Annotated in this window: 187 protein-coding genes and 5 pseudogenes (1 of these 192 running past the window's edge); 100 read left to right on the forward strand and 92 right to left on the reverse strand. The window is 62.3% G+C overall.

The window, feature by feature from the left end:
• Positions 1-4: the 3' end of an acyl-CoA dehydrogenase gene (locus tag I7X09_RS16105; RefSeq protein ID WP_200312989.1), read on the forward strand. It extends 1832 nt beyond the left edge of the window; the window shows 4 of its 1836 coding nt (coding positions 1833-1836); its start codon lies beyond the left edge, outside the window; the stop codon is at positions 2-4.
• Between the two features lie 20 nt (positions 5-24).
• Entirely contained in the window at positions 25-510 is a 486-nt protein-coding gene (locus I7X09_RS16110; RefSeq protein ID WP_200312990.1) for a hypothetical protein, read from the forward strand.
• Between the two features lie 18 nt (positions 511-528).
• Here the strand turns inward: I7X09_RS16110 and I7X09_RS16115 are convergent, their stop codons facing one another.
• The 3 genes from I7X09_RS16115 to I7X09_RS16125 are packed head-to-tail and all read right to left on the reverse strand — an operon-like array spanning position 529 to position 3506.
• Positions 529-1224 carry a hypothetical protein gene (locus I7X09_RS16115; RefSeq protein WP_200312991.1) on the reverse strand — a complete coding sequence of 232 codons (696 nt, stop codon included), beginning with the start codon at positions 1222-1224 and terminating at the stop codon, positions 529-531.
• Complete coding sequence (locus tag I7X09_RS16120) at positions 1221-2249, reverse strand: NAD(P)H-dependent flavin oxidoreductase (protein WP_200312992.1); 1029 nt, start codon at positions 2247-2249, stop codon at positions 1221-1223. Before I7X09_RS16120 ends, I7X09_RS16115 begins: the two co-directional genes overlap by 4 nt.
• Positions 2250-2294: 45 nt before the next feature.
• Entirely contained in the window at positions 2295-3506 is a 1212-nt protein-coding gene (locus I7X09_RS16125; protein WP_200312993.1) for a YbfB/YjiJ family MFS transporter, read from the reverse strand.
• Between the two features lie 110 nt (positions 3507-3616).
• Here I7X09_RS16125 and I7X09_RS16130 point away from each other — a divergent pair, with 110 nt between their 5' ends.
• Together I7X09_RS16130 and I7X09_RS16135 are read left to right on the forward strand one after the other, a co-directional pair.
• Entirely contained in the window at positions 3617-4534 is a 918-nt protein-coding gene (locus I7X09_RS16130; RefSeq protein WP_200312994.1) for a LysR family transcriptional regulator, read from the forward strand.
• Complete coding sequence (locus I7X09_RS16135; protein ID WP_166809979.1) at positions 4534-5223, forward strand: Imm52 family immunity protein; 690 nt, start codon at positions 4534-4536, stop codon at positions 5221-5223. Before I7X09_RS16130 ends, I7X09_RS16135 begins: the two co-directional genes overlap by 1 nt.
• A 39-nt stretch (positions 5224-5262) precedes the next feature.
• On the opposite strand, the gene I7X09_RS16140 is transcribed toward I7X09_RS16135, so the two are convergent.
• Together I7X09_RS16140 and I7X09_RS16145 are read right to left on the reverse strand one after the other, a co-directional pair.
• The gene (locus I7X09_RS16140) at positions 5263-5733 is read right to left on the reverse strand and encodes a hypothetical protein (protein ID WP_095971782.1); all 471 of its coding nucleotides are present in this window, start codon (positions 5731-5733) and stop codon (positions 5263-5265) included.
• Positions 5734-5847: 114 nt separating this feature from the next.
• Positions 5848-6474 carry a class I SAM-dependent methyltransferase gene (locus tag I7X09_RS16145; protein ID WP_200312995.1) on the reverse strand — a complete coding sequence of 209 codons (627 nt, stop codon included), beginning with the start codon at positions 6472-6474 and terminating at the stop codon, positions 5848-5850.
• Between the two features lie 103 nt (positions 6475-6577).
• Between I7X09_RS16145 and I7X09_RS16150 the strand changes: the two genes are divergently transcribed.
• Positions 6578-6826 carry a DUF3253 domain-containing protein gene (locus I7X09_RS16150; RefSeq protein WP_200317868.1) on the forward strand — a complete coding sequence of 83 codons (249 nt, stop codon included), beginning with the start codon at positions 6578-6580 and terminating at the stop codon, positions 6824-6826.
• Between the two features lie 43 nt (positions 6827-6869).
• Here I7X09_RS16150 and I7X09_RS16155 read toward each other — a convergent pair whose 3' ends face one another.
• The 8 genes and pseudogenes from I7X09_RS16155 to I7X09_RS16190 all read right to left on the reverse strand — a co-directional run bounded on the left by I7X09_RS16155 (position 6870) and on the right by I7X09_RS16190 (position 15835).
• Complete coding sequence (locus I7X09_RS16155) at positions 6870-7781, reverse strand: SDR family oxidoreductase (RefSeq protein WP_234036595.1); 912 nt, start codon at positions 7779-7781, stop codon at positions 6870-6872.
• A gap of 10 nt (positions 7782-7791) precedes the next feature.
• Positions 7792-8175: a hypothetical protein gene (locus I7X09_RS16160; protein ID WP_234036596.1), complete on the reverse strand. Its 384-nt coding sequence runs from the start codon at positions 8173-8175 to the stop codon at positions 7792-7794.
• Positions 8176-8413: 238 nt separating this feature from the next.
• Positions 8414-8932, reverse strand: coding sequence for a MarR family winged helix-turn-helix transcriptional regulator (locus I7X09_RS16165; protein ID WP_166809981.1), 519 nt, complete (start codon positions 8930-8932; stop codon positions 8414-8416).
• Between the two features lie 20 nt (positions 8933-8952).
• Positions 8953-10383, reverse strand: coding sequence for an amidase (locus I7X09_RS16170; protein WP_234036597.1), 1431 nt, complete (start codon positions 10381-10383; stop codon positions 8953-8955).
• A gap of 127 nt (positions 10384-10510) precedes the next feature.
• The gene (locus I7X09_RS16175) at positions 10511-12019 is read right to left on the reverse strand and encodes an acetyl-CoA carboxylase carboxyltransferase subunit alpha/beta (protein WP_234036598.1); all 1509 of its coding nucleotides are present in this window, start codon (positions 12017-12019) and stop codon (positions 10511-10513) included.
• Positions 11970-13222: pseudogene (locus tag I7X09_RS16180) on the reverse strand (CaiB/BaiF CoA transferase family protein). The gene I7X09_RS16175 and the pseudogene I7X09_RS16180 overlap by 50 nt, the downstream one beginning before the upstream one ends.
• Before the next feature lie 46 nt (positions 13223-13268).
• Complete coding sequence (locus tag I7X09_RS16185; protein WP_166809985.1) at positions 13269-14621, reverse strand: MFS transporter; 1353 nt, start codon at positions 14619-14621, stop codon at positions 13269-13271.
• A complete protein-coding gene (locus tag I7X09_RS16190; protein WP_166809986.1) occupies positions 14618-15835 on the reverse strand; it encodes a M20 metallopeptidase family protein in 1218 nt (405 codons plus the stop codon). Before I7X09_RS16190 ends, I7X09_RS16185 begins: the two co-directional genes overlap by 4 nt.
• A gap of 165 nt (positions 15836-16000) precedes the next feature.
• Here I7X09_RS16190 and I7X09_RS16195 point away from each other — a divergent pair, with 165 nt between their 5' ends.
• Entirely contained in the window at positions 16001-17068 is a 1068-nt protein-coding gene (locus tag I7X09_RS16195; RefSeq protein ID WP_234036599.1) for an Lrp/AsnC family transcriptional regulator, read from the forward strand.
• A 42-nt stretch (positions 17069-17110) separates the two neighbouring features.
• On the opposite strand, the gene I7X09_RS16200 is transcribed toward I7X09_RS16195, so the two are convergent.
• Positions 17111-17743, reverse strand: a complete 633-nt coding sequence (locus tag I7X09_RS16200; RefSeq protein ID WP_020971327.1) for a TetR/AcrR family transcriptional regulator — start codon at positions 17741-17743, stop codon at positions 17111-17113.
• A 195-nt stretch (positions 17744-17938) separates the two neighbouring features.
• Between I7X09_RS16200 and I7X09_RS16205 the strand changes: the two genes are divergently transcribed.
• Positions 17939-19351, forward strand: coding sequence for a pyridoxal phosphate-dependent decarboxylase family protein (locus I7X09_RS16205; RefSeq protein ID WP_200312998.1), 1413 nt, complete (start codon positions 17939-17941; stop codon positions 19349-19351).
• Positions 19352-19491: 140 nt separating this feature from the next.
• Here I7X09_RS16205 and I7X09_RS16210 read toward each other — a convergent pair whose 3' ends face one another.
• Positions 19492-20934 carry an amidase gene (locus I7X09_RS16210; protein ID WP_200312999.1) on the reverse strand — a complete coding sequence of 481 codons (1443 nt, stop codon included), beginning with the start codon at positions 20932-20934 and terminating at the stop codon, positions 19492-19494.
• A 39-nt stretch (positions 20935-20973) separates the two neighbouring features.
• Positions 20974-22200, reverse strand: a complete 1227-nt coding sequence (locus I7X09_RS16215) for an MFS transporter (protein WP_200313000.1) — start codon at positions 22198-22200, stop codon at positions 20974-20976.
• Between the two features lie 120 nt (positions 22201-22320).
• Between I7X09_RS16215 and I7X09_RS16220 the strand changes: the two genes are divergently transcribed.
• Positions 22321-23220 (forward strand): LysR family transcriptional regulator, encoded by a 900-nt coding sequence (locus I7X09_RS16220; protein ID WP_200313001.1) that lies wholly within the window; start codon positions 22321-22323, stop codon positions 23218-23220.
• 68 nt (positions 23221-23288) lie between these two features.
• Positions 23289-23777 (forward strand): hypothetical protein, encoded by a 489-nt coding sequence (locus tag I7X09_RS16225; RefSeq protein ID WP_200313002.1) that lies wholly within the window; start codon positions 23289-23291, stop codon positions 23775-23777.
• A 46-nt stretch (positions 23778-23823) separates the two neighbouring features.
• Here the strand turns inward: I7X09_RS16225 and I7X09_RS16230 are convergent, their stop codons facing one another.
• Positions 23824-25368, reverse strand: coding sequence for an AMP-binding protein (locus I7X09_RS16230; RefSeq protein WP_124567246.1), 1545 nt, complete (start codon positions 25366-25368; stop codon positions 23824-23826).
• Positions 25369-25670: 302 nt separating this feature from the next.
• On the opposite strand from I7X09_RS16230, the pseudogene I7X09_RS16235 reads away from it, so the two are divergent.
• Positions 25671-27356, forward strand: a pseudogene (locus I7X09_RS16235) (CocE/NonD family hydrolase).
• Positions 27357-27435: 79 nt separating this feature from the next.
• On the opposite strand, the gene I7X09_RS16240 reads toward I7X09_RS16235, so the two are convergent.
• The 4 genes from I7X09_RS16240 to I7X09_RS16255 form a co-directional block, all read right to left on the reverse strand.
• A complete protein-coding gene (locus tag I7X09_RS16240; RefSeq protein WP_200313003.1) occupies positions 27436-28263 on the reverse strand; it encodes a helix-turn-helix transcriptional regulator in 828 nt (275 codons plus the stop codon).
• A 130-nt stretch (positions 28264-28393) separates the two neighbouring features.
• Entirely contained in the window at positions 28394-29254 is an 861-nt protein-coding gene (locus tag I7X09_RS16245; RefSeq protein ID WP_200313004.1) for an alpha/beta hydrolase family protein, read from the reverse strand.
• Between the two features lie 269 nt (positions 29255-29523).
• Positions 29524-30450 carry a LysR family transcriptional regulator gene (locus tag I7X09_RS16250; RefSeq protein ID WP_200313005.1) on the reverse strand — a complete coding sequence of 309 codons (927 nt, stop codon included), beginning with the start codon at positions 30448-30450 and terminating at the stop codon, positions 29524-29526.
• The gene (locus I7X09_RS16255) at positions 30447-31337 is read right to left on the reverse strand and encodes a LysR family transcriptional regulator (protein WP_200313006.1); all 891 of its coding nucleotides are present in this window, start codon (positions 31335-31337) and stop codon (positions 30447-30449) included. Before I7X09_RS16255 ends, I7X09_RS16250 begins: the two co-directional genes overlap by 4 nt.
• A gap of 272 nt (positions 31338-31609) precedes the next feature.
• On the opposite strand from I7X09_RS16255, the gene I7X09_RS16260 reads away from it, so the two are divergent.
• The 8 genes from I7X09_RS16260 to I7X09_RS16295 all read left to right on the forward strand — a co-directional run bounded on the left by I7X09_RS16260 (position 31610) and on the right by I7X09_RS16295 (position 41409).
• Positions 31610-32482: an ABC transporter permease gene (locus tag I7X09_RS16260; protein WP_124567252.1), complete on the forward strand. Its 873-nt coding sequence runs from the start codon at positions 31610-31612 to the stop codon at positions 32480-32482.
• Positions 32483-32493: 11 nt separating this feature from the next.
• A complete protein-coding gene (locus tag I7X09_RS16265) occupies positions 32494-33267 on the forward strand; it encodes an ABC transporter ATP-binding protein (RefSeq protein ID WP_234036600.1) in 774 nt (257 codons plus the stop codon).
• 61 nt (positions 33268-33328) lie between these two features.
• Positions 33329-34285 carry an ABC transporter substrate-binding protein gene (locus I7X09_RS16270; protein ID WP_200313007.1) on the forward strand — a complete coding sequence of 319 codons (957 nt, stop codon included), beginning with the start codon at positions 33329-33331 and terminating at the stop codon, positions 34283-34285.
• A gap of 49 nt (positions 34286-34334) precedes the next feature.
• The gene (locus I7X09_RS16275) at positions 34335-35432 is read left to right on the forward strand and encodes a hypothetical protein (RefSeq protein ID WP_200313008.1); all 1098 of its coding nucleotides are present in this window, start codon (positions 34335-34337) and stop codon (positions 35430-35432) included.
• Positions 35429-36565 (forward strand): CaiB/BaiF CoA transferase family protein, encoded by a 1137-nt coding sequence (locus tag I7X09_RS16280; protein WP_200313009.1) that lies wholly within the window; start codon positions 35429-35431, stop codon positions 36563-36565. Before I7X09_RS16275 ends, I7X09_RS16280 begins: the two co-directional genes overlap by 4 nt.
• 79 nt (positions 36566-36644) lie before the next feature.
• Positions 36645-37628 carry an NAD(P)H-dependent flavin oxidoreductase gene (locus I7X09_RS16285; protein ID WP_200313010.1) on the forward strand — a complete coding sequence of 328 codons (984 nt, stop codon included), beginning with the start codon at positions 36645-36647 and terminating at the stop codon, positions 37626-37628.
• A 596-nt stretch (positions 37629-38224) separates the two neighbouring features.
• The gene (locus I7X09_RS16290) at positions 38225-39241 is read left to right on the forward strand and encodes a hypothetical protein (protein ID WP_200313011.1); all 1017 of its coding nucleotides are present in this window, start codon (positions 38225-38227) and stop codon (positions 39239-39241) included.
• Positions 39242-40239: 998 nt separating this feature from the next.
• Positions 40240-41409 carry an iron-containing alcohol dehydrogenase gene (locus I7X09_RS16295; RefSeq protein ID WP_042922071.1) on the forward strand — a complete coding sequence of 390 codons (1170 nt, stop codon included), beginning with the start codon at positions 40240-40242 and terminating at the stop codon, positions 41407-41409.
• A gap of 79 nt (positions 41410-41488) precedes the next feature.
• Here the strand turns inward: I7X09_RS16295 and I7X09_RS16300 are convergent, their stop codons facing one another.
• Complete coding sequence (locus I7X09_RS16300) at positions 41489-42169, reverse strand: TetR/AcrR family transcriptional regulator (RefSeq protein ID WP_069145298.1); 681 nt, start codon at positions 42167-42169, stop codon at positions 41489-41491.
• Positions 42156-43761: pseudogene (locus tag I7X09_RS16305) on the reverse strand (class I adenylate-forming enzyme family protein). Before I7X09_RS16305 ends, I7X09_RS16300 begins: the two are co-directional and overlap by 14 nt.
• A gap of 192 nt (positions 43762-43953) precedes the next feature.
• Here I7X09_RS16305 and I7X09_RS16310 point away from each other — a divergent pair.
• The 8 genes from I7X09_RS16310 to I7X09_RS16345 all read left to right on the forward strand — a co-directional run bounded on the left by I7X09_RS16310 (position 43954) and on the right by I7X09_RS16345 (position 52972).
• Positions 43954-45903: a flavin-containing monooxygenase gene (locus I7X09_RS16310; RefSeq protein WP_200313012.1), complete on the forward strand. Its 1950-nt coding sequence runs from the start codon at positions 43954-43956 to the stop codon at positions 45901-45903.
• A 2-nt stretch (positions 45904-45905) separates the two neighbouring features.
• Complete coding sequence (locus I7X09_RS16315; RefSeq protein ID WP_200313013.1) at positions 45906-47096, forward strand: CaiB/BaiF CoA transferase family protein; 1191 nt, start codon at positions 45906-45908, stop codon at positions 47094-47096.
• 40 nt (positions 47097-47136) lie between these two features.
• Positions 47137-47790 (forward strand): TetR/AcrR family transcriptional regulator, encoded by a 654-nt coding sequence (locus tag I7X09_RS16320; RefSeq protein ID WP_200313014.1) that lies wholly within the window; start codon positions 47137-47139, stop codon positions 47788-47790.
• A gap of 82 nt (positions 47791-47872) precedes the next feature.
• Entirely contained in the window at positions 47873-48778 is a 906-nt protein-coding gene (locus I7X09_RS16325; RefSeq protein WP_200313015.1) for a metal-dependent hydrolase, read from the forward strand.
• Complete coding sequence (locus tag I7X09_RS16330; RefSeq protein ID WP_200313016.1) at positions 48775-49911, forward strand: PDR/VanB family oxidoreductase; 1137 nt, start codon at positions 48775-48777, stop codon at positions 49909-49911. Before I7X09_RS16325 ends, I7X09_RS16330 begins: the two co-directional genes overlap by 4 nt.
• Positions 49912-49955: 44 nt before the next feature.
• The gene (locus I7X09_RS16335; protein WP_234036601.1) at positions 49956-50354 is read left to right on the forward strand and encodes a limonene-1,2-epoxide hydrolase family protein; all 399 of its coding nucleotides are present in this window, start codon (positions 49956-49958) and stop codon (positions 50352-50354) included.
• Positions 50355-50576: 222 nt separating this feature from the next.
• A complete protein-coding gene (locus tag I7X09_RS16340; RefSeq protein ID WP_200313018.1) occupies positions 50577-51962 on the forward strand; it encodes a hemolysin family protein in 1386 nt (461 codons plus the stop codon).
• Positions 51959-52972: a hemolysin family protein gene (locus I7X09_RS16345; protein ID WP_095971686.1), complete on the forward strand. Its 1014-nt coding sequence runs from the start codon at positions 51959-51961 to the stop codon at positions 52970-52972. The genes I7X09_RS16340 and I7X09_RS16345 overlap by 4 nt, the downstream gene beginning before the upstream one ends.
• A gap of 75 nt (positions 52973-53047) precedes the next feature.
• Here I7X09_RS16345 and I7X09_RS16350 read toward each other — a convergent pair whose 3' ends face one another.
• From I7X09_RS16350 to I7X09_RS16370, 5 genes are all read right to left on the reverse strand, one after another.
• On the reverse strand, positions 53048-53266 hold the full coding sequence (locus I7X09_RS16350; protein WP_095971685.1) for a hypothetical protein: 219 nt from the start codon (positions 53264-53266) through the stop codon (positions 53048-53050).
• Between the two features lie 54 nt (positions 53267-53320).
• Positions 53321-53602: a WhiB family transcriptional regulator gene (locus tag I7X09_RS16355; RefSeq protein WP_095971778.1), complete on the reverse strand. Its 282-nt coding sequence runs from the start codon at positions 53600-53602 to the stop codon at positions 53321-53323.
• Between the two features lie 297 nt (positions 53603-53899).
• On the reverse strand, positions 53900-54064 hold the full coding sequence (locus tag I7X09_RS16360; protein WP_166810005.1) for a hypothetical protein: 165 nt from the start codon (positions 54062-54064) through the stop codon (positions 53900-53902).
• A gap of 254 nt (positions 54065-54318) precedes the next feature.
• Positions 54319-54549 (reverse strand): hypothetical protein, encoded by a 231-nt coding sequence (locus tag I7X09_RS16365; RefSeq protein ID WP_143538672.1) that lies wholly within the window; start codon positions 54547-54549, stop codon positions 54319-54321.
• 503 nt (positions 54550-55052) lie between these two features.
• Positions 55053-55349, reverse strand: a complete 297-nt coding sequence (locus tag I7X09_RS16370) for a putative quinol monooxygenase (RefSeq protein ID WP_200313019.1) — start codon at positions 55347-55349, stop codon at positions 55053-55055.
• Between the two features lie 347 nt (positions 55350-55696).
• Between I7X09_RS16370 and I7X09_RS16375 the strand changes: the two genes are divergently transcribed.
• From I7X09_RS16375 to I7X09_RS16440, 14 genes and pseudogenes are all read left to right on the forward strand, one after another.
• Positions 55697-56836, forward strand: coding sequence for a glutathione-independent formaldehyde dehydrogenase (locus I7X09_RS16375; protein WP_200313020.1), 1140 nt, complete (start codon positions 55697-55699; stop codon positions 56834-56836).
• Between the two features lie 85 nt (positions 56837-56921).
• Positions 56922-57053 (forward strand): annotated as a pseudogene (locus I7X09_RS16380) (DJ-1/PfpI family protein); the annotation flags it as partial.
• Positions 57050-57463 (forward strand): GlcG/HbpS family heme-binding protein, encoded by a 414-nt coding sequence (locus tag I7X09_RS16385; protein WP_200313021.1) that lies wholly within the window; start codon positions 57050-57052, stop codon positions 57461-57463. The pseudogene I7X09_RS16380 and the gene I7X09_RS16385, both read left to right, overlap by 4 nt.
• Positions 57464-58620: 1157 nt before the next feature.
• Positions 58621-60495, forward strand: a complete 1875-nt coding sequence (gene dnaK / locus I7X09_RS16390; protein WP_095971682.1) for a molecular chaperone DnaK — start codon at positions 58621-58623, stop codon at positions 60493-60495.
• A gap of 8 nt (positions 60496-60503) precedes the next feature.
• Complete coding sequence (locus I7X09_RS16395) at positions 60504-61028, forward strand: nucleotide exchange factor GrpE (RefSeq protein WP_200313022.1); 525 nt, start codon at positions 60504-60506, stop codon at positions 61026-61028.
• A gap of 6 nt (positions 61029-61034) precedes the next feature.
• Positions 61035-61940 carry a DnaJ C-terminal domain-containing protein gene (locus I7X09_RS16400; RefSeq protein ID WP_058227787.1) on the forward strand — a complete coding sequence of 302 codons (906 nt, stop codon included), beginning with the start codon at positions 61035-61037 and terminating at the stop codon, positions 61938-61940.
• A complete protein-coding gene (locus I7X09_RS16405) occupies positions 61937-62266 on the forward strand; it encodes a chaperone modulator CbpM (RefSeq protein WP_020971358.1) in 330 nt (109 codons plus the stop codon). Before I7X09_RS16400 ends, I7X09_RS16405 begins: the two co-directional genes overlap by 4 nt.
• The gene (gene clpB / locus I7X09_RS16410; protein WP_095971680.1) at positions 62248-64881 is read left to right on the forward strand and encodes an ATP-dependent chaperone ClpB; all 2634 of its coding nucleotides are present in this window, start codon (positions 62248-62250) and stop codon (positions 64879-64881) included. Before I7X09_RS16405 ends, clpB begins: the two co-directional genes overlap by 19 nt.
• 16 nt (positions 64882-64897) lie before the next feature.
• The gene (gene trxA / locus I7X09_RS16415; RefSeq protein WP_200313023.1) at positions 64898-65350 is read left to right on the forward strand and encodes a thioredoxin; all 453 of its coding nucleotides are present in this window, start codon (positions 64898-64900) and stop codon (positions 65348-65350) included.
• Positions 65347-65613 carry a UBP-type zinc finger domain-containing protein gene (locus I7X09_RS16420; RefSeq protein WP_007735548.1) on the forward strand — a complete coding sequence of 89 codons (267 nt, stop codon included), beginning with the start codon at positions 65347-65349 and terminating at the stop codon, positions 65611-65613. Before trxA ends, I7X09_RS16420 begins: the two co-directional genes overlap by 4 nt.
• Positions 65591-67318: an FAD-dependent oxidoreductase gene (locus tag I7X09_RS16425; protein ID WP_200313024.1), complete on the forward strand. Its 1728-nt coding sequence runs from the start codon at positions 65591-65593 to the stop codon at positions 67316-67318. The genes I7X09_RS16420 and I7X09_RS16425 overlap by 23 nt, the downstream gene beginning before the upstream one ends.
• A gap of 13 nt (positions 67319-67331) precedes the next feature.
• Positions 67332-67772, forward strand: coding sequence for a DUF1931 family protein (locus tag I7X09_RS16430; RefSeq protein ID WP_024487875.1), 441 nt, complete (start codon positions 67332-67334; stop codon positions 67770-67772).
• 1067 nt (positions 67773-68839) lie between these two features.
• The gene (locus I7X09_RS16435; RefSeq protein WP_095971678.1) at positions 68840-69301 is read left to right on the forward strand and encodes an Hsp20/alpha crystallin family protein; all 462 of its coding nucleotides are present in this window, start codon (positions 68840-68842) and stop codon (positions 69299-69301) included.
• Between the two features lie 179 nt (positions 69302-69480).
• A complete protein-coding gene (locus I7X09_RS16440) occupies positions 69481-69831 on the forward strand; it encodes a hypothetical protein (RefSeq protein WP_095971677.1) in 351 nt (116 codons plus the stop codon).
• A gap of 98 nt (positions 69832-69929) precedes the next feature.
• Here the strand turns inward: I7X09_RS16440 and dnaB are convergent, their stop codons facing one another.
• The 5 genes from dnaB to rpsF all read right to left on the reverse strand — a co-directional run bounded on the left by dnaB (position 69930) and on the right by rpsF (position 74728).
• A complete protein-coding gene (gene dnaB / locus I7X09_RS16445) occupies positions 69930-72587 on the reverse strand; it encodes a replicative DNA helicase (RefSeq protein WP_442800574.1) in 2658 nt (885 codons plus the stop codon).
• 508 nt (positions 72588-73095) lie between these two features.
• Positions 73096-73551: a 50S ribosomal protein L9 gene (rplI, locus tag I7X09_RS16450; RefSeq protein WP_007735531.1), complete on the reverse strand. Its 456-nt coding sequence runs from the start codon at positions 73549-73551 to the stop codon at positions 73096-73098.
• An 18-nt stretch (positions 73552-73569) separates the two neighbouring features.
• Positions 73570-73812 carry a 30S ribosomal protein S18 gene (gene rpsR / locus I7X09_RS16455; protein WP_003941245.1) on the reverse strand — a complete coding sequence of 81 codons (243 nt, stop codon included), beginning with the start codon at positions 73810-73812 and terminating at the stop codon, positions 73570-73572.
• A gap of 39 nt (positions 73813-73851) precedes the next feature.
• Positions 73852-74376, reverse strand: coding sequence for a single-stranded DNA-binding protein (locus I7X09_RS16460; RefSeq protein ID WP_003941248.1), 525 nt, complete (start codon positions 74374-74376; stop codon positions 73852-73854).
• A 64-nt stretch (positions 74377-74440) separates the two neighbouring features.
• On the reverse strand, positions 74441-74728 hold the full coding sequence (gene rpsF, locus I7X09_RS16465; protein WP_003941237.1) for a 30S ribosomal protein S6: 288 nt from the start codon (positions 74726-74728) through the stop codon (positions 74441-74443).
• Positions 74729-74938: 210 nt separating this feature from the next.
• Between rpsF and I7X09_RS16470 the strand changes: the two genes are divergently transcribed.
• From I7X09_RS16470 to I7X09_RS16480, 3 genes are read left to right on the forward strand one after another with little or no spacing between them, the layout of a single operon-like run.
• Entirely contained in the window at positions 74939-76294 is a 1356-nt protein-coding gene (locus tag I7X09_RS16470) for a glycosyltransferase family 87 protein (protein WP_200313025.1), read from the forward strand.
• Positions 76294-76878 (forward strand): GNAT family N-acetyltransferase, encoded by a 585-nt coding sequence (locus I7X09_RS16475; RefSeq protein WP_166810023.1) that lies wholly within the window; start codon positions 76294-76296, stop codon positions 76876-76878. Before I7X09_RS16470 ends, I7X09_RS16475 begins: the two co-directional genes overlap by 1 nt.
• Before the next feature lie 45 nt (positions 76879-76923).
• Positions 76924-77703: a DUF4190 domain-containing protein gene (locus I7X09_RS16480; RefSeq protein WP_124567269.1), complete on the forward strand. Its 780-nt coding sequence runs from the start codon at positions 76924-76926 to the stop codon at positions 77701-77703.
• 6 nt (positions 77704-77709) lie between these two features.
• On the opposite strand, the gene I7X09_RS16485 is transcribed toward I7X09_RS16480, so the two are convergent.
• Positions 77710-81552: an nSTAND1 domain-containing NTPase gene (locus I7X09_RS16485; protein ID WP_200313026.1), complete on the reverse strand. Its 3843-nt coding sequence runs from the start codon at positions 81550-81552 to the stop codon at positions 77710-77712.
• A 187-nt stretch (positions 81553-81739) separates the two neighbouring features.
• On the opposite strand from I7X09_RS16485, the gene I7X09_RS16490 reads away from it, so the two are divergent.
• Entirely contained in the window at positions 81740-82039 is a 300-nt protein-coding gene (locus I7X09_RS16490) for a helix-turn-helix transcriptional regulator (RefSeq protein ID WP_047888681.1), read from the forward strand.
• Between the two features lie 2 nt (positions 82040-82041).
• Here the strand turns inward: I7X09_RS16490 and I7X09_RS16495 are convergent, their stop codons facing one another.
• From I7X09_RS16495 to I7X09_RS16505, 3 genes are all read right to left on the reverse strand, one after another.
• Entirely contained in the window at positions 82042-83619 is a 1578-nt protein-coding gene (locus tag I7X09_RS16495) for a glycosyltransferase family 87 protein (RefSeq protein ID WP_200313027.1), read from the reverse strand.
• A gap of 39 nt (positions 83620-83658) precedes the next feature.
• Positions 83659-85809 (reverse strand): transglycosylase domain-containing protein, encoded by a 2151-nt coding sequence (locus I7X09_RS16500; protein ID WP_200317879.1) that lies wholly within the window; start codon positions 85807-85809, stop codon positions 83659-83661.
• 562 nt (positions 85810-86371) lie between these two features.
• On the reverse strand, positions 86372-86770 hold the full coding sequence (locus I7X09_RS16505) for a DUF5318 family protein (protein ID WP_007735522.1): 399 nt from the start codon (positions 86768-86770) through the stop codon (positions 86372-86374).
• A 149-nt stretch (positions 86771-86919) separates the two neighbouring features.
• Here I7X09_RS16505 and I7X09_RS16510 point away from each other — a divergent pair, with 149 nt between their 5' ends.
• From I7X09_RS16510 to I7X09_RS16535, 6 genes are all read left to right on the forward strand, one after another.
• Positions 86920-87759 (forward strand): DUF1707 SHOCT-like domain-containing protein, encoded by an 840-nt coding sequence (locus I7X09_RS16510; protein ID WP_200313028.1) that lies wholly within the window; start codon positions 86920-86922, stop codon positions 87757-87759.
• 9 nt (positions 87760-87768) lie between these two features.
• Positions 87769-88590, forward strand: coding sequence for a DUF1707 SHOCT-like domain-containing protein (locus I7X09_RS16515; protein WP_200313029.1), 822 nt, complete (start codon positions 87769-87771; stop codon positions 88588-88590).
• Between the two features lie 9 nt (positions 88591-88599).
• Positions 88600-89370: a DUF1707 SHOCT-like domain-containing protein gene (locus I7X09_RS16520; protein WP_166810029.1), complete on the forward strand. Its 771-nt coding sequence runs from the start codon at positions 88600-88602 to the stop codon at positions 89368-89370.
• Positions 89371-89486: 116 nt separating this feature from the next.
• Positions 89487-90050: a PadR family transcriptional regulator gene (locus I7X09_RS16525; protein ID WP_003946014.1), complete on the forward strand. Its 564-nt coding sequence runs from the start codon at positions 89487-89489 to the stop codon at positions 90048-90050.
• The gene (locus I7X09_RS16530; protein ID WP_003945979.1) at positions 90043-91146 is read left to right on the forward strand and encodes an inositol-3-phosphate synthase; all 1104 of its coding nucleotides are present in this window, start codon (positions 90043-90045) and stop codon (positions 91144-91146) included. The genes I7X09_RS16525 and I7X09_RS16530 overlap by 8 nt, the downstream gene beginning before the upstream one ends.
• Before the next feature lie 169 nt (positions 91147-91315).
• On the forward strand, positions 91316-92374 hold the full coding sequence (locus I7X09_RS16535) for an isopenicillin N synthase family dioxygenase (protein ID WP_234036602.1): 1059 nt from the start codon (positions 91316-91318) through the stop codon (positions 92372-92374).
• A gap of 7 nt (positions 92375-92381) precedes the next feature.
• On the opposite strand, the gene I7X09_RS16540 is transcribed toward I7X09_RS16535, so the two are convergent.
• A complete protein-coding gene (locus I7X09_RS16540; protein WP_200313030.1) occupies positions 92382-94499 on the reverse strand; it encodes an oxidoreductase in 2118 nt (705 codons plus the stop codon).
• Positions 94500-94558: 59 nt separating this feature from the next.
• Positions 94559-95944 carry a MocR-like pyridoxine biosynthesis transcription factor PdxR gene (pdxR, locus tag I7X09_RS16545; RefSeq protein WP_200313031.1) on the reverse strand — a complete coding sequence of 462 codons (1386 nt, stop codon included), beginning with the start codon at positions 95942-95944 and terminating at the stop codon, positions 94559-94561.
• Between the two features lie 97 nt (positions 95945-96041).
• Between pdxR and I7X09_RS16550 the strand changes: the two genes are divergently transcribed.
• Complete coding sequence (locus I7X09_RS16550) at positions 96042-96749, forward strand: pyridoxamine 5'-phosphate oxidase family protein (RefSeq protein WP_200313032.1); 708 nt, start codon at positions 96042-96044, stop codon at positions 96747-96749.
• 74 nt (positions 96750-96823) lie between these two features.
• Here the strand turns inward: I7X09_RS16550 and I7X09_RS16555 are convergent, their stop codons facing one another.
• The 4 genes from I7X09_RS16555 to I7X09_RS16570 form a co-directional block, all read right to left on the reverse strand.
• Complete coding sequence (locus I7X09_RS16555) at positions 96824-98062, reverse strand: HNH endonuclease signature motif containing protein (protein WP_200313033.1); 1239 nt, start codon at positions 98060-98062, stop codon at positions 96824-96826.
• 60 nt (positions 98063-98122) lie between these two features.
• Positions 98123-98938, reverse strand: coding sequence for a slipin family protein (locus I7X09_RS16560; RefSeq protein ID WP_020971385.1), 816 nt, complete (start codon positions 98936-98938; stop codon positions 98123-98125).
• A complete protein-coding gene (locus I7X09_RS16565; RefSeq protein WP_200313034.1) occupies positions 98935-99405 on the reverse strand; it encodes an NfeD family protein in 471 nt (156 codons plus the stop codon). The genes I7X09_RS16560 and I7X09_RS16565 overlap by 4 nt, the downstream gene beginning before the upstream one ends.
• Positions 99406-99522: 117 nt before the next feature.
• Positions 99523-100272: an IclR family transcriptional regulator gene (locus I7X09_RS16570; protein ID WP_030537941.1), complete on the reverse strand. Its 750-nt coding sequence runs from the start codon at positions 100270-100272 to the stop codon at positions 99523-99525.
• Between the two features lie 247 nt (positions 100273-100519).
• On the opposite strand from I7X09_RS16570, the gene I7X09_RS16575 reads away from it, so the two are divergent.
• The 9 genes from I7X09_RS16575 to I7X09_RS16615 all read left to right on the forward strand — a co-directional run bounded on the left by I7X09_RS16575 (position 100520) and on the right by I7X09_RS16615 (position 109735).
• A complete protein-coding gene (locus tag I7X09_RS16575) occupies positions 100520-101572 on the forward strand; it encodes an NrtA/SsuA/CpmA family ABC transporter substrate-binding protein (RefSeq protein ID WP_200313035.1) in 1053 nt (350 codons plus the stop codon).
• Between the two features lie 4 nt (positions 101573-101576).
• Positions 101577-102434 (forward strand): ABC transporter permease, encoded by an 858-nt coding sequence (locus I7X09_RS16580; RefSeq protein WP_200313036.1) that lies wholly within the window; start codon positions 101577-101579, stop codon positions 102432-102434.
• Positions 102431-103273 carry an ABC transporter ATP-binding protein gene (locus tag I7X09_RS16585; protein WP_200313037.1) on the forward strand — a complete coding sequence of 281 codons (843 nt, stop codon included), beginning with the start codon at positions 102431-102433 and terminating at the stop codon, positions 103271-103273. Before I7X09_RS16580 ends, I7X09_RS16585 begins: the two co-directional genes overlap by 4 nt.
• Entirely contained in the window at positions 103257-104300 is a 1044-nt protein-coding gene (locus tag I7X09_RS16590; protein WP_166810037.1) for an ABC transporter substrate-binding protein, read from the forward strand. The genes I7X09_RS16585 and I7X09_RS16590 overlap by 17 nt, the downstream gene beginning before the upstream one ends.
• A complete protein-coding gene (locus I7X09_RS16595; protein WP_200313038.1) occupies positions 104297-105406 on the forward strand; it encodes an LLM class flavin-dependent oxidoreductase in 1110 nt (369 codons plus the stop codon). Before I7X09_RS16590 ends, I7X09_RS16595 begins: the two co-directional genes overlap by 4 nt.
• Positions 105403-106557, forward strand: coding sequence for an LLM class flavin-dependent oxidoreductase (locus tag I7X09_RS16600; RefSeq protein ID WP_003946051.1), 1155 nt, complete (start codon positions 105403-105405; stop codon positions 106555-106557). The genes I7X09_RS16595 and I7X09_RS16600 overlap by 4 nt, the downstream gene beginning before the upstream one ends.
• On the forward strand, positions 106554-107261 hold the full coding sequence (locus tag I7X09_RS16605; RefSeq protein WP_200313039.1) for a class II aldolase/adducin family protein: 708 nt from the start codon (positions 106554-106556) through the stop codon (positions 107259-107261). The genes I7X09_RS16600 and I7X09_RS16605 overlap by 4 nt, the downstream gene beginning before the upstream one ends.
• A 41-nt stretch (positions 107262-107302) precedes the next feature.
• Positions 107303-108244, forward strand: a complete 942-nt coding sequence (locus tag I7X09_RS16610; RefSeq protein ID WP_124567282.1) for an ABC transporter substrate-binding protein — start codon at positions 107303-107305, stop codon at positions 108242-108244.
• Between the two features lie 240 nt (positions 108245-108484).
• Positions 108485-109735, forward strand: a complete 1251-nt coding sequence (locus tag I7X09_RS16615; RefSeq protein WP_200313040.1) for a reverse transcriptase family protein — start codon at positions 108485-108487, stop codon at positions 109733-109735.
• 13 nt (positions 109736-109748) lie between these two features.
• Here the strand turns inward: I7X09_RS16615 and I7X09_RS16620 are convergent, their stop codons facing one another.
• From I7X09_RS16620 to I7X09_RS16630, 3 genes are read right to left on the reverse strand one after another with little or no spacing between them, the layout of a single operon-like run.
• Complete coding sequence (locus I7X09_RS16620; protein ID WP_003946047.1) at positions 109749-110135, reverse strand: RidA family protein; 387 nt, start codon at positions 110133-110135, stop codon at positions 109749-109751.
• Positions 110136-110177: 42 nt separating this feature from the next.
• Positions 110178-110990: an alpha/beta fold hydrolase gene (locus tag I7X09_RS16625; RefSeq protein WP_200313041.1), complete on the reverse strand. Its 813-nt coding sequence runs from the start codon at positions 110988-110990 to the stop codon at positions 110178-110180.
• On the reverse strand, positions 110987-111769 hold the full coding sequence (locus I7X09_RS16630) for an IclR family transcriptional regulator (RefSeq protein ID WP_200313042.1): 783 nt from the start codon (positions 111767-111769) through the stop codon (positions 110987-110989). Before I7X09_RS16630 ends, I7X09_RS16625 begins: the two co-directional genes overlap by 4 nt.
• 195 nt (positions 111770-111964) lie before the next feature.
• On the opposite strand from I7X09_RS16630, the gene I7X09_RS16635 reads away from it, so the two are divergent.
• The 5 genes from I7X09_RS16635 to I7X09_RS16655 are packed head-to-tail and all read left to right on the forward strand — an operon-like array spanning position 111965 to position 116389.
• Positions 111965-112969: an ABC transporter substrate-binding protein gene (locus tag I7X09_RS16635; protein ID WP_200313043.1), complete on the forward strand. Its 1005-nt coding sequence runs from the start codon at positions 111965-111967 to the stop codon at positions 112967-112969.
• A 10-nt stretch (positions 112970-112979) separates the two neighbouring features.
• Positions 112980-113762, forward strand: a complete 783-nt coding sequence (locus tag I7X09_RS16640) for an ABC transporter permease (protein WP_200313044.1) — start codon at positions 112980-112982, stop codon at positions 113760-113762.
• 2 nt (positions 113763-113764) lie between these two features.
• On the forward strand, positions 113765-114547 hold the full coding sequence (locus tag I7X09_RS16645; protein ID WP_234036960.1) for an ABC transporter permease: 783 nt from the start codon (positions 113765-113767) through the stop codon (positions 114545-114547).
• Positions 114547-115353 carry an ABC transporter ATP-binding protein gene (locus I7X09_RS16650; RefSeq protein WP_200313046.1) on the forward strand — a complete coding sequence of 269 codons (807 nt, stop codon included), beginning with the start codon at positions 114547-114549 and terminating at the stop codon, positions 115351-115353. The genes I7X09_RS16645 and I7X09_RS16650 overlap by 1 nt, the downstream gene beginning before the upstream one ends.
• A gap of 25 nt (positions 115354-115378) precedes the next feature.
• On the forward strand, positions 115379-116389 hold the full coding sequence (locus I7X09_RS16655; protein WP_095971648.1) for a YdcF family protein: 1011 nt from the start codon (positions 115379-115381) through the stop codon (positions 116387-116389).
• A gap of 6 nt (positions 116390-116395) precedes the next feature.
• Here the strand turns inward: I7X09_RS16655 and I7X09_RS16660 are convergent, their stop codons facing one another.
• From I7X09_RS16660 to I7X09_RS16710, 11 genes are all read right to left on the reverse strand, one after another.
• Positions 116396-117229 (reverse strand): NmrA family NAD(P)-binding protein, encoded by an 834-nt coding sequence (locus I7X09_RS16660; RefSeq protein WP_166810045.1) that lies wholly within the window; start codon positions 117227-117229, stop codon positions 116396-116398.
• Positions 117230-117243: 14 nt separating this feature from the next.
• Positions 117244-119184, reverse strand: coding sequence for a hydantoinase B/oxoprolinase family protein (locus I7X09_RS16665; RefSeq protein ID WP_200313047.1), 1941 nt, complete (start codon positions 119182-119184; stop codon positions 117244-117246).
• Positions 119184-121283 (reverse strand): hydantoinase/oxoprolinase family protein, encoded by a 2100-nt coding sequence (locus I7X09_RS16670; protein WP_200313048.1) that lies wholly within the window; start codon positions 121281-121283, stop codon positions 119184-119186. The genes I7X09_RS16665 and I7X09_RS16670 overlap by 1 nt, the downstream gene beginning before the upstream one ends.
• A 281-nt stretch (positions 121284-121564) precedes the next feature.
• The gene (locus I7X09_RS16675) at positions 121565-122236 is read right to left on the reverse strand and encodes an SRPBCC family protein (protein WP_166810048.1); all 672 of its coding nucleotides are present in this window, start codon (positions 122234-122236) and stop codon (positions 121565-121567) included.
• Positions 122233-124755, reverse strand: a complete 2523-nt coding sequence (gene cutA, locus I7X09_RS16680) for an aerobic carbon-monoxide dehydrogenase large subunit (RefSeq protein ID WP_200313049.1) — start codon at positions 124753-124755, stop codon at positions 122233-122235. The genes I7X09_RS16675 and cutA overlap by 4 nt, the downstream gene beginning before the upstream one ends.
• Positions 124752-125396 carry a (2Fe-2S)-binding protein gene (locus I7X09_RS16685; RefSeq protein WP_029256750.1) on the reverse strand — a complete coding sequence of 215 codons (645 nt, stop codon included), beginning with the start codon at positions 125394-125396 and terminating at the stop codon, positions 124752-124754. Before I7X09_RS16685 ends, cutA begins: the two co-directional genes overlap by 4 nt.
• 2 nt (positions 125397-125398) lie before the next feature.
• Positions 125399-126301 (reverse strand): FAD binding domain-containing protein, encoded by a 903-nt coding sequence (locus I7X09_RS16690; RefSeq protein ID WP_200313050.1) that lies wholly within the window; start codon positions 126299-126301, stop codon positions 125399-125401.
• Positions 126302-126390: 89 nt separating this feature from the next.
• Complete coding sequence (locus I7X09_RS16695) at positions 126391-127830, reverse strand: uracil-xanthine permease family protein (RefSeq protein WP_200313051.1); 1440 nt, start codon at positions 127828-127830, stop codon at positions 126391-126393.
• A 292-nt stretch (positions 127831-128122) separates the two neighbouring features.
• Positions 128123-129346 (reverse strand): aminotransferase family protein, encoded by a 1224-nt coding sequence (locus I7X09_RS16700; RefSeq protein WP_200313052.1) that lies wholly within the window; start codon positions 129344-129346, stop codon positions 128123-128125.
• Between the two features lie 40 nt (positions 129347-129386).
• Positions 129387-130865, reverse strand: a complete 1479-nt coding sequence (locus I7X09_RS16705) for an amidase (protein ID WP_200313053.1) — start codon at positions 130863-130865, stop codon at positions 129387-129389.
• A 125-nt stretch (positions 130866-130990) separates the two neighbouring features.
• Entirely contained in the window at positions 130991-132100 is a 1110-nt protein-coding gene (locus tag I7X09_RS16710) for a ring-opening amidohydrolase (protein WP_095971639.1), read from the reverse strand.
• A 223-nt stretch (positions 132101-132323) separates the two neighbouring features.
• Between I7X09_RS16710 and upp the strand changes: the two genes are divergently transcribed.
• From upp to I7X09_RS16730, 4 genes are all read left to right on the forward strand, one after another.
• Complete coding sequence (upp, locus tag I7X09_RS16715; protein WP_095971638.1) at positions 132324-132947, forward strand: uracil phosphoribosyltransferase; 624 nt, start codon at positions 132324-132326, stop codon at positions 132945-132947.
• A gap of 92 nt (positions 132948-133039) precedes the next feature.
• Complete coding sequence (locus I7X09_RS16720; RefSeq protein WP_200313054.1) at positions 133040-134737, forward strand: PucR family transcriptional regulator; 1698 nt, start codon at positions 133040-133042, stop codon at positions 134735-134737.
• 269 nt (positions 134738-135006) lie between these two features.
• A complete protein-coding gene (locus tag I7X09_RS16725; RefSeq protein WP_200313055.1) occupies positions 135007-136233 on the forward strand; it encodes a CaiB/BaiF CoA transferase family protein in 1227 nt (408 codons plus the stop codon).
• The gene (locus I7X09_RS16730) at positions 136230-137741 is read left to right on the forward strand and encodes a carboxyl transferase domain-containing protein (protein ID WP_200313056.1); all 1512 of its coding nucleotides are present in this window, start codon (positions 136230-136232) and stop codon (positions 137739-137741) included. Before I7X09_RS16725 ends, I7X09_RS16730 begins: the two co-directional genes overlap by 4 nt.
• 92 nt (positions 137742-137833) lie before the next feature.
• On the opposite strand, the gene I7X09_RS16735 is transcribed toward I7X09_RS16730, so the two are convergent.
• The 3 genes from I7X09_RS16735 to I7X09_RS16745 all read right to left on the reverse strand — a co-directional run bounded on the left by I7X09_RS16735 (position 137834) and on the right by I7X09_RS16745 (position 142277).
• Positions 137834-139267 (reverse strand): uracil-xanthine permease family protein, encoded by a 1434-nt coding sequence (locus tag I7X09_RS16735; RefSeq protein WP_095971634.1) that lies wholly within the window; start codon positions 139265-139267, stop codon positions 137834-137836.
• A gap of 148 nt (positions 139268-139415) precedes the next feature.
• Entirely contained in the window at positions 139416-141059 is a 1644-nt protein-coding gene (locus tag I7X09_RS16740; RefSeq protein ID WP_095971633.1) for a PucR family transcriptional regulator, read from the reverse strand.
• Positions 141060-141161: 102 nt separating this feature from the next.
• Complete coding sequence (locus tag I7X09_RS16745) at positions 141162-142277, reverse strand: XdhC family protein (protein WP_124568449.1); 1116 nt, start codon at positions 142275-142277, stop codon at positions 141162-141164.
• 282 nt (positions 142278-142559) lie between these two features.
• On the opposite strand from I7X09_RS16745, the gene I7X09_RS16750 reads away from it, so the two are divergent.
• Genes I7X09_RS16750 through I7X09_RS16760 form a run of 3 tightly spaced genes read left to right on the forward strand, consistent with a single transcriptional unit; the run spans position 142560 to position 145106 of the window.
• Positions 142560-143747, forward strand: a complete 1188-nt coding sequence (locus tag I7X09_RS16750; protein ID WP_200313057.1) for a CaiB/BaiF CoA transferase family protein — start codon at positions 142560-142562, stop codon at positions 143745-143747.
• Between the two features lie 43 nt (positions 143748-143790).
• Positions 143791-144450, forward strand: a complete 660-nt coding sequence (locus tag I7X09_RS16755; protein ID WP_200313058.1) for a helix-turn-helix domain-containing protein — start codon at positions 143791-143793, stop codon at positions 144448-144450.
• A complete protein-coding gene (locus I7X09_RS16760) occupies positions 144447-145106 on the forward strand; it encodes an enoyl-CoA hydratase-related protein (RefSeq protein WP_200313059.1) in 660 nt (219 codons plus the stop codon). Before I7X09_RS16755 ends, I7X09_RS16760 begins: the two co-directional genes overlap by 4 nt.
• Here the strand turns inward: I7X09_RS16760 and I7X09_RS16765 are convergent.
• Entirely contained in the window at positions 145074-145619 is a 546-nt protein-coding gene (locus I7X09_RS16765; RefSeq protein WP_200313060.1) for a hypothetical protein, read from the reverse strand. The two genes, I7X09_RS16760 and I7X09_RS16765, sit on opposite strands and share 33 nt — an antisense overlap.
• A 114-nt stretch (positions 145620-145733) precedes the next feature.
• Here I7X09_RS16765 and I7X09_RS16770 point away from each other — a divergent pair, with 114 nt between their 5' ends.
• Positions 145734-146465, forward strand: coding sequence for an MBL fold metallo-hydrolase (locus I7X09_RS16770; protein ID WP_200313061.1), 732 nt, complete (start codon positions 145734-145736; stop codon positions 146463-146465).
• Here I7X09_RS16770 and I7X09_RS16775 read toward each other — a convergent pair.
• Both I7X09_RS16775 and I7X09_RS16780 read right to left on the reverse strand, forming a co-directional pair.
• Positions 146457-147848 carry an amidase gene (locus tag I7X09_RS16775; protein WP_200313062.1) on the reverse strand — a complete coding sequence of 464 codons (1392 nt, stop codon included), beginning with the start codon at positions 147846-147848 and terminating at the stop codon, positions 146457-146459. The two genes, I7X09_RS16770 and I7X09_RS16775, sit on opposite strands and share 9 nt — an antisense overlap.
• A 149-nt stretch (positions 147849-147997) precedes the next feature.
• Positions 147998-148309 carry an ArsR/SmtB family transcription factor gene (locus tag I7X09_RS16780; RefSeq protein WP_200313063.1) on the reverse strand — a complete coding sequence of 104 codons (312 nt, stop codon included), beginning with the start codon at positions 148307-148309 and terminating at the stop codon, positions 147998-148000.
• 91 nt (positions 148310-148400) lie between these two features.
• Between I7X09_RS16780 and I7X09_RS16785 the strand changes: the two genes are divergently transcribed.
• A complete protein-coding gene (locus tag I7X09_RS16785; RefSeq protein ID WP_200313064.1) occupies positions 148401-149459 on the forward strand; it encodes an SDR family oxidoreductase in 1059 nt (352 codons plus the stop codon).
• A gap of 171 nt (positions 149460-149630) precedes the next feature.
• Here I7X09_RS16785 and I7X09_RS16790 read toward each other — a convergent pair whose 3' ends face one another.
• From I7X09_RS16790 to I7X09_RS16805, 4 genes are all read right to left on the reverse strand, one after another.
• Positions 149631-150485: an ATP-binding cassette domain-containing protein gene (locus I7X09_RS16790; protein ID WP_200313065.1), complete on the reverse strand. Its 855-nt coding sequence runs from the start codon at positions 150483-150485 to the stop codon at positions 149631-149633.
• Positions 150482-152293: a dipeptide/oligopeptide/nickel ABC transporter permease/ATP-binding protein gene (locus tag I7X09_RS16795; RefSeq protein WP_200313066.1), complete on the reverse strand. Its 1812-nt coding sequence runs from the start codon at positions 152291-152293 to the stop codon at positions 150482-150484. Before I7X09_RS16795 ends, I7X09_RS16790 begins: the two co-directional genes overlap by 4 nt.
• Positions 152290-153183 carry an ABC transporter permease gene (locus I7X09_RS16800; RefSeq protein ID WP_200313067.1) on the reverse strand — a complete coding sequence of 298 codons (894 nt, stop codon included), beginning with the start codon at positions 153181-153183 and terminating at the stop codon, positions 152290-152292. The genes I7X09_RS16795 and I7X09_RS16800 overlap by 4 nt, the downstream gene beginning before the upstream one ends.
• A 157-nt stretch (positions 153184-153340) precedes the next feature.
• Positions 153341-154822, reverse strand: a complete 1482-nt coding sequence (locus I7X09_RS16805) for an ABC transporter substrate-binding protein (protein WP_200313068.1) — start codon at positions 154820-154822, stop codon at positions 153341-153343.
• Positions 154823-155305: 483 nt separating this feature from the next.
• Between I7X09_RS16805 and I7X09_RS16810 the strand changes: the two genes are divergently transcribed.
• Entirely contained in the window at positions 155306-157630 is a 2325-nt protein-coding gene (locus I7X09_RS16810) for an alpha-L-rhamnosidase-related protein (RefSeq protein WP_200313069.1), read from the forward strand.
• Positions 157631-157697: 67 nt separating this feature from the next.
• Here I7X09_RS16810 and I7X09_RS16815 read toward each other — a convergent pair whose 3' ends face one another.
• Positions 157698-159170, reverse strand: a complete 1473-nt coding sequence (locus tag I7X09_RS16815) for an AMP-binding protein (protein ID WP_200313070.1) — start codon at positions 159168-159170, stop codon at positions 157698-157700.
• Positions 159171-159577: 407 nt separating this feature from the next.
• Here I7X09_RS16815 and I7X09_RS16820 point away from each other — a divergent pair, with 407 nt between their 5' ends.
• From I7X09_RS16820 to I7X09_RS16840, 5 genes are all read left to right on the forward strand, one after another.
• A complete protein-coding gene (locus tag I7X09_RS16820) occupies positions 159578-160579 on the forward strand; it encodes a LacI family DNA-binding transcriptional regulator (RefSeq protein ID WP_151531571.1) in 1002 nt (333 codons plus the stop codon).
• A 124-nt stretch (positions 160580-160703) separates the two neighbouring features.
• On the forward strand, positions 160704-161870 hold the full coding sequence (rhaI, locus tag I7X09_RS16825) for an L-rhamnose isomerase (RefSeq protein WP_113682852.1): 1167 nt from the start codon (positions 160704-160706) through the stop codon (positions 161868-161870).
• A gap of 8 nt (positions 161871-161878) precedes the next feature.
• Positions 161879-163924 (forward strand): bifunctional aldolase/short-chain dehydrogenase, encoded by a 2046-nt coding sequence (locus I7X09_RS16830; protein WP_200313071.1) that lies wholly within the window; start codon positions 161879-161881, stop codon positions 163922-163924.
• 4 nt (positions 163925-163928) lie between these two features.
• On the forward strand, positions 163929-165341 hold the full coding sequence (locus tag I7X09_RS16835; RefSeq protein ID WP_234036603.1) for a rhamnulokinase: 1413 nt from the start codon (positions 163929-163931) through the stop codon (positions 165339-165341).
• 161 nt (positions 165342-165502) lie between these two features.
• Complete coding sequence (locus I7X09_RS16840; RefSeq protein WP_200313073.1) at positions 165503-166801, forward strand: T3SS (YopN, CesT) and YbjN peptide-binding chaperone 1; 1299 nt, start codon at positions 165503-165505, stop codon at positions 166799-166801.
• Positions 166802-166825: 24 nt separating this feature from the next.
• Here I7X09_RS16840 and I7X09_RS16845 read toward each other — a convergent pair whose 3' ends face one another.
• The 6 genes from I7X09_RS16845 to I7X09_RS16870 all read right to left on the reverse strand — a co-directional run bounded on the left by I7X09_RS16845 (position 166826) and on the right by I7X09_RS16870 (position 173919).
• Positions 166826-169015, reverse strand: a complete 2190-nt coding sequence (locus I7X09_RS16845) for a transglycosylase domain-containing protein (RefSeq protein ID WP_095971626.1) — start codon at positions 169013-169015, stop codon at positions 166826-166828.
• 112 nt (positions 169016-169127) lie between these two features.
• Positions 169128-169337 carry a hypothetical protein gene (locus tag I7X09_RS16850; protein ID WP_019746112.1) on the reverse strand — a complete coding sequence of 70 codons (210 nt, stop codon included), beginning with the start codon at positions 169335-169337 and terminating at the stop codon, positions 169128-169130.
• 19 nt (positions 169338-169356) lie between these two features.
• A complete protein-coding gene (locus I7X09_RS16855; protein ID WP_003946046.1) occupies positions 169357-170193 on the reverse strand; it encodes a carbohydrate ABC transporter permease in 837 nt (278 codons plus the stop codon).
• The gene (locus I7X09_RS16860) at positions 170190-171365 is read right to left on the reverse strand and encodes a carbohydrate ABC transporter permease (RefSeq protein ID WP_185564744.1); all 1176 of its coding nucleotides are present in this window, start codon (positions 171363-171365) and stop codon (positions 170190-170192) included. The genes I7X09_RS16855 and I7X09_RS16860 overlap by 4 nt, the downstream gene beginning before the upstream one ends.
• A 20-nt stretch (positions 171366-171385) precedes the next feature.
• Entirely contained in the window at positions 171386-172675 is a 1290-nt protein-coding gene (locus I7X09_RS16865) for an ABC transporter substrate-binding protein (RefSeq protein WP_200313074.1), read from the reverse strand.
• Positions 172676-172845: 170 nt separating this feature from the next.
• A complete protein-coding gene (locus I7X09_RS16870; RefSeq protein ID WP_095971624.1) occupies positions 172846-173919 on the reverse strand; it encodes an ABC transporter ATP-binding protein in 1074 nt (357 codons plus the stop codon).
• A gap of 114 nt (positions 173920-174033) precedes the next feature.
• Here I7X09_RS16870 and I7X09_RS16875 point away from each other — a divergent pair, with 114 nt between their 5' ends.
• From I7X09_RS16875 to I7X09_RS16885, 3 genes are all read left to right on the forward strand, one after another.
• Positions 174034-174858: a DUF2786 domain-containing protein gene (locus tag I7X09_RS16875; protein ID WP_095971623.1), complete on the forward strand. Its 825-nt coding sequence runs from the start codon at positions 174034-174036 to the stop codon at positions 174856-174858.
• A gap of 50 nt (positions 174859-174908) precedes the next feature.
• Entirely contained in the window at positions 174909-175352 is a 444-nt protein-coding gene (locus I7X09_RS16880) for a TIGR04338 family metallohydrolase (RefSeq protein ID WP_234036961.1), read from the forward strand.
• Between the two features lie 61 nt (positions 175353-175413).
• Positions 175414-175782, forward strand: coding sequence for a helix-turn-helix domain-containing protein (locus I7X09_RS16885; RefSeq protein ID WP_054187250.1), 369 nt, complete (start codon positions 175414-175416; stop codon positions 175780-175782).
• Here the strand turns inward: I7X09_RS16885 and I7X09_RS16890 are convergent, their stop codons facing one another.
• Together I7X09_RS16890 and I7X09_RS16895 are read right to left on the reverse strand one after the other, a co-directional pair.
• Positions 175783-176370 carry an ATP-dependent Clp protease proteolytic subunit gene (locus I7X09_RS16890; RefSeq protein ID WP_003945993.1) on the reverse strand — a complete coding sequence of 196 codons (588 nt, stop codon included), beginning with the start codon at positions 176368-176370 and terminating at the stop codon, positions 175783-175785. It abuts the gene before it with no gap.
• A 4-nt stretch (positions 176371-176374) separates the two neighbouring features.
• On the reverse strand, positions 176375-176983 hold the full coding sequence (locus I7X09_RS16895; RefSeq protein WP_054187251.1) for a ClpP family protease: 609 nt from the start codon (positions 176981-176983) through the stop codon (positions 176375-176377).
• A 295-nt stretch (positions 176984-177278) separates the two neighbouring features.
• Here I7X09_RS16895 and I7X09_RS16900 point away from each other — a divergent pair, with 295 nt between their 5' ends.
• Positions 177279-178073 carry an LLM class F420-dependent oxidoreductase gene (locus tag I7X09_RS16900; protein WP_095973563.1) on the forward strand — a complete coding sequence of 265 codons (795 nt, stop codon included), beginning with the start codon at positions 177279-177281 and terminating at the stop codon, positions 178071-178073.
• Here I7X09_RS16900 and I7X09_RS16905 read toward each other — a convergent pair.
• Genes I7X09_RS16905 through I7X09_RS16915 form a run of 3 tightly spaced genes read right to left on the reverse strand, consistent with a single transcriptional unit; the run spans position 177995 to position 182306 of the window.
• Complete coding sequence (locus I7X09_RS16905; protein WP_200313076.1) at positions 177995-179224, reverse strand: CaiB/BaiF CoA transferase family protein; 1230 nt, start codon at positions 179222-179224, stop codon at positions 177995-177997. The two genes, I7X09_RS16900 and I7X09_RS16905, sit on opposite strands and share 79 nt — an antisense overlap.
• A complete protein-coding gene (locus I7X09_RS16910; RefSeq protein WP_200313077.1) occupies positions 179221-180936 on the reverse strand; it encodes an acyl-CoA dehydrogenase family protein in 1716 nt (571 codons plus the stop codon). The genes I7X09_RS16905 and I7X09_RS16910 overlap by 4 nt, the downstream gene beginning before the upstream one ends.
• Entirely contained in the window at positions 180936-182306 is a 1371-nt protein-coding gene (locus I7X09_RS16915; protein ID WP_200313078.1) for an MFS transporter, read from the reverse strand. The genes I7X09_RS16910 and I7X09_RS16915 overlap by 1 nt, the downstream gene beginning before the upstream one ends.
• A 145-nt stretch (positions 182307-182451) precedes the next feature.
• On the opposite strand from I7X09_RS16915, the gene I7X09_RS16920 reads away from it, so the two are divergent.
• Positions 182452-183330, forward strand: a complete 879-nt coding sequence (locus I7X09_RS16920; protein ID WP_200313079.1) for a LysR family transcriptional regulator — start codon at positions 182452-182454, stop codon at positions 183328-183330.
• Here the strand turns inward: I7X09_RS16920 and I7X09_RS16925 are convergent.
• The 3 genes from I7X09_RS16925 to I7X09_RS16935 are packed head-to-tail and all read right to left on the reverse strand — an operon-like array spanning position 183327 to position 187221.
• The gene (locus I7X09_RS16925) at positions 183327-185033 is read right to left on the reverse strand and encodes an acyl-CoA dehydrogenase family protein (RefSeq protein ID WP_200313080.1); all 1707 of its coding nucleotides are present in this window, start codon (positions 185031-185033) and stop codon (positions 183327-183329) included. The two genes, I7X09_RS16920 and I7X09_RS16925, sit on opposite strands and share 4 nt — an antisense overlap.
• Before the next feature lie 10 nt (positions 185034-185043).
• Positions 185044-186549 (reverse strand): class I adenylate-forming enzyme family protein, encoded by a 1506-nt coding sequence (locus I7X09_RS16930; protein WP_095973569.1) that lies wholly within the window; start codon positions 186547-186549, stop codon positions 185044-185046.
• A 36-nt stretch (positions 186550-186585) separates the two neighbouring features.
• Positions 186586-187221, reverse strand: coding sequence for a TetR/AcrR family transcriptional regulator C-terminal domain-containing protein (locus I7X09_RS16935; RefSeq protein ID WP_095973585.1), 636 nt, complete (start codon positions 187219-187221; stop codon positions 186586-186588).
• Between the two features lie 176 nt (positions 187222-187397).
• Between I7X09_RS16935 and I7X09_RS16940 the strand changes: the two genes are divergently transcribed.
• From I7X09_RS16940 to I7X09_RS16990, 11 genes are all read left to right on the forward strand, one after another.
• On the forward strand, positions 187398-188378 hold the full coding sequence (locus tag I7X09_RS16940) for a helix-turn-helix domain-containing protein (protein WP_200313081.1): 981 nt from the start codon (positions 187398-187400) through the stop codon (positions 188376-188378).
• Positions 188379-188582: 204 nt separating this feature from the next.
• A complete protein-coding gene (gene oxdA / locus I7X09_RS16945) occupies positions 188583-189644 on the forward strand; it encodes an aliphatic aldoxime dehydratase (RefSeq protein ID WP_200313082.1) in 1062 nt (353 codons plus the stop codon).
• A 115-nt stretch (positions 189645-189759) separates the two neighbouring features.
• The gene (locus tag I7X09_RS16950) at positions 189760-190128 is read left to right on the forward strand and encodes an ArsR/SmtB family transcription factor (protein ID WP_200313083.1); all 369 of its coding nucleotides are present in this window, start codon (positions 189760-189762) and stop codon (positions 190126-190128) included.
• A gap of 45 nt (positions 190129-190173) precedes the next feature.
• Positions 190174-191580 carry a substrate-binding protein gene (locus tag I7X09_RS16955; protein ID WP_200313084.1) on the forward strand — a complete coding sequence of 469 codons (1407 nt, stop codon included), beginning with the start codon at positions 190174-190176 and terminating at the stop codon, positions 191578-191580.
• A gap of 114 nt (positions 191581-191694) precedes the next feature.
• On the forward strand, positions 191695-193260 hold the full coding sequence (locus I7X09_RS16960; RefSeq protein ID WP_200313085.1) for an amidase: 1566 nt from the start codon (positions 191695-191697) through the stop codon (positions 193258-193260).
• A 73-nt stretch (positions 193261-193333) separates the two neighbouring features.
• Positions 193334-193957 carry a nitrile hydratase subunit alpha gene (gene nthA, locus I7X09_RS16965; RefSeq protein WP_200313086.1) on the forward strand — a complete coding sequence of 208 codons (624 nt, stop codon included), beginning with the start codon at positions 193334-193336 and terminating at the stop codon, positions 193955-193957.
• A 26-nt stretch (positions 193958-193983) separates the two neighbouring features.
• Positions 193984-194622: a nitrile hydratase subunit beta gene (nthB, locus tag I7X09_RS16970; protein ID WP_095973575.1), complete on the forward strand. Its 639-nt coding sequence runs from the start codon at positions 193984-193986 to the stop codon at positions 194620-194622.
• A 100-nt stretch (positions 194623-194722) separates the two neighbouring features.
• The gene (locus I7X09_RS16975; RefSeq protein WP_124568479.1) at positions 194723-195922 is read left to right on the forward strand and encodes a GTP-binding protein; all 1200 of its coding nucleotides are present in this window, start codon (positions 194723-194725) and stop codon (positions 195920-195922) included.
• A gap of 31 nt (positions 195923-195953) precedes the next feature.
• Positions 195954-196868, forward strand: coding sequence for an SMP-30/gluconolactonase/LRE family protein (locus I7X09_RS16980; protein WP_095973577.1), 915 nt, complete (start codon positions 195954-195956; stop codon positions 196866-196868).
• Positions 196869-197019: 151 nt separating this feature from the next.
• A complete protein-coding gene (locus tag I7X09_RS16985) occupies positions 197020-198837 on the forward strand; it encodes an ABC transporter substrate-binding protein/permease (RefSeq protein ID WP_124568480.1) in 1818 nt (605 codons plus the stop codon).
• Between the two features lie 4 nt (positions 198838-198841).
• Positions 198842-199588 carry an amino acid ABC transporter ATP-binding protein gene (locus tag I7X09_RS16990; protein ID WP_200313087.1) on the forward strand — a complete coding sequence of 249 codons (747 nt, stop codon included), beginning with the start codon at positions 198842-198844 and terminating at the stop codon, positions 199586-199588.
• Here I7X09_RS16990 and I7X09_RS16995 read toward each other — a convergent pair.
• The 7 genes from I7X09_RS16995 to I7X09_RS17025 form a co-directional block, all read right to left on the reverse strand.
• Complete coding sequence (locus tag I7X09_RS16995) at positions 199574-200758, reverse strand: RNA polymerase sigma factor (protein ID WP_200317881.1); 1185 nt, start codon at positions 200756-200758, stop codon at positions 199574-199576. The genes I7X09_RS16990 and I7X09_RS16995 overlap by 15 nt on opposite strands.
• Positions 200759-200766: 8 nt before the next feature.
• Positions 200767-201174, reverse strand: a complete 408-nt coding sequence (locus I7X09_RS17000; RefSeq protein WP_166813409.1) for a YciI family protein — start codon at positions 201172-201174, stop codon at positions 200767-200769.
• A 117-nt stretch (positions 201175-201291) separates the two neighbouring features.
• Positions 201292-201906, reverse strand: coding sequence for a response regulator transcription factor (locus I7X09_RS17005; protein ID WP_200313088.1), 615 nt, complete (start codon positions 201904-201906; stop codon positions 201292-201294).
• Positions 201903-203045, reverse strand: coding sequence for a sensor histidine kinase (locus I7X09_RS17010; protein ID WP_166813411.1), 1143 nt, complete (start codon positions 203043-203045; stop codon positions 201903-201905). Before I7X09_RS17010 ends, I7X09_RS17005 begins: the two co-directional genes overlap by 4 nt.
• Before the next feature lie 21 nt (positions 203046-203066).
• Positions 203067-203858, reverse strand: a complete 792-nt coding sequence (locus I7X09_RS17015; RefSeq protein WP_003946064.1) for an ABC transporter permease — start codon at positions 203856-203858, stop codon at positions 203067-203069.
• A complete protein-coding gene (locus tag I7X09_RS17020) occupies positions 203855-204793 on the reverse strand; it encodes an ABC transporter ATP-binding protein (RefSeq protein WP_095973583.1) in 939 nt (312 codons plus the stop codon). The genes I7X09_RS17015 and I7X09_RS17020 overlap by 4 nt, the downstream gene beginning before the upstream one ends.
• Entirely contained in the window at positions 204790-205026 is a 237-nt protein-coding gene (locus tag I7X09_RS17025) for a hypothetical protein (protein WP_234036604.1), read from the reverse strand. Before I7X09_RS17025 ends, I7X09_RS17020 begins: the two co-directional genes overlap by 4 nt.
• Before the next feature lie 233 nt (positions 205027-205259).
• Here I7X09_RS17025 and I7X09_RS17030 point away from each other — a divergent pair, with 233 nt between their 5' ends.
• Positions 205260-207341, forward strand: coding sequence for a PhoX family protein (locus tag I7X09_RS17030; protein ID WP_200313089.1), 2082 nt, complete (start codon positions 205260-205262; stop codon positions 207339-207341).
• Positions 207342-207420: 79 nt separating this feature from the next.
• Here the strand turns inward: I7X09_RS17030 and I7X09_RS17035 are convergent, their stop codons facing one another.
• From I7X09_RS17035 to ggh, 3 genes are all read right to left on the reverse strand, one after another.
• Positions 207421-213408, reverse strand: a complete 5988-nt coding sequence (locus I7X09_RS17035) for a DUF7927 domain-containing protein (RefSeq protein WP_234036605.1) — start codon at positions 213406-213408, stop codon at positions 207421-207423.
• A gap of 1036 nt (positions 213409-214444) precedes the next feature.
• Entirely contained in the window at positions 214445-215140 is a 696-nt protein-coding gene (locus I7X09_RS17040; RefSeq protein WP_370334015.1) for a glycoside hydrolase family 25 protein, read from the reverse strand.
• Between the two features lie 107 nt (positions 215141-215247).
• The gene (ggh, locus tag I7X09_RS17045; RefSeq protein ID WP_200313090.1) at positions 215248-216585 is read right to left on the reverse strand and encodes a glucosylglycerate hydrolase; all 1338 of its coding nucleotides are present in this window, start codon (positions 216583-216585) and stop codon (positions 215248-215250) included.
• A 110-nt stretch (positions 216586-216695) separates the two neighbouring features.
• Between ggh and I7X09_RS17050 the strand changes: the two genes are divergently transcribed.
• The 3 genes and pseudogenes from I7X09_RS17050 to I7X09_RS17060 all read left to right on the forward strand — a co-directional run.
• Complete coding sequence (locus tag I7X09_RS17050; protein ID WP_095973754.1) at positions 216696-217394, forward strand: haloacid dehalogenase type II; 699 nt, start codon at positions 216696-216698, stop codon at positions 217392-217394.
• A 72-nt stretch (positions 217395-217466) separates the two neighbouring features.
• The gene (locus I7X09_RS17055) at positions 217467-218378 is read left to right on the forward strand and encodes a cation transporter (RefSeq protein WP_200313091.1); all 912 of its coding nucleotides are present in this window, start codon (positions 217467-217469) and stop codon (positions 218376-218378) included.
• A gap of 119 nt (positions 218379-218497) precedes the next feature.
• Positions 218498-218898, forward strand: a pseudogene (locus I7X09_RS17060) (DUF222 domain-containing protein); the annotation flags it as partial.

Genomic DNA, 218898 nt, shown 5'->3' on the forward strand with positions numbered 1-218898 from the left:
CTGACAACATGCCACAGTGAAGGCATGTATATGCCCGACTTCGACTACGTGAAGGTATGGAGCTTTCCGATCATGGGGCCGGATGCACCAGACGACGCCCCTACCAACGTCGTCGAGGCGTGCCAGGCCGTCGGCAGGGATCTGCAATGCCGATGGCACGGCCCTGATACGTACATGCAGAACTGCGTGTGGACGGTGTCGATGCTCGATGACGGTCAGTGCCACCTCGCGCTCGACGCTGGACCGCGGCCAAAAGACAAGAGTGCAGGAACCAGTTCTCTGATCGGTATCAGGTGCGTCGGGCCGCACGTCGAACAGTCTGCACAGGAACTGAGGGCCTTGATCGCCGGAGAAGTCCAGGATGAGCTGGCCGGCGGATTTCCGTTTGTGCACTGGCCCATTGAGAAGGACCGATTTCTGATGCCGTCATTGCGAGACGGGCGCGCGGTATGGGTGGTTCGTAGCTCGAATCGCATTGTCTCCGAGATCGGCGAACTCTGCCCGAGATGAGGATGCTTGCAGCGTGATTCAACCGTGGTCGGGGACCGGCGACGGAATCTTGTTGGAACGGTACGAGCCTCCGCGACGGGTCGGCCGCCAGAGACGCCAGTGTTTCGCTGACAGCCGGAACGGGAGATGGTCTTGTAGGTGACGAGCGCCGGACGACAACCGTTCGTCTGCAGGCAGATTGAGCCACAGGGACAGTGAGGATGCCGCGTTGCCGAGGGTTGCGCGTATTCCAGATTCGCCCAGAGTCCGGCCGTATCCATCCACGGCAAAACCGCCGAACATGTCCGGGGTGATGTCGGGAAACGGCACGCGGGTGTCCGGGTCGATCAGGCGTACGGGCGCGCTGTACGTCAGTGCCGCCAAAGAATGTCCGTAGGTTGTGACCGCATCGGACCGGACAAGCACACCGAGCGCGTCGTTGACGGAACCAGGTGGGACGTTCCATTCGGTATGGGTTTGCGCTTTGAGTCGTGGCCCACCGAAGATCCCGGTGGCAAGCTCGAACAACTGCTCGGTCGGCGCGGGCGACCCGCCCTTGTGAATCTCGAACGTCCAGGACGGCAACCGGACTGGTTCGACACAGGCCTCCAGGAATGTGTGCAGGCGTTGAAATGCCACGTCGGGACGCTTGGCTCGAAGCGAGTGTGCGCCACCGGGCAACCCGTCGTACGTCACTACCTCCGGCACTGTGATGTCGGGTGTCCGCGCCATCACAGATTGATCAATCGCGTAAGCACGACCTCTGCCGGTTCGGCAGTGGCGTGACGGTACCCGGTGCCGGCCCACAGGTGCATGCGCTCGGGGTCTCCCTGTGCAACAGCGGCTTTGCGCATCGGGTTGGTCAGATGATGGATGGCCGGGTATCCGACGGGCGCCTGTGAATCGTAGCGGTCGATGAACTCGTTCCGAAGTGCCCGTGCGGGACGTCCCGTGAAAGCTCGTGTGACGACGGTCTTTCCACGCGAGGCGTCGGCCAGGGCCGACTTGTGTGGAGCCGAGGCACCACTTTCCTCGGTGCGCAGCAATACAGTACCGACTACTGCGGCCTCCGCTCCGGCATGCAAGGCCGCTGCGACGTCGGCGGACGTTGCGAGTCCACCTGCCGCCAACAGTGGAACCGACGTGCGGTGACGGATCCGAGCGATCAGTTCGGTGATCGGTGTTTCTGCCGGAACCTGCAGGGGAGTAATGGTTCCGGAGTGACCACCGGCAGCCGAAGATTGCACGACGAGCAGATCAGCACCGGCGTCGACGGCAAGAAGTGCCTCTGCCTCCGAGGTCACGGTGAACACGACAGTCGAACCGGCCGCGCGCAGTGCCTTGACGATGCCGGGGGCGGGAAAGCCGAAAGTGAAACTGACCACCGGAACCGGGTTTGCCAGGAGGAGATCGATCTTGTCCTCGAAATAGTCGTCGTCCTCGACCGGTTCCCCGACGGGAAGTGTGACGCCGTAACGATCTGCCTCTACCTGAATCGCCTCGGCATAGGTTCGGAAGGCGGTGGCGTCGACAGGTACCGGGTTGGGCGCAAAAACATTGACACCGAACGAGACTCCCTCGGTGCGCATAGTGTCCATCTGGTCGGAGAGAGCCTGTGGCGTCTTGTATCCGGCGGCAAGGAAGCCGAGGCCGCCGGCGCGCGCGGCGGCCACGACAAGAGCCGGTGTCGATGCTCCACCGGCCATAGGGGCCGCGATGACAGGGACTTTCAGGTCGAGATCGGTTGTGAGTGCACTCATTCGAACATCTCCAGTCCTACGCCGGACAGTGCTCCGGCGGTTTCGTCATCTGACATCAAAAACTACCTTCTCATTCGAGGTGGCCGTCCGAGGGCCCGCATCGAGATCGGAAGGGAATCGGTATCGCAAGGCTGCGGCAGCCACTGCCGCGGCAAAGACGACGGCACTTCCGAGCAGCAGAGCGTCGCGGTACCCGTCTCGTAGCAGCGGAGTGACAACGAGCGGACCAAGAATCTGACCGACGCTGTACCCAGCAGTCAGCAACGCCACTGCGCGAGGGAACTGCAGGTGCGCGCCGATGGCCAACACGATCGACCCGACACCGAGGAAGGTCACTCCGAACAGGAAAGCGGAGATCAGCGCGGGGCCGACGCCGCCGATGACAGCAGGAAGCGCTATGCCCACCGCCTGAACCAACAGTGCAGCCAGCAGCAGAGTCGGCCGCGACCAACGCAGGCTGAGCCAAGCCCACAAGGCGCATGACGGAAATGCAGCCAACCCGACCACTATCCAAGCACCACTGCCCACCCATTCGGGTGCGGCGAGATCGATTGCGGCAACAAGGAACGTGCCCGCGATGATGTAGCCGATGCCTTCCAGGAAATAGCTGATGAACAAGGGCGTGAACCACCGGCGTGTGCGTTGGGAACCGATAGTTGCGGGTGCGTCCGGTCTGATGATCGGACGTGGTTCCGGTGTCAGTCTCCAGGCTACGACCGCGCACACCGCTGCGAGGGTCGCAGATGCCAGCCAGGCTGTACTCCAGGTGCCGATGAAGCGGATGACGAACACGAGGACACCGGACAAGGCGATACCCAGCCCGACTCCGCCGAACCCCCACCCGGCCAGGAATTGGGACGTTCCCCGAAGGTGGGCGTGCAAAGCGCTGACGGCGATCATGAAGACGAGGGCGCTGGCGACGCCTGCGACGAGCCTGAGGACAAACCAGATCGATCCGTCGTGTGTGGTGGGCATGAGCACCAACGTCGCAATGAGAACCACCAACGACGTACGCATCACCGCTGCCGAACGCACCACCCCGGGAATGAAGATTCCCGCGAGCGCACCGATGAGGTACCCGACGTAGTTGGCCGTGGCCAGGGTGGCGCCGAGCGAGGCGGACATACCAGCCTGAGAGTGCATCAGCGGCAGGATCGGTGTGTAGACGAACCGACCGATGCCCATGCTCGCGGCCAACGCAGCGCCGGCTTGGACTGCGTGCGTTCGCGGAGAAGTCGCGCTCTGGGCTGAGGTCATGGACTTATCCTGTGCCTCGTTCGTGCCGGACCGCCACGACCGCTTTGCTCCTGACTGATAGGCGCAACCTCCCACCGCACGTAGCATCCGGGCACGTAGCATCTGGGATTGTGGAGCTGCGTCAGCTGAGATACTTCGAGGTCGTCGCCGAGGAACTGCACTTCGGCCGAGCCGCGGCACGGCTACTGATAGCCGGGCCCTCGTTGTCGCAGCAGATCATGGCACTCGAACGCGACCTCGGCGTCAAGCTGTTCGTCCGCGACCGCCGCTCCGTCGCCCTGACCCCGGCCGGCGCCGCGCTGCTCCCCGACGTCCGCGCGCTGCTCGAGCGAGCCGAGAATCTACGCCGTCGCGCGGAACGTCTGTCCGGAGCTGAGCCCGTCCGGATCGGCTACGTCAACTGGCTTCCCACGGATCTCGTCGCGCGCACCTCAGGGGTTGCGCAACTGCACGTCGACCCGTGGGTGGTGCCCTCGCACGCGCAGGCCACGCGGGTGGCAGACGGTAGCCTCGACCTTGCTATCGCCTGGGTGCGGAAAACCGATGTAGCCCAACACGGTTTGAAGGCCCGGCTACTCGGCGCGGATCGGATTCACGCGGTCTCCTCCGGTGCGGACACCACGCCGGTGCAGGCGCGAGACGTCGTCCTACTGGTCGACGACGACACCACCTCCTGGTGGTCGTGGAACGTATTTGCCGAAGAATTCGCCCGCGATACCGGCGCGCAGATCCTGCGCATCAACGATGGCGGGATCACCGGCCCCGCATTCTTCGATCACGTCCGAGCTATCGGCCGCCCCGTGGTCAACTCACCCAAGGGTCAGACCACAACGCTGCCAACCGACCTCACCGCACGTTCAATGGTCGACCCGGCAGCAGTCTGGACGTGGTCGCTCCTGTGCCGCGAGAACGAAACGCGCTCTGCTGTTCTCGCCGCCGTCGACGCTCTTACTCGGGACGTCACTGATCTCGGAATCCAAGAAGACGGAATATGGCTACCCAAGGACGATCCCTACCGGAGGAATTGATGGCACGACGGGCAATTCGTGTGTTCTGGGGACGGCGGCCCGAATCGGTTCAGGCCGTGTCGATCCGGTGGCGACGAACCCTGGAACAAGTCGAGTTCCTGTTGCCGGAGGCAGTCGGTGGGTCGTGGCAACAGGTCCACTCATCCGGACCTGCCACCACCCTGACCGTCGAACAACTGACCCAGGTGCTCGACAATGCACGGACTGCCGAGAATTGGTCGGATCGTCTGGGAATCGGATTGAGACTCACATCCGGCGGTGGCCCAGAATGGGAACTCGAACTCTCCGGGCTGGCGGGCGGCGAACCGGAAATCGTCCTTCAGTCGATGGTTCTCGCTGTCAGCGCGCCAGCTGCCGCCGAAGTTCCTGAGACAGAACTACTTCGGATGCTCGCCGTTGTGTGGGAACCGGACTTCGGAGACGTCACCGACGACAACATCCTCGACGCTCTCGAAGACGAGTCCGACTATCGCGTCGGTGATCCCGTAGTGGGCCGAGTCGGTTTTCTCTCGGCAGCCAGGGCAGATGCGCTCCCTGCCGAGTTGGGAGTCACAACCTCCGCAGTGCCGGGCCGGGGCGTACTGCTTCAGATCGGATCCGTCGATACAGTCCTTCGGGCATACGAACGCCTCCGTGACGCCGGGGCGCTGGAACCGCTGCCCCGTCCATTGGATCGGGCAGTCTTCTGAAACCTTGCTATGGACGATGACCGCGAATCGGTAAAGAACTCAGCCCTCTCCCGGCTGCCTCTTCGCGCCGCCGTTGCGAGCTTCGATGGCCTCGATGGACTTCGTGAACGACTTTCCCAACACCTGAGTGCCGAAGAGCCCGAGTACCGATGCCAGGAGCTTTCCCTTGATGTTCTTGCCGTCGCGGACCACGACGGCGTCGACATCGGTCAGGCCGGTGGGCTGCTGGGTCAGGGTGTAGGTGTGGCTCGAGGCACCACCCCACAGATTGGAATCGGTGGTTGTCATCACGACGCGATGCGGGTCGGTCCAGTCGTAGTGCAGGCGTTCCCAGATGCCGCTCGAGCCCTCGGTTACATCAGCCTCGTGGGGGCCCTGTTGGTGCACTTTCAAGTAACTGTCCGCGCTGCGGCCGAAGATTTCCTCACGGCCCGGCCCGAAGTCGGTCAGGCCGGCGAGGACCTGTTCGGGCGTCGCGGTGGTCGTCTGGTGAAGATGGATCGTGGTCATGGCGCCTTCCTTCAACTGTGGATGATCCGGTGCTGAAATGCGGAGGAGTGACTCATCCAGCACACCACTCGGACGAAATGAATGAAAGAGGACAGTTCGCTCTGCCTCGAACCGTTATTCGCCGCTGCGCCGACTGGCAGTGATTGCGCCGTGCGGCCGGTAGCCGCTCCCCGTCCGGGTATGGGTCTCGATCACGTCGAAACCCGCCGTGACCAGCACTTGGGAAAGTTCACCCACCGGCCATCGATAGCCGGTTGTCGCCGCGTGATCAAAAGCCTCGACGCTTGCGCCTTCGAAGAAGCCCACCAGCAACCCACCGCCTGGGCGGATCACACGCGCGAATTCAGCGAGCGGTGTCTCGATATCTTGCGGGTGGTGGTGAATGAGTGAGTACCAGGACAGCACGCCGCCCAGAGAATCCGCTTCGACGTCCAATGCCTCGAAGCCACCGACCTCGAAGGAAAGGTCTGGGTATTGATCGCGAGCGCGTTCGACGAACTCCGGCACCAGATCGATCCCACTCACGGCCAGCCCGCGCTGGGCCAGGAAGTCCGTCCACTGCCCCGGCCCACACCCGGCGTCGAGCACACGGCCGGTCAATGTGGCGGCCCAACTGGTCACCAGGGCCCGATCAGATGCGTGCGTCGAATCCATGTGGCCGAAGAGATCTGTGTACTCCTGGGATCGGGCTGAGTACGAATCTCGGACGGTGTCTCTTCGTAGCGCGCTCGCGTTCTCCATTCCGTCAATGATCGTCGATGCGAGCCGACCTGATTCGCAACTCGCCGTAGTAAAGCCTGCCGCGCTGTTGACTGCGAGCGGTCACGATCGGAAGCTGGCTCATATGGTGGAAGAAAAGGATCTGTCCGCGAAGATCCGCGAATTGCTCAGTGCCCGATCAGCCGAGTCGAGCATCTGCCCCTCCGACGTGGCTCGCGCAGCGGCACCCGACAATTGGCGTCCGCTGATGGATTCCGTCCGAGAGGCTGCCCGCCGCATGGTCGCCGACGGCGAAGTACAGATCACCCAGGGCGGCGAAGTCGTCGACCCGGAATCCGCACGAGGTCCGATCAGAATTCGGTGGGCTCGTTGATCAACCCCGTGGCCTCTGGCGGCGCCGCTCTCGCAGCGTGAAATCAGCGGAAACGGTCCAGATGCTCACGCAGGAATGCATCCAGGCTTCGTGGCTCACGCCCCAGCACACGTGTCACCGTGTCGGTGGGTGACTCCGGACGCGAGATGGCAAGCTCCTGGATCTCCAGAATGTGCTCGGCCAGCCACGGAGGCATGTGGGCATGATCGACGAGGTTTCGCCGCAGTTCGTGCGGTGGCAGGTCGATGTATCGGACGGGGCGACCGAGCATGCGGGTCAGAGAATCGGCGATGCCACCGTAGCCGACCGCCTCGCTGCCCGTCAGGACGTAGGTACCGCCGACGAGGTCGGCGCGCGTGAGTACTGCGGCCGCGACGTCGGCGATGTCTCGGCAGTCGATCCAGTTGCACGGCGCGTCTCGCATAGCGCCCAGAATGACCCCCTGCGCAGCCACCCCCGGGGCGAGGAGCAACAAATTCTGCATGAACGCGTAAGGGCGGAGCAGGGTGTGGCGGAGTCCGGATGCGCGCAGGTGTTCGCCGACGGCATGGTGGCCGCGGGAGAGAGCGATGGGGGAGTCGGCCGCGGCGGCGGGGTCGGAGATCTTGACGATGTGTTCGACGCCGCTCTCGGCGGCTATGTCGATCACACGCGTTTCGAGCTCGACCTGGTCGAGGCCGTTGGCCATGGCGAGGAAAAGCTGTTCGGCCCCTTTGAAAGCCGTACGTAGCGAAGTTGGGTCTGCGGCGTCGGCCGGCACTACTTCGACCACACCGTCGGCTAAATCGCCGAGGTGGGCGCGCAGCCTGTCCGGGTCGCGGGACAGCGCTCTGCTCGGCACACCCGAGGATGCGAGACTGCGTAGCAACGCGCCGCCTGTGGTTCCGGACGCTCCCATGATGACGATCATCGTGTTCCTTTCGGTCTTCCCCAGGAAACCGGGGATCTTTGACATGTGTTTTCGGTCAGGGATTCTGACGGCGCCAGCGCCAACTCACGATGACGGCAGCGACAGCGGCAGATATCGGCAGGTCGATGTGCAGGCGAGCAAGCCAAGCGGTGTCGACCACGCTCGTGTGATCTGGTAGCCAACGGGAGGCCAACCACCCGACGAGGCCTGCGATTACAGCGGCTCCGACGGCAAGAATGGCCGCCACCATGATGCGAGGCAGGGCCGTCGTCCACGTTCGTGACCTCCCGCGACGCTGCAGCCAGGAGCCGATCAGCAACGCCACCACAGCCGACGTGCCCGCGATGGACGTAAAGGCCGCCATCGTCAGGCCCGACTGGCCGGACGCGACTCCGCCCGCACTCGCCATCAATGCAGGGGCAAGGTAGGCGACCAGCACCTCTCTCCACAGGGTGAAAGGTCGCGCGGTGCGACGATCGGCAACCTGGACGCGTCGATTGGAATCTGTTATCTCCCTTTTGTTTTCGTGACGGATCGGTGGGGTGAGTCCGGACATGAAGGAGACCAACTTTCCGATTTTAATTAGGTGGCTAACTATTTGGGCATGAAAGGAGAAGCCTCTGTCGAGAATCAACGACGATTCGAATCGCTACGCGAATGCCTGGAATCCCAGCCGACTACTCCGCAGTCAGCGCACCGATACCGCGAACGACCCGCGAGAGCAGATCCAGAAAGACCGCACGCTCGTCGACGGTGAGCTCGCCGACCATCTCCTCGAGACGGGCAAAGTGCTCTGGCGCCATGTCACGTAAACGCTGAGCGCCACGAGCAGTCAGGACGACCACCGCACCACGCCCATCCTCGGCGGACGGACGCCGAGCGACCAAACCCTCCTGCTCGAGCCCATCGACCAGCCCGGTGACCGTGGCTCGCGAGACGCCGAGATCAGCGGCCAGCCGCGAGGGAGACTTCTCCCCGTCGTGATCTTCCAGATCCGCAAGCAGTCGATAACGGCCGGTCGACAGTCCATACCTCGCGAAGTGAACCTCGGTCGCTCGACCGAGTCGCGCCCCCGCCGAGATCAGCCGCACCGCAACCAGCACCGCCTGCGGATCGGACCCGAGGCCGTAGTGCTCCAACTGCCTCCGCGCCTGACCCAACGTGGGTGAGTCGTGATCGGTTCCGTCCACTGCCATGCAACTAATATGGCACCTAACTACATTCTGGTCAACCCTCCACCAGGGCCAGTGTCAACGCTGTCGAAACCGTGCGCGAGTTGCAACAGGTCCAGATCGGCATGACTGCGAGCCAGAACTTGTATGCCCATTGGCAGCCCGTCAGAATTGAAGCCTGCAGGCAGGCTGATGGCCGGCACGCCCAGAAGTGTTGCGATTGTCGCGACCTCCATCCACCGGTGGTACGACGACATTGCCCTGTCGTTTATCGATGTGGGCCAGTCTATTTCGATGTCGAATGGGAACACCTGAACACTCGGTAGCACGATGAAGTCGTACGTATCGAAGAGAGTCAGGAACGCGTTGTACATCGCGGTTCGTTTCACCGAAGCCTCGTAGACGTCCAGCGCCCCGATGGGTGGACGCCCATCCGTTCCATCGACCAGGCCCTCCACCTCGTATCGAGCTTCGGGCTTGAGCGCCGCCCGCGTGACCGGGTTGCAGTAGAGGGGGTACAGCTGAGAGCCGGCGAGCCAGTGCCGGAACGTCAGCCACAGCGGCCAGAGATCCTCATTTCCGTTGAACCCGAGCGCTTTCGGAAGACAATGTTGTGAATCCATCTCGATTCCGAGCGCTTCGAAGACCTGCAATGACGATTCACAGATCTCGAGCACTCCCGACTCCATGGGGAGATACCCGCCGAGGTCACCCATCCACACTGCCCGCGCGCCGGAAAAATCTCGCTCCAGCGTCGACGCCAGGCCTCCGTCCGAGTCGAGGGACAACGGAGTGCGCGGATCGTATCCCGACATCGTTTGTAACAACATCGAGAGATCCGTCGCGGTGCGTGCCATCGGTCCGGGAACCCCCGCCTGTTGCACGAACACATCCGGTCCCTTCGCCGGTACGCGGCCGAAGGATGGACGGAGTCCGAGAATGTTGTTCCAAGCGGCGGGATTTCGAAGTGATCCCATGAAATCACTGCCGTCCGCTACCGGGACCATGTGAAGAGCCACTGCGACGGCAGCACCACCGCTACTTCCACCCGCCGATCGGCTCGGGTCGTAGGCGTTGCCGGTTGCACCGAAGATCTCGTTGTAGGTGTGTGAGCCCAGCCCGAATTCCGGAACGTTGGTCTTGCCGACGAAGATCGCTCCCGCGTCCCGTATGCGAGCAACGTGAATCGAATCACTTTGCGCTGCAGGCATGTCGAATTCATCCCGAAAGAAGCCTCGAGTCGTCTTGAGACCTTTCACGTCTGCGGTGTCCTTCACCGCGTGAGGGAACCCATGCATCCATCCCAAATCGTGGCCGTCGGCCAGGAGTTTGTCCCGCCCCTGCGCCTCCTGCACCAATTCCTGCCGTGGGCGAAGGCTGACAATGGCGTTGACCGAAGGGTTCACCGACTCGATGTGGTCGAGATAGGCGTTCATCACCTCCTCGCATGACACTTGCCGATCATGGATTGCCACCGACAAATCGGATGCGTCAAGACGAACGATTTCGTTTCCAACGGGCGACGTGGGCTGTGAAGACGTCAAGTGATGCTCCTCGAGTCGGTGCTGATCAGTAGTCCAGTGAAATGGGGCGCGGGCCGGTTTACATCGTTACCGCCACAGCAGATTCCGCGATGTGACTGAAGTGCGTCAGGCGTCCGCTCAGGCGCTGTTCGGAAGTCTCTCTCAGTGCGGAGACCAGTGCGGCGCGTAATGTCCGGCCGACGCGTTCACAGAATTGGTCAGGTTCGTCGGCGGCATCGGGGTGCTCGGGTATCACCGCATGCACAATGCCGTCTGCCAGTAGATCCGTTGATCGAATGTTCTGCGCCGAGACCATCTCCAGCGCATGGACGATATCGCGGTAGATGATCGCACTTGCACCCTCCGGAGGTAGCGGGGACAGCCAACCGTGCTGAGCGGCGAGAATGCGGTCCGCCGGCAACAGCGCCAGTGCACCCCCACCCGCACCCTGGCCGAGGAGCAGCGATACCGTCGGCGTCCTCAGCGCCAGGAGTTCTGCCAGGCACTTCGCAATCAGAGTCGAAAGTCCGTCCTCCTCTGCTTCTTTCGACAGATCAGCGCCGGGTGTGTCGATGACCGTCACGAGCGGCAGGTCCAGCTCTCGAGCAAGGTTGATTCCCCGGCGCGCCTGACGCAGTGATGCCGGGCCGAAGGACTGATGTCCGGTCTGGGCGTGGCGATCCTGCCCGAGCAGAACGCACGAGATGTCCCCGAAGCGAACCAATGCAAGAAGCAGAGCAGGGCTATGTTGACTTTGCCCGGCTCCATTCAGGAGCAACACGTCTGAGGCCGCATGGGCAAGTAGCTCGCGAACGCCCGGCCGTCCGGAACGGCGGGAAGCAAGAACCGTTTCCCAGGAGGGTGTCGCGGGGCCACTGACATTCGAGAGCGCCAGTCCGCGCTCACCGAGTGTCGGGCGCGAGGTCAATACCCTGAGAAACACATCCAGTGTCTCCGCGAGCTTTTCAGGAGAGCGGATGGCATCCACCAGCCCGTGCGCTTCGAGGTTCTCGGCCGTTTGGACCCCCGGCGGGAACGGGATGCCGTACAGGGTTTCGTACACCCGGGGACCGAGGAACCCGATGAGCGCCCCGGGCTCGGCGATCGTGACGTGACCGAGCGAACCCCAAGAAGCGAAAACTCCACCCATGGTGGGATTTCGGAGATACACCAGGTAGGGCAAGTGGGCTTCCTTGTGGGCGGTCACGGCGCCGGTGATCCTGACCATCTGAAGGAACGCCGTCGTTCCTTCCTGCATCCGTGTTCCACCGGAAACCGGCAGGGCGACAAGAGGTAGCGCTTCTCTCGTCGCCCGCTCGATGGCATCGACGAGGCGTCCGCCGGCTGCTACACCGATCGACCCCGCCAGAAATCCGAACTCACAGATCAGTACCGCGACTCGGCGCCCACGTACCGTTGCGGACCCGGTCATCACGGATTCGTCCAGCCCGGTCCGTTCACGCGCCGCTGCCAGTTCGTCTGCGTACGCGCCGTGAGCCACGCTCTGACATACACTCGAATCCCACGATGCCCAAGAGTCAGGATCGAACGTGAGATCGATCATTTCGTGTGCGGTCAGACAGTTCATTGCCTTGGTCTCCTAGCCATTTCAAGATTTCTGCGCCATCCGCGCCGAGCACCGGCGGCGGTCGATGTTCAGTGCGAGTAACCTCGGTGCCGTCAGTGTCGAAGAACCGCAACGGTGGTCCCGGAATGGTCAGCCTCCCGAGTGTTCGATGATCGACCTCGACGAGTAGCCCCTGCGAGCGGGTCTGTTCCCACTCGTACACCTCACGCAGGTTTCGGACTCTTCCCGCCGGAACGCCGGTGGCCTCCAGCTTCGTCAACAGTTCTTCGGTCCCGTAGGCCCCGAAGACCGCTTCGACCAATTCGTTGACCTTCTCACGGTTCTCGACCCGTTCCGGGTTTGTCGCCATACCGTGTCTATCCGGTTCGATCCAGAATCCGTCGCAGAAACGTTTCCACAGGCCTTCACTGCCGACTGCGATCTGTACGGCACCGTCTGCCGTCGGAATAGGCCGTACGGACAGATCGACGGATGATGATTGCCCTGAGCCTCGCCGATCTCCCCTGCGACGGTCCATCTCGTCCCCTGAAAAGCGTGCACACCGACAACACTCGCCAGCAGGGAGGTTCGGACAACCTGTCCCCTGCCCGTCACCTCCCTCTCTCTGAGTGCTGCAAGAATTCCGAACGCTCCATGCACTCCGGCAAGGAGATCGGCGACAGGAACGCCGACACGTTGTGGGTCATCGGGTGACGAACCGGTCAGTGACATCAATCCGGCTTCGCCTTGGGCGATCTGGTCATACCCGGCGCGGCCGCCCTCAGGACCGTCATGGCCGAATCCGCTGATCGACAACACGACCAGTCCGGGATTGATCTCCGCCAACCTTTCCATCGGGAACCCCAAGCGGTCCATCACGCCGGTGCGAAAATTCTCGATCAGAACGTCGGCGCTTGCGATGATGGCTGCGAGAGTTCGACAACCGTTCTCGGACTTGAGATCCAAGGCGATTGATTCCTTGTTTCGGTTTGCCGACAGGAAGTACGTCGATTCACGTTCGCCCTGGGTGGGGTCGACGAAAGGTGGACCCCACCCACGCGTGTCGTCTCCGCCGTCAGGTATTTCGACCTTGACGACGCGCGCTCCAAGATCCCCGAGCATCATGGCCGCATGCGGACCGGCCAGTGCCCTGCTCAGATCCACGACGACTGTACCCGCCAGTGGTCCTTCGTAATTCGGTGTCACTGCTGCTTCTGCAGGCACTGCCAAATCCTCTCGGGTGATGGGAGACCTGCTCCGTATCGATGAGCTAAACACTGGAAGGGGAGAGGGATTCGGAAACTTCGCCGGCAGCAGTGAGGTCCTTTCCTTTCGACTCGGGCAGGAAGAAGATCACGGTGGCGACCGAGATTGCCATCAGAACAATGGCGTACCAGTTGAAGACGCCGGGAATTCCCTTGTCGGCGAAGAAGGCCTGTAGATACGGCGTCGTACCACCGAAAACTGCGACGGCGAGGGAAGTCGGTAATCCGATTCCGACCGCGCGCATGCGAGTCGGGAACATCTCGGAGAACACGGCAGGACCGATGGACACGGTGCCGGCCATGAATACCAGGGCAATTGCCATTGCCACGAACAACTGCCACGCCTGCCCCCGAATGATGGAGGTGAGCGGAAACAGCAAGGTGATCATCATGATTCCCGAGAAGATCAACACCGGGCGTCGGCCGATGCGATCCGAGACGGTTCCCCAGACAGGCAACATGATGATGAACACGACATTGGCGGCGGCTCCCGCCCACATTGCTCCCGAAGGATCCACGCCGTGGACACTGATGGCATACGCCGGGGTTGCCACGGCCCACACGTAATAGTTGACCGTCGATCCCACCGTCATCGCAGCGACTCGCACGAGCAGACGACGATGTTCACGGATCTGCGACCACAGTGAAGGCTTGGACTTCTGCGATTCCGACTTCTGTGATTTGGCAGATGATTCGAAGATCTCTGTTTCCTGCAACCGTGATCGCAAGTACAGCGCGAACAACCCGAAGACTCCGCCGAGCACGAACGGAATTCGCCAACCGTAACTGCTCATTTGGGCGTCAGTGAGTATTCCCGAGAGGACCGCCGCCAGAACTGCGCCGCAGATGATGCCGATGGTTCCGGAAAAGTAGATCAAGCTGGCCCACAAGCCGCGCTTCTCTCTCGGCGCCATTTCCGATATATACGTATTGGCCGAGGGCAACTCTCCGCCGTGAGCCAGACCCTGGATCATTCGACACGTCACCAAGACGACGGCGGCCCAAGCTCCGATCGTCTCGTGCGTTGGGGTGAGGCCGATGATCAGACTCCCCACTGCGGCGAGCCCGACTGCGACGGTCATCGAAAACTGTCGGCCGCGGCGATCCGCGATCAAACCGAAGAGCACTCCGCCGAATGGGCGGGCGACGAACCCGACGGCGAAGACTCCAAAAGTCTTCAGCAGATCGGACATCGGGCTTCCGCTGGCAAAGAACTGTGGTGCGAAGAACACCGCAAAAAGAGCGTAGATGTTCCAGTCGAACCACTCCATGGCATTTCCGGTGCCGATTCCGAACAGAACCTTCAGGTTCTTCTTCCTCGACGAGGACTGTGTGGCTTCTTCGTGGTGATCGCTCATCGTGTACCTCCAGCGGTGACGGCCAGCTTTTCGACAGCCAGAGCCGAATAGACCGCGGCCGCATCCCCGAGCACACCCTCGAAGAACTGTGCACGCGGTGAATGGTTTGTCGGAGCAGCGATCGGATCACAGCCCGGCATTGCAGCGCCGAGACCGATGAACGCCCCCGGCACTCTGTCCAGGACATAGGAAAAATCTTCGGAACTGCTTGTCGGCCTTGGTGATTCCAGGTAGTGCTCCTCGCCGAGCAATTCACGAATCACGCCCTCACCGAATGCAACTTCTTCCGCATTGTTGACGGTCAAGGGGAACTGGGCACGGAAATCGACGTCCACCTCTACGCCGTGCGCGGCGGCAATGCCCTCGAGTCCACGGCGGATCACTGCGCCGAGTTGTTCCTCGTTCTCTGCCGACCAGTGACGGACGGTGGCACCGAAATGTGCGGAATCGGGGATCACGTTGTGTGCCGTGCCCGCATCCACGACCCCCACGGTGATGACAACCGGATCGAATGCGTCGAAATCCCGTGTCACAATGACCTGCAGCGATGTGATCATCTGTGCCGCAGCCGTGATCGGGTCCTTCGCGCGGTGCGGCGACGAGCCGTGACCACCCGCGCCTCGCACCGTCACGTCGAGAGTGTGCGACGCCGACATGATCGGCCCCGGCCTGCTCACGAAGAGTCCGGCCGGGATCCCGTTGGCCATGACGTGCAGTCCGTACGCGTAGTCGGCACGCTTTCCGGATACATCCAGCACGCCCTCGTCGATCATGTTCTTGGCCCCACCCCAGCCCTCTTCACCGGGTTGGAACATGAACACGACGTCACCGGCCAAGTGATCGCGGTGATGAGAGAGCAGCCTCGCCGCGCCGACCAATGCGGTTGTGTGCAAGTCGTGTCCGCACGCATGCATGGCTCCGTTCGTAGAGGCAAAGTCCACCCCGGTGCGCTCGTCGACCGGAAGCGCATCCATGTCGGCTCGCAGCAGCACTGTCGTCGTATCGTCTGAATCCCTCGCTGTACCTCGCAGGACGGCCGTAACCGAGGTACTCGAGGTTCCGGTGGAGATCTCGAGTGGGAGTCCCTGCAGCGCTTCGAGCACCCGCTCCTGGGTTCGTGGTAGTTCGAGGCCGATCTCCGGCTCACGATGTAACTCGTGCCGCAGCGCGACGAGGTCGCCCTGCATCTCGTCTGCGTCATCTTTCAGGTTCACAGAATGTGGCCTTTCGTTGGCAGGGGAAGACTCGCGAATTTCCGGAGACAGGCGCAGGTGCGATCTGCTGTTCTCGCAGCCCGGCACGATGTGTCGTAGGTAACGATCTAGATAGCTATGATGAAGCTTCCCTTAGGAATGATCGAGAATTCGCAGGAATTTCGCATGAGTGATGAATCAATGAAGGAATTCGACATGCTCGATGCGGCGGACCAGGCAATGGTTCACGCATTGCAGATCAACCCGAGGGCAAGTTGGTCGCAGATCGGGAAGGCTCTCGACCTCGATCCGGTGACTCTGTCCCGTCGATGGATCCGGCTGGTCGACCGCGGTGCAGCATGGATCGGGTGCAATCCTGGCCCGATCCTGGCCGCGTCCGGTCTGGGAAATCTTGCCTTCGTGGAAATCGACTGTGTCAACGGCAGCGTGAAAGCCGTGGCGCACGCGCTCAGCGAGCAACGGATGGTGACCGGAATCGAACACGTGACGGGCGCGCGCGACCTGCTGGTCACGGTGATGGTGACGGATTTGAGCGTCCTGTCGCAGTGGGCCACCGAGGAGTTGGGTGCCATTGCCGGCGTCGTATCGAGCCGCATCCAGCTCGCCGGGACGATTTACACCGGCGGCAGTCGGTGGCGGTTGCGTGCGCTGAGTTCGAGTCAGGCGGATGCTCTGGCCGCAACGCGCATCACGGTGGATCACCACGGCGCATTTCGGCCGACGGACATGGACCGACGCATCATGGTTGCACTGTCGGTGGACGGTCGAGCGTCGTACACCGAATTAGCCGAAGAATGTGGCGCCAGCGTCGACACGATTCGACGACGTGCGCGCCGCCTTTTTGCCGCTGGGATGGCCCGACCCCGCTGCGAGGTGGCGCGTCCTCTCTCCGGAAGCCAGGTGACCGTCATCCTCTGGGCCCAGGTTTCGCCGTCTCAGATCGGCCATGCTGCACTGACGATCTCGGCTATGCCCGAGGTCCGTCGATGCACGGGGGTCACTGGTCGCGACAACTTGCTGATCGTCGCGTGGGCACGGTCCGTGGACGACGCGCAGCGACTCGAAGGACGGTTGTGCGAAGCACTTCCCGGTCTCTCGATCGCAGATCGCGTGATCTCGCTGTGGACGATGAAGCTCAACGGTCACCTGCTCGACGAGCGGGGGTACCGCGTGCGAGCGGTGCCGATCAGCCCCGGTGAGCCGGCCCGTCGCAGTGTGGAACCTTCCGCGTGAAGCTCATTGCGCAGTCTTCGAAAGACCTTGGAAGCAAGACACTCAACTCTTTGCGGTGCCGGACAAACCGAGTGAAGTCGGCAATATGTGATCGACCAACATGTCGACGATGCGTTCAGCTTCGTCAGGAGCGAGGAGAGTCGCGAACCGGACGGTCGAGCCCGCGATGTGATTGCACGTGAAGACAAGCTGATCGACGTCGTACTGCATCGACTCCGGCACCACGCCACGGATAACGTCAGCGATGAGAGCACTGGTCTGACGTGTGTTCTCCACATCGATCCGAGCGAGGTCGGGGTTTGCGACGGCTGCTGACCACACCGCCGCGTACGTGGTGTCGTCGCGGAAGATCTGCCAGTAGCCGCGGACAATGGAACTGATGACTTCGCGTGCGTCTTGCACCGTCCCGGCGGGAGCGATCGATTCGATGAGACGGGCACGCACCAGGCCTTCGTATCGCTCGAGCAGTGTCTGCACGATGGCGGCCTTTCCCGGAAAGTATCGGTAAATCGACGGGAGCCGAAGGCCTGCTGCCGATGCCAGTTCACTCATGGTCATGGCATCGATGCCGTCGCGCGCGATGAGTTCTGCCGCACAATCCAAGATGGCCTCGACGCGCGCCTTGCTGCGCTGCTGTTCCGGAAGGCGACGGGAGGGAACGGCGTCGGTCGTCATCGTGCAATCTCCGTCATGGATACGAGAATATACGGCCTTCACCCCTTGACATGACAGAGTGTCACGTTCACCATATGTGAAAGGTTCTCACGTATCGGTTCGTTTGTTCGCCGGTGCGCCGACGATCCTCTTCGATTAGTTCGGCTTGACATCGCCGACGACCCAATCAAGTTGACACACAAGAGGAGTCAAGACGTGTTGGAAAACGGTGTGCCGATCGACCAGGTGCTGGCGGAGCTTGCCGAACGGCATCGAATGGATGACCCGTACGCAGATCGTCCCGGCATGGTGAACATGTACAACACTGGTCTCGACACCGTCGAGAAGGTCGCAACAGATGCCTTCGGAATGTACATACATGTGAATCCCCTTTACTCGTCGACGTTTCCGAGCGTCTATGCGCTGGAGAAGGAGTTGGTCCGCGCCGCGAATGACATGCTGCACGGGCCCCACGACGCCACCGGCAGCTGGACCATGGGTGGCAGCGAAAGCATCATGATGGCCACGAAGGCCGCACGAGACGGAGCGAAGCACATCACGCGGCCGAACATGGTACTTCCGATCTCGGCCCATGCGGCATGGTGGAAGGCTGCGCACTACCTCGGCGTCGAGGCCCGGACTACGACGGTGGACCCGGAGACGTACAAGGCCGACGTCGCTGCAGTCAAAGCGGCCGTCGACGAGAACACGATCTTCGTGGTTCTGTCGGCACCCCAGTACGGGCAGGGCGTGATCGATCCGATCGAAGAGATCGGTGAGTTCTGCCTGGAACAGGGGATTCGCCTCAACGTCGATGCCTGCATCGGTGGCTGGGTTCTTCCGTTCGCCGAACGGCAAGGATTCGAGATTCCGCTGTGGGACTTCAGAGTTCCCGGCGTCAGCTCGATCACCGTCGACCTGCAGAAGTACGGGTACACGAACAAAGGATGCTCGCTCGTTCTGTATCGCAGTCGCGAACTGCGTCTTCCACAGTTCTTCGCACACGCGAATTGGACCGGCTACCCGATCGTCAATTCCACGGTGATGAGTTCGAAACCAGGCGGGTTGCTCGCCGCAGCATGGTCGATCGTCAAACACATCGGAGACGACGGCTACATGCATCTCGTCGAAGAGGGTCTGCGGATTCGCCGGGAACTGGAGGCGGGGGTCGCCGCGATACCAGGGCTGCGAATCATGGGGAAGCCCGAATCCACGCTCGCTGCAATCACAACCGATCCAGACGCGGACGAGGGCGTCGACTTCTTCCTCTGGATCGACGAACTCGCGAAGCGGAACTGGACCATGCAGCCACAGTTGACGCAGCCCGGCGTTCCTCCGAGCATCCACTTCACGATCGCGAAACAGCATGGTGATTACATGGCCGAGTTCATCGACGTCATGCGAGAGGCCTTGGACGCAGCGCGACTTCGTGACCCCTTGATTCCGGCGGAGCGCCTCGCCGAGATTCACGCCCTGCCCGCCGACACTACTTTCGCCGACATCGTGCCCGTCGTGATGGACAGCTTCGAGGACGGGAAGCCGTCGACGAAGACGCACCTCGTGCTCGACGCCCTGCCGATGCCGCTGCGAGAGATGGCGATGCTCGCCTACTTCGACGCACTCACGTGAGCCGGCGATCAGTGTCGATCGACGAAACAGCAACTCGCCGAACACCAAAGATCTCCCGTTGACTCGAAGGAGATCGTTGGTCTCCGTCGACGGCCGCCACGTCCGAGAATCCTGTCGACCACCGAGGTGAGTCGAGGTACTCACGAGAAAGCGCGACCGTTCGGATGTTCGCTCGGAAAGGGCAAAACCCCTTCCAGGGCGAGACCAATGGCGAAGGCCGTATGGTCGTCGTACGGCCGCGTGACGATCTGTGTGCCCGTGGGGATTCCGTTCCGAGCGAAACCGGTGGGGATTGTCAACACCGGGCAACTGCTCAGGATATTGAAGGTGATTGCCGGTACAGCCTCGAGATAGAACTCCAATTCTGTTCCAGCCACCTTGATTCCGTGCCCGACGTAGTCGTCACCGGCAAGAAACCCGTCCGTCGCCACTGCCGGAGTGATCAATGCGTCATAGGTGTCGAACTGAGACCCGATCGACGAATACAGTTCGGCTTCGATCGCGAGTCCGTCGAGGAAAGTCGCGTCACCACGGGTGCGGCGTGCCCATCGGGCGAATTCCTTCGCGTACTCCGTGACCTTGTCGGGGTGCGCGGACGCTTCGGCAGAAATCGAAGCACCGAATACGTGGTCGTAGTGAATGGCAGCAGCGCGCATGATTGCAGCGCGTGACAGGTCGACTTCGACGATCTCGGCGCGTGCGCCCAGCGCAGTGAGAGTATCCACCAACTTCGCCGTGTTCTCGGCGACGTCCGAAGCAACCGGCCAGTCACCCAACGCGGGAATCACGGCGATACGCATGCCTGTGCACGAACGCGTCGCGAAGGTAGATAACTGCGATACCGGTACATGCGAGGCAATGTCGGTGGAGGTCGGTCCCGCGATGACTGATTGCATTGTGAGACAATCGCTTACGGTGCGAGCCATCGGACCGCAGTGGCAGTAGCGATCGAGGTTGAAGGGAGGATCGACCGGGACACGTCCGTGTGGTGGCTTGAACCCGACAATTCCGTTGAACGACGACGGAGTTCGGATCGATCCCGCAACATCGGAGCCGGTAGCCAAGTGCGTCATACCGGTGGCAAGTGCGACTGCCGATCCGCCGGAAGACCCACCGGAGGAGTATTTCGTGTTCCACGGATTGCGAGTGACGCCCCACAACTCGGACTGCGTGAACGCGGCCGAGGAGAATTCCGGGGCGGTCGATCGCGCGTGGACGATGGCACCGGCGTCGATGATTCGCTGCACGAAAGTCGAAGTGTGAGTGGCGATCATATCCTCATAGACCTTGGACCCTTGAGTCCACGGTTGACCTTGCACTGGTTCGTCCTCTTTCACCACAACGGGAACACCGGCGAGCGGAAGCCCGTCATCCCAGCCGCGGGCGTAGTGACGTTCGGCTGATTTCGCTTGTGCCCGTGCAGCATCGAAGAACGTATGTCCCACTGCATTCACGGTTGGGTTGAGCGCCTCGATACGCTCGATGGTGGACTCGAGCACTTCCACCGGAGACAGCGATTTGTCTCGGTAGCGGCCGAGCATCTCGGTCACGTTCATGAAGGTTACATCGGACATCGCGCGCATATCTGTTGTCCTGCCTGTGTGAAAAATTCGTGTGGTCGGCTACGTTGTCTGTTCCTGTTTTGCCGCGACAGGACTGCGGATTACCGCGAGCAGCATTGCAAGAGTGGCGATTCCCGCTGCGATCCAGAAGACCGATCGGGGTCCGGAGTGGTCGTGAACGCGTCCGCCCACGAACGCGCCGAGGGCGATGCTTGCATTGAAGACTGCGACCCAGAGGGCGGATGCAGCCTCTCGGTGTGCGGGAGCTGCGTGTGCGATCCATGTCTGAGTACTCACGGATACACCGCCGTAGAAGAAACCCCATGCCGCCATGAGCAGAGCGCCGGCGATCAAGGTGGCGGCCCAGATCGGAAACAGGGCGAGTGTCAACGCTATTCCCACGCTGAGGACGACGACCACCGTCTTCGAAGACTTGGCGGCGGATGGCCCGGCAATGAAGTTGCCGACGACGCCGAGGACACCGTAGATCAGCAGCATCGTGCCGACCTGCGAAGCGTTCGCCCCTGCAAAGAACTCCAGTCCCGGACGCACATAGGTGTAGGCCGCGAAATGAGCGGTGACGAGGAGAGCGGTAATTGCGATTCCGACCCGGACTCCCGGGTTCCGAAAAGCCTCCAGGAGACTGCCGAGCGACAAGGCTTGATCGGCCGGCATCGTCGGCAGGACAGCGAACATGGCGAGCGCGATCACCGCCGCGGCGCAGCTGAGAGCCCAGAAAGCGACGCTCCACCCGGCCGCCGCCCCGATGTACGTCCCAGCAGGAACACCGAGAACTGAGGCGACGGCGATTCCGCTGAAGATGATCGTGGTCGCCAACCCGACGGATCTGGTCTCCACCAACCTGGGAGCCAGGCTCGCGGCGAGTGCCCAGACTCCGCCCATGCTCACCCCTAGAAGGACGCGAGCCACAGCGAGGACAGCGAAGCTCGGCGCAAGGGCCGTGAGGGCGTTCGCCGCTGCGACGAACAGCATCAAGACGATGAGCGTCGACCGACGATCGAAGCGCCGGGTCACAACGGGCACGAACGGCGCAGTGGCCGCTGCCACCAACCCGGTGATGACCAGTGAGAGCCCGATGGTCCCTTCGCTTTCCACCAGAGCAGCACCGATCGGGGTGAGTAGCCCGACCGGCATCATCTCTGCCGCGACAACGACGAAGGTGGACGCTGCGATCAGGGCGACAGCAGCCCAGTGGTTCTCGGTGGTGTGTGCGTGGGTTGGGGATGTGGGCGCGGGGCTGTGCTGCCCGGGCGCGGAATGTGGCATGTAACCAGGGAAGCTCTCACAGGCCACCGGATCAACGGCGAATCGCTCATCCAACCATTAGCCCAATTCATCGATGAGCAAGGATGGAGTGCGCGAACGAGTCGTGGATCGGAGTGAAATATGTCGGAACTTCCGATGCGTGAGATCGAGTGCTTCCTCGTACTCGCTGAAGAACTGCACTTCGGTCGCACCGGAGAACGGTTGTTCATCTCCCAGAGTCGGGTCAGTCAGCTGATCAGCGCGTTGGAGCGTCGTATCGGCACAAGCCTCGTAGCGCGGACCAGTCGCCGCGTGCACCTCACTGAATTCGGCGCCGAATTTCTTGCGTCGCTGGCTCCCGCCCACCGAGCACTCGCAGCAGTGATCGACGACGCTCGAACGAAGGCGCGCAACATACCGACACCACTTCGGGTGGGTTTCCAAGGAGCAATTTACGATTCGATCGCGACGGCAGTCTCTCGCTTCGAGATACAACATCCGCAAATATGCGTGACCATCAAGGAATTACCCCTTGGTGATCCGTTCAGTGAGGTACTCGCCGGGCGAATCGATGCGGCGGTAGCCCTTCTCCCCGTGGATGAGCCCGAACTGACAACCGGGCTCGTCTTTTCTCGACAGCCCCAGACACTGGCCGTCTCAGTCCATCACCCGTTCAGTGAACTGGACGTGATCGACGCCGAGCATTTAGCGCAGATATGCCTGGTACCGATCACTGGACCCGCCTCTGACGATTGGCAGCGTGTGAATTCCCCGAGCACAACGCCGGGCGGAGCCACGATTCCCACGCAGGGTGGGGCGAGCACCGTTCAAGAAGGCCTGTCGCAGGTCGCATTCAGCCAAGTCGGCCTCATCCTGTGTGCCGCTACCGCTGCATACAGCCAGCGCTCGGACATCACATTCGTGCCGATCAACGGATTACCTGAATCTGCATTGGGACTGGTGTGGCGAACCGATCTCGAAAGCCCACGACTTCGCGCTTTCGCGAAGGCGATCGAGGAAGCACACACCTGTCCAACCTGACGGCGATCAGTCAAGTCGCGGAAGGACTCCGGGGCGTTGGTGCGCATCGTGTGTGGGATGATCACGCCATGTCTGCGATCACCGATTACTTCACGGCACCCTCGGATGAGCACGCCGAATCTGCACTCGAAGGACTCGTCGACCTGGAACCAGCGGCGATCGAGGCGAACGATGCCTCTCGCCCGCGGATCCAGCTGGCTGCGAGCGGAACCCCAGTTCTACAGGCGAAGGGTGTCGATCCAGTTGTCGCACTCGGCCGGCTGGAAGCATCCCTCACCGCTCGACCCTACGACGAGGTCGCAAAAGGTCCACGCTGCGGGAAACTCGTCGCAATGAGCGACGACGGCGACACCCTCGTGCTCACGGTTGCCGACGAATTACGTGATGCACTAGCGGAATTGAACGCTGAAGGTGTCGCCGCTGCTGCGGCAGCCTGGGCGATCGACGAGACGGGTGAGCCGTCGGAGAACACGCTGCCCTTCCTGACCGCCTTCGCCGAACTAGCTGCCAGAGCTGTGGCCGAAGGCGAACGAATGTACGGCTACGTCGTCATCTGACGCTCAGATTCTCGCCAGATATCAACCGCCGCAACATTCGCCGAAGTCAGTTGACCTGCCGATCCCGACCTTGCCAGAACTCTTGACGAAGCTTGAACTTCTGGATCTTCCCGGTAGCAGTGCGTGCCAACTCCGGACGGAATTCGACCCGCTTCGGGCACTTGTAGCCGGCAAGTCGCGTGCGGCAGTGGGCGATGAGTGCTGCTTCGTCGATCGATTCCGCGCTCTCGTCGAGCACGACGAGCGCAGTTACCAATTCACCCCACTTCTCGTCCGGGATACCGATGACTGCGACCTCCCTGACCGCTGGATGTGACATGAGCGCGTCCTCGACCTCGATCGAAGTCACGTTTTCGCCACCGGTGATGATGACGTCCTTCTTCCGGTCGGCGATCGTGACGTAACCGTCCTCGAAAGTGCCGCCGTCGCCGGTGTGGAACCAATCGTCCTCCAGCGCACTCGCTGTCGCCTCGGGATTCTCCCAGTACGACGCGAGGATGTGGTTGGACCGTGCGAGCACTTCGCCGGTGTCGTCGACCTTGATCTGCACACCGATGGCCGGTGCGCCCGCTCGCCCGAGCAGTCGAGCTTGCTCGGGCACCGGTAGGTCGTCCCACTCGGCACGCATGCGCGACATCGTGAGCAGTGGCGACGTCTCGGTGAGACCGTAGATCTGAATGAACTCCCAACCAAGGTCGACCCTGATCCGCTCGATCGTTCGGGTCGGGGGTGGGGCGCCCGCGACGATTATGCGCACCCGGTCGCGGCCGGGAATTTCGCCTTCCCACGTCTTGGCGGCGTCCAGGATCGCCGAGACGACAGCCGGCGCGGCACACAGATACGTGACACCGTGCTCCTCGATGCGGCGCAGGATCTCCGCACCGTCGACCTTGCGCAGGACGACGCTCTTCGCGCCGATTGCCGTCGTGACGAAGGGGTGTCCCCAGCCATTGGCGTGGAAGGTCGGGAGCGTGTGCAGGTAGACGTCTCGATCGGTAACGGTTGCCTGCCAACCGAACACAACCGCGTTGATCCAGTTGCTGCGGTGCGTCAGCTGCACACCTTTGGGACGGGCAGTGGTTCCGGAGGTGTAGTTGATCGTGGCGGTCGCGTTCTCCTTCGTCGCCGCGTCCGCGACCCACGGTCTCGGATCGGCATTCGGCCCCCAGATCCGATCGTCGTCTCGGCCGAGGACGAACGTGCGCTTGCACGGCACCTCGGCAACAAGGTGCTCGAGTTCGGGGTCGACCAACAGGACCTCGGCCCCCGAGTGCTCGACGATGTACTGGATCTCCGGAACACTGAGCCTGTAGTTGATCGGCACCAGCACCCTGCCCCACCCGGCGACGCCGTAGAACGAGGCGAGGAATCGGGCCGCGTTGTGCGAGACGATGGCAACGCGACCACCGACCGGGACGCCCAACTCGTCGAGCGTCGCCGCTTGCCGACGAGCGAGGTCGCCGAGGTCGGCGAACGTGATCTCGCCCCACGACTGCGCCGGCTGATCCGGCTCGTCGACGATGGCGACTCGATCGGGGTAGACAGTGACCGCCCGGTCGAGGAAATCACTGATGGTCAGCGGGATGATCATGTGCACTCCAGGTCTTGGGCCGAGTTTGTGGCCCGGGAGAGATCCGACAAAGACGGATAGCTTTGCCCGCGTTCGGCACTGTCACCACCCTCCGAAGAGGGTATCGATTCCAGGTTCCCTCAGCCCCCTCTTCGGAGGGTACGAAGTGTGACTGTCACCGGTAACCCTGTGCATCATGCCTCACCCTCGTGTCGACCGAGATCGGTCCAGCCCGGTCGAACGTCGAGGGTCGGACACATTCGATTCGCCCCATCCAAGGAGACTTCATGGCACACGTGTACAACTCCGGCGTCGAAATTCCCATGCGGGACGGCGTCACACTCGCAGCTCTCGTATTCCAACCCCTTGAAGGCAACGCCCCCACTCTGTTGCTGCGCACTCCCTACGGGCTCGCATCCCACGGCGCCGGACCCACCGAAGTCCTACCTTTCGTCGACGCGGGCTACGCCGTCGTATGGGTCGAAAGCCGTGGAACATTCAAGTCGGAGGGGGAATTTCGGCCCAAAACGAACGAACCGGAGGACGGCTACGACACCGTGGAATGGATCATCGCGTAACCGTGGTCGGACGGACAGGTCGGCACCTATGGGCCGTCGTATTGCGGAATGACACAGTGGGCGACCGCGTCCACGGGACATCCCGCGCTGAAAGCCAGTGTGGTGAAAGAGACGGCGATGAACTGGTACCGAGGTTTGTGGTATCACCCCGGCGGTGCGCTTTCGCAAAGCTTTTCGACGTTTTGGCCCACGGCTATGAACGCAAGCAACGAGCGCAGGAAGCTTGCTGCAGGGCGGGGCAGCCTCGATCGCGTGCTCGACTTGGGCGGCGGTCTGCTCAACGGTCGTGGACTTTCTCTCAACGACCACACACCGATCTCGACCCACCCATTGCTTCCCCTCGAGCAGTGGATGAGCGAGATTCTTGATCACCCCGACTACGACGAATTCTGGAAGGAACAGGACTTCACCACTTCGGTTCCCGAGATGACCCAGCCCGTCCTCTCCATCGCCGGCTGGTACGACATATTCATCGTCGAGCAATTACGCGACTTCGAAAGGTTCCGGAGAGAGGCTGGTTCGGAGGAAGCTCGAACAGGTTCACGTCTTGTCGTCGGCCCCTGGATTCACGAACTGGACTACTCCTCCGAATTTCCCGACCGCGACTTCGGCGCCATCGGAGCCGCCGCAGCGTGCGACCTGACCGGTGCGCACCTGCAGCATTTCAATCGGTGGCTACGCCCGGGAGCTGATGCACCCGCGCGGTCACCCGCGCCGGTGAGGCTGTTCGTCATGGGAATCGACCAGTGGCGGGACGAACAGGACTGGCCGCTACCGGACACGACATATGTCGACTACTTCCTCTCCGGTGATGCCCCGAACGGCCGAGGAGAACTGCTGCTGGGCGGACCGGGGGCAGCGTCGGAGTCTCGATACCGGTACGACCCACGAGACCCGGTACCCACTGCAGGTGGACCGAGCATGCCCGCGCGGTTCGGATTCAACGGTCCCGTTGACCAGAAGGAGGTTGCATCGCGACCGGATGTCTTGTGCTTCACCGGCCCAGCACTCGATGAGGACACCGAGGTCACCGGATACGTCAAGGCAACGCTGTTCGTCACCTCCGACGCAGTCGACACCGATTTCACCGCCAAACTCGTCGATGTATTTCCTGACGGGAAAGCCATCAACCTCTGCGACGGCATCCTGCGTGCCCGCTACCGCAACGGCCTCGATCGCCCAGAACACCTGGTCCCGGGAGCGGTCTACGAAGTCGAGATCGATATGGCCGCGACGTCCAACGTGTTTCGTGCTGGGCATCGGATCCGCGTCGACATCTCCAGCAGTAACTTCCCCCACTACGACCGCAACACCAACACCGGCGGTTTCATCAGTCGCGAATCCATCGACGACGCCGTGGTCGCGCACAACACCATCCTCACCGGACCCGACCACCCCAGCCGTCTGGTACTTCCCCGGATCAACCGCTGACCAGTACCTGCACTGACCGGCGGTTGCCGGAACCACACTCATGGTCCCGGCAACCGTCCCAACGGTGTGAGCCTGACGGTCACGCGATCATGCCGTCCCGACGAGCAAGGACAACAGCCTCCAACCGGGTACTCGCGCCGAGCTTGTGCATAGCGGACTTCATGTAACTCTTGACCGTGAACAGAGCCAGACCCAACACTCCGGCTATCTGAACATTCGTCATGCCCGCGCCGGCCACCGTCAGGACGTCGATTTCACGTTTCGTGAGCGAAGCGCTGCCGACGCTTTCGGAGCGTTCCCCCTCGTCGACCAGCCGGGCGGCGGCCTTGACGAGCGCCGCACGCACATCAGCATCACCGACACTGCCGGCAAGGAGCCGTAATTCCGCATAGACCGATCGCACCTGCTCGCGCAAACGCGCATTCACGGTCGCTTCTTCGGACAACACACCGTTCGTCGAATTCACGGCACTGACAGCCAGTTCTTGCTCCAGCGCCCGCGCTTCCTGCACGACGGTGTCCTCGATGCGACCTCCCACGACCTCGGAAGTGCGAAACGCGCCGTAAATGACTCCCACCGTCTGACGCCCGACAATGATCGGCGTGGCGACCAGCGCCTTGAGCCGCTCAGCTCGGATGACCTTGTCGTATCGGTGTGTGATCACCTGGGTCTCGAAATAATCGTTCACGGCGATCGGCCGGCGCATGACCGCCACCTTGCCGCCGAGTCCCTCACTCGGATCCAGCGTCAGCCCGGGGAGCGCTCCGAGGGTCGGACCGTCGAAGCGCTCGATAAGGAGGTTTCCGGCTCTGTTGACGGGCCCACCGAATGCAAGGGAGGCCCCTGTCGAGACCCGGACCCGCTTGAGGGCGCGCTCCATACGCGTGCCCAGATCTTGCGCAGTCAAATCGTTCGATCCCCTATCAGGAGGGTGTAACCCAGCGCTCAGTTCCGTCCCCCTGTGACGGCTATCATAGCGACGCGAGCAGGCTACACCGTCCCGACCCGGACTTTGTCTTCCACCGGCAGTGACCAGGTCAGCCCGGGATCTGCAGGGCCAGATCGTTGCGGTCGAAGTCCGAGAACTGCTGGGTGTCAGTGCAGTATCCGCAGTTCGCCCCGAAGAACTCGGTGCGAGCGTTCGGATCGTCGAGTAACCAGTACCGCAGCCACGCGGTGCTCGGCCCGCGCATGTCGCCACCGGTGATCGCCGTACCGAAGTGCGTCGCGCCGCGCAGTTCCAGATACTCGGCGGGCACGTGGTCGGCATCCTCGTACATCGCCCGCACGATCGCCGGCCAGACGATCGCGTCGGCCTGACCGGCAAGATAGAGAACCGGCTCGTCGATGAGGTCGACATCGTTGAGCGGGCCCGGCTGGATCGCGACGGCGGTGTCGACGCGGTCGTCGATCGCGGCATTGATCGCCGCAGATCCGCCCTGCGAGTGCCCCACCGCACCAATATGTTCCAGGTCAACTTTGCCGAAGAAGACACTGGATGGGTTGGCTGCCTTACTTTCGATGAGATCAATTCCCGACCGCATGGTGATGGCGAAGTTACTTGCCGGGGTATTGGCGGCGACCACGATGAATCCATGGCTGGCGTAGTGGCGCAACAAGGAGGTGTAAGCGCCGGGGAGCACGCCGGTCCCGTTCCCCCAGATCACAACCGGATGCTTCTCGCCTCGTGCGCCGAGCTGACGCGGGTAGTAAAGAGTGTGCACCAGCCCGATCGACACAGTCGGCGTGTACGGCCCTGCGCTCGCCCAGTCGTGACCGACGCTCGCGATGCCGGGCGTCTCTGCGGCGGCCGTTCCGGCCGGGCCCGCGAGTCCGAGTGTCGCGCACAGCGCAACCGCCGCTACAGCATTCGCGAACAATTGCAGAGATTTTCGCATGAAGGTCGACCTTTCGAAGTTGCGGCAATTTTGGTGCAGACGGTTCGATCACGGGACGCTCGGGGTCCTGTATTCGGTAGGTGAACCACATTCGGTGAATTGTCGACCCAGAGTGACGTGTATTACATAGTTTCCGGAAGGCGGCCCGTCGGCTTTGTTCGAGAAAACGGACTATGCCAGAAGTGTTGTGTCTGAACACAAAATCATCGTTCCCGACAGATAGCCGGCCGCCGCGAATACCCAGAGTTCAAAGAGAGAATCACCTCTGCCTAAGGCTCCCGCGCGGATTGCTCGGCGCACAGCCGTAGGAAGTGTTCGACGATCTGGGTGTTCTGGCCATCCCTTGCCACGGCTGCGATCTTGCGCGGTGGAAGCTCGAGTATCTCGCCGACCGTGCAACCGCGCTGGGATGCGCGCTCAGCACTCGAGAGTTCGAGAATCACAGCACCGATTCCTTCATACGCGAAATCCGCGAAGGCGTCGCGGTGCTGTGACCTCATCACGAAGGCGTGGTCGATCCGAGGTTCGATCGAACGCAGGTGGCGATACACGTCAGATGTCTCGAACCGTGGTGCGACGACCAGGCCGATGCGCATCAGGTCTTCGCCAACGAACACTCCGTCAACCGGGGCTGGAGTGCCGGGCGGGCAGACGAGTCGCAAGTTGTGGTCCGGAAGGCGAACGATTCGCGTCCCGGGGACACCGGTAGGCGGCGACTCCATGATTGCCACGTCCGCTGTGCCGGCCATGACCGGGTGAATTGCGTCGGCGACTGACGACCCGGGCGGATCCGAGATGGTGATCCTCAGGTTCGGCACCTTGGTACGCAGCGCTCCGAGCAATACCGCGGTGGGATCGTCCGCAAGGCTCGCCGTCGTGGCGACGCTGAGGCGAGGGAAAGCTGACAGCACCGACTCGCTGTCGATCACCAATCGGTCGAGCGCGGCCAACGCATCGCGGGCTGGATCGATGAAATTTCGTCCGCGTGCAGTCAATGTCGCGCCGGCCCGCCCCCGATTGAAAAGCTTTCCTCCGACGCGTCTTTCAAGTCGCGCAATTGATTGAGAGACGCTCGACGTTCCCGTGAACCGGTACGCCGCTGCCGCCGTGATACTGCCGTGTTCGACGATTGCGAGGAAGTCTTGTAGCTGCTGCGGATCGATTCGTGGACTCGCAGACTCGCCGAAGTTGCTCATCCGGCATTCCCCAGTCCACCCTCGTCACGCAATCGAGTCGTCGTTTCGATAAACGCTTGTGCCGCAGGCGATGGCGTCGAACCGTGAAACATCCACAGATCACGACTGAGCTGGGGGCGAGTACGACGAAGCACCACGCCTTCTCCGACGGTGTCAGCGACGGATTCGGGAAGGAATGCGACCCCGACTCCCGCGCGCACAAGGGGAATCATCGAGGCCGCAGAAATGGTCTCCGCAACCACGGCCTCGTCCACCGTGCGTTCGCCAAGGCGTTCGGCCAATAGCCGCCGTGTCACATCACCACGCGGACTGGCGATCAACCCGATTCGCAGAAGATCGGTCAACTCATCTGCCCCCTCCCCGCTGCTTCGTGCACTCGGCACCAGCGCCACAATTCGTTGCCGACCGAGGAGGATTCGTTCAACACCTTCGTCGAACACCTCGTCCACCCCGATGCCTACGTCAGCCTGACCCGAGGCGACCACCATTCCGATTCCGTCGGTGTCGTTGCTGAGCATCGTCACCGCAACATTCGGAAACCTGGTTGTGAACGCACCCAGAGCTGTGGCCGCCGGATCACGCGCCAGCGTCCGCGGGCATACGACCGTCAGCCTCCCGCGCTGCACGACGTTCAACGGATGCAAAGCGTGATCCAGATCCCGGTACGCCCGAAGTACTTGGGCTGCCGGACCGGTGAGATCGCGTCCAGCGTCCGTCAGGGTGACTCCCCGCGAACCGCGCCGGACGAGCGTCAGCCCGCACTCTTTCTCCATTCTGGCCAGAGCCTCCGAGATGGTCGGCTGGCTCACTCCCAGTCCGCGTGCAGCCGCCGAAATGCTGCCGCGATCCGCAAGGGCGAGAAAGTATTCCAGATGACGTCGGTCCACCAGGGCGCTCCCTTCTCCGTAGAAATCTGCGTGTGCGCACGGTTCCGGCCTCGTTGGCTCGCTGAGTTCGGCGGGGTTTGCCCCCGGTCGAGGCCATAGGGAAACCCTATGGCCTCCCTCTCGAATGTGGCGTAGACGGGAAGAAGAATCCCGTGATCTGCTTCACATATGAACGCAGTGAGCAACAACCCGGGGAGCTTCGATCTGACGTACCCGTCTGCTTTTTCGGAGCGACCATCACGGCCTGTGAGCACTCCGGGGGAGGCACAGAGATGACCGAAACCATAACCACGAGTGCGTCATCGGGCTCGGCGTCACCCCGATCTGCGGAGCGAGCGCACTCTGAGCCGAAGCCCGCTCGACGGCGTCGAGTCGGCACTCGCCTCACCATCGGGGTACGACTGGCCCAGGTCGCACTGCTTCTGGTCCTACTCGGCGCGTGGCAACTCGTCGCATCGCAAGGCTGGATCGAGCCGGTTCTGGCCAAAACGCCGGGGGAGGCCTGGAACTACTTCACCGCAGCGGTGCATTCGGGTGAGATTTCGTCCAACTTACGCGCCACGATGACTGCTGTCGTGATCGCCTGGATCCTCGCGAGTGCCGTCGGAGTGGCGGTCGGACTCTCACTCGGCCTGCTCCCGACCCTCGAACGCATCATGAGTCCGTTCTTGGATGCGGCGAATGCCATGCCGCGCCTAGCGCTGGCGCCCCTGCTCATCGTCATTTTCGGTATCACGATGACGGCGAAGGTCGCTCTCGCGTTCACACTCGTTTTCTTCATAGTCTGCTCGAGTGCACGGGCCGGCGTGAAGTCGGTGGACGACGAATGGCTCCGGCTTTCCACTGTCCTCAATGCCAGTAAGACGCAGGTGTTTTGGCATATTCTGCTCCCCGTCGCGACCCCCGGCATCTTTGCCGGTCTTCGGTTGGGGCTGATCTATTCGCTACTTGGCGTGGTGGGTTCGGAACTGATCTCGTCACGAGACGGGCTGGGCCAGCTTGTGTCGATCTACTCTGCCCAGTTCCGCATGGAAGCGGTCTACGCGATCCTCATACTTCTCGCAATCGTCGCAGTCGTCCTCAACCAGGCCATGAATTTCGCCGAGCGCTACCTCCTTCGGTGGCAGCCCCCGGCTCGACGATGACAGGAATCATCATGGATACCAACGTGATTACGCCCGCAGTCCAACTCGACGGACTGACGATATCCTTCCCCTCACCAGACGGATCGGTGAAGACAGTGGTCGATGATCTCGACCTCACAATCCCCCGCGGACAGTTCGTGAGCTTGGTCGGTAGGAGTGGTTGCGGCAAGACCACTCTGCTCAACGCGCTCGCTGGATTGGTGGAAGCGACGGAAGGCAAGACCGAGGTCCTCGGCACAACGCCATTCGACGCTCGTTCCCGGATGGGCTTCATGATGGCCCGAGATGCGCTGTTCCCGTGGCGAACAGCGCAGAAGAACGTGGAGTACGGTCTCGAATTGAGAGGAGTACCCAAGGCGGAGAGACGAACTCAATCCGCGCGCTGGCTTGCCGCCGTTCAAATGTCCGAGGCATCACAGCTGTGGACTTGGCAACTCTCCCAAGGGATGCGTCAGCGTGTCGCATTGGCCCGAACGTGGGCTCTGGATCCGGACATCTTGTTGATGGACGAACCCTTTGCCGCCCTCGATGCGCAAACCCGAGTCGAAGTACAGCGAGAATTCCTCGAGCTTTGGCAATCCCAGGTAGGCCGGACGGTCATCTTCGTAACCCACGACCTCGGCGAAGCCATCTGTCTCTCCGACCGCGTTCTGCTGCTCGGGGCCGGCCGGGTGATCGACGACGTCAGCATCGACATCGAACGCCCCCGCGAACTCGAAACCCTTACCTCCGAGCCTCGATACATCGAAATCTTCAACCGGCTGCGCGGTCAACTCGACCACTGATGTGCCCAGCCAACTCAGCTCGACTACTGATGCGCCCAGCCCGTCAAGGAGCAGGAAACCCATGAAACTTCGACCTTTCGTCGGCACAGCCGTAGCAACGGCCCTACTGCTTTCCGCGTGCGGAGGGGGAGGGCGTCCGAACGACGGTAGCGTCGCCATCGGGGTCTACCCCGCGAGCGCTTTGTCCCTCCCTGTCTACGTCGCCGTCCAACAAGGAATGTTCGACAAGGAGGGCCTCGACGTCGAGCTCATCGACGGAAAGAACGGACCCGAGCTCATCAGCGGTCTCATCGGCGGCACAACTGATCTCGCGGTCGGAGCACCCGGAACCGTCGTGCCGGCCATCGAGCAAGGGCAGAGACTGTGGCCCCTTTCCCCGTACGGATCGATCGATCTTGCCATCGCCGTGACGAAAGACAGCGGCATCACCACCGTCGAGGATTTGCCCGGCAAGCGGATCGCCATACCGTCACGTGGCGGTGCGGCCGAGCAATTCGTCAATCAGCTTCTTGCAGAACGAAACATCGATGCATCCACCGTGCAATTCATCGCAGCGGCACCCACCGCGAGTCAGATACCACTCGCACGAAAGGGCGACATCGATGCCGCCGTTCTCACCGCTGCCAGTCAAGCCGTATTCGACGCTCAAGGAATACCGATGACACCGATTACCTCAGTCAACCCTGTGGGCTCTGACGGCGTGAGCTCATACGGCCTGGGCACTGTGCTCGTCACGACAGCCACATTCGCCGAATCCGATGCTGCTGCCCCCGTTTGTGCGGCGCTCGAGGCCGCAGCAGGGTGGATAGCCGATCCCGCCAACGAGCAAGCAGGGGCTCAACTTCTCACCGAGCGAATGAATGTCCCCGCCGACAAAGCCACCGAGGTGTGGGCTTCTCAGAAGAACCTCTGGCCCGTCGAGATTTCGGCCCACCGATGGACGCAGAACGTGACATGGGTGAACAACCAGACCTCGGGCAAGTCCGACGCAGATGTCCCTTTCGACCCCCTCTGCTGACCAACGCCCATACCCAATCCAGTTCGACTACCACGAAAGAGAAGAAACGATGACACAACTCGCTGACCAGTCAACCCGATCCGAGTCCACGCACGATCGCCGGCAGCTCACCGAGGCTTGGTCCGCAGTCACCGACAGCCTGGCGACGTTCGGGTCCACAGCTGCCGCCACCGGATCACCGCTGGACAGCGCCGAAGGTGTACGGCACGCACTTCGCCTGTTCGGATACCTCGCCGAGATGAACGTCGAACGCCAAGACGTGCTCCGGCCTGAACTCTTCACACTGATGTCACCGATGCGAAAGTTCTGGGGAGACGGCATCGACGTCGACTACTGGACTGCGATGATCGACCCCAAGGAGACGTACCGAATTCACGGTAACCGCGGCACAGTGCCGTACGTCGCGGTCCTCGCCAATCGCGTCGGTGCGTCTGGGACCGACAGGGTCGCCGACAACATCGTCATCGACGACAAGGTGTGCGACGCGGACGGTAACTTCGAGATCTTCATCGCACAAGAGCTGGAGGGGCGCAGCGGAATTCGACTGGACGAGCGTTGCTTCGACGTAGTAGTGCGTGTCTATCACAAGACGCGAAGCGCGGAGATCGATCCCGTGCTCCACATCGAGCGTCTCGGCCCGCCGCCTGGCGCACGCCCTGATCTCGACACGGCGTGGCTGGTCCAGCGCCTCACGAAACTTGCCCGGGGTATGGATGTCAGCCTTCGACGTAGTCTTCAGCTCATCGAAACGCTCAGTCAGTCTCCCAACGAGATTCGCGTGACCTCGGAGCAGCGAGGGTGGGGAGACTTCTACGGCACCAGCTCCAACCAGTACGTTGCCGGCTGGTGGTCACTGAAAGATGCTACTGCCGTGGATATTACATTTACTGTCCCGGACTGCACCTACTTCGGCGTAATGCTGTACAACCACTGGTTCGAGTCCTTCGAGTACCGCGACCACACCGTCAACCTCAACGACGCCCACTTCGAGCGCAACGACGATGGAACCGTGACGATCCGAATCGGGGGAGTAGAAGGCGACAGAAACCGGTTGAACCCCTGCAACCACACCGAAGGCATTCTGTTGGCGCGCTGCCTGGAGCCTGCCGAGGACGTCGCTTCGCCTCATGTGGAGATCATTCGATGACCGACGAAGTTGACCTGCCGTTGGCAGGTGTCCGCGTAGTGGAGATCGGTCAACTGATCGCGATACCCAGTGCCGCACAGCAGTTGTCCGACCTCGGCGCCGAGGTCATCAAGCTGGAGCCTCCGGGCGGTGAACCGGCCCGACAAATCGACGCCGACTACGCGCGTGGCATCTTCTACGGGTACAACCGCGGGAAGCGTTCAATCTGCCTCGACCTCAAAGACTCCGCCGATCTGCGACGGGCTCGGGATCTGATCGCGTCGAGCGACATCTTGCTGCACAATCTTCGCCCGGGAACCCTCGATCGACTGGGATTCTCCTCTGCCGAACTACAACGCCTGCGACCGGAAATCATCGCCGTCTCGGTGAGCGGGTACGGGGCGGAAGGCCCGTCCTCTACCCGCGCCGGGCTCGACATCGCCGCGCAAGCGGAGAGTGGACTGATGTCGGTGACGGGCGAGGCTGATGGCCCACCACAACGTGTGGGCGCACCGGTCATAGACCATGCAACGAGCTATGTCGTCGCGCAGGCGGCTCTGGCAGCGCTACTGCGACGTGAGCGCACCGGCAAAGGATCGTCCGTCCGAGTCTCCCTGCTGGACGTCGCAATCCACTTGCAGACGGCCAACTGGATCGAGTGGCAGGTATCGGGCAAACCTATGAGTCGCAAAGGGAACGGGCAACCAAGCGTCGCACCCGCTGCAGATGTCTTTCGTGCCGTCGACGGCGAACTGGTGATCAGCGGATACCAACCGCGAGCCTGGATCGAACTGTGCAAGGCGATCGACCTGCCAGAGTTGGCAGACGACCCGCGGTTTACCACCAACGCGCTGCGCGTCGAAAACCGTGCAGACCTCGTCGCCACGATCGAGAAGCAGCTGTGCCACCGTAGCGCCGCGGAAGCGGTAGAGCATCTCACTGCGGCCGGAGTGGTTGCCGCGCTTGTGCGCAACTACGACGAGGTAATCTGCGCCGACGATGTGATTGCGAACCGTACCTTCATTCCCGGCGCCAACGAACATGGCGAACAATACTTGACGCCTGCCATGCCCTATCGGTCCGAACCTCCGATGGTACGAACTGAGTCCTCGCAGGTTCCGGCCTTGAACGAGTGGGCTTCGTCAACGCATTGAAGCCGATGTGAAGTCGAAATTCAGTCGGCATCAACGTAACTGACAAACCGATATCCATGCATCATCGAGGAGATGTCCAGTGCTGACAACTGCATTTACCGAGACGTTCGGAGTGCGCCACCCCATCGTGCAGGGCGGCATGCAGTGGGTGGGGAGAGCAGAACTCGTAGCGGCAGTTGCAAACGCGGGCGCGCTCGGCATGCTCACTGCTCTGACACAGCCGACACCTGACGACCTTGCCCGAGAAATATCCCGAACCCGCGAGCTCACCGATCAACCTTTCGGGGTCAACCTCACAATTCTCCCAACGATCACACCCCCGCCCTACGATGAGTATCGCAATGTGATCATCGACTGCGGAGTGAAAGTCGTCGAGACAGCCGGCTCCTCTCCCGCACCGCATCTGCCGCATTTTCACGCCGCCGGCATCAAGGTTCTCCACAAGTGCACCAGCGTCCGACACGCGGTCAAAGCCCAGGCCCTCGGCGTCGACGGCATCAGTATCGACGGGTTCGAATGTGCCGGGCATCCAGGGGAAGACGACGTACCGGGTCTCGTCCTCATCGCTGCAGCAGCAGAGCGGATCAGCATTCCCATGATCGCGTCCGGTGGATTTGCCGACGCGCGAGGATTGGTGGCTGCCCTGGCGCTTGGCGCCGACGGTATCAACATGGGCACCCGGTTCATGTGCACCGATGAGTCTCCCATTCACCGCAACATCAAGGACGCGATAGTTGCTGCCTCCGAGGTGGACACCGAGCTGATTTTCAGGTCACTACGTAATACGGCTCGCGTAGCACGCAACAGCATCAGCCAAGAGGTTGTCGAAATTCTTTCCAGCGGCGGCAAATTCGAAGACGTTCGAGATCTCGTAGCCGGTGTGCGGGGCAGAGCGGTGTTCGACAGCGGCGACCCCGAGGCTGGCATCTGGACGGCTGGGACTGTGCAAGGATTGATTCACGACATCCCCACAGTGGGCGAATTGGTGGAACGAATTGTCGCAGAGGCCGAAGCTCTTATTGCCGGACGGCTTGCCGGCCTCCTGGATCGTGTCAGCGCCTGACGCTATCCGAACCGCTGAGCGCTACTGTCGGCGAGTTCTTCGCACATGATTCCTGCCGTTGCGCTCGCCGACCCGCATGCCGCCGATACTTCGTCCTCGATGCGTCGTGCGGTGACGGTGAGCTCTTCCGGCTAGCCTCGCGGCTCGTCATCGCCGCTCGCTCGTTTCGGGCGCATCCGGACGATCATTGACGTCAGGACGAGGAAGGGAGGTGTACTCCGAATTGCTTGCGGTCATCAGAGTGACGACCGCAAGGATTTCGATCGTCACTGAACACGATCTATTCGACGTTGTGGCCATGGTGCTACCAAAACATCACCGTCGGCCCGCAGCAGCTCCCCCACTACGTCCCCCGACATTTCTTGGCTTCGACTGAGTACAGCAAGGACGAGAGCCCGGCGCGCCCATCCCGACTGTGCGATCGTCGAAGTCGTCTGACAACCCTTTCAAGGCACCTACTCCCTATGGCGCCCCGATCCCCGCAACAACGTTGCGCTTGACCGAACACTGAAGTCCCACGAGCCCGATAGCGTTCGCGATAGAATCCGATATTTCGCTCGCATCGTCCCGGGGCACACTGAAGGGGAGTCAAGAGCATGCATGCGGTAGCGACCCGGAGGGCGAAATTCGTTGCAGCGGGATTGATCATCGCTGTGGCTACTGCTGGTGCTATCGGTGTATCGAAGATCTTCGCTGCACGCCCATCCTCTGCGAACGTCGAAGAGACCATCACGAAAGCGGAACGTGGACGCCACAATCCAGCGTGTGAACCCATCCCGTCGAGGCCCGATGTGGCTGCGTTGCGTCGCTCTTCTGACGCGTCGGTTCGTTTGACGCACGTGGTACAGACTGCTGCGGAGCTCTTGCGAGTCAACGGAGCGGCTTGGGGGCCCCAAGTCGCTGTCGGTACTGAGCTATCCATTGATGAAGCTTTCGAGAACGCCGGTTCGATTCCCGGAGATGCGATAGTCGCAGAAGCGGAGTGGCTTCGTCAGGCGCAACGAGATGGACTCTACGACGACGCAGATCGTTCGCTCGATTCGCTTGTCCGACACATCGAGTCGACAACCATCACGGACGTCGACCTCGCCAGCCATCTGGGGCCGAATTGGCCCGCAGTAATTGATGTCGTCGGGACTGTCGCCGCGATCGGGTTCGAGGAGTACGTGAGCAAGGTGCGCGCGTCACCCCCGATGAGAGCAGCTGACGCGCTCGACCTTCGATCCGCGTTGCGGGAGAACACGGTAGCCCTCGGCCTGGAGGCGGAATGGGACGGTGCTCAGGAGTTGGTCGCTCTCTACTTTCAAGGATGCACTTCGGCCGCGCTGAGCCGGCGAGAAGCGAACCTTTCGGTCGAGGATTACATCCTTGATTGGGACCTGGCGGAGGCTCTGGCACGCGACGCCGTAGCTGCTGCTTTCGCAGCAGATCTCACGAGCAACGAGAACCGTGGACGAGTCGAGATCTTGGCACGAGGTCTTCAAATCATCCAGGCGCCAGACGAATTGGGTCCGAACGATCGGTTGACCCGGTCCGTGGATCCGAACGAAAACTTGCATCCGGACGAGGTCGCGCTTCTCGAACTGGAAGATCCATTGATCGAGGGCGAGTGACACGACCAGGGCCTCCGGCGAGGGTGGCGCGGCAATCAGAAAGGCGGTTGCCGATGTGACACCGCGCTCTTAGAACCGAAGTGACGCAACATCATCGGGATCTGCTCTTCGGTGGCCCCTTGCTCACGCAGATAACGCAGCACCTCCTTTCGATACGCAGGTAATCGAACCCCGAAATTATGTCCTCGAGCTGACGGTCCATCCAGTCGAAGAAACAGTTCGCGTCGTGCGACAGCAGCGGATTTACCGTGGGTATGCCCAGTCTCGAAGCCCCAGCAGAAGCCGAGGGTCTCGACTAACTTTGCCGGACCGACTGCAATGGTCAGCTTCGCCGGAGTGAATCTCGGAAGAAGAACCTTCGTCCCCGATATTCCAAGTCTTTGCAGCGGGATCGACCCGCGGCACGCCTCGCGATAATTGTTCACCACATTGCCGCTGTTCCGACCAAGGCAAGTTCGAGGCGTTTCTCCACGGTGAAGTCGATGCATGCCGCGCCGTCGACACCATGCACCTGAGTGTTGGGAAGGGTGCCGCACTGGATTCGGCGTCCGTCACCAGAGTGTCAGTGATGGCTACATCATCCCAGTACTCAACCCTCGCGCCATCACGCAATTGGTTCCAGAAACAGACAACCAGCGGTTAGGTAGTTCGACAATTTGCGGATCGAATCCACCGTAACCGATCCTTGTCTGGCACTGGAGATGCAACAGCGCTCTTCATCTAAGCCGTGGGGATTGATAGATAGATGCAGGTCAAGCCTGCAATGTCTCCCATGACCTCACCTCGCCCCATGGTTTCGCCAGCCAAGCACACAATCGATTGTGGCGTGCGCCACAAATCTCCTATAGGGTAACCACTGTTAGCCTGCGACGGGGTGCGAGACATTTCCCAGCGCCGGATCCACGCTCTATCCCACTCCTGAACAGACCGAGGGAGAGCTGAGCGCTCTTGACGACGTCGTGGTGGATTGAGGATCAAGAAAGAAAGATGGTATTGCCGTGCAGTCATCACTTGTCTCTCTGCCGTCCATGGAGAGAGTCCGCATTGGCGCTCCGGTCGCGGAGGCCGCAGCCCAGGAAGCAGAATTGCTCGGGGCGAACCGCGTCTTCGTCGTATGTAGCGGGACGCTCAACTCGCAGACCGACGAGATCGCTCGGGTGATCGAGGCACTGGGTGATCGATTCGTGGGACTGTTCGATGCGGTTCGACCCCATGTACCGCGCGAAGACGTCATTGCTGCCACCCGAGTTGCTGCCGACGCCGATCCGGACATGCTGTTGTGCGTGGGCGGCGGATCGGCGACGGACCTGGCGAAGATCCTTGCAATCACTCTGGAGCACGGAGTTCGCGAGGCATCGCAAATGGACGCCTACCACCTGCAGGTCAATCCCGACACATCGGTGACCGCCCCCACCTTCTCCGCCCCGAAGATCCCGGTAGTGGTGGCGCCCACGACCCTGGCGGGAGGTGAGTTCAACGCGTTGGCCGGGTCGACGGATGAGAAGAGCAACGTCAAAGAGGGTTACTTGCATCCGGCGATGACCCCGAAGGCTGTCATCCTCGATCCTGCACTCACGCTGCACACGCCGGAGTGGCTGTGGCTGTCGACCGGGGTTCGCGCACTGGACCACGCCTTCGAGACCTTGGGCTCGCTCGAATCGAACGGGTACTACGACGGGATGGCGATGAATGCCATACGACTGCTCTCCGAAGGACTCGTCCGAGTGAAGGAGAACACCGACGACGTGGATGCGCGGCTGATGTGCCAGGTCGGTGCATGGTCGTCAATGGTCGCGATCGTCGCAGGCCTCGACATGGGCGTCAGCCATGCCGTCGGGCATGCACTCGGCGGCTCGTTCAACGTCCCGCACGGGTACACCTCGTGTGTCATGGCGCCTTTCGCACTCGAGTACAACCGCGAGGTCAACGAGCATCGCCAGGCGCTGATCAGTGCGTCCTTGGGTGCGCCGCAAACGCCCGCTCACGAGTTGGCGGACTCGCTCATCCGGCGGCTCGGCATGCCAAGATCGCTGGGAGAAGTCGGGCTGACCGAAAACGACCTCCCCAGTCTGGCTACGTACACGTTCAAGGACATCTGGTGCGGGACCAACCCAAACCCCATTGCGAATCCGGACGCTTTGGTTCCTTTGTTGCGGCGGGCACTCTGATCGAGCCCGAAAACAAGTGATCCCCCTCCACGTCGGGTGGAGGGGGATCACCTGTTTTCGAGCTGAACGGCCGTCACCGTCAGCTGGGCGTACCGCCGTTACCACTCTGCGTTCCGGGACGGTGACGGAGAATTCCGACGACGATGTAATCCACGTAGGTTGCCACCAGCGCCTCGATATCGTGGTCGTCTCGAAGCCACCAGCTCACACCATTCATGAGGTCGAGCACCGCAACAGCCGCACGTTGTGGGTCGGCGATTTCGAACTCTCCGGCGCGGACCCCGGCAGCAATCACATCGCGCACACGCCTCTGGTAGTACTTGCGGTACTCGAGCACCCTCATACGGTGTTCGTCGGTAAGCGCCGAGATCTCTCGTAGGCTGACCAGATGCTCGACCCTGTTCATCGCTAGATGCCGCAGATGAACATCGATCAGCGAGGTGAGACGCTCGGCCGGTGTTCCAGGTTCGTCGAGGACGAGTAGATGCTCATCGACCGGGTCCCGGGTCATCTTGAGCGCGATCGCGTAGAGGATCTCTTCTTTCGAGGTGAAGTGGTTGTAGAGGCTCGCGCCCTTGATTCCCACCGAATCTGCGATGCCACGCATACCGGCCGAGTGGTAGCCCTGATCAGCGAAGTATTCGGCCGCCGCGGCCAGTATGTCGTCACGTCTGCTTGGAAGACCTTCAAGCCGTGGTCGACCGGATCCGGGTGTCGCGCTGCTGGCAGGATCGATGTTCAGCGTTTCAGTCCTTTGCATACAGGCGACGTAGTTCTCTCTTGAGCAGCTTCCCCTGAGGGTCCGTGGGCAGCTCGTCCACAATCGTGATCGCCTTTGGAACCTTATAGCCTGCGAGCACGGCCTTGCAGTGGTCTCGCAACTCCTGGCCGGTGAGATCGCTGCCGTCTACGACGATGACGAAGCCGGTGACCGCCTCGGACCAGTAATCGTCCAGAAGTCCCACGACGGCGGCGCGCGACACCTCGGGGTGGGCTTGTAGTACTCGCTCGACCTCCTGCGAGGACACGTTGTAGCCGCCCGTCTTGATCATGTCCTTGCTGCGATCGAGAAAGAACATGTTGCCCTCCGAATCGCGACGTACGATGTCGCCGGTGTGGACCCAACCACCGTCGAGGACAGCGGCGGTCTTCTCGGGATCCTTGTAGTAACCCAGCATCACCGACGGCGTGCGACAGAGGAGTTCACCTCGCTCTGCTTCATTTCCGTCGGCATCGACCACCTTGACCTCGAGATGGCCTACAGGCTTGCCGATCCAGGTCGGATCCTGATCGGGAATGTCCTCGAGTCGCTTGAACCAGCCGACGGAGCCCAACTGCGTCAACTCGGACTGACCCCAGTAGGTGCCCCACACCGATGCGGGCGCCGCGTGGTGCCATGCGTCCACCGTTCGCGGCGAGACCTGACCTCCGTAGGTCAGGCAGCGCTGGATGGTCCCGACAGTCTCAGGACCGAAGTCAGGATGATCTGCGAGCGAGATGAAGAAGGTCGGGGTTTGAGCCAGGACGGTGATCTGCTCCGTTTTGATCATGTGCAAAGCGTCGGCAGGCGCGAGGCTGGCCGGGAGCACGAGCGTCGCTCCCAATAGCAGGAGCGAGGTCAGGGAGCCGATTCCGGCAATAGTGTGGAATGGCATGACGTAGAGCCAGACGTCATCGTCCAGGCATCGCAGTCCCCATGTGTACGCGGGTGCGGTGGAGACCAGGTAGTTGCGATGCGGCAGCATGACGCCCTTCGGAGCCGCCTCGGTTCCACTGGTGTACACGATCATTGCGAGATCGTGCTCGTCCACATCACAATCCGGCTCTGTCGGCGACGAGGACTCGAGGAGTTGATCGAAGCAGTGGCCGCCGAACTCGTCCGTGCTGTCGAGAACAACGATTTCGGGGCGGGTACCGAGTCCCGCCAGCGCTTCTTCCAGTACCGGCAGGAATTCCGCGGCCACGACCACAACCGCGGGCTCGAGGTGCCCGATCTGTTGAGCCACTTCGTTAGGTCCGAAAAGGACATTGATGCCGGAGTACACCGCCCCTATTTTGAGAGCACCGTAGTAGGCGACTATCGACTCCACGCGATTGCGGGCCATCACGGCGACCCGGTCACCGCGGGAAACACCGAGTCCGAGGAACATGTGGGATGCCCGGTTGGCATCCTGATTGAGCGCACCGTAGGTGGTCACGGTGCGTCGACCACCTGGGGCATACGACACGATCGCCGGCTTCGAGTATCGACTCTGCGAGTGGCGGCGTAGCTGGTCGCCTAACGTCTCGCCCTAGCGGTGACGACTGGGTCGCTGTGAGGGATCGGACAAGCGGACCTGAACTCCGTCGCATATCAGTGGCATCCGATTCGACACTTGTCGACAGATCCATGGTTCCTCAACTTCCTGAATGCTTACCGCGGTTAGTATGATGTGGCTCATACTGTCATCGGCATCCTCGCGGGTCAAGCGAATTTTTCAAGCAATAATCGGAATATTAAGATCGCACTTGGTTGTGTCACTAACGACTGTTAGCCTGCATGGCATGACTATCGTCACTGACCTGGACCGTGACCACCTGCGTTCGGCGGTGTTACGGGGCAATGTTCCGACCATGCTCGCCGTGTTGCTGGAGCTGACCGCCGATGAGCGGTGGGTGGCACCCCGCTATCAACCCACGCGCAGTCGGGGCATGGATGACAATTCCACGGGAGGACTTCCGGAGGAGGTTCAGTCCGAAATCCGGAGCGCGTTGATCGACGCAGTGGAACGCTGGTGGACGCTGGACGAGCCGTCCCGGCGGACGCTGGACAGCTCGGAAGTAGAGCGAATCCTCAACTTCACCTGCAGCGAGACCGTACCGCCGGACTTCGCGCCGATGATGGCGGAGATAGTCAATGGTCCGCAGATCAAGCCTGCCTCCGCCAAGTGCGACGAGCGACTCCACGCCATCGTGATCGGCGCCGGCATCGCGGGGATGCTGGCCTCCGTCGAGCTCAGCCGCGCTGGGATCCCTCACGTGATCCTGGAGAAGAACGACGACGTCGGCGGATCATGGTGGGAGAACCGCTATCCGGGCGCCGGAGTTGATACACCGAGCCACCTTTACTCGATCTCGTCGTTCCCTCGTAACTGGTCGACCCACTTCGGCAAGCGCGACGAGGTTCAGGGATATCTCGAGGACTTTGCGGAGGCCAACGACATCCGGCGCAATGTCCGCTTCCGTCATGAGGTGACGCGCGCCGAGTTCCAGGAGTCGAGTCAGAGTTGGCGTGTGACCGTCCGGCGACCAGGCGAGGCGCCGGAGACCCTCGAGGCTCCCATCCTGATCAGCGCGGTCGGTCTGCTCAATCGTCCGAAGATCCCGCGCCTTCCGGGAATCGAGACCTTCCGTGGTCGCCTCTTCCACTCCGCCGAGTGGCCGAGCGAGCTCGACGATCCCGAGTCGCTCCGTGGGAAGCGAGTGGGCATCGTCGGTACCGGAGCCAGTGCTATGCAGATCGGCCCGGCCATCGCGGATCGTGTCGGATCGCTGACGATCTTCCAGCGCTCACCACAGTGGATCGCACCGAACGACGACTACTTCACGACCATCGACGACGGCGTCCATTGGCTGATGGACAACATCCCCGGGTATCGCGAGTGGTACCGGGCGCGTCTGTCGTGGATCTTCAACGACAAGGTGTACCCGTCCCTCCAGGTCGACCCCACCTGGCCCGAGCCGAGCGCCTCGATCAATGCGACCAACCATGGTCATCGCAAGTTCTACGAACGCTATCTCCGCGATCAGCTGGGTGATCGAACAGATCTGAGCGAGGCATCTCTTCCTGACTATCCGCCCTTTGGTAAGCGGATGCTGCTGGACAACGGCTGGTTCACGATGCTTCGTAAGCCCGACGTCACACTGGTGCCCCACGGAGTCGACGCCCTGACACCTTCTGGACTCGTCGACACGAACGGCGTCGAGCACCAGCTGGATGTCATTGTCATGGCGACGGGTTTCCACAGTGTGCGCGTTCTTTACCCGATGGACATCGTCGGTCGATCCGGCCGGTCCACCGGAGAAATCTGGGGCGAGCACGACGCGCGCGCCTACCTGGGGATCACAGTTCCTGACTTCCCCAATTTCTTCGTCATGACCGGACCGAACACCGGCCTGGGACACGGGGGGAGCTTCATCACGATCCTGGAATGTCAGGTCCGCTACATCATGGATGCATTGAAGTTGATGCAATCGGAAAACCTCGGCGCGATGGAGTGCCGGACCGAGGTCAACGATCGATACAACGAGGCCGTCGACCGACAGCACGCACAGATGGTCTGGACCCATCCGGCAATGGAGAACTGGTACCGAAACCCGGACGGTCGCGTCGTGTCGGTCCTTCCGTGGCGGATCAACGACTACTGGGCCATGACCTACCGAGTCGACCCGGCAGATTTTCGTACCGAGCCGGCACGCTCCGAGTCGGTCCCGACTCCGACCGCACGAGGGTGATCATGCAGGACGAAGCCACTGGCGGAGTGCACGGCGGGCCGCTGTCGGGTATCCGGGTCATTGAAATGGAGGCCATAGGGCCGCTACTGCACGCCGGTCTGATGTTGGCAGATCTTGGCGCCGATGTCGTGCGCATCGTGCGCCCCATCTCGATGGGAGCAGATGACGGAATCGACGATGCGAATGCGGGGATGCTCCGAGGGCGGACCGAAATCACTGCAGATCTGGCCAAGACCGAGGATCTCGCCAAGGTGCGCAGGCTGATCAGCCGAGCGGACGTCCTGATGGAGGGCTCTCGGCCCGGCACGATGGAGAAGCTCGGCCTGGGCTCCGAGATCTGCCTGCAGGACAATCCGGGGCTGATCTACGGCCGAATGAGTGGCTGGGGCCAGAAAGGACCGATGGCCCGAGAAGCCGGGCACGACCTGAACTACCTTGCGCTTTCGGGCGCGCTCGAACAGCTCGGACCGGCTTCCGGGCCGCCGTCACCGCCACTTAACTACGTCGGGAACTTCGGCGGTGGATCAATGTTCCTGCTCGTAGGGGTACTTGCCGCGCTGCACGAAAGAGAACGCACTGGCCGAGGCCAGGTGGTGGATACAGCGATGGTCGACGGCGCCAGTTCGTTGACTGCGCTCGTCCGATCGTGGCAGCATGCCGGCCGCTGGTCAGCCCGTCGTGGAACCAACCTCCTCGACGGATCTGCCCCGTTCTACCGCGCGTACGAATGCGCAGACCACAGGTACATGGCGGTAGGGGCCCTCGAAGACGTGTACTACGACCGCTTCGTGTTCGGACTCGGATTGGATCCCGCCTCGTTGCCGAATCGCTGGGACCAATCGAACTGGGACGACTTGTCCGAACACTTCGGCAGAACCTTCGCCACACACGATCGCGATGCCTGGGTCGACGTCTTCGACGGCCTGAACGCTTGTGTCACACCCGTGCTCACACTCCACGAGGCAACACTCCACGACCATGCAATACAGCGAACGGCCTTCGTCGATGCAGGAGGCTTTTCGATGCCCTCCGCCGCACCACGGCTGGACTCGTCACAGGGAGCAGCCCCACCACGGAGAAACGACGAACTGGACGCAACCGTGTCGCGATGGGAGATTGCCTCAGAGCACCACGGGGGCAATTCCACTCGACATCGGTCCACTCGCATGGCGGTTGGTCCACAGACGTGGTGAGCGAGAGAACCGATGGCGCCAGGCGGGCTACGATTTCGGTATGCGCAGGCTGGCTGGATCGTTCGATCGTGACCTCCCCGGGTTGCCGCGTGGCCGTGGCCGCCTCACGGCGGACGAGGTCCAAGACGCACAACGCAATCGCATTCTGCGCGCCGTGATCTCGTCGACTGCGGAGAAGGGGATCGCCTCGACCACGATCGCCGATGTCGTCGGCCGCGCCAGGGTATCTCGCCAAGCTTTCTACAAGCAGTTCGAGAGCAAAGAAGCCTGCTTGATCGCAGCGATCGACGCCGGCATCGAGACGATCGTCTCCAACATCACCTCCACACAAAGCTCGACCACCAATTTATCTCCACACGAACAGCTTTCGGCTGTCATCAAGAAGTACCTCGAGACGTGTTCGTCCGAACCCGAGTTCGTCCGCGCTTGGGTGGTGGACCTACCTGTGGCCGGTCCGGCAGGGGTTGCGAAGCGCAACGAGTACCTGGAACTGCTCGCCGACGAATTGCTCGTCGGCTACGCGTCCAGATCTTCAGAAGCCCCGGGGCGTGAAGTGTTTCTCGCGGCGATCGGCGGATGCAACGAGTTGTTCTACCGCCAGGTGGTCGACGGGTCCAATTCGTACATGAATCTTCATGCGCCGATCATGTCCTTCCTCGAACGGGTACTGGATCTCTCGTCCGACGGTTCGTAGTCCGGTGTTGACAAGCCTCGGGTAGATCGCCATGCTCATTTATAAGTACTGTCGCGTACTTATAAATGAGCGAGGAGTGGCCATGGGGATCTTGAGGGGACTGACACAGCGTCCGATCGCGCCGCCCGGCCGGGTTGCGATCCGTCCACGGCGAGTCGACTTCGACTGGGAGAAAGCGCCTTTGGTGTGGTTGCCGAATGAGCCGATCGCCTCATACCTCCTCGGTTCGATGAACCTCGTCATCCCCGAGGGCGAGCGGATGATGATCCAGGCCTTCGAGCAGGCTCTCCCGGACGTGCACGACGAGAAGCTCCGCGAGGACATGCTCGGTTTCATGGGTCAAGAATTGCTGCACGCAGAGGCGCATGACGAGGTCATGAATCAGGTGTTCAGACGGCACGGAATCGACCCGGCCCCGTTCAACCGCCAGATGCAGTACTTCTTCCGTAAGACTTTGGGCGTCGGCGACGACACCGATCCGCGGTCCACCCGGCAGCGTCTGATCGAGCGTCTCGGGATTTGCGCGTCCTCGGAGCATATGTTCGCGTTCGTAGGCGACTGGGCACTGAACGCGGACTTGGAGAAATTCGGCGCAGATCCGCAGATGCTTGACCTCTACCGGTGGCATGGGGCCGAAGAGGTCGAGCATCGTGCCGTGGCGCAGGAGGTCGCCACGTACTTCGGAGTCGGCTACTTTCGCCGCTGTATCTCCATGCTCATCACGTGGCCGATCTTTTTAGGGTGGTTGCTCCGTGCCGCGATGTATCTGAGCCGCAACGACCCCAACACGCCGAACATCGGTTATCCGCGATTGCTCCTGGAATTCGTCCGCGCCGGACGCCGCGGACTGGTGCCTGGTGTATCGAAATGGTTCTGGAGCGGTGCGTCGACGTTCGTGCCCGGATTTCACCCCGACAGTGTGGGGTCCACAGCCCAGGCCCTCGCCTACGTCGCGCAATCGCCAGCGGCCAAGCGGGTCAACACATGACACCCAACGCGCCCGAACTCACACAGCGGTGGCCGGCCCCCCGCGAGATCCCGGTCGACCTACGACGCGGCACGCACCGCGACTCGATTCTGCGCATTCTGGATGTCCTGGTCTCCACGCAGGTGAAGTGGGCGGTCTTGATTCATCGCGACAAGCCACCGAAAAACCGGACCGACGAGTACAAGACAACGCTCACGGTGTCGGAACGCACGACGGTGGCCAGCGACAACGCCGTGGTCAGCATCGAACTGCGGGCACCTGACGGCATCGACCTCGAACGGTGGCACCCCGGGGCTCACCTCGACCTGTACCTGCCCTCAGGACGCATACGTCAGTACTCACTGTGCGGCGATCCTGCCGATCGCCGCTGTTACCGGATTGCGGTACGCCGCATCCCTGATGGTGGCGGCGGATCGAACGAGGTGCACGACGAGTTGCCAGTCGGTGCCGTCGTCGGCGTTCGTGGCCCACGCAACGCGTTCGGGTTCGTCGAACCCGGGCGAACCAAGCGCGCGAAGCGCGTTCACTTCGTGGCGGGCGGTATCGGCATCACCCCGATACTCCCGATGATCCGCGAGGCAGAGCGCATGGGCCTGGATTGGTCGCTGGTGTACGTCGGTCGCGAGCGACGCACGCTACCGTTCCTCGCGGAATTGTCACCGTTCGGTGATCGGGTCACCATCCGCACCGACGACGAATACGGCCTACCCACCGCGACCGATCTTCTCCCGCCGAACGTCCGCAGCGGTGATGCAATCTACTGTTGCGGTCCGGTCCCGATGATGGACCTGATCACCGCAGGTGCACGCAACCAACCCGGTGTGGAAGTGCACGCCGAACGCTTCTCCGCCACACCGGTCGTCGATGGACGTCCCTTCCGGATCCAACTGGCTCGCACCGGTCAGGTCATCGATGTCGCCGCTGATCAGACCGCACTGGACGCGGTGCTGCGTGTGAACCCGAAAGCCCCCTATTCATGTCGTCAGGGCTTCTGCGGCACCTGCATGGTCCACGTCATCGACGGCGATGTCGATCACCGCGACAACTCGTTGAGCCCAGCCGAGCGCGCCGAGGGCAAGATGCTCCTGTGCGTTTCGCGGAGCAACAGTCCCTGCCTGACGGTCACCACATGAATCCACCGATGAGAAAACACAATTCCAGACGACCGGAGTACCTGTTGAACGACGATCAACTGACATCGCGGGTGGTGGACCTGCTGATCGCACTGGAGGAAATGGACGCCGATGCCGTGCGCGCACTCGTCGATCCCGACATCGAATGGCGCAACACCGGCCTGCCCAGCGTGCGTGGAAGCAAACGCGTCGAACGGGCGCTCACGATCGTCTCTCGCCTGATCACCAGGTACGAGGTCGTGGAAGTGCTCACGATGACCACCGACCACGACACGGTGTCCTCCCGGCGAAGAGAGATCATCCGCATCGGATGGTTTGCCATGCACCTCGACGTAGACGGCCACTACACATTCGCAAACGGCCGGCTGCGCGTTTGGGACGACCGCTTCTCCTACCGCCGACTGCTCCGCGGATTGCGATTCGGCCCACCCACCCGCACCTGAGGATCGCGAGGGTCGCTATCCGCCTGCCTGGGTCAGGTACTTCATTCGTTCGCCGCGACTTTTCGGGGAAACCGCATGGCGATGGGAACTTTCCCGGCAAGGTAAACGTAGATTAAAGAACAAGGCTTCTTCCGCATCGACAGAGAGACCAATGGACAGTCACAGACCCAGGCCGGACACACCCCACTACATCACCGCATGTGATGGCGAGGTGTCCGGCTCATGATGATCGCCCTGACACTCCTGCTGGGCGTCCTGGTCGTTCTGCTGATCACCGCAGTCACCGGCTACTTCGTTGCCCAGGAGTTCGCCTACATGGCCGTGGACCGATCTCGGCTCAATTCTCTCGCCCAGACGGGCGATTCTGGTGCAAAGCGGGCCCTTGCGGTGACCCGCCGCACCTCGTTCATGCTCTCCGGAGCTCAACTGGGCATCACCGTCACCGGTCTGCTGGTCGGTTACGTTGCCGAACCTCTCATCGGTCAGTCGCTGGGAACGATCTTCGGCGGCATCGGCATCCCCACCGCCATGGGGTTGGGCATCGGTGCCGTGCTGGCGCTGCTGTTCTCGACCCTGGTCCAGATGCTCTTCGGTGAGCTGTTCCCGAAGAACCTCGCCATCGCACGTCCCGAACCTGTGGCCCGGTGGCTGGCCCGCTCGACCACCCTCTACCTGAAACTCTTCGGCTGGCTGATCTGGATCTTCGACCAAGCATCGAACCTGCTGCTCCGCGCACTCAAGATCGAGCCGGTGCACGACGTCGAGCACTCCGCCTCTGCCCGCGACCTCGAGCACATCGTCGCCGAGTCCCGCGAAACCGGGACTCTGCCGCCCGAATTGTCGACGATGCTCGATCGCATTCTCGATTTCCCCACGCGCCCAGTGGAGCATGCGATGATCCCTCGCACCCATGTCGACACCGTCCACGCCGACGACTCCCTCGACCACATCCTCACCCTCATGGGGCGAGGGCACTCCAGATATCCCGTCGTGGGGGCAGATTCCGAGGACATAGTCAGTGTCATCCACCTCCAAGATGTTCTCGACCTGACGCCGACCACTGATCTGACCGCGCGCACACTCACCCGCCCCGCCCTGATCCTCCCGACCACACTTCCCTTGCCGAAAGCCTTGTCCGAACTCACCGACAGCAGAAACCAACTTGCCTGCGTCATAGACGAATACGGCGGCTTCGCCGGTGTCATCACCCTCGAAGACATCGCCGAAGAACTCGTCGGCGAAATCACCGACGAACACGACCCTGACCTCCCACTCGAACTCCCCGGCGAAGACGGATCCTGGACCGTCAACGGTGGCGTGCACCTCGACGAGGTCGAACGCACCATCGGACACGACCTCCCGGGTGGTGACTACGAGACGATCGCCGGCTTCACCATCGCCCATCACGGCGAGCTCCCACCCGAGGGAGCCCGGATCCGCGTCGAACTGCCACCTGATCCTGCCGACCTGATTTCCGACGATGAACAACCTCGATATTCACTGGTCATCGATGTCCTGTCCGTCGAGCGGCACGTCCCCGCCTCACTACGACTACGCCTCGACCCAACCGCAGTGGCCGGGACTGAAACCGCGGAGGAGAACCGATGAGCAACCCCTGGATCGTCATCGCCGTCACCGTCGCTCTCATAGCCCTGAGTGCCTTCTTCGTCGCCGTCGAATTCGCCCTCATCTCCGCCAAACGGCACCGCCTCGAAGATGCCGCCCCCAACAGCCGCTCCGCCCGAGCCGCTCTACGCAGCGCCTCCGAACTGACCGTGCTCCTCGCCGGCTCCCAACTCGGCATCACCGTATGTACCCTCGCGCTCGGTGCAATCACCAAACCCGCTGTCCATCACTGGCTTACCCCTGCCTTCTCGAGTTGGGGCATGCCGCTCTGGATCGCGGACGTCGCCGGTTTCGTTCTCGCATTGATCATCGTGACTTTCCTGCATCTGGTCGTCGGCGAAATGGCACCGAAATCCTGGGCGATCGCCCACCCCGAGAAATCAGCCACACTGCTCGCCATCCCGATGCGCGGATTCATGTGGCTCACCCGACCTCTACTGCAATCGCTGAACTCGATGGCCAACTGGTTCCTCGTCAAAGTCGGTGTGCAACCGGTCGATCACGTCGGCAGCGGCCAGGACCCCGACGCCTTGCGGCACCTGGTCGAACACTCCACCAACGTCGGAGCCCTCGACGCCGGATACTCCGCGCAACTTTCCGGCGCCCTCGACATGCAGACCTTGACCGTCCGCGATCTGCTTCGGAGCAGCAAAGCTCCGACCTCCGTAACCAGCTCCGCGACCATGGACCAGGTGCGGGCGATCTCGAAACAATCGGGACACCTACGAATCCTCGTTCGCGACAACGGTGTTCCCCTTGGGATCGTGCACGTCCGCGACACCCTGCTCCAACCCGACCACACCCACGCCGAATCCATCATGCGACCGGCATTCACCCTTGCGTCCGATACCCCCGTCCACCTCGCGCTCGCGTCGATGCGGGAAAGTCGCAATCACCTGGCCGTGGTCACCGACGAACGAACGACGGTCGGCATCATCACCCTCTCCGATGTTCTCTCACGACTGTTCCCCCGCCCTGAACCGGCGATCTGACACCGTATGGGACGGTCTTTCGCACGGACTGCGCTCTCCGTACAGCAATTGTTCGGGAAAGATCGCGATCAGATCTCAGATCTCCCCGTCCCAGGCATCGATACCCTCGTGCGTATCCGGAGTTGGAATGCCATGCCCGAGCCCCCGTGCCCTCATTTCCTCGTTCACGAAATAGAACCGTGCTTTCTCACGCGGAGTCAGGCGATCACACCGGCGATACAACGAGCGGTACTCCTTGACGAGATCGCCGCTCGCCATACGGTAAACCGACAGCGGCACCGGCTCACCCGACATCTGATCGCATCCTCGGACTGCATGATCTGCCGCCCCGCGCTCGTCGCGACTTCGTCACTGGGCGTGCCGCCTTCGGTCAGCTTCGCTCATGCCACCCCACGTTCCATACAGCTCACCCGCACCGAGGGCGTACTCGCGGCACTGACCGAGCACAGGACAGGTCTGACATATCCGCCGCGCCAGCAGTTCCCGGCGGGATCGGGCATTGCCACGCTCGCCTTCCGGCGAAAAGAACACCGCCGCTTCGACCCCACCGCACGCGGCGTACTTCTGCCAACAACTCGGTTCGGCGGCAACCTCTTTCCCGGACTGCGCCGAGCGCACTGCGGATATCATCGGGAACTCCTCTCTCACTCGAGAACCTCGGATCACTGAAACCAGATCCGAAGCCAGGAGACGTATCTCAAAGCTTCGCTCTTGCAACGCCACTGACGGTTAACCAGGCGACTTCCTACGGGTTCATGCCAGTATTAGAATCTGGCGTGTCCGCCAAGTGCGGCCGTGAAGGCCGCCGGCTGCGGCAACGGTTGGCATCACCATTTGATCGCCCTGCCGAAGGTGGGCTCGAACCCACACGCCTGGTAGCCAATCGGGCGCTGAATGCGCGACAGATCGCCATCACATGCCATGCCGTCACCGCAGCACCCGCGGTCGAGCACCTAACCGGCCGCCTCCCGGGACCGGACGGACGTTCGGAGCGCCGAGGCGGGCAGACTGTCCGGCATTGGCGTACCGCAGAAGCAAAGCGAGCACGAGGAAGGAGAGGACGAGGACAAGGGTGAGAACAATCGAACCCACGGCGGAGCTTCCTTTCCGAGACCACGAAAGAATCAGGTTCACTCAGAATCGATCACCGAACCGGCCGAGGGAAGAATCCGACCCAGATCTTCGCGATTTCCATACAGCCGAGTTGCCGATCGCGGCTCGGTAACCCTCGCCCGTCACATCATCCGCGTGTGTAGGTCGCCTCTGCTGCACGACGGAGTTACTGCCCCGAGTGGTCAGTCACCTCGGTACAGCGTCCGTAAGAACAGCAAGATCCGTCATCAGAGTCACCGCCGGTCGAGGGAACGATTGGCAGCGCGCACATCATCGAGCGCATCGTCGAACCCCCTCGACAACTCCTCCTCCCGATCAACTGCCGACTCCAGATCGGGAAGTGACATTGCTCCGACTTCGAGCACCAACTCCGTCAAGATCACGCCGGGCTCACAACGCACGCGTTTCACCAATAAAGCGATCGTGTCGGCCGCGCCGCGAAGCGTGGACGAGGGCAGTGGCACGCAAGCCCAAGCGACTATAAATGCAAAGGCGCACGGCGGGGCACCAACTGAGCATTTCTGATCCGGCGGGCGTGATCACCGAACTTGTGGAGACACTCTCGGACCGCGCATGTAGATTCCGAGCCTATTTGTATTATCGGACTGCGACTTTCGAGTCTTCCCGCCACAATTGTCGCTGAAATTCCGCGGAAAGATGACCTTTTCCATGGCCCAGAACTGTCCCAGCAGCAACGAGAAGTCCTACTTCACTTCCAGTCAAGTCAGTTCAAACTCGAAACACACTGTAATAAAACGAGTTTGAAGTGCTTTCTTACGCACGTACCGAGTTGACTCGACTGAGTACACTTCTCGTGTTCTACCGATACCTCGGTCGAATGAGCGACGGACCGTACGCCACAGCCGCGCACACCGGCAAGGCTCTCGTGAATCGGGTGTGGCTGTGGCACAACTATATTCGAAGCAGAAGTGTGACGGCCGCCGACTGGGCTTTTTCAGTCGGTCGTTCAGATTTTTTCAGCGAGAACGTCGAGCTGGCTGATTTCGGGTGGCGCAGCGAAGAGTTCGTCGGCACGTTCGCCGAGAGCCTTGCCGACCGGACCATTGAGATGTGCCTCGCGAGCGGCCTGGTCGGGGAATGCGTCGATGATGCCGAACGACGAGGGCCCGAACCGCACCGCGAACCAGGGTTTCGTGCCGGGCTCCTGCTCGACGAGCGGCAATGCCGATCGGAGGAATTTCTCGACCGCTTCTTCCTTGCCGGGCTTGGCTTCAAGTCGGACCAGCAGCGCCTTGGTGGCCATTTCGGTTCTCCTCTTCGAAGTGGTGAACACTGTCAAGCATCACACCATCCGTCGGTGAATGGAAGGTAGCCAAACCCACCGATCGAGGAAACCGATCCCGACCCCCTAGCGATCGTGGAGCCGAAAGAGGAGACTCCATGGTGAGGTAATGCGACGCCTGGAATGCAGCCACAGCTGCGGGCCGCGACGGAAAAAATGTTGGTGTGCCATTGATTTGGCAGGGCCTTGAGTTCCGTGCGCCGTGGGCCTGCCCCGAACCTCACGATTCATTGGGTCGGTCGCTCACGCGTAATCACCTGTGACCGGACGAGATCAACCGGAAAAGCCGTAGCTAAGGGAGTGTCGCCATGAAAGCGCTTGTGTACGACGGGCCTCGTGAGGTTCATGTGAAGGATGTGCCCGATGCGAGGATTGAGCAGCCGACCGATGTGCTGGTGAAGATCACGAGCACCAACATCTGTGGGTCGGATCTACACATGTACGAGGGTCGCACCGATCTCGAGCCGGGAATGGTCCTCGGTCACGAAAACTTGGGCATCGTCGCCGAAGTCGGCAATGCAGTGGTCAAAGTATCGCCAGGGGATCGAGTGTGTTTGCCGTTCAACATCGGCTGCGGCTTCTGCCGAAACTGCGAGGAAGGGTTGACCGCATTCTGTCTGACGGTGCACCCAGATCCGAAGATGGCCGGTGCAGCATTCGGTTTCGCCGGGATGGGTCCGTTCTGGGGTGGACAGGCGGAATATCTGCGGGTGCCGTTCGGCGACTTCAACTGTCTGCGACTGCCCGAAGACGCCCAAGACAAGGAAACCGATTACGTGATGCTCTCGGACATCTTCCCGACCGGATGGCATTGCACCCGCCTGGCCGACATGCAACCCGGTGATTCGATGGTGGTCTACGGCGCTGGCCCAGTCGGTTTGATGGCCGCGTATTCGGCGATGATCCAGGGAGCGAGCAAGGTGATGATCGTCGACCGTCACCCCGACCGGCTGCGCCTGGCCGAAGAGATCGGCGTCGTACCCATCGACGACTCGAAGGGCGACCCCGTCGAGCAGATCCTCGAGCAGACCAACGGGAAAGGCGCAGACAAGGGGTGCGAGTGCGTCGGCTATCAGGCACACGACCCGCAAGGCCACGAGGACGCCGCCATGACGATGAACCGGCTCGTGGATTCGGTGCGCTTCACCGGCCACATCGGGGTGGTCGGCATCTTCCTGCCCCAGGACCAGAACGGCCCCGACGAACTCGAGCGCAACGGCAAGATCGCCTTCGACATGGGCAAATTCTGGTTCAAGGGCCAGAAGATCGGCACCGGACAAGCGAACGTCAAACACTACAACCGGCAACTGCGCGACCTCATCCACGAAGACCGGGCAAAGCCCTCCTGGATCATCTCCCACGAACTCCCGCTCGCCGAAGCCGAATCCGGCTACCAGCACTTCGACGCTCGCGACGACGGCTGGACCAAAGTCGTCCTGCATCCCTGACACGGCCAGAACCGAGAGGAGCACAACGATGCCAATGCCGCTGCAGGGCAAGCAGATAGCGATAGTGACTGCCGACGGGGCCGGAGGAGTAGAAGTCGTAGACGAACAGGTCGCGATCGACGGGAACCTGATCTCGAGCCGCTCGCCCGACGACCTTCCTGCGTTCCGTCAGGCCATCGTCGAGCAGTTCGCGAAGCTCGGGGCAGGTGCGTCATGACCGTGAACCAGACCTCGGTGTCCCTCGACGATGCGCAGCGGGTCATCGCCGCAGGACAGGCCAAAGCCACCGAGATCGAGTCGCCGTCGAACATTGCGGTGGTCGATGCCGGCGGCAACCTCGTGGCTCACGTGCGAATGGACGGTGCCTGGATCGCCAGCATCGACATCTCGATCAACAAGGCGTTCACCGCGCGGGCATTAGACGTCTCGACCGAGGACCTCGCGGCCAACGCGGGCCCGGGCGAGCAGTTCTACGGGATACACGCCTCCAACGGCGGACACATCATGATCTTCACAGGCGGTGTGCCTCTGCGGCACAACGGCCAGGTCGTGGGCGCTGTCGGCGTCAGCGGCGGCACCGGGGAGCAGGACAAGACCGTCGCCGAGGCGGCCGAGGCGGCGCTGTGAGCGGTGGACTGCGTCGTCAGGTCAGAGAACGCATCGACAGGGCAACGTCGAGCATTCCGTCGTCGCTTTACAGCAAGCCGATGAGGTCCTCTGTTTCACCCGCGCGTCAGGTGAATTGACGCCGGCCAAGCCCGCTCGGCGAAACCGAATCCGGCTACCAGCACTTCGACGCTCACGACGACGGCTGGACCAAAGTCGTACTGCATCCCTGAGGCGGCTCCGAGCCGAGACGAACACAACCACGGCCAGACCTGGCACACCTGCGCCACCACGGGGCGAGAGCAAACCGACCCCTCGATCGAAATCCTGCCAAAGGATGTAGCACCGGAATAGACGAGAACCCACGTAAGTCCCGTAGTGACGATGGCCGAAACATGTTGAATTGCAATAGCTCCCACCTGACGGTCTGTTGACCAGCCACAGAACGGGACGTTGAACTGTGCAGCACGCGGGTGTACGCCGCCTACTCGCAACCAATTGGAACCGACCAGTAGTGGCACATTTCCTTTCTGTCACAAGGAGATTCGATAGAACCACAATGAATCTCGTCCGGGTTCAACGGAGCTGCTGTTCACTGACTGTGAAGATCTTTCGCAAAGGGAGTTCTCCTTATGCATGCGCCGCGGTAGTGTGGACGTACCGCAGTAGCGGCCGACACTCGAGTTTTCGTGTCGAAGCCGATACTCGGAGTTTCATGCGATGGCCGCTTCGATCGGGTTGCGGCGGGCATCTTCGATCAAGGGCAGGTGTGGTCGCCACTGCCCCGTTGCGCCCCGCCCATCAGGCGAATGTTGTTGACGCCCTTTAGGTGGACGAAAAGACTCATCATGGCTGGGTGGTTCGTGAGCTCAACCGGTTGACCGGCGGTCGGGCCCTGTCAGTACACACAGGCCCGGCGAACCCCACAACATCAACGCTGAGGGGCGTGATGTCAAAGCTCAGTGGCGGAAACCCTTACCCTCGGCCGCTCGCGAGCCTCACGCCCGCCATCCACGGATTGGTGTCGGGCGCCGTTATCGGTGCCCTGCTCGGTCTCCGTGACTTCACCCAATCCACTCGCCAAAACCAGGGAACTACGAAGTCCTTGCCGACATCGAGCGAAGTTGCGGGCGGAATCGCACTTGCTCAACGGCCGGGCCGATCGAAAGGAATGAGTCATGACAACTGCTGTAGGCATCGACTTGGGCACAACCAACTCGGTCATCGCAAGCTGGCAAGGCGGCGAGCCGGTGGTGATCTCCAATGTGGAGGGAGCACGGACGACGCCTTCGGTGGTGGCGTTCACCGAGAACGGTGAGCGTCTGGTGGGCCAGCTTGCCCGACGGCAGGCGATCTTGAATCCGAAGGGCACGATCTACTCGGCGAAACGCTTCATCGGACGTCACTACGACGAGATCTCCGAGGAAGCCAAAGCGGTCAGCTTCGACGTCGTACCGGGTGACAACGGTGAGGCCCGCTTCGACGTGCGCGGCAAGAAATACGCACCAGAGGAGATCAGCGCTCTCGTGCTGCGCAAGCTCGTCGACGACGCGAGCAAGTTCCTCGGTGAGAAGGTGAAGGAAGCGGTCATCACCGTTCCTGCCTACTTCAACGACGCGCAACGAAACGCCACCAAGGACGCCGGCCGTATCGCAGGCCTCGAGGTTTTGCGGATTATCAACGAACCGACCGCTGCGGCACTCGCGTACGGCATGGACAAACAGACCCACGAAACCGTACTGGTCTTCGACCTCGGCGGCGGAACCTTCGATGTGAGCCTGCTGGACGTCGGAGAGGGGGTAGTCGAGGTTCGTTCCACGGCCGGCGACTCCCACTTGGGCGGCGACGACTTCGATCGACGCGTGGTGGACTACCTCGCCGACGAATTCCAGCGCGCGGAGAACATCGATCTGCGTAAGGATGCGCAGGCGTTGCAACGACTGTTCGAAGCCGCGGAGAAGGCAAAGGTTGAGCTGTCCTCGGTGACCCAGGCCCAGGTAAACCTGCCTTTCGTCACCGCTGACGCGAATGGTCCCAAACATCTCACCACTACGATCATGCGATCGAAGTTCGATGATTTGACTGCCGATCTGGTGGAACGGTGCCTCGGCCCGGTGAAGCAGGCCATGAGTGACGCCAAGGTCGCCGCCAACGACATCGACGAAGTGATACTGGTCGGCGGTTCGACACGTATTCCGGCTGTACAGGCGCTGGTTCGCCGGCTGACCGGCGGCAAGGACCCCCACATGGGCGTCAACCCGGACGAGGTCGTTGCCCTCGGAGCCGCAGTCCAGGCAGGCGTGCTCAAAGGCGAGGTTTCCGATGTGTTGTTACTCGATGTCACCCCACTGTCCCTCGGCGTCGAGACGCAGGGCGGGGTGATGACGAAGATCATCGAGCGGAACACGACGATCCCGGCACGGCGCAGCGAAGTGTTCTCCACGGCGGAAGACAATCAGTCCGCCGTGGACGTCGTGGTGTTGCAGGGCGAACGCGAACGTGCGGCCGACAACCGGGTGCTGGGCCGGTTCCGGCTGGAAGACATCCGCCCCGCGCCACGTGGCGAGGCCCAGGTGGAAGTCATTTTCGACATCGACGCCAACGGCATCCTGAACGTCACCGCTCGCGACAAGGATACCGGCAAGGAACAGAGCATCACGATCAGTGAACAGGGCAACCTTGATCAGGGTGAGGTCGAGCGCATGTTGGCGGAGGCCGAACGGAACCGGGGTGAGGACGAGGCGCTGCGCAAGGCGGTCGACGCGCGCAACGGGCTCGATTCGGTTGCGTATCAAGTGGAGCGGCGACTCGCCGAACTCGGTGACAGTGCCCCGCCGCATGAGAAGGCGCGGGCCGAGATGCTGGTTGCCGACGCCCGAAAGGCCGTGCAGGACGGCGCTTCACCCGCGGAGGTTCAGCCACTCACCTCGGAGCTGCAACAGCTGCTCTACGGACTTGTGCCGGACCAGTCGGACGACGGCCAAGCAGGCGGCGCTGATGCTGCGTCGTCGGATGACGGCGACGTGATCGACGCCGAATTCGATCGAAGCTGAGGCGCACGATGGAAATGTCTGCAGATCATTCGACGACTGAGCCGACTACCAACAGCGCCGACACGGATCAAAGCAAGACCGAGTCCGATCGCGCCGAGACAGCAGACGAGCTGTCTCAACTCGAGGACCGTTGGCGCAGGGCCGTCGCAGATCTGGACAACCTGCGCAAGCGATACGCCAAAGATCTGGACCGTGAACGCGCCGCGGAAGTAGCGAAGGTTTCGTCGGCGTGGCTGCCGATACTGGACAACTTGGAGCTTGCGCTTGCACACGCAGGCAGCGATCCGCAGGCCGTCGTCGAAGGTGTGAAGGCGATCCGGGACCAGGCGGTACAGGTGCTCTCACGACTCGGCTTCGAGCGCCACGACGAGGTCAGTGTGCCGTTCTCCCCGGAACTCCACGAAGTGGTCAGTGTGGTAACCCGACCCGACCTTCCGTCCGGGACCGTGGTCGAGGTCTTGCGCCCGGGTTATGGAGAGGACGGACGACAGTTGCGGCCCGCCGCGGTGGTCGTCAGCCGCCCAGAGGGGTGAGCACCGATGGCCCGTGACTACTACGAAGTACTCGGGGTACCGAAGGGCGCCGGCACCGACGAGATTCAGCAGGCATACCGGAAGCTGGCCCGCAAGTACCACCCCGATGTGAACAAGGATCCCACTGCGGAGGACAGGTTCAAGGAGGTCAACGAGGCCTATCAAGTGTTGTCCGACCCGGACACCCGGAAACGCTATGACCGATTCGGTGACGACTTCCGGCATGTACCCGAGGATTACGACGAACGGGTGCGGGCAAACGCCGCCGGGTACGGCGGTGGCGGGAGAAGGGTGCACTTCGGCCACGGTGTCGGTGGTGAGGGTGCCGTCGACTTCGAAGACCTCTTCGGGCAGATGTTCGGCGGAGGCGGTGGGTTCGGACCGATTCCCGGCGCCGATCAGGAGGCCGAACTGGAACTGGCTCTGGAAGAGGCCTATCAGGGCGGAAAACGCACTCTCAGACTGGACGGACGGCAGTATGACGTCGACATTCCAGCCGGCGTCCTGGACGGCCAGCGAATCCGGTTGGCCGGGCAAGGAGGCCGAGGCAACGGTGACGCGCCGCCTGGGGATCTGTACCTCGTGGTGCGGATCAAACCGCATTCACGGTTCCGCGTGCAGGGTCGGGACATCTACGTCGATCTGCCCGTATCGCCATGGGAGGCGGTTCTCGGGTCGACAGTCGTCGTTCCCACACCGGGTGGAGAGGCGAAAGTCAAAGTGGTGCCTGGCTCTTCGACTGGTAGGAAGCTGCGCCTGCGCGGAGAGGGAATGCCCAATCCGCGCGGTGCCAACGGCAACCTCTACGCCGAAATCAAGGTGATGGTTCCGCCGAAACCGACAGCACGTGAACGCGAACTGTTCGAGCAGTTGGGCGCCGAATCGAACTTCAATCCGAGGAAAGAGACATGAGCACCTCAACGCCGATCACTCAGTACGTATTGGTTCGCCGTACCGGATTGTCGCCGGACGCCTTCGCCGAACGTACTGGCCTACACCCGGATCTGGCACGAAAACTCGTGGCTCTCGGACTGCTCGACGCCCACCGCTACGCCGGCGGAGAGATGTCGTTCGACCCATCCGAAGTGACCCACGCCGCACGCATCCAACGACTGCGGACGGGTCTGGGCCTCAACTACTCGGCAATCGGGCTCGTGCTCGATCTGCTGGATCGAATCGAAAGACTCGAAACAGCGGCCCGCAGAAGGAGGACATCCTCATGGACACCGGCAGCTTGACCGAAAAGTCACGAGAAGCCTTGCAGGAAGCCCAGAATGTTGCGACCAGAATGGGCCACACCGAAGTCGACGGAGAGCACCTGCTGCTCGCATTGGTCGATCAGCAGGATGGGTTGGTGCCCCGACTGCTCGAACAGGCCGGCGCGAACGTCGACGCACTGCGATCCGATCTGGATCGTGAACTGTCGCGTAGGCCGAAGGTCAGCGGCCCCGGCGCGACCCCCGGTCAGGTGATGATCACCCAGCGTCTGGCCAAGCTGCTCGATGCCGCAGAGCGGGAGGCGAAGAGACTCAAGGATTCCTACGTGTCGGTGGAGCATCTTGTGATGGCCCTCTCCGAGGAAGGATCGGCCAGCGCGGCCGGGCGGGTCCTCGCCAGTCATGGGGTCACACGGGACGCCTTCCTCACAGCGCTGACGAAGGTGCGCGGCAATCAGCGTGTCACGTCGGCAACCCCGGAGGGGGCGTACGAGGCATTGGAGAAGTACGGGCGCGACCTCGTCTCCGAGGGGCGGGCAGGCAAACTCGATCCGGTCATCGGCCGGGATGCCGAGATACGCAGGGTAACTCAGATCTTGAGCCGGAAAACGAAGAACAACCCGGTGCTGATCGGCGACCCCGGTGTAGGTAAGACTGCGATTGTCGAGGGTCTCGCCCAGCGGATCGTCCGCGGCGACGTGCCCGAGGGCCTACGCGACAAAACGATCTTCTCGCTCGACATGGGTTCACTGGTGGCCGGTGCGAAGTACCGCGGCGAGTTCGAGGAGCGACTGCAGGCCGTGCTGTCCGAGGTGAAGGCTGCCGAGGGGCGCATCCTGTTGTTCGTCGACGAGTTGCATACCGTGGTCGGAGCGGGCTCGGTCGGCGGCGAGGGGTCTCTCGACGCCGGCAACATGCTCAAACCGATGCTCGCACGCGGCGAACTGCACATGATCGGTGCCACCACTCTCGACGAGTATCGCAAGCACATCGAATCCGATGCGGCACTGGAGCGTCGATTCCAGACCGTTCTCGTCGACGAGCCCAGTGCCGAGGATGCGATCTCGATTCTGCGCGGACTTCGAGAACGCCTCGAGGTGTTCCATGGCGTGAAAATTCAGGACGGTGCATTGGTGGCCGCCGTGACCCTCTCGCACCGATACATCACCGACCGCTTCCTTCCAGACAAGGCGATCGATCTCGTAGACGAGGCATGCGCTCGGCTCCGCACCGAAATCGATTCGATGCCTGCCGAACTCGACGAGCTCACCCGGAAGGTGACCCGCCTGGAGATCGAAGAGGCCGCACTGTCCAAGGAAACGGACGCGGCCAGCAAGGCGCGCCTCGAAGAATTGCGCAAGGAGCTGGCCGACCTGCGGGCCGAGGCAGACGCCCGGCACGCTCAATGGGAGGCGGAGCGGCAGGCGATCCGGCGGGTGCAAGAACTGCGAGGAGATTTGGAACGGTTGCGCGTCGAGGCCGAGGCCGCCGAACGCAACTACGACCTCAATCGGGCAGCCGAGTTGCGATACGGCGAGATCACCGAGCTCGAACGCCGGCTCGAGGCGGCGGAGGAGCAACTGGCCACCAGACAAGGCCGAAATCCGTTGCTGCGTGAAGTGGTCACCGAAGACGAGATCGCAGAGATCGTGGCCGCATGGACGGGTATCCCGGTCGCCCGGCTGCAAGAAGGTGAGCGGGAGAAGTTGTTGAAGCTCGACGAGATCCTGCACGAGCGGGTCGTCGGTCAGGACGAGGCGGTGCAACTGGTCGCGGACGCTGTGATCCGCGCGAGGTCCGGTATCCGTGATCCTCGTCGACCGATCGGTTCGTTCATTTTCCTGGGCCCGACAGGCGTCGGAAAGACCGAGCTTGCAAAGACATTGGCCAGCGCCCTATTCGACAGTGAAGACAACATGGTGCGCCTCGATATGAGCGAGTACCAGGAACGGCACACGGTGAGTCGGCTCATCGGTGCACCTCCCGGATACGTCGGGTACGACGAAGGTGGCCAGCTCACCGAGGCGGTGCGGCGTAAGCCGTACTCCGTGGTGCTCTTCGACGAGATCGAGAAGGCCCACGCCGACGTCTTCAATACCCTGCTGCAGGTGCTCGACGACGGCCGGATCACCGATTCTCAAGGGAGGCAAGTCGATTTCCGGAACACGGTGATCATCATGACCTCCAACATCGGATCCCAGCATCTCCTCGACGGGGTCACAGCCGACGGCGAAATCAAGCCGGACGCCAGGGAACGGGTGATGGCGGAACTGCGCGGGCATTTCCGCCCCGAATTCCTCAACCGGGTCGACGACATCGTGCTGTTCTCCCCACTCACCCTGCCCCAGATCGAGCACATAGTGGAACTGCAACTCACCGACCTTCGAAACAGGTTGTCGGAGAGACAGATACACCTGGAAATCACACCGGAGGCACGCCGACTGATCGCCGAACACGGGTTCGACCCTGTCTACGGTGCGCGGCCGCTGCGCCGATACATCGCACACGAGGTCGAAACCAAGATCGGCCGTGCACTGTTGCGCGGCGAGATCAAACCGGACGGCACCATCAGCGTCACGGTGGACGGCGGCGAGCTTGCCGTCGCGTATGCCGAACCCGCCTTCGCGGCGGCCTGAGAAGAGGTAACTGGTCATGGGATCCGAAAAGGTGAAGTGCCCGAACTGCGGCAAGACCAACAACATCCCGGCAGCAGGGGAAGGAAAACCTCGCTGCGGCAACTGCCACGAGCCGCTGCCCTGGATCGCCGCGGCGGGAGACGGTGACTTCGCGGAGATCGTCGAAAAATCCTCGGTGCCTGTGCTCGTGGATCTGTGGGCGACGTCGTGCGGCCCGTGTCGCATGGTCAGCCCCGCGCTCGAGCAGCTCGCCAGAGAACACGTCGGCCAGATCAAGCTGGTCAAGGTCGACGTCGATGCTGCACCCCGGACAGCTGAACGATTCACCGTCCGCGCCGTGCCGACTCTGCTGGTGATGGACCGGGGTGAGGTTCTCGCTCGCCAGTCGGGCGCAGCTCCGGTCCCCCAGCTGCGCACGTGGCTCGATCAGGCGCTATCGGAAAATGCCGGCGAGGAGGCGAAGTCATGAGTCCTGTCCATGCGGACCCACATGTAACCGCGATCCGGGCCGTGGTGCCGCGTACCCCGCAGGGCTGCGAGGAATGTCTTCGCCTCGGCACCCCGTGGGTGCATCTGAGGCTGTGCCTGACGTGCGGACACGTCGGTTGCTGCGACTCTTCGCCGGGCAGGCACGCGAGTGCTCACGCTCACGCCATCGGGCATCCGATCGTCCAGTCGATGGAGCCCGGCGAGGATTGGCGGTGGTGTTATGTCGACCAGAACTTCGTCTGAGGGCGCCTCACCCATCGGGTACAGCCCGCCGGTCGACGACGAGACCCCGGACGAGGAGGGCGCCTTCCCGCGGCTGACGGACGACCAGGTCGCGAAGCTCGAGGTCGGTGGCTCGCGTCGACCGGTTCACGCCGGCGAGGTGCTGATCCGAGAAGGCGCGCCTGACAACGATTTCGTCGTCGTCCTTTCCGGAAAGATCGCAGTCGTCGACGAAGGCGACGCGGACGGCGAGCGCCGGATACTGCGCGTGCACGGTCCTGGGCGTTTCCTGGGCGAGCTCGGACTCCTGGAAGGGCAGGTGGCGTTTTTCACCGCCGAAGCGATCGAGGACGGCGAGGTACTCGTCGTCCCGGCCGAGCAGGTACGCGAGCTGATTGCCCACGATCCCGTGCTCAGCGATTTGATCCTGCGCGCCTACCTTGTGCGTCGGCACTTGCTGATCGGGCTCGGCTCCGGATTCCGGATCATCGGCTCCTGCTTCTCCCCGGATACGTTGCGACTTCGTGAGTTCGCGATGCGAAACCGTCTGCCCCACAAGTGGTTCGACTTGGAACAGGACGAACGAGTGGAGCAGCTGCTACGCAGCCTGAACGTCGCACCCGAGGACACACCCGTCGTGATCTGGCACGGCGAGAAGGTGCTGCGCAATCCGACGAATGCGGAACTCGCACGCGTCGTCGGGCTTCCTGTCCCGGCACCCGTCGCGGACGCAGCCAAGGACGTCTACAACCTCGTCGTCGTGGGTGCCGGACCGGCCGGCCTGGCCGCATCGGTGTACGGCGCCTCGGACGGGTTGAACACGGTGACGTTGGAGCAGATCGCTGCGGGCGGCCAAGCCAGTACCTCATCCCGGATCGAGAATTATCTGGGATTCCCCGCCGGGGTCTCCGGCTCCGAATTGGCCGAGCGAGCCGTGCTCCAGGCCGGGAAGTTCGGCGCCCGCATCCTGGTGTCGGCAGAAGTGACCGGTTTGGGATCCGAGGCCGGGAACCATGTGCTCCGACTGGCGGACGACGGGTCGGTGCACGCCCGGGCCGTTGTGCTCGCCGCCGGGGCGCGGTACCGCAAGTTGGCCGTTCAGGGGATCGAGGCGCTGGAAGGAACAAGCGTGTACTACGCCGCAACGCATCAGGAAGCACGGATATGCGGCACCGACCCGATAGCCATCGTCGGTGGCGGCAACTCCGCCGGCCAGGCCGCCGTCTTCCTCGCCGAGCATGTCTCACAGGTGCACCTGCTCATCCGCGGCGATGACCTCGGGAAGAGCATGTCCCGATACCTGGTCGACCAGATCGAACACCATCCGCGGGTCACCGTGCACCGGCACACCGAGATTCGTGCGGTCCACGGCGAGAAATACCTCGAAGCAATTGCGGTCGAGGACAATCGTACCGGCGACCAGGACACGATTCGGGTGCGCGCCCTGTTCGTCTTCATCGGGGCGGTACCGCACACCGGGTGGCTTGCCGACGCGATCGCACTCGACGACCACGGCTTCGTCCTCACCGGTGTGGACGCGATCCACGCACGAGCAGACGGCAGCCTGCCAATCAACGGCGGCCTGTCCAGGACGCTCGAAACCAGCCTGCCCGGCCTGTTCGCGGCGGGCGACATCCGCCGAGGTTCGGTGAAACGAGTGGCATCCGCCGTCGGCGAAGGAGCGATGGCCGTACGCCAAATTCATGAATACTTCGAAAGGAGCTGACGACATGCCAGTAATGGGCACCGTGAAATTCCAGCGGTTCTTCAGGGCAGCGGCCGGACTGCAGGTCGACCGGAACGATCTCAAGCGCTATACCGATTTCATCGACGACAAGATCTACGACGTGATCCTGATCGGGAAAGCCTCCGCGAAAGCAAACTTGCGCGACGTGATCGAACCGTGGGACCTGCCGATCACCAAGGGATTACAGGAGAGCATCCACCGGTTCGAAAAACTCGACGAGGAGATCGAACTTCAACCGCTGCTCGATCAGCTCACGGCCCGCCCGCCCTTGGACGTGGCCCTCTCCGAGGAGACAGAGCAACGACTGCCGCTGATCGCAGGAGGGTTGAGCGTAGCGCTGGCGCAAACTTTCGCCACGGTCGAACCGGACCGCAAGAACCCCGGCACAGCCCAATGGACAGTCGCCTTCGACATCTTCCACCTCCTTCTGTGATTACCACCCGTCCCGGCTGACAGCGCGTCCGAGTTCGAATATGCTGTGCGGCTGCGAAAATACCGGTGCGATTCAGAACTGCCTGTCAGTTGGCGTCGACAACGGAGGATTTCCGGCGAGAGGTGCGGTTTCCGCGCTCGATTCTCGAGCAGCGAGAACTCCAGTGAGGGACTCGATTACAGCCCTCAGATCTTCTGCCGTGAGCGAGTTCGGCTTACACGCCGAACCTCTGACACCGGTAGTCCGCGTGGCCAGGCGGCGAGCAGAACTTGTCGATCGCCGATCACTCCTTCGGCTCATCTGAGAACCTTTCGTCCTCACTTTCTCGATCCCCGCATCGGGCGGGCCCTGAGCACTTCTGGGCGCGCACAGCTCAAGGCCCGGCAAGGAGACCAGTGAGGGTGATATGGCCTTGCCTTGACGAACACCCGCCCGAATGTTTGCCCCCTCGAACGGAACGGGTGCCCCCGACCCGACGAAGGTTATTGCGCACTGCTTTTAGACGACAGGGTCGAAAGTCCCAGTTCCATTGTGATGAGCAAGCTTTGACGGTGGCTGAAGTGTTCTCCCTTACAGCCGGTTCGGTGTGTGCACGAACACCGACATCGTTCGCAGCGACTCCGACGAACGAGCACCCGCGATGTTCGATGCCCGATCCACCCGCAAACATCGGGAAAAGACCTATTTTGCGAAAGCATTCGGAACAGACGTCTGCAAACCAAATACCAGGCACGGGCCACCTTTCCAGGCACCGCGGCTACTGCGCAGCTAGCGTGACCACTTCTTGGCATCGAAGGCGACAGAGCCGGCGGCTCCATTACCGCACCGCCGCTACTGACGAAGTGCCGTACCGCGCCGCCCGCTTCGAATCGAGGCCGAAGGCGGCCGCTTTTGTCGGGACCAGGCAAAGCAGCGATCTTCAGGGGCCGAAACACTTCCCCAAAGCTTCTGGCACTCTCGGTTGCAGAGCGCTAATTCGTGTGGTTATCATGCTCTCGCACAGTGAGTTCGGTCAACCGCCACAGTGGTGGTGACCTTTCGTTTCACGACATGGGAGGTGTGTTGCTGTGCTTCGTTTCGATCCTTTCACCGACATCGACGCGATCACCAAGTCCGTCCTCGCCGCGGGAACCGGCAACGGACGCAGTCCACGGTTCATGCCGATGGACCTCTACAAGGTCGAAGACCAGTACGTCCTGCACGCCGATCTTCCCGGCGTCGATCCAGGCTCGGTGGACGTTCACATCGACGGCTCGACTCTGACGTTGACCGCGCATCGCACCGCTCTTTCCGAAGAGGGTGTGAGCTGGCTGGCGAGTGAGCGTTTCGCTGGAACATACAGACGGCAACTGTCCATCAGCGACGACATCGACGCCGAACAGATCGTCGCCTCATACGACAACGGCGTATTGACGGTGACCTTGCCGATCGCGGAGAAGGCGAAACCGCGGCGGATCGAGGTCTCCTCCGGACCGCCCTCACGTACCGAAACCATCGAAGCGACAACACAGGTCCAGGTCGAAGTCTGATCCTACTGGCCCGGACAAGCGTTCCACGGTGGGGTGAGTTCCGAAGACACGCGATGCGTGCTCGGGACTCACCCCACCGCCCTTTCGATCCCCACCGCCGTTCGGTCCTCTCTGCACCCGTATGGCCGATCGGCCCATCCACCACACGAAAGAATCAGCACGAGAACCCTTTAGCCGTCATGACTGCATCAACCTTCCCCCCGCACGAGCAATCCAACAACACAGGCAACACCGAATCCCGTCCGCACACCTCGCCCAATTGGTGGGATCACCACCGCCCGATCACCAGCGACGAATACAGCGACATGGCGTTGATGCTCGGTGCCCTCTCGATCCTGACGTTCTGGATGTTCGGCCTCAGCATCCTCCTCGGTGCCGCCGCCATCGGAATCGCCCTGGCAGCGCGCCGACCCGACACCCCCGGACGCGATCTGGGCGACAACACCGCCGGCGTGGTCGGGATCCTCACCGGCATTGCCGGAATCGCCTTCGGCGCCGTCTTCCTCACCGCAGCACTACCCCACCTGTAGACAAACCGAAGTTTGCACTAGTGGAATCGAATTGGTGCTTGTAGCAGGATCTCACAAGATCTGAAATCCGTCCCACCTTCAGGCGATGGCGGCAGCCACTATCCCCGGGCCATGTCCACAAACTTGGACAGGTGAAGCTGGTGCGCCACAGTGATTGTCGCGGTCGGGCCGTTACGGTGCTTACCCAGAATCAGGTCGGCTTCACCGCCACGGGGATCGTCTCGCTCGGTCGCGTCGGGGCGGTACAGCAGAATCACCATGTCGGCGTCCTGCTCGAGCGATCCGGACTCACGAAGGTCGGCGACCTGCGGACGCTTGTCGGTTCGCTGCTCAGGACCACGGTTGAGCTGACAGATCGCGACAACCGGAACTTCGAGCTCCTTCGCCAAAAGCTTTAGGCTACGGGAGAATTCGGAGACTTCCTGCTGACGGGACTCGACCTTTTTACCCGAGCTCATCAGCTGGAGGTAGTCGATCACGATCAGGCGAATGTCATGTTTCTGCTTGAGCCGCCGTGCTTTTGCGCGAATCTCCATCATCGTGAGGTTGGGGGAGTCGTCGATGAAGAGCGGCGCCTCACTGATCTCACTCATACGACGCGCAAGCTTGGTCCAGTCGTCATCGGTCATCTTGCCGGAACGCATGTCACCGAGCTTGATCTTTGCCTCTGCGGACAGCAGACGCATGACGATCTCGGTTTTGCTCATTTCCAACGAGAACATGACGCTGGCCATGCCATGCGTGATGGAGCAGGAACGCAAAAAATCCATTCCGAGCGTGGAGTTGTGCGTCGGGACCATCGAATGACCGGCCAGGTACATGTGGTCGGCATTGTCGACCTCGACGCAGCGAACCGGAACACTCGCAATTGGCCGAACGTCGACAATGTAGCGCGATCCGCTGCGCGCAGTGCTCTTACTCGCTCGACGCTCCTTGTGCAACATCGCTTTCCGCGTAAGACCGAACACTTCGTCATCAGTCGAGAAGGTCAAGGTGAATGCAGTCGACGAAGCCTCGGTGCGACCGTTGACTCGTTTTGTGCTCATGTGGCAGCGGTAGCCCAGACTGACTACCAATTCCTGGGCGTCGCGGACTAGGCGCTCGTTGGTTACCGAAAACTGAACGGAACCTCCGGCAGTCACCGTTCCATCAGTATCGAGAAGTCCGGCAAGAACCGCACGACGCTGCGCCTCGGACCCGCGGAGATACTGGACAGGGATGTGCTTGTTGCCCAGAACACCGACCGTACGTAGGCGTCCTTGTACCGTGCCGTACTCGTTGCGGCACTTCTGGCAAAGTCGCAGCCCGATAGAAGGCCCGCCACAGTGTGAACAAGTCGGCGCGGGAACGGGATCCGACAAGAAGCGGGCTTTACCGCCACATGATTGGCCGCACGTGCGCACCTGACTGGTGAACGGCACGAAACTCTTGCCGCACACAACGCAATCGCGCGGAGCGACGGGATCTTCCGGAGCTAGTTTAAGGCTGTAGCGCAAATGCGCCGACTTGGACGGAACTGCAACCAGGCCTTCGGCCTCGATCAACATGATGATCTCGGGATCAGCAGTTGTGAATTGTGCGCAAGCGGTAGAACCGTCACCCAGCCAAGCGCCGAGTGTGTACGGCGGGACAAGGAGATCCTGCGTCGGAAGGTCGAGCGGCTTGGCATTCACGACCGAATGATTAACGCGACCATCCGCCGTTGCACAGCGCACCGTCGATGCGATCTCCGCTGTGGTTCGAACCTCGGCAAACGTCTTTTGATTCTTGTAGCGGTTGTAACCCGTCGCCGCCTGCTGCGCCGAACGGCGCGAAGCGCGCGTCTCCGTCAACCACTGATGCTGCTCGTCGGCAACCAACACAGTTCCGTCGGAAAACTCGACCTCGTAGCAAGGGCGGTCGACCATCACATCGGTAGCGGCAACAACCCGCGTCGGCTTGCCGTGGTTGTCGATCAACAGATCGCCGACAGAAACGTCGCCCATCGTGGTCCAGCCACTGGGCGTCGCGAGGGGAGTATCGAGGGCAAGCGCCTTGCCCACACCAGGACGGGCCGCGACGATAATCATCTGACCAGCGTGAAGGCCGTTGGTGATCTCGTCGAGATCCTTGAATCCGGTGGGCACACCGAGGGAGATTCCGCCGCGGCTGGCGATGGAGTCGATCTCGTCCATCGTGGGCTGGAGGAGCTCGGTGAGGGGTACGAAGTCTTCGGTGGTCCGACGCTCGGTGACCTCGAAGATCTCGGCCTGCGCGCGGTCGACAACCTCGGCCACGTCCTGACCCTCGGTGCCGGCGTAGCCGTACTGGACGATGCGCGTACCGGCATCGACGAGACGACGCAGCACGGACTTCTCCGCCACGATCTCGGCATAGAAGGCGGCGTTGGCCGCTGTGGGCACTGTCTGGGTCAGCGTCACCAGATAGGCAGCACCACCGATACGGCGGAGCTCACCGCGACGGTCGAGCTCGGCGGAGACCGTCACCGGGTCGGCGGGCTCGCCGCGGCTGTAGAGGTCCAGGATCACGTCGTAGACGGACTGGTGGGCGGGCCGGTAGAAGTCACCCGGACGCAGTACCTCGAGGACGTCGGCGATGGCGTCCTTGCTCAGCAGCATGCCGCCGAGCACCGACTGCTCGGCAGTCATGTCCTGTGGTGGCTGGCGTCCGAACTCCTGGTCGGGCTCGGCCTCGGGAGGGCCTGGGTAATCCGGCCCCGAGAAGTCGGAAGGTCCTCGATCATCTACAACAGCCACAAGCGAGACCTTCCCGTAAAACACTCGACGACACTGCCAGAAACCGCAGCGCCCTCATCATTTGTACCTGCCCCCACCGACATCCCCTAGCCGCTGACGGCCGGTCTGTAGATAGACGCCGAGATGACGTTAGGGACTAGTAGGTCCGCATACAAACCGGACTGTGGATAAACCTGTGGATGCTTTGTGGAAACTCCCGCCCCACGGTGTGCACCGCCTGTGGAGCATTTGGGGACTACTTTGCGTAGTCACTACAAAAGGCCAGGTAGATGGCTATCCACAATTTCACAGGCCTGTTGATGAAAATAGTTTTTCCACAGTCGGCGCGTCGGCGTGTCGGGCGTGTTGCCTCGCCCGATTCATCACTGATCACCGAAGGCGAACATCACAGTGTGAGAGTTATCCCCAGGTCCGATTCGGGACGCTGACAGTCGGCACACCGCACCCCGAACAAAACGTCGGGCCCCACACACCGAAGTGTGCGGGGCCCGACGAGACGAACAGTCGACTATGCGCCGACGACGTTCAGGTTGAACTTGGCAACCACATCGGGGTGCAGGTTCACGACCACGGCGTGCTTGCCCGTGTTCTTGATGTGAGCCTTCGGCAACACGATGGAGCGCTTGTCGACAACCGGTCCACCGGCAGCCTTGATCGCAGCAGCGACGTCAGCGACGGTAACCGAACCGAAGAGCTTGCCCGAGCCACCGGCGGTCTTGACCGTCAGTGTTACGGACTCGAGGCCCTCGATAGCTGCCTTGAGCTCCTTGGCGTGATCCAGGCCGCGCACAGCGCGCGCTTCCTGTGCACGACGGATGCCCTCGACCTGCTTCTCGGCGCCACGGGTGGCGACGATTGCCAGTCCGCGGGGGAGCAGGTAGTTACGGCCGTAGCCGTCCTTGACCTCCACGGTGTCGCCAGGCGCACCGAGGTTGTCCACGTCAGCGGTGAGGATGAGCTTCATGTTCTTTCCTCCCTTTCCTTAGCGAGCCACGGTGGCGTAAGGCAGCAGTGCTACCTCACGTGAGTTCTTGACGGCAATGGCAACGTCGCGCTGGTGCTGGACGCAATTGCCGGTGACACGGCGAGCACGGATCTTTCCGCGATCGCTGACGTACTTACGAAGCAACGTCGTGTCCTTGTAGTTGATCTGCGTGTTCTTCTCTTTGCAGAAGGTGCAGACCTTCTTCTTCATAACCTTGTCGCGCAAGGGCGGCTTCGGCATGTCTTTGCTCTTTTCTGGATGTTCCTGATCAGGTACGGATCAGAAGGGCGGTTCGTCGCTGCCCGCACCACCGAAGGAGCCCGAAGCCTGAGGCGCACTGCCCCAAGGATCGTCTCCACCCGAAGGTGCAGCGCTCGGACGTCCGCCACCCGATCCGCCGGAGGAACCGCCGAAGTTGCCGCCTCCACCGCCGCCACCACGGTTGGCCTTGTTGACCTTTGCCGTGGCGTACTTCAGTGAAGGACCGATTTCATCGACTTCGAGCTCGACGACAGTTCGCTTTTCGCCCTCGCGAGTTTCGTACGAACGCTGCTTGAGCCGGCCGCTCACGATTACTCGTGAACCTCGGGTCAAGCTCTCCGCGACGTTCTCGGCTGCTTCGCGCCAGATGTTGCAACGCATGAACAGTGCATCGCCGTCTTTCCATTCATTGGAATTACGGTCGAAGGTGCGGGGCGTGGAAGCAACCGTGAAGTTTGCAACCGCGGCACCCGCCGGGGTGAAACGAAGTTCAGGATCAGCCGTCAGGTTTCCGATGACGGTGATGATGGTGTCGCCAGCCATGTGGTTCCTCCTGCATTGATGTAAGACCGTTGGGCGCGAGAGTAGAGCTCGCTACCGACAGTAATTACTTGTTGTGGCGCAGAACCTTCGTGCGCAGAACCGACTCGTTCAGACCGAGCTGACGATCGAGCTCAGCGACGGTGGCGGGAGTGGCGTTGATGTCGATCACCGCGTAGATACCTTCAGCATGCTTCAGGATCTCGTAGGCGAGACGACGCTTACCCCAGACATCGACCTTGTCGATCGTGCCGCCGTGCTGGCGCACAACATTGAGGAACGTATCCAGTGAAGGAGCGACAGTGCGCTCGTCCAGGCTGGGGTCAAGGATGACCATCAATTCGTAATGACGCATAAGACCTCATCACCTCCTGTGGACTAAGTGAAAACGGCCACGGACTATCCGTGGCAGGAGGGTCGTTGCGTCAGCAACCCTCGTAGGTTACACGAGGGGCCTTGACCAGGGAAATCGTCCCGCCCATCCGCGAAGACCGCCAGGTCGATACGCGACGCGTGGCGCAGACGTGTCACCCCGCGAGGCACTGCGCCCCCTAGGGTGAGAATCATGCGAACAGACCGCAAGACCCCGGCGTCGATCCTGGCGTTGGTCGTCGGATTGTGCGGGCTGACGATGGCGCTGGGCTATTTCAACAAGGCCAGATGCGGCGGTGCACCGTTCGCGCCCGACGGCCGAAGCCTGAACTTCGACGTCAACAAGAACATCGACGTCTGCTACTCCGACATTCAACTGCTCTGGCTCGGACGAGGCATCGATCAGCATCTGTTCCCCTTCGTCACCGGCGGCATGACGCCCGAAGGATTCCTGACCGGCGGAACCGTCGAATACCCGGTGCTCAGCGGAATTCTGATGTGGCTGGGCGGTATCGGCTCACACACCGACACTGATTTCCTTCTGCACTCGGCACTGATCCTGGCTCCTTTCGGACTGCTCACGGCGTGGATGCTCGGCAAGATGAGCGGCGCGTACGCGCTCGTGTGGTCGGCGACTCCGCCCCTGGTTCTGTACGCATTCCACAACTGGGAGCTCCCGGTGGTGGCCACCAGCGTCGGCGCGATCTTCCTGATGACGTTCGAGCGGATCCCACTGCGAACTCGCGCGGTTCTGGCGGCCGTCATCCTGGCGATCGGTTTCTGTTTGAAGCTGTACCCGGGAATGTTCGTCCTGCCGCTCATGGCCTACGTGCTCCTACGCGGCACCGAAGGCAAGCGTTACGACGTTCGTGGAGCGCTGATGACGGCGGGAGCGGCGATCGTCACCGTCGTCCTCGTCAACCTCCCGTTCGCCCTCATCTCGTACGAAGGCTGGCGCGCGTCGTTCAGCTTCCAGGAGAAGCGAAGCGCCGACATCACCACCAACTCACTGTGGTTCTGGGGGCTGCGCCCGTTCTACGGTTTCGGGGTTCGCGAACTCAACGCCGACTACGACGCACTGGTGAGCATTCTGTCTCCGGTGATGATCCTGGCGTCGTTCGCGCTCGCGATGTATCTGGGTTGGCGACGCTACGTCCGCGACGGCTACTTTCCGTGGATTGCGGTCAGTGCCGCGATGCTGTGCGGATTCGTGTTGCTGCACAAGGTCAATTCACCGCAGTACACGCTGTGGATCCTGCCCTTCCTCGTCCTGTTCAAGATCCGGTGGTTCTGGATCGTCGCCTATCTGATCGTCGACGCGGCGTTGGGCATCGGCATCTTCCGGTACTTCTACCAACTGGACATGAATCTCGATCCGAGCAAGTACGAAGCCGTCGTCCAGGCGAGCGTGTGGGGCCACGTCATCCTGCTCGCCGTGTTCTTCGTCCTGTTCCTACGAGTCCCGCTGCGGTATCCGCTTGCCGGCGGGACCGATCAGATTGCCAACTCCGACAACAACCTTCCGACACACTCACGGGAGCACGCCTGATGACTGCCTCATGGTTCGAATCACCGACGCTGACCGGTGATCGTGTCCGACTCGAACCTCTGGGCGTCGCGCACACCGACGCTCTGCTCGCGGCTGCCGACGACCCGGCCATCTTTCGTTGGACCGCGTCGCCCATCACCGACCGGGACCAGGCACGGAAGTACATCGCTGCAGCCACCGACGACCCCAATCGGATCGCCTTCGCGCAGGTGAACATCGCGACGAACGCCGTGGTCGGCACCACGTCGATGTACCAGATCGACCCGGTAAACCGCAGTCTTGCAATCGGATACACGTGGTTGTCGCGATCGGTTCAGGGAACCGGGATCAATCCCGAATCGAAACTGCTCCTGCTTCGTCACGCCTTCGACCAGCTCGAAGCCGTACGCGTCGAGTGGCACACGGACGAGTTCAACGAACAGTCCAGGGCAGCGATCGCAAAGCTCGGCGCTCAGTTCGAGGGCCTGCTGCGCAAGCACCGACGCCGCGCCGACGGCAGTTGGCGGACAACAGCGCTGTTCGCGATGACCGACGACGATTGGCCGGCCATCGCGCCTCAGCTGGAGACACGTACCCGAAACTAGCCATCACCTGCACTCTTCGGCGAAGTCCATGCCAAGATTCACCTCATGAGCGATCAGGGTGGGTACGGGTACCAGGGCAATCAGAATTGGCAACCGGCTCCGTACGGGCAGCCCGATCCGTACGGCAGGCGGCCGACCAACACACTCGCGGTACTCGCTCTCGTCTTCGCGTTCCTCATCGCGCCGTTGGGGATCGTCTTCGGGCACATCGCACGCGGACAGATCAAACGGACGGGAGAGGAAGGCGACGGACTCGCCCTTGCCGGTCTGATCATCGGCTACATCTTCACCGCACTGGGCATCCTGGCCGTGATCGTGTGGATCGCGTTCTTCGGGCTGCTCGCGGCCGCTTTCGGCAACGCCGCCGATGAAGCGAGTTCGCGGAGTTTCACCTACACGACGCCGTACTCGTACTCCACGACCACGACTCGGGCGCCGAGCGCACCCACCACAGCGCCGAGAACGACGACACCCCCACGCGTCACAACCTCGATCGGTCCGGCGCCGACCGTCTCGGGCACCGACCGTCAGGGCTTCGTCTCCGGCGGCCCCAGTTGCAACTCGACCAATCCTGCCGTCGCCATCGCCGTCACGACCGGATCACGAATCGTGATCTGCGAAACCGGCGTCGGCCGTTACTACTACAAGGGTCAGCGGCTGAGCGACGGCGCCACCATCGAACTCGACGATCCAACCCCCACCGGCAACGGATTCACCGTCACCAACAAGGACGTGACATACAAGCTCACCTCCGCCGGACTGGTCATCACCGGCAGCGGAGGCGAGCTGGGTCGGGAAGCGGCGCTCGAGTTCTGGATGAACTGACCTGCGTCAGCCGGCGCACGGATCCTGGTAGGGAACACCGGGCAGGTAACGCTCCCACTCGGCTTCCGTGATGGGAGATCCTGCGGTGCGGCACAATCGATCAACGACGCTGTCGGGGTCGATTCCCCACAAGCGAACCGTCTTGTCCGACCCGCTGCCCGCGATCATGTCACTCTCGCCGGCGAACTGCGCATCGTTGACGCGGCCCGGGTAGGCGGACAGCGTCGCAAATCGTGTTGACCGTGAGGGAGTCTCGATGTCCCAGAGCCACACGGTTCCGTCGCCGACACCCGCAGCGAGCCGATCACCGGCGCGGTTGAACGAGATCGAATAGATTGCGCCCTCGGGGCCGACAAGACGAGCGAGCTCCTCGGGTGCCGACGGTGTGCGAACGTCCCACACGGCGACACTGTGATCCGCACTTCCGGCGGCCAACAGGGTTCCGTCGGCACTGAAAGACACTGCTAGTGCGTAACTTTCGAATCCGCCGACCGTCGCTGCCACGCGGGGCGACGCTGCGTTCGACACGTCCCACAGATCCACTTCGTTCTTGGCGTTCGCGATCGCGAGGATATCGGCGCCCGGTTGAAAGGCCATCATCTGCGGGTAAGAGCCGACATCGGTCGACGACAGCAACTTCGGAGCCGACGGGTCGGAAACGTCGACCAACGCAATGCTGTTGTCGTCCTGCGAGGACACCGCCAGCAGATCTCCGGCGGGATTCAGTGCGACAACCGCCACGATGCCCTTCACGTACACCGCAGGTTCGCTGTAGATCCGTGGCGACGCCGGATCACTCAGGTCCCAAAGATAGGCACCGCCGCCGCCGGTGCCGCTCACAGCCAGATTCCCGTCTGCCGAGACCGCCGATGCTCCGGTGAAGGAGTCGGCCCCTTGCGGTTTCAGCTCCGGCATCATCGCGGGGCGATCGAGATCCTCGGTGTTCCACGCCAACATCGCGCCGCCCCTGGCGCCGACGCCTGCCACCAGACGCGAGCCGTCCGCAGCGAAGGGACCGGTGAAGATCGTGTCCCGAGGTCCCGCCCAGACCGGACCGGGCAGAGCCCACACGCGAGTGACGCCGTTCAGGCCTCCGGTGATCAGGTTGCGGCCGTCGTCGCTGTAGTCGACGGTGGTCACCGCCCCACTGTCCGGAAGTGTTTCGATCAACGCCCCGGTTCGTGGGTCCCATACGCGCACGGAGTTGTCGGAACTTCCGGCAGCAAGGCGTGTTCCGTCTTTGCCGTAGTTGAGTTCGTTGACGTAACTGGAGAATCCCGTCAGTGCAGGCAGGGGAGCGGGGCGCGCCGGGTCGCTCATGTCCCACCGAACCACCTCCCTGCCAGTCGTTCCCGCAGCAAGCTCACGCCCGTCCGGGCTGAAGGCGACGCCGAGATAGTGGACGGTGGTGCCGTTGGGCTCGGTCGCGAAGATCGGCGCCGATTCCTCACCCCACTTCGCGACGTCCCACACGCGCAGTGTCGCTTGACGCCCGCCCGCCACGAGGAAGCGTCCGTCGGGGCTGAACGTCGCGGTGACGATGCCGTCAGCTGGATGCGGAAGAGCAGGCAAGGCAACGGCATTCGTGGAGCTGGCGATGTTCCATCGCAGGACGTCGGGCGTCGAGGTACCGGCAACCAGCTTGGTTCCGTCGGGGCTGAACTCCATGTCCTGCACGACTCGTTCACCGTCGACCGGAAGAGTTCCACGCACCGGGTTCCTCGGATCCGACACGTCCCACAGTGCAGCACCGCCGGCACCACCGGTGGCAAGCAACCGTCCGTCCGGGCTGTAGGCGACGGCGAAGAGGGCCGTGCCCTCCGAGACTCCGAGGAACTCCGCCTGCGGAACAGCTGAGGCCACACCGTCCACCATCGGATACAGTCTGACCTTCCCGTCCGAACCACCCACCGCCACAACAGTTCCGGCTGCGTTTATCCGCGCCTTCATCGCGCCGGGCGGTCCGATGATGCGGGTAGCCGAATGAACGCCGGATGCATCCAGCAATGCCGAGCGGGCTTCGGTCGTTTCGTTGACCGCAAATGCCGCCAGAGCGAGCTGCGACGCCAGCGACGGATCCCGCTCACGCATCCTTATCGACTCGGTGGCAACCTGCCGCGACATCGCCTCGTCGCGCGCGGTATCCGCCTGAACACGTTGACGATTCGCGCCGATGCCGGCGACGGTGGCAACCACCGCCAACACAAGAGCGATCACCGACGCTGCCGCCAACGCAGTCACGAGCCGTCGTAGCACGCGTGTACGTCGTCGATCGGCGAATTCCTGCTGATCACGATGCTCGATGCTCGCGGCGAGGTACTCCCGTTCGGTGGCGTTGAGGTCGGCGGAGCGGGTCTGGCTCGGCTCCAACGGGAGACCGAGTTCGCCCGAGTTCAGCCATTCTTCCGTCAGGTGAAGACGCGCGGGTCCGAGCAGCGCGCCAGGGTCGCGTCCACTGTCTTCCCACACCTGCGCCGCGTAGGTGAACCGGCGATGCACCGCCAGGCCGGCCCGGTCCGAGTCGATCCAATCGCGAAGCCGACTCCACGCGGACAGCAAGACCTCGTGCGAAACCTCGACGGTCTCCTCGTCGACGGTGAGAAGGCGTCGTAAGGCGAACCGGTCGATGACGGTGTTCACGTCGTCGACGTCGTCACCGAGGAAGAGTTCGGTGCGCGGTGCGCGCCGTCGCGTCTGCGTCACTTCGTCGACGTTGACCAATCGCAGGAAGATCCTGCGCGCCAACTGCTGCTGCCTCTCTGTGAGCTCGCCGTACACTTCCTCCGCGCTTTGCTGGACTGCTCCGGCAATCCCGTCGGTGGCGTAGTAATCCGAGACCGTCAGCGTCTTACGCGTCGACCGTTGCCAGGTCCCCAACAACGCGTGTGAGAGCAAGGGCAAAGCGCCGGGGTCGCTCGCCGCGCGCGAACCGCGTGGTGTCAGCTCGGAGATCAGAACCTGAACCAATTCGCTCTGCACGGTCATCCCGGCCTTGACCGCCGGCTCGACGATCACCTCACGCAACTGCTCCTCGGTCAGCGGCCCGACCACCATCGGCGAGTCGTCGAGCAGCGGCACCAAAAGCGGTTCCTCCGCTGCGAGCCCGTAGAAGTCGGCACGCATGCCGATGACGGCAATGGTGTTCTCACCGAGTTCCGCGAGAGTCTGCAACATTTCCTCGCGTCGATCGCTGTCACACTGCGTCCACAGTTCCTCGAACTGGTCGAGGATCAGGACGGTTGATTCGGCGCCGATCGACGACGGAATTCCTCCCGTACCCGGCTGCAGGATTTGCACCTGCCAGCCGTCGAACCGTGGATCGTCGCCGGCGATCTTCGGGGCGAGCCCGGCCCGCAGCAACGACGACTTACCCGATCCGGAAGCGCCGATCACCATGAACTGACGGCGACCTTCACCTCGTATCGCCGACGCCACCCGTTCGGCCAAGTTGGCAGTGAGTTCGTCTCGACCGAAGAACCACTCGGCGTCCTCCTGCCGGAACGATTCGAGACCTCGATACGGAACGGTGGCGTCGCCGCGTCGTCTGGCCGTCAACTGCCTCACTCGTTGCACCGCACTGATCCAGCGCTGCCGCTCATCCTCGGAATCGACGCCGCACGCCTCGAGGAGCGCGAAAAACATCGGGGTACTCGCCGGCGTCGGCAGGTGTTGGCCGGCAAACCATCCGCTGACGGTTCCGTGCAAACCACCCGAACGCTCGACCGCTTCGCGAACCGTCAGTCCGGCTGCCTTCCGCAACGCCGTGAGCGCCTCAGCAAACTGTCCACGCGACTCGATCTGGCCCGGATCGACCTGATTGCGCCTACCGGCTTCCGCCTTCGAGTTCATAGCGACGCACTCTATCGGAGCAGGTAGGGGATTTGTCCGTTGTATGGACTCTGTATCGAGAGAGTTGCGCCCGTTCCACTGAGACGCCTCGATCGAAATACTCGTTCTCAGTCGCGCCCGAAGTCAGCAGCCCTTCTGCAAATACGGCAGTCGACGCCCATCCCCTCCGTCGAAAGGCGCTACTCGCATGTCTTCAATCGGCATTTCTTCGAAGATCGAGGCAAACGTGTCCCGAGTCGGCAACCCCAAGCACGGCAAGCACAAGCCGAAGCTGAGCGTCCGCGAGATCGAAGTACTTCTTGCCTGGCTTCGTTCGGACTCCAAGTCCGAGGTCGCCGAGACACTCGACCTCCGCGTCTGCACCGTCAACACACACATCACTCGGATCCGCACGAAGTACAGCGACGTCGGGCGGCCGGCTCCCACGAAGGCGGCGTTGTTCGCCCGCGCGGTCCAGGACGGGTACACCACCCTCGACGAATGGTGACCTCAGACCGTGACGGGTTCCGGTTCCTTCGCCTTGGTCGGCTTCAGCCAACCCGGTAGCCAGGAGGGTTGTTTGTCCGGCGCCTGATCGAGAACACCGCCCGCGGGATCGTCGATGAACCCGTACCGCACGAGATCCTCCGACGGCCGGTAGATCTGCCGGAGCACCAGCGCGCACAGAACGAGTACCGCGATGTCGCGAATCACGACCGTGCCGGTGAACCACTGCTCGGGCAGCCCCTTGTTGGACACCCCGAGGTAGTACATCATTCGAGGAACCCAGACCAGGGCGTCGATGGTCATCCACGCGAGCAGAAGTCGGCGGTGCGGCAAGGCCAACACGGCCAGCGGCACCAGCCACAACGAATACTGCGGGCTCCACACCTTGTTGGTGATCAGGAAGCCCGCCACCAACAGGAAGCACAGCTGCGCAACCCGCGGACGACGCTGCGCCGTCAGGGCGACGTAACCGACACCGATGCAGACTGCCACGAACAGCAGCAGAGAAACGGCGTTGAGATTCGACGGCGACTCACCCTGTGCGAGAGGACCGTCGAGGCCCTTCCACGACGTGAACGACGCGATCACGTTGTAGAGGGAATCGGGATCGGCCCCGCGTTCGGAGTTGAGCCGGAAGAACTCGTACCAACCGTGGGGGTACAGCGCGGCGATCGGGAGGTTCACCGCAAGCCATGCCGCGACGGCGCTGAGAGCGGTCACCAGCCAGTCCCTCGTCTTGCCCGCGCGCAGACACAGGACGAATAGCGGTCCGAGTAAGAGCAGCGGGTAGAGCTTCGCGGCTCCGCCCAGGCCGAGCAAGATTCCCGCGAGCACGGGCCGCTTGCGTGCCCACGCCAACAACCCGCCGGCCGCGAACGCCGTCGCCAGAGGATCGAAGTTCGTGAACACGTGCACGATCACCAGGGGCGAACAGGCGATCAGCGCGCCGTCCCACACCCGTCGTCCGGCCAGCAGGGTGCTCGCCCACACGGTGACCAGCCACGCCAACGCCAAACCGAACGCGACGACGTTGAAATAGAGCGCCACCTGGATCGCGCCCGGCAGCCAGGTGATCGAATCCCACGCCTTGGCGACCTTCATCGCCCCGTACTGATAGAGCCCCGAGATGACCGGATACTCCATGTACCGCATCTGGATCGAACCGTCGCCGCGTACTTCTTCCCACGACGTCTTGTACGGAAAAGCGCCCTGATCGAGGCGTTCGGCTCCGTACAGCGGAACGGTGTCGGAATAACACATCGCCACGTACTGACGGCTGCCACTCCAGTCGAGGCCGACCTGCCCGCTCTCGCCGACCGGAGCCTGCTGAATACAACCGGCCTTCGCGAACCAGCCGAAAGCCAAGAACACCACGGCGAGCAGAAGAATCACTCGCATCGGGGTGAAGAAGCGAGTGCGTCCGATCAGTGCGTGACGACCTACCGGACCGCCGACGGTTCCCGACAGCGCAGACACCATCGCGTCGTTGCGACTGGGAACGTCCCGCCAATCCGCCGAACGAAGATCTTCGGCCAGCGGAGCGGGGGAGGTCGGTTCGGCATCATCAGCATTCGCGGCCACTCCGCGAGGTTACCGTCTTTCGAACCGACCACCCTCCAACTACTGGCCGGGGCTCACACCTGCCGGTTCTTCCTCGGTGGTCTCGCCTGCCCCCGGTACCTGCGGCGAGGTTGTCGTCGGCCGGGAGATGCCAGGAATCGGGATCGTGATGCCCGGCAGAACCTCGACCTGCGTCGTCGTCACCACGGGCGGCGGAGTGGTTTCCGTCGTCGTCGGTGTGGTGGTCGGCGGAGCCGACGTCTTGGGCGGTGCAGGTGCCGTGTACTCCGGAACACCACCGGCTTGACCGTTGATCTTGCCGGGCGTCGGGAACTTCTCGTTGTCGGTGCCCTCGAGGGCGCCGTCCATCGTGTCCTTCCAGATGTCCGAAGGCAGACCCGAGCCGTAGATCATCGCGCCGCCCGAGTTGGTGATCGCCTCACCGTCGGGAGTTCCGACCCAGACCGCAGTCGAGAGTGACGGCGTGTAGCCGACCATCCACGCGTCCTTGTTGGCTCCGGTGTCACCGAGCTGCGCGGTACCCGTCTTCGACGCCGACAGACGTCCGCCGGCCAGGTTGTGACCGCGCGAATACGCCGCGATCGGCTGCATCGCGGCCGTCACGTTGTCCGCCACGGCAGCGTCGATGCGATCCTCACCCGCGGGTGCGCCACGGTCCAGCAGCACGGTGCCGTCGGCGGCAACGACCTTCTGCACGAAGTGCGGTGCGTGATACGTGCCGGATGCGGCGAGCGTCGCGTACGACGACGCCATGTCGAGCACGCGGGCCTGGTACTGGCCGAGCACGATGCCGTTGTTGGGGCCGGAACCGTCAGCCTCGGTGAGCGACGGGCCGACGCCCGGGATGTCCTTCGGGATGCCTGCCTTGTGAGCGATGTCCGCGATTTCCTGCGGGCCGTTGCCGTCGAGGCTGAGCATCTGACGGTAGAAGCTGGTGTTCAGCGAACGCTTGAGCGCTTCGGCGATGGTGCAGGTGCCGCAGCTTTCACCTTCGACGTTGCCGATGGAGATGCCGTTGACGGTCAGCGGCGAGCTGTCGTACATCTGCGAGAGCGGGATTCCCTGATCCAGGGCAGCCGCGAGGCCGAACACCTTGAACGAGGAACCGGTCTGAAGTCCGGCATTCGCGAAGTCGTATCCCGCGCCGTCTTCACCGCCGTAGTACGCCTTGACGGCCCCAGTCTTCGGATCGACCGAGACAACTGCGGTGCGCAGGTTCTCCGGTTCACCTTCCATGTTGGAACGCGCGGCCTCGACTGCTGCGGCCTGAGCCTGCGGGTCGATGGTCGTGGTGATCTGCAAGCCCTCGGTGTTGAGCAACTGCTCGCTGATTCCGGCGTCGCCGATCTCCTTGAGCACCTGACGCTTGATCAGTCCTTCGGGTCCGGTCGAACCTTGACTGCTGTTGTCGACCTGAGCGAGCGGGACGTAGGCGGGGTACTGCATCGGCGTGCGCGCGGCCTGATCCAGCGTGCCGGCGGACACCATGCCGTCGAGCACGTAATCCCAACGGGACTTGGCACCGGTCGGGTTGGTCTCGGGATCGAGGAGCGACGGAAGCTGAATCGACGACGCCAGGACGGCGCCTTCTTCGATGGACAGCTGGTCGACGGGCTTACCGAAGTACGCCTTGGAAGCAGCTTCGATACCGTACGCACCACGACCGAAGTAGATGGTGTTCAGGTATGCGGCAAGAATGTCGTCCTTGGACCACTCGTTGGCCATCTTCGAAGAGAGAACGAGTTCCTTCATCTTTCGCGTCAGCGAACGCTCCGAGCCGACGAGCGCCGTCTTCACGTATTGCTGCGTGATGGTCGAGCCACCACCGGCGCTGTCGCGGCCGAGGACGTTGTCTCGGGCTGCGCGCGCGAAACCGGAGATCGAGAAGCCCGGGTTCGAGTAGAAATCGCGGTCCTCCGCGGCCAGAACGGCGTTACGAACGTGCATCGGCACCTGATCGAGTGAGACCTCGACGCGGTTACCTTCGTCCGGCGGGACGACGGTAGCGATCACGGTGCTTCCGTCGGCGGCGAAGACCGTCGCCACCTGATTGGTCTTTTGGTCACCAGGCTTGGGGACGTCCTGCACGATGTACGCGGCCATGAAGGCAAGGACGGGCAGAACAAGACCGAGCGCCACCAAGACGTAGGCCGAGCGGCGAACTGTGCGCCACTTGGACTTCTTCTTCACGGTGCTCTTTCTTCCCTTCGGGGGTTGTCCGTCGTTGCCACCGCCACCGGAGCCACCTGTCGGCGGCTTCGTCGGCGGAGGACCGACCGGCGGGCGGGTGCCCGCATTGGTTCGGGAGGTCGCTGCTGCTGCCGCGACGCGCTGGGTCGGTTCGTTTGCCTGAGCGCCTGCGGCTCGATCTGAAGGCGGCGGGCCGGCAGGTCGGCCTTGCGGCGGACGACCCTGCGGCGGGGGACCGGCGGGGCGGCCCTGAGGGGGCGGCCCCGAAGGTCGGGCTTGCGGGGGACGACCCTGAGGCGGGGGGCCCATCGGACGACCTTGCGGCGGACGCCCCTGAGGGGGCGGACCCATCGGAGGGCGTCCCTGCGGTGGTGGACCCATGGGACGTCCCTGCGGCGGACGACCCTGAGGAGGTCCGGCGGGACGGTTGGGACCGACGGGACGGCCACCCGGGTTGTTGCCGCCCGGGTTGTTGTTGCTGGGGGAACTCACGAATCAAATCTCCAGTGGTCACGGACCGATCACGTGCAGACTTCGATCGGGCCCTTCTTCGGGTGTGGCGTTACTCGCTGGCGGTGCGCCGGCTTGGTGGGCGTGCTCGCCGCGGTCGCGGCGGCGCAGGTACTGCGCCGAGCACATAGGACTGCACCAAGTGGTTCCAACTGCAGGTACGGCACACCTCTACAACGTGCACCGTGAACTCCTCTGCTGTTTCCGCAAGCCGAGCGAGCTCGTCCGAGGTTCGGGCCGATCCCGAAACCTGACCGAGCTTGTCGCCGAACACCCAGGACACGAGCGTCAACTGTTCCTTGCGGCAAATAGGGCAGACGACGTCGCTGCCCCGGCCGTGGAACTTCGCGGCTCTGAGTAGGTACGGATCGGCGTCACACACTTGCTTGACGTCGGTCCTACCCGCAGACACTTCGGCCAGCACAGACCGACGCGCGAGCGCGTAGTCCACAACTTGCCGCTGTATCCGCACCTGACCAGCGTACGTGCGTCCGCTCCGCGACGGACGGTTCGGGAGGGTCACGATGAACACATTTCGGGGGCTGGAGGCATGGCGACCAGCCATTACGATCACTTCCTGTGAAGTCTTCCCGTTCTCCGATGACGCGCGCTCGTGATCTTGATCGCGTCGAAACGTGCAATGTGTTGGACGCCGCGTACGCCGAAGGGCAGTTGAGCGCGGACGACTACTTCGAACGGACCGAGAAGGCGAGGTCCGCGAAGACCCTGCTCGCACTCGCACGCCTGGTCAACGATCTGCAGGTGCCGAAGATCGAGACCAAAACGGCGCCTCGGACGTCGACGGCACGAAAGGCCGTGTTCATCGGCGGCACTGCTCTGATCGTCGTCGGCGCGGTCGCCGCTGTGGCGTGGAGTCGCTCACCGTTGACGCCCTCGGAAGACATCACCGCCAGATATGCCAGCAGCACCTCCCTCGCCCCACCGTTGGCGACCACCACCCCGGTGCCGGAACCGACCGTCGAACCGATCCTGATCGCACACATCGACACTTTGACTCCCGAGGGTATCGGCGCATTTATCGAGAGGTATCGCGACGAGTTCGGCGACATGTTCATCGATGACGCCAGCTTCCACGGCGACTACTCCCTGGTGAGCCGGGCGGCCTCCGACACTCCTGCTCTCACCGAATCCATCAGTTTTCGCGACGGTTTCGAGCGGAAAGTAACGTCCATTCCGCGGCGAACGGGCCAGCCGACCTTCGATCTCGGTTCCATCCAGATCGACAAACTCGCGCCGTTCATGGAAAACATCGCCGAATACGTCAAGGTGCCGGACGCCACGATCACGCACTTGATCGTGGACGCGAACTACGGCGTCCCGGAGATCGCGATCTATGCCGAGAACGACCGCAGCGAGGGTGGCCGTATCGAGGTCACGCCGTGGGGCGAGATCTCTCGTTCCTACCCGTACGGGAGCTAGGGTGAGCCGGTGAGTGGGTCCCCGACTACTACCTCTACGCGCACCCGTGCGCGCGACGTCGACCGTTCCGATACCTGCGCCGTTCTCGATACGGCCCTGTCCGACGGACAGATCACGGTCGACGAGCACGCGAACCGGACGGCTGCGGCCATGACCGCGACCACCCTCGGCCAGCTCGATCTACTGGTCCGCGATCTACAGAAAGCGACGCTGCGGAACGCCGTCGCGAAAGTTCGTCGTATCGACAAGATCTGGTACCTCGCGGCCGCATCGGCTGTCTTCGCAACCCTGATCGGGTTCCTCACCTTGTCCGCCGACGATTCACCCTCACCGCCTCCACCGGCGGCAGCCGAACCGGTCGGACCGCTTGCCCCCATTGTTAGTTCGACGCTGAACACGCTCACCGCAAACGGGATCGGGGAATTCATCACCAGATACAGCGCCAAGTACGGCACGACGACAATCGATTCCGTCAACTTCTACGACGGCTATGCAAGCGTTACTCGCGCCGCCACTATCTCGCCGAATCTGGAGGAAGACATCGACTTTCGAGGCGGCTTCACACCACGCGACAGCACCTCGACTCGAGCAGCCAGCACTGTCACCTTCGACCTCGCTGCCGTCGACATCGACAAACTCGCCGGGTATCTGGCGGGAGCGTCCGCAAATCTCAACGTCCCCGAAGCCAAGGTCACACACATCAGCATGAGCTCATCGGGTCAGGATCCACGCGTTTCCATCTACGTGAGCAACGACCTCGGCGCGAGCGGCTCGATGGAGTTGAGCCCGGATGGCCGCCCGATCCGCTTGTCTCCCTTCACTCCTCGATAGGCCCCGGACATGCCGAACGATCTGACCAGGACCACCCGCGCTCGCAATGCCGATCGCGAGGCCACCTGCGCCGTGCTGGACTCCGCCTTCGCCGACGGGCAACTCACGGCGACCGAGCACGACGAATTGACCGAACTCGCCTCGGTGGCAGTCACTCTCGGCGATCTCGAAGACTTGACGTCGGATCTGCAGACCGAGGCGTCTCTGCCCATCCTGCGGAAGGAACCTTCGCTCGACACGCGTTGGATCGCCCTTGCGATCATCGCTCTGTCACTGGTGTCGGCAATCGGCTTCGGAATCAAATATGTGGCGTCGGACGTCACGATCTTCTCAAGCCCAGAGCCACAGCTGCACACCGTCGACGGCCTGGGGGCGATGTTCCGTGCCATCGAAACGGAGTACGGCAGCGGACTGGTCGACGAGATGACCATCTATCCCACTTATGCACGCATAACGCGCGCCGATCCTGCCGCACCGCGCAAGGCCCTCGACAGCTACTACCGAGGCGACCTCGAGGACACGACTTCGGGAGGATCGCGCGAACTGGACGTGGCACAGATCGACGTCACACAGCTCGATCCTCGCATCGTGATCGCCCTGCTCGACGGCGCCGGAACCACGACGTCGGTGCAGAATCCGACCACACGATACGTCTCTGTCGAGAGCACCGACACCGTGCCGACCATCGAGATTCACGTCGGCAACGACCTCGAAGAGAGCGGGTACCTGACAGCCGGCCTCGACGGGGAAATCATGTCGATCTACCCGTTCACCCCCTGATCTAGCCGTGACACCTTGGTACACGTATCGGGCCGCAGTGTGGTTTTATATATCGGCGCGATATAGTTGGTTATCGCATCAGGCGGTTAGGTTCAACGACTCGGGAGGTTTGTCAGTTGCTCGAACTCGCAATCCTCGGGCTGCTCCTCGAGTCACCGATGCACGGATACGAGCTGCGTAAGCGGCTCACTGGTCTGCTCGGCGCATTCCGCGCGTTCTCGTACGGATCGCTGTACCCGGCACTGCGGCGCATGCAAGCCGACGGATTGATCTCGGAAGACGTCGACACTGCCACCGGCACTCTCAAGCGTCGGGCGCGTCGCGTCTACCAGCTCACTCCGGAAGGTCGGCAACGGTTCACCGAACTGGTCGCCGACACCGGGCCGCAGAACTACACCGACGACGGTTTCGGCGTTCACCTCGCCTTCTTCAGCCGCACCCCCGCAGAAGCGCGGATGCGGATCCTCGAAGGCAGGCGACGCCAGGTCGAGGAGCGCCGCGAGGGGCTCCGCGAGGCCGTCGGTCGGGCCAGCGGATCGCTGGACCGCTATACCCGTCAGCTCCATCAGCTCGGACTCGAATCGAGTGAACGCGAAGTGCGTTGGCTCAACGAATTGATCGCAGCCGAGCAATCGACAACAGGAACATCCCGGAAAGAAGGAGAACCCGACCATGGGTGAGAACAGCACCGCGGTGCGCGTAGCCATTGTGGGCGTGGGTAACTGCGCCTCGTCCCTGGTTCAGGGCGTCCACTACTACAAGGATGCCGACGAGACCCAGACGGTCCCCGGCCTCATGCACGTCAAGTTCGGTAAGTACCACGTCCGCGACGTGCAGTTCGTCGCTGCGTTCGACGTCGACGCGAAGAAGGTCGGCTTCGACCTCTCCGAGGCGATCCTCGCGAGCGAGAACAACACCATCAAGATCGCCGACGTTCCGCCCCTGGACGTTCCCGTTCAGCGTGGCCCGACCCTCGACGGCATCGGCAAGTACTACGCCGAGACCATCGAGCTGTCCGACGCCGAGCCCGTCGACGTCGTCAAGGCACTCAAGGACGCTCAGGTCGACGTCCTCGTTTCCTACCTGCCTGTCGGTTCCGACGACGCTGACAAGTTCTACGCACAGTGCGCGATCGACGCAGGCGTTGCATTCGTCAACGCTCTGCCGGTCTTCATCGCTTCCGACCCGGAGTGGGCTGCCAAGTTCAAGGACGCCGGCGTCCCGATCGTCGGTGACGACATCAAGAGCCAGGTCGGGGCCACCATCACCCACCGCGTGATGGCGAAGCTGTTCGAAGACCGCGGCGTCGTGCTGGACCGCACGTACCAGCTCAACGTCGGTGGAAACATGGACTTCAAGAACATGCTCGAGCGTGATCGCCTGGAGTCCAAGAAGGTTTCCAAGACTCAGGCCGTGACGTCCAACCTGACCGGCGCACTTGCCGGCAAGGTTCACGACCGCAACGTCCACATCGGCCCCTCGGACTACGTGGAGTGGCTCGACGACCGCAAGTGGGCATACGTCCGCCTCGAAGGCCGCGCCTTCGGTGACGCTCCCCTGAACCTGGAGTACAAGCTCGAGGTCTGGGATTCGCCCAACTCTGCCGGCATCATCATCGACGCCGTCCGCGCCGCCAAGATCGCCAAGGACCGCGGCATCGGTGGACCGGTTTACCCGGCTTCCGCTTACCTGATGAAGTCCCCGCCGGTCCAGATGGCCGACGACAAGGCTCGCATCGAGCTCGAAGCGTTCATCATCGGAGCCGATGAGGCGTAGGTCTACGCCGCGCAGACGAAGCATAATTCGACTCACGCTGATTCGGGGTCTTGCGCCAACGGCGCAAGGCCCCGATTCTGTTATCCACAGGGTGTTTCCGCATCCGCGCGGGTAGTCACGCCTGCGGCTGCCGAATCGCCGTGCGGGTCCGGGTGCCGATCAGCGTGGAATGATGGACATCAGAACCATCACACGGATCGAGGACCCCATGTCGATTACGTCGCTGCCAGTGCTCGATCTGTCGCTGGCGCAGAACCCCGACACCGCCGAGCAGTTCCGCACTCAGCTCCGCGAGGCCACCCACGAGGTCGGATTCTTCTATCTGGTGGGCCACGGAATTCCTGACGACCTGCAGCGACGCCTCCTCTCCGTCGCACGCGAGTTCTTCGCGCTTCCGACTGCCGAGAAGCTCGCGATCGAGAACGTCCGCAGCCCGCATTTCCGTGGGTACACCAGGCTCGGCGGCGAACTGACCGAAGGCAAGCAGGACTGGCGCGAACAGATCGACATCGGCGCCGAACAGCCCGCGGCCGAGCGCACCGACACCTCACCGGCCTGGGAGATCCTGCAGGGCCCCAACCAGTGGCCCGATGCCCTTCCCGAACTCCGCGACGTCATCACCGAGTGGAACGACACGCTCACCTCGATCGCATTGAGCCTCCTGCGCGAATGGGCGGTAGCCCTGGGGCAGGATGCGAACATCTTCGACGACGCGTTCGCTCACGATCCGTCGATCCTCATCAAGGTCGTGCGTTACCCGGGCCGCCCGAAAGGTGCCGGCTCCCAGGGCGTCGGCGGACACAAGGACGCGGGTGTGCTGACTCTGCTCTATGTCGAACCGGGCAAGGGCGGTCTGCAGGTCGAGCACGACGGCGACTGGATCGACGCACCGCCGATCGACGGGGCGCTGGTGGTCAACATCGGCGAACTGCTCGAGGTTGCTACCGGCGGTTACTTGAAAGCGACTGTGCACCGGGTAGTTTCACCCGAGGGCGACGGCGAACGTATCTCGGTGCCGTTCTTCTTCAACCCGAACTACGCAGCGCAGATCCCGGAGTTCGACCTACCGCCCGAGCTGGCGGCGCGCGCCACCGGCGTCACCGTGGACGCGAACAACCCGATCCACGATTCCTACGGGGCGAACGCCCTCAAGAGTCGACTACGCGCGCACCCCGATGTCGCGGCCCGATGGTGGCCGGACATCGTTGCGGCACAAAGCGCTACCTGAAGCTGAACTACAGGTCCATCGCAACTTTCCACGCCGTGTGCATCGCACCCTCGATGTAGTCGACGTTCACCGCGTCACCGACCACGTGCACGTCCGAGACGACGCCGATCAGTGCGTCGGCCAGAGGTGCTTGCGCAGACACTCCCGACGCGACGACAACCATGTCGGCCGGAGCGGTCAGTGTCTTGTCTCCGGAGCGGAATTCGACGTGCTCCTTGGTGATTCGCTGCACCGTTGAATTGCGGTGAATGTTCACACCGACATGCTTGGCGTGGCGCACAGCCGTCCAGCGGCGCGGCATCGCCATCGGAATACCCAACTGCTGGCCTTCTTCGATCAGCGTCACAGTGCGACCGCGCTCGGCCAGGAACTCCGCAAGCTCGAGTCCGACAAGCGAACCACCGATCACGACGACGTCCTTGCCCATGGGCAGAAACTTGCGGGTCACCGCTCGGATCGCGGCGGGACTCTTGGTGATACCGGACAGCTTGCCCAACTTGGCCATCGTCCGAAGAAACGGCGGCACCTGGGAGACGTCGCCGACTCCGGTCATCAAGGCGCGCAACGAGTCGCCGGTATGTACGTGCGGGAGATCGCCGCCCGGAACGCTCGGCCGCTCGCGGACTGCACCGGTAGCCACTACTACGGCGTCGGGGTTCAGTGCCCGGATCGACGCAACCGAGGCTTCGGTCTTCAGTCGAACATCGACACCGAGACGCTCGATTTCCACTTTCAACCAGTTGAGCAGACGCCCGTTGTCCGGGGTAGTGAGGCTCGAGAACCACAGGGTGCCACCGAGGCGATCGGACTTGTCCAACACCGTGACTCGGTGCCCACGTTCAGCTGCCACACGAGCCGTCTCGAGACCGCCGGGGCCCGCCCCGACCACAACAACATGTTTCGGAGTGCTCGTCCGAACGAAGGGGAGAAGCGCTTCGTTTCCCAGAGCAGGGTTCACCGCGCACAGCGGGGTCTCGTCCCAGAAGTTCTCCTGCACACAGACGTAGCAATTGATGCATGGCCGAACCCGCTCGGGTGCACCGTCTTTGAGTTTGTTCACCAGCTGTGGGTCGGCCAGGAGCTGACGGCCCATTGCGGCGAAGTCCGTGCGACCTTCCGCGATCATCTTCTCGCCGACCTCGGGGAGCATGCGTCCGACCGTGATCACGGGGATCGATATCGCCTGCTTGATTCGCGTTGCATTGTCGGTGTAGTAGCCGACCTTGTCGGGCAGAGGTCCGTCGGTGAAGTTGGCAAAAGCATTCAGTGCGGTACCGGTGACGTGGATGGCGTCAGCGCCGGCCTCTTCGAACATCGTGGCGGCCGCAGCAGCCTCGTCGACGGTCAGCCCGTCGGTTTCGCCATACTCTTGACCGGCCAGACGCACGATGACGGCAAGCGAACCGCCAACCTCCGCCTTGACTGCGCGAATGACCTCACAAGCCAGGCGAGCACGATTCTCCATGGAACCGCCGTACTCGTCGCTGCGCTGATTGGTGTACCGACTCAGGAACGCTCCGAGGACGTAGTTGTGGGCGCAGTGAATCTCGACGGCGTCACCGCCCGCCGCCTTCACCCGTCCGGCAGCCTCGGCGAACATGCGGACCAGCCAATCGAGATCTTCCTGGTCGGCCTCGTGGTAGGTCGCCTTCTTGCCCTCGTTGATTGCAGCCATCTTGCCCAGTTCTTCGGGTGTGCAATCGGCCATCGCACTCATGTCACCCGGCGGCTTCGGCATGGACGGCACCAGCTGCGGTCGGCCGTCGAGAGTATCGATGCGCGCCACCTTGCCGTGGTGTGTCATCTGCACACAGAGCTTGCTGCCTGCGTCGTGCACCGCGTCGGCCAACGCTTTCAGTCCGGGGATGAACCGGTCTTCCGAGAGCCCCGGTTCCTTGCGGCTGGTGCAACCCAGCGGATATGCAACAGCGCAGCAACCGGTGATGATCAGACCCGTTCCACCGGCCGCGCGCGCCACGAAGTGGTCGATGTCGCCCTTTTCGATTTCCCCGTCTTCACACAGGTTCATGTCCATGGCAGGGAGAACGACGCGATTGGGCACGGTCATCGGGCCGATGGTGCCTGGTGCGAGCAGGTGCGGGAAGGTCTGGCTTCGGATCGTCACGAGCAGACGCTAGAACTGGACGACGCCCATCCATTGCCGCACTCCCGATCAACGAGACTTCACGCGCTGTGACGTGCGAGGCACTCGGCTACCACCTCGAGCGCATATTCGAGGTCTGCGGAATCCACTCGCCCGTAGCCGATGACCAATCCGCCGGGGTCTCCGTGCGTTCGGGTGGACTCGACCAGGGTGGGCACTTCGACGCCATGCTGGAGTGCTTCGCGTGCGACGGTGGCTGCCAGATCCGCGTCGAGCATGAGCGTCGTGTGCATGCCGGCGCCGAGACCCCGCAGTTCACCGAACGATGACAACGCTTCCTCGACCGCCCGATCACGCTCGCGGTACCGGCGCCGGGCGGTACGCACCGCCCGATCCCATTCGCCGTCACGGAGCAGGGACACGAGTGCTTGCTGCAGCGGAACCGACGGGAAGTCGCCGATTCGCTTGCGGTGTACTGCTATGCGATCGACCAGGTCGAGAGGAGCCACCAACCAGCCCAATCGAATTCCGGCGCCGAGTGTCTTGGCAACCGTTCCGAGATACACCACCCGGTCAGGAGCCAGCTGGGCAAGCGCAGGCAAAGGCGCTACGTCGTAACGGAATTCGGAGTCGTAATCGTCCTCGAACAGGACGACGTCGCGGGCGCGGGCGAACTCGATCAACTGGTTGCGCCGACCTACTGGAAGCAGCCCACCCGTCGGATACTGATGGGACGGTGTCACGTACACGCCGCGAACATTCTCCGGCGCCGATCCGAGTTGGTCTACACGGAGACCGTGCGCATCGACCGGTACGTCCAGCAGAGACCATCCACACGCTGTTGCCGCCGAGGACGCATACCGGTACCCGGGGTCCTCCATCGCCAGGACTGCGCCACTGGTACGCAGCGCCGACAACGCCAGTCCGAGGCCGTGGGTCGCACCCGAGGTGATCAGGATTCTCTCGGGTTCAACCGACATTCCGCGAGCCCTTGCCAGCAATTCCGATAGTGCCGAACGCAATTCGCAGTCGCCCGCAGGATCGGGATCCTCGAATGGTGGCGGTTTGGCCCCGACGTCACGCCACGCCCGCCGCCACGCTGCCGATGCACGCGGCGGCGTCCACGGCACGCCCGGCCGGAGCTGCACCCTGGGTGACATCTTGTCGGCGGCCTTCTTCGGTGTAGTCGTGGGAGTGACCGCGGGAGAGGGCGCCTCGGCAACGAAGGTGCCCGAGCCGTGCACAGCGACAAGCCAGCCCTCGGCGATCAACTGCTCATACGCCCGTTCCACGACGCCCCGCGCCACCGCGAGTTCCGCCGCCAGCTTCCGCGAGCTGGGTAACCGCAGACCCACCGCAGCCTGGCCACTGCGAATGTCGGCTCTGAGGTGGTCGGCGACCTGGACCGGAAGCGCCCGCCGATCCGTCCGGTCGAGGACTACAGCTACCGCCGAAGGAAGAAACATTCAGAACCCTCTCGGAAGTGACCAATCGAAGTGGCCTATCGAAGTCTCCCTTGATTGGACCATGACTTGAAGCCACTTTGCCAGCAGCATTGTCTGCATGCCAGATTCCGTTGTCTTTGCTGCCCCTGCTCCTGCCCCCACTGCACCCGTTCTGTTGTCCCCGACAGCACGCACGACGCACAAGCGCGCCCGCCACCACGGCGTCGCAGAACGCGCGGCACTCGTCGACGTCTTGCAGTCCGCGAAGCTGTGCCACATGGGCGTGACCGTCGGCGGAGTTCCCATGGTGTTTCCCACCGCGTACGGGTTCGACCTCGACGGCCCTGACCGTGACGGGTCCATCTACGTCCACGGTTCGGTGGCCTCGCGGAGCTTGGCTCCCGACAGCGAAATCTGCATCACCATCACGATCCTCGACGGGCTCGTGCTGGCTCGGTCGGGGTTCCATCACTCGATGAACTACCGCAGTGGGGTCATTGTCGGATCACCTCGAGTCGTGACCGACAACGACGAGCGGGTGAAGGCTTTGAATCTGATCGTCGACCAGGTGGCCCCCGGACGTTCCCAACACTTGCGGGATCACACGCGCAAGGAAATGGCGGCAACCGTCGTTCTTGCACTGCCGTTGTACGAGGCTTCCGTCAAGGCCCGCACCGGCGGGCCCGGTGACGATGCCGCTGACATCGGCGTCGAAACTATTTGGGCCGGAGTAGTTCCCGTGTCGAGCCAGTTCAGTCAACCGATTCCGTCTGACGATCTCGACTCCGGTATCGAAATACCGGAACATATCTCGACGATGCTCTGACCGCACGCACCGCACGCACCGCACGCACCGGGGCATGGTGATTCCCCGGCGCGCGCGTATCCAGTTGTCACGGTTCAGGCTGCTGTCGGTGGGCTGTTCCCGCCGATCGGGTGCTGATACGGGTCGATCGACATCGGTGGATAGAACACCGACTTCCGATCCGGACCGATCTCGACACGCCACTCGGTGTGGTGCAGCGTCCGATGGTGATGACCGCACAACAAGATCAGATTGTCGAGATCCGTTGGGCCGCCATCGTTCCAATGAACAATATGATGGGCATCGCACCACCCCGACGGCGTCCCGCACCCCGGAAACGCGCACCCGCCGTCACGAACTGCCAACGCCCGCCGCTGCGGCACCGTCGCGGTTCTGGCTTCCTTACCGCACTCGAGCGGAACACCATTCTCGTCCAACAAGATCCGGGTGACGGTGCAGTCGCAGGCGAGCATCCGTGCAGTGTCGATACTGATCGGGCCCGCCCAATCCGTCCACGCGAACCCCAGTTCCTCAGTGGACGGCAGGAGGTCTTTCAATGCTTTGAGGTCTGTCATGTCTTTTGCGCTGGCGGTGACCGTGATGTGCGGTTTCACCCCACCTTCGATCGGACCCAACCCCGCCCGCTCGTACCGCCGCAACAACTCGCAAAACCCGTCCGCACGCCGTAATGCCGGAGTGCGGGTGTCTTTGACGCCGTCCTTCTCCGGTGTCGGAGCGGACAGGCTCGACAACAAGGTGATCAGACGGGCCCCGTTCACCGCATCCAAGTCACCCTTGACCGTCACCCGCCCGTAAAGGCCTTTCGAGGCGTAGAACTCGTTACGCTCAGAGTCTTCGCCGACCGGGACCCCGTCCTCACGGTTTCCGTACTGCTTCTCGATCCGCCGGATCGCCGCCCGCACCGCATCACAATCGGCAATGTTCTTCGACGCCAATCTCAACAGGATTCCGCGGGCCTTGTCCACATCCGCCAGGGTCATGTTCTTCGGTGGATGCTGACAAAATGACACCACCTGACGGGCCTTCAACGCATCCACATCACCCCGATGAAACGCATCCGCCACAACAGGTTCGAGCATCAACAACCGCGCCAACCCGACCAGCAGACTGCACTCACCGATCTCCAGATTCGTCGAACCGTGCAACCACTGCGCGATCGCCCGAAAACCCTTCCCGCCGAGAACCTCACGGGAAAACATTTCCACGATCAGCAACACCATCCGCGACTGCAACTCGTGCCGGGCGCGCACCAGATCCAGAACCTCACACTTGAGGCCCTCGCCATCCAGTTGCCACGCTTCCCGACTGTCCATGCAGCAATCATATTCGAACACAATTTCGAATACAAGAGGGGGATTGATTGAAACTATTTGCTAATCAACGACTTTCGCATTCCAGACAGATCGGGCATGCTCTTGGGTGGCTGTGGAAACCTCCGCCTGGCCGCCCATGAAGGGCCGGACGAGGTCCAGAGGCAAGGGGAAGACAACGGTGGAGTTGTTCTCACTACCGATCTCGTGAAGCGTCTGCAGATAACGCAATTGTAGAGTGGTCGGATTGCGACTGATCACCTCGGCCGCCTCGGCGAGCTTGGCCGAAGCCTGAAATTCGGCGTCGGCGTTGATGATCTTGGCTCGCCGTTCACGTTCGGCCTCAGCCTGCCGGGCGATGGCGCGCTGCATGTTGGCTGGGATCTCGACGTCCTTGATCTCCACGGTGGTGACTTTGACTCCCCACGGCTCGGTCTGCTGGTCGATGACCTTCTGCAAGTCCTCGTTGAGGCGTTCACGTTCGGATAGCAGCGAGTCCAACTCGGCCTTACCGAGAATGGAGCGCAGTGTGGTCTGGGCGATCTGCGAGGTGGCGGCCAGAAAGTCCTCGACCTCGACTATCGAACGGTCGGCGTCGACGACCCGAAAGTACGTGACGGCGGTAACCTTCACCGGAACGTTGTCGCGGGTGATCACTTCTTGGACCGGTATTTTCAGCGTGACGGTTCGCAGACTGACCCGCTCCATGCGATCGATCGCCGGCACCAGAATGACCAGGCCAGGACCCTTCAAGGTGATCAGTCGACCGAGGCGGAACACCACCGCGCGCTCGTACTCACGCAGGACTCTCACCGACATACCCACCAGGACTGCAATCAGCACGACAAACACGGACAACACAACAAGCACGGTGGTCATAGCGCCAGCTCCCACGGTTCACGACGGCGCACTTTCAGAGTCAGGCCTCGAACCTGCTCTACGACGACGGATTCACCCACGGCGGGAACAGAATCGTCGTACCCGAATTCCATTCGAGCACGCCATAATCCGCCGTCAAGCTCGACCTGACCCTGCGCACCAGCCCAACTGCGAACGGTCGCGTCGGAGCCGACAAGAGATTCCGTCCCGGTACGCACGGGCGCGCGGCGCGCGGTGAGCGCTTTTCGGCTCGCGACCGCCACCACGCCCAGGCCGACCACCGCGACCCCCGCCGTCACCGGGATCGCGATCGATTGGCCGATACCGTCGGACGTGAAGAGCATCCAGACGCCCGCACCGATCATGAGTGCTCCGAGCGCACCGAGCACCCCCGCGGTTGGGGCATGCGCCTCGACCACGATCAACAGGACGCCCAGCAGCAGGGCAACGACACCGATCGTCGTCATCACTCGTCTCCACGCTCACGAGGACGCGTTCACGTCGCGTAGCCATTGTGCGATCGCGCCCTCGACTTCAACGGTAATCACGTTCGGCCGGTTCTGCCACAAACGCTTCACGCCAGTTCAGAGAAGCACTTCACCGATCTGTCGCGCAGTCACCTTGGCAAGATCGGCGAGGAACGGAATCCGTTCGTCGATCATCAGCTCGACCGGACCACGAAGTCCGAGAGCGTAACGCACAGTGCCTGATCCATCGATGATCGGAATTCCGATCGTTCGGAAATCCGGGGTCAACTCTTCGTCGTTGAATCCGTATCCTCGCTCGCGGGTCAACTCCAGTTCCCGGCGGATACCGGCAACATCGGTGATCGCGCGCTGGGTAGTCGCTTCACGTGGCAGCGCGGCGAGCTCGGAATCGTCGACATCGGACCAAGCCAGAAAGGCTTTCCCCAGGGCGCTCGCGTGCAAGGGAAGTCGAACACCCTGCAGCACATGTCCGTCGGCCTCGCGCCACCGACTGAACCCGAGCAACACCACCTCACTTCCGCTTCGCACTGCCAGGGAGGCGGATGCTCCTGTCGTCGCGGCCAATTGCTCCAAATAGGGCTCGGACAGATAGATCCGATGCTGCCGGTAGGAGACCTGTCCGTAAGCCGCCAGCGCCGCGCCGATGCGATACCGACTGGTTGCGTCGTCCTTCTCGAGGAACCCCGCGTCGACGAGCGACTGCAGCAATCGATGCGTGGTGCTGACCGCAAGCTCTTGTCGCCGCGCAACTTCCGAGACTCCCAGTTCTTCGCCACTGCGAAAACATGTGAGCATGGTCAGGGCACGGGTTACCGTCTGAACTCCCGCGCCGCGTGCGTCCGTCACGAACGATCCTTTCGCTGTGGCCTGATCGACCTGAGAATCGGACGCTAACACGGACCCAGCAGTCCGGCCATCCTTTCCATCAGGTGGAAAGGAACTAGGCGAGGACCTACAAAAGCCCAGATGAACAGACTTCCGATGTTGTCAAGATTTCCAATCTCCAGAAAACAAACGGGGGTAAAACGGACACGCACCCAATAGCGTCATCGTCGTCAGTTCTGACGAATCAACGCCTGAAGGAGCCACATACATGTCCCGCTTCCGCCGACTGCCACGAGCTGCCGCTGCGCTCGCCATGATCCCGCTGGCCGGGTTGGCGGTGGCGTGTGGGTCTTCCGATTCCGACAGCGCCGCAGGCAATTCCAGCGCCGACTTCACGCTCAAGGTCTTCGATCCCGGAAACTCCGGTGCCATCGCCGTCGGCAAGCGCGACGGAACCTACGACGAGGCGCTGGCACCGCTGGGCGCAAAGATCGAATGGGTCAAGACCACGCCGGGATTCAGCTCCAACCTCAAACTGTTCAACAGCGGTGAGCTCGACATCCAAACCGGCGCATACAGTCCCGTCGTCGGCGCACTGTCCAAGGACGTGGGTGTCCGCATCTTCGCCACATCGGACCCGTACAACAAGGACCAGGCCGGCATCATCGCCACTCCGGAATCCGGCATCAAGACCGTCGCCGATCTGGCCGGCAAGCGCATCGCCGTCAACCCTGCAGGTAAGGGCGAGTACATCACGCTGAAGGCCCTGACACAGGCCGGAGTGCCGATCGATTCCGTCGAACGCGTTCCGCTGCAACAGGCAGACGCCGCGTCGGCGTTCTCCACCGGACAGGTCGACGCGTGGGCATCGTTCCTGATTCCGTACCAGGAGGCCAAGGCCAAGGGTGCGGTCGAGATCGCGACCGAGGCGAGCATCGACTCCGTGGACAGCACCATCATCGCCGGCCGCACCGCGATTCTCGAAGAGCATCCCGAGGTGGTCCAGAAGTTCCTCGAGGTCACCCAGGAACTCACCGCGAAGCAGCAGGCCGACCCGGCAGCATTCGAGAACGTCTTCGAACAGACCGGTCCGCGCGCTCTCTCCGGACAGCGACTCGACGACGCGATCACCCTGGGCGGCCAGATCACCAACTTCCGCTACCCGACTGCAGCCGACGCTACCGACCTCGAATCCATCTCCACGCTGTTTGCCGAGAACAAGGTGATCCAGCAGCCGCTCAAGGGTAGTGACGTGATCTTCGACCTCCAGGGCGCTGTGGCAGGTTCAGCAGCGGCCGCGCCCACCACCGAGGGGAAGTGACCCGATGGTGACGCTGACCCGCCCCGCTCGAACGGCGCCGCAGTCAGTGGAGCATCCACAACTCGAAACGCCGCGCTACCGGCGCAATCGCACCCGACCGAAGTGGATTTCGATCCCCCTCCGCTTCCTGGTTCCGGCTCTGTTGGTCGCGGGATGGTGGATCGGGTCGGCTACCGGACTGATTCGAGAGGAGATCCTGGCCGGACCTCCCGCCGTGTGGACGGCCTTCGCCGAGCTGTACCAGTCGGGCCAGTTGGTCGACTTCGGTCTCGCGTCGCTTCAACGTGCTGCACTCGGTGTTTCGGTCGGCGTGATCGTCGGATTGGTGCTCGGGGTACTCTCCGGCCTCTCCTCGCTCGGCGAAGAACTGATCGACGGGGCCATGCAGATCAACCGCGCGGTTCCGTTCCTCGCGCTCGTTCCGCTGTTCATCGCCTGGTTCGGTATCGACGAAACCTTCAAGGTGGTGCTGATCGCGGTCGCTACCGTCGCCCCGATGTACGCGTACACCTACCTGGGAGTGCGCGGGGTCGATCGCAAGATGGTCGAAGCGGCACAAGGTTTCGGCCTGACGGGTTGGCGACTGGTGTTCGGAGCAATTCTTCCGACCGCCCTCCCCGGCGCTCTGATGGGGCTTCGGATCTGCCTCTCGCTGAGCATCACGGGATTGATCGCAGCCGAGCAGGTCGGCACCCGCGAGGGCATCGGATATCTGGTGACCCTGGCGCAGGAATACAACCGCACCGACTACATGGTTCTGTGCATCGTCATGTATGCGGCGCTGGGCCTGATTTTCGACGCCGTGGTCAGGTTGATCGAGCGGTACTCCATGCCGTGGCGGAGATTGTCGGTGGCGCGATGACGAACACAGCCATCGGCTCGCTGCCATCCACCGAAGCACCTCTGCCGCCGTTGGCGACCCGCGAGCGGACCGGCACCACTGCGGCCGAGCGACGGGCCGGTTCACCAGTAGCGGTCTCACTGACCGGGGTGCGTAAGTCGTTCGGCGACAAGACCGTTCTGGGTGGCATCGACCTCGAGATCACTCGCGGCGAGTTCGTCGTCCTCCTCGGCCCCAGCGGAACGGGCAAGACGACACTGCTGCGCGTGCTCTCCGGACTGGAAGCACCGGACAGCGGTGAGGTGCTGGCCCCGCGCGACCGCACAGTCGTCTATCAAGAACCACGATTGATACCGTCGAAGCGAGTTCTCGCCAATGTCACAGTCGGACAGAAGCGCTCACGGCAGGTGACCGACAACGCACGCAACGCACTCTCCGAGGTCAACCTCGCGGACAAGCACCGTGCCTGGCCGGCCACGCTCTCCGGTGGTGAGGCCCAACGCGTCGCATTGGCTCGCGCCCTCGTTCGCGAACCTGAACTGCTGCTACTCGACGAACCCTTCGCCGCACTCGACGCCCTCACGCGACTCCAAATGCAGGACTTGGTAGGCGATCTGGTCGCCCGCCACCGTCCCGCGGTATTGCTGGTCACGCACGACGTCGACGAAGCCGTACGACTTGCCGACCGGGTACTCATTCTCGACAAGGGTGGGTTTGCCGTGGACGTCGACATCGATCTGCCACGCCCCCGCGACCGGAACGATCCCGAATCTTTGCGCTACCGAGCGAGCTTCCTGAAGGAACTCGGCGTCGGACGCACCTTCCCCGACGGACAGGACAGTCATGACATTGATCGCTGATTCCGCAATCGACACACTCTGGTACACCCGCTGCCCCGTTCCCACCGCCAGCGGCCTCGCGAACAGCCTCGGATGGCTCGACCGGACGGCAACCGAATCCGGAGTGCGTTTCGGCGTACTACAAGATGCCGGACCGGAATTGGCAGTACGCCATTTCGACCACCATCTCTCCGGACTCATTCGCGAAGGTGGCAATGTCCCGGCACTGGCCGCGCGTGCCAGTGGTTCTCCGACGAGGCTCATCGGGCTCACCTGGATCGACGAGGCCCAGGCGATCCTGGTGCGTGGAGACTCCGACATCCGAGAAGCAGGCCTGCTGGCCGGCGCCCGGATCGGAATCCCGGCGTGGGCGGCCGATCAAGCCAGGAGCTTCCCCCGCGCCATGGCCTTGCACGGGTTCGCCTCCGCGCTTCGACTGGGCGAGTTGAGTTTTGCCGACGTCACCCTCGTCGAGGTTGCAACGACGGCAGCACCTGAGGTCCGCACCGCCTCCTCGACCCGCAACACGACGTGGGGTGTCGAATCCTTGCTGCGCGGTGACGTCGACGCCATCTACGTCAAGGGCGCCCGCGCCCAGGAAGTTGCCCGCGAACACGGCCTCGCCGTAGCTGTCGACCTCGATTCCACTGCATCCCTTCGTGATCGCGTCAACAACGGCACTCCACGTCCGATCACGGTTCATGCCGATCTCCTCGAACAACGTCCGGACGTCGTCGTGGGGTTCCTCGCCGAGAGTCTAAGGGCGGCAGACTGGGCGGCGGCCAACATAGACGAGGTTCGAGCCGTTCTGCAGACCGAAACGCAGTCGGGGCCCGAGGGCGTCGTGGCAGCGTACGGCGAGAATTTCCACACTGGACTGCATTTGAGCCTGTCGGACGAGCGTGTCGATCTGCTCGGCGTGCAGAAGCAGTTCCTCTATGCGCACGGCTTCCTCGCCGCCGACTTCGACCTGCAGTCCTGGGTGGCGCACGAACCCCTCGAACAGGCCCGCGCACTGGTCGCTGCTCAGAAAGACACACTCAAATGACCGAGGTCTACTGGGAGCTACCCTCGCGCGGCGACGGACGCCGGGCAGTGGCCGCACTGAACAGTCGAGGCGGATTCGGCGCACAACGCCCCACCACAATCGCGACCGATGTTCGCCCCGGAAACTTCGGGCCCTTCGACGAACTGGCGCAGATCGTTCTCGCCGCCGAACTGTCTGGCGTCGACGGCGTTGTCGCACCGTACGATCCGAACGGGGAAGAATCCTGGATCGTTGCCGCCGCCGCACTGCGTCAGACGCGTCATTCGCGAGTGGTCGTGGAATTTCATCCCACTTTCGGCACTCCTGTCTACGCCGCCAAAATGTCTGCGACACTTCAGCGTCTGTCGGCAGGTCGTCTCGAGTGGCGAGTGAAGGTCGATACTGACGCCGAAGATGCCACCGCTCGCGGAGACGTAGTTCGAGGAACCGACCGCTACGCGCGCGCCGCGGAGTTCCTGACCGTCGCCCGTGGCGTATGGAACGAGGAACAAATTCTGCCAGGCGGATTCGGTGGCACGGGTTACGACTTCGACGGCGAATACTACGACGTGCTCGGCGGCGGATTCCGAGGCATCTTGTCGGGACTCCCTTTTCCCCGAGTGCATCTGACCGGCGATTCTCCGGAAGCTCTGGAACTGTCCGCCCACCACGGCGACGTCCATCAGTTCACGCTCGCCGGTGACGAGCTCTCGACGCGGATCACGGCCCTCGACGACCGAGCGTCCGAACTCGGCAGGACTGTCGAGAAGGTCCTGCGCATCCCGATCATCGCGAGAGAGACAGCCGACGAAGCCTGGGCCCGCGTCGAACGGCAACTGAGAGAATCCGATTCCACTGCGTTCGAGATCGATCGGGGCGGCATCCTCTGGTCCGGATTCGACCGCATCGGTTACGAGCACAGCATCGGTCTTGTCGGAAGCTACGAGGAAGTGGCACAGCGACTCTCGTCGTATCGAGATCTCGGCGTGGACGGTTTCGTCCTGTCGGGTCGGCCACACATCGAAGAGCTGCACCGGGCGGGCGAACATCTCCTGCACCTGGTCGATCCCGAGGGTCGGATCCGCAAGGAAGAGAAGGCCACCACAGAAGAGAAGGCCACCGCATGAGCATAGATTTCTACTGGCGGATCGGAATGGAGGGCGACCACGCGTCGCTTCGTACACCGCGTCGCTACAACCGCGGTGACGCCGGTGGATACGGGCCGGGCAACATCGCTCCCGCGATCCGGGGCGGCGAATTGGACGGATACAGCTACATCGACCACATGGCCGCGGTGGCAAAGGCTTCCGAATCCGCCGGCTTCCTCGGTGGGCTGCTGCCGTCCTTCCCGATGACCGAGGATCCGTGGGCGACCGCCGCAGCGTTGGCCGCCGAGACCACCACGTACCGTTTCATGGTTGCGTTCCAACCGGGGTTCCTTCACCCGGTCCAGGCCGCGCGGATGTCGGCCAGTCTGCAGCGCGCAACCGGTGGACGTCTGGTCTACAACATCATCAGCGGCGGAGGTGGAGCGCCTCAGCTGTGGTGGGGCGACAAGGTCGACCACGACGATCGCTACACCAGGACATCCGAGTTCCTCGATGTCCTCAAAGGTGTGTGGGACGGTGAACCTTTCGACTTCGACGGTCGCTTCTTCCAGACCCACGGCGCCGCACTGCCACCCGGACTGGCCGGCCAACCGTTTCCCGAGGTGTACTTCTCCGGATCTTCGGCCGCAGCCGTCGCCGCCGCCGGACTGCACTCCGATTACTACCTTTCCTGGCTGGAGCCGTACGCCGATCTCAGAGCCAAGATCGACGGCGTGCGGGAGAACTCGGCCAAACTGGGACGCACGCCGAAATTCGCCGTACGCATCGACGTCGTAGCCCGGCACACCGAAGAAGCTGCGTGGGCCGAGATCGAGAAGGGGTGGGCTTTCGTCGACAAGGGCGCCGCCGACCGAGCAGCGCAGGGCGATTCGGTAGGAGCCGCCCGCATCAAAGGCTGGGTACCCGAACACATCACCGGCTACCGGGATCTGGAGGTGCAGCCCAACGTGTGGTGCGGTTTCAGCCTGATCCGCGGAGGCCCGGCGTTCGGACTGGTCGGCAGCTACGAGCAGGTCGCCGAAAGACTCGACGAGCTGCGCGAGCTGGGCGTCGACGCCTTCATCCTGGCCGGCAACCCGCATCTCGAAGAGGCATACCGCGTCGGCGAAGAAGTTCTTCCCCTCCTGCAGCGCACCCCGATCACACCTTCTGGACTGGAGACTCGATGACCACCACCGAAACTAGACTCGACGCCGATACTGCAGCATTCGTCGAGGAAGCGCGCAAAGCAGCAGACAAGGCATTCGACGTCTTCCGTAAGACCGGAACGGTTGCAGCCAACGGGACCGTCAACTTCGTCGAACGCGTGCCCGGCACCGAAATCGCAGTCGCCCTGAACGATCCGGGACCGTGGGCGGACGATCCGTCGGTGTCACCGGTGGTCGCCACCTTCGACGGCGAAGTGCTGTCCGGCAACGGATCGGCCGGTTTCGTCACCGGCTACGCGTCCGTCTTCCGTCAGCATCCGGAAATCACCAGCGTTGTCCACATCCACACTCCGTGGCTCGGCGGCTGGGCACAGACTCATCGGACGCTCCCCATCCGCTATGCGGCTTCGCAGAGGCTGACGCTCTCCCGGGAGATTCCGCCGCACATCGATCGGTCCCGTTCTGCCGGCGATTTCATTCTCGAGCGTCTCGAACACGATCCCGATCTGGTGGCGATCTTCGAAGCCAACGGCGGGGTCAACGTCATCGGCCGCAGCGGGTTGCTCGACCTCGCGAAGTTCGTCGTCCTCCTCGAGGAAGGCGCACAGTTCCAGGCGATCGCCGAATCCCTCGGCGGTTCGGTCGAATTCGATTCGTCCAACCTCGCCGTCCAGTGGGGCCGTAGCGGGCTCGCCGACGAGGCGCGCCGACGCGGCCTCATCTAGCCACCTCCATCACTGATTCAGAACAGGAAACCGTAGATCTCATGACCGTTCGCGTCGGATACTTCCCACACAACAATTCACTGTTCGTTCTGCGCCACACCGGAATCCTCGAACGTCGTCTCCCGGATGTCGAGTGGGTGGACCTGCGCGAGCTTCCCGCCAAGCCCGCAGTCAACCCGGAGAACGCCTTGCCGACCCTGCACTCGGACTGGCTGTTCGAGGAGGGCGGATACGACGTGATCGGAACCGGATTCACGCCGCCCGTCACCGGATTGGCTCAGGGCCGCGATCTCGTCTACATCGGAATTTCCGGCCCCCGCGTGGAGAACGGGCGCCTGGTAGTCAAAGCAGAGTCCGAGATCAACACGGTAGAGGACCTGCGCGGCAAGCGAGTCGGCATCGCGCACGGATCGTGGCAGACCACACTTCTGTTGTTCGCCTTGGATCAGGCGGGGCTGACCTGGTCCGACATCGTCCCCGTCGATACCGACGTGCGCGGTGGTGGAGCGGATCTCGTCGACGGCACCATCGATGCCTGGGTAGGTGCGTACCCGGGGCTGACGGACATCGAAGCGAACCACGAGCTGCGCACGCTGATCGCCACCGACGGGCTCTTCAGCCACCCCTCACTGTGGTTCACCCGGCGCGATTTCGCGGAGACCAATCCGGAGGCCCTTCAGGCGATCATCGAGGCTCTGCAGGAATCCGATGCGTGGATCGAAGCCAATCCCCGCGAAGCCGCGCAGATCTTCGTCGACGACGTCGAGAAGCGTGGTGGGTCCGCAAGCCTCGATGCCTGGGAAGCTGCACTGCGCGGACGTCCTTTCGGCGTCAACCCGGTCACCGACGAGTTCCTCGACGAGCAGCAGCGGGCGGCCGATCTCCTGCTGAGCAACGGACTACTGCCGAAGGCGGTCACCGTCCGCGAAGCAGTCGTGCCGTGGATCAGCGAGTTCGTCGGTTCGGATCGTTCGTCGATCTGATGACCCACAGCTGACAGATCAGCTTCACACGTGACAGATACCGGACGGTCTGCCATTGTGAAGAGATGCGGCGGCGCGTGGGTGAGAGTTGGTCCACGCGACCAGTCTCAGGGGTAACCCCTGGGTCGGCCAGAAGAATTGGATACTGCGTCCACCGGCGCTCGGCACGCTCCGCGTGCTTGCCGCCGCTCCGGACAAAGGATTTGGTCACCCCACGCCGCCGCATCTCGGGCTCGATCCATGCGTGACTTCGAGCTCGATCCCGAGTTGGCGCGGCGTCTGGCAGTTGCGGCCGCTGACGCTCCATGGACACTCGGTGGACTCGAGGAGGCGTTCGGAACAGTCCACGGTGTGTCGGCGACATCGCTGGCCGTCCGGGTGCTCGATCTCATGCCCGCCCCACCGTTCGAACCTCAGACTCTGTACCGATTGCTACGCGAACTGCCGCGGCTTCGACCCGTCCCGGTCTCGATGGACACCAACGAATCCTCGGTGTGGCGGTTCGACGTCCCGCGCTACAACACCAGTGCGGACCTAGCGCGTTCACTGGATCTGACGATCTCCGAACTCGAGTGGTTCTCCGACCGTGGGGAGTGGCTGCGCACGAAACCATTGCAACTGCGCCACTACCGGCCGATGCAGATCAGCAAGAAGGCCGGGGCTCGCCTCCTCGAGATACCCAAACCCCGGTTGCGGGAAATCCAGCGCAAAATTCTGCGCCGCATCCTCGACCAGGTGCCCGCGCACGACGCAGCTCATGGGTTTGTTCGCGGACGAAGTCCACTGACTTTTGCAGCGCCGCATGCACAGTCGGAAATCGTGATCGGCGTGGATCTCATGCAATTCTTCCCGTCGATCACCGGAAACCGTGTTCACGCGGTCTTCGCCGCTCTCGGTTACCCACCCGCCGTGGCAGGAGTGCTCACCGGATTGTGCACTGTTGCAACACCTGCCGATACTCTGCGCGGCCTACCGTACGCACAGGCCTCACAGCTACGCACCGCGCATCTGCCACAAGGCGCGCCCACTTCGCCGGCACTGGCGAATCTCGTCGCGCGCACATTCGACATCCGCTCGAGCGCACTCGCACAGGCGAACTGGCTCACCTACACCCGATACGCCGACGACCTCGCCTTCTCCGGAATCGAAATAGCCGACGTCAGCACCCTCCTCTGGACGATCAAGCAGATCGCCCAGGACGAAGGGTTTGCCGTACATCCGCGAAAGACCAAGGTGATGCGCCCTCATCGACGCCAACACCTCACCGGGCTGGTGATCAACGATCAACCGTCGTATCCGCGTGACGACTACGATCGCCTGCGCGCTCTGCTGCACAATGCAGCCAGTACTTCTGCACAGGAACAGAATCGAGCGGGAATCGAGCACTTCCGCGCCCATATCTACGGCCGGATCGCGCACATCGGCGAAACCAGCCCTACGCGCCGACGCACATTGCTGCGCCTGGCTGAACGTGTGGACTGGGACGACTAGTGCCCGCGAGCAGTCAGACCCTCGGGGTGTACGCCATGCATTCGACTTCCATGTGCGCACCCAGCGCCAGTCCGTCTGTTCCGAACGCACTGCGGGCCGGCAGTCTCGACGCCGGGAAGTACTCGAGATAGACCTTGTTGAACTCCTGCCAGCGAGACATGTCGTCAAGCATGACAGTGCATTTGAAGATCGCTTCGACACCGGAACCGTAGGCGATCAGCGAAGCCACGATGTTCTCCATGGTCTGGCGGGCTTGCGCTTCGAAGCCGTCGGCCAAGGTTCCGTCGGGAAGCATGCCGATCTGACCCGACAGATACAGGACGTCTCCGACGCGAACTCCGGTGGAGAACGGTGTATCGAAAGCGGGTGGGATGAACTCGACGGTCTGAGATGAATCCATTAGATCTCCTCGGAAGTGGAATATGCGTGACGAGTAGGCGCTTCAGAGCACTGGACGGGCGCGCACATCGGCCAGGAAGTGCGCCACCAACTCGTTCCACGCGTGTGGGTCCTCGAAGTAGGGGGAGTGGCCGCGGTCGGCAAGTTCGACGACTTCTGCGTGAGGCAGGAATTCGGCGGCGCTGCGAATCCGATCGGGTGTCATCAGATCGTCCAGCTCGCCCGCGATCAACAGAACCGGTGCCGCCACCGCGGCAAGCTCTTCCGGCGAGTAGTTGTGGGCCTTGAGAATTCGGAAGAACTCGGTGTCCGGTGGCCGACGACCGAAGGTGCCGAGGGCTTGGTACAGGTATGCCCTCGCCATGTCCAAGCTCGGCAACCGTCCACCCACAGCGGGATGTTCCCCCAGGGGCCGCGCGGTGACGGGCGCCGCGGTGAGGGGCGGTGCACTGTCCGGACCGAAGCCGACGGGAATGCCGCCGGTCGTGCAGGCCAGGACTACCGACTCCACTCTGTCCGGAACAGCGATCGCGGTTCCCAACGCGGCCCAACCGCCCATCGACTGGCCGACCACATGCGCTCGATCGACGTCCAGCAGGTCCATGATTTCGATCAGATCCGAGACAGCGGCTACCGGGCCGTGGTTGCCGTTCTCGTTGGTAGACCGGCCGAATCCTCGCTGATCCCAGCTGATTACCCGATAATGCTGAGCGAAGTACGGTACCTGTTGGTACCAGACCGCGGCATTGCCGCCGAGACCGTGCGTGAGAATCAGATCCGGGCCCTCGCCGGCAGTCTCGTACCAGACCCGTTCGCCGTCTGCGACGGTGATGAAGCCCTCGGTCCGTGGAATCATCCTTCTTCTCCTGCGTCGGACGGGCGCTTGCCCGAAGTGTGGTCAGTAAGGAGTTGCTGCACTTCATCGGTCGCCCGCAGCAGGTGTTCTTCGACCATCCCTGTCGTTTTCGCGTCGAAGTCGGTGTCGAAACCGATCACCGTCAACGCGCAGAGGGGAGAGCCCTTGCGAGAGGACACTGCCCGCGAGACCGAACCGATGATGTCCTGAGATCGTTTGTGGACGACCGCGAATCCGGTTTTCTGCGTCTCGGCGATGTCGGCGAGGAACCCGGTGGGGCCTTCGAGTGGATAGCCACTCTTTTCCACCATTGCCAGGTAAGGCGCCCGGGTATTGTCCTCGAGTGCCGCCACCAACGCGAGCGGTCCCGCGAACCGGTGCGGCGGAAGTAGATCCCCGAGCATCCGAGTGATCATCTTGAGTCGCTCGGGACGCAGCGCCGCGATGATCCGAGTCCCGCCACTCTCGAGAACCTGCAGATTCACCATCATGTCCGTGCTCTCGGACAGTACTCGCATGGTCGGATCGCACAAGGCCGCCAACGAATGCGCTGCCGCTTCGTGAGAAACCTGCAGTGCAGCCGGGCCGGGGAGATAGCGACCGTCGTAGCGGAAGACCCAACCACGGTTCGCGAGTTCTCCGAGTACTCGGTGCGCAGTCGGCCGGAGCATCCCGACTTCTTCTGCCAGCTCACTGAGCTTCATCGGCGTGGTCGAGCGCGCGATGGCCTCGAGTAGATCCAGCGCTTTGTCGACGGCGGACGCAGAACCCTTCGTCATCCGATCCCCTCCCGGTGCCGTGTGAGTACCCGGCGATCCGAAATCTCGTGTTCTTGGAAAACCCTTGGCATTCGCCTAGGAAATTACTATAGTCACAACAATCGTTCCGGCGTACGGAATTCTTTGAGCGTCTTCACCTTCCCACCGGATTACCGGCAAGGAAGTCCTATCTTTCCCAGCGAGAGGCTTTCGGACATGACGGTTGGACATACCCTTCGGTCGACACCACGGTTCAGAGTTGTTGCCCTGGCAGCGGTCGCGACGGCTGCCTTGGCACTGACCGGCTGTTCGAGCGACGCCACGGCCTCCGACGACGGGGGCACCCAGACCACCACGATTCGTATCGCACCTCAACCGATCGCGGACTTCGCACCGATCTGGCTGGGTATGGAGCAGGGATTCTTCACCGCTGAGGGACTCGACATTCAGCTCGTCGAGGGCGGAGCCAGTTCCTCGGCTCAGATTCCGTTGCTGCTCAGCGGAAATGCAGATATGGCAGCCACGACTGCCGCTGCCGCAATTCAGGCACGCAGCCAGAACATGCCCGTCACCATCGTCGGAGGGCTCACGAATTTTGCCGCGAATGACGATGTCGACCAATCCGGTCTCGTTGTCGCCAAGGACAGTTCCGTCAGTGGATTCCGTGACCTCGAAGGCAAAACCGTTGCGATCAGCGGTTTGAAGTCTGTCAGCGAGGCGGTCATCTCTGCCGCGGTGGAGAAATCCGGCGGAGCAGCCGACAAGGTCTCGTTCATCCAAGCGCCCATGCCCAACCTCGGTGACCTTGTTTCCACTGGCGGAGCCGATGCAGCATTCCTCATCGATCCGTTCCTGAGCAAGGCAACCGACTCCGGGCTGAAGATCCTCGGCCACCCCTTCCCCCTGGCCGCACCCGGCGTGCCAGGAACCTCGCTGGTCGCTTCGGAATCGTTTGTCGACGCGAACCCCGACTCTCTCGCTAAATTCCGTACGGCGCTTGCCAAATCGGTCGACTACGCCAATCAGAATCCGGGCGCGGTCAAGGCTGCACTCTCGACACAAGCCAAGATTCCGCTCGAAATGCTGGCCAACAGCAAGAATCCTCAGTTCGTCGCAGTAGTGGAACCTGGCACTCTCGGCACGGAGATCGAACTGTTGGTCAAGTACGGGGTTCTGACGGAGTCGGTCGATACCGAATCCTTGCTGACCCCGGCCAACTGAGTTGTCCGCCTTGACAACCCCGAAAACACGCCGCAGGCAGGTACTGCTCGGACGGCTGCTGACGCTCTTCGCGCTGGCAGCCGCCTGGCAGGTCTTCGGAATGCTGGGCGACGAGAATGTCAAGGGTGTTCCGAAGTTCAGTGACGTGGCAGTGGCGTTCGTCGACGAACTCGGTACCTCTTCGCTGTGGACGTCATTGGGACAGACGTTGACCACAACCGCCATCGGCTTGGCGCTGTGTCTGGTGATCGGAATCCCGGCAGGACTGCTGCTCGCCGCGCACCCGTTCCTGACAGTCTCTTCGCGCTTCGTCATCGACTTCTGCAGGACCGTTCCGCCGCTCGCGATCATTCCCCTCTTTCTGTTGATCATGGGCCCGACGCAACGTATGGCGGTTGCGCTGATCGTGGCGGTGAGCGTGTGGCCGATTCTGCTCCAGACCATCCACGGAGTACGCAACGTCGATCCGGAACTACTGGCCACCGCACGATCCTTCCGACTTCCACTGTGGCGCAGACTCGCTCTCGTCGTCGCGCCCGCGTCGATGCCCTACATCTTCACGGGAATTCGTATCTCGGCAACACTGAGTTTGCTGCTGACCATCGGCGCCGAACTGATCGCCGGCGTTCCCGGACTCGGCAAGGAAATCCTGCTGAGCCAATCCGTCCCGGACCGAATGTTTGCACTCATCGTCGTCGCCGGAGTGCTCGGCATGCTGCTCGCGTTCGCTGTGATGGCAATCGAGAATCGTTTACTTGCTTGGCATTACATCCCGAGGAGGATGACGACGTGAAGATGATGTCCGGGATTCGACTCCTCGCGTGGGAGTTGTGGCTGCCGATCTTGATCGTCGTCGTGTGGTACTTCGGATCCGCGTCGAGTAAGTCGCCGTACTTTCCGCCGTTGTCACGAATCTGGAAAGCATTTGTGGACAACTGGTTCGGTGCAGGCTTTACTCGAGATGTCGTACCCAGCCTGACCAATCTTGCCTTCGGCCTCACCGTGGCGCTGGTGCTCGGCATCGGGGTCGGTCTGCTTCTTGCTCTGTTCCCACTGGCTGCCGACATCGCTGATCCGTTCCTCCAGTTCTTCCGCGCCATACCCGCACTCGCTGTACTGCCGGCCCTGTTCATCGTCTTCGGTACTGGTTCCTCGGGCAACGTCGCCGCCATCGCTTTCGGCGCGGTCTGGCCGATACTCCTCAACACCCTCGACGGCATTCGCTCCATCGACCCGAGTATCCGCTTGGTGGCGCGCAGCTATCGCATCCGAACGCCCCTGCTGGTCACGCAGGTACTCCTCCCCGGAGCGATGCCTCAGATAACGGTCGGCATCCGTACCAGTCTCGCGATCGGCGTCGTCATCATGGTCGGCAGCGAAATGTACGTCTCCACTGCAGGAATCGGCCACTTCGTGATCGTCGCGCAACAGACGTTTGCCATCGCAGACATGTGGTCCGGAATCCTCCTGCTCGGAATCATCGGGTACGTGCTCAACGTCGGCTATGGCGTGATCGAACGTTGGTTGCTCAGATGGCAGCCTCGGACCCACGGCGCACTCGCAGTGAAAGGAAACTGATGTCATCCACAGAATCTGCGGCATCCACCCCCGCAGTCGAACTGAACGGCCTCGGGGTGACGTACGGCGGACCTACCGGCCGCGAAGTGCTTCGCGGGATCGATCTCTCGGTTGCACCCGGAGAAATCGTCTGCATCGTCGGACATTCCGGTATCGGCAAAAGCACCCTGATTCGGTGCATCGCCGGTTTGCAGAAGCCGACCACGGGTGAGGTCCGCATCGCCGATATCGCGATCGACGCTCCGCCCGCCACTCTTGCGCTCGTGTCACAGGATTACGGACGCACACTGATGCCCTGGCTTCGAGTGGGCGAGAACGTTCGCCTGCCGCTGCGGGGCAACGGCCTGGCACGCAAGGTTCAGAACGAGAGGGTAACCGAGGCGCTCGCCGTCGTCGGTCTGGAAGGAGCTGCGCGTTCCTACCCCTGGCAATTGTCCGGCGGAATGCAGCAGCGGGTAGCGATCGCTCGCGCCCTCGCCTATCGGCCGCAGGTACTACTCATGGACGAACCCTTTGCATCGGTCGACGCCCAGACCCGCGCGGAACTCGAGAACCTGCTGCTGACGCTTCAACGTGATCTTGGCATCACCGTCCTCCTCGTCACCCACGACGTCGACGAATCGGTGTACCTGTCCGATCGAGTGGTCGTCCTCGGCGGAACGCCGGCGTTGATGCAGGACATCGTCGACGTTCCGTTGATCGGTGCTCGGGACCAACTGACCACCAAGGCGGACCCACTGTTCATCGAGTGTCGTACCAGGGTTCTGTCCGCGATCCAGCAGTCGAAGGTGGTGGCGCCCGTGTAGTGGGCGCCTCGCTTAGGCTGGCTCCGTGATCCTTCTCCTCATCGGCCTCGCGCTGCTCGGATTCTGCGGCTACCGGTTCAGGCAGGATCGGCGGAGGCTGAGCAACGGCGTCTATCTACTTCTCGGACTGATCTTCACCGGTCTGTGGATGCTGCAGTCGGGTGCGCCGGGAACCGAGGTTCCGTCGTTTGTCATCGCGACGATCGCTCTGCTCTCACCGTTGCTGGTGCTCCTGCTCGCGGGATTCCTGATCGTCAACGGGGTCACGATGCTGCGACGCGAGGGATTCAGCGTCGCGAATCTGCTCTCGCTCGTCGCGGGTCTCGGACTGCTCGTTCCCTATGTGCTGCTCGCATCTGCGTTGCTGACGCAGAGGTACTGGCTCGCAGTCGTTCTCGGATCGTTCAGTCTGGTCGCGTCGTACCTGGGGTTTCTGTTCACGAGCTTTCTGCTCTACTCCTACGTCTACGGACGCCAGAAGTACCAGCCCGGGATGGACGCGATAGTGGTGCACGGCGCCGGACTTTCGGGTGCCGACGTGACGCCCCTGCTGGCCAGCCGTCTGGACAAGGCAGCGGACGTCTTTCGCGCCGAGGTGGCCGAGGGACGTTCGCCGTTGTTGGTCGTCAGCGGCGGGAAGGGATCGGACGAGGTGGTCAGCGAGGCCGAGGCAATGTGCGTCTACCTCGTCGATCACGGGATACCGCGTGAGAACGTGATGCTCGAGGACCGCTCGACCACCACGCTCGAGAACCTCGAGTACACCAGGGACCTTCTCCGTGCCAACACCACGAAGCCTCGAATGGTTCTGGTCACCAGCAACTTCCACATACTGCGAACCGCGACGTTTGCCCGGAGCCTCGATCTGGATGCGGAAGTCATCGGTTCCCACACCGCTCGGTACTACCTGCCGAGCGCGACCTTGCGCGAGTTCGCCGCCGTCACGGTGGAGCACAAGTGGCTCAACGGAACGGTCTGCCTGATCCTCGCCGCCCTGCCACCGCTGGTGGTCTGGGCGGCAGGAGGCATCGCGTAGCAAGCGTCACCGAATCAGGCTCTCGACGCCCATCGGTCGGCGACCCAAAAGCAGTTCGACGGCAGCACTGCCCGCAAGGAAGTCGTGGTGGTTGTAGAACTCGAACATCGCAGCCAATCGTGAACTGGCGTTGACATCCAGACCACTGCCGATCTGCTCGCGCCACCGATCCACGCTGATCTGATCTATCGCGACGGTACGTGACGTCTGCTTTTCCACCATCTGTGCCACCTCCATGACACTGAGCGATTCCGGGCCGCCCACTTCGTACGTCGCTCCGTGATGCTCGCCCGGGCCCTCGCTCAGAACAACCGCGGCCACGGCCGCCACATCTGACAAACTCACGAACGAGAACTTCGTGTCCGCGCTGTACGGCAGGACGATGGTGTCGGATCGACCCGTGAGTACCGCTTCGAAATTCTGCGCGTACGCACACGGCTGCAGCACAGTCCATTTCAAGGGCGAACGATGCAGTTCGTCCTCACACCTGGCTTTGTCCAGGTGATGCGGCATGGACGGGCTGAACGGCCACGCCACCGAATGATAGACAAAATGTTCCACTCCCGCCGACGCCGCTGCCGTCAGCGCATTGCGAAGCAGTGCGGGCTCGTCGGGATGGACGTTCGGGGCGATGAAGTACACCCCTCTGCACCCCGCAAGTGCCTTGCGCAACCCACTACCCGTTTCGAGTTCTACCTCGTAGTCGCCCTCGACTCGTGCCTTTCGCACCAGTCGCCGCACTGTCACGCTCGGCGGCAGTGCAGCGACGACGGCCTCACCGGTCTTACCCGCGGCGCCGATCACCGCGATGTCGGCGCCGCGAGCAATTCCGTTCTCCATGAGAGTTTTCCGTCCTAGACGTAGTCGTAGACCGCTGAGGTGGCGCCACCGGAAAGCTGCGCGTAGCCCGGACCCCGATCGAAGAAGGGTTCGTTCTCGCCGCGCTCCGAGCGCAACTGATCCCGCAGCTCCGTGGTAGCAGCCTCGTCGACGGACGGCTCGTCACCGTCGATCACGACTACACCGTAGTCGTCGCGTGCACCTTCGACGGAAACCTTGCGCCACTGAATGTCTCGCAACACCTCTTCGATCGGGCGCTCCAGTGGATCTCCCCAACCGCCGCCACCGGTGGTACGAATCCGTACGACCTCGCCGGCCTTGATCGGCTCGGCATCGGTCAGTGCGTCGAACTCACGCTCGTTCGGTCCACCCGGATCCAGGACGACGGAGAACGGCCGACCGGCCTTGCCGCCCTTGACTCCCCAGCAGGCGAGGATCGAACGGTCCGCGATGGACATGAAGTGCGCATCCTTGAGCATGCGGATGTGCTTCTCGTATCCCAGGCCGCCGCGGTAGCGTCCGGCTCCGCCGGAATCCATGGCCAGACCCAGCTTCTCGACGATGAAAGGGAAACGGCTCTCGGTGAATTCGGTCGGCAGGTTCCGTGAGTCGGGAACGACGTGAATCGTGTCCTCACCGTCGGCGTAGTAGCGTCCGCCGGAACCGCCGCCGAGCACCTCACGCATGAGGTACGAGTGACCCTCGAAGTCCTCGCCGTACACACCGGTGTACCTGATGGTCTCCTGATCGGCGGGCATGTTGCCGTCCACAGCCTTGGCGACGACGCCGGCCAGCACACCGAGCAGGCGGAGGATGACAAACGTGCGAGCGTTGGTGGGGGCAGGGAAGATCGGGGTGATCAATGTTCCCTTCTCGGGGAACTTCATCTCGATCAGCGGTACGACGCCCTCGTTGACATCCAGTTCGGCCATACGCTCCGGGGTGTCCGCGAGGTTACGCAGAATCGGAGCCAACCACTTGATGAGGAAGTTTCCGTCCGCGTAGTCACCGCAGTGGTTGATCGGACCCTTCGCCTGCGGTCCGGTTCCGTTGAAGTCCAGGATGAGTCGCTCGCCGCCCTCGTCCTCCGGCCGCGTCTTCGTGAGCGTGATGCGCTGGATGTGGAGCATCGGCTCGTCGACGCCGTCGTGCTCGGCGTAGTCCTCCCACGTGTACTCACCGACCGGGATCTTGCTGAGGATTTCGCGGCGGTACGTCTCGGTGGTCGCGTCCATCATCGCGTCGAAGCACGACTCGACGGTGTCGACTCCGTATCGCTCGAAGAGTTCGGTGAGTCGACGCGCACCCATCAGGCACGCCGAGCACTCGGCGTCGAGGTCAGCGGCGAGTGCATCCGGCATGCGGGAGTTACGCGTCATGATGCGCAGCGCGGCCTCGTTGGGAACTCCCTGGTCCCACAGTTTGATCGGCGGAACCATCAGTCCCTCTTCGTACACCGTGGTGGCACCGGACGGCATGGAGCCGGGGCAGCAACCGCCGATGTCGTCGTGGTGACCGAATACCTGAACGAACGCAACAACTTTCGGCTCGGCATCGGGAGTGACGCGGGCGAAGACAGGCACCGTGACGCACAGGTCGGGGAGATGGCCGATGCCACCTTCGGACAGGTAGACGTCGTTGTGGAAGTACACGTCTCCCGGCTTCATCGTCTCGAGCGGGAAGTCCCGGGCGATCGGATGGACCAGCGCGGAATACGAACGGCCCGTGAGCTTGCGGAGGTTCCGGTCGTGAATACCCGCGCGGAAGTCGTGAGCGTCACGGATCATCGGTGAGCGCGAGGTGCGCGAAATGGAGGTCTCGACCTCCATTTCCACGCTGGCGAGGTAACCGGCGACGATCTCGACCAGAATCGGATCAGGTGACGCGCCGTCGGTAGCGGTGAGTCGGTACGGCTTGGCCGCGGTGGCAGCAGCAGCATCGAGAATGGCGGTCATCACTTCACTCCGTTCGAGTCGGAAGACTTCGAGATACGAATGTTCCCGAAGGTGTCGATACGTGCCGAGAATCCGGGATGGATCGGGACAGTCGAGCTGAACTCCTCGATCACGGCCGGTCCTTCGATGACGTCACCCGCACCGAGCAGCGTGCGGTCGTAGGTAGCCGTTTCGACCCAGCTGTCGAAATACGATTGACGCGAACCGGTTCGAGCCGAGTCGGCGCCGGTGCCGGCGGGGATCTCCTTGAGCGTCGGACGCTTGATCGGGCCGATGCCACTCACGCGCAGGTTGACCCACTCGACGTGCTGCGACGGGTCTCCCCGGAAGTCGTAGCCGTACAGTTCGCGGTGCGCCTGGTGGAACGCCTCGGCCGCGTCGTCCATGATCTGCGCCGTGACGGTACCTTCCGCCACCGGGACGCGAACCTCGAAGGCCTGACCGAGGTAACGTAGATCCGCAGTACGGGAGTACTTGCGCTGCGTCTCGTCGAATCCTTCTTCGGCGAGCGCGATCTCGGCTTCGCCGGCCAGCGCGTCGAACTGGCTCTGCAGGTCTTCTGACTTCAACCGGTCGTGACGACTCACATGCGTCTGGACGTAGTCGTTGCGGACATCGACCGTCAGCAGACCGAACGCGGAGACGTTACCCGGATTGAGAGGGACAAGAACGTCTTTCAGTCCCAGGATGTCGACGAGACGGCAGGCGAGCAGGGAGCCGGAGCCGCCGAACGTCACGAGGGTGAAGTCACGAACGTCGAGGCCACGCTTGACCGTGATCTGACGCAGGGCGTTGGCCTGGTTCCATGCCGAGACCTCGAGGACGCCGACCGCACACTCCTCGAAGCCCAGACTGAGCTGTGTTGCAAGCTCTTCGAGACCCTTGCGTGCCAGTTCTGTGTCGAGAGGGATCTCGCCACCGAGCAGGTGGGGTGGGATGCGTCCGAGCAGGACGTGCGCGTCGGTGATGGTCGGTTCGCTGCCGCCCTTGCCGTAGCACAACGGGCCGGGATCGGCGCCTGCCGACTGAGGGCCGACTCGGAGGGTGTGTTCCGGCGTCATCCACGCGATCGAGCCACCGCCGGCGCCGACGGTCACGACGTCGATCATCGGGATCTTCGACGGGTAGTTGCCCACTCGTCCTTCGGTGGTCAGCGCGGGCTCGCCCCGAACCACGACGGTGACGTCCGTCGATGTTCCACCGCCGTCACAGGTCAATACCTGCTCGACGCCGGCCGCATCGGCGATCAGCGCGGCACCGAGAGCACCGGCAGCCGGTCCCGAAAGTACTGTCGTAATAGGCTGGTGAACAACCTCTTTGGCCGAGAGAACACCGCCGTTGGACTTCATGACATAGAACGGAATGTCGCGGGGTTCGCCGTCGGTGGTCGAGAACTCACGCAGGCGATTCGCGATGTTGTTCACGTAGTTGCGGATGTTCGGCTTGACCGCAGCGTCCACGAGAGTGGTGATGGACCGCTCGTACTCGCGGTACTCACGCAGCACCTGGCTCGAGATGCTCACCGTCGCATCGGGGAAGACTTCGAAGAGGATGTCGCGTACGCGCTCCTCGTGCGTCGGATCGGCGTACGAGTGCATCAGGCAGACGCCGATGGTCCGGATGCCACGGTCCTTGAAGAACTGCGCTGCGCTGCGGACGCTCTCTTCGTCGAGCGGACGAATCTCGCTGCCGTCGAAGGAAAGGCGTCCACCGACGGTGCGTACGCGATCGGCGGGGACGATGCGTTCGGGCTTGACCCAGAAGTACGAGTTGCCGTAACCGTCCGGCACCGACTGACGAGCGATTTCGAGAACGTGCTCGTAGCCCTCGGTGGTGATGAAGCCGAGATTCTCGACCTTGCCTTCGAGCAGCTTGTTGGTCGCAACCGTCGTGCCATGGCTGACCGCGCCGATCGAGTCGCCACTCTCACCGAGCTTGGCGAGTACCTTCTCGATACCGGCGAGAAAGCCCTCGGCGGGGTCCGCCGGGGTGGACGGGGTCTTGGTGGTGACGATGGCGCCGGTTTCGTCGTCCACTGCCACGATGTCGGTGAACGTTCCGCCGGTATCGATACCGACCCGAATCTTCCTGGGTTCCACGCTTCCTCCTGGGATCTTTGGCTCGTCTCGTCTGGTACCGATCGACGGTTGTGGCCTAGCCGGTAAGTGGCTCGTACCTGACGTGTAGTGCTATTCCACAGGTTCGGAAGAGCGGATTCTTTGTCACAATTCGCCGAATCGGGGGACCAAGGTTCGGCGCACGATCACGAGCGGATCTTCGCCGGCGCCCATGTGGGTTACGCGGACGTGAAAAACGCCCCGAACCTGGTCGGTTCGGGGCGTTTCCCTCATCGTGAAACAGCTGCTGACACTCCGGTGAACTACTCGCGACACCCAGAACGGGCCAGGAATCCGCCTATAGCAACACCTGACAAAGCAATCGCCGCACCGACGACGGCGCTGACCATCACCGTGCGAGCATCGGTGCCGCCCGCTGCCGGCACACCGGCCGGAAGAACCGCTGGCGCCGTGACGGCGCCGGAAACTACCGGCGCCCCCTCGACCGCAACTGCCGGTACGGCCGCCGCCACGGCGGCAGTGACCTTTTCGGGGATTCCGTTGGCAATGACGCCGTCGATGCTCTTGAAGAACACCCCCGCCATTTTCTTGGCAACACCGGTGATCATGCGCTGCCCGACGCCGCCGACCATCCCGCCGACCACGGCGTCGGCGTCGTACGAAAGCAGCGTGCCACCCTCGTTCTCCGTCAACGTGACCGTGACGTCCGCCTTCACCGTGCCGGGAGCACCAGCCCCCGAAGCCGTCATGACAAACGAATTCGGCCGATTCTGTTGCGACAGAACAACCTCGCCGTCGTACACGCCCTTGATCGACGCGACTCCCGCCATGATGGAGAGCTTGTAGTGATTGTCCGTGAGCTGCTCGAGCGACTGCACACCGGGAATGGTCGCGGCCAGTACACGACCGTCCTGGAGCTTGTCGTAGACCTCTTCGCGAGGTGCCGTCAGCTGCGCGGTGCCGGCGATTCTCATGCATTCTCCTCTGATGACGAACCCGCATGTGCGAGTCGAAGTTCGAACAGTTCGGACGGTGAAATGGGCATGGACGTGATCGAGATTCCTTCGGCGTCCTCGATGGCGGCCGCGATGACGGCGCTGGTCGGGATCACACCGGCTTCACCGGCGCCCTTCATTCCGAGTGGGTTGAGTCCCGACGGCGTGACGGTGTGATCCATCTCGAGCGAATCCGGCATCTCGGTGACGAACGGCATCAGGAAGTCCATGTACGACGCGTTGAGCATCTGGCCGTGCTCGTCGTAGACGATCCGCTCGTAGAGTGCGCCGCCGATACCCTGCGCGACGGCGCCCATGACCTGGCCTTCGACGATGCGGGGGTTGATCACGTTTCCGCAGTCGTGGATGACGACGTAACGACGGACAGTGATCTCGGCCGTCACGGGATCGGTTTCGACGATCGCCGCGTGCACTCCCGAAGCGAAGGTGGAACTGGGCGGCGAGTAGTAGCCGGTGGCTTCCAGGCCGGGCTGCTCACCCTCGGGAATCGGCGGCTTCGACATGTCCGTGTCGGTCTTGGCGAAACCGGTAGCCAGCTTCGACTCACGGTCGAATGCATATCGTAGCGGGTTCGACAGCACGGCAACAACACTCAGCGGCACGGATGTACCCTCCACGCCGGCCTCGGTGCCGATCTTGCACACGTGGCCTTCCCGGAGTTCCAGGTCGGTTTCCGGCAGATCCAGGATTCCGGACGCGATCTTCTTCGCCTTCTCCGCGACCATCTGCGCCGCGACGTGGAAGGCCGAACCAGACATGACTGCACCACGCGAGGCGAAAGTGCCGACGGCATAACCGAACCGGCGGGTGTCACCGGTGACGATCTCGACGTCGGAGACCTTGACTCCGAGGTCGTCCGCAACGATCTGGGCGAACGCGGTCTGGTGGCCTTGGCCCTGCGTCGTCAAGCCTGTTGCGGCCTTGACCTTTCCGGATGTCTCGACCACTACGTGCGCGCCTTCGTAGGGTCCGGGTCCGGTTCCCTCGACGTACGCACCGATACCGATGCCGACCGACCGCCCTTCGGCGCGAGCTTTCCTCTGGTACTCGGGAAATCCGTCCCAGTCGATGAGCTTCTTGAGCTTGTCGATGCCTGCCTGGTAGTCGCCCGTGTCGTAGATCAACGGGCGTCCGTCCTGGAACATCAGGCCGAAGTCGTACGGCATGTCCTCGGGGCGAATGAAGTTCGCCTCCCGCACCGCGATCTTGTCCTTGTTCAAGTACTTGGCGATGGCGTCCATGGATCGCTCCATCGCGAACACGGCCTGCGGACGTCCGGCACCGCGGTACGGGGTCACGATGACCGTGTTGGTGTACAGCGAATAGGCGTTGACCCTGAACGACTTCGGCTTGTACGGCCCGAGAACCTGCGTCGCGGTGTTGATCATGACGATGATCCCGTACGGCAGGTAGGCACCATTGTCGTGCCAGAACGTGAAGTCGAACGCCAACAGGCGACCCTCGTCGTCGAATCCGATGTCGACCTTCTGGATCTGCCCACGCTCGTGCGCACTGGAGATGAAGTGCTCTCGGCGATCCTCGACCCACTTCACCTCACAGGAGATGCCGGCCTGGCCGAGGCGTCGAGCGGCCCACGTGATCATCACTTCTTCGGGCCACGGGTGAACGATCTTGACACCGAATCCACCGCCGACGTCGGGAGCGATGCAGTGAACCTTGTTCAGTGCCATACCCAGTCGCGCGGCAATGGCGGCGCGGGCGGAGGTGGATGTCTGGGTGGAGGTCCAGAACGTGAGGGTGTTCTCGTCGCCGTCCCAGCGTGCGTAGACACCCTTACCCTCCATCGGCATGGAAGCCGACCGCTCGATTTCGAGATCCAACGTCAGTCGGTGCGGCGCGGCGGCCAGTTCGGCATCGAGATCTCCGAACCCGTGCTGCAGGTGAGCGGCGACGTTGTCCGGAACGTCGGCGTGGACGGCGTTGGCGGCGGTGCGAGCGACGTCGATCCCCACTACCGGCTTCAACGCCTCGTAGGTGACGTCGATCTTCGCGCACGCATCCTCGGCGATGTACCGGTTGTCGGCAACCACCATGGCGATAGCTTCTCCGACGTGCTTCACCTCGTCCTTGGCGAGGGGATACCCGTTGCGCGGAGCGATGATTCCCGGATGCGGAATGAGCAGTGGCAGATTTTCTGCCATTTCCGGAGTGTCGGCCAGGAGATCTTCGTAGGTGTAGATGGCATGTACGCCAGGCACTTCCAGCGCCTGATCGATGTCGATGTCGATGATTCGCGCATGTGCATGCGGCGACCTGACGAATGCCGCGATCAGTGCGTTGTGGCCCAGATCGTCGAGATACCGCCCCTGACCGCTGAGCAGACGCGTATCTTCTTCACGCGGAATCGGTTTGCCGAAGAACTTGCCGTCGTCGGCAACCGAATGATCGGCCGTCGAATGATCGGTAGCGGGGTGCTTCGCCCCGTTGCGCTTTGCTGGTTTGACCGGAGTACTCATGCTTTACCCGCCCGTCCTCCGACGGGATTCGTCGTTCCCCGCACCTTGCGATCCAACGCCTCCCGAGTGGACGCGTCGTCGATTCCGAGTGGGAACTGTCCGGCTCGTTCACGCTTGATCTCGGCTGCGCGCAGAACCGACGCCCTGATGTTCTGGTATCCCGTACAACGGCAGAGGTTTCCGGCTATCGCGTCCGTTGCTTCCTCACGCGTGGGATTGGGGTTCTCCTCGAGAAACGCCGCGATGGTCGTCACGAATCCCGGTGTGCAGAATCCGCACTGCAAGCCGTGACAATCCTTGAACGCCTGCTGAACCGGATGCAAAGTACCGTCCGGCTCGACGAGGCCTTCGACGGTCGTGATCGATCGACCTTCGAGGCTGGCGGCGAGGACGAGGCACGATCGCACCGGCTTTCCGTCGAGCAGCACGGTGCACGCACCACACACGCCGTGTTCACAACCGACGTGCGTTCCCGTCTTACGGAGGTGGTGACGAATGGCATCCGAAGCCAGAGTGCGGGAGGGAAGAACGACGGTGCTCGTCACCTCGTTGAGCGTGAACGTCACGGCCACATGGTGTTCACCGGTATCTGCTGCCAACTCGGCAAGTTGATCATCGATGGAGCGATCGTTTTTGGACATAGTCACCACTTTCCTGCCAGTACTGCGTTCTCACTGAGAGCGTCCGTTGCTGCCGCGAAGCCGACCCGCGCCGTGAGCGCGGACACCAACTGCGAGCGGTACGCCGCCGTCCCGTGAATGTCTGCCTCGGTATCTATCTGCGCGCGGGCGCATTCTCCGAGAGTGCGCCATCGCGGGTCTCGCTGATCCGTCGCCGACGCCCCCGCCAGCACGTCCGTGTAGTCCACGACCTGACCCAACTCTCCGGCGGACACGTACGTCATGTGTGCTTCGGCCACCAGTCCGTCGACCACGCGAATCCGGGCGACGACGCCGACCAGTGCGTAGTCACCGTGACGACGCGCGATCTCGTCGATGGCGGTTCCCACGCCGGGCTCGGCGGCCGGCACCGACACCGACACCGCGATCTCGTCCGATTCCAGGCTCGACTCGAGAGGACCGGCGAAGAGATCCGTCGACGCGATCTCGCGGGTGCCACGCACCGACTGGACGGTCACGCTGCCCCCGAGCAGTGTCAGGACTGCCGGCATCTCCGCCGACGGGTCGGCGTGGACGATGGAGCCGACGCTCGTCCCGCGGTTACGGATCGCGGGGTGCGCTACCAACTGCAGAGCACGGTTCAGTAGCGGCTGAACTCGACGAGCACCTTCGTCAGCCGCCAGCACCGAGTGCGTGGCCAAGGCCTGGAACCGCACTCCTGTGTCTTCGGACGAGGTCACCGAAGCGAGGTTCGGGATCGATCCGATGTCGACGATGTGGGCGGGGGCGGCGAGGCGCATGGACAGCAGCGGCACAAGCGACTGCCCGCCGGCGAGCACCTTCCCCTCGTGAGAGACCTCGGAGAGGATTCGGCACGCGTCCTCGACCGAGGACGGTCGGTGATAAGTCAGCGGCGACGGTTTCATTACTCAATCCTGCCTCTATGAGTCACTTCACGTTTTGTGCAGATGTGACAACGGTCACGGGCCATACCTGGCATACATTCAACTTGGCATCACGTGAGCTGCGCCACGGGCTCTTCCTGTTCGTCATCTGACGCATTCGCCCCCGGGGTCGTGCTCGGCCGTCGGCCGGACGTGGGCCGGTTCAGTTCGGGGTTCCAGGACCCTACGAGCTGGCAGAAGTGGTACATCACGATCACGACGATGGTGCCGAGCGCGATGCCTCCGAGCGAGAAGGTGTCACTGAACTTCAGAGCCGTATCGCCGATACCGATGATCAGGCCGGCGGCGATCGGCATCAGATTCAGCGGATTCCCGAAGTCGACACCGTTCTCTTTCCAGATCTTGGCGCCGAGCAGACCGATCATGCCGAACAGAACCACAAGAATTCCGCCGAGAACGCCGCCGGGCGTCGCTGCCATGACTGCTCCGAACTTGGGCGAGAAGCCGAGCAGGATCGCGATGAAACCGGCAATCACGTACGCGGCGGTCGAGTACACCCGGGTCGCTGCCATGACACCGATGTTCTCGGCGTGTGTCGTCGTGGGGGAGCCGCCTACTGCGCTGGCGATGGCGGTGGCAAAACCGTCACCGGCAATTGCGCGTCCGATGTACGGGTCGAGATCGTCGCCCGTGATCTCTGCGACTGCCTTGACGTGGCCGGCGTTTTCCGCGACCAGTGCGATGACACCGGGAAGGACCAGGACGATGAACGTGAGGCTGAACGAGGGAGCGTGGATGCCGACGATTCCGTTGGCTTCGTCCGAGAACGGCGGCAGGCCGAACCAGGACGCCGAGTGCACCGAATCCCAGTTGACACGAAAGTGCTCGGTGGGTGCGCCACTACCACTGGCGGACGTGATCGGACCGGAGACCCGGTCCAGGACCCATGAGAAGATGTAACCGAAAACCAGCGCGACCAGAATGGCGATACGTCCCAGGAAACCGCGTAGCGCAACGCTCATCACGATCAGTGCCACCATCACGATCAGTGCCACCCACTGGTCCTGCGGCCAGTACAGCCCCGCGACAACCGGCGCCAGGTTGAAACCGATCAACATCACCACTGCGCCGGTGACCACCGGCGGTAGCGCTTTACCGATGACGCCACCGCCGAGAAAGTGGATGGCGATACCGACGAATCCCAGAACCAACCCCGACACCAGAATCGCACCGGTCACTTCCGCCGTCGTTCCGCCCTGGGCACGAATAGCGGCGACACCGCCGACAAAGGCCGCGGACGTACCGAGGTAACTGGGGACGTGCCCCTTGACCACCAGGAGGAAGAAGAGCGTACAAAATCCCGACATCATCACGGCAAGTTGAGGATTGAGGCCCATGATGATCGGGAACACGAACGTCGCGCCGAACATCGACACGACATGTTGACCACCCAACCCGATGGTTCTCGCCCAACTGAGTCGCTCGCCGGGAGCAACCACTTCACCGGGCCCGATGTTCTTCCCATCTCCGTGCAACGTCCAGATCGGCATGACGAGACCTTTCGCGAAGGAGGAAGGTGTTCGAAATGCTTTGTGCCCCAGCTCACAAACACCGTGTCTGGAGTGAAACGCTAATACAGCACCAAGATTTGGACGTGATGACAATCTGCCAGAACCCGCTCACCGAGATTGGCAACAATGGTGACAGATGATGCGGGCAGGGGTCATCGTCAGTGCTGGAGACAGTTTCGACGAAAATTGGGACCACGATAGGACGGGCCCCAACATTTTCGTCGGCTTAATGATTCCGTAACACGATGTCTGTCAACGGAAAACGAGGTACCTAACCGAGGGCTGCGAGGATCCCTGCTGCCATCTCCGCGACCTGATCATCGGTCATCACGAACGTCGGCGAAATCTGCATCGCACCCTGACCCGCAGCACGCCCCGAAATACCGTGCTCACGCAACGTCTTCACGAACGGCAACGCCTCAGCCGGATCAGCCAACTGCACCGCAGCGACCGCACCGAGCCCACTACGAACCTCCGCCACCCGCGGATGCTCGGCCAACGGCTGCAGATGCGTATGCAACGACGCCTCCAAACGCTTCGACTCCCCGAGCAAATTCTCACGCTCGACAATGTCGAGGTTCGCCATCGCCGCCGCAGCAGCACCGGCATGCCCGCCGTACGTGTAACCATGACGCCACCACGAACCCGCATAAAACGGCTCCGCCACCCGCGGCGCGATGAACACCGCACCCATCGGAACATAACCCGACGTCAAACCCTTTGCCGTGGTCATCATGTCAGGCTGCAAATCGAAACGAGTGGACGCGAACCACTCACCGCCGATACGACCGAAACCGGTCACCACCTCGTCGACGACAAACAGAATGTCGTGCTCACGGCAGATGTCACGCACCTCCGCCAGATACCCCTCCGGCGGAAGATACACCCCACCCGCACCGATGATCGGCTCCGCGAAGAACGCCGCGATCTTGTTCGCACCGACCCGCTCGATCAACTCGAGCAGACTTTTCGCATCATCCCAACCGACCGTCGCCGCATCCGCCATCAGCTCGCCGTAACCCTCACGGTTCACCGGAATACCCGCCAGAGCCGTTCCCGCAACATGCATTCCGTGATACGCCTTCTGACGACCGACAATGATCGCCTTCTCCGGCTGCCCCACCTCATGCCAATACCGACGAGCGAGCTTCGCCGCAGTGTCCACCGAATCCGAACCACCCGAAGTGAAGAAGATCTTGCTCCCGGCAACCGGCGCGATCGTCGCCAACCGCTCCGCCAACACCTGCGTGGTCTCGGGAACAAAATCACCGAAGTTGGAGAAATGAGCGATCTTCGACAACTGAGCCGCCACCGCGTCCGCGATCTCCGTGCGCCCGTGCCCGACATTGGTGAACCACAGGCCCGCCGTCGCATCCAGATACCGAGTGCCCTCGCGGTCCCAGATGTACGCGCCCTCACCGCGAGAGACGACAAAAGCGCCGTTCTTCTCCACAGCGCCCATGTCCGCGAACCCGTGCCACAATGCCGAAGCCATCGTCGTTCTCTCCCAACTGGATACGTTCGAAATAGATGAGTCAGTTCACGCGGAGTGCGGGCGGAAGAACCCGCTCGACCCACTGGGTTGCCTGCTCGAATGCGTAGGCGAGTTGGAGTACGTCCACGTCGGCGCCGTGCCGACCGATGATCTGGATACCCATGGGGAGCGAACGATCGTCGAAGCCGACCGGCATCCCCGCAACCGGAACTCCGGCCATCGTCCAGGGAACAACCGTCTCCATCCACCGGTGATACGTGTCCATCGACCGCCCGTCGACGGTCTCGGGCCAGTGAGTGTTCTTGTCGAAAGGAAACACCTGAGCACTCGGCGCGAGAATGTAGTCGTACGTTTCGAACATCTTGGTAACGGCCGACAGCCAGCCGTTGCGGGCCTCGGCAGCCTTGGTCACGTCGAGCGCCGAGAGTGTGACGGCATGCTCGAGTTCCCACAACAGTTCGGGCTTCATCAACTCACGCAAGCTCGGGTCGTTGTACTGATCGATCAAGCCGAGCTGCGCCCACCAACGCCATCGCAAGAACAGTTGCCAGATGTCCTCGGGTTTGAAGTCGGGAAGCGCCGCCTCGACGCGGCATCCCAACTGTTCGAAGACCTCGAACGAGGATTCACACAACTCGAGAACTCCAGGTTCGGTTGCCAGGTAACCGTTCCAGTCACCGACCCATGCGATCCGAGAGCCTTTCAGATCACGTGCGAGGCTTTCGGTGAACACAGCGGGATCCTCACGAATCCCCAGCGGTGCATAAGCATCCGGCCCTGCCATCGTGGAGAGCAGGTGAGCCACATCGGTGACGGTTCGGCCCATCGGGCCTACAACCGCGCCCTGCGCGATCCATCCCGTCTCCGGTATCCGACCCCACGATGGTCGAAACCCCACGACGTTGTTGAACGCCGACGGGTTTCGGAGCGAACCCATGTAATCGCTTCCGTCAGCGACCGGCAGCATGCGAAGCGCCAGCGACGCTGCGGCGCCTCCGCTGCTACCGCCGGCAGTGCGCGAATTGTCGTACGGAGACACCGTAGTACCCCACACCGGGTTGTACGTCTGGGATCCGAGCCCGAACTCCGGGGTGTTCGTCTTGCCGATCACAATGGCACCGGCAGACTTGATCCGCTTGACGAACAGGTCGTCCTCTTCGGCGATTCGGTCCGCGAACATCGGCGACCCGGAGGTGAACGGCAGACCCTTGGCTGCCGAAAGATCCTTCACTGCATGCGGAAACCCGTGCATCCAACCGAGATACTGCCCACTCGCCAACTGCGAATCACGCTCGCGCGCCTCCGCCGTCAACGCTTCCCGATCCCGCAAGGCAACTATCGCGTTCACCGCCGGGTTATGTGCTTCGATCTGGTCGAGGAAGCTGTCCATCACCTCGACACATGACACTTCACGCCTGCGTATCAGACCACTGAGCGTGACCGCATCGGCCATGACGAGCTCGCGATTTTCGGGCGCACCGGAAACGCTCTCGTCGACAGGGTCAGCAGCATGAACCATCGTGAATCCTTTCAAGCAGTGAAGTGGGGTGCGCCGGAGCGGACTCGCCGCCACCGGCAACTGATTCGAGGACGAATTACCGGTGGCGGCGCGACTGTCGAGGTTTCCAGCGAGGTTCTTGCCTGTTACTGACCGAGGTCGACGATCGCGGCGACAGGGCCGCCACCCTCGGGGCCCTGATGCGCTGCCGAGACCGACACGAACACAGCCGGATCACCGGTGACAGCGGCAGTGACTCCACCGACACACGACTTGATCTGGCGGTGCCAGTGCACGTCGGAATCGTCGAGCATCGCATTACGACGGCCACGGACCGTTCCGTCCTGACTGGCCTCGCACTTCAAGAACACGTTGACGAGTTGACCGTCCAGGTCGCTCGAGTGCGGCCGCTCCGGAAGTTCGAGCCCGGCGTCACGGATCGCCGCCCAGATTCCGTCCTGGTCGAGCGGATCCTTCATCACGCTGTGGCCGATCCGGTAGCGTCCGCCGACGCCACGTGCATTACCGACGACGACGATCTGAGCCCGGTCCAACTCGACGCCGGACGAGCAGGATGCGACAGAAGAGAAGAGTTCGCGGCTGTGCATGACATCCTCGTCGGACGGCATGTCGATTTCGCCGAGCGCAACCGCGATCCCGAGGGCCGTACCGCCGTTGGACAGGTCCATCGACTCGTGAGTTTGTTCGGTCCACACCGTCTTGCCGCGACTCTTGGCGTCACGGATGGTGTGGATTGTCAGCAACGGAGTCTTGGTCTGCACGTAGTGCACGTCGGCGGGATCGGTGATGCCGGCATTGGCCATCGCATCTTTCACTGCCGCAGCCACTTTGGTGATCATCGCCGTACGACCGATGTCCTCGGGCAGCAACTGCTCACTCATCGCGACACCCACGGTCAGGCGCGGCTCGTCGGTCTTGGTGACCTTGTCTGCCGGTACCGTCGCGAAGATCGTCGCGTGCGGGCTGATCACACCGTCCGTGCCGCCTGACCAGACGATCGGCACCTCTGCCACCTCTTCGGGGCTGCGATTACCCTTGGCGGAGAGAACCTCTCGAAACGCGCGGTCCGCGATGATGCGCGTGTAGTCGTTGACGCCGCCGTTACCCTCGGTTTTGCCGATGACTGCAATGACGCGGTCGGCCTCGAGGACACCGTCGTCGATCAGCTTGGCGAGCTCACTGGCGTCGGAGACGCTGTGTAGCGGAACCTTACGGACCTCGATTGCTTCGGGCATTGGCATCTCCTTGTATAGGGAATCGTGGAGGCAAAATTGGGCCTTGACAGCTCCCGGCGCCCAGTCCAGCCGAGCGGTTCGGAACTGCCATGCCGACCACGCTATGACGACTCGAACCCTTCGGCATCGTCAATACTTGCCCAAACGAAAACCGCGATTGGTTATTTCGACTCCGATTCACCGGTTGCGCGCCGCCCCATCGGTTCTCACTTACGATTCGTCCATGGACACCACTGTTGTCGACCATCCGCTGGCGGCATCGCTGCTCACGACCATGCGCGACGCTCGCAGCGACAACGCAACGTTCCGGTCCGCCCTGCGCAGACTGACCCATATGTTGGTCTACGAGGCCATGCGCGGCGCAGAAGTGGAACAGTTCGACATCGAGACGCCAGTTGCTCCGACGCTGGGAGTGCGGCTGGCAAATCCACCGCTCCTGGTACCGGTCTTGCGAGCGGGCCTCGGCATGGTCGAACAGGCGAGTGCCCTCATTCCGCAGGCAGGCGTGGGTTTCGTGGGAATGGCACGAGACGAGAAGACACACCAACCGGTTCCGTATCTCGAGTCCCTGCCTGCCGATCTGTCGGACACCCCCGTCTACGTCCTCGATCCGATGTTGGCGACCGGTGGATCCATCATCCGCACAATCGATCTGCTCATCGCACGCGGAGCCACCGATGTAACTGCAATATGTGTCGTCGTGGCTCCGGAAGGGATCGAAGCGCTGAGGAAGTCCGGCCATCCAGTCAGGCTCCTCACTGCGAGCATCGACGACGGCCTGAACGAAAATGCTTTCCTGGTACCTGGACTCGGAGACGCGGGCGATCGCCAATTCGGACCTCGATAGTTGGCAGACATCCGGAGATCTACTCATTTCGAGAGGACATTTTCGTCAACTGTTGACAATGTTCGCAGCGTGATCGCGCGTAGTCTCGCGACATGGATAGATCTGCCAAATATTCGAGCGAAGAGCTTCAACATTTGCCAGAAGGTGGCGACTACAGGTTGACGGTTCGGGATGTCCTCGAGCTGCCCAGTCTGCGTGGAGCCGAAGTCCTTGCCGGGCACGGGGGGTTGCGCCACCTCGTCCAATCGGTGAACGTGATGGAAGTACCGGACATCCTCGCTTGGGTGAAGCCGAACGAACTGTTGGTGACTACCGGGTTCCCGCTGCGCTACGGGCGAACCGGAGAGCTTCTCGACGATACCGATCTCAGCGACCTCGTCGACGGTCTTGCACGCCGAGGGGTCGCGGCACTTGCCGTGAAAACCGGCCGCTATCTCGACGAACTGCCGGAAGCCATGCTGCACATGGCAGAGCAGCGAGGGCTGCCGTTGTTGGTTCTTCCCGTCACCGCAGGGTTCGACGAGGTGATCTCGGAGGTCTTCACCAAGTTGGTGGCGAAGCAGTCTGCGGCACTCGACATTGCCGACCGTCTTCACCGCTCGTTGACTTCGATCGTCTTGGAAGGTGGCGATCTACCCCAGATTGCAGCAGAATTCGCCGCGCTTTTCGACGTCAGCGTTCTGATCTGCTCGCCGGACGGAAGGGTGTTGACCGAGGCCGGGGATTCAGCTGCACTGAACGCGCTTCCGTTGTTCGAGAGCACCGGTCGGTTCCTGACCGAACGGGTCGCTGTCGGTTTACAGAACGCGCCCAAGGGATTTCCTGGTCAGTTGGCGCTCACCCGCGTGGTGGCCGGCGGCACCGACCACGGCCGAATGGTCGCGTACGCCGGTACCCACGAACTCGGAGCAGTCGTCGTTCAGGCGTTGGAGCGAGCAGCCACCGTTGCTGCTCTGGCCGTCACCAAGCAGCTGGCAGTTGCGGCAGTGGAATCCAAGTTCCGCGGCGACTTTCTCCGCGACGCACTGATAGGCGAAGCCGGCTCGCCGGCGGAAGTGAGCGCGCACTTCACTCAGTTGGGGTGGGATGTCACTCGTCCACTTGCCGTTGTGGTTGCAGAACTCGACGTCGATCACCCGGAATCCCAGCACGCGAACTCCACTCGCACAGACCAGGATCGACTCAGTGACGGCTGGCAACAAGTGGTACGCGCACACGAGCGGACGGCGCCGTCCGTCGGGTTTCGACACGAGGTGGTCACGCTTTTGCCGACCAGCACCGACCGTGCGGTTCGGGACATCGAAGGGTTGGTGCGCAAGGTTGCCGGAGATCGCACCAGCGGCCGCCGCTCCTTCAGCACGGGAGTGAGCCGGGTGATCTACTCCCTGGCCGATCTACCTGCTGCGTACGACCAGGCCTGTACGGCCGTGGTCGTCGGCCGACGCATCAACGGGCCCGGACGGATTGCACACTTCGACGAACTCGGCGTACACCGACTCCTCTCGCTCCAGACGGACAAGAGCGAACTACGTTCGTTCACCGATGACGTTCTGAAGTCACTGTCGGCGGACAACGCCGAAGCCGCAGACTTACGTCTGACACTCCAGACGCTGCTCGACTGCAATTGCAACGTCGCCGAGGCGTCGCGGGCTCTTCATATGCACTACAACACGTTGCGATACAGAATCGGAAAGCTGGAGAGTGTCGTCGGATCGTTCACCGACGACCCCGTCCTTCGATTGAACGTCTCACTCGCCCTGCAGGTCATGAAGATGCACGAGATGAGCTGACAGAACGCCCCAATTACGGTTCGATACAACCGCAATCCAGCCGTGCGGTGAGCGTTCGTCACTTCTTACCCACCACTGATACCCGTCATCGGCAAGGTTACCCATGTGCCGCTGACCGGTGCGCGCTTACGGTTCGAAAGACGGGCCGCACATACCTCCTTCAGTGGCCCTGGCCGATTTCTCGGTCCAGCGGACCGGAGTCGACCGAACTACGGAGGCCTCAACCACCAACTGGCTCAGCCAATTACACCAGAACACGGCGGTGCGACATGAACTCGACTTCGAAGCCTCACAACACAAGTGCTCGTAGTGGTCCGTTACACGACGTGATTGTCGTCGACCTCACGCGCGCACTCGCGGGTCCTCACGCGGCAATGATGCTCGGCGATCTGGGTGCCGACGTGATCAAGGTCGAATCACCTCACGGCGGCGACGACACCCGTGGGTGGGGGCCGCCATTTGTGAAGCCACCGCTGGAACCACCGAACGCGCAACGGGAATCGACGTACTTTCTGTCCACGAACCGGAACAAGAAGTCGATCACGCTCGACCTCAAATCCGACAGCGGGCGCGCAACCCTCGAAGATCTCGTCTGCCGCGCCGACGTTCTCATGGAGAACTTCCGCACCGGAGTTCTCGATCGACTCGGATTCTCCACCGAGCGGCTGGCCGAACTCAATCCTCGACTGATCGTCCTGTCCATCAGCGGTTTCGGCCACGACGGCCCCGAAGGTGGCCGCGCCGGCTACGACCAGATCGCCCAGGGGGAGGCCGGACTCATGTCGCTGACCGGCTCGAGTCCGGACGACGTTCAACGAGTCGGAGTTCCGATCGCCGATCTTCTCGCCGGGATGTACGGGGCGTTCGGCGTCGTCGCGGCTTTGAAGGAACGTGAACAGACGGGGAGAGGCCGTGTCGTTCGAACGTCGCTCTTGGCCAGCGTGGTCGGTGTTCATGCGTTTCAGGGAACGAAGTGGACCGTCGCCGGCGAGGTAGGCACAGCGCAGGGCAATCACCATCCCTCCATCGCACCGTACGGGCTCTTTCGTACCGGCGATGGCGCAGTACAGATCTCGGTCGGCAGCGAAAGCCTGTGGAGAAGATTCTGCGAAGGGTTCGAACTCGATCCAGACGCACCGGGTATGGCAACAAACGCCGAACGCGTCGAGAATCATTTCCAGGTAGTCGAATTGATCGAACGTACCTTCAAACCGTACTCGCGTGACGAGCTTCTGACCGAACTGGACCGCATCGGAATACCGGCAGGACGGGTCCGGACGATCTCCGAAGTGTACGAATGGGAACAGACCCGATCACAGGGGTTGCTCGTCGACGTCGACCACAGCACGCTCGGAAACATCACCCTGCCCGGCCCGCCGCTACGATTTTTCGATCCGGACGGAACCGAGGTGACGGAGACCCGCCACACTGCACCTCCGGTACTCGGTGAAGACACTGACGAAGTCATGTCGTGGCTACAAGGATTCACCCGATGAACCGCCTGTCGGCTCGCGACATGCTCGACCTGGTGATCGATGCCGGCACCTGGGAGTCGTGGGATACCCCTCCGATACCGGTGGCGACCGACTCCGACTACACCGAAGCGCTTCTTTGTGCCCAGGAGAAGACCGGACTCGACGAGTCCGTGCTGACCGGAAGCGCCTCCGTCAGAGGCCGCCGCGTGGCAATCATCGTCTGCGAGTTCGGTTTTCTCGGTGGATCGATCGGCGTGGCAGCGGGCGAACGCCTCGTCGTCGCCATCCGTCGAGCGACGCACGAGCAGCTGCCCCTTCTTGCGCTTCCCACCTCCGGAGGAACGCGGATGCAGGAGGGGACAACGGCGTTTCTGCAGATGGTCAAGATCACCGCGGCGCTCATCAAGCACAAAGAAGCGCACCTGCCCTACATCGTCTACCTCCGAAACCCCACCACCGGAGGCGTATTCGCGTCCTGGGGGTCGCTCGGTCACGTGACGATCGCGGAGCCGGGAGCCCTCGTCGGATTCCTCGGTCCCCGAGTGTTCGAGGCTTTGTACAACTCACCTTTCCCCGTCGGTGTCCAGACAGCGGAGAACCTTCACGCGCACGGACTCATCGATGCGGTGAGGCCGCCAGACCAGCTCGCCGAAATCGTCGACCGCGCGTTGCGCATCATCACCTCGAGACGTCGTGGGTACTCGTTGCCGAGTGACCCGTGCTCGTACGACTGTCCACCCGATACGTCAGCCTGGGAATCCGTCGTCGCATCCCGGCGCGAAGACCGACCGGGGATTCGCGAGGTGCTGCTCAATTCCGCCTCGGACATGCTCCCGCTCAACGGAACCGGCCAAGGCGAGAACGATCCCGGCATCATGCTCGCGCTCGTTCGCTTCGGCGACATGCCCTGCGTCCTTCTCGGACAGGACCGACGCGGACAGACTCCTCACTCCCCACTCGGCCCCGGCGCTCTGCGGGAAGCTCGGCGAGGAATGCGGCTTGCCGCAGAACTCGATCTGCCATTGGTGACGATCATCGACACGGCAGGCGCGGCACTGTCGAAGGAAGCCGAAGAAGGTGGATTGGCCGGCGAGATCGCTCGGTGCATAGCCGACATGATTTCACTCGAGGTCCCCACCATTTCCCTCCTGCTCGGGCAGGGCACCGGCGGCGGAGCCCTGGCACTGATTCCGGCCGATCGAGTGCTGGCGGCCCGCCACGGTTGGCTGTCGCCCTTACCTCCCGAGGGGGCGAGCGCGATCATGTTCCACGACATCACGCACGCTCCGGAGATGGCGGCCAGTCAAGGGATACGGTCCTTCGATCTGCTTACAGGCGGCATCGTCGATCGGGTCATCCCCGAATGTCCCGATGCCGCGGACGAATCCGCTGCATTCTGCACTCGTGTCGGAGCGGTACTGCACTACGAGCTGAGCGTGCTCACTGCTACCGATGCGACCGAACGGCTCATCACCCGCACCGAACGCATCGACCGTATCGGCCTGGTCGAAGCCAGCACCGCCGTCTGATCGATAAGCACACAGAACACACACCGCGAAAGGCCGGACATCCTCCAAGGAGGATGTCCGGCCTTCGACAATCGAGCACACTCAGCCAAGCGTCACGTGAGCTGCGGGGCGGGTTCTTCCCGTTCTCCGCCGGGAGCCTTCGAATCCGGCTTGTTCGGTTCCGGGTTCTTCGCATTCAGCTCCGGGTTCTTCGAACCTATGTACTGGCACAGGTGGTACATCCCGATCACGACAATGGTGCCGAGCGCGATACCGCTGAGCGAGAACGTGTCACTGAACTTCAGGGCAGTGTCGCCGATACCGATGATCAGGCCGGCCGCGATCGGCATCAGGTTGAGCGGATTGCCGAAGTCGACGCCGTTCTCCTTCCAGATCTTGGCGCCGAGAAGCCCGATCATGCCGTAGAGCACCACGGTGATTCCGCCGAGAACGCCGCCGGGCGTCGCCGAGATGACGGCACCGAACTTGGGGGAGAAGCCGAGCATCATCGCGACGATGCCCGCGACCGCGTAAGCGGCGGTGGAGTACACACGGGTCGCTGCCATGACACCGATGTTCTCGGCGTACGTCGTGGTGGGCGAACCGCCGACGCTGCTGGCGATAGCGGTGGCGAAACCGTCACCGGCAAGCGCGCGTCCCATGTACGGGTCGAGATCGTCGCCGGTCATCTCGGCCACGGCCTTGACGTGGCCGGCGTTCTCCGCGATCAACGCGATGACACCGGGAAGAACCAGGATGATGAACGTCAGGCTGAACGACGGGGCGTGGATGCCGACGATTCCGTTGGCCTCGTCCGAGAACGGGGGCAGGCCGAACCACGACGCCGACTGCACCGAATCCCAGTTGACGCGGAAGTGCTCGGTGATCTGACCGGTGCCTGCGTCGTACGAGGTGATCGTGCCCGAGACCCGGTCGAGGATCCAGGAGAGGACGTAGCCGAAGATCAGCGCGAGGAAGATTGCGATGCGCGCCATGAAGCCGCGTAACGCGATACTCATGACGATCAGGGCCACCATGACGATCAGAGCCACCCACTGGTCCTGCGGCCAGTACAGCCCCGCGACGACGGGTGCCAGGTTGAATCCGATCAGCATCACCACTGCCCCGGTCACCACCGGGGGAAGAACCTTGAATACGACCCGGCCACCGAGGAAGTGGATCGCGATACCGATGGCTGCCAGGACCAGTCCGGACACCAGGATCGCACCGGTCACCTCCGCAGAGGTTCCGCCTTGGGCACGAATAGCGGCGATACCACCGACGAAAGCCGCCGACGTACCGAGGTAGCTGGGAATGCGTCCCTTGACCACCAACAGGAAGAAGAGCGTACAAAAGCCCGACATCATCACGGCAAGTTGAGGATTGAGCCCCATGATGATCGGGAAAACGAACGTCGCGCCGAACATCGACACCACGTGCTGGCTGCCCAGCCCGATGGTTCTTCCCCAGCTGAGCCGCTCGCCGGGAGCAACCACTTCACCCGGTTTGATGTTCTTTCCATCTCCGTGCAACGTCCAAATCGGCATGATGGGACCTTTCGTGCAGAGGAAGGTGTCCGAACGCTGAGTGTGCTCCAGCTCACAAAACACCGTGACTGGAGTGAAACGCTATTACAGCGCGGAGGTATCGACGTGATGACAATCTGCCAGAACCCGCCGACCCGGATTGGCAATATTAGTGATTGATGCCGCGCATCGCGGTTATCTTCAGTGCTAGAGACAGATCCAACCGGAGTTCGGGTTGCGCCGTGAAGGGTCCCAGCATTTTCTCCAGCTTAACGACCCTGTAACGCAGTGTGTTGTAATGGAAGTGGAGCTTGCGCGCTGTCTCGGCGATGTTGATGTTGGTCGCGAGCAGGACTTCCAATGTCTTGCGCATGTCCTGCGCTTCGGCAGTTTCCTCCGTCAGTTCCCGCAATGTCTCACGGGCGAACGTCTCCAACTCGTTTTCGTCCTCGACCAGACTGAGCAGTCTGTACACGCCGAGATCGTCGAACTGAGTCACCGTCCACGGACCTGAGATCCGGCGGCCGACAGTCAATGCGGTGCGCGCCTGGCTGTAGAGCGCGGGGACGGCGTCGATCGCCGCTGCCGGCCGGGACACCCCGACACTGAACGGCCTTCTCCCGCCGCCACCTTCACCGCGAACGACTGTGACGAGATCCCGCACCAAGGCCATCGTGTCGGTGCCGACGCCCATCACGATCACCGTCTCACCCGTCAGCGCGGTCACCGCCGCACCGGGATCACGGTGGGCGATCGCGCCGGAGAACGCCATCGCCTGACGGTCGACGACGGGCAGCCGAGCGGGCGCCGCCGAGGCCGGTTCGTCGACCGGGTCCGGTTCGATCGAGACGATCACCAGCGGGCGATCGAAGTCCCACCCGAACGTCTTGGCGTGGGAGACAACGTGATCGTGATCCCCGGCACGGCCGAGGAGCAGGTCGTGAACGAAGTTCGCACGATGGCGCTCTTCCACCGATGCCACGGCTTGTTCACGGGTGATCACCAACGCGCACACCGACGCGGCCCGCTCGACCAGGTACTGGTCGTAACTCGTCATCACGCGCTCACCGGTGAACAACGCGAGACGCCCGTGGTCGATGTGATTGGCGGAAATCGCGGACACCGCGATGAATTGACCGTCGAACTCGTGCAGACCCAACCCGCCCTCGACGGTGTCGGTCCGCAGACGACCGGTGGAATCGACAGCCGGACAGGCCGACAGATTCTTGCGCTCCGCGGCATCCCCAGCCCGGCAGATCTCGCGTCCGTCCGAAGTGGTGATCAGGGCGGCGCCCTTCATCTCCCGTGCAATGACTTCGGTCAATTGCGGGAGACCGCCGCCGCCCATCACGACGTCGACCAGCAACCGTCGCAACCGCTCGGCCCCGAACATGGCGTCGATCTGGGCCGACTCCGTCTGCTCCCGGCCTCCGGCCGCAGGGTGATCGCATGCACCGTGAAAAACCAGGAGCGGGAAGCCGGCGCTTTCGGCCGCGTCGACCAGTTCCGGCGCGAGAGTGTCACCGTCTGCGCCGAATTGGACGGCAAGTGCCGCAACTCCACGCGTCGACAACCGTCCGACAAATGCTTTGAAGGTTTCGGTCACCCTGGCGAGGGTTTCCGGCGTGGTGATCAGCAACTGTCCGTGTCGCAGCCACGGTCCGATGTCCGGAACCGCCATGAATCCCACCCGGGCCACCGTCGGGTCGTCGGAGCCGCCGGCAACCTTTCGAACACCAGGAAGGAGCGAGGTTCGAAGAAGTTCGGAGAGAACAGCATTCACCTCGGATGCCGGTACGGCCGGGTTCGCCACTTGGCAGGCACCTCGATTTCATTCGGATCACGGAAGATGGTTCACGAAAGAAACGATCCTATCCCCACCGAACACAAGATGTCCGAATTCAGCGCAGTCGACTCAGGCCGTTCGATGCAGGGCGGTCGGATTCTCCTGAGGTGGCGGGTGGATCGGCCCCTGCAGATCCCGCAGTTCCAAACCGGAGGCATTGCGCAGGGTCTTGGTCATCTCGGCGAGGATCGAGACTGCAGTTTCTTCTGGTGTCCTGGCGCCGAGATCCAACCCGATCGGTGAGTGCAGGCGCCCCAACTCCGCGTCGGTGACGCCTCGCTCCTTCAACAGCGCCACCCGACGCTCATGCGTCGCACGACTTCCCATCGCACCCACGTACGCAGCCGGCGAACGCAGCGCGATCTCGAGCAACGGGATGTCGAACTTCTCGTCGTGGGTGAGCACGGCCAGGACGGTTTTGTTGTCGATCGGTGCGGTTTCGAGGAACTTGTGTGGCCACATGACGACCAGATCATGGGCGTCGGGGAAACGCGCTCGAGTTGCGAAGACCGGCCGTGCGTCCACGACGGTCACGCGGTAACCCGCAAAGGCGCCCAACGTACACATCGAGGCGGCGAAGTCGATGGCTCCGAAGACGTACATCCGCGGTAGCGGAGCGAATATCTCGACCAGCAGGTCGTGCTGCGAATCGATGAGAGTTCCCGCGGGCGCGACAAAAGCTACGGACTCACCGGTCTCCATCGTGCGCAGCAGGATGGCGACCTCGTCCTCCGTGGCATCCAGATCCCCGCTGCGTCGGCCGTGCTCGACGACGAGGTGCCGTGCCGGTGCTCCCGGACGCACTTCGGTGACCACGACGACGGGCGTATCGGCCTCGATCCGTTCACAAACCTGACCGAACTCGGTGAAATCGGCTCCGACGGCCTGGACAAACACTTCGATGGTTCCGCCGCAGGTCAGACCTACTCCGATGGCGTCGTCGTCGGAGACACTGAAGACCTCGACGCGGCTGGTGCCGTCGGCGAGAACCTCCTGGGCGATCTCGTACAGCGCACTCTCGATGCACCCGCCCGAGACGCTGCCGACTACCTCGCCGGAGCGTGAGACGGCCATGGAAGCACCGGGCATGCGTGGTGAGGACCGCCAGGTACGGACAACCGTCGCCAGTGCAAAATCCTCGCCACGGGCGTGCCACTGCGCCAGCTGAGTGGAAATGTCGCGCATCGCCTCGCCTCCCGTTTGCATCGCCGTACGTAGAGAGTTCACGGTATCGGCCCACCGCAATCCTGCCTGTCACACAATGCGCCTAAATCCGGGCCCTGCAGTTGTGCAATGTCGCCGTCGCATCACCTTGCGCTCTCGACCAGTGTTGTCACCGAGCCCAGCCGAAAGCAGGCCTGACCTTCATTCTTCCCCTCTCCGACGATCACTGCAGCGGTAATTCACGCAGATGGTGCGACGGATCGAGTGGGCGACGTTGCACACCACAGAACCGAGGTTTCTACGATGGACCAATTGCTCAGCGGTATCAAAGTTCTCGACCTCACCCGCGCTCTCGCGGGGCCTTTGTGCACGTCGCTGCTGTCGGACTTCGGCGCCGACGTGGTCAAGGTCGAAACCCGTGGCTCCGGCGACAGTTCGCGTCAGTGGCCGCCGTTCGACGGCGATCGAAGCCTCTACTTCGCGTCCGTGAACCGCGGCAAGAGGTCGATCGCCATCGACATGCGCAGTGACCGCGGACGGAAACTGCTTCGCAGCCTGGCCCTCGACGCGGATGTGCTGGTCGAGAATTTCCGTCCGGGAGTACTGGCCGACATGGGGCTCGATCCCGATTCGCTCGAGCAGGAGAATCCAGGGCTCGTCGTGATGAGCATCAGTGGTTTCGGCCCGGTCGGCCCCGACCAGTTCGCGCCCGGACTCGATCAGGTGGCCCAGGGCATGTCCGGGTTGATGTCGGTCACCGGTGCCGGTGAACAGACCCCGATGCGGGTCGGAATCCCCATCATCGACACGGTCTCGGGCATCTACGCGGCGCTGGGAATCACGGCGGCACTTGCCTCTCGCGGTCGCGACGGTCGTGGGCACCGCGTGCAGACCTCGTTGCTGGAATCCGCGATCTCGATCATGACCTTCCAGGCGCAGGACTACCTGAGCACCGGGCGGGTGTCGACGCCGAACGGCAATACGCACCCGACCATCACGCCGTACGGCGCTTTCGACACCGCGGACTTCCCGATCAACATCGCCACCGGGTCGGACAAGCACTGGATCGCGCTGTGCTCGGTTATCGGCGATCCCGACCTCGCCTTCCGTGCCGAATATGCCACGGGTAAAGAGCGTTTGGCACACCGAGACCAACTGACCAAAGAACTCGAGGAGCTACTGACCGCAAAAGGGGCGGCGCAGTGGATCGCCGAGATCCGCGGTGCCGGAATTCCCTGCGGCCCGATCCATTCGATCGATCAGGTGTTCTCCGACCCGCAGGTCGAGGCTCTGCAGATGGTCGAGCAGACGCACAGCGCGGACGGGACGTCGATTCCCGTTGTCCGCGGACCGTTCTGGGTGGACGGCAAGACCCTTCCCGTCAGGAATGCGCCACCCATGACTCTCGGCGGTGACGCCGACGGCGTACTCACCGACTTCGGCCTGCGCCCGGAGGAGATCGAGGATCTTCGCGCAAATTCGGTGATCTGACCGCACACTAGTAACAGAGCAGACGCTCTGTTACTGTGCGTTCATGCCTCGGCCCCGCGTCCACGATCTCGACACGCTGCTCGACGCTGCCGAAAAACTTGCCGCCACTGCCGGGCCGAGCGCTGTCACGGTCAGGGCGGTCTCCGACGCCACCGGTGTGTCCAACGGGGCGATCTATCACGCATTCGGCTCTCGCAGTGGATTGGTCGGCAGCGCGTGGCTGCGTGCCGCGCAACGATTTCTCGCGCTTCAGCAATCGAGAGTGGACGACGCTCTCGCGGACCCCTCGCAGACCTCCGCGGTTTCCGCCGTCGTCGCAGCTGCCGAAGTTCCGGCCGTCTTCGCGCTCGACTACCCACAATCCGCGTTGCTGCTGCTGACGATCCAGCGCGACGAACTGCTCGGCACCGACGTCCCCGCCGACATCGCCGAGAAACTCACACAACTCGACCGGTCTCTGGTCGAGTTGTTCATCCGATTGTCGACCGCGCTCTGGGGTCGCACAGACGGCAGAGCCGTCGAGGCAATCGAGGCCTGTGTTGTCGGCCTACCTACCGGGCTGCTCATTCATCCCGCCACACGCGCCGACGGTTGGCGAGTCCCCGACGCCGCAGCACGCGCGCGGTTGGATGCGGCGGTTCGCGCCGTTCTGAGTTTGGATCCACCACTCCCACAGTCCCGCAACAGGAAAGGCCCGTCATGACCGCAACTCTGCGCTTCGAAGACAAGATCGCCGTTCTCGATCTCGGCGAGGACGAGAATCGTTTCTCGCCGGATTGGCTCGATTCCGTCGACAAGCTGCTCGATCAGGCTCTGAACGAAGGCGCACACGCCCTGGTCACCACGGCGACGGGCAAGTTCTACTCCAACGGACTCGACCTCGACTGGCTTGGCGCGAACGGCGACAAGGCGAAGTGGTATGTGCAGCAAGTCCAGTCGCTGTTCTCTCGAATGCTGACGTTCCCGATGCCTACCGTCGCTGCGATCAACGGCCACGCCTTCGGGGCCGGCGCAATGCTCGGCATCGCGCACGATTACCGCGTCATGCGCGATGATCGCGGCTACTACTGCTTCCCGGAGGTGGACATCAACATCCCGTTCACCGAAGGAATGGCAGCTCTCATCCAAGCCAAACTCAGCCCGGCGTCGGCAATCGTCGCCATGACCACGGGGCGGCGATACGGCGGAAGTGACGCATTCGCAGCCGGTTTGGTGGACTTCACCGCATCCGTCGATGCTTTGACCGCCAAGGCCATCGAAATGGTTGCACCGATCGGGCCGAAGAATCCGGGCACGCTGGGCGCGATCAAGTCGACTATGTTCGCGTCAGTGGTCACCGCTCTGAATACCGACGGCTAGAAGCGATGGACTACGTTCTCGCAGAGCCGCTTCCAGTTCATCGGCAACACTTTCGGCATCGCGACCTTCGGTGCTCAGAACTACGTCGACTCCACTGAGCGTCGGCATCGAACCGGCCAGCAGTTGTGACGCTTCCACCAGATCGCCCAGCCCGGCCCAGCCGGGCGGTTCACGTTCGATGATTCTGGTGCGCAACGTATCCGGATCGGCCTCGAGGCGCGCCAACAGGTGCCCCTCGGCGCCGGTCGCGGCCAGCAGGGCACGCCCGTAGTCGTCGTCTTCGACAGTCGCCGTGAGGAAGAGGAGTTCATACCCCGCTTCCCGGTACGACGCGCACAGCATCCCGACGTGTGCGATTGCCCGTTCGGTCCCCAGCGGCGGGTAGCACCGCTCGAGTTCGTCCACCTCGATCATCGCGTTGCTCACCCCGACCTCGCCGAGTCGATCGTGAAGCGCGGTCAGCACGGAACTCTTCCCCGCGCCCGGCGGGCCTGTCAGCAGCAGTACGAACACGCCTCCACTATTCCAGAGCCGTGAGCATGTCCAGAGCCTTGTGCAGGCGCGGGGCGGCGAGAAGGCTGGAGAAGACAGCTTGACGTGTACAGCAGCCCTGATCGGAGCACAGCGATGACCACCACGATCACCGAAATCGCGCCGGACATCTACCGACTGTCGACCTTCGTGGACGAAGCCAACCTCACGATGAACCAGTTTCTCGTCGACGGCGAGGAACCCCTGCTCTTCCACACCGGGCAGCGCGCGTTGTTCACCTCGGCTTCCGACGCACTCTCCACGTTGATCGACATCGGCCGACTGAAATGGATCACGTTCGGTCACGTCGAGGCCGACGAGTGCGGATCAATGAACTCCTGGCTTGCGGCAGCCCCCGAAGCGCAAGTGGCACACGGCGCGATGGGGTGCTTCGTTCAGGTCAACGATCTGGCCGATCGTGCACCACTTCCCTTGCAGGACGGCGACGTACTCGAAACCGGCAGCCGCCGAGTTCGCCACATCGACACCCCGCACGTCCCACACGGGTGGGACGCGGGCCTGATGTTCGAGGAGACGACGGCCACTTTGTTCTGCGGAGATCTCTTTACCGCGTTCGGGCACCACCCCGCGACCACCGAGCACGAAATCGTCGGTCCCGCTTTGGAAGCCGAGGACTTGGGCCACGCCACCTGCCTCACCCCGGATCTCGAACCCACGATCCGTGCCCTGGCCGATCTCGAGCCGCGGATTCTGGCGACCATGCATGCACCGACGTACTACGGCGATTGCGTCACCACGCTTCACGACCTGGCCGACTCGTACGCAACACGTTTCGCAGCCGAAACCGAAAGATGGAAGTCAGACTAGAGTTTGCGCGTTCGACGTGATTCGCGCCGCCACGGACAGCGCAACATGCTCGTGGAACGGCCGCGCCACCACCTGCATTCCGATCGGTAAACCGTTGCGGGAGAGTCCTACCGGAACCACGACCGACGGAAGGCCGAGCACACTGATCGCCCGGCAACTCGCGAGCGCGTCCATCCACGTGAGTTCGCGACCGCCCACCTCGAAGCTCTCCACACCGAGCGGCGGAGCGAGCACCGACGCAACCGGCAGAATCAGGACGTCGCCCATCTCGTCGAGGAAGCCGGCGATCAACACCGCGCGATCCGCCCACAGCGCTTCCACCTCGGTTGAACTTCGATCACGGCCTGCCGCAAGCATGGCGGTGATGTCCGCGTCGAAAGAGTGCGCTGAACCTGCAGCGAGAGAGTGGATGTCCGCGTGGGTCTCGACCGATCGCAACGCACCGAAAAGTCCGTTCGCACGTGGCAGGGCCAGACCGTCGTACTCGCTCGCGTCCAGACTGTTCGCCACCGAGCGAACCGCCGACAGGATTTCGGCGTCGACGGGCATGGTTCCCTCGCCGGGTGCCCAGCGGATGTCGAGGTGTTCGACGTCGACCGAGTCCGGCTCGGTCCACGCGAGATGCGGCTTCGACAGGACGCGCAGCGCAAGCGTCGCATCACCGAGGTTGCGGGCCAGTGGGCCGATGGTCTGGATCGTGCCGTGCATCGTCGCGGGATTGGCGAGTACCCGTCCATCCGAAAGCACGCCGGGGTATTGCCCTTCTGGGTCGATACGGCCGAGCGTCGGGCGAACCGAAGTGAGGCTGGTGCAGTGTGCGGGCCAACGCACCGAGCCGCCAAAATCCGTACCGAGTCCGAGCACACTCATTCCGACAGCAACCGACGCGGACTCGCCGCCACTCGATCCGCCGGGGGACCGGACGACGCCGTCCGGTCGCACCGGGCTGGCCGTGGTGCCGAACAGTTCGTTTCGAGTCAGCCCGCAGGCGCCGAATTCCGGGGTGTTGGTCTTGCCGATCAGAATTGCGCCGGCAGCCTTGAACGCCGCAACGGCCGGTGCATCGACGGCCGGGACGTTGTCCGCCAGAGTGCGAGAACCGGCAGTGGTACGCACGCCGGCAGTAGCGATCAGGTCCTTGACCGTGAACGGAACCCCGGCAAGGGGACCGAGTGTCTCGCCGAGAAGGCGACGTTCGTCCAGGCTGTCGGCGGTCGCCAGAGCCTCTTCGGCGCACACGGTGACCAGCGCGTTGAGTTCGCCATTGCATTCGTCGACCCGTGCGAGATGGCCTTCGACGACCGTCCGCGCCGACGCCTGACCCGACCGCACGGCTTCGGCGATGGATCGGGCATCACGGCCCACCCAGCTCTCACGACTCATCGCACGCCTCTCCTCGCCGGACTCCTCTGCCGAGCGTAAAGACAGCAAGCAACCCGAGAAACGACCACAATGCACATACCGACGGCTCCGGCGATGTGAGGTTTTGCCCAACGTCTGCAGCCCCGGAGGGATCGGTCAGGCGCTGGTACCTACAAACCCTGCCTGATGAATGCAGCAAGCTTCTCGATCTGTTGCTCGTTTCGTTTGTAATGCCGCCACTGGCCGATTCGTGTGGTGGTGACCAGATCCGCGGCCTGGAGTGCGGCCATGTACTGAGACGCAGTCGATTGCGATACGTTCGCCCTCGCTTGGATGTGCTTGAGGCACACTCCGACCTCCTCGGCAGGCTCGAGCTGAGGGGGAAAGCTTCCGGGGTCTTTCAACCACTGCAGGATTTGTACACGCATCGGGTTGGCCAGCGCCTTGAACGCCGTTTCCCACTCGGTTGCCGTGTCTTTCATGTTCGTCAGCATACCGCTAGATCGCGAAATGCCGATATGTGTGATTCACTCCCTATATCGCAACATCGCGATATACCAATGGGAGGTTGGAATGGTGCAGCACGACAAAGTCGCACTCGTGGTCGGAGCCCGTGGTGTGATCGGTGGGAACTTGATCGATCACCTCGAATCAACCGGCGAATGGAAGATCATCGGACTCTCGCGCCGAGGCGGCACGGACACCGACCGGGTCGAACACATCGCAGTCGATCTGCTCGATCCTTCCCAGACTGCGGAGGCACTGAGCGGACTGCACGGCGTCACCCACGTCTTCTACGCGGCCTATCAAGACCGCCCGACATGGGCCGAGCTGGTTCCGCCCAACTTGGCGATGTTGGTCAACACTCTCGACGCCATCGAGCCCGTTGCCGGCGAACTCGAGCACGTCAGCCTGATGCAGGGCTACAAGGTTTACGGGGCACATCTCGGACCGTTCAAAACTCCCGCCCGCGAGAGCGATCCACCGCACATGCCACCCGAGTTCAACGTCGACCAACAGCAGTTCCTCGAACGCAGGCAGCTCGGCAAGTCGTGGACATGGTCGGCGATCAGACCCTCGGTCGTTTCCGGATTCGGATTGGGCAACCCGATGAACCTCGCGATGGTCATCGCCGTCTACGCAACCATCTCGAAGAAACTGGGTGTCCCACTCCGATTCCCCGGCAAACCCGGCGCGTACACCAGCTTGATCGAAATGACCGACGCCGGACTCCTGGCCGAAGCAACGGTCTGGGCCGCGACCAATCCCGAGTGCGCGAATCAGGCGTTCAACATCAACAACGGCGACCTGTTTCGCTGGCAGGAAATGTGGCCGAAGATCGCCGCCTTCTTCGACATGGACGTCGCACCTCCGCTCCCGCTGTCCCTCGATGTCGCAATGGCGGACAAGGAGTCGGTGTGGGATGAACTCGTCGAGGAACACCAACTTGCTCGAACCCCGTATGCCGATGTCTCGTCCTGGGGGTTCGGTGACTTCGTATTCGGATGGGACTACGACTTTTTCGCTGACGGATCGAAAGCTCGGCGGTCCGGATTTCACCGCCACGTCGACACCGAAGCGATGTTCCTCGACATCTTCGCCAATCTGCGGGCTCGGAAGATCATCCCCTGACTGAAAACACGGTCACTACGAATACTCTTGTCGGGATCAGAAACTGGCGTCGAGCATCGTTGTGCGACTGAGGTGCCGTCGGCCCTCATGGAGATTCCTTCCGTCTCTGGCGCCGAAAAGATATCGAACCAATCGCTTCGGGCGCCGGCTATTGCATTCGACAACGTATTCTCAGAGGCTCGTTGCCCGCTCACTGCGGGCGAACTCACGGCGACGCTCGCGTCGGACCTTCTGCTCGACGGGATCTGCCACCGGTGCTGACATCTGCAGCTTCTGCGTGTACGGGTGCGCCGGCCGGTCTGAGACCTGCTCCGCGTCACCTACTTCGACTATCTCACCGTTGAGCATCACCGCGATTCGGTGACTGACTGCGCGAACGACAGCGAGATCGTGAGTGATGAACAGGTAGGCAATCCCCTTTTCTGCCTGAATCTCGACGAGCAAATCCAAGACCTTTGCCTGGGTCGACAAGTCCAGCGCACTGGTGGGTTCGTCGCAGATCAGCACGCTCGGAGACAGGGCGAGTGCACGTGCGATCGCGATTCGCTGCCGCTGTCCACCGGAGAACTCGCGGGCGGTACGGGCGCCCGCGTCTGCCGGAAGATGCACCTGCTCCAGCAGCGACCGCACCATTTCCCGGCCTGCCTTCTGCCCGCTCGCAAGCAAAGGTTCAGCGAGGATGTCCTCGATTGTCATCGACGGATTGAGCGACGAATAGGGATTCTGGAACACCACCTGGATGGAGCTGGCGATGGATCGTCGTTCCTTGCGACCCAAACGGCTGATGTCTCGGCTGCCCATGTGGATGGTTCCACCACTGACCGGAGCCAGTCCCAGGATCGCGCGGCCCAGAGTTGTCTTCCCTGAACCGGATTCACCGACCAATCCGACCGTCTCGCCCGCATGTAGGTCGAGCGAGACGTTCTTGATCACGTGAGCTTCCGGCGATCGGAAAGTTCGACCCGGGTAGCGGACATCGAGATCCCTGATCGACAACAGCGGGGTAGTTACGGTCGAGTCGCTCACGGCGCCACCTCGACTGACGTGGCCTCGAACGGGATCCGACTGACAAACCGGTCAGGCATGGAGTCCAACAGCATTCGGGTGTATTCGTGCTCCGGTTCAGCAAACAATGTACGTACGTCACTGCTTTCCACTATGCGACCCTCCTTCATCACGCTCACACGATCACAAATATCTGCCACGACCCCGAAATTGTGCGTCACCAGAAGAACTCCGAAATCGCGCTCGTTCTGCAGATCACGAAGGAGGTCGAGGACGTCGGCTTGAACGGTGACATCCAGTGCCGTTGTCGGCTCGTCCGCCACGATGAGCTCGGGTTCACCGGCGAGGGCGCCGGCGATCAGCACACGTTGAGCCATACCACCGGAGATCTGGTGCGGATACAGATCGAACATCCGACGTGGATCGTTGATTCCCACGCGTGCAAGGAGATCGAGCAACCGTGCGTGCGCATCATGTTTGCTGATGTCGGCGACAGCACGCAGGCCGTAGGTGAGTTGTTGCCCAACCGTGAAGGTGGGGTCCAGGTTGGTCATGGGCTCTTGCGGGATGTACGCGATACGCCGGCCACGCGCCTTCTTCATCGCATTCGAATCATTGAGAATGTCCTGACCACGGAAGTACACGGATCCACCGACCACTGCGGCTTCCGGAGGAAGGATACCCAGAATCGAGTAGGCGATCTGAGACTTACCCGAGCCCGATTCACCGACCAGACCGTGTATTTCGCCGCTCCTAACCTCGAGATCGACGCCGTGAACCACAACACCGACCGTCTCATTCGACGAGGGGTACCCCAGTTCGAGTCCCTGGATCCGCAGCAGGACATCGGATTTCGGCTTCGTGTCGGTAGGGAGCGCGGTTGACCGCTCACGGGTGCCCTCGCGCTCGGCCCGGATCTCTTTCACCTTCGACGCCGACAGAGCTGGATGGCGGGTGCCCGACGTTTCGAGTGTGTCGCGCAGTGTATTTCCGAGGATCACCAATGAGAGTGTGGTTGCACCGATGAGCAGGGCCGGCCAGACGACAGCGGTGCCGTTGTTGTAGATGTTCGCGAACGCTTCGTTGAGCATTCCACCCCAAGACGGTGTGTTGCTATCTCCCAATCCGAGGAACTCCAGCCCCGCCTGAACCGAGATACCTGTCGCCAGAACGAATGAGCTCTGCACGATCAGTGGCCCACGGATCGAACGCAGGACATGCCGCGAAATTATCCTCCCGTCGGACAAGCCCGCGACTCTGGCGGCGTCGACGTACAACTCACTTCGGATACTCAGGACAAGGGAGCGGACCAGTCGGAAGAAGTTGGGGGCAATCAGCACACCCAGAATCGCCATGGAGACAGTGATGTTCGGCCCCACGACGGTGTAGAGCGAGATGAGAAGAATGAGTCCCGGAAATGCCAGCACGATGTTCGACACCCAGTCGAGAACATCGTCGATCCGACCACCCCAGTAGCCTGCCACCAGGCCCGTCACGATGCCGATGCCGGCCGATACGGCGAGAACCACGAGGCATGCCATCAAAGTGCCGGTCGTTGCGTACATCAAGCGGGAGAGAATGTCTCGACCCGAGCGGTCACCACCGAGCAGGAATTCCGTGTCGAACGGTGCCGCATTCGTCAGTTCGAGTTTGGCGAGATTGGGGTCGAACGGGGCAAGCAAGGGTGCGGCAACCCCGAAGATCACGATGGCGATGAATACGACAAGCGAGCCCGCCGCCATCGGGTTCTCCAGAAGCCGTCGCCAAACCGACTTGTTTGTCGGCGCCGTCGATGCCGGACCGGCCGACATGATCGAGTCAGTGCTCACGAAATCCTCACCTTCGGGTTGATCCAGCCGTTGAGCAGATCGGCGCAGACATTGACGACGATGACCACCAGCACGCTGAAAACGACACAACCCATGACGGCAGGAAGATCGCCGGTGATCGCAGCAGTCTGCGTCAATTGCCCGACGCCGGGCAAAACAAAGATTCTTTCGATCAGGACCGCTCCACCAACAAGTCCGATGGTCTGGAGAGAGAGAACTGTCAGTCCCGGACTGGCCGCATTTCGCAGTGCATGGCGAAGAACGATCGCCCGCTCGGATACGCCGCGCGAGCGAAGCGTGCGGATGTAGTCCTGCGAGAGAGTGTCGATGAGGGCGCCGCGAAACTGTTGCGCCGAACCTGCCACCAGGCCGACGAGTATCGCGGTCACGGGGAGCACCAGTGATGCAGCCCATTCGCCTGCATTCTCCTCGATCGGCACGTAACCGGTCGCAGGGAAGAGCGGGATCGCAATGGCGAAAGCAAAGACGAGAGCGATCGCAACGAGGAAGTTCGGGAGCGCGAGACCGCCGATCGAAAGGAACTGCAGGCCTTTGTCGACCCACCCGCCGAACACCGCCGCACAAACGCCGACGACCACGCTCAGGACCGCAGTCAGCAAGATAGCGAGCACGACAAGCGAGATCGTCACCGGTATACGCGTCGTCAACATGCTGCTGACGCTCTCGCCGGTGGCGAAGCTGGCACCGAGGTCCCCGGACAGCAAACCTTTGAGCCATTCCAGGTATTGAAGTACCACCGGACGATCGAGACCGAGTTGAGCCACGCGTGCGGCAACTTGTTCATCGGTTGCGGTCTCGCCCAGAGACTGACGCACACTGGCAGCTCCGTTGGAGAACACCATCATGAAGGTCAAAGCTGTTACTGCCAAGAAGAGTACGAGAGCGAAAAACAGTTTCCGCCCAAGGAAGTTCAACATATGGTGCCTCGGAATTCGTGATTTCGGAGTGCGGTCTGCCCAGCGTGATGCTTGTACGGGTGTATCCCGTGCGTGGTCGCCACTGTGTGGCGACCACGCACGGGCCGACTCACTTGAAGGTGTACAGATAGGGTGCAGAGTTTCCGGTCATCTTCTCTGCGGAGACGCCACCCTTGAACGCCCAGAAGCTTTCCGGGAAGGCCAGGACGCTGAACCAGGCCTGATTCGTTACGAACTCGTTGATCGACTGCACGATCTCTTTCTGCTTGTCCTCGGGGGCAACCTGCAGGTCGGCGATGAGTTGCGTGAGCTTCGGATCCTGAGTCTTGAAGACGTTCCAGATCGCGTTCGGAGCCAGTGAAGCATCGACGTCGGCTACTGGAGTGCCCGAGGGCAGTCCGAAGGGGATCACCGGGTAAACCCCCTTGAGGAACTTGTCGAGATACTGTGTCGCCGGGACGCTTTCGATATTCACATTGATACCGATCAGACCCAGCTGCTGCTTGATGATCGGGGAGAGCATGTCGGTACGTCCGGGGATCTCCGGGATCGTCAGATCGAAGCCGCCTGAGTATCCCGCCTCGTTCATGAGCTTCTTGGCGGCCTCAACGTCATAGGCCGATGCTGCAAGCAGGTCCGCTTTGTACGCGTCGCTGTTCGTGTTGAAGATCTGGTTGTTGACGACGCCGTGTCCTTGGTAGATAGCCTTGACGATCGCGTCACGGTCGAAGACCTTGTTCATGGCCTGGCGCACCCGGACATCCCCGAGCGCCGGAACTTGCTTGCCGTCGCGGTCCATGATGAACATGCCGTTCCAGTTGACGGCATTTCCCAGCAGCGTCAACCCTGCCGATTCAGCTTGGTCGGCATTCGCCGCCGAAACCGGGCCGGCATCGATCTGCCCGGATCGCAGAGCATTGAGACGCGCGGTCTCGTCTTCCATCACGCGGATGACGACGCGGTCGTACGGGTAAGCATCTGCATTCCAATAGTTCGGGTTGCGTTGGTAGACAAGCGAGGTTCCGCTGGTGCTCTCCTGGCTCACGAACGTGTACGGGCCACTTCCGACGGGATTGGTGGCGAGATCAGGCGATGCCAGTGACGCCGGGCTCGCCAGGATGCCGGGCGCCCACGTCAGGAACTGTGCAAGCAACGCGTTAGGGCGTTCTGTCGACAGTTCGACAGTTCGATCGTCGAGGACTTCCACCTGGACCCCGGCCAGGCGCACCGAATCCGGTCCGGCGCTGTCCCGCATGTGTTCGAGTGAAGCCTTGGCAGCTGCGGCGTCGACTGCAGCGCCGTCCGTGAACGTCATCCCGTCCCGCAACTTCAAGGTGAGAGCGGTGCGATCCTCGTTGTATGAGAACGATTCAGCCGCGTTCGGCTCGATGGAGCCGTCGGGTGCGTATTTGAGAAGAGTGTCGTAAACCGGCTGCCACAGGACCACGCCCGTTCCGGCGCTGACTTGCTGAGCCGGATCCCAGGATCGAGGTGCCACGTCCACACCCAGTGTCAGTGTTCCTCCAGTCGAGTCCTTTTCGCTGCTCCCGCCACCGCAGGCTGCGACCAACATCGACGTTGCGGCAAGCACCGCAACCCCTTGAACGAGCCGCTTCAGCCTGCGCCTCGGCGCAGGCCGCCGTGGTCCGGAATCATCCGCACGGGTTCTCGACAACAATGTCCACCTCCGATTGCCCGGCGCGAACCGGAATTTTTGAAACGATCAATGTTGCCGAACAATACGTGTTCTGAGACACATTTGGCAAGATCTTGAACGAAATTCCATATTTGCCGTTCAAGCTGCATATATGGACTCCAAGAGGGCGGAAATTTCTTGACAGAAGGCGCTATGGAGCGTTTCAATTATTTGGAAAAGTCACTCGCTCACACATCTCTTCGGCACGATCTGCCGCCGGCACTGCGCAGGACAGGACTTCCGTTGAACCCCATAACCGTTCCACCACGCTTTCCACTGCAGTGGCGTGGCCACTGGATCTCGCACCCGAACGGCGCACAGACAGACATCGTCGTCGGTCCAATCCAGCCGCCTCTACCACCGCATCCGTTTCATCGCGTGGAATTCGCCACCACAGTCGAACTGCCGACTCCAGTCCCACACGCCCCGTGCCGGGTCAGTGCAGATTCACGATACGTACTGACAGTGGGCGGTGAAGTTGTCGGACGTGGCCCTGTCAGATCACAGGCAGACCGCCTGCACTACGACGAATACGACCTCGCTGAATTCCTGGTGCCCGGACCGAACCGCATCGAACTCCTGGTCACCTACTACGGACAGCCCAATCCCTTCTGGGCACCCGCGCGTAGCGGGGCCGGCTTCGGCAATCAAGCAGTAGCGGTCTTCGAAGCCCGGATCGGTGACATTTGGCTGGCGACCGACGAGTCCTGGACGGCACGCGAACTCGGCGAATGGAGTGCGCCGACCGATCTCGGCGCAGACGCACGACTGCCCCTAGAAGCATTCGACGCCACCGAGGCGCCACGTGAGGCCGTACCCGCACTCGTTCGGACGGTCAAGCACATGGGCGGGCTCGCCCGCTCGCAGCCACCGACGATGCCGTACGGACGCATGCTCCCCAGACCGATCGGCGCCCTCACCGAGAAGAACGTCCACGCGAAGTCCATGTCGTCGGTCGATCAGCTCGAAACCGATGTGCTCACGGCCGGGGCCCCGATTCGGCGGATCGGTGAGATATTCGAGCGCCACCAGCAATACCGAACACAGAACTACGCCCCTGGCGATGTATTGACAGTGAAACCGCACAGTCCGGTGATCATCGAAGTCGACATGGGCGAAATAGTCGCCGGTCGGGTCAACTACCTGGTCGACTCGGAACACTCGGTGACCGTGCGGGTAGCACTTCTCGAGAAGGCATTCGGCTACGAAAGCGACTCGGGCGAAGCACACGTGGCCGGCAGTATGATGCGGTCCGAACCGGGCAAATCGAAGTTCGAGGCGATCGAGGTGAACGGATTTCGATACGCGCTGCTGCTCGTGGAATCAACAGAGCCGACACGATTCTCACTCGAGCAGTTCGACGTCGACGAATTTCTGTACGCACTCGCCGGTGACCACTTCTTCACCAGCGCGGACGCACAGATCAACGAGTTGTATCGGGCCGGACGTCGCACCGTCGAGTTGAACTCACATGACGCCTTCATCGATTGTCCGACTCGCGAGCAGCGGGCATGGGCGGGCGACGCATACGTACATGCGATCACGCATTTGACGTGTTCGGACGACTGGCGGCTGGTACGGCGAAGCCTCGAACTCGGCGACTCACCCCGATCCGACGGTCTACTACCGATGGCCGCATCCGGCGATGTCGAATTCATCGACAACATCACGATTCCGGACTGGTCACTCTATTGGATCCACGGCTTGTCCCTGTACTACCGCTACTCCGGCGACACCGCCTTCGTTCATGCTCGAATACCGAGCGTCCAACGGATTCTTCGCTGGTTCCTCGCCTACAAAGTCGAGGACCGAAACCTGATCGGTCACCTGCCCGAGTGGGTACTCACCGACTGGTCGGCAGTCTTCCTCGACGGATGCAGTTCCATCGTGAACGGCTTACTCGGCCGCGCGCTGCTCGAATTCTCCGAATTGAGCGAGGCAATCGGCAACAACGGCGATGCACGTTGGGCCCGTGACGAATACGACTCGCTGTGTATCGGTTTCGAAACGTTCTGGGATGAGGAGCGCGGCGTCTACATCGACCATGTCGACGGAAAGAACGCACCGGATGCGTGTTCACAAATGGGTCAGGCTGCCGCTGTCGTCTCGGGATTTGCTCCGGCCGAACGCTATTCCGCACTGACGAAGGCACTTTCAGACGAGGATGCGACGGTATACCGCAACTGGATCGGTGGGGCCAGCGGTTACTCCAAGGAGCGACGGCTCATGCATCTGCAGGGCAGGCAGGAAATCGACTGGGACACAAGGACACAAATCACGCGAGCAGAACCGTTCGGCCAGGCGATGGTGCACGAGGCGTTAGGAAGGATGAACGCCATGGAGCCACTTCTCACAAGCGTGCGCCATTGGAGTGAACTGCTGTGGGAGGGAAATTCGACCTTCGCAGAGTGCTGGGGATTCGGAACACCCTGCCACGGTTGGAGTTCCTCGCCGACTTCTGCCCTGATAACCAATATCCTGGGGATTCGCCCAGCCGAACCCGGATACCGATCGGCAGTCGTCGCCCCTCGCTACGATCTACTGCCCGCACTCTCGGGAAGCTGCCCCACCCCGTTCGGTGCAATCCGTTTGAAGTGCACCGAGTCGACGATTACCGTGCACAGCCCGATCCCCGTCTCCTTCCGACGGCCTGGCGGTGACGTCGAAAGACTCGCGGCCGGATCCCACGAGCTGGCGCCGTAGGTTCGGTGACTACTGCGGGGTGCTGCTGGCCGATGAGGGCAAGCAGCACCCCGCTTCTTTCCGCCGACTACCCGTCGAGCGAATTCCTTTTCTGCACACGAGCATCGCGTAGAGCGCCGCGTCGCACCTTGCCTGCGTCGTCTCGCAACGGAGTCTCACTGAACTCCAGCGAGCGAGGCAACTTGTAAGGCGCCAGGCGGTCTTTCAGATGTGCGAGAAGCTCGTCCGCGCCAGTTTCGTCTGCAACCTGAACGATCGCGTGGACGACGTTGCCGAGGTCCTCGTCGGGCAGTCCGATCGCAGCGCACGTCAGCACCGCCGGGTGTTCGGCGAGCGCAGCTTCGATCTCGGCCGGGTAGACGTTGGCTCCACCCACCAAGATCATGTCGCTCGTGCGATCGGTGAGATAGAGGAACTTGTCGTCGTCGAAATATCCCAGGTCGCCCAGGGATTCCCAATCGCCGTGAGTACGCGATTTCGCACCGACGTATCGATAGGTTTCAGGCGTGCCGGGTGCCCGACGCATCCAGACCTCGCCGACCGTTCCACTCGGCAACTCGCGAAACTCTTCGTCCCGAATGGTCATTTCGCCAGACAGCACCGGCCCGACCGAACCCGGGTGAGTCAACCAGTTGACGCCGTCGATCATGCAGTTCGCCTGGGCTTCTGTACCCGAATACAACTCGACGACCTTCTCCGGGCCTATCCAGTCGAGCCACCCACGTTTAACCACAGGCGGGCAGGGTGCCCCGACATGCAATACAGTTTCGAGCGTCGAAACATCGGCCGCGCTGCGGATCTCGTCGGGAAGCCGCAGCATACGGCCCATCATCGTCGGGACCACGTAGAGCCAGGTGACGCCGAATCGGTCGATCGCGTGAAGGGTACGTTCAGCGTCGAATCGATCCATCAGCACCACGTGCTGCCCTTGCAACAAAGCCATCAGCGAGAACATGTTGGGCGCATTGTGGAACATCGGCGCCGTGTTGAGCATGACCCCGCCTGCCCTGAGTCGCAGAGCATCGGCACGACCGAGCACCGCTTCAGCGCTCGCTTCCTGCCCCGACACGATCAATTTCGGGCTTCCCGTACTTCCGCCTGAGGTCGGAGCTTTCCACGCCGGAGAGATCATGTCCGGCAACGGCTCAGCTGATTCGCCCGACACGTCTGCGCTTGCGCTCATCCAAGCCCGTCCATCACCTGGCTCGAGTCCTACCACCAGCGACGGATTCGCGACTTCCAGTAGCCGGCTCAGCTCGTCGGCCGGCAGCCGGGCCGAGAGTGGTTGCGGAACAGCTCCGAGTTTCCATGCTGCGATGGATGATTCGATGTGACGCACACCGTTGGGCAGCGCAATGGATACCATCGAACCGGCAGTGACCCCCAGCGCTGCGAAGCAGCGTGCCAATTGATTCGTGCGGCGCTCCAGTTCACTGCGAGTGACGCTCTCGTGATCATCCGTCACAGCCAGTCGGTCCGGTGCCTCGAGTGCCAATGTCTGCAGTCGAGCAGGAAGTGATGTCGGTTCGTCGGTGCTCATGCCTCGCGCTTTCGAAGGTTGCATTATTTCGCAAGTGTGGTCAGTTCCGAGCTAGGTGAATCGCGATGTTTAATCGTTTCATTCGTTTCTTCGTGACAGTAGGCAGCGGCACCGGTCGAAGTCAAGGCTTGGCAGCACCGATCGCCGGCGAGTCCTGACTCGCGCGAACGTGCGCAGGCCGTGTCGCAGAGTCGATGCAGGCCCCAGCCCCACAATTACTTCCGATGCGCAGCAGGTGCACGTAGGATTTCCCGATACACGACCACACAGCGGTTCGGCGTTGCTGAATCATGCAGCCGCAAGGGCCTTGTAGGCTGGCTCAGTCCAGCGGACCGAACGCAATCGTTTCAATAGGAGTCTTGGTGACAGTGCACGACGGTCGGTCGTCTTCGAACCAGGTCATCGGCATGCGCGATGTCGCTGCGGCGGCAGGCGTCTCCATGGGCACGGTCTCCAATGTCCTCAACCGTCCGGAAATGGTCAGCGCCAAAACTAGGTCCCGGGTGCAGGCAGCCATGTCCGAGCTCGGCTTCGTCCGTAACGAATCTGCACGTCAGCTACGCGCGGGACACAGCAATACGCTTGCGTACGTCATGCTCGACGGCGCCAACCCCTTCTTCACCGACGTCGCCAAAGGCATCGAGGAAGCTGCCGAGGCCCATGACTTGTCGGTATTCCTCTGCAACAGCAACAACCGAGCCGAACGAGAACTGACTTACCTGAACAGGTTGGAACAACAACGAGTTCAAGGGGTACTCATCACGCCGATGGACCCGGAGGCCGCGATTCTCGACGAGTTACCCAAGCGCGGAACGCGTGTTGTCATCGTCGATCGACGTCGGGCACGCCCGACTCACTGCTCGGTGACGGTCGACGACGTCGAGGGCGGCGGCCTGGCCGTCGAGCATTTGCTCGAAATGGGCCATACCAGCATCGCATTCGTCGGCGGACCGCCTTCGATCGGACAGATCCGCGATCGGCGGGAGGGCGCACTCAATGCCGTTGCGGAAGCCGGGCTCTCACCCGATCACCTGATCGAAATCGACACCGCCGGGCTGACAGTCTCAGAGGGAATCGGGGCAGGCGAGCGCATTCTCGGCCTCAGCGCGAAGAACCGCCCGACTGCGGTGTTCTGCGCCAACGACCTGTTGGCGCTCGGATTGCTTCAGCAATGTGTCGCCCTCGGAGTTCGAGTGCCGGACGATCTGGCCATCGTCGGCTACGACGACATCGAGTTCGCGGCAGCCGCAGCGGTGCCACTCACCTCGGTACGCCAGCCACGCAAACTCTTGGGCGAGACCGCGGCCAATCTCCTCTTTCGTGAGGTCGAGGACCCCGAACATACCCATGAGCAGGTACTTTTCTCTCCCGAACTAGTCGTCCGTCGCTCGTCACGATCCACGAACTGACACGGGCTTACTACAGCCGCACTTTTGAGCGACTACTCCCTACTCAGACGCACCGGGGTTGACAGTTGTGGAGCCCATCACATAATTTGAATCGATTCAAACATTCTCGATTCAGTGGAGCGGCATGCCTACATTCAGTGAAATCTCGGAAGCGCTCGCGGACCAGTCCATCGAATTGCCTTCGTGGGCGTTCGGTAACTCCGGAACTCGATTCAAAGTGTTCGGTTCCACCGGCGCGCCTCGGGATCCCTACGAAAAACTCGCCGACGCGGCCAAGGTTCACGAACTGACCGGACTGGCACCGTCGGTCGCTCTGCACATTCCGTGGGATCTCGTCGACGACTTCGACAAGTTGGGTACCCACGCTGCCAACCTCGGAGTGCGACTGGGAACCGTCAATACCAACACATTTCAGGATGACGACTACAAGTTCGGCAGCCTCACACATGTCGACGAACGAGTACGTGCGAAGGCAATCGCACACATGCATCAGTGCATCGACATCATGGATGTCATCGGCAGTCGCGACCTGAAGATCTGGCTACCGGACGGCACCAACTATCCCGGCCAAGGCGACCTGCGTGATCGACAGGACCGACTTGCCGATTCGCTACGCCAGGTCTACGACCGTTTGTCCGAGCATCAGCGACTTGTGCTCGAATACAAGTTCTTCGAACCCGCCTTCTACGCCACCGACGTCCCGGACTGGGGCACCTCGTACGCTCACAGCGTCGCCCTCGGCGAGCGCGCTTTCGTCTGCCTCGACACCGGACACCATGCACCTGGTACCAACATCGAATTCATCGTTGCTCAGTTACTGCGCCTCGGCCGTCTCGGCTCCTTCGATTTCAATTCGCGATTCTATGCGGACGACGACCTGATCGTCGGCGCTGCAGATCCATTTCAGTTGTTCCGCATCATGTTCGAGGTCATTCGTGGTGGTGGATACGGGCCCGACAGCGAAGTCGCATTCATGCTCGATCAGTGCCACAACGTCGAGGAAAAGATCCCCGGACAGATACGCTCGGTCCTCAACGTCCAGGAGATGACCACCCGGGCCTTACTCGTCGACCGTGCCGCCCTCACCGAGGCGGAGAAACTCGGTGACGTGCTCGGCGCACACGAGATCTTCATGGATGCCTTCTACACCGACGTCCGTTCGGACCTGGCAGATTGGCGCGTATCTCGCGGTCTTCCCGCCGAACCCATGCAGGCATACCGCGAGAGCGGATATGCAGACCACATCAACTCCACCCGGACGGGTGGAATCCAAGCCGGTTGGGGAGCCTGAATCTCGCTATGACTGAATCGACGAACACCACTGTCGCGCAACTGCTTGCCCGTTCGAACAGGCTCGGATCGGATCCGAGGAACACGAACTACGCAGGTGGAAACACCTCGGCCAAGGGCCACGTCACGGATCCCGTCACCGGCGATACTGTCGAACTCCTGTGGGTGAAAGGGTCCGGTGGAGATCTCGGTACACTGACCGAAAACGGTTTGGCAACACTCCGGTTGGACCGGATGCGGTCTCTCGTCGACGTCTATCGCGGCGTCGACCACGAAGACGAGATGGTCGCCGCCTTCGACTACTGCTTACACGGGAAGGGCGGCGCCGCGCCGTCGATCGACACCGCGATGCACGGTCTCGTCGGTGCCGCCCACGTCGATCATCTACATCCGGATTCCGGAATCGCAATTGCCACCGCCGCCGACGGGGAACAACTGACCAAGAACGTCTTCGGAGAGAAAGTCGTGTGGATTCCGTGGCGCCGACCGGGCTTTCAATTGGGACTCGACATCGCCGAGGTACACAAGACGCATCCTGAGGCGGTAGGCACCATCCTCGGCGGTCACGGAATCACCGCCTGGGGTGCATCCAGCGATGAAGCCGAAGCCAATTCTCGGTGGATCATCGAGACCGCTCAGCGGTATCTGGACGAGAACGGATCAGCCACACCGTTCGGCGAAACGGTCGACGGTTTCACACCGCTGCCCGTCGACGAAAGGCGCGCGCGGGCCGCCGCTCTCGCCCCGCATCTGAGAAGGATCGCATCCCGCGACCGGCCCATGGTCGGGCACTTCAGTGATGCCGACGTCGTACTCGAATTCCTTGCCTCCGAAAAGCTTGCACCACTTGCAGAATTGGGAACCTCATGCCCTGATCACTTCCTGCGGACCAAGGTCAAGCCGCTCGTTCTCGAGCTCCCGACTTCGGCGACGATCGACCAGTACATCGCCCGTCTGACCGAGCTCCACGAGGCATATCGCAAGGATTATCTGGCCTACTACAACCGCTATGCGACCGCGGATACTCCTCCCGTCCGCGGAGCCGACCCGGCGATCATTCTCGTTCCCGGCGTCGGAATGTTCTCCTACGGCAAGGACAAACAAACTGCACGCGTCGCCGGTGAGTTCTACACCAACGCCGTCAACGTCATGCGGGGTGCCGAGTCCGTGTCCACCTACGCGCCTATCGACGAGAGCGAGAAGTTCCGGATCGAGTACTGGGCGTTGGAAGAGGCGAAGCTTCAACGGATGCCGGCACCACGTTCGCATGCCTCCCGCATCGCGTTGGTGACAGGTGCTGCGAGTGGAATCGGACGAGCGATTGCGACTCGTCTGGCAGCCCAGGGCGCATGCGTGGTGATCGCCGATCTCGACGGCGAGAAGGCCAGAGCTGCTGCGGAGGCTATCGGCAACACGGACGTCGCGATCGGCGTGCAGGCCGACGTCACCGACAGCGCCCAAGTCCACGCTGCCGTGGACGCTGCACTCCTGGCCTTCGGTGGCCTGGATCTACTGGTGAACAATGCCGGACTGTCGATTTCGAAACCACTTCTCGACACCACCGAGCAGGATTGGGATCTGCAGCACGACGTGATGGCCAAAGGCAGCTTTCTTGTGGCGCAGGCCGGGGCGAAGGCGATGATCGATCAGGGCCTCGGCGGCGACATCGTCTATATTTCGTCGAAGAACTCGGTGTTCGCCGGGCCGAACAACATCGCGTACAGCGCGGTCAAAGCCGATCAGGCCCACCAGGTTCGCTTGCTCGCTGCCGAACTCGGCGAGCACGGCATCAAAGTCAACGGCATCAATCCCGACGGAGTTGTGCGTGGATCCGGAATCTTCGCCGGCGGCTGGGGCGCCAAGCGAGCTGCTGTCTACGGAGTCGACGAGGAGAAGCTGGGTGAGTTCTACGCGCAGCGAACCCTTCTCAAGCGTGAAGTCCTTCCGGAACACGTCGCCAACGCCGCCGCGATGATCACATCAGACGAGTTCAGTCACACCACCGGATTGCACATCCCGGTCGATGCCGGCGTCGCTGCCGCGTTTCTCCGGTAGACCGGTGACGGCCAGAATCTTCGCAGCGGTCGACATAGGGGCTTCGAGTGGTCGAGTGATCGCCGGCGTGATCGACGCAGGCACTACTACACTGCACGTCGTTCATCGTTTCGCCAACGGCGCGAGCGCGGTGGACGGGCACCTACGCTGGAGCCTCACTGATCTCTACGGTGAGGTGCTCGCCGGTCTGCGCGCTCTCGCTGCATCCTTTCCGAGCGTCGAGTCGATCGGAATCGACACCTGGGCTGTCGACTACGGCCTACTCGACGCGAACGGAAACTTGCTGTCCGAACCGATTTCTTACCGCGACAACCGAACTGACGCCGTAATCGACGATGTGCACGCACGCGTCGATCCGCAGGCGATGTACACCGTCAACGGGTTGCAGTTCCTACCGTTCAACACCGTCTACCAACTTGCCGCCGAACAGCGATCGCCCGACTGGGGGCGAACAGCACATATCGTGCTCATACCCGACTTGTTGGCGTACTGGCTCACCGGAGAACTTCGTACCGAATCGACGAACGCGTCGACAACCGGTCTACTCGACGTGCACACCGGCCGGTGGGCAACGGAGTTGTTCGAGAATCTCGGTATTTCAGAGAAGCTTTTCCCGACACTCGACCAACCAGGTTCGCAACGAGGCACGATTCGGCCCGAAGTTGTTCGGTTCACCGGACTTTCACCGTCCACGGTCGTGACGACCGTCGGCTCGCACGACACTGCATCCGCAGTGGTCGCGGTTCCCGCCTCCGGCACGCGATTCGCGTATATTTCGAGCGGCACCTGGTCGTTGGCTGGTCTCGAACTCGCACGCCCGGTAGTCACCGAAGACGCACGCCGCGCTAATTTCACGAACGAACGAGGCGTGGACGGGCGAACGCGATTCCTGCGCAACGTCGGCGGGCTGTGGCTGCTTCAGGAGTCCCTACGATCGTGGGCTCGAGAGGGTAGGCAGTTGGAGCTGCACCAACTGCTCGAGGAAGCGAGAGGGGTGGGTCCGTCAACGAAACGAATCGACGTCGACGACGTGAAGTTCATCGCGCCGGGCGACATGCCTGCACGGATCAGCGACGCCGCGGGGCTGTCGACGTCGCCAACGCCGGCCGAGGTGACCCGCTGCATTCTCGACTCACTGGCGAGTGCCTACCGCCACACTGTGCACACAGCCGGAGAACTCGCCGGAGCGAAAGTCGAAACGCTTGCAATCGTCGGCGGGGGCTCGCAGAATTCGCTGCTCTGCCAGCTCACCGCCGACGAATCGGGTCTCCCTGTCACTGCTGGGCCCGTCGAGGCAACGGCGCTGGGAAACATCTTGGTCCAAGCTCGTTCTCGCGGAGCAGCACCGTCGTCGCTGGAGGAGATTCGTCAGACGATCGCACACACCCACCGAATCCGACACTACGAGCCGCAATAGGTGATATCGCTGCACTGCCAGGGATATCGCGATCCTCCTTCTTCTTCGTCCAATGGTCACTGTCGGACCCCGGGACTACCGTCGTAGGCGGGGTTTGAAAAGCAGGGGTTTCGGCGAGTCGTCGGTAGGGCCCCATGCGCCCCCGGACCAGAGGAGCGGCGATGTCGGACAATACTTTCGATCTGGAAATCCTGAGTGCCTGGACTACTTTCGAGACTCATCTCGCTCGTTACATCTCCGTGATGGAGGACGACGACACCCTCGTGGTGGAGTCGCATTACGACAGCATGGACGAACTGGCGGACGCACCCGCGTGCATCCAGTTCTTCGCGTGGAATCAGACCTCCGTGCGCTGTGAAGTTCCGTCGAACAGATTTCTGCATCCATTACGGATGCTCGAACCGGAAGACCATTCGGCACTGCTCGACATGGGGTTCAACGCTCCCGATCTGTGCGAGCACGAGCCCGAGGGCAACGGGTCCATGTCCTTCTACATCGACGTCGACCGCGCTCGTCCCGAGGAACTGGTGACAAAGGTGCTCCGCGTCTTCCGCGAGATGTGGAGCATTGCGCACCCGTCGTTCCTGCGTGCCAGCACCAGTGGGCGCGAGTCGACGCCGGCGTTCGCCACGACGCCGTCTCACGCTCCCTCGGGTTCGGGCGACATGCTGCGGATCCTGGTCGACGGGGCCGTCGAACGCCTTCTCGGTCATCCGCCCAAGCGTGACGACGACGGCGACATCCCACTGGTCCGCGGTGAGCAGGTCACTTACGTTCGGGTCCTCGAGGACGACGAGTACGTGGAAGTGTTCTCGCGGGTCGTGCATTCGGTGGAGAACCTCGAGAACGCTGCTGTTGTTCTTGCCCAGCTCAATCGGCAGTGGCCGACCATCAAACTCATTCTCGTCGAGCAGAGTGTGCTGGGCGTGGTCCGCGTGGACGGCGCACCCTTCGTCGCCGAGCACCTGCTGCGGGCTCTGCGCTCGTTCGCCGAATTGGCCGAAGCATCGGACGAACTCGCCGAAGAACTGGGCGGGCAACCCATTCGCGCTACCGGAGACACCGCCTTCAACGACGGGATGGCCTCCGAGCACGAAGATCCCGGTGCCGAATACGAGTCACACGAGTGCCACGAATTTCCTCCGGCACTCATGGCGCTCCTCGAACTCGACGCCGACGGAACGGGCGAGCTCAGCGCCGAAGAGGTTGCCGTGATCTGTGAGCACGACCGCGACACCATTCTCGACTACCTGCGGATCAGCCAGGAGCAGGAGACGGCCTGGCACGAGGCGTTGACCGAGTCCATCCGGCGCAAGGACGACGACACCGACCTGTGCGCGGGCGAAAAGCGCGCGTGGACGCACGCGATCCGCAATCTCAGGCGCGGACTGCGCGTCGTCGTACTGCCCGCCAAGGATGCAGCGCCGACCCAGCTCGGCCTCTTCGACGATCAGGCCTGAGGGCCGGAAATCGGGCGCTGCCTGTCAGCCCGGTAGTGGGATGACGATGCCAGGCAGGATCTCGATCTGACGCGGCAACTGGGGGAGCGGCGGCACTTCGATCGGCGGCAAGCCAGGCACCTCGATGGGCGCTGGGGGAGCGGCCGCGCCCGTTGTGGGCGTACCCGTCCCGTCCCCCGAGGTCACGCCGGAGTTCGCGGGAACGCCGGCCTGCCCGCCGATGGGGTCGGGCCACGGGAAGCTCTCCCAGTCGGATCCCTTCAGCGCGCCGTCCATCGTGCTCTTCCAGATGTCGGCAGGCACTCCGGAGCCGTAGATCAAGCCGCCGTAGGAGTTGGTGATGGCCTGCGCGTCGGAAGTTCCGATCCAGACCGCGGTGGACAGCGACGGCGTGTAACCGACCATCCACGCGTCCTTGTTCTGCCCGGTGTCTCCCAGCTGCGCGGTGCCGGTCTTGGCAGCGGACGGGCGTCCACCGGCAAGCGCGTGACCGTTCGAGTACGACGCGATCGGCAGCATCGCCTGCGTGACGTTGTCCGCGACGGCCGCATCAAGACGACGCTCACCAGGCGAGACCGGACGATCGAGCAGGACTTCACCTTCGGCCGTCACGACCTTCTGGATGAAGTGCGGCTGCTGGTACACGCCGGAGTTAGCGAGTGTCGCGTACGCGGAGGCCATGTCGATAACGCGAGACTGATACTGGCCGAGCACGATTCCGTTCTCCGGCGGGCCACCCTCCTGGGTGAGCGTCGGGTAGTCGAGCCCTGGAATGTGTTCGGGGATTCCGGCCAGGTGGGCGGCGTCGGCAATCTTCTGGGGACCGTTCTCCATCGACAGCATCAACCGGTAGAAGCTGGTGTTCAGCGAGCGCTTGAGTGCCTCGGCGATGGTGCATCGACCACAGGATTCGCCGCCGACGTTTCCGATCGTCACACCGTTGATCGTGAGCGGTGAACTGTCGAACCGCGCGGACAGCGGAATATCTTCCATCAATGCTGCGACCAGGCCGAAGACCTTGAACGCTGAACCGGTCTGCAGCGGCGCCTGGGCATAGTCGAAGCCGGCTCCGTCGTCACCGCCGTAATAGGCGTCGACGCCACCGGTCTTGGGGTCGATGGACACTACTGCGGTCCGCAGGTCTTCCGGCTCGCCCTCGAGATTCCGCTTGACGGCGTTCAGCGCAGCTTCCTGCGCGACCGGGTCGATGGTTGTCGTGATCTGCAGACCAGCGGTGTTCAGCGTCTGATCGCTGATCCCGGCCTCGGCCAGTTCCTTGAGCACCTGGGTCTTGATGTGGCCTTCGGGTCCGGGCGCCTGGTTCAGATCGGTCGGCCGATTGGCGGGGGCGACAGCCGGGAACTGCATGGCGTCGCGATCCGTCTTGGTCAGGCTGCCCAGATCCACCATGCCGTTGAGAACGTAATCCCAGCGCGCTTGCAGCGCGGACAGATTGGTCTCGGGGTCCAGGAACGACGGGCTCTGGATGACGGATGCGAGAACTGCGCCTTCCTCGACGCTCAGCTCACTGACCGGCTTGTCGAAGTACGCGTTCGACGCGGCGGCGATGCCGTACGCACCGCGACCGAAGTAGATGGTGTTGAGATACGCGGCAAGAATGTCGTCCTTGGACCACTCGCGCGCCATCTTGGCGGAGATGACAAGCTCACGCAGCTTCCGGTCGATACTGCGCTTGTCGCCGACCAAGACGTTCTTCACGTATTGCTGAGTGATCGTCGAGCCACCGCCGGCGCTTTCCTTGCCCATCACGTTGTCGCGGGCAGCGCGAGCAAATCCGGAGATCGAGAATCCGGGGTTGGTGTAGAAGTTACGATCCTCCGCCGAGAGCACCGAATCGCGGACGTGAATCGGGATGGCCGACAACGCGACCTCGGTCCGGTTTCCCTCTGGCGGCACCACTTTCCCGAGCACGGTCGTACCGTCGGCCATGTAGATGGTGGACACCTGATTGGTCTGCATGTCCGAGGGGCGCGGGACGTCGGTCCGGCTGTACGCGACAGCAAAAACCGACGCAGGCACGATGATCATCAGGAGCACGAGAACGTAGATGGTCCGCCGGACGTACCGCCACTTGGAGCGCTGCTTCTTCGCCGGCTTGGCCGACTTGCTCGACCGAGGCGAATTAGCCGACTTGCCCGATCGAGCCGACGACTGATCGCCACCCGTCGCACTCGATCTGTTCGATGGACTCACTCAACACTCCCGGTCGTGGATCCGGACTTACCGGCACCATTCCACCAGGGTGATATCTCGATCAGATAACTCCCGGCAACTGCGATACCGAAATGTCACCCTACCGGGCTGGCTACTCGCGACGTTCTGCTCGGACCGCGTTCCGATATCCGCGGAACGCCAGCCCGAGAGCGACGACGCAACCGAGCAGCACCAAAGACGGCATAACGCCGGGGTCACCCTTGACTATCGCAACCACAGCGCCGATCAACGCCATGAGGGCGAAGACCGAGATGAAGCCGGCAATCAGCTCCATGCGCTGGGCGCGCGAAGCCCGCCTCATCGAAACCGTGCGGCCCGCATCACGACTTGACGCCGCCTGCGGTCAGACCGGCGATGATGCGTCGCTGGAAGATGAGAACCATGATGACCAACGGGACCATCACCAGGGTTCCGCCGGCCATGATCGAGGTGTACGGCGTGACGAATGGGTCGGTTCCGGAGAACTTGGCCATCGCCACCGTGACGGGCGCGGTCTTGTCACTCGAGAGTTGCAGCGAGAGCAGGTACTCGTTGACCGTCGCGATGAAGGCCAGGATCGCGGTGGTGAACAGCGCCGGCGCGGCGAGCGGCAGCATGATCAGGCGGAAGGCCTGGCCACGGGTGGCGCCGTCGATACGCGCCGCTTCTTCGAGCTCCCACGGAAGTTCGGAGAAGAACGACGTCAGCGTGTAGACCGTCAGCGGCAGCACGAACGAGATGTTCGGGATGATCAGCGCTTTGTAGCTGCCGATCCAGCCGATGTCGGTGAACAACTGGAACAGCGGAGTCACGAGGGCGACGACCGGAAACATGGACGCGCCGAGGATGATTCCGGTGACGAAGTATTTGCCACGGAAATCGAAACGCGAGAGCGCGTACGCCGTGAACACACCGATGACCAAGGCGATCAGCGTGGTCGCACCCGCGATGATGAGGCTGTTCATCAGTGCCCGGGTGAAGTTCACCTTGGCATCGGGATCGAGCGCCGCCGTGAAGTTGGACAGCGTGAGATTGGTGGGCCACAGCGACGTCGAGAACGTGTCCGCCGGGTCGCGCAGCGCCGTCACGATCATCCAGTAGCAAGGAGCGAGTCCCCACACGATGATCAGTACGACGCCGATGTAGGTGCCGATCTTGCCGCGTAGTGCCTTGTTCATACCGGCTCCCCCTTCCGCTGCTTTTCCTGCGTGCTGACCGCATTGGCTCCGAGGAATCGGACCAGGATGAAGGCCACAGCGAAGATGATGAGGAACGTGATGGTGGACAGTGCCGACGCCGAATTGGCGCCGACGCGCATCTGATCGACCACCAGAACCGAGATGGTGGAGGTGGCCGGATTGGATCCCATCATGATCGCGGGCAGGTCGTACATGCGCAGCGCGTCCATCGTGCGGAAGAGCACCGCCACCATGAGTGCGGGCTTGACCAGTGGAAGCGTGATCATGCGGAACCGCTGCCACGCCGTCGCACCGTCGACCTTGGCGGCCTCGTAGACGTCGGCGGGAATCATCTGCAGACCCGCGAGTATCAGCAACGCCATGAACGGCGCCGTCTTCCAGACGTCGGCGACGACGATCGCGAATCGCGCCGGCCAGGGATCGGCCGTCCACAGGATGTTGGTGCCGAGGATCTTGTTGGCGATGCCGTCGTTGGCGAAGATGAAGAACCACAGCTTCGCGGTGACCGCCGTGGGGATGGCCCAGGGAATCAGCACGGAAGCGCGGAGCAAGCCGCGTCCGCGGAACGTCTTGGCCATGATCAGCGCCATCGACAGACCGATCACCGTCTCGAGCAGGACGGTGACGACGGTGAAGCCGAACGTGTTTCCGATCGACTGCCAGAACTGCGATCCGAGTGTGCCGGGCGGGCAGGGAATCGAACCGTTGGCGGTGTTGCAGGACTCGGTGATCCAGTTCTTGTAGTTGTCGAACCACGTGAACTGACCGGTGACGAACATGCCGGTCTCGGGATCGAGTTTCTTGCCGTCGCTGTGCATCGACATCCAGATCGCTCGTCCGAGCGGATACAGAATGATGACGGCGAGAACGATCAGCGACGGTGCGACGAACGCCCACACCGGAACTCGTCGACGCTTCTTCGGCTTGTCGGCCGACGCAGGCGGGGGCGAGGTCGGTGGGGGTGGAGTAGCTGCAAGGTCAGGCAGAACCTTGGTCAGGGATGTCCCTGCTGCCTCGGATGCCGACGGCTCTTCTAGCGGTTCCGGTGCACGGTGTCTCCCACCAACGCCCGAACGGTCGGGACCGGTTGAACCGGCCCCGACCGTGGGGTTGGTAGGCACAGCCGCGGAAGGATCCTGCGGTTCTGCCATTGCTTATTGCTCCTGGTAGATCAGTTACCGGCGGTTTCGATGCCGGCCTTGGTGTCCGCCAAGGCCTGCTCGACGGTCTTCTCGCCGCGAATAGCAGCGTAGGTGTTGTCGGAGATCGACTTCGACACCTGCGTGTAGTACGGCGTGACGGGGCGCGGCTGAGCGGTAGCGAGTGCTTCCTTCAGGGTCGCGAAGTACGGGAACTGAGCGAGCACTGCCGGGTCGTCGTAGACAGCCGCGAGGACGGGGGCGCCGCCGACCTCGGTGAAGTACGTCTGCGACTTCTTGGTCTGCATGAACTCGAGGAAGTCACGAGCCGTGGCCGGTGCGTCCGAGTACGCGCTGATGCCGACGTTGTAGCCGCCGACCGTCGAAGCGCCCGGTCCGTCGACACCCGGAAGGACGGTGTAGCCGTACTTGCCGGCAACCGAGGTCTTCTCACCGTCGACCGAGAAGCCGGACCACGTGCGCATGAAGAGTGCCTTGCCGTCACCGAACGCGGTCTGCGACTCGCCCTCGGAGTAGGTCAGTGCTTCCTGCGGGATGGTGTTGTCGGCGAAGTTGTCGACGATCGACTGGACGCCTGCCTTCGTCTTGTCGTCGATGGCCGGGGTGAGTCCGTCCGGGCCGACCCACGGGCCGTCGAAAGCGTTGGTGATCTCGGTGGTGTTGACCGTCAGGCCCTCGTAGTTCTTGAACTGACCGATGTAGCAGGAGATGCCGGCTTCGACAGCCTTCGGGCAGTTTTCCTTGAGCTCGGCCCACGTGGTGGGAGCCTTCTCGACGAGGTCCTTGCGGTAGTACAGGAACGCGGCGTTGGTGTTCTTCGGCGCTGCGTAGAGCTTGCCGTTGTAGGTGCCCGAAGCGACGGTCGACGGCAGGAGGCCGGACTCGTCGATCGCGAGGTCACCCTCGAGCGGCAGCAGCCAGCCGTTTGCGGCGAACTGAGCGGTGTTGACGACGTCGACGCCGATGAGGTCGTACTCGTCGCTCTTGGCCTGCATGCGCTGGGTGATGTCGTCGACCTGCGCGTTGGCTTCCTTGGCCAGCGGCTTGAGCGTGACCTTCTCGTCCGGATGCTCCGCATTCCAGTCGGTGATGATGTTTTCGAGCGCCTCGTTCAGGGCATCCTGCCCCTCGACGATCGTGATGGGTCCGCGGCCTTCGCTCGAGGACGATCCCCCGGATGCGGCCGTGGTGCTGGTTCCGCTGTCCTTGTCCGAATCGGACGAGCAGCCTGCCAGTACCAGCATGGACGCTGCCGTGGCTGCAATTGCAGCGCGGCGCATCGCCTTCGAGTTCAGAACCATGGATTCGCTCCCCGTATGTGTATGACAAATAGACGGTCACCGAGAGCCGGCTCACGGCATGCGCCATGGGTGCCGGCTCCCGGCATCGGCCCCTACTGTGGCACGAGACACCCGTACTTGTGGGTATTACGCCGAACCTGAATCGGTCATGTGTCGTTTGACAGGTCCACCTAACCCAGGCGACGCCCGTCGGTGGTGGCAAAAATGTGCACCTTCTCGGGGTCGACGCGCAGGTTGACGCGCTCGCCCTTCTGCGGCGGATTGCGCCAGTCACCACGCGAAACGATCTGCTGCAACCGTCCACCGATCGTGGTGCGTCCGTAGACGTAGGCGTCGGAACCGAGTTCTTCGACGACGTCGACCTCCATCGGCAGGCCTTCGGCGGCGATCTCGAGGTGCTCGGGGCGAATACCCAGAACGACCTCGGTTTCGACGACGCCGTTCATCGTCTCGCGCGGAACCGGAACGATCCCGTCGCCGAATGCGACGCCGCCGTCGACGACGGGGAGGGTGAACAGGTTCATCGCGGGTGAACCCATGAAGCCGGCGACGAAGACGTTCTTCGGCTTGTTGTACAGCTCGCGCGGCGAGGCGCACTGCTGCAGGATTCCCTTCTCGAGGACGGCGACGCGGTCACCCATCGTCATCGCCTCGACCTGGTCGTGGGTCACGTAGACCATCGTCGTCGCGAGGCGTCGCTGCAGCTGAGCGATCTGCGTACGCGTCTGAACACGGAGTTTCGCGTCGAGGTTCGACAGCGGCTCGTCCATGAGGAAGACCTGCGGCTGGCGGACGATGGCGCGGCCCATCGCCACTCGCTGACGCTGACCACCGGACAGCGCTTTGGGCTTGCGATCGAGGTACGGCTCGAGGTCGAGCATCTTCGCGACCTCTTCGACGCGGGCGCGAATCTCCGTCTTGTTGGTTCCGGCGAGTTTGAGCGCAAAACCCATGTTCTCGGCCACCGACATGTGCGGGTACAGAGCGTAGTTCTGGAAGACCATCGCGATGTCGCGCTCTTTCGGTTCCTGACCGGTGACGTCTCGGTCGCCGATGAGGATGCGTCCGCTGTGGACGTCTTCGAGCCCGGCGAGCATGCGCAGGGTGGTCGACTTTCCACAGCCGGAGGGTCCGACGAGAACGAGGAACTCGCCGTCCTCGATCTCGAGGTCGAGCTTGTCCACTGCCGGCGTGCTTGATCCGGGGAACAGGCAGGTGGTGCTCTCGAAAGTCACTGAAGCCATGACGGGGTTGATCCCTTCTACCGGCAGGAACGTGCCGGACGATCCAAGTTGAGGGTGAGCGTGTGCGCTAGCAGCATAAACGTCCGTGTCGGCGCGCGAGCGTAGTCTTTCACGGTGAGTTCGGAGAAGATGCTGACCCGCATCGGTGCGTTGCTTCGCCAAGCGGAGTCCACCGACAATCCACACGAAGGTGAAGCCTTCATGGCCGCCGCGCAGCGGTTGGCCACCGGTTCCGCGATCGACCTGGCGGTCGCGCGTGCGCACACCGCGTCCTCGGAGAAACGTGCGACGCCCACTCAACGGCTCATCACCATCGGCGAACCGGGTAAGCGCGGGCTGCGAACGTACGCCCAGTTGTTCATCGCCATCGCCGCTGCAAACGACGTGCAATGCGACATCGCGCAGACGTCGGCCGTCATCTACGCCTACGGCTTCGCCGGTGACATCGACGTGTGCGAAGCCCTGTACTCGAGCCTGCTCTTCCAGATGGTGCGTGACTCCGACGCGTACGTGCGTTCCGGGGCGTACCGCGGCGAAACGTCCGTGCGGACCGTCGTCGAAACTCGTGGACGACGACGCGTCAGCACGCAGGTCCGCAAGCCGGTGGCCGGAGTGACGGCGCGCCTGAACTTCCAGATGGCGTACGCGTCCCGCATCGGCGCTCGGTTGGCCGAGACGAAGCAGGAGACGGAGAAGGCGGCGATCGCAGAATCTGCCACGTCGTCTTCGGAAACTGCACTCGTGCTGCGTAACAAGGAAATCGAGCTGAAGGACTACTACTCGTCCAACTCCAAAGCGCGTGGGACGTGGCGGGGCGGTGGCCGCGCGAGCGCCGGGCATTCCTCGCATGCTCGACGAGCGGGTGATCGGGCGGCGCGCTCCGCACGCCTGGGAAACCTTCCGGAGATCGGCGGGGTGCGCGGGCAGCTCGACTCGTGAGGGATACGCAGCGGAGCGCCGTCTACGAGGCAGAGACGTTGGTGCGCACCATGTTCGATCGCGCCGACGAGCGCGGGCTTCGGAGCGTCGAAGTCATGGGTTCCACCATCACCCTGCCGGTCGAGCGCAAATTCGGTTCCGTGGAGTCGGTCCAGGCGTACTGCGATCAGCTACTCGGACTGAACTGGGTTCGGGAGACCTGGCCTCGCGCAACCGTTCCGGTGTCCGTACGGTCCCGCGCCGGTAATGCGGCCGCCCACTATTCGAACGACGTCATCGCCGTTCCAGACGACCGTGACGGCCGGTGGGCACTGCGAGAATTCGTCGTCCTGCACGAACTCGCGCACCACCTGGGCGACCCAGCCTCCGACGAGGCTTCCCACGGGCCCGAGTTCGTCGACCGCTACACGAGCCTTGTCGGCGAGATCGTCGGGCCCGAGGCGGCCTTCGTTCTTCGAGCGATGTTCCTTGCCGGCGGTGTCCAGACAAGTTGAGGGTTATCAGCCCTCGGTGAACCGGGTGGTGCGCGAACCGGTCGGCTGGAATACTCGGCCTATGGAGGCATCGCGGAGATTAGTCCTGGTCAAGGGTGAGTCGGAACTCCCCGATCCGGCTGTCGCCGTCCGCAAACCCCCACTGATTCGCGAAGCCTACGGACGAGTGTTGCGGGAGGTCCGACGCGATCAGGACCGAACTCTCGACGACGTCGCCGCAAAGGTCGGGATGTCGAAGCAGTACCTCTCCGAGATCGAACGAGGCAAGAAGGAACCGTCGTCGGAAATTCTGCGCGCCATCTGCGAAGCGCTCGGGATGCCGCTCGAGCACCTGCTGTTCCGAGCAGGCAACAGGATCGTTGCGCTCAACTCCCTCACCTTCGGGCATTCTCCCGCACCGATCTCCGGTCCCGTCCTGATGGCAGCCTGATCAGTTCCCTTCGATGAGGGTGTCAGCCAGTCCGTAGGAGATAGCGTCGTCGGCAGTGAAGATCCTGTCGCGATCGGTGTCCTTACGGAGTCGCTCGACGCTCTGACCGGTGTGCTTACTCAGAATCGCCTCGGTCTGCTCCCGGATTCTCAGGATCTCGGCTGCTTGAAGCGCGAGGTCCGAGATGGTGCCGCTACCTTGCGTCGACGGTTGGTGCAGCAGCACCCGGGAATGGGCGAGAACATGCCGATGGCCCGGAGTGCCGGCGGCGAGAAGCACTGCAGCAGCCGAAGCCGCTTGACCCATGCAGTACGTCGAAATCGTCGGTTTCAAGAACTGCATGGTGTCGTAGATCGCGAGCATCGCCGTGGTAGAACCGCCGGGAGAGTTGATGTACAAACCGATTTCGCGATCCGGGTTGTCGGCCTGCAGATGCAGCATCTGAGCCATCACGACGTTGGCGACGCCGTCGTCGATCTCTGTGCCGAGAAAGACGATGCGTTCGTTGAGCAGCCTGCTGAAGATGTCGAAAGACCGCTCACCCGTTGGTGTTCGCTCGATGACACTGGGAATCGTGTACTGGGACATGACGTCACAATCCGATCTTGGGGAAGGTGGCTTGCGGTGCGATCTCGGCGAAGGACGTCACGACGCGGTCGACGATCCCGTACTCGCGCGCCTGTTCGGCGGTGAACCAACGATCCCGATCGCTGTCGGTCTCGATCTCCTCGACGGTCCGGCCCGTTTCGGTGGCGAGGATTTCCTGCGATTGACGCTTCATCAGCTCGAGGCTCTCGGCCTGGATCGCAATGTCCACCGCAGTGCCACCGATACCTGCCGAAGGTTGGTGCATCATGATGCGGCTGTGCGCCAAGCTGATTCGCTTGCCGTGGGTACCGGAGCAGAGAAGCACCTGGCCCATGCTGGCGGCGAAGCCCATCGCGACCGTCACGACGTCGTTGGGGATGAGCTTCATGGTGTCGTAGATGGCCAGACCGGCAAACACCGATCCGCCGGGTGAATTGATGTAGAGCACGATGTCGCGCTTGGGGTCGGTGGTGGCGAGTAGTACCAGTTCCGAACACACACGTTCGGCCATGGCGTCGTTGACCTCACCGGTGAGCAGAATGGTTCGCTGTCGGAAGAGCCTGTCTGTCAACAGGTCACGGTAGCCGGTATCGGTGGGCGCTTCAGTAGTCATGAATCCATTCCTACCGGCGCAGCGATGCCGGGGCCCCGCCTGTCTGCTGTGGGCAGACCGCCCCTGTTTTGCCCGCCGCCTTTGCCTGCCCCCCCCTTTGTGCTTGCCCCCCTTTTTGCCTGCCCCCCCTTTTTGAGCGAACGGCACGTTCAGTCGATCTAAGGCGCCGAACGTACCGTTCGCTCGAAAAGGGGTGGGTACGAGAAGCGGGCATACCCGTCACCGACCGGTAGCGGTACCGCGCACACCCGGCCATGATGGAGAAGACAACCATTCCTCTCGTCAGGAGCGTGGCATGACTCGTCCGGTACGCATCGGTGTTCAACTCCAACCTCAGCACGCACCCGATTACGGGTTGATTCGCGACGCCGTCTTGCGGTCCGAGGACGCCGGGGTGGACATCGTCTTCAACTGGGACCACTTCTACCCGTTGACCGGCGATCCCGACGGCGCCCACTTCGAATGCTGGACCATGCTCGGCGCCTGGGCCGAGCAGACCGAACGCGTCGAGATCGGCGCCCTGGTCACCGGCGGCGGTTACCGCAATCCGGATCTGCTGGCCGACATGGCGCGAACCGTCGACCACATCAGCGGCGGACGCCTGATCCTCGGCATCGGTGCCGGCTGGTTCGAGAAGGACTACGACCAGTTCGGATACGACTTCGGCACCCCAGGTTCACGGCTGAAACTGCTGGGCGAATACCTCCCCCGCATCACGGGCCGCCTGGCCAAGGGCAACCCGCCTCCGACGCGCAATATCCCGGTTCTCATCGGGGGTGGCGGCGAGAAGAAGACCTTGCGACTGGTCGCCGAGTACGCCGACGTCTGGCACAGCTTCGGTGACCGCGAGACACACCTGCGCAAGTCGGACATCCTCTCCGACCATTGCGCCGACGTGGGCCGGAACCCGACCGAAGTGGAGCACTCGGTTCCGTGGCCTGGGCTCGAGAATGCTGCTGACCTGGTCGCCGACGGTGTCTCGCTCTTCACCGTCGGCGTCAGCGGACCTGACTACGACCTGACGACGCTCGTCGAGGCCATCGGCTGGCGGGATGACAACACGGCACCGGCATTGAGCGGACTCGCCTGAGTGGTTCCCAACACCTCGTCGTTGTCGGCGCCGAGAACGGGCGGCGCCGACGTCAGACGTGGCCTCCGGCCGGAGAAGTTGACCGGAAAGGCCACTTGCTTGAGCGGACCGAGCGCCGGATGGTCGACGGTTCCGACCATGCCGAGTGCGGCGGTGTGGGGATCGGAGTAGATCTCGTCGAGGTGGCGGATCGGTGAAACCGGGACCGCTCGTTCGGCGAGAAGAGCGCACCAGTGTTCGACGGTGTCCGACGCGAAGGCGCTGGTGAGTTCCCGTTCCAGACTCTCGCGGTTCTCCACCCGCTCACGGTTGTGGACGAAACGAGGATCGGTGACCAGTTCGTCTCGACCGATGGCCTCGCACAGCGACGCCCACATCGCGTCGTTGCCGACGGCGATGACGAAGTACCCGTTGCTGGCAGGAAATGCTTGGTAGGGGGCAAGATTCGGGTGACCGGAGCCCAGCGCCGTCGGACGCTCACCGGTGGCGAAGTAGCTGGTCGCCCAGTTCACGTGCATGGCGAGTTGGCACTCGTACAGCGACGTGGTCACGTACTGTCCGCGTCCGGTGCGACCTCGCTCGACCAATGCGGCCAGCACCCCGACCAGTCCGAACAGCGCTGCGCCCAGATCTCCCAACGCAAACCCGGACTTCATCGGGGCGCCGCCGGGTTCACCGGTGAGCGACATGAGCCCTCCCGCGGCTTGCGCGATCATGTCGTAACCCGGCTCGTCGCGCAGTGGGCCTTCTTCACCGAACGCCGAGATGTGCAGGGTGATCAGGTGGGGATACCGCTCGCACAGTGCCTGGTAGTCGAAGATCTTCTGTAATCCGCTGCCCGGCTTGAAGTTCTCCACCACCACATCGGTCTCTTCGAGCATGCGGTGGATGATCTCCTGCCCTTCGGTGGACTTGAGGTCGATCGTCACCGACTTCTTACCGCGGTTGATCGCGAGGTAGTAGGCAGCATCGACCCCGACGAAGGGAGGTCCCCATGAACGCGTGGGGTCACCGCCCTCGGGGTGTTCGATCTTGGTGACGTCGGCTCCGAGATCGGCAAGCGACATGGTTGCGTACGGGCCGGCAAGGATCTTCGACAGATCGAGGACGCGGACACCGGCCAGGGGTGCGGGGCCTGTTGGAGTATTCACCGGTGACCTCCTGCTACAGAAAGGAACTCGGCTTCGGCGTCACGTGCATCATTCAGCTCGACGTCGCCGCCGTCGGTTATCACGTCGAGTTTGCCGAGCGCGGCCGACGGCACCTTCCCGGCTAGACCGGCCAGGTAGGAGTTCGCCACCAGCAGTGACCGGTACCCGCGACCTTCTCGGATGCCGTGATCCGCAAGGTCGAAGAGCAGGGTCGCCATGACGGTACGAGCCAACTCGTCGGAGTACCTTGCACTCGCAGCCTGCGCGGCATCGTCAGTTCCCGCGATCAGACGATCTCCTTCATCGACCAGTTCCTCCCAGCGCCGCAACAGAACTCCGGCCCCGGCTTCGCAGTCCGGTCCGACGGCGGACAGGATGTCCGTCATCGCTCCCGCGACCGTGCGGTGCGAATCGAACTTGCGTAGGCACCGAAGTACGTCCAGCGCAATGACATTGCTCGAGCCCTCCCAGATGGAGCCGAGGTGAGCGTCCCGCACGAGTCGCGGATCGACCCATTCCTCGATGTACCCGTTTCCGCCGCGCACCTCCATTGCCTCACCGGTGACCACTCGCGCACGTTTGCACACGAAGTGTTTGGCGATCGGCGTCAGCACCCTGATCAGTGCTCGCGCTTGATCGTCACCGCCGTCTGCAGCCTGAAGACACTGTGCGCTGTACGCCACCAGCGAGAGCGAAGCCTCGGCATCGAGCGCGAGGGGAAGAAGAGTCGCCCGCATCAGCGGCTGATCGAAGAGCCTCTTACCGAACACGACTCGGCTCTTCGAATGTTCGACAGCTTCGCGGACCGCTCGGCGCATGAGAGCGCTCGAACGCATCGCGTTGGACAGCCGCGACGTGTTGACCATCTCCGCCATCTGCCGGAAACCTCGTTCGAGTTCGCCGACCTGGAGTGCGTGTGCGCGGTCCAGCGTCACCTCGCCACTCGGCATGGAACGTGTACCCAGCTTGTCCTTGAGCCGATCGATCGCGAGGTTGTTGCGCTCGCCGGAATCCAAAGTCTTGGGCACCATGAACATTCCGACTCCACGCGTCGAACCATCCTGTCCGCCCGGAAATCTTGCAAGGGTGATGATCACGTCGGCATCGGGGTTGGAGGCGAACCACTTCTTGCCCGTCAGGACCCATCCGTCACCGTCGCGCTCGGCACGCGTTTCAGTGCAGGCGATATCGGTGCCTGCCTGAATCTCGGTCATGAACATCGCACCCGTCTTCGCATGCTCGGGATCGGTCGACGTCAACGCGTCGATCCAGGGCGAGAACACGGCCGGATCACCGAACATACGCAGCGTCCGCGCAGCAGCATCTGTCATCGACACCGGGCAGGCCAGCCCGAACTCTGCCTGAACGAAGACGTACGACGCGAGGTACTTCGCGAGTGGCGGAGGTACGGAGTCCCATCCGTGCAACCCTTTTCGGTGCGACATGGCGGACAGGCCGTACTCGTTGTACGCCGCCCGGCACAGTTCCAGGTAGGCCGGGTGATAAGAAATCCGGTCGACGCGATCACCAGCCCTGTCGAACTGCTGCAACACCGGTGGATTCTTGTCGGCGATGTGGGCAAGCTCGGACAAGCGGCCGGCGGCATCTCGACCCAGTCGGTCGAGCAAGCCGTTCATCGTCTTCCGGTCCGCCCCGGTGGTCCATCTGTCTACTACCGCTTTCAGAGCGGGGTCGGTGTGTGCGAAGTTCATCAGTGGTCAACGCCTTTCAGGGTGGAAACATCGGTCACGTTCGAAGAGCTCGTCGACTCCGACCCTTGCGCGTGCAGCGCACTCCTGCGCAACAAAGCAGTCATACAGACGAGGGAGAGAACGACATACACGAGCCCGAGAGCTACTACCGGCCAGATCGAGTTGGTGCGTGTCAGCAGATACTGGCTGACCATCGGAGCCGTTCCGGCAAAAACGGCGGTCGAGAGTTGGTACGACAGAGAGATGCCCGTGTACCGAACGTTGGTGGGGAATACCTGCGCCAGAATGCCGGCCAAGGCGGCGTAATACATTGCATGAGGGGCCGTTGCGAGCACCATACCCAGAATCGCCAGGGGCACGGAGCCCGTCTGAACCAGCACGAACATCAGTGGCAGGAGCACGATCTCCGGCAGCAGCATCCAACGGACCGCTTTCGACGGATCGATCCGCGTGGCCAGCACAGCGCCGAAAGGCTGTACGAGCGCCTGGGCTACCAGTGCCACGGTGATGACAAGAAGAAAGTCGCTGCGCTCGAAGCCGAGATCCGTTGTCGCCCATGAGAGCGCAAAGGTGGTCTTGACGTACGTGATGGCAACACCGGCAACCACAGCGCCGACGCCGAGAGCAAGTTCGACGGGATGCGAACGCAACACTTCAACCAGTGGCATCCGTGTACGTTCCTGTGCCGCAACAGCCTTCTTCATTTCGGGTGTCTCGGAGATGTGCAGCCTGATGTAGAGAGCGACGATCACCAACGCTGCGGATCCGAGGAACGGCAGACGCCAACCCCACGACTCGAACACCGAATCCGACATCAAGGTCAGGCCGAGGAACGCGAGTGTCGCGAGCAGATTTCCGACCGGCGAACCCTGCTGCGCAAACGCCCCGTAGAGCACCTTCTTCTTCGGGGGAGCGAACTCGGTGGCGATCAATACGGCGCCACCCCATTCGCCGCCCATGGCAATGCCCTGGAGAACACGAAGTGCCACAAGCAGTATCGGCGCCCAGATCCCGATCTGTGCGTACGTAGGGAGGAGGCCGACACCGACCGTTCCCAACCCCATCAGAGCGAGAGTGATGATCACGGCGTTCTTGCGGCCGAATTTGTCTCCGAAGTGCCCGAACACCACTCCGCCGACCGGCCGGGCCACGAATCCCACGGCAAAGGTCGCGAAGGCTGCGAGTGTTCCCACCGCCGGCGACGCATCTGGGAAGAACAGCGGGCCGAGGACCAACGCTGATGCGGTTCCGTAGATGTAGAAGTCGAACCATTCGATGGTCGTTCCGACAAACGCCGTGATTCCGGCCTTGCGCGCCTGTTTGGTGCTGTATTCGGGTGGACTGGTGTCTTGACCTGGGTGTTGATCCACGGTTCTCCCTGATTCTCGCGTCGGGCATCACCAAGGGATGCAATGTGAGGCGTGAATCACTATCGTCCGAAATCCATGTAGAGTCCAAGACTTAGTTCGACTCATTTATGTAGGAGAACCACATAATGAAACGGGGAGGAGCGACATGGAACTGCGTCAGCTGCGCGCGTTTCTCGCAGTCGCCGACGAACTTCATTTCGGCCGGGCCGCCGAGCGACTCCACATCGGGCAATCCCCGCTCAGCCAAACCATTCGGGCGCTCGAGCGCGAACTCGGCACCGACCTGTTCGTCCGGACTACCAGGTCAGTGCAGTTGACCGCCGCCGGTGAAGCCTTGGTCACGCCTGCACGGATCATCGAAGCGCAGATTGCCCTCGTCAGAGATATCGCATCAGCTGCCTCGACCGGGGAAACAGGTCGTGTCACGGTGGGTTTCGGCGGAACCGGCGGCTACACGGTGCTGTCGGCTCTCACACGGTCCTTGGCCGACTCCCATCCGGGAATCGAACTGGAACTACGGCCGCAGATGTACTCGGGTGAGGTGCTCGACGCTCTCCGACGCGGAACACTCGACATGGGCATAGTCGGCCTGCCCATTCCGCGCGGATTCGAGACTCACACGGTGCGCGAGGAAACCTTGATGGTCGCAGTTCCCGCCAGGCATCACCTCAGTACCCACGACTCGGTGTCACCGGAAGACCTGGCAACCGAACGATTCGTGATGTATCCCGCCGAGCACGGCTCGGTGGTGCGCGATGCGACGTTGTCCGTTTGCGCCACAGCAGGTTTCACGCCCACCGTCGCGCACGAAGCCCCCGATCCGTACAGCCTGTTGGCCATGGTCGGAGCGGGGGTCGGGATCGCCGTCGTCGTGGAGTCGACGGCGCATCTGTCCATGGACGGGGTCGTGTACCTGCCGATCGCCGGGGCCACGCCCACGCTGAAAATCGCGATGGCATGGCGACCGAACAATCCGACGCCCGCAGTACACACCGTCACCAGGGTGCTGAAGGAGCAGCCTTAGGCTCTCGCGAGAATCCCCGCGAAATCGGTTCCTACAGGAAGAGTTCCGTACTCGTGACCACGGTCGGCGCCGAGGCGGGCGGCAATGAACGCATCGGACGAAGCGGCCGGGGAGTGGCGCACCATGAGCGAGGCTTGAAGTGCCAACGCCATAGCCTCGACGACGGTCCGAGCGCGGAGCTGGGCGTCGGCGGGTGCCATCGTGGCGAGCTCACCGAGTTGGCGTCGCACCCGATCGAGGTGCTGATCGAGAACCGGGTTGTTCCCGCGAGCGAGGTTGATCTCGTGGTCGAAGGCGGCAACGGAATCGGGTTCACGGGTCATCGCGCGCAGGACATCGAGCGCGATGACGTTGCCCGACCCCTCCCACACGGCCATGACGGGCTGCTCACGGTAGCGACGGGCAAGCGGGAAGTCCTCGGTGTAACCGTTGCCGCCCAGGCATTCGAGGGCTTCGTAGGAGTGGTGCGGACCGCGCTTGCAGATCCAGTACTTCGCAACGGCTGTCGCGAGTCGGCGGAAAGCCTTCTCCTGCTCGTCCGCGTCCTCGTCCTGGGCGCGAGCCAATCGCAGTGCGGTGATGGTCGCGGCTTCGGATTCGAGAGCCAGATCGGCAAGTACCGACGTCATTGCCGGCTGATCTGCCAGGACGGCACCGAAAGCGCTGCGGTGCCGCGCATGCCACACCGCTTCGGCCACCGACTGACGCATACCCGCAGTGCTGCCGAGAATGCAGTCGAGTCGCGTCTGGGACACCATTTCGATGATGGTCCGCACACCACGGCCCGGTTCGCCGATCATGGTGCCGACGGTGCCGTCGAGTTCGATCTCGGACGATGCGTTGGACTTGTTGCCCAGCTTGTTCTTCAGACGTTGGATACGGAAAACGTTACGTGTGCCGTCAGGCAGGATGCGGGGAAGAAGGAAGCAGGAAAGTCCCTCGCCGGCAGCACCTTCGGCCTGAGCGAGAACCAGGAAGGCGTCGGACATCGGCGCCGAGCAGAACCACTTGTGTCCGGTGAGCAGGTAGTCAGCACCCGGGCCGCCACGTCCGGCCGGCTTGGCGATGGTCGTGTTGGCTCGCACGTCGGAGCCGCCCTGCTTCTCCGTCATCGACATTCCGAAGATCGCGGATGCCTTTCCGGGAGCGTCCAACTCGGGGGTGTAGCTCCGAGAAAGGGCGCGCGGGGTCCAGAGGGCGGCTACATCCGGCTGCAGCTCGAGCGAGGGGATCACGGCGTGCGTCATGGAGATCGGGCATGCGTGACCCGGTTCGACCTGGGAGAAAAGCATGAATGCCGCGGCCCGAGCCACGTTGGCACCCGGCTTCGGGTCAGCCCAGGCAGAGGTGTGAGCACCGTGCGCAACGGCGGCAGAGATGATCCGGTGATACGACGGATGGTATTCGACCTCGTCGATGCGATTTCCCCAGCGATCGAAGGTCTTCAGTTCGGGGATCACCGTGTTGGCCAGCTCCGCGTCGTGCTGGAACCCGGCACTGCCGACCAGTTCACCGATGTCCGTGAGTTCACTTGTAGCCCAATCGGCGTCGTGGCGCGCGACGCCTTCGGCCAGGACCGTGTCGAGCAGGAACTCGTTGACGTCCGTGCGCGGTACCGACTGGTTGAGCACTGCATGGGTGCGATGCGGCGCCGGGTGGGTGACGGTGTGCTCGGAGACAGTCTTCTCGGAAATATCAGTCATGACAGGCCTTTCAGCTCGCGGCGCGGATGAGGTGCTTCTGGATCTTGCCGGTCGGCGTGCGCGGAAGGATGGTCGCGAACACCACTTCACGCGGAATCTTGTAGCGCGCCAACTTGTCCGAGAGGTAGTCCTTGATGTCGTCGGCGCTGATGACATCCGGTTCACGCCAGACGACGTGTGCGACGACGGTCTCGCCCCATTCTTCGTTGGGTTTTCCGACAACGGCGACGTCGACGACGTCGGGGTGGCCGGAGATCACGTCCTCGACCTCCTTGGAGTAGACGTTCTCGCCGCCCGTGATGATCATGTCCTTCGCGCGGTCGACGATGAAGAGGTAGCCGTCCGCATCCTTACGCGCCAGATCGCCGGTGCGATACCAACCTCCGTCGGCAAATGCAGCCTTCGTGGCAGCGGGGTCGTCGAGGTACCCCTGCATGACGGTGTCGGCGCGCAGCCAGATCTCACCGATCTGATCGGGCTCCGCGTCGGTGCCGTCATCGGCAACCAGTCGCAGATCGACGCCGGCCAGCGCGACGCGGCCGATCGAGCCCGCTTTGCTCAATTGCTCTTCGGGGTACAGCACAGTCCCGACGGGCCCGGTCTCCGTCATGCCGTAGACCTGCCGGAATTCGGTGGTGCCGTACGACTCCACCAGTCGCCGAGCAACATCCGCGCCGATCGGTCCGCCGCCGTACAGCCACGCACGAACGCTGCCGAGGTTGTAGTCGGCGAAGTTCGGCACCAGGTTGAGTGCGGTGGTGTAGATGACCGGTGGCCCGAAGCAGAGGGTAATACGCTGTTCCTGAACTGTTTCCAGGAACTTGACGGGGTGATACTCGCGCAGCAGCACGACGGTTCCGCCCATGTAGAGCGTGGACATGAACCAGTTGTTCAGTGGGGAAGCGTGCCAGATCGGGACGGCCATGAGCAGTCGCTCGTCTCGAGTCGTCGACACGGCAAGGGCCGCGGTGACGGCTACGCCGACGACGTTGCGATGGCTGTGGACGCAGCCCTTGGGCGAGCCGGTAGTCCCCGAGGTGTAGAGGATCTCGGCAGGATCGTTCTCGTCGATGTCGATACCGTCAACGCCCTCTTGGCGGGTGATGGCGTCGTCGAAGAAGTCGAAACCGTCTGCGACAGAGTCCGTGCTGATCAGCTTTGCTGTGGTCTCCAATCGACCGACGACCGGCGCCAGCTCACCGTCGAAGACGCACACCGACACCTTCGCGTGCCCCAGCACGTAGGCAACTTCCGGAGTCTGCATCTTGTGATTGACGGGAACCACGACGGCACCCAAGCGCCAGGCACCGAGCATCGCGTACACGAATCCTGGAGTGTTGTAACACATCAGCGCCACACGGTCACCTGGCTGCACGCCCAGCGACTGCAAATATCCTGCGGCGCGCCGACTTCCGTCCTGAACCTGGGAGTACGTGTGATCGTGACCGTCGAATATCAGGAAGGGTTTGTCCGGGGTCTTGGTGACGTTGCTGTCGAATACGCGAACGATGTCCATCGAAGTCCTTGTCGGAGAATCACGCTCGAAGAGAGTTCATTCCATCGAGCTGTTGAGTACGGCGTCGGGTATCTGGAGAGTGGCGAAGATGACGGCGACCGCCTCCTCGAGGGAGTAGCCGAAGCTCTCGCCGGTGGCAGTCTTCTGGATGACGAGGCCGAAGATCGCAGACCAGAAGGCCTTGGATTCGACGTCGATGCCCGCGCGTAGCTGCCAGCCGGTGCGGACCAAAGTGCGAAGGAGGGCAGTTTCACCCGAGGAATGCAGAGTGCGAAGCGTTTCGGAGATCAGGTCACGGAGTTCACCACGACGACCCGTCATCATCATCGCTTCCACGAACAGTTCGACGCTGGGAGCGCCCGAGCCCAGGAGGGATCCGACCAACTTCTCGGTGTAGTCACCGACAGTGTCGGCATCGGCTGCATCGACCTCGGCGCGCTTGCCTGCGCGCAGAACGGCCGCACACGCCACCTCGACGAAGAGCTTCTCTTTGGAGCCGTAGTAGTAGGTCACCTGGTTGGGATGAGCGCCGGCGGCGGTGCAGATCTGCGCGATGGACACGCTGTCGCCGTGTTCGAGAAACAGCTCGGTTGCGGCATTGAACAGCGCCATACGCGTCTGCTTGCCCGACTCACGCGTGGCGCGCGCTGCGGGAACTGCCTCGGTGACCATCACGAACTCCTACTTGTTTGTATGACAAACAATAACTCGACGTTGTTTGTATGGCAAACAATTTTTCCCCGGCGTGATGACATGTCGACTCCTATCGACATGTCTGATGTGCGGGATTACTCTCTGAACATCGAGCACCCGAGAACTTCGGCTTTTCTGCGAGGAGGCGCCCTGCAATGCTCACGCGATCCGGCTTCTCCCTGCCCACACGCACGAATCTCACGGGCGACTGGGCAGATTTGTTGCGTGAGCATTTTGTCGCGCTCGACGTATCCGACATCGAAGACGGCGACGGATTCAGCGGGGCCGTGCACTCGGCCCAACTCGCACACGTTCGAGTGTCCGCAGTTCAATCGATGGAACAACGAATAGTCCGTAGCAGCAGCCTGATCAAGAGCGACGGTGCGGACTACCTGCAAATCGGCATGATCCGCCGCGGTAGCGCGGTAGTGCGCCAAGACAACCGCGAATGCGTCCTGCGCCGTGGCGACTACGTCCTGTACGACACCACGCGCCCCTTCGATTGGCAGATCGAGGGACACGCACACGACGGCATCTGGGGACTCGAGGTGTTCACCTGGCCACGGTCGTACCTGTCGCTCAGCGACGCGGAGGTCACGAGCCTGACCGCCATCGCTTTCGACGGACACGCGGGCCTGAGTGGCCTGCTGGGTCGCTTTCTTCACGATCTTGCCTCCGTCCGCATGACGTCCGACGCGAGCGGAGACGAAGAGGAAGTCGTCAACGAGATCGGCGGCCTGGTCAAGTCCGTTCTTCACGCAACGGCACGTCCGATCACCTCTCGGCGAACCAGCCTCTACGAATCCGCCCTGTCGGTCATAGACGCCCGCATCGCTGACCCGGCCCTGTCTCCGGCGGACATCGCGGGATCGGTCAAAGTTTCCATTCGCCAGTTGCACCGAGCCTTCGCCGAACACGGCACGACGGTGTCACGCTCGATTCGCAGCCGTCGACTCGACGGTTGCCGTCGGGAGATCGTGCAACGCGACGCAGCAGACCGGTCGCTGACCCAGATTTCTCACCGCTGGGGATTCACCGACCTTGCCGCCTTCAGTCGCGCATTCAAGGCGGAGTTCGGAATCAGCCCGCGGCGGTACCGGTCGCAAGCATCGGCCCCCACAAGTACTACTCGCTGATCTGTAACATTCTCAGCCACTTGCCCATTCAACATGGTGTCCAAAACGTTCTGTCGCCGACGCCTATCCACAATTCTTGGCGCGGTAGGCCAAATATCGGGCGTTGACGGCCAAGTTTGATCGGCCTCGCGGGCGTAGATTTTCGGCACGGCGTTGCCAAGTGCCAGGCACCCGATTCGACTACCCACACCACAGGGAGCACTCATGGAATCTGCAATCGGTGAACACCTTCAATGCCCGCGCACGTTGACCAGGCGCGTTCCGGATACCTATACGCCACCATTTCCCATGTGGGTCGGGCGCGCAGACGACGCATTGCAACAGGTCGTGATGGGCTATCTCGGCGTGCAGTTCCGCGACGAAGATCAGCGCCCGGCTGCACTGCAGGCGATGCGGGATATCGTCGCCGGCTTCGACTTGCCGGACGGGCCGGCACACCACGATCTCACCCATCACATCGACAACCAGGGCTACGAGAACCTGATCGTGGTCGGATACTGGAAAGATGTTTCCTCCCAACATCGTTGGAGCACATCGACTCCAATAGCTTCCTGGTGGGAGTCCGAAGAGCGCCTGTCGGACGGGTTGGGGTTCTTCCGCGAGATCGTGGCACCGAGAGCCGAACAGTTCGAAACGCTCTACGCGTTCCAAGACGACCTTCCCGGGGTCGGAGCGGTCATGGACGGCATCAGTGGCGAGATCAACGAACACGGCTACTGGGGTTCGATGCGCGAGCGGTTTCCGATCTCCCAAACCGACTGGATGCAGGCCTCGGGCGAACTGCGGGTCATCGCCGGTGACCCCGCCGTAGGTGGACGCGTAGTAGTGCGGGGGCACGACAACATCGCACTGATCAGGTCCGGACAGGACTGGGCCGACGCGGAAGCAGACGAGCGCAGCCTCTACCTGGACGAAATCCTGCCCACCCTCCAATCGGGCATGGATTTCCTCCGCGACAACGGCCCGGCCGTCGGGTGCTACAGCAACCGATTCGTGCGCAACATCGACATCGACGGAAACTTCCTCGACCTGAGCTACAACATCGGTCACTGGGCCTCACTCGACCAACTCGAACGGTGGTCGGAATCCCACCCCACCCATCTGCGGATCTTCACGACGTTTTTCCGGGTGGCCGCGGGTCTGTCGAAATTGCGTCTCTACCATGAGGTCTCGGTATTCGATGCCGCCGATCAGCTGTACGAGTACATCAATTGCCATCCCGGCACCGGCATGCTGCGCGATGCAGTGACCATCGCCAAGCACTGACCGAAGCCGCCGGGAATCTTCGGCGACGTTCTTTCCCTCGGAGGCAACTCGAGATATGTTGACGAGTGTCGACATATCGCAGTAGAGGCCATCGAGGAAGCGCGGACAGCAGACAGTGACTACTCAACGAAACGAAGAGTTGGCGTTTGCTGTGCTGGCCGACCAGGTACGTCGACAGATTCTCGACACTCTGGCTACCCACGGCGAGTGCAATGCGGGTTTCATCAGCGATCAAATTTCGACGGTCGGTCGCACCACGGTATCCACACATCTCAAGGCGCTGCGGTTGTCCGGAGTGATCGTCGAACGGCGTCAGGGACGTCATCGCTTGTTCTCGATCGATCCGTCGGGGCCGGCCAACGACGCACTCCAGTTCCTGCGCGACGTCCTCGGGCGAGCTCTGGAAGCAGGTTCGAACGCGCCCGAGTCGCCGACCACGGCGACTGAGGATTCCGAACCGGCTTCGGCGCGTCGCCGGGCGTGAGGCCCTGGTTGAACCCCAGCATCTATTTCAGGCAGGAAGTAGAACGTGCCAGGTCTCTCCGTAACGGCACAGATCGTGACGACCGACCCACCAGGGTCAGCCTTCGAGCGCCTCGAAACGGGGCAACTACTCGAACTCGAATGTGAGCAACTGACGGTCGGGGCCGCTGTCGCCATCTCCCTTCCCGTCGGCGACGGCGTACGTGCGGATCCAGCTGGAATGCCGATCACGCTGTTGGGTTACGTCGCCGGCGTGAAGCGGGGCCGATCGGTAGTGATCGTGCACCACCAACCGTGGCGCGGCCGCCTGACGATCCGGTTCTTTCCCGACGGCACCGGAACCCGGATCGTTCTCGAGTCCAGCCTCGATCAGGACGGAATTTCCTGGCTTGCCAACAAGCGCGGATTCGCTCCACCCGAGCCTCCGCGTTCCGACCGACATCGGATCGGATTGCTGGTCAGCAAATCCGGCCCGGCAGCTGTATTCGCCCAGGCGACAGAAACACTCGCTGCCCTGGCCGTGGAAGAGATCAATGCCGACGGCGGTGTCGGCGGCGTTCTCGTCGACTTGGTGATCGGCGATGACGCTTCCGACTCGGCGGCCGGAGCGGCGACCGCGCTGCGATTGGTGAAAAGCGGGTGCCGCGCCATTTTCGCGTGCGTGACGTCGTCGACCTTCAATGCCGCTGCATCTGCGTTGCAGAACACCGGTGTGCTGTTGGTGCACACAGTTCTCAACGAAGGAGGTCGATCGCGTCCGGGAGTACTTCGATTGGGTGAGCGGCCACTCGACCAGACACGAGCGGGCATTCCCGCAATGATGTCCGAGACCGGTTCTCGCACTTGGTTCCTGGTCGGTCAGCAGTATTCGTGGTCGTTCGGAGCGCATTGGGCGGCCCGACGTGTGATCGCCGAATCCACAGGTTCGGTGGCCGGCGAAGTGTACGTACCGTTGGGGACAACCGACTTCTCACGCATCATCGAGTCGATAGCCGACTCCGGGGCCGAACTGATTCTTTCCACCCTTGTGGGCCATGACGAGGTCTTCTTCGAACGACAATGTGCCCAGCACGGACTGCGGGCCACCACGCGGACGTTTGCATTGGTCCTCGACGAGGCCACTCAGCAGCTCATCGGCAATTCCGATGCCGACGGAGTCTGGGCGGCATTCGGCTACTTCCAATCCGCAGCCGGTGACCACGACCTCGAAAAGCGATACAGCGCAAGCTCGAACGAACTCCTGCCTCCGCTCAGTTCCCTGTCCGAGACAACGTACGAAGCGATCGTCGCTTACGCACGCGCAGTCGAACGAACGTCGGCGGGCGATCCGGAAACAGTACTTCGGCAGCTTGCCACGACACCGAAAAGCTCTACGAACACCGGTGTTCCACTGCATCGGCCGATTCTGATCGCTGAATCGCGCCGTGGGCGACTGTACCCCCGCTCTCTCTGAGCGCACGTAACCCGAACTTAACGAGTCAATATGTCGATACCTATTGACGCAATTATGGATCCGGCCCTAGTCTGAAAGACAAGTGAAGCCGATCACATCAGGAGCACACTTCTCATGGCGACAATCCGACCTGACGACAATGCAATAGACGCCGCCGCAAGGCATTACGGCATCACTCTCGACAAAACAGCCCGGCTCGAGTGGCCGGCACTGATCGACGGAGCACTGGGCTCCTACGACGTCGTCGACCAGTTGTACGCCGACGAGGCAACCCCGCCGACCACGTCACGCGAGCACGCGGTGCCAACTGCGAGCGAAAACCCTTTGAGTGCTTGGTATGTGACCACCAGCATCCCGCCGACGTCGGACGGCGTCCTGACCGGCCGACGCGTGGCGATCAAGGACAACGTGACCGTGGCCGGAGTTCCGATGATGAACGGATCTCGGACGGTAGAGGGATTCACTCCGTCACGCGACGCGACTGTGGTCACTCGACTACTGGCGGCCGGTGCAACCGTCGCGGGCAAAGCTGTGTGTGAGGACCTGTGTTTCTCCGGTTCGAGCTTCACACCGGCAAGCGGACCGGTCCGCAATCCATGGGACCGGCAGCGCGAAGCAGGTGGATCATCCGGCGGCAGTGCAGCACTCGTCGCAAACGGTGACGTCGATTTTGCTATCGGCGGGGATCAAGGCGGATCGATCCGGATCCCGGCGGCATTCTGCGGCGTCGTCGGACACAAGCCGACGTTCGGGCTCGTCCCGTATACCGGTGCATTTCCCATCGAGCGAACAATCGACCATCTCGGCCCGATCACACGCACGGTCCACGATGCAGCACTGATGCTCTCGGTCATCGCCGGCCGCGACGGTAACGACCCACGCCAAGCCGACAGTGTCGAAGCAGGTGACTATCTGTCCACCCTCGACTCCGATGTGGACGGCCTGCGAATCGGAATCGTTCGAGAGGGATTCGGGCACGCGGTCTCACAGCCCGAGGTCGACGACGCAGTCCGCGCAGCGGCACACAGTCTGACCGAAATCGGTTGCACGGTAGAGGAAGTAAACATCCCGTGGCATCTGCATGCTTTCCACATCTGGAACGTGATCGCCACGGACGGTGGCGCCTACCAGATGTTGGACGGCAACGGATACGGCATGAACGCCGAAGGTTTGTACGATCCGGAACTGATGGCACACTTTGCTTCTCGACGCATTCAGCACGCCGACGCTCTGTCCGAAACCGTCAAACTGGTGGCCCTGACCGGCCACCACGGCATCACCACCCTCGGCGGCGCGAGCTACGGCAAAGCCCGGAACCTCGTACCGCTTGCCCGCGCCGCCTACGACACTGCCTTGAGACAATTCGACGTCCTGGTGATGCCAACGCTGCCCTACGTCGCATCCGAATTACCGGCGAAGAACGTGGATCGTGCAACCTTCATCACCAAGGCTCTCGGGATGATCGCCAACACGGCACCATTCGACGTGACCGGACATCCGTCCCTGTCCGTTCCGGCCGGCCTGGTGAACGGGCTTCCGGTCGGAATGATGATCACCGGCAGACACTTCGACGATGCGACAGTCCTTCGTGTCGGACGCGCATTCGAAAAGCTTCGCGGCGCGTTTCCGACGCCGGCCGAACGCGCCTCCGGCTCTGCACCACAACTCAGCCCCGCCTAGTCCTGACGCACTGTCAGACAACAAATTCCACCGATTCACACATGATCAGCCCACATAAGAAAAGGTGAACCAGATGTCAGTAACGATCGACCACACAACGGAGAACGCCGCACCGGCCCAGGCGCCGGTCTCCGACCGGGCGTGGGCACTGTTCCGCGCACTCGACGGTAAGGGATTGGTACCCGACGGTTACGTCGAGGGATGGAAGAAGACCTTCGAGGAGGACTTCAGTCCAAGGCGCGGAGCGGAATTGGTAGCGCGCGCATGGACCGACCCCGAGTTCCGGCAGCTGCTTCTCACCGACGGTACCGCCGCAGTTGCCCAGTACGGATACCTGGGCCCCCAGGGCGAATACATCGTGGCAGTCGAAGACACCCCGACACTCAAGAACGTGATCGTGTGCTCGCTGTGTTCATGCACCGCGTGGCCCATCCTCGGTCTGCCACCCACCTGGTACAAGAGCTTCGAATACCGTGCGCGCGTGGTCCGCGAACCACGGAAGGTTCTCTCCGAGATGGGAACCGAGATCGCGTCGAGCATCGAGATTCGCGTCTACGACACCACCGCCGAAACTCGCTACATGGTCCTCCCGCAGCGTCCCGCCGGCACCGAAGGCTGGAGCCAGGAACAACTGCAGGAAATCGTCACCAAGGACTGCCTGATCGGGGTTGCAATCCCGCAGGTTCCCACCGTCTGATCACCCCGACAAGAAGGAAGCACACCATGGATGGAGTACACGATCTTGCCGGAGTACAAGGCTTCGGCAAAGTCCCGCATACCGTCAACGCCGACATCGGCCCCACCTTTCACGCCGAATGGGAACACCTGCCCTACAGCCTGATGTTCGCCGGTGTCGCCGAACTCGGGGCCTTCAGCGTCGACGAAGTGCGATACGTCGTCGAGCGGATGGAGCCGCGCCACTACATGATGACCCCGTACTACGAGAGGTACGTCATCGGTGTCGCGACATTGATGGTCGAAAAGGGAATCCTGACGCAGGACGAACTCGAAAGCCTTGCGGGGGGACCGTTCCCACTCTCCCGGCCCAGCGAATCCGAAGGCCGACCGGCTCGCGTCGACACGACCACCTTCGAGGTCGGTCAGCGAGTACGCGTGCGAGACGAATACGTTCCCGGGCATATTCGAATGCCTGCATACTGCCGTGGACGAGTGGGAACCATCTCTCATCGAACTACCGAGAAGTGGCCGTTTCCCGACGCAATCGGCCACGGGCGCAACGACGCCGGCGAAGAACCGACGTACCACGTGAAGTTCGCCGCCGAGGAATTGTTCGGTAGCGACACCGACGGTGGAAGCGTCGTTGTCGACCTCTTCGAGGGTTACCTCGAGCCTGCGGCCTGATCTTCATCAGCATTCCAGGCGGCGGTCACGCAATCGCAGCGGTTCGCGTGACCGCCGCCTGATCACAACGATTCACTCATTCGGAAGGACACTGGAAATCATGGTCGACACACGACTTCCGGTCACGGTGCTGTCAGGTTTCCTGGGCGCCGGGAAGACGACGCTACTCAACGAGATCCTGCGCAATCGGGAGGGCCGTCGGGTTGCGGTGATCGTCAACGACATGAGCGAAATCAACATCGACAGTGCAGAAGTCGAGCGTGAGATCTCGCTCAGTCGCTCCGAGGAGAAACTGGTCGAGATGACCAACGGCTGCATCTGCTGCACTCTGCGAGAGGACCTTCTTTCCGAGATCAGCGCCCTGGCCGCTGCTGGCCGATTCGACTACCTTCTCATCGAATCTTCGGGCATCTCCGAACCGCTGCCCGTCGCGGAGACGTTCACCTTCATCGATACCGACGGCCACGCTCTGGCCGACGTCGCCCGACTCGACACCATGGTCACCGTGGTCGACGGCAACAGTTTTCTGCGCGACTACACGGCTGGGGGTCGCGTCGAAGCCGATGCTCCGGAAGATGAACGAGACATCGCGGATCTGCTTGTCGACCAGATCGAATTTGCCGACGTCATCCTGGTGAGCAAGGCCGATCTGATCTCGCACCAGCACCTGGTCGAATTGACCGCGGTCCTGCGATCTTTGAACGCAACCGCTGCGATAGTTCCGATGACACTCGGTCGCATCCCACTCGACACGATTCTCGACACCGGTTTGTTCTCGCTCGAGAAAGCTGCACAGGCGCCCGGATGGTTACAAGAACTCCAAGGTGAACACACTCCCGAAACCGAAGAGTACGGAATCAGTTCGGTGGTGTACCGCGAGCGTGCACCCTTCCACCCCCAACGGCTGCATGACTTCCTCAGCAGCGAGTGGACCAACGGAAAGTTACTTCGGGCCAAGGGCTACTACTGGAATGCCGGTCGGTTCACCGAGATCGGGAGTATTTCCCAGGCCGGTCATCTCATTCGCCACGGATACGTCGGCCGTTGGTGGAAGTTTCTACCCCGTGACGAGTGGCCGGCCGACGATTACCGCCGCGACGGAATCCTCGACAAGTGGGAAGAACCTGTCGGAGACTGCCGACAAGAACTCGTCTTCATCGGCCAAGCCATCGACCCGTCTCTACTGCACCGAGAACTCGACGCGTGTCTACTCACCACAGCCGAGATCGAACTCGGGCCAGACGTGTGGACCACCTGGAGCGACCCCCTGGGTGCCGGGTATACCGACCAGACCGTTTGATATTGGTCCGGTTTGCCGTAAGTTGTGCGCAATGGGGGTATCACGCAACCGAACTCGGGCGCTGTTGATCGTCGCGGCAATCGCAGCCGGGACCGTTGCTGCGGCGACGCCGGCGGAGGCCACCTGGACAGCCGCGCCGATGTGCGGCGATTGGCAGGTCGAGACCGTAGCGCGGGGGTTGGAGCAGCTCGAGAACCTCGAGCCCGATGACAACGGCGGGTTCTACCTCTCCGGCGAGTCGAAGGTCTATCACGTCGACGCCGCAGGACAGGTACGAACAGTCCTCGACGGCATGGGTGCCCCTGGCGGTTTGCAACTCGACGGTTCGAGGCTGTCCTTCCTCACCAGACAGGACGGCAAGCTGTGGCACCTGGACACCACGACGGATCAGCTGTCCGCACCCGTCGACTTCGCGGGCAACGGCCTGCTCCGCCTACCCGACGGCGATCTACTGACCACGTGGGTCGGAACAGAAGGCGGCCAGTCGAAGGGCGTGTCGCGCTATCTGAACGACTCCGGAGCCGTCGTACCCAATTGGTCGACCGTGCCGCGTTCGGAGGGACTCGCGCTCAGTCCGGATCATCGAGCCGTGTACACCGATGACCTGTTCACCGGTCAGATCATTCGAGTGCCCTTGGATTCCCCTGACACGTGGACCGTTGCAACGACGGTCCCGAGCCTGATCCCCGGCCTCGACGATCTGACAATGTCGCAGGATGGAATGCTCTACGCCGCAGCTCACGTCGAAGGCTCTATCTATCGCGTAAACCCTGAAACCGGCGCGTCCTGCGTCGTCGCTTCGGGTCTTTCGAATGGGTGGACCGGGCCGAGTTCAGTGCGTATAGGACAGGACGGCGACGGCTGGGCGCTCTACGTCACCGGCTTCGACGGGACGCTGCGTCGCCTGGTACCTCCGCCGGGCGTCGAACTCGCACCCGTCCGCTGACGCCGATCCCTTCGGCACGAGATTCCCCGACCTGGCGATATTTAAAATCACGCTGATTTGAAGGCATGCCCGCAGCGCAACGGCCGCTTGTCCGGAAACTGTCAACAGTTCTACACGGAGAAATGGCTACCCTTAGGTTTACGCTGCACGCATGTTTTCTTCCGTCGCAGCGAAGATCCGCCTGGTGGTGGCACTGCTCCTCACTGCCCTCCTGGCGCTGACTCTGTCATCGTGCTCGAGTGGCTCGGATTCGTCGGCAGCCCCCACAGACCTGTGTGCACCTCCTGGAGTGGGAGCCGCAACCGCGGCGCCCACCAATCTGGACGCGGCAGCGGGTGCGGGCGCCGAAGACCGCTACACCACGGCCACCGTCACCCCGGTCGATCAGATCGACACCTCGAAGCTGAACTTGATCAAACCCGGGGTTATCACGGTCGGCACGCTCGGTGACGCGCCCCCGAGCATCTGCGTCAACTCCGAGAATCAGTACACCGGATACGACAACGAACTGCTGAAGGCCGTCGCGGACAAGCTGGGCCTGAAGGTCGAGTTCGTCGGCACCGAGTTCGCCGGTCTCCTCGCCCAGGTTGCCGGCCGACGCTTCGACGTCGGCTCGTCGTCCATCACCACCACCGACGACCGTCGCAACACCGTCGGCTTCACCAACGGCTACGACTTCGGATACTTCTCCCTCGTCGTACCCAACGGCAGCGCCATCACCGGCTTCGGTGACCTGGATGCCTCCAAGCGCATCGGCGTCGTGCAGGGAACCGTGCAGGACGACTACGTCGTGAACACGCTCAAGCTCGATCCCGTGAAGTTTCCCGACTACGCCACGGCGTACGCGAACCTCAAGTCCGGACAGATCGACGCCTGGGTAGCTCCGTCTCAGCAGGCCGAAGGCGCCATCGCTCCCGGCGATCCGACCTCGATCATCCAGAACACCTTCTCGGTCAACAACTTCGTCGGCTGGGCGGTGAACAAGGAAAACCAGCCGCTGATCGACGCCCTCAACTCCGGCCTCGACGCAGTCATCGACGACGGAACCTGGTCTCAGCTGTACTCCGATTGGGTACCGCGCCAACTCCCTGAAGGCTGGAAGCCCGGATCCAAGGCAGCGGCCACTCCGGAACTGCCCGACTTCGCAGCCATCGCGGCAGAAAACGCAGCAAACGGCGACGGTGGAGATACCGCGTCGTACCAGCCGAAGTCGACGCTCGAACAGCTCAAGGACACGTTCTTCGACTGGGATCTGTACAAGAAGGCATTCCCCGATCTCCTCAAGACCGGTCTTCCCAACACTCTTATCCTTGCGCTCGCGTCGGGCATCATCGGCACGATCCTCGGCATGCTGCTCGCTGTCGCCGGTATCTCGCGCACCCGTTGGCTGCGCTGGCCGGCCCGCGTCTACACCGATATCTTCCGCGGACTGCCCGCAGTCGTCATCATCTTGATCATCGGGCTCGGCGTCGGACCGATCGTCAAGGGAATCACCGGCAGCAATCCGTACTGGCTCGGTGTCGCGGCGCTGTCACTGCTCGCGTCGGCGTACATCGGTGAGATCTTCAGATCCGGTATCCAGAGCGTCGAGTCCGGGCAGCTCGAGGCTTCCCGTGCCCTCGGCTTCAGCTACCGCAAGTCCATGTCGCTGGTCGTCATCCCGCAGGGTGTACGACGCGTTCTTCCGGCATTGATGAACCAGTTCATCTCGCTGATCAAGGACTCGTCGCTGATCTACTTCCTCGGTCTCCTCGTCACCCAGCGGGAACTGTTTGCCGTCGGACGTGATCTCAACGCCCAGACCGGCAGCCTGTCCCCGCTCGTTGCGGCAGGCCTGTTCTACCTTGCTCTGACCATCCCGCTGACGCACCTCGTCAACTACATCGACAACCGACTCCGGACCGGACGCGCCGACACTTCAGGCACGTTGGATCCGCTCGAGCAGGCCATCGTCGTGGAAAGGGGCTGAGGACATGACAACCAGCTCTGAACTGAAGTCCGTATCGCTCACCGGCAAGGACCTGCATCTGTCCTTCGGCACAAACAAGGTGCTTCGCGGCGTCAACCTGCACGTCGACGCCGGAAACACCGTCACCGTCATCGGACCCTCCGGTTCGGGCAAGTCGACGCTCCTGCGCGTGCTGAACCGTCTGCACGAGCCCGAGCAGGGTGACGTGCTGCTCGACGGGAAGTCCGTATTGAAGGACAACCCCGACGAGCTACGCCAGCGAATCGGCATGGTGTTCCAGCACTTCAACCTGTTCCCGCACAAGACCGTCGCCGAGAACATCGCGCTCGGGCCGAACAAGCTCAAGGGTTTGTCCAAGGAGCAAGCTCGGGCTCTCGCGCTCGAGCAGCTCGACCTGGTGGGGCTCAGGGAGAAGGCGGACTCGCGGCCCGGCAACCTTTCCGGTGGTCAGCAGCAGCGCGTCGCCATTGCCCGCGCCTTGGCGATGAAGCCCGAGGTCATGTTCTTCGACGAGGCGACGTCGGCTCTGGACCCCGAACTGGTCAAGGGTGTTCTGGCATTGATGTCCGATCTCGCGAAGTCCGGCATGACCATGGTCGTCGTAACGCACGAAATGGGTTTCGCGCGTTCCGTTTCCGACAAGGTCCTGTTCATGGATCGTGGCGCCGTAGTCGAAACCGGTACTCCGGAACAGCTTTTCGACGATCCAGAAACAGATCGACTGCAAGCGTTCCTGTCACAGGTCCTCTGACTCGGGGGCGCTTGCAGGAGATCGACGGGCGTTGATCCTGGACGCCTGAAGCATCAGATGATCACGTTCGGCGAGGTTGGACGCCTTGTGCGCTGCATCGGCATACAACCTCGCCGCTGACTCCAGGTCTCCGTCGCGTTCGCGGAGATAGGCCTCGACTGCGGCATGGCGTGGAAGTGAATCGTCCAGCGCGGCAAGAGCTGCCAAGCCGGCGCGTGGTCCGTCCGCCTCGCCGACGGCCACCGCTCGGTTGAGCCGGACGATCGGGCTGTCGGTCAAGGCTGCGAGTTCGTCGTACCACTCCACGATCTGCACCCAATCGGTCTGGTCTGCTGTGAGAGCGTCGGCATGGAGTGCAGCGATGGCGGCCTGGGCCTGGAACTCACCGAGCCGGTCGCGGGCGAGAGCTGCCTGGAGGATCACGACTCCTTCGGCAATCGAATCGGTGTCCCACCGGCTGCGATCCTGCTCCGCTAGCGGAACCAGACTGCCGTCCGCGGCAGTTCGCGCGACTCGGCGAGCGTGGTGGAGCAGCATCAGTGCGAGCAACCCTGCGACTTCGGGGTGATCGATCGTGGCCGCCAACTGCCGGGTGAGCCGGATGGCCTCGGCAGCGAGGTCGACGTCGCCGGAGTACCCCTCGTTGAAGACCAGATAGAGGACACGCAGGACGGTGGCGACATCGCCGGGTTGCTCGAACCGGACGCCGGAGACCGTGCGCTTGGCTCGGCTGATGCGCTGAGCCATCGTCGCCTCAGGCACCAGGTAGGCCTGCGCAATCTGGCGCGTGGTGAGCCCGCCGACAGCGCGCAGCGTGAGTGCCACGGCGGACGACGGCGTCAACGACGGGTGCGCGCACAGAAAGTAAAGCTGGAGTCTGTCGTCCACGCCCGGCACTGACCCGCTGACCGGCCGCTCGCCTGGCTGCTCGTCAGCCAGGTACTCCCGCTTACGGCGAGCCACATCCGACCGGATCCCGTCGAGGAACCGCCGCCAGGCCACTGTGACCAACCAGCCCTTCGGGTCCCGCGGCGGGTTGTCCGGCCAGACCCTGACCGCCTCGAGCAGAGCGTCCTGCACGGCGTCCTCGGCCGACGCGAAATCTGCTCCGCGGCGGACGAGGATGCCGAGCACGCTCGGAGTCAGACTCCGAAGCAGGGCGTCGTCCATGAGAGTTGTCAGTCCGTGATGGTCGGCGGCTCGGTCAGGAACGGGCGCAGTTCGAGCCATTCGTGAATCGGCTTCCCGCCTGCGCCGGGCGCGGCCGAAAGCTCCCCGGCCAATTCGACGGCACGGTCGTAGCTGTCGACGTCGATCACCATCCAGCCGGCAATGAGGTCCTTGGTTTCCGCGAACGGGCCATCGGTGACCGGGGGGCGACCCTCACCGTCGTACCGGACAAAGGTGCCCTCAGGAGCGAGAGCCTGACCGTCGACGAACTCGCCCGCCTTCTCGAGCCGATCCGCGAAGTCCTGCATGTACTTCACGTGAGCCGTGATCTCGTCCGGTGTCCACTGGTCCATCGGCACGTCGTTGACTGCAGCCGGAGCGCCGCGGTAGTGCTTGAGCAGCAAGTACTTGGCCATCGTGAATCTCCTCTGTGTCGGTGCCACCCATTCTGGTCGCACTTCACTACAGGGACGAAGCAAGTCGGAGATTCTCGACATCGCCCGGCTATTCTCGACATCGCGGGGCTTCGGTCCCTAAATCCACCCCTGCCGGCGGGCGATCACCGCAGCTTCGTGCCGATTCGCAGCACCGAGTTTGGTGACAGCTGACGACAAATAGTTTCGGGTGGTACCCGCAGAGAGGTGTGCCCGGGAAGCGATCTGCTCGATGGATGCTCCGTCGGCCGCGTACTCGAGTACGTCCGCTTCGCGCGGAGTAAGCGGTGAGTCGCCGGCGCCGATTGCCTCGGCAGCCAACGACGGGTCGACGTACCTCCCGCCCGCGTGGACGCTGCGAACCACCTCGGCGAGCGTCGCCGCAGGCGTCGTCTTCGGCAGAAATCCGCGGACGCCGGCTGACAGTGCCTTCTTCAGGTATCCGGGACGCCCGTGGCTCGTCACGATGATCGAGGCGCACCCCAAGACCGTCTGCGCAATCTGTTGCGCCGTCTCGATACCGTCGATACCTGCCATTTGAAGGTCGAGCACGGCTACGTCAGGTTGATGCTTTGCAGCAGCGATCACGGCATCCTCGCCGGATTCGGCTTCCGCGACGACAACGATGTCGTCCTCGAGCGACAACATCATGGCCAGCGCCGAGCGGATCAGGTTCTCGTCGTCGGCCAGCAGTACCTTGATCGGCTCGGTCACCGAGACTCCTTCGTTCGGGACGGAAAGTGGGCGGTGAGGGTGAAGCGATCTTCGTCCTGCACGGTTTCGACAGTTCCTCCGACGGCGCCGACGCGCTCGCGCAATCCGTTCAGGCCGGTTCCGTTGTTCGGCTCTGCGATACGTGCGCCGTCGTTGGCGATCACGACGCCGTCCGCCAACACCTCGATGCTGCAATTCTCGGCACTGGAGTGCCGGAGAATGTTGGTCACGCCTTCACGGACGACCCAGGCAGCGGCTTCGGCCAGTTCCACCGGAAGTTGATCTGCCGATCCACGTATCGCAGTGGAGATTCCGGCGGCCTCGAGCAGCGACTGCGCACCGGCCAGCTCGGACGCCAAGGCGATGGACCGGTATCCCCGAACCAACTCGCGCGCTTCGTCGAGTGAATCTTGCGCAAGTTCGCGCACTTCGTCCATCTGCGCGGCGGCACGATCGTCACCGCGTCGTGAAAGCGTGGCTGCAAGTTCACTTTTCACCGCAATTGCAGACAGTGCCCGCCCGACGACGTCATGGAGATCGCGAGAAAATCGCAACCGCTCCTCGGCGACGGACAGAGCAGCGGCGGCTCCGCGCGCCTCGTCCAATTCGGTGACCATCCGCAGCAGCCACACCGACATGTAGACGGTCAACCCCATGAAGCCGGCAACGATTCCGACGGACACGCCGCTTTCCGGACCCGCAAGCAGTCCCAATACAACCCCGGCGGCCACCGAGCCCACGATCAGCCAGCGCAACGACGTCAACCCCGCAAGCGGCACGACGAGAATTGCCGCCAGCCAGAAGTACGGGCCGTTCTCGCCATTGCTTCCCAAGGCAATTCCCGCCGAGCAGAACGCCGACAACGTCATCACGGCAAGAGGAATCTGAACGGGCTTGGCCACGACTCCGCCCAGATCAGGCATCCGAGACACGGCGACGACGCACGCACCGGCACTGATTCCGAGGAAGACACCCGACAGATACCGATCGGCAATGATCTCGGTGACCGCACCGAAGCCACCGAAAACCACTGCGACCATGATGAACGACTGCCGCGTGTAGAGGCGAACCTTGTCGACGTTCGACGCGGTTCGCCATGTCCGTCTCGGATTCCAGCGTCCGAAGTTCTGCGCGATCATGCCCACTACCTTCTCAGAGTTCTACGAACGCGGTTCCCAGCGGAAGTGGACGTTCGCAATCAGAACCGAACCGACGATCCACGCCAGCATGACCAACAGCGGTTGCGCAGCCGAACCGAAGGTGTCGACAAATCCGGCCGCAGCACCGGGCGCATCGCCCAGATCGGCCAGTTCGCCAGTGGTTCTCCCCAGCCATCCGAGATTGAGAAGGTCGACTACCGCGGCCAGCGGAGTGAAATCGAGAATGCGAGCAACGTTGTCCGGCACGACGTTCCTGATCGAAGACATACCTGCCGTCGCCAGAATCAGAATCGGCATGCAGGTGATCTGCGCTGCCTCCGCATTCCGAGTGACAGCCGAAGTGATCAACGCCAGCGCGGTGAAGAGCGCAGCGCCGCCGATCACCGCGACCAGCACCAGCACCGGATTGACCGGAGCACTGCCGCCGAGAACCATCACGGCGATTCCGATGACCACCGTCAACAGGCCGGTGAGAACCCACGACGGCACTGCCGGGCCCGCAAGGATCTCGGCGTCGCTGCATTCCCCGGTGCGTAGTCGCTTGAGAACCAACTCGTCACGGCGCGTCGCGTACACCGACAGGAGATTGTAGAAGACCACGAACACGAGAAGGAAGAGTGCAAACACCTCGAGGCCTGCGGACACCGACTTGTCCGACAGCCCGCCATCTCGCGACAGATACAGCATTCCCACGGGAAAGATCAACGGGAGGACGATTGCGTTGAAGAGCAACAGTCGATTTCGTCCCAGGAGCGTGAACTCCGAACGAGACAGGGTTGCTATGCGGTTCATGCCGACGCTCCTTCGAGAGTTGCGTGATGATCGAATTGGTCTGCAATGGAGAGGAATACGGTCTCCAGGGAAGCCGCGCGGGCATCCAAGCCGGTCAGCAGGATGTTGTTGTGCTGTGCCCACAGCAGCAGTTCCGTCAGGGTCTCCTGCACTGTGCGAGTGGTGATCACCACCAGATCGTTCTCGACGCGAACCTCGGCGCCGGCCAGGGCGGGGAGCGGAAGACCTGGACGGTGCAGTTTGATCTGAGCGGGATGATCCGCGACGACGTCCGCCACGGTTCCGCTGCGCACCACCGATCCACGGTGCATGATCGCCAATTGGTCACACAAGGACTCGGCTTCGTCCAGGTAGTGCGTCGTCAACATGATGGTGACGCCCGACGCTTTCAAATCAGCGATCAATTGCCAAGTGTTACGACGACTTTCGGGGTCCAAACCAGTAGTCGGTTCGTCGAGGAACAGGACGAGTGGCCGGCCGATGATCGCGCACGCCAGATCCAGTCGCCGCGCTTCACCGCCCGAGAGGAACTTCACGCGGGTCTCCCCACGGTCACGCATGTCCACACGCTCGAGCACCTCGTCGACGGGAAGCGGATTCGAACACGTTCCGGCCCACATCGCCAAACTCTCACGAGCAGTCAGGTCTTGGGGAAGTCCACCCTTCTGGAGCATGATGCCCAGCGATGGGCGAATCTGCTTGCGGTTACGCACCGGATCCATCCCCAATACGCGCACCGTACCGGCGCTGGCTCGTGAAAGGCCCTGAATCACTTCGAGAGTGGATGTCTTTCCGGCACCGTTCGTTCCGAGGAGGCCGAACAACTCGCCTTCCTGAACACTCAGATCAAGATTGCGGACGGCATCGAACGCATCCTTGCCGGAGCCGTAGCGCCGCGACATTCCGACTACGTCAATCACAGGATCGCCCTTCATCGCTGCGCCTCCTCTCGGTTCCAGCTGCGCAGTCCGATCGCGAATCGAATGCCCGCGTAGACAGCGAGAGCGGCAAGAAGAATCCAGGACACCGGATTGGAGCCGATGATCGCGAACACCCCTCCGATGATCGCGATGTTCACCACGATCACAACAAGTTCGCGGCCCATCGTGGGTGCGGGTCCGATGTCCATCAGGTCCGTCAGGAGGCTTCCCTCATGTGGTTCTCTCATGCTTCAAGCCTCGCGGGAAGTCGGGGCCGAAAACAGTGCGCAGCATCATCACCTGCGGTGACACCGTCATGGATCGGCGATGACAAATGTCATGCGACGTCCCCGCGGGGACGCGTCGGACATTGCCGGTAAGGGTCGCCTCGTTGTTTTGCCGTTCATTTTTACGTTCCTTTACCCTTGCTTAGAGCTTCTACGGTTCCCGAAGTCCGTACATCGAATCTCGGGAGTTCACGGTGGCTATCAAGCCTTTGGCCTTGTTCGTCAAACACGACGGCGTGTCTGCACGCGCGTCGATCACCTGCCAGTACAAGTGCGGAAATGCGTGCTCTCACGAGGTCCCCAACACCTCGGGCGGCGAGTACTTTCGCGACATCGCACGCACTGCACTGACTCGTCGAGGCATGCTCCGGGGCAGTGGCATGGCAGTGCTCGCGGTGGGAGCGGGCAGCGCCCTCGTCGCCTGTTCGGACGAATCTGCAAGTGCGGAACCGGGAACCGGATCGACGAGCGGCAGCAGCGGCGGGTCCACACCAGCGGGGACGAACTTTGGCGCCGTCGCGCCCAACAAGGAAGACAAGGTCACCGTCCCTGACGGATACGATCAGGCCGTCGTCATCCGTTGGGGTGACGCCGTTCTCGCCGGAGCCCCGGCCTTCGACTTCGACAAGCAAACTGCTGCTGCACAGGAACTGCAGTTCGGATTCAACAACGACTTCGCCGGATTGCTCCCGGTCGACGGGCAGCCCAACACCTACCTGCTCGTGGTCAATCACGAATACTCCACCGAGCCGGCGATGTTCCGCGGCTACGATGCGGAGAACCCGACCGAGGAGCAGTTCAAGATCGGCCTGGCCAGCCACGGACTGTCGGTCGTCCAGGTCAAGGGCGAATCCGACAACGGCAAGCTGGTACCGGAGATCGGATCGAACAACCGCCGCATCACCGGAACCACGGAGTTTGTCGTGACCGGCCCCGCTGCAGGTAGCGACTTCCTCAAGACGAGTGCCGATCCCACGGGAACCAAAGTGCTCGGCACCCTCAACAATTGCGCCGGCGGTGTCACACCCTGGGGCACAGTGCTTTCCGGCGAAGAGAACTTCAACCAGTACTTCGCGAACGCCGAGGGTGTCACCGATCCCACGGTCGCAGCACGGCTGAAGCGCTACGGTCTGGCCGGCGCCGCTTCCGAGCGCAAGTGGGAACGCTTCGACAAGCGGTTCGATCTGGTCGCAGAACCCAACGAGGTCAACCGATTCGGATACGTCGTCGAGATCGATCCGTGGGATCCGTCGTCGACTCCGATCAAGCACACAGCGCTCGGACGGTTCAAGCACGAAGCCGCCACCATTTACATCACGTCGGACGGAACCGTCGTGGCCTACAGCGGCGACGACGAGCGCTTCGACTACATGTACAAGTTCGTCTCGAGTCGAAAGATGCAGGACGGCAAGAGTCAGGCAGCCATGCGCCACAACATGACTCTGCTCGACGCCGGAACGCTGTACGTTGCAAAGCTCAGCGGAAACTCCGCCGGCGAGATCGACGGCAGCGGCAAGCTCCCGTCGGACGGCACGTTCGACGGAACCGGCGAATGGGTCGCCATCCTGCGCACCGGCGAAGACGGCAAGGGCGAATCGCTGGTCGACGGAATGAGCGCCGAAGAGGTCGCCGTCTTCACCCGTCAGGCCGGTGACAAGGTCGGGGCAACGAAGATGGATCGTCCCGAAGACTTCGAAGCAAACCCGAAGAGCGGCAAGGTTTACGTCGCACTGACCAACAACACCAAGCGCGGAGTCGACGGTGGCGCCGCGGCCGACGAAGCGAACCCGAGGAACAACAACAAGAACGGCCAGGTCCTCGAAATCACCGACGAGCACGCCGGCACCACCTTCGGCTGGAACCTTCTTCTCGTCTGCGGAGATCCGGCCACAGCCGATACCTACTTCGGTGGTTTCGACAAGAGCAAGGTCAGTCCCATCTCGTGCCCGGACAACCTTGCCTTCGACCCGCACGGAAACCTGTGGATCTCCACCGACGGCAACGCACTCAAGTCCAACGACGGACTGTTCAGCGTTGTCCTCGAAGGCGAAAACCGCGGTGAGACAAAGCAGTTTCTCACCGTTCCCGTCGGCGCCGAAACCTGCGGCCCCATCGTGGACGAAAAGCGCGTCATCGTCTGCGTCCAGCACCCCGGCGAGACCGACGACGCCAGCATCGAAAGTCCCGCATCCCACTGGCCCGACGGTGGCTCCTCCCAGCCCCGCCCGTCGGTAGTTGCGGCCTGGAAGAAGGACGGATCTCGGCTCGGCTCGTAACACCGCACGAAAACGACTGTGGGGCAGATCGCATACTCTGCGATCTGCCCCACGTCGTTACCTCAGATTCTCACGAGAATCAGTTGTCACCATCCTCGCGACGCTTACGCGTCAGGAGAACAACACCCGTTCCCAGCGCCAGCAGCAGAACCAATCCACCTGCTGCGAGCAACGTGGTATTCACGCCACTCTCACCAGCGCCACCACCGGAGTTGATCGTTCCGCCCTGAGGAGCAGACGTCTGCGGCTTCGGCTGACCCGGCTGACCCGGGTTTGCTGTCGGCGGCTTCGGCTGTCCCGGAACCGTGCTCGGAACCGGCTGACCCGGAACCGTCGGCGGTACGACGATCGGAGGCACAACGACGATCGGAGGCACAACGACGATCGGGGGAATGATGATCGTCGGTGTAACCGGCACCGTCGTGTTCGGAACCGTCGTGGTCGGCGGAACTGTCGTGACCGGCGTCGTGGTCGTCGGCGGCGTAGTTGTCGTCACGCCACACGGATCCACTATCTCTTCCGCGACAACTTCTTCTGTCGTGGTCTCCTCTGTGGTGGTCTCCTCCGTAGTGGTGGATTCCTCCGTACCGGTCACATCGGCGTCTCCGGCAGTGATCGCGCTAGCCGTCGTGGTCGCAGCCGTTGTGGACGGAACCATCCGCGTGGTCGTCGTCGGAGGAACACAGGGCTCCGTCGTGACCGGCGGCGTCGTGGTGGTCGTCGGAGGCACCGTGGTGGTGGTCTCCGGCGGGTCCACCGGGTGTTCGGTGCAGAGAGCATCGCCCGGAACACAGTCCACCGGCGGGTTCTCGCCACCAACCACCAGGTAGTTGTTCAGGACTCCCGGAGTGAATCCGGGACCTGACAACGTTCCGATCTCAGGATTGACCTTGACGGTGTACGTCACCGTCGCGCTCTCACCCTTGGCCAGCTTTCCGGTGACCGTGAAGACGTTGTCGACGACACCCGAAACAACCAGCGTGGAAGTGGTTGCCGGATTCTTCGTCATTACTGCATCGTCGAGAACATCGGTCAGATCGTCGTAGAAGCTGATCTCACCATCCGCGGTGCCCACATTCTTGAACGTGAGCGTGTACGTGATCTCCTGGCCGCCAACCACACGGTTCGTGGTGGACGGGTCAGAGGACTTCAGTACCTCGATTGCGGGAGTGCCATCAACCGGGTGTTCGGTCGTCACCGGCGGAGGAGTGATCTCCGGACCGGTCGGCGGCTTCGCAGTACCGGTGACCTTGTTGTTGATCAACGTGCCACCGGCAACACCGGCATTGACCTTCACCTGGTAGGTCAGAACAACCGACTTACCGGCTTCGAGTGCACCCGTCCAGGAGAGCGTGGTGCCCTCGAGGGTCGGAGCAGTCGCGTCGACACCGTCGACAGTCGCCTTGAGCGAACCGTCCACCAACGCCGCGTTGTCGAGAACCTTCGACAGATCATCGGTCAACACCACCGGATCAAGGGTCGTGTTACCCGTGTTGGCACCGGTCACCGTGTACGTGATCGTCTGACCAGCAGCGACATTGGTACCCGAGGCCGGATCCGCAGTCTTCGCGACCGTGAACCCCGGAACCTGAACCGGATGCGTCGTGCACAGCTGCGTCGCCGGATCACACACCTCCGGAGGATCAACCGGAGGAGTCGTACCCGGAACAACAAAGTTGTTCACGAACACCCCACCGACCACATCGGCATCGACCTTCACCGAATACGTCACCGTCTTCGTTTCACCGGCCGCCAAGGTCCCCGTCACCGAGAAACCATCCGTGCCGACCATCGTCGCAACCAACGGAGCATCAGCAGTCAAACCACTCAATACACCCTTGTCCACAACCTGACGCAGATCGTCGAAGAACGCCACCTCACCCGCACCGTTACCAGTGTTCGAGAACGTGAGCGTGTACTTGATGTCCTGACCGGCAACAACATTCGAACCCGACACCGGATCAGAGGACTTCACCACAGCAATCTTCGGAGACACCACCGGATGCGTCGTGCACAGCTGCGTCGCCGGATCACACACCTCCGGAGGATCAACCGGAGGAGTCGTACCCGGAACAACGAAGTTGTTCACGAACACCCCACCGACCACATCGGCATCGACCTTCACCGAATACGTCACCGTCTTCGTTTCACCGGCCGCCAAGGTCCCCGTCACCGAGAAACCATCACTGCCGACCATCGTCGCAACCAACGGAGCATCAGCAGTCAAACCACTCAATGCACCCTTGTCCACAACCTGACGCAGATCGTCGAAGAACGCCACCTCACCCGCACCGTTACCAGTGTTCGTAAACGTGAGCGTGTACTTGATGTCCTGACCGGCAACAACATTCGAACCCGACACCGGATCAGAAGACTTCACCACAGCAATCTTCGGAGACACCACCGGGTGTTCGGTCGTCACCGGCGGAGGAGTGATCTCCGGACCGGTCGGCGGCTTCGCAGTACCGGTGACCTTGTTGTTGATCAACGTGCCACCGGCAACACCGGCATTGACCTTCACCTGGTAGGTCAGAACAACCGACTTACCAGCCTCGAGAGCACCAGTCCAGGAAAGCGTCGTACCCGCCAGCGTCGGAGCAGCACCGTCGACACCGTCAACCGTTGCCTTGAGCGAACCGTCCACCAACGCCGCGTTGTCGAGAACCTTCGACAGATCATCGGTCAACACCACCGGATCAAGGGTCGTGTTACCCGTATTCGCACCCGTCACCGTGTACGTGATCGTCTGACCAGCAGCGACATTGGTACCCGAGGCCGGATCCGCAGCCTTCGCGACCGTGAACCCCGGAACCTGAACCGGATGCGTCGTGCACAGCTGCGTCGCCGGATCACACACCTCCGGAGGATCCACCGGCGGAGTCGTCCCCGGAACAACGAAGTTGTTCACGAACACCCCACCGACCACATCGGCATTGACCTTCACCGAATACGTCACCGTCTTCGTTTCACCGGCCGCCAAGGTCCCCGTCACCGAGAAACCATCACTGCCGACCATCGTCGCAACCAACGGAGCATCAGCAGTCAAACCACTCAATACACCCTTGTCCACAACCTGACGCAGATCGTCGAAGAACGCGACCTCACCCGCACCGTTACCAGTGTTCGTAAACGTGAGCGTGTACTTGATGTCCTGACCGGCAACAACATTCGAACCCGACACCGGATCAGAAGACTTCACCACAGCAATCTTCGGAGACAGAACCGGATGCTCGGTCGTCACCGGCGGAGGAGTGATCTCCGGACCGGTCGGCGGCTTCGCAGTACCGGTGACCTTGTTGTTGATCAACGTGCCGCCGGCAACACCGGCATTGACCTTCACCTGATAGGTCAGAACAACCGACTTACCAGCCTCGAGTGCACCAGTCCACGAAAGCGTCGTCCCCGCCAGCGTCGGAGCAGCAGCAGGAGCACCGTCGACCGTTACCTTGAGCGAACCGTCCACCAACGCCGCGTTGTCGAGAACCTTCGACAGATCATCGGTCAACACCACCGGATCAAGCGTCGTCTTACCGGTGTTAGAACCCGTCACCGTGTTCGTGATCACCTGACCAGCATTGACACCAGTGCCCGAGGCCGGATCGGCAGTCTTCGCGAGTGTGAAACCGGGAACCGAGTGATTGGTCTCCACCGGAGGGGGAGTGATATCCGGACCGCTCGGCGGCTTCGCAATGCCGCTGACCTTGTTGTTCAGGACAGTGCCTGCGGCAACCCCGTCGTTGACCTTCACCTCGTAGGTGAGAACGACAGACTTACCGGCTTCGAGAAGACCAGTCCACGAAAGGGTGGTGCCCGACAAAGTGGGAGCAGTAGCAGGAGCACCGTCGACGGTCGCCTTCAGCGAACCAGGAACGACGGCAGCGTTATTGAGAACCGCACCCATATCATCAGTGATCACTACGGGATCTAGCTTCGTCTTGCCGGTGTTGGTGCCGGTGACGGTGTACTTGATCGACCCGCCGGCCTGAACAGTCGAACCGGAAATCGGATCAGCAGTCTTCTCCAAGGTGAAGCCGGGAACTGAGTGATTGGTCTCCACCGGAGGGGGAGTGATATCCGGACCAGTCGGCGGCTTCGCAATGCCGCTGACCTTGTTGTTCAGGACAGTGCCTGCGGCAACCCCGTCGTTGACCTTCACCTGGTAGGTCAAGACAACAGACTTACCAGCCTGGAGATTGGCGGACCACGACAAAGTGCTGCCCGACAGAGTCGGAGCAGCGGCAGGAGCACCGTCGACGATCGCCTTCAGCGAACCAGGAACGACGGCAGCGTTATTGAGAACCGCACTCAGATCGTCAGTGATCGTCGCGGGAGTCAGTGCCGTCTTGCCCGTGTTGGTACCGGTGACGGTGTACGTAATGGTGTCGCCGGCCCGAACCGTCGAACCGGAAGCCGGATCCGCCGTCTTCGTCAGAGTGAAACCAGGCATGGGATGCGTCGTGCAGAGATTGGTTGCAGGATCACATGTTGTCGGAGGAGTCGTAGTCCCGGGAACCAGATAGTTGTTCAGTACCTTGTTGCCGCCATCTTTGACAGTGACGGTGTATGTGACTGTCCCTTTGCCTCCCGCCGGCAAGGTGCCGCCGACCTTGATCTTGTCGGGGCCGTTCAAAGCAGCGGTGAGCCCACCGGTTGCAGCCCCGACCGCGACAGTTCCGTCATCGATGACATCGGTGAGATAGTCCGTGTAATCGATCGTCGCCGGCGCAGCGCCAGGGTTCTCGAAATTCAAAGTGTAGGTGATTGTTTGACCGATATTGACCGTCTCACCGGTAGGTGGTGACGACGACTTCTTCACGAGAACCGGTGTGTTCTTGACCTTGCAGTACACGTTGTCGCCCGGCGTAAGTGCTGCCTGCGCGACGTCACCGACCCTGAGTGTCTGGGTCACACCGTTTACCTGGCAATCCCATGACGTCGCATAGTTCGCGGTCTTGGTAGCCGAGGTAGTTGGCTTCTCCCAGAAAGTGACAGGGGTGGGCGTGGTATCCGCGAGGAGCGTCCGCCAGCCAGTCGATGCCGTCGTATCAGTCGCACCGGTCGTGGTGCTCTTGATCTCGGTTGCTGCGGCAGCGCCCGCGTTTGCGTGGTGCCCGGTGCTCATGCCGATCGTGAAATCGTCACCGGGGGTGACGCGCGTGAGGTCCTTGTCGATCTTGACCTTCGAGAGAAGGACACCGAACGCCAGGCCCTGACGAGAGGTGGCCTGAACGGTATTTCCGAAAGTGGCTGCGAAACTTGTCGGAGCAGTCGATGCAACGACCAGCGTTCCGGGCGTGCGCCCCTGGCCATTGACGTTGTTCCACGAATCGCATCGGACGGTATTGGCTGGCATACCCGTCAGCCCACCGTCACAGGCCCGAATTCCGGGGTAGGCAGGATCACTGTCGTCACCGACGGTACGTGCGATCTGCCGTAGAGGCTTGTCCGAATTGAAAGTGAGGAATTCACGGTCGTTCGTAGTATTGATATTCGCGTCTGTCGACTCGGCGTCGGCTGCTACAAGCCCGTAGTTGTTGACGGCGCCATTCGGCCCCGTCATCACGATGTTCTTCAGCGAGACTGTTCCACCGGACTGACCAGCGGTGGCTGAGGTTTGGTAGATCGCCGGCTTGATCGTCGTCGGCACACCCGTGTACGCGGAAGTTCCCAACGCTGCATAGTGCAACGTGGGAAATGCCTTCGTTTCGATCCCCTGGTGTGTCTTTCCTGCCACCGAGTCGGTGAGGAAAGCCTTGAAGTTGATCTTGTAGCCCTCGGTGAGCTGGATTTCCATCGACTGCCCGGCAGCAGAAGCAGCCGTGGCCGCATTGAGCGTCGACATATCGATCCAGCAGATGTTCTGCGAGAACGGACCGGTGCCGGGGGCGCTGAATGCGCAGCCCTTTGCGGGCTGTTCATCCGGCAGGACAGCGGCGCGAGCCGGCGCCTGAGCCTGAACGAGACCGCCGAGCGTCGCGGCCGGCTGCGCTGACGCAACCACTGACGTCGCGCCGGAGATACCGAGAATCATCGCGATGGCGGTCCACACCACCGTCCACGCTCGCACCCAGGGCGGGAGCCCTGCGGTGAATAAGGCCGACCTTGTCGGCGGAATGTCGTTAGGCATTTCTTACTCCCCAGGATGTGCCTGATCGATGTTCGGTGGACGGATATGCGAGAGCGCTGGCGCGAACTCCCGATTGATCGGTTGGTTCGGGTCGATGCGCCTGTTTTCGGCTGATCGACCTCACACCGGACGCTGTTGCCGGTCCTGTCATTCGAGCTCCTCTTCGGAAACACCTGCGTGTTGGAAGAGCCGTCCCGAACAGGACCTTGGCCCTCGAAATCCATGCAAATCGAGAGCAACCTTCCAGTTATCTGGACCAAGATAACAGATAACCGGGAGCTTGCCCATCGAAAGTCAGACAAAGCAGACCGATCGCCGTTTTTGTTCGTAGATCGGACAACATCCGGGAAGCGGTGTTGTTCAAGCGGACAATTCGCCCACCGGAGTACGTCGCGACACCGAACGCGATGAAATTCGACGTTTTCGCTGACCAGATCGGGTGAAGACCCCCGTCGAGTACGGCACCCAATCTGGACAAATGCCCAATATGTATAAGGCCTGTTGAGTGCACCACAACCATCTGAACCCGAGGCAAATCCTCGTCACTGAGTGGCGCAATACCATCCGAACAAACCGCTGAAATTGATCGAATTGATCCAGACCGCACCCAGCGACGGCTGCCGGTAACGAAGCACCCCGGGGCTCCGATATTTTGATTGCGAGGCGCAACATTCGACCCGAAACCGGGCGTCCACCCTGGCACCAGACCGAACTTCAAGTCCGTTTTGTAGCTTTTCGGAGGGAGCGATTCTGCTCACTAGTTGCCGTGGCTATCTTCTGATCATGCCCAGCTAGTCGCAAATTCAGGGACCGTGGCTACCGTTGGGCAGAATTCTCGTAACTGGCGAGCAACAACCGGACTAACCAGCCAAGCATCGCAAGAGCGCCAAGAGGGCCCCTCCACGCGCCTAGAGACAAATGCCTCGAAGGCGAAAGGCCCGAAACAGGCACCACGGAGCCAAAGGCCCGCCGCAAACTAGCTACTGCCGAACCCCACACTGTTGGCGTAGCGATCGAAATCGCCCTGCGCTCCGCTGTAGACGTTGATATCAGTGTTTCCGGTGATCCCGGGGATGCGTCCGGTGCTGGTGTACTGCCAGAAGGTCCAGTTGGACCAACCACCGGGCAGCGGGCCCGGTGCGTTCTGGCCGTTGTAATCGGCGATCCACAGCGGGTAGTGGTTGAACTCTGTGGTGTTGGCCATCTGAGTACGCCAGAAGTTGGGGTACGTGTAGATGATTGGCTGCCGCCCGGTAAGTGCCTGGACGGTGTTCAGGTAGCGATGAGTCCAGTCGATGACCTGACCGGCAGGCAGTCCTTTTGCGTCCTCTAGATCCAGAACGGGCGGGAGGTCACCGGGTCCGTTGATACCCAGGACGATCGCCGAATAGAAGGCGGCCTGGGCTTCGGGGGACTGGCGAACGTCTGCGTAGTGGTAGGCCCCGCGCGAGACGCCGGCAGCACGCATGACCAGGCAATCCTGAATGAAGTACGGATTGACGTAGTTGAGCGACTCGGTGGCCTTGACCATCGCGAACTCGTGCCCTGACGCCTTGACCTGGAACCAGTCGATTCCGGTTCCGTCCACGTGCTGCCACGAAGACACGTCCGGGCCACGTGGCGCGTCGGCAGCGGCGAGGCCAGGTGCCGTGATCGCGATGGCAGCAGCCATCGCGATCGGGGTGAGCTTGCCCAGTGTCCTGACGATCCGTCGCTCGACCATTTCCCGAGAGTAAGGTTGACTGGTCCGTTTTGTCCGCTAATTCAGCGAATGTTCACTCAACCGAGCCAGTCGAGAACGGCCGCCGCAGTCCACGACTGCTGCATGCTCCCCAACGGTTCTCCGGTGAAAGGCTCGTAGTACTCGGCAAATGTGCCGTCGCTGGCCTGCCTCAACCCCTCCGAACGCAGGACGTGTGATCGCTCGGCCCATCCCCGACGCGCGAATGCCCACGAGAACAACCACGTGATGACCGGCCACACCGGGCCACGCCAATACTCCCGAGGACGGAAATCGCCGGAAACCGGAGACGTCGACGGTGGGACAGCAAATCGCATGTCCGGGTGACCACAGAATTTGGGCCCCTCGAAAGTACGCAACAGAGCGCGCTCGGCATCACGGCTCAGGCCGCCGCACAGCAACGGCGCAAACATCGCGATGGTCTCGGTATGAACCCATCGCCCGGTTCGAAGATCGAAATCCTTTGCTGCACCCGATCGTTCATCAGTGGTGGCAATAACACCCTGCCGGAATCGATCTGCCCAACCGCGCAGATCACGGACGTCGGAGTTTGGCCGCGAATGCTCCTCGCCGATGGTTGCCAAGACGTCGCATGCCATCGAGAAGACGGCAGTGACAAACACGTCCTCGACGGCAAAACTCATGGCCGTTGCAAGCTGCGAATCCTCGTACCGCACGGCCTTCATCTCTTCGAGAAGCCAAAGGTAGCGGTCGTATTCGTGATCCTTGGGTCGCTGAGACAAGTCGGTCACCACCGCGAGATCTGCGCGCTGATACGCAGGCACTTGTCCCGCAACAACATTCGCGTACGCCAGATCCCATCGCGGAGAGTTGTCCATCCCCGATTCCCACCCGTGATAAAGCGCGATGCGGCCGTTGCCGTCGAGATCGCGGGCCTCCGCCAACCACCGGTGCCACCGAACCAGATCGCTCCAGCGCCGGTCGAGGAACTCTTCCGCGACCGCACGCGTCGTACGTCCGTGCCGACGCGAATGATCGAGAATCCGCTGCACCGCGATCGCGTGAACAGGGGGTTGGGTGATTCCCGATGTAGCGGTACCCAAAGGAGCATGAGCTGCCAACGCATTGACATCCCAGCGCGTCGGGCCGGGGAAGTAGCCGTCGACACCGTTCGCGAACACAATGTGCGGAATCATTCCGTTCTTCCACTGAGCCGAGAGCAAGGTATCGAGCTCTACTACCGCCCGTTCGACGCTGAGCGGCGCCAAACCTACCGCGACGAACGCGGCGTCCCAGCTCCACATGTGGGGATACAGCTTCGGGGCAGCGCTGGTCATCGTGCCCAGGTCGTTTCCGCGCAGCAGGTAGGCAGCTCGGGCGGCGAGCTGAGTCGGGGTAAATCCGCGGTCGGCCATAGATGTCTATTTTGCGACGCGCGGCGCCTTTGCGCTCATCGAGCACGAACCGGGCGCCGTAACCGCAATAATGTGGGAAGTCCGTCAGGCGATCTCGGAATGGAGGCCCAGTGCGCGAGAAGATCAAAGCACTGCTGTTCGACGTCCAGGGCACAGCGACCGATTTTCACAGCACACTGTGCCGAGAGGCCCGTCGAATCACCGACGCGGACGTCGACTGGTCACGCTTCGTCAATCTCTGGCGCGCTGAGTACTTCGCGAACACCTCTGAGGTCGACAACGCTTCAGACGAATGGGTGACAGTACATTCGGTGTACCGCGAGGCTCTGCGCAAGCTGTTGGTCCGCGAGAGTATCGAGCTTTCCGACGCCGAACAGGAAGAGCTCACCACCGCCTGGAAATTCCTGGACCCGTGGCCCGACACTGTCGCCGGCCTGACAACCCTGCGCCAGCAGTACACAATTGCTGCCTTGTCCAACGCCGACGTGAACGCAGCGGTCAGCATCTCGCGCCACGGAAACCTGCCCTGGCATGCCGTCTTCACTGCCGAAATGGCCGGTGTCTTCAAACCGGACCCGAAGATCTACCACCTTGCCGCTCGGTACCTCGGATACGACCCGGCCGAGATCATGATGGTTGCCAGCCACAAATACGACATACGGGCAGCCAAGGCTCTCGGATTCCGCACCGCCTTCATCGCCCGACCGCTCGAATTCGGAGCAAAGGGAAATCCTGACGTGACCTATTCCGACGAGTTCGACATCAACGCCGACGACTTTCTGGATCTGGCAGCGCAATTGGTCCACTGATGCCGTGCCTGCGCGTCGTTGCTGGTATTCCTACGTGAAGGAATATCGAAACGGACAGGCGGTTTGAAATTCATGGGCTCCAGGGAAGACAGCGCTACCCGCGAACGCATGGCCCTGCGGTACTCGCTCGTGGTCGCAACCGCGTTGGCTGTGCTCGCCGCATTCTGGGGCTGGATCTCGCAGTCCCAGGTGATCCTGCTCGACGGTGTGTACGCCCTCATCGGAATGGTGTTGACGGCGCTGTCACTGCGGGTTTCACGGATAGCCGACTCGGGCCCCACCGCACGCTTCCCCTTCGGCAAAGAGGCATTGATCCCGGTAGTCATCGCCGTCCAGGGCATGGCACTACTGGCGACGCTCGCCTACGCCGCCGTCGAGGCGGTACGGGTCATCCTCGCGGGAGGAGCCGACGTCACTGCCGGATCATTGGTGGCATACGGCGCTGTCAGCGCAGTGGTGTCGATCATCATCTGGCGCTACGTCGGGCAAGTCGACCGCACGTCCGATCTACTCGTCGCCGAAGCCAGGCAGTGGGGAGCGTCGGCTGCATTCAGTGCGCTGGTCGCAGTAGGTGCTGTCGTCGCAATGATCCTGGGCCGCACCGATTTCTCCGACGCAGACCGCTACGTCGACTCCGTCTTGGTTCTCCTCGGCTGCGCGATGTTGGTCCCACAACCGTACGCACTTCTGCGAACCGCACTGATCGAACTCCTCGAAGGTGCTCCCGGCGAGAACGTTCAGGCCCGCGTGCACGAAGCCATCACTGCCGTCCGCGACGAATTCGGTTTGGACGAACCGACTCTCACCATGAGCAAGGTGGGCCGCAAGCTGTATATCGAAGCGACGTTCATGGTCGCGCCACACAGCTGGGACATCGACGGTGAAGACGCAGTACGACGCTCGTTCGCCACCAGCCTCGCCGACCTTCCCTACGAACCATGGCTGAACATCGAACTGACTACAGATCCGGCACTGATGCTCTAACGACGGAATCTACTCTCGAACAACGCAATCACGAAGACCAGACCCGGCTCGCCTTCTCGAAAAAATTCTTGACTCGAATGTATGTTCGAGTATGATGGGAGATGAAACGGGGGGTTCTCATGACGATCAGCATCACCGACGACGCTGTCACCGACGTGGTCAACAGCTCCGCTGTGGGTGTGCGCGCCCGACTGTGGCGGCTGCACCCCACCGACGTCCGCGAGATCGCCATCACCGCATCAGCGGAAATCCTTCGCCTGGAAGCTATTCGAGTAGCCGCCGTCGACACCCTGACGTTGAACCCGGACGAACAAGTACTGTGCTACCGCGGCACCGGACAGTGGCTCGCGAACCACACCATGCTGCAAATCCCGGCCGGCAGAAGAATCGCGGCCCTGGGAAAAGCCCTCCGCTCGTTCCCTGAGATCGAAGACCAATTCGACTCCGGCGACCTTACTTTCGAACACGCAGCACTGATCGTGGCGTTCTGCGAATCCCCACCCAAAGGAATGCCCGACGC

This window comes from Rhodococcus sp. P-2 (genome assembly GCF_016598535.1).
GTDB classification, from domain to species: Bacteria; Actinomycetota; Actinomycetes; order Mycobacteriales; family Mycobacteriaceae; genus Rhodococcus_F; species Rhodococcus_F baikonurensis.

What these genes read in the sequence shown, in the direction of transcription:
- I7X09_RS16830 (WP_200313071.1), top strand. Translation starts at nt 161,879, where the DNA reads ATGACTGAATCGACGAACACCACTGTCGCGCAACTGCTTGCCCGTTCG.
- I7X09_RS16930 (WP_095973569.1), bottom strand. Translation starts at nt 186,549, where the DNA reads ATGGACATCGTTCGCGTATTCGACAGCAACGTCACCAAGACCCCGGAC.
- I7X09_RS16145 (WP_200312995.1), bottom strand. Translation starts at nt 6,474, where the DNA reads ATGGAGAACGCGAGCGCGCTACGAAGAGACACCGTCCGAGATTCGTAC.
- I7X09_RS16755 (WP_200313058.1), top strand. Translation starts at nt 143,791, where the DNA reads ATGCCTCGGCCCCGCGTCCACGATCTCGACACGCTGCTCGACGCTGCC.
- I7X09_RS16685 (WP_029256750.1), bottom strand. Translation starts at nt 125,396, where the DNA reads ATGTCCAAAAACGATCGCTCCATCGATGATCAACTTGCCGAGTTGGCA.
- nthA (WP_200313086.1), top strand. Translation starts at nt 193,334, where the DNA reads ATGTCAGTAACGATCGACCACACAACGGAGAACGCCGCACCGGCCCAG.
- I7X09_RS16135 (WP_166809979.1), top strand. Translation starts at nt 4,534, where the DNA reads ATGGCACGACGGGCAATTCGTGTGTTCTGGGGACGGCGGCCCGAATCG.
- I7X09_RS16280 (WP_200313009.1), top strand. Translation starts at nt 35,429, where the DNA reads ATGACCGACGAAGTTGACCTGCCGTTGGCAGGTGTCCGCGTAGTGGAG.
- I7X09_RS16625 (WP_200313041.1), bottom strand. Translation starts at nt 110,990, where the DNA reads ATGATTCCACGGACCGAGGGCTTCATCACCGTCGCAGACGGCGAACGG.
- I7X09_RS16990 (WP_200313087.1), top strand. Translation starts at nt 198,842, where the DNA reads ATGACAACCAGCTCTGAACTGAAGTCCGTATCGCTCACCGGCAAGGAC.
- I7X09_RS16615 (WP_200313040.1), top strand. Translation starts at nt 108,485, where the DNA reads ATGCGTGACTTCGAGCTCGATCCCGAGTTGGCGCGGCGTCTGGCAGTT.
- I7X09_RS16165 (WP_166809981.1), bottom strand. Translation starts at nt 8,932, where the DNA reads ATGGCAGTGGACGGAACCGATCACGACTCACCCACGTTGGGTCAGGCG.
- I7X09_RS16440 (WP_095971677.1), top strand. Translation starts at nt 69,481, where the DNA reads ATGACTGCATCAACCTTCCCCCCGCACGAGCAATCCAACAACACAGGC.
- I7X09_RS16750 (WP_200313057.1), top strand. Translation starts at nt 142,560, where the DNA reads ATGGACCAATTGCTCAGCGGTATCAAAGTTCTCGACCTCACCCGCGCT.
- I7X09_RS16910 (WP_200313077.1), bottom strand. Translation starts at nt 180,936, where the DNA reads ATGAACTTCGCACACACCGACCCCGCTCTGAAAGCGGTAGTAGACAGA.
- I7X09_RS16820 (WP_151531571.1), top strand. Translation starts at nt 159,578, where the DNA reads ATGCGCGATGTCGCTGCGGCGGCAGGCGTCTCCATGGGCACGGTCTCC.
- I7X09_RS16865 (WP_200313074.1), bottom strand. Translation starts at nt 172,675, where the DNA reads ATGGTTCTGAACTCGAAGGCGATGCGCCGCGCTGCAATTGCAGCCACG.
- I7X09_RS16270 (WP_200313007.1), top strand. Translation starts at nt 33,329, where the DNA reads ATGAAACTTCGACCTTTCGTCGGCACAGCCGTAGCAACGGCCCTACTG.
- I7X09_RS16420 (WP_007735548.1), top strand. Translation starts at nt 65,347, where the DNA reads ATGAGTCCTGTCCATGCGGACCCACATGTAACCGCGATCCGGGCCGTG.
- I7X09_RS16630 (WP_200313042.1), bottom strand. Translation starts at nt 111,769, where the DNA reads ATGACGAAGGGTTCTGCGTCCGCCGTCGACAAAGCGCTGGATCTACTC.
- I7X09_RS16610 (WP_124567282.1), top strand. Translation starts at nt 107,303, where the DNA reads ATGACCGTTCGCGTCGGATACTTCCCACACAACAATTCACTGTTCGTT.
- I7X09_RS16585 (WP_200313037.1), top strand. Translation starts at nt 102,431, where the DNA reads ATGACGAACACAGCCATCGGCTCGCTGCCATCCACCGAAGCACCTCTG.
- upp (WP_095971638.1), top strand. Translation starts at nt 132,324, where the DNA reads ATGGACACCACTGTTGTCGACCATCCGCTGGCGGCATCGCTGCTCACG.
- I7X09_RS16595 (WP_200313038.1), top strand. Translation starts at nt 104,297, where the DNA reads ATGACCGAGGTCTACTGGGAGCTACCCTCGCGCGGCGACGGACGCCGG.
- I7X09_RS16710 (WP_095971639.1), bottom strand. Translation starts at nt 132,100, where the DNA reads ATGCCCGAAGCAATCGAGGTCCGTAAGGTTCCGCTACACAGCGTCTCC.
- I7X09_RS16320 (WP_200313014.1), top strand. Translation starts at nt 47,137, where the DNA reads ATGCGCAGGCTGGCTGGATCGTTCGATCGTGACCTCCCCGGGTTGCCG.
- I7X09_RS16650 (WP_200313046.1), top strand. Translation starts at nt 114,547, where the DNA reads ATGTCATCCACAGAATCTGCGGCATCCACCCCCGCAGTCGAACTGAAC.
- rpsF (WP_003941237.1), bottom strand. Translation starts at nt 74,728, where the DNA reads ATGCGTCATTACGAATTGATGGTCATCCTTGACCCCAGCCTGGACGAG.
- I7X09_RS16400 (WP_058227787.1), top strand. Translation starts at nt 61,035, where the DNA reads ATGGCCCGTGACTACTACGAAGTACTCGGGGTACCGAAGGGCGCCGGC.
- I7X09_RS16155 (WP_234036595.1), bottom strand. Translation starts at nt 7,781, where the DNA reads ATGTCAAAGATCCCCGGTTTCCTGGGGAAGACCGAAAGGAACACGATG.
- I7X09_RS16265 (WP_234036600.1), top strand. Translation starts at nt 32,494, where the DNA reads ATGGATACCAACGTGATTACGCCCGCAGTCCAACTCGACGGACTGACG.
- I7X09_RS16120 (WP_200312992.1), bottom strand. Translation starts at nt 2,249, where the DNA reads ATGAGTGCACTCACAACCGATCTCGACCTGAAAGTCCCTGTCATCGCG.
- I7X09_RS16985 (WP_124568480.1), top strand. Translation starts at nt 197,020, where the DNA reads ATGTTTTCTTCCGTCGCAGCGAAGATCCGCCTGGTGGTGGCACTGCTC.
- I7X09_RS16150 (WP_200317868.1), top strand. Translation starts at nt 6,578, where the DNA reads ATGGTGGAAGAAAAGGATCTGTCCGCGAAGATCCGCGAATTGCTCAGT.
- rhaI (WP_113682852.1), top strand. Translation starts at nt 160,704, where the DNA reads ATGCCTACATTCAGTGAAATCTCGGAAGCGCTCGCGGACCAGTCCATC.
- I7X09_RS16460 (WP_003941248.1), bottom strand. Translation starts at nt 74,376, where the DNA reads ATGGCTGGCGACACCATCATCACCGTCATCGGAAACCTGACGGCTGAT.
- I7X09_RS16200 (WP_020971327.1), bottom strand. Translation starts at nt 17,743, where the DNA reads ATGACGACCGACGCCGTTCCCTCCCGTCGCCTTCCGGAACAGCAGCGC.
- I7X09_RS16770 (WP_200313061.1), top strand. Translation starts at nt 145,734, where the DNA reads ATGACCACCACGATCACCGAAATCGCGCCGGACATCTACCGACTGTCG.
- I7X09_RS16310 (WP_200313012.1), top strand. Translation starts at nt 43,954, where the DNA reads ATGACTATCGTCACTGACCTGGACCGTGACCACCTGCGTTCGGCGGTG.
- pdxR (WP_200313031.1), bottom strand. Translation starts at nt 95,944, where the DNA reads ATGTTTCTTCCTTCGGCGGTAGCTGTAGTCCTCGACCGGACGGATCGG.
- dnaK (WP_095971682.1), top strand. Translation starts at nt 58,621, where the DNA reads ATGACAACTGCTGTAGGCATCGACTTGGGCACAACCAACTCGGTCATC.
- nthB (WP_095973575.1), top strand. Translation starts at nt 193,984, where the DNA reads ATGGATGGAGTACACGATCTTGCCGGAGTACAAGGCTTCGGCAAAGTC.
- I7X09_RS16940 (WP_200313081.1), top strand. Translation starts at nt 187,398, where the DNA reads ATGCTCACGCGATCCGGCTTCTCCCTGCCCACACGCACGAATCTCACG.
- I7X09_RS16225 (WP_200313002.1), top strand. Translation starts at nt 23,289, where the DNA reads ATGTCTGCGATCACCGATTACTTCACGGCACCCTCGGATGAGCACGCC.
- I7X09_RS16880 (WP_234036961.1), top strand. Translation starts at nt 174,909, where the DNA reads ATGTTCGATCGCGCCGACGAGCGCGGGCTTCGGAGCGTCGAAGTCATG.
- I7X09_RS16215 (WP_200313000.1), bottom strand. Translation starts at nt 22,200, where the DNA reads ATGCCACATTCCGCGCCCGGGCAGCACAGCCCCGCGCCCACATCCCCA.
- I7X09_RS17020 (WP_095973583.1), bottom strand. Translation starts at nt 204,793, where the DNA reads ATGAAGGGCGATCCTGTGATTGACGTAGTCGGAATGTCGCGGCGCTAC.
- I7X09_RS16490 (WP_047888681.1), top strand. Translation starts at nt 81,740, where the DNA reads ATGTCTTCAATCGGCATTTCTTCGAAGATCGAGGCAAACGTGTCCCGA.
- I7X09_RS16510 (WP_200313028.1), top strand. Translation starts at nt 86,920, where the DNA reads ATGACGCGCGCTCGTGATCTTGATCGCGTCGAAACGTGCAATGTGTTG.
- I7X09_RS16850 (WP_019746112.1), bottom strand. Translation starts at nt 169,337, where the DNA reads ATGAGGCGGGCTTCGCGCGCCCAGCGCATGGAGCTGATTGCCGGCTTC.
- I7X09_RS16785 (WP_200313064.1), top strand. Translation starts at nt 148,401, where the DNA reads ATGGTGCAGCACGACAAAGTCGCACTCGTGGTCGGAGCCCGTGGTGTG.
- I7X09_RS16645 (WP_234036960.1), top strand. Translation starts at nt 113,765, where the DNA reads ATGATGTCCGGGATTCGACTCCTCGCGTGGGAGTTGTGGCTGCCGATC.
- I7X09_RS16590 (WP_166810037.1), top strand. Translation starts at nt 103,257, where the DNA reads ATGACATTGATCGCTGATTCCGCAATCGACACACTCTGGTACACCCGC.
- I7X09_RS16660 (WP_166810045.1), bottom strand. Translation starts at nt 117,229, where the DNA reads ATGGAGAACGGAATTGCTCGCGGCGCCGACATCGCGGTGATCGGCGCC.
- I7X09_RS16695 (WP_200313051.1), bottom strand. Translation starts at nt 127,830, where the DNA reads ATGCCGATCTGGACGTTGCACGGAGATGGGAAGAACATCGGGCCCGGT.
- I7X09_RS16775 (WP_200313062.1), bottom strand. Translation starts at nt 147,848, where the DNA reads ATGAGTCGTGAGAGCTGGGTGGGCCGTGATGCCCGATCCATCGCCGAA.
- I7X09_RS16620 (WP_003946047.1), bottom strand. Translation starts at nt 110,135, where the DNA reads ATGGATTCATCTCAGACCGTCGAGTTCATCCCACCCGCTTTCGATACA.
- I7X09_RS16230 (WP_124567246.1), bottom strand. Translation starts at nt 25,368, where the DNA reads ATGATCATCCCGCTGACCATCAGTGATTTCCTCGACCGGGCGGTCACT.
- I7X09_RS16140 (WP_095971782.1), bottom strand. Translation starts at nt 5,733, where the DNA reads ATGACCACGATCCATCTTCACCAGACGACCACCGCGACGCCCGAACAG.
- I7X09_RS16995 (WP_200317881.1), bottom strand. Translation starts at nt 200,758, where the DNA reads ATGGACGACGCCCTGCTTCGGAGTCTGACTCCGAGCGTGCTCGGCATC.
- I7X09_RS16855 (WP_003946046.1), bottom strand. Translation starts at nt 170,193, where the DNA reads ATGAACAAGGCACTACGCGGCAAGATCGGCACCTACATCGGCGTCGTA.
- I7X09_RS16275 (WP_200313008.1), top strand. Translation starts at nt 34,335, where the DNA reads ATGACACAACTCGCTGACCAGTCAACCCGATCCGAGTCCACGCACGAT.
- I7X09_RS16125 (WP_200312993.1), bottom strand. Translation starts at nt 3,506, where the DNA reads ATGACCTCAGCCCAGAGCGCGACTTCTCCGCGAACGCACGCAGTCCAA.
- I7X09_RS16705 (WP_200313053.1), bottom strand. Translation starts at nt 130,865, where the DNA reads ATGGTTCATGCTGCTGACCCTGTCGACGAGAGCGTTTCCGGTGCGCCC.
- I7X09_RS16175 (WP_234036598.1), bottom strand. Translation starts at nt 12,019, where the DNA reads ATGAACTGTCTGACCGCACACGAAATGATCGATCTCACGTTCGATCCT.
- I7X09_RS16920 (WP_200313079.1), top strand. Translation starts at nt 182,452, where the DNA reads ATGGAACTGCGTCAGCTGCGCGCGTTTCTCGCAGTCGCCGACGAACTT.
- ggh (WP_200313090.1), bottom strand. Translation starts at nt 216,585, where the DNA reads ATGGCCGACCGCGGATTTACCCCGACTCAGCTCGCCGCCCGAGCTGCC.
- I7X09_RS16385 (WP_200313021.1), top strand. Translation starts at nt 57,050, where the DNA reads ATGACCGTGAACCAGACCTCGGTGTCCCTCGACGATGCGCAGCGGGTC.
- I7X09_RS17010 (WP_166813411.1), bottom strand. Translation starts at nt 203,045, where the DNA reads ATGATCGCGCAGAACTTCGGACGCTGGAATCCGAGACGGACATGGCGA.
- I7X09_RS16535 (WP_234036602.1), top strand. Translation starts at nt 91,316, where the DNA reads ATGATGGACATCAGAACCATCACACGGATCGAGGACCCCATGTCGATT.
- trxA (WP_200313023.1), top strand. Translation starts at nt 64,898, where the DNA reads ATGGGATCCGAAAAGGTGAAGTGCCCGAACTGCGGCAAGACCAACAAC.
- I7X09_RS16780 (WP_200313063.1), bottom strand. Translation starts at nt 148,309, where the DNA reads ATGAAAGACACGGCAACCGAGTGGGAAACGGCGTTCAAGGCGCTGGCC.
- I7X09_RS16330 (WP_200313016.1), top strand. Translation starts at nt 48,775, where the DNA reads ATGACACCCAACGCGCCCGAACTCACACAGCGGTGGCCGGCCCCCCGC.
- I7X09_RS16395 (WP_200313022.1), top strand. Translation starts at nt 60,504, where the DNA reads ATGGAAATGTCTGCAGATCATTCGACGACTGAGCCGACTACCAACAGC.
- I7X09_RS16260 (WP_124567252.1), top strand. Translation starts at nt 31,610, where the DNA reads ATGACCGAAACCATAACCACGAGTGCGTCATCGGGCTCGGCGTCACCC.
- I7X09_RS16345 (WP_095971686.1), top strand. Translation starts at nt 51,959, where the DNA reads ATGAGCAACCCCTGGATCGTCATCGCCGTCACCGTCGCTCTCATAGCC.
- I7X09_RS17000 (WP_166813409.1), bottom strand. Translation starts at nt 201,174, where the DNA reads ATGGCCAAGTACTTGCTGCTCAAGCACTACCGCGGCGCTCCGGCTGCA.
- I7X09_RS16195 (WP_234036599.1), top strand. Translation starts at nt 16,001, where the DNA reads ATGAGTGATGAATCAATGAAGGAATTCGACATGCTCGATGCGGCGGAC.
- I7X09_RS16975 (WP_124568479.1), top strand. Translation starts at nt 194,723, where the DNA reads ATGGTCGACACACGACTTCCGGTCACGGTGCTGTCAGGTTTCCTGGGC.
- oxdA (WP_200313082.1), top strand. Translation starts at nt 188,583, where the DNA reads ATGGAATCTGCAATCGGTGAACACCTTCAATGCCCGCGCACGTTGACC.
- I7X09_RS16565 (WP_200313034.1), bottom strand. Translation starts at nt 99,405, where the DNA reads ATGACGACGATCGGTGTCGTTGCCCTGCTGCTGGGCGTCCTGTTGATC.
- I7X09_RS16315 (WP_200313013.1), top strand. Translation starts at nt 45,906, where the DNA reads ATGCAGGACGAAGCCACTGGCGGAGTGCACGGCGGGCCGCTGTCGGGT.
- I7X09_RS16560 (WP_020971385.1), bottom strand. Translation starts at nt 98,938, where the DNA reads ATGACCACCGTGCTTGTTGTGTTGTCCGTGTTTGTCGTGCTGATTGCA.
- I7X09_RS16725 (WP_200313055.1), top strand. Translation starts at nt 135,007, where the DNA reads ATGAACTCGACTTCGAAGCCTCACAACACAAGTGCTCGTAGTGGTCCG.
- I7X09_RS16720 (WP_200313054.1), top strand. Translation starts at nt 133,040, where the DNA reads ATGGATAGATCTGCCAAATATTCGAGCGAAGAGCTTCAACATTTGCCA.
- I7X09_RS16745 (WP_124568449.1), bottom strand. Translation starts at nt 142,277, where the DNA reads ATGCGCGACATTTCCACTCAGCTGGCGCAGTGGCACGCCCGTGGCGAG.
- I7X09_RS16730 (WP_200313056.1), top strand. Translation starts at nt 136,230, where the DNA reads ATGAACCGCCTGTCGGCTCGCGACATGCTCGACCTGGTGATCGATGCC.
- I7X09_RS16350 (WP_095971685.1), bottom strand. Translation starts at nt 53,266, where the DNA reads ATGTCGGGTGAGCCGGTGCCGCTGTCGGTTTACCGTATGGCGAGCGGC.
- I7X09_RS16580 (WP_200313036.1), top strand. Translation starts at nt 101,577, where the DNA reads ATGGTGACGCTGACCCGCCCCGCTCGAACGGCGCCGCAGTCAGTGGAG.
- I7X09_RS16325 (WP_200313015.1), top strand. Translation starts at nt 47,873, where the DNA reads ATGGGGATCTTGAGGGGACTGACACAGCGTCCGATCGCGCCGCCCGGC.
- rpsR (WP_003941245.1), bottom strand. Translation starts at nt 73,812, where the DNA reads ATGCCGAAGCCGCCCTTGCGCGACAAGGTTATGAAGAAGAAGGTCTGC.
- I7X09_RS16665 (WP_200313047.1), bottom strand. Translation starts at nt 119,184, where the DNA reads ATGACCGCCATTCTCGATGCTGCTGCTGCCACCGCGGCCAAGCCGTAC.
- I7X09_RS16885 (WP_054187250.1), top strand. Translation starts at nt 175,414, where the DNA reads ATGGAGGCATCGCGGAGATTAGTCCTGGTCAAGGGTGAGTCGGAACTC.
- I7X09_RS16185 (WP_166809985.1), bottom strand. Translation starts at nt 14,621, where the DNA reads ATGAGCGATCACCACGAAGAAGCCACACAGTCCTCGTCGAGGAAGAAG.
- I7X09_RS16520 (WP_166810029.1), top strand. Translation starts at nt 88,600, where the DNA reads ATGCCGAACGATCTGACCAGGACCACCCGCGCTCGCAATGCCGATCGC.
- I7X09_RS16890 (WP_003945993.1), bottom strand. Translation starts at nt 176,370, where the DNA reads ATGTCCCAGTACACGATTCCCAGTGTCATCGAGCGAACACCAACGGGT.
- I7X09_RS16840 (WP_200313073.1), top strand. Translation starts at nt 165,503, where the DNA reads ATGTCGGACAATACTTTCGATCTGGAAATCCTGAGTGCCTGGACTACT.
- I7X09_RS17040 (WP_370334015.1), bottom strand. Translation starts at nt 215,140, where the DNA reads ATGGCTGCTGCCATCGCGATCACGGCACCTGGCCTCGCCGCTGCCGAC.
- I7X09_RS16300 (WP_069145298.1), bottom strand. Translation starts at nt 42,169, where the DNA reads ATGCAAAGGACTGAAACGCTGAACATCGATCCTGCCAGCAGCGCGACA.
- I7X09_RS16110 (WP_200312990.1), top strand. Translation starts at nt 25, where the DNA reads ATGTATATGCCCGACTTCGACTACGTGAAGGTATGGAGCTTTCCGATC.
- I7X09_RS16635 (WP_200313043.1), top strand. Translation starts at nt 111,965, where the DNA reads ATGACGGTTGGACATACCCTTCGGTCGACACCACGGTTCAGAGTTGTT.
- I7X09_RS16735 (WP_095971634.1), bottom strand. Translation starts at nt 139,267, where the DNA reads ATGCCGATTTGGACGTTGCACGGAGATGGAAAGAACATCAAACCGGGT.
- I7X09_RS16900 (WP_095973563.1), top strand. Translation starts at nt 177,279, where the DNA reads ATGACTCGTCCGGTACGCATCGGTGTTCAACTCCAACCTCAGCACGCA.
- I7X09_RS16485 (WP_200313026.1), bottom strand. Translation starts at nt 81,552, where the DNA reads ATGAACTCGAAGGCGGAAGCCGGTAGGCGCAATCAGGTCGATCCGGGC.
- I7X09_RS16405 (WP_020971358.1), top strand. Translation starts at nt 61,937, where the DNA reads ATGAGCACCTCAACGCCGATCACTCAGTACGTATTGGTTCGCCGTACC.
- I7X09_RS16555 (WP_200313033.1), bottom strand. Translation starts at nt 98,062, where the DNA reads ATGGACAGTCGGGAAGCGTGGCAACTGGATGGCGAGGGCCTCAAGTGT.
- I7X09_RS16895 (WP_054187251.1), bottom strand. Translation starts at nt 176,983, where the DNA reads ATGACTACTGAAGCGCCCACCGATACCGGCTACCGTGACCTGTTGACA.
- I7X09_RS16340 (WP_200313018.1), top strand. Translation starts at nt 50,577, where the DNA reads ATGATGATCGCCCTGACACTCCTGCTGGGCGTCCTGGTCGTTCTGCTG.
- rplI (WP_007735531.1), bottom strand. Translation starts at nt 73,551, where the DNA reads ATGAAGCTCATCCTCACCGCTGACGTGGACAACCTCGGTGCGCCTGGC.
- I7X09_RS16815 (WP_200313070.1), bottom strand. Translation starts at nt 159,170, where the DNA reads ATGAGCACCGACGAACCGACATCACTTCCTGCTCGACTGCAGACATTG.
- I7X09_RS16980 (WP_095973577.1), top strand. Translation starts at nt 195,954, where the DNA reads ATGGGGGTATCACGCAACCGAACTCGGGCGCTGTTGATCGTCGCGGCA.
- I7X09_RS16700 (WP_200313052.1), bottom strand. Translation starts at nt 129,346, where the DNA reads ATGGCTTCGGCATTGTGGCACGGGTTCGCGGACATGGGCGCTGTGGAG.
- cutA (WP_200313049.1), bottom strand. Translation starts at nt 124,755, where the DNA reads ATGAGTACTCCGGTCAAACCAGCAAAGCGCAACGGGGCGAAGCACCCC.
- I7X09_RS16860 (WP_185564744.1), bottom strand. Translation starts at nt 171,365, where the DNA reads ATGGCAGAACCGCAGGATCCTTCCGCGGCTGTGCCTACCAACCCCACG.
- I7X09_RS16470 (WP_200313025.1), top strand. Translation starts at nt 74,939, where the DNA reads ATGCGAACAGACCGCAAGACCCCGGCGTCGATCCTGGCGTTGGTCGTC.
- I7X09_RS16250 (WP_200313005.1), bottom strand. Translation starts at nt 30,450, where the DNA reads ATGAGCAACTTCGGCGAGTCTGCGAGTCCACGAATCGATCCGCAGCAG.
- clpB (WP_095971680.1), top strand. Translation starts at nt 62,248, where the DNA reads ATGGACACCGGCAGCTTGACCGAAAAGTCACGAGAAGCCTTGCAGGAA.
- I7X09_RS16430 (WP_024487875.1), top strand. Translation starts at nt 67,332, where the DNA reads ATGGGCACCGTGAAATTCCAGCGGTTCTTCAGGGCAGCGGCCGGACTG.
- I7X09_RS16600 (WP_003946051.1), top strand. Translation starts at nt 105,403, where the DNA reads ATGAGCATAGATTTCTACTGGCGGATCGGAATGGAGGGCGACCACGCG.
- I7X09_RS16375 (WP_200313020.1), top strand. Translation starts at nt 55,697, where the DNA reads ATGAAAGCGCTTGTGTACGACGGGCCTCGTGAGGTTCATGTGAAGGAT.
- I7X09_RS16690 (WP_200313050.1), bottom strand. Translation starts at nt 126,301, where the DNA reads ATGAAACCGTCGCCGCTGACTTATCACCGACCGTCCTCGGTCGAGGAC.
- I7X09_RS16960 (WP_200313085.1), top strand. Translation starts at nt 191,695, where the DNA reads ATGGCGACAATCCGACCTGACGACAATGCAATAGACGCCGCCGCAAGG.
- I7X09_RS16870 (WP_095971624.1), bottom strand. Translation starts at nt 173,919, where the DNA reads ATGGCTTCAGTGACTTTCGAGAGCACCACCTGCCTGTTCCCCGGATCA.
- I7X09_RS16370 (WP_200313019.1), bottom strand. Translation starts at nt 55,349, where the DNA reads ATGGCCACCAAGGCGCTGCTGGTCCGACTTGAAGCCAAGCCCGGCAAG.
- I7X09_RS16605 (WP_200313039.1), top strand. Translation starts at nt 106,554, where the DNA reads ATGACCACCACCGAAACTAGACTCGACGCCGATACTGCAGCATTCGTC.
- I7X09_RS16935 (WP_095973585.1), bottom strand. Translation starts at nt 187,221, where the DNA reads ATGGTCACCGAGGCAGTTCCCGCAGCGCGCGCCACGCGTGAGTCGGGC.
- I7X09_RS16550 (WP_200313032.1), top strand. Translation starts at nt 96,042, where the DNA reads ATGCCAGATTCCGTTGTCTTTGCTGCCCCTGCTCCTGCCCCCACTGCA.
- I7X09_RS16355 (WP_095971778.1), bottom strand. Translation starts at nt 53,602, where the DNA reads ATGATATCCGCAGTGCGCTCGGCGCAGTCCGGGAAAGAGGTTGCCGCC.
- I7X09_RS16475 (WP_166810023.1), top strand. Translation starts at nt 76,294, where the DNA reads ATGACTGCCTCATGGTTCGAATCACCGACGCTGACCGGTGATCGTGTC.
- I7X09_RS17025 (WP_234036604.1), bottom strand. Translation starts at nt 205,026, where the DNA reads ATGAGAGAACCACATGAGGGAAGCCTCCTGACGGACCTGATGGACATC.
- I7X09_RS16290 (WP_200313011.1), top strand. Translation starts at nt 38,225, where the DNA reads ATGCATGCGGTAGCGACCCGGAGGGCGAAATTCGTTGCAGCGGGATTG.
- I7X09_RS16480 (WP_124567269.1), top strand. Translation starts at nt 76,924, where the DNA reads ATGAGCGATCAGGGTGGGTACGGGTACCAGGGCAATCAGAATTGGCAA.
- I7X09_RS16530 (WP_003945979.1), top strand. Translation starts at nt 90,043, where the DNA reads ATGGGTGAGAACAGCACCGCGGTGCGCGTAGCCATTGTGGGCGTGGGT.
- I7X09_RS16760 (WP_200313059.1), top strand. Translation starts at nt 144,447, where the DNA reads ATGACCGCAACTCTGCGCTTCGAAGACAAGATCGCCGTTCTCGATCTC.
- I7X09_RS17055 (WP_200313091.1), top strand. Translation starts at nt 217,467, where the DNA reads ATGGGCTCCAGGGAAGACAGCGCTACCCGCGAACGCATGGCCCTGCGG.
- I7X09_RS16675 (WP_166810048.1), bottom strand. Translation starts at nt 122,236, where the DNA reads ATGAGAATCGCCGGCACCGCGCAGCTGACGGCACCTCGCGAAGAGGTC.
- I7X09_RS16925 (WP_200313080.1), bottom strand. Translation starts at nt 185,033, where the DNA reads ATGACTGATATTTCCGAGAAGACTGTCTCCGAGCACACCGTCACCCAC.
- I7X09_RS16245 (WP_200313004.1), bottom strand. Translation starts at nt 29,254, where the DNA reads ATGCGAAAATCTCTGCAATTGTTCGCGAATGCTGTAGCGGCGGTTGCG.
- I7X09_RS16575 (WP_200313035.1), top strand. Translation starts at nt 100,520, where the DNA reads ATGTCCCGCTTCCGCCGACTGCCACGAGCTGCCGCTGCGCTCGCCATG.
- I7X09_RS16210 (WP_200312999.1), bottom strand. Translation starts at nt 20,934, where the DNA reads ATGCGCGCGATGTCCGATGTAACCTTCATGAACGTGACCGAGATGCTC.
- I7X09_RS16425 (WP_200313024.1), top strand. Translation starts at nt 65,591, where the DNA reads ATGTCGACCAGAACTTCGTCTGAGGGCGCCTCACCCATCGGGTACAGC.
- I7X09_RS17015 (WP_003946064.1), bottom strand. Translation starts at nt 203,858, where the DNA reads ATGAACCGCATAGCAACCCTGTCTCGTTCGGAGTTCACGCTCCTGGGA.
- I7X09_RS16220 (WP_200313001.1), top strand. Translation starts at nt 22,321, where the DNA reads ATGTCGGAACTTCCGATGCGTGAGATCGAGTGCTTCCTCGTACTCGCT.